The sequence below is a fragment of the Pseudomonas sp. NA-150 genome, assembly GCF_044336365.1.
GTDB lineage: Bacteria > Pseudomonadota > Gammaproteobacteria > Pseudomonadales > Pseudomonadaceae > Aquipseudomonas.
In genome coordinates this window covers 60172-287897 of sequence record NZ_CP172305.1, presented here as the reverse complement: position 1 = coordinate 287897, position 227726 = coordinate 60172, and the positions used below count along the sequence as shown (strand labels likewise).

The window sequence follows — 227726 nt, the reverse complement described above, 5'->3', positions numbered from 1 at the left end:
GAGCAGGAAACCCGCCTCAGCCGCGATCACAGCCTCGACTATCGCGTACTGCGTGCCGATGGCACCGCGCTGTGGGTGCGTAATATCGTCAGCCTGATCCAGCATGGCCAGCAGCCGGTGATGCGTGGACTGATGATCGACATCAGCGAAACCAAGCTCACCGAAGATGCTTTGCGCTTATCAGAAGAAAAGTTCGGCTCGGTGTTCAAGCAGTGCCCGGATATTCTGGTGATTGCTCGCTTGATCGACGGCGTGGTGCTTGAAGCCAACAAAGCGTTCGAAGAACAGATCGGCCTTCGCGCAGACCAAGTGATTGGCAGAACCGCCACCGACCTCAACATCTGGGGTATTCCCGGCATCGGCCCGGGCCTGTTGATGCGCTTGCAGAGTGGCAGTATTCGCAACCTGGAAATGCCCTTCCGCCGCCAGGATGGGCGCATGTTCACCGGACTGATTTCCGCAGAGCCCTTTGACCTCGACTCAACACCGGCGCTGGTGGTGGTAGTCCGCGACATCAGCCCGCTCAAAGAAGCCCAACAGCAACTGCAAATTTCCGAGGAGAAATTTGCCAAGGCCTTCCACTCTTCGCCCGACGGCCTGCTCATCACCCGTCAGCGCGATGGCTTGTTGATTGAGGTCAACGAAGGCTTCAGTCGACTGACGGGCTACAACAATGCCTTGTCGGTGGACCACTCGACCCTGGACCTTGGCATTTGGGTCGACCTCAAAGAACGCAACAAAATGCTCGACGAACTGACGCGCGAAGGTTTCGTGCGCGACTTCAGCTGCCATATTCGGCGTAGGGACGGACAGATCAGACTGTGTGAAATTTCCGCGAGACCACTGCCTATCGGCGGCGAAGACTGCATGCTGACCATCGCCCGCGACATCACTGAGCGCCATCAGATGCAGGAGAAACTGCAACTGGCCGCGACCGTGTTCGAGAGCACGGCCGAAGGCGTGTTGATCACCGACACTCGCCAGCGAATCAACGCCGTCAACCGCGCGTTTAGCGAAATTACCGGCTATAGCGAAGCCGAAGCCTTGGGCCAGACCCCACGCCTGCTTGCCTCGGGACAGCACGACAGCGCCTTCTATGCCGCCATGTGGTACCAGTTGACCGCCGAAGGCCACTGGCAGGGCGAAATCAGCAACCGGCGCAAGAACGGCGAGCTTTATCCAAGTTGGCTGACCATCAGCGCGGTACGCAACACCGACAACGTGATTACCCACTTTGTGGCGGTGTTTGCCGATATTTCCAGCATCAAACACGCCCAGGCCAAGCTCGACTACCAGGCACACCACGACCCATTGACCGGCCTGCCCAATCGCACGCTGTTTGAAAGCCGCCTGCAAGCGGCACTCAATCACAGCCAGGAAGCCTGTGGGCAAGGAGCGGTGCTGTTCCTCGATCTTGACCGCTTCAAACACATCAACGACAGCCTCGGCCATCCCGTCGGCGATCTGCTGCTCAAGGACATTGCCGTTCGCCTCAAAGACCAACTGCGAGATGTCGACACCGTCGCGCGGCTGGGCGGCGACGAATTCATCATCTTGTTGCCCGGCCTGCTCCATGCCAGCGACGCCGAAATAGTCGCCAACAAGCTGTTGATGTGCTTTGGCGCGCCGTTCCAGGCGGGCGAACACGAGTTCTTCATCAGCGCCAGTATTGGCACCAGCCTGTTCCCTCTCGACGGCAGTGACGTCGCCACGCTGATCAAAAATGCCGACGCCGCGATGTACCGCTCCAAAGCCAAAGGACGCAACCGGGTCGAAAGCTACACCCGCGACCTCACGGCACAGGCCAGCGAACGCATCGCCCTCGAGCACGAACTCAGACGCGCCATCGAACGCAACGAACTGAGCCTTAACTATCAACCGAAACTCAGCCTGCTATCGCAACGCCTGGTGGGCGCCGAAGCCTTAATTCGCTGGCACCACCCGACCTTCGGCGACGTCCCCCCTGAGCACTTCATATCGCTGGCAGAAGAAAACGGCATGATCCTGCAGATCGGCGACTGGGTACTGGAAACAGCTTGCCGGCAGCTGCGTGACTGGAACCTCAACTACAGATCGTTCGGTCCACTCTCCGTGAACCTCGCTGGTGCACAACTGCGCCAACCGAACCTGCTGCTGCGCATCGAACAACTGCTCAACGAAAACAACCTGCGCCCCGGCTGCCTGCAACTGGAGATCACCGAAAACTTCATCATGAGCCAGGCCGAAGAAGCCCTCGCCGTCCTGCACAAACTGAAAAGACTCGGCGTTCAGCTGGCCATCGACGACTTCGGTACCGGCTACTCATCGCTTAGCTACCTTAAACGGCTGCCACTCGACATCCTCAAAATCGACCAATCCTTCGTCCGCGGCCTGCCCGACGACACCCACGACGCCGCCATCGTCCGCGCCATCATTGCCCTCGGCCGCAGCATGCAACTGACCGTCATCGCCGAAGGCGTCGAAACCCGCGAACAACAGGAATTCCTCGCCCTCGAAGGCTGCGAACAAATCCAGGGCTACATCGTCAGCCAGCCCCTGACACCCGAAGAATTCAGCGCGACATTTCTTCACATGAATGTTTCAGACTTTTCGGATAGCACAGCCGGGAAACCATCGTTATAATCCGCGACCTACTGAGGGCCTATAGCTCAGTTGGTTAGAGCAGAGGACTCATAATCCTTTGGTCCACGGTTCGAGTCCGTGTAGGCCCACCATCTTCAAAGCCGCGCATTGCGCGGCTTTCGTGTTTCTGGCGGAACCTGCTGAGATACAGTCCTATGGTCCAAGGGTACAATTTAGGTACAGTGCTGGTTCGCCAGCCGCCTAGGAGCACCCTCTCATGGCCACTCTCGTTAAAACTCCTTCCGGTACATGGAAGGCCCTCATTCGTAAAACTGGCTGGCCCACAGTCGCCAAAACCTTTCGCACCAAGCGCGATGCGGAAGACTGGTCGCGCCGTACCGAAGACGAAATGGTTCGCGGTGTGTACATCCAACGCAGCGGCTCGGAAAAAATGACGTTAGAGGTAGCACTCAAGCGCTACCTGAGCGATATCACTCCCACCAAGAAGCCAACCACTCAGCGTGGCGAAACCTCGAAAGCCAAAAAGCTGATTGAGCACCTCGGCAAATACTCCATGGCAGCCCTATCCGCTGAAATCATCGCTGCGTATCGCGACAAGCGCCTGAACGAACCCAGCCGAGGCGGAACCATCAGTAACAACACTGTGCGCCTCGAGCTGGCACTATTGAGCCACCTGTATACGGTAGCGATTCAGGAGTGGGGTTTGGGTCTGACGTTCAATCCAGTGCTGAACATCCGCAAGCCAAGCCCAGGAGATGGTCGTGACCGAAGGCTATCGCCTGAGGAGGAGCGCCGCTTGCTGGCGACAGTGAATGCCCACAGCAATCCGATGCTGGGATGGATTGTTCGCATCGCCTTGGAGACAGGCATGCGCTCCTCTGAGATCTCATCGCTACGTCGCCCTCAGGTTGATCTAGCAAAACGCGACATACGCCTCTCAGACACGAAGAACGACGCATCGCGTACAGTTCCGCTGAGCAAGCTCGCTACAGAAACCTTCAAGGCAGCGATGGACAACCCTGTACGCCCAATTGACTGCAATCTCGTATTCTTTGGCGAGCCGGGAAAAGATGGCAAGCGCAGGCCGTACACTTTCACCAAGATTTGGGGACAAATGAAAAAAAAGCTTGGCCTTCCTGACTTTAGATTTCATGACCTACGACATGAAGCCGTCAGCAGACTCGTAGAGGGAGGGCTATCCGATCAGGAGGTCTCAGCTATCAGCGGGCATAAGTCGATGCAGATGCTTAAACGTTATACGCACCTCAGAGCAGAAGACTTGGTGATAAGGCTCGACACACTCAAAGATAATAAATCCTTATGATGTGCTGTCGCTGGCCGAAAACTGGCCCAGTCAGTTTTCGCCCAGCGACAGCACCCTTGATGCACAGAGAGAGAAACAAGCCTATCTCCGAAGTTACATACTTTTACCTATCCTTTGGATTAACTTATGTTATTAACATGTGAGCATTGCATTTTAACGATTGAAGATTAAATACAGTTTAATATTGTACCTGACGAATTTTTCCGCTAACAACGCATATGAAATCTGAGCCTCCCATAAACGAAATATTCTGAAGCGTAACGCACCAATGGAGCAGAATATGAGCAAGTTTGCTCGACTACGCTTGCCATGTTCTGGCGCCTCTCACCCTTCATCTAGCAACCAACAGCAAGATTACGACATTCCAATGCTACGCGTTCGAGATATTTCGCACTGGCAGCCACTATTCTCGAAATAAATCAGTTATGGGAAAAGTAGACGATTGATAAAATTTTGCTTTTCATAAATGAGTACTGCTTTTTTTTCGAAAACAGTACACTAGGCTTCAGAAACTGATTACAGCCAAAATCATTAAAAATAGGGGGAGACATGCAAGAACCCAAGAAAGCTACCCGCTTTAGTATCTCAGGCGACTGGGGAGGTGCCAAGCCTAAGATTACAAAAGAACTTATAAATATTGTATTTGATATAGTTGAGGAGCTTTTTGGAAAAAAGCTTAATTACCCAGTACTGATAACCAACTTCCCACTCTCAGAGAACCCTATCGCCTGCTATGCCATGAAGGAAGGCTGCTATCAAGTTAACCTAAGTGCGAGCTCAGGCTTGAGTTGGTGTCAGATAGTTTATCAGCTCGCGCATGAGTTGTGCCATCTCAATAGCAACTATTCTGATTCAATAGGGCACAAATACAAATGGCTTGAAGAAAGCCTGTGTGAAATGTGCTCTATAGCGGTGCTTATTGCGCTCAGCAAGCGGTGGAATAAAACTGCTATGTATAGGTATGATAGAGGGTATTCGGCCAGCGTAAAAAAATATATTGAATCACTTCCGTCCATGATCGGTTATATGCCTAAAAATCGAGGCGCGTATCTCGTCTGGTTCGACTCCAATGTTGGGAGATTGGAAAGCAGCTGTGATAATCGAGAGTTAAATGGTGTGGTGGCAAACTATCTTTACAAGAACGTATTCAGTATCCATCCCACTGCCTGGAACTGTGTAGGCATGTTAAACAAATGGAACTGTCATCAGAATTTGAATTTCACTAGCTATAAAGAGTCTTGGCGCGAGCAATGCAATGATTCCATGGAGGTGAATACAGTTTTAAATGCAATGTAATTTTGTAGGGCGCAATCAAAATCCCTAGGTTACAGCTCGTTGAGCCGGAGGCGAATAAGTGATGGTGATAGGGGGGGCGCAAGCGACTTAAGATCACTAGACAAGCAGTCTCAAAAACCCTAAAGAATCAAAAATAGCTTTTTAATTCCATCACATTGAGTGCAATGCGTTAAATTTAGGAAAATTAGCTTTTATGCTTATCCCACTTTAACAAATCTAAATTATCTATCCATTGTGGCACTCGTAAAAAAAAACCGCCGCACCAAGCAGCCAAATCATTCCACTCGAGTAAAATTCTCTGACAATATTTCTTTACATTTATGAGCAGAAGCGTTTAACGGCTCTGCTTGAAGCCAAAAAGCGACCTTACCAGCAATAGACTCTAGATAAAAAGGGTCTTTTATTTTCATTTGAGAAATATGTGAGAACAGCCCATATTTTCCTATGTAAAAAACATCCTTGGTAATTGATCGCCTCATCTCCCGAGTAATCTTTAAGCTGCTTCCAGCTACCGACAACCCTGTTACAAGTTTTTTATTTTTTTCTATTAATAGCCTTGTTTTTGACTCGTTAACAACCAAACCAAATTCAGAAACCACACTACTAACCACAGACACAAAATTAGTAGATATATACCCTCCTGAAAATGTAAGATCGTCTGCATAACGTGTATAACGCAGTCCACTTCTAGCAGACAGCTTAAACAAACGATCATCTAAACCATACAATAAAATATTAGTCAGGTACGGACTAGTAGATGCTCCTTGAACTAAACGCCCTTTATTACAGCATAGCGCTGCTAGCGAGCTGGCTACATCCTTAGTATACCCTAGCGTTGAAAAAAAATTTACCACCCAGCCAATCCCTACGGATGGGAAAAAGTCTTTAAAATCCATCTTCAATAATGTATTACAGCCAAGATGAGCTGTTGCATTAGTAAAAATAGACCTTCCCGGAACGTATCCGTGTGCGCAATCATGCACTGGGCTTTTCAGTAAGATTTGATGGTATATCCAGGTTTGACACTGAAGAAGACTAGGATATGGAGCTTCAATGATTCGCTCACCACCAGCACGTTTCTTTATCGAAAACGTCCGATAGTAGCTTGCACTTCCACGAATCATACTTAGAAGCACCTCATATTTAACTCCAACCAACAGAGAAAGGTGCTCAAGCTCAAAAATTACAGGAGATTTAGTATTAGAAAGTAAGCTGATCTGCGCTAAATAACTTTCAACCAGCTCATTAGATATTCCGCGACTTAAAAAAAAACGCTTCCATTCTTGAACGCTATGCATAAAAAAAGCCCACAGATGACTACCTTCTAAACCAAACGCGCTTTTCAGTCGAAAGGCGTGCGGAAGCGGGCGGAGCCCGCTTTTGTGCGCATTTCGACTGCGGAGGCGCGAAGCGGCGGAGCATCGCATCCATCAGCACGCTTCACCGCTGATGGATGCGATATTCGGTTATCGAAATCCTTAACCTTGAGAGCGACTACACTCTAACGTACTAGCCTCTGTGGGCAGGTTTAAGATTACTATAACAACAACAAAAAACCAGAAAAATGTTAAGTTTTTAGAAGAAAAATATTTGGAGCATAAAATTCATCAACATCTATTCTCCGCCCAAGCATTTCGACTGGGACCTTGCGCCACTCCTTAGGCCCCGAAAGAACTTTTGTGGAGTCACCAAGAAACACCTCCAACCCCTTCTTAGTTAGAGAAATCAATAATTTCTTCTCAACTACCAGCCCTTTTACAGTCAACGAATTAAAAACCTTCAAAAAAACCTCACCCGACAATTTGCTTCTCATAAGCAGCGTATAGGGTTGAAGCCCAGCATCTGACTCATACAAAATTCGCATAATAACAAAGCTGGCTCTATCAATCTTAGATCGCACTATGCATCCCCCATCGCTCTATGCAAGATTGTCAATCTAGGATCAAGGTTATCTCTAAAAGGCCACCAAAAAATAGGAAAAACACTATTAGGGGTATTGGCTCGCTCCCTACAAAATGCCGCTTGAGCACCGTTAAAACCAAGACTAGGAATTGCTCTACCGCCATATTCCTTTGAGAGCCCATCCTCTAGCACAAGCATTAAAGCTCGGTACTCTGCGGCCACTTCATCCGGATAGCAATCATCGATAGCTTTATGTATTTCGTGCTGGGCTGTAATAGCTATACCAGCCTTTCTAACCGTTTGCAAACCATCTTTCGTAGCAACTAAAACCTTGAACGAAATTGTATAATCAGTAACATTATTATCTTTGAATTGAGCCGTTATGGCTTTATACCTATTCTTAACTGTCTGCCCTGAACCAACAAAATCGTCAACGACCACAACATTGTTACGCTGGGTTTTAGTGTACGTCCTATACGCCGCAGTGCTTAAGGAGACTCCTTTAAAATCGAGCCAGCCAAGCTTTGGAAATACGAACTTCAAGTTATATAAAACCTCTTGAGAGCTATCTGTCCCAGAGTCAACGGCCATTGCTACAACTTGAGTTTTACGCTGATAATCTTCTTCAGCTGCAATCTCTCGAGCTAGAGATTCCAGAGCATCATTGTACTTGTCACCAGATAAATAAAAAAAACCGCTCACGATGTTGATAATCATGTCGCGAGAGCGGTCGCACTGGCACTCATCAAAAAGCATGTGGGCTAGCTCTTCATGCTTAGTCCCAAGCCATGGTTGGCGAGTTAGCAGCGTAAAAACAGTGTTGAATTTCTCTCTGCTATCCATCGCAAAATTTCACTAATTGAGGTTGATCCGAGCGCGTTTGGTGAGGCTTACGGTATCCGTGCTTGGGCTGACCGTCGAGGTGCAAATACAGTACAGTGGCTAGGTTACCTTGACTACTCTAAACTACGTTTAGGCCCAACAAATCCGGTACTCAGGCTTGCCGAGCCTACGCTAGGCTTGCTACGATTTCACTAGGCTTGTCGCGTGTCAAGCAAACTCATAATCCTTTGGTCCACGGTTCGAGTCCGTGTAGGCCCACCATCTTCAAAGCCGCGCACTGCGCGGCTTTGCTCGTTTTTGGCCTACCAAAATTTCTGACTGAAAATCGTGAAAAACTGGTTTCCGTCCAAGAATCGTCCAACTTCAATTTTTTTCGGTTTCGACATCACCCTTCTTCTCCTCCAAAAAACTCGCCAAAGGGTTCAGCGCGACAACCTCTGCCATATGCCCAGGGCTGAAATGAGCATATTTTTGAGTCCTGCCCAGACGACAACACGAGTGTTCTATATTGTCCCTGCAAAACCTCATTCAAAAATGGCAGTCCGTGATGGCAGTGTCCGGGCGAATCAACGGCTGGACCATCATGGAGCGATCAACGTGGCAAACGCTTGAAAGCGTCCAGACGCTTACTTGCCCCGTCGTAAGAGCCAGCGATGTAGAAGAATTTCAGCAAGCATACGAGTGGATGAAATTATCCATGGCTGAGGCAGGTCTCTCAGCGCCTGCATCAAAACTCACACCATGGTGGTGCTGGGTGCAGCGAGAACCCGATCACCCACATCCCTATCTAGAAGACGCTGATGGTTACGACGATCCAGTAGTACTTCAACTGTCCATTCCAGCTGCTAACGTAGTTTTGTCGTGCTTCGATCTATGGCACTGGGCCCTCAATCGCTGGTACGTCCCTGCCAACCTTGAAGACGAGGCTGATTACGAGATCGCGATGAAGGCCACGGGCGTCGATCCAGAGATTGTTGTCCAGCTTGAGAAACGACTTCAAAGTTCGTGGCTGACCATTTTTGATCTTGATCAAGACAAAATCGATGCAAGACCTTTCTCTTCCAAGAGCATCCAGGGTTGCTTCTGGCGACTTGAAAAATCATACGTCGAGGCCGTGCTGGAGAGGGAGGACTTGGAAAGCTATGAAGCGTCGGAATAGCGATATGTGAATGCACGGTTCGAGTCCGTGTAGGCCCACCATCTTCAAAGCCGCGCACTGCGCGGCTTTGCTCGTTTTCAGGGGCTAACAATCCCATCCTCTTTGGGCTGCAAAACACTGAAAACGTCCACAATGCGTCCACCCCAGTTTGCGGGGGAGGTGAGTTTTACGACGTCCGCCAAGTGCCCAAGGCTGAATGGGCATACTTTTGAGTCACGGCCAGAGTCGTGCGACCGAGCACTTTGTGCGGCGTGATCCCCTCCCTTCACCCTATAAAGACTCAGACGAATCAATAGTCTTCGCTCGACAAATGCCTGATAACTATTCCGATATTGCCTCTTGGGGCGGTATATCGACCTTAGAATCGACATTGAGCAACGTCTTGGCGGATATATCCCTTGAACCGTGCTCGTCAGGAATAAACGCAACGCTGCCAGTGTCACGAGAATGAAACAACCGCGCGCCGTTGTTGGGTTTGGTAATAATCACCCGGTGATCCTTCGCCAAATAACTCAATGGCAACTTATCCGCCTTTTGGTATTGGGCAAGAATGATGGTGTGTGCGGGGTCCCAATGCTGACCACTGCTTTTGTCCAGCCAAGCCATGAATGCAGCACTGTCACCTTCGCGGGGAAAACCCTGTGAGGGATCAACATAGTAGAAAGGTGCACCCTGATTCTGCAGGTACATAGGCAATTTGTTATCAACGTCGATCAGCACCATCCTCCATTGATTCCATGGCGCACTCTTGGTCGCCTCCTCACGCACATCTGCGGTGAACTTCATGACTCCCCCTCCGCCGTTGGTCCAAGGATAGGCAACGCCGATCACTAACAGCAACACACCCGCCGCCGCTGCGAATCCACGTTTCCAGCCTGGACCGCTTACCTTGCCTGCCGCGCGCTGCTCAGCGAGCCGACGCGTTACCCACCAGGCCGCCAGTAACTGGGCGAAGGGCACCAGTGGCAAAACGTAGTAGCTACGCCGACTGCCGCTGGCGGTGAAGAACAGGAACAACAGCCCCAGGCCCATTATCAGCCAACGAGTGTTCGGCTCGATTTGCCGCCAATTGCGCACCGCGACCCATAGGCCCAATATCCAGCACGGCGCCCACGGCAAGGTGTAAATCGGTAGATAAAGAATGTAAGTGTAGATAGGGCCGAGGTTGTCGAAGGGGTGGAAGAAGCGAACGACGTTTTCCCGGAAGACCAGGTCCAGGCCACTCTCGCGATAGGTGGGCGATCCATAGAGGTGCGACAGTATGAACGGCACCATGTAAACCAGCGCGGCAATCAGCAGCGCCAAGCACATCCGCAGGTTGAGATGACGCTTCCAGCGCCCCTCACTGAGCAAGTGTGGCAACAGCAAGAGCCCAGGCAAAATGAACCCGATCAAGCCTTTGAACAGCGACGTCAGCGCCAGCAGAAGGAAAAATACGCTGTAACGCCCAAGACGCGTGTCATCTGGTCCCCGCCAGTACCACCAATAGGCCGCGAGCACACCGCACACTGTCAGCATGTCGGCCGTGGCAACGCGCGCCCAAAAGATGAAAAAGAAGGTTGTCGCCAACATCCAGCCAGCGATCAGGCCAGTGCCTTTGCTGAACAGTCGCGCGCCGATCAAATAAACCAGCCAAATACTGAACCAGCCGGCGATGACCGACGATAACCGCAACGACCAATGGTTCAGTCCTCCCATTAACCAGGCCGTGGCGGTAATCAGCCAATAGGAGGGTAATGGCTTGTCGTAATAGGCCGAACCCTTGAGATAGGGATCAAAATAATTTCCTGACTGCAGCATTTGCAGTGCGATATTCGCCCACCGTGTCTCCGCCCCCCAGAGTTCTCGCCCGCCTAACCCCAACAATAGGATCAGCGCAGAAACGCCGAGAAGCAACGCAAGCGCCCTTCGCTCAGTTTCCCAAAACTTCATTTTTATTAATCCCTCGGACGTTGTTAACCTCAAACTCATGGAGCTTGATGCGACTCGATATTAATCAACGGTCCGTGGTGGGCTTGTTACGGGATTGAGAAAAAAATGTTTAATCCAGGGCGCCAGGAGCTAAAGCTAAATATTCTATTTATCAATTGACAATGATTTTTCCGATCATCTGTGGATGCAACGTACAAAAATACTCGAACGTCCCCGCCGTTATGAACGTGTAAGAAAACTGATCCAGGGTATCCAATGCAGCCGAGTGGAAAACTTTATGGGTCTCCACAATCGTATGCGGCACTTGGTCGTCGTTCACCCAGGTCACTTTCGTGCCCACTGCCACGTTCAAGTCTTTGGGTGAATACATAAAGTCTTTGATGTTGATCTGTATGTCTTGGGCCCAAGTCGGCGCGCAAACCAACAGACAACTCAGGGCGAAAATCCGTATGGCATTTTTCATAAGCGACTCCTCTCACCCCTGGCAGTCCGGCTTGCCGGCTTCGACGAGGCTGGAATCGCCAGCGTCGGCAAGCCGGACTGCAGGGTGGTGTATTTAATGGTGGTTTAAACCAGGGTTGAGTTGATCAGTGCCAACGGGTGATCGCCTTGGGTCGCGACCACTTCGGTCAGCCCTAAATAATTACGCAGTTGGTCTGCGGCCACAGTCATTGGACCGGGTGCCGGGGCAGCGCCGGGCGCAGGCTGTGGGTAGGCCGTTGAACGCGCCGTATGGAAGGTGATGTTGCCTTCGACCTTCTGGATGACCTGATGAATGTGGCCATTGAGCACAGTGACCGAGCCATATTTGCGCAGCATGGCGATGGCCTGATCGCCGTCTTCCGTACCCCAGCCCCACGGCTGATAAATCGACCACAACGGAATATGGGTGAACACCACCACTGGCGTGCTGGTGGACACCGCGCGCAGGTCGTCTTCCAGCCACTTCAATTGATCGGCGCCCAGCGTGGCTTCGTGGCCGGCCTGGAAATTAACCACGTTAATCAGCGCAATGAAATGCACGCCGTGATCATCGAAGCTGTACCAACCGCTGCCTTTGGTGCCTTTGCCGTAGCGATCGAGATAGGCTTTGCCGCCACCTTCATCCAGCATGTCGTGTTCGCCGGGGATGTAATGCACGGGGGACGGCAGGCCTTTGAGTACTTCGTTGGCGGTGTCGAATTCCGCTGGTCTGGACAGGTGAGTGATGTCGCCGGTGTGCAGGATCAGTGATGGTCTTTTCGGCAGGGCGATGACTTTATCCACCGCCAGCTGCAGGGTTTTGATTGGCTCGGGATTGGCCTCTTTGTTGAAACCAATATGGGTGTCGCTGATTTGCAGGAAACTGAAGTTAGTGGCCAGTTTACTCGCCGCCAATTGCGCCCCGGCATCGTCCAAAGCAAAAGCGCGGGGAATACCGCCACTCATGACCCACAGAATGCCAGCGCCCGCCCAGGCTGAACATTTCAACAGTTCCCTGCGCCCAAGACCTTGGCGTTCTTCTTCATCTGGTGTGTTCGAACCCGTTTTCATAAAAGACTCCGCAGTGATTGTTATGTTGATGGGACTGTCGGGGTCTATAACGAAGGAGCAGACATCTTTATTCCACGATAAAAAATATTTCCGAAACCGGGAATAAAAACCGTAGCAACGGAGTTTATGTAGGGATGGAACGGGGCCACGAAGTTGATATGAAGCGTTTTGATGAACTGCTGACGCCGCATATGGATGCGGCCTACAACCTTGCACGATGGCTCACCGGCAACGAAAGTGCTGCGCGTGATGTTGTGCAGGAAAGCGCATTGAAGGCGTTCAAATTTCTTCATCGCTTTGAAGGTGGAAACGCCAAAGCCTGGTTACTGGCCATCGTGCGTAACGAAAGTTACACCTGGCTGCGCGCGTCTACCGGACATCGCTGGCTGGCCATCGGCGACGAGATTGATGAAGACGACGCGGCACTGGCCCACACCCACACACCGGAAATCAGCGCCATTCGCACGCAGGACGCGGCGTTTCTGCAGCAGGCGCTCAAAGCCCTGTCGCCGGTATTTCGGGAAGTGATCATTCTCAAGGAGCTTGAAGACATGCCTTACAAGGAGATTGCGACGGTGATCGACGTGCCGCTGGGCACGGTGATGTCGAGGCTGGCCCGGGCACGCGCCATGCTCAAAACTGAATTTATGAAGTTGTATCGCCATGAGTGAAATGAACTGCGAACACTGCCACGCTCTGATGCATGGCTATCTGGATGATGAGCTGGATGTCGCTGCCCATCAGCGCTTTACCGGACATTTAACCGACTGCACTGACTGTCAGCTGCGGCTGGAAGAGTTAAAGGTATTTTCGATGGCGGTGAAAACCCATGCGCCTTACTACAGCGCACCGGCGTCGTTTACCGAAAGCCTGCGCGCCAGCCTGCAACCGCCTACGGCGCCCAGGCCCAACGCCTGGCAAAACCTGCGCAACTGGCTGGCACCTGCTTTGTCGGCCACGGTATTTGCGGCAGCGCTGCTGCTCTACATCGCCACCCCGTCCAGCGATGACGTCTGGACCGACGAAGCCGTGTCCAGCCATGTGCGCTCGTTGATGGGTGAGCATTTGATGGACGTTGCCTCCTCCGACCGGCACACGGTCAAACCCTGGTTCACTGGCAAACTGGATTTCTCACCACCGGTAAACGACTTTGCCGCGCAAGGTTTCCCACTGCTGGGCGGGCGATTGGACTACCTGCAACATCAAACTGCGGCGGCGCTTTCCTACCGTCACGACAAACACATCATCAACACCTTCGTGGTGCCAACGACAGAGGCTGACAGCCCACTGCAAATCCAGTCGAAACGCGGTTATAACATTGTGTCCTGGCGGCAAAACCACATGCGCTTCATCGTGGTGTCCGACCTGGAAAAAAGCGAGCTGGAGGCGTTCAGTCAACTCACACAAAAAGGCCTGTAATCCCATCACGGACTTGACCCGCGACACGTCGGCAGCGTAATCATTTGCCCCTCGTATCCGCTCAGTCATCTCCGGAGAAAACATGGCAAACGCTTACAGCCAGGAAGAGTGGCACCTCAGGACCGAACTGGCCGCGTGTTATCGGCTGGTCGCGCACTTCCGCATGACCGATCTGATTTCGACGCATATCTCCGTGCGCATTCCGGGACCTGAACATCATTTTCTGATCAACCCGTATGGGCTGTTTTTCGAGGAAATGACTGCCTCGAATCTGGTGAAAATCGATTTGCAAGGCAACAAGGTCGAAGCCTCGCCCCACCCTGTAAACCCCGCCGGTTTCTTGATCCACAGCGCCATCCACAGCGCCCGCGAAGATGCGCAATGCGTGCTGCATACCCATACCAAAGCCGGTTGCGCGGTGGCGGCACAGGAATGTGGTTTGCTGCCGCTCAACCAAATCTCCATGGAGTTTTACGGCCGGGTCGCTTATCACGAGTACGAAGGCATCGCGCTCAACTTCAGTGAAAAAGAGCGATTGGTGGCCGACCTGGGCGACAAGTCGGTGATGATCTTGCGCAATCACGGCTTGCTCAGTGTCGGCGACAGTGTCCAGCAGGCATTTCTGCGTATGTATTACCTGGAAAAAGCCTGCGACATCCAGATCGCCGCGCAAGCCGGTGGCGCGCTACGCATTCCTTCGGATGAGGTTTGCCGCCGCACCGAGCAACAGTTCAATGCGCCAGGTCATGAAGTGCCCGAAGGTGAGTTGAGCGATCCGGACGCCAATCGCATGGCCTGGGCCGCCCTGTTGCGACTGGCAGAGCGCATCGCGCCTGATTACAAAAGCTGAGGTGCAGGTAACATGCTCGCCCCGCCGTCCCCGATGGAGATGACCTTGTCCGATAGTCGCCCGCCCGTTCTCGATGAAATCGACCGCCAACTGATCGCGGCCTTGCAGATCAACGCCCGCGAAAGCGTGGCAATGCTGGCTCGACAATTGGGCATCGCCCGCACCACCGTGACCTCGCGGCTAAGCCGGCTGGAGAAGGCCAAGGTGATCACCGGTTACGGCGTGCGGCTCAGTCAGCGGGTGGTCGATGGCGGGTTGCAGGCTTATGTTGGTATCACCGTGCAGCCGCGGTCGGGCAAGGAAGTGCTGAAAAAACTAAGCGCCATGGCGCAGGTTCAGCAGTTGTGCGCGGTGAGTGGCGAGTTCGACTACGTGGCCTGGCTGCGGACCGATTCGCCTGAGCAGTTGGATCAATTGCTGGATTTGATCGGCAGTGTGGATGGCGTGGAGAAGACGACAACCTCGATCATCCTCAGCAGCAAGATTGATCGCGGGCAACCGGTTTAGGGAGGTCCCCTGTAGGAGCGGGCTTGCCCGCGATGGCGCCATTTGTGACAGACCGCGTCAAGCTGATCGCGGGCAAGCCCGCTCCTACAGAGAGCAATGTGTTATTTATGTTCGTCACAATGACTTATAAATCATCAAAACGACGACACATTGCGTCTTATTAACGTGCTTACTCTTATCTAGACTGTGTTCTTTTGCGTACCAGCCGAGCAAGGTCAGTCATGAACAACAATCGCCATCCTGCAGACGGTAAAAAGCCGATCACTATTTTCGGCCCGGACTTCCCTTTTGCCTTTGACGACTGGATCGAACACCCGGCCGGGTTGGGCAGTATTCCAGCGCAGAACCATGGCGCGGAAGTGGCGATTGTCGGTGCAGGCATCGCAGGTCTGGTCGCGGCTTATGAACTGATGAAGCTCGGGTTGAAGCCAGTTGTCTACGAAGCGTCGAAGATGGGCGGTCGGTTGCGCTCGCAGGCGTTTGAAGGAACCGAAGGCATCATTGCCGAGCTGGGCGGCATGCGCTTTCCGGTGTCCTCCACGGCGTTTTACCACTACGTCGACAAGCTGGGCCTCGAATCCAAACCCTTCCCCAACCCGCTGACTGCCGCCTCTGGCAGCACGGTGATCGACCTGGAAGGCACCACCCATTACGCACAGAAACTGTCTGATCTTCCGGCACTGTTTCAGGAAGTGGCTGACGCCTGGGCCGATGCGCTGGAAGCCGGTTCGCAATTCGCAGAGATCCAGCAAGCCATCCGCGATCGTGATGTGCCGCGTCTGAAAGAATTGTGGAATACCCTGGTTCCGCTCTGGGACGACCGCACCTTCTACGATTTCGTCGCCACCTCGAAAGCCTTCGCCAAACTGTCTTTCACCCACCGCGAAGTGTTCGGCCAGGTTGGTTTCGGCACCGGTGGCTGGGACTCGGACTTCCCCAACTCGATGCTGGAAATTTTCCGCGTGGTGATGACCAACTGCGACGATCACCAACACCTGATTGTCGGCGGCGTGGAACAAGTGCCGCTGGGGATCTGGCGCCATGTACCGGAGCATTGCGCCCATTGGCCGCAAGGCACCAGCCTGTCGTCACTGCACAATGGCGCACCGCGTACCGGGGTCAAGCGCATTGCCCGCGCTGACGACGGCCGCTTCGCCGTCACCGATAACTGGGGCGATACCCGCCACTACGCGGCCGTGCTCACCACGTGCCAAAGCTGGTTGTTGACCACGCAAATCGAATGCGAAGAGTCGCTGTTCTCACAAAAAATGTGGATGGCCCTGGACCGCACGCGCTATATGCAGTCATCGAAAACCTTCGTCATGGTCGACCGCCCGTTCTGGAAGGACAAAGACCCGGAAACCGGCCGCGACGTGATGAGCATGACCCTCACTGATCGCCTGACCCGTGGCACTTACCTGTTCGACAACGGCGACGATAAGCCGGGGGTGATCTGCCTGTCTTACTCGTGGATGAGCGACGCCCTGAAAATGCTGCCGCAACCCATCGAAAAACGCGTGAAACTGGCCCTCGACGCGCTGAAAAAGATCTACCCGAAAGTCGATATTGCCGCACGTATCATCGGCGACCCGATCACCGTGTCGTGGGAAGCCGACCCGCATTTCCTGGGTGCCTTCAAAGGTGCATTGCCAGGTCACTATCGTTACAACCAGCGCATGTACGCGCACTTCATGCAGCAAGACATGCCCAGCGAACAGCGCGGCATTTTTATTGCGGGTGATGACGTCTCGTGGACGCCCGCGTGGGTCGAAGGCGCGGTGCAGACATCGTTGAACGCGGTGTGGGGCATCATGAAACACTTCGGCGGCAGCACTCATGCAGAGAACCCGGGCCCCGGCGACGTGTTCGACGAAATCGGCCCTATCGCCCTCGCGGACTGAGGAATACGCCCATGCGCATTGCTTTATACCAATGCCCACCGCTGCCACTGGATGTCCGCGGCAACTTGCAACGCTTGTCGCACAGAGCGGCAGAAGCAGCGGCTCTAGGGGCGGACCTGTTGGTCTGCCCGGAGATGTTCCTGACCGGCTACAACATCGGCGCTGAGTCAGCATTTTCGCTGGCCGAAGCCCGTGACGGTTATTGCGCCGAGCAAGTCGCGACCATTGCTCAGGCCTCGGGAATCGCCATCGTGTATGGCTACCCCGAGCTTTCCAGCGATGATCAGGTGTACAACGCAGTGCAGTTGATCGATGCCCAGGGCCGAAGTCTCTGTAATTATCGTAAGACCCATCTGTACGGTGAGCTGGATAAGTCGATGTTTGCCGTGGCCGAGGATGACTTCCCGGTGGTCGAGCTCAATGGCTGGCGTCTCGGCCTGTTGATTTGCTACGACGTGGAGTTTCCGGAAAACACCCGGCGGTTAGCACTGGCCGGCGCGGACTTGATTCTGGTGCCGACGGCAAACATGGCGCCCTATGATTTCGTCGCCGAGGTCACGGTTCGCGCGCGAGCCTTCGAGAACCAGTGTTATGTGGTGTATGCCAACTACTGTGGTAGCGAGGGCGATATTCACTACTGCGGATTGAGCAGCATCGCCGCCCCGGATGGCAGCCGCATCGCGCTGGCGGCGCAGGATGAAACGCTGATCATTGGCACCCTGGACCGGCAATTGATGGAAGACTCACGCGCCATCAACACCTACTTCAACGATCGCCGGCCGGGGTTGTACTCACAATTGCTGAAACCTTGACGTGTAGGAGATTCCCCGTCGTCCAGACGCCGCGCTGTCGCGCAGCAAACGTGGTCCCTGTAGGAGCCAGCTTGCTCGCGATCGGCTGCGCAGCAGTCGTAAAATCAGGTTGTCGGGTTTAACTGATACTCCGCGTGCTCAGGTTTTACTGCCGCTGCGTCCGAGTGCGGCCCAGCCCGATCGCGAGCAAGCTGGCTCCTGCGCCTTCGGCAGAAGCAGATTGCGGAGCCTTTGAAATCAACCGGTTATCTTTTGTTTGATGAGAGCTGCCGAAGGTTGGGGCCGCATTCGGACGATAAGGCCGGAACGCCCTTCGCCGTATAGACTGAATCGCAGCCTTCGGCAGCTCCTACAGTTCAAGGGATACCCGCCAGCATGCCTATCAAATACCTGACGTTGTCCAATGGGTTGCGGGTCGTGCTGTATCACGCCCCAAGGCTAAACCGTTGTGCTGCGGTATTACGGGTAGCGGCCGGCAGTCATGATGTTTCACCCAAGTGGCCGGGCTTGGCGCATTTCCTCGAGCACCTGCTGTTCCTCGGCACCGAACGCTTCCCGGCCGACGAAAACCTCATGACGTTCGTCCAGCGTCACGGCGGACAGGTGAACGCCAGCACCCGCGAACGCCTGACTGATTTTTTCTTCGAGCTGTCACCCTCTGCATTCGCCCAAGGCCTGGAACGGCTATGCGACATGCTCACTCATCCGCGCCTGGCACCGGCTGACCAACTGCGCGAACGGGACGTGGTCCACGCTGAGTTCATTGCCTGGTCGCAGGATACCCAGGCCATGGCTCAGGCAAGCCTGATGCAGTGGGTTTCAGCTGAGCATCCATTACGCGCCTTTCACGCTGGCAATCGCTACAGTCTGCCGGTGCCGCGTCAGGCGTTTCAGCAGGCGTTGCAGGACTTCTATCAGTGTTTCTATCAGGCAGGGCAAATGACCCTGAGCCTGAGCGGGCCACAACCGCTGATCGAATTGGAGGCACTGGCAACCCAGTACGGCAGCCAGTTTGTGCCGGGAGAAAAACATCAACAACAGCCACCACCACGGCTGCTGGACGCGCTTTGCACACAGCCGGTTACCGATCCTCGGCGGCTGAATCTGCTTTTTGCGTGTGAAGACTTACCCGAATCCAGCGCCGAGGCCGTCCGGTTTCTCTGCACCTGGGTCATTGACGCCCGGCCTGGCGGCTTATTGTTCGAATTGCGTGAGCGCGGTTTTATCCAGGCGCTCAAAGCTGAACCTCTGTATCAGTTCGGTGGCCAGTTGCTGCTCAATATCGAATTTACCCTTAGCGATGACGGCCTCGACCAACGTCAGACCCTCACGGCGTTGTTCTTTGACTGGCTAAGCTTCTTTAAAACCCATTGGCCAGCACTGCGTGAGGAGTACGCGCTGTTGCAGCAACGACGCCTGGCCGTCAGTAGCGCGTTGGATCTGGCACGGTTTTTCAGTGAACACCTCAACGGCAAACTTCCGGTGAACGCAGTGCTGGATCAGCTACGTCCAGCCGCTGTGGATAACTTTTCCATCGAGCCCGTCAGTTGGCACCTCCCCGAGCCTAATCCTTTTCTGCGCGGTGACGTCGACGATAGCGACGACGGCGCCGTGTTCCTGCGCTGGCGACTGGACGCGGCGCACCCGGCGCTGTGGCAGATGCTCAACAGCAGCCTGCAAAACCTCAGCCACGCCGCACAGCAGGCGGGCGTTATCCTGAACTTCAGCGCGCTGGGAAATTTCTGGCAACTCACCCTCAGCGGTCTGCCGTCCCCGATGCCCTCCATCCTGCAACACGCGCTCCGTCTACTGACCGAGCCAGACAGCAAAGCGCTGGCTCAGTTTGGTCAATGCCATCGCGAACCCGCGCAGATTGCGATCCGTCAGTTGCTCAAGCAGCTTCCCGATGACTACTTGGACGCTCGCGAGGCTGTGGATAACGTCAACGACCTTGCAACGGTGTGGGACAGCGCTCAGTGGACAACCTTCAATCTGGGTCTGGCCGCCGACGCACTGGAGGGCGAGCATCTGATGATACCCGGCACGCCTGAGCCACCGCCCTTGCATGTCCCCGCCATCCCTCCCGGTGAACGGCAAAAAGCCCACACATCGAACACCTCGGAAAATGCGCTGCTGCTGTTCTGCCCGACACGCGGTCAGCGCTTATCTGACGAAGCCGCCTGGCGCTTGCTGGTACACCTCGGTCAGGCCGCGTTCTATCAGCGACTACGGGTTGAGCTGCAACTGGGCTACGCAGTATTCAGCGGTTTCCGACAGATCGCCGGGCAATCTGGCTGGCTGTTCGGCGTGCAATCGCCCAACGCGTCGGTCGACGAAATCTTCGATCACGTGCAGGCCTTCATCAGCAAGCTGCCAGCGCTGATCGCCGCATCCGATCTGGCCACCCAACAGCAAGTGCTGGTCAGCCAACTGGACCAAGCGACAATGCCGCCTGGGCAAGCCAGCGAATGGCTCTGGCAAGCCTATCTGGCCGGCCGTGATGCGTTTTATCCCCAGCGTCTGCGGGACGCTCTTCTACACTTCAAAAAGCCACAGTTACTCAATGCGGCTAATCAGTTGCAGCGGCCAACCGGCGGGTGGCTGATCATGACCAGTCGTCCGTTAACCCGATAGCCCCCTAACAATCTGAACGTCTCCACGCGCCTGTGGACTAAAGTTTGGACATCAACCGTTGCATCTACCCAGAAGGAGCGCCCCATGTCGTGGACTAAACCTGCTTACACCGACCTGCGTATCGGTTTCGAAGTCACCATGTACTTCGCCAACCGTTGATTCCGACGCAATGCCATGCCTCGGTTCGCCGGGGCATTTTTTTGCTGGGGAGCTAAAGGGAGCATCAATGCACATCCAGATTCTTGGTTCCGCGGCGGGTGGCGGTTTCCCGCAGTGGAATTGCAATTGCCTTAATTGTGCAGGGTTTCGCAACGGTAGCCTGAGGGCTCAAGCGCGTACGCAATCGTCCATCGCCCTGTCGGACGACGGTGTGCATTGGGTCCTGTGTAATGCCTCTCCCGACATCCGCGCACAACTTCAGGACTTTGCCCCGATGCAACCCGGCCGCGCCCTGCGCGATACCGGCATCAGCGCCATCATCCTGATGGACAGCCAGATCGACCACACCACCGGGCTCCTCAGCCTGCGCGAAGGCTGTCCACATCACGTCTGGTGTACCGACATGGTTCACGACGACCTGAGTACCGGCTTCCCCTTGTTCAACATGCTGACGCACTGGAACGGCGGCCTGATCTGGAACCGCATCGCGCTGGACAGTCATTTCATTATTCCGGCCTGTCCAAACCTGCGTTTTACCCCTTCCCCACTGCGCAGCGCAGCCCCGCCCTACTCGCCGCATCGCTTTGACCCACACCCCGGCGACAACATCGGCCTGATCGTCGACGACCTGAAAACCGGCGGCCGGCTGTTTTATGCCCCGGGTCTCGGTGCCGTTGATGATGCATTGATGGAGCAAATGTCGGCCGCCGATTGTCTGCTGATAGATGGCACCTTGTGGACTGACGACGAAATGCAGCGCCGTGGCGTCGGCTCCCGCACTGGCCGGCAAATGGGGCATCTGGCGCAGAGCGGCGCCGGTGGCATGCTGGAGGTGTTGGCGCGCTTGCCCAGGCAACGCAAGGTGCTTATCCACATCAACAACACCAACCCGATCCTCGATGAAGATTCCCCGGAGCGCGCCGAGTTGGTCCGGCGCAATGTCGAAGTGGCCTACGACGGCATGAGCATCGAACTGTAGGAGTTTGCATGAACGACGTCCCTGCACTGTCCCCCGCCGAGTTCGAAAAAGCCCTGCGAGCCAAAGGCGCTTACTACCACATCTATCATCCGTTTCATGTGGCGATGTACGAAGGCCGAGCGACCCGCGAGCAGATCCAGGGCTGGGTCGCCAATCGTTTTTACTACCAGGTGAACATCCCGCTCAAGGACGCAGCGATTCTGGCCAACTGCCCGGATCGCGAGGTGCGGCGCGAGTGGATTCAGCGCTTGCTGGACCACGACGGCGCCCCCGGCGAAGACGGCGGTATCGAGGCGTGGTTACGACTGGGACAAGCCGTCGGGTTGGACCCGGATCAATTACGCTCGCAGGAGTTAGTCCTGCCCGGCGTACGATTTGCGGTAGATGCCTACGTCAACTTCGCCCGCCGTGCCCGTTGGCAGGAAGCCGCCAGCAGTTCGCTGACCGAACTGTTTGCGCCGCAGATTCATCAGTCGCGGCTGGACAGTTGGCCGCAGCACTACCCCTGGATCGACCCCAGCGGTTACGAGTATTTCCGCACCCGACTGGGACAGGCCCGACGCGATGTAGAGCATGGTCTGACCATCACCTTGCAGCACTACACCACCTACGAAGCGCAGCAGCGCATGCTGGAAATTCTCCAGTTCAAGCTGGATATCCTGTGGAGCATGCTGGACGCCATGAGCATGGCCTATGAACTGAATCGGCCGCCGTATCACAGCGTCACCGACCAGCGAGTCTGGCATAGGGGAATCGCGTTATGAGCCTCGATCGACAACTGATTCCGCAGTGGCGTCGAGGCTATCGTTTTCAATTCGAGCCCGCGCAAAACGCCCACGTGCTGCTGTACCCCGAGGGCATGATCAAGCTCAACGAAAGCGCGAGTGCCATCGGCGGACTGATTGATGGCGAGCGCAGCGTCGCGCTGATTATCGAAGCGCTGGACCTGCAGTTTCCCGGCTTTCCGGAACTGGGCAGCGATGTCGAACAATTCATGGAGGTCGCCCGTGCCGAACACTGGATTGACCTCGCCTGAAACCGAGGTCCAACTTCCGCCGAAGCCCGCCACCGGCTTGCCGTTATGGCTGCTGGCCGAGCTGACGTATCGCTGCCCGCTGCAATGCCCGTACTGCTCGAACCCCCTGGACTTCGCGGATCACGGGCAGGAATTGAGCACCGAAGAATGGTTCAAGGTGTTCCGTGAGGCGCGCCAGATGGGCGCGGCGCAGATCGGCTTTTCCGGGGGCGAGCCGCTGGTGCGCCAGGATCTCGCCGAACTGATCGGCGAAGCCCGGCAGTTGGGCTTTTACACCAACCTGATCACCTCTGGCATCGGCCTGACCGAAGCGAAAATTGCCGACTTCAAGAAGGCCGGCCTGGACCATATCCAGATCAGTTTCCAGGCCAGTGATGAACAAGTGAACAACCTGTTGGCCGGCTCGAAAAAGGCCTTCGCACAGAAGCTGGAAATGGCCCGCGCCGTGAAAGCACATGGCTATCCAATGGTGCTGAACTTCGTCACCCATCGGCACAATATCGATAAGATCGACCGCATCATCGAGCTATGCCTGGCACTCGATGCAGACTTCGTCGAGCTTGCCACCTGCCAGTTCTATGGTTGGGCAAAACTCAACCGCGCCGGCTTGCTGCCAACCCGCGAACAGTTGGTACGTGCCGAACGCATCACCAACGAATACCGGGCAAAACTGGCCGCCGAACAGCACCCGTGCAAACTGATTTTCGTCACCCCCGACTACTATGAAGAACGCCCAAAAGCCTGCATGAATGGCTGGGGCAGCGTATTTCTGACAGTGACACCGGACGGAACTGCACTGCCATGTCACGCGGCCCGACAGTTGCCGGTGCAATTTCCTAACGTGCGCGATCACAGCCTGCAGCACATCTGGTATGACTCCTTCGGCTTCAACCGCTTTCGCGGCTACGACTGGATGCCCGAACCCTGCCGCTCGTGCGACGAGAAAGAAAAGGACTTTGGCGGCTGCCGCTGTCAGGCTTTTATGCTGACCGGCGATGCCAGTAATGCCGATCCAGTCTGTGGGAAATCTCCCAATCACGACCTGATCATCAAGGCTCGGGAACAAGCCGAGTATGCTAGCCAAACCATTGAGCAACTGGCCTTCCGCAATGAACGCAACGCCCGACTCATCCTCAAATCCTGAACCGCTCGGCGCCGCACAGGCCGTTGCCGCCGGCGTCGAATTCGCCGAACTGGCGATCAGTGCCGCAGGGCTTTTCTGGAATGAATACCGACCCTCTGAAACAGCCTGCCAGATCTGGCGTCGGCATCAGGGGCAGATCCACTGCCTGACCCCCGAAGGCTTCAGCGTGCGTAGCCGCGTCTACGAATATGGCGGCGGTTCGTTCTGCCTGAGCGATGAGGCTGTGGTGTTCGTCAACGAGGCGGATCAGCAGCTGTATCGTCAGGGATTCGACGGCGCCGAGCCGCAGTTACTCAGTCACGGCGGCAAATGCTACGGCGCTCTGCACTACGCCAACGGGCAGCTTTTGGCTGTGGAACAGGATCATGACGTGCATCGTCTGGTGGCCTTCGACCTTGCCAGCGGTCAACGCCATCTGCTGGCCGAAGGCGCCGATTTCTATGCGGCGCCGATTGTCAGTGCGAATGGTCAGCGCCTGGCCTGGATCGAATGGCAGCGCCCGCATCAACCCTGGACCTCAACCCGGTTGATGTGTGCTGAGCGACAGGCCGACGGGCAGTGGGGAGCGCCGCGATGTGTCGCCGGACTGGATCAGGAACAGTCCATTCAGCAACCTCGCTTTGATGCCCAAGGTCGCTTGTTGTGTCTGACCGATCGCGGCGGTTTCTGGCAGCCGTGGGGCGAAACTGCTGACGGCCTGAGCGCCCTGCCCGCCGCCCTGGCCGATCACGCCCCCGCACCTTGGCAGTTGGGCGATGTCACCTGGTTGCCGATGGACAATGGCGGCTATCTGGCTAGCTGGAGCGAAGCAGGTTTCGGCCGATTGGCCATTTGCAGCCCCGATGGCTCGTTCGAAGAGTTCACTGGCGACTACAGCCGTTTTCGCAGCCTGGCGGTGGATGAACAGTTCATCTACTGCGTCGCAGCCTCGGCGATCAGTTCACAAGCCGTGCTCGCAATTCGCCGCCAGGATCATCAGCTCCAGGTGCTGGCAGGTGGTATCGCGCCGCTGCCCGCTGAACAGATCACCCGCCCCCAGGCTCTCCATTACCCCAGCGGTTCAGGTGAAGCACATGGCTTCTTTTATGCGCCGTTGAATGCGGCACCGCAGCCGCCATTGGTGGTGTTCGTCCATGGCGGACCGACCTCGTCCTGCTACCCGGTGCTTGATCCGCGCATCCAGTACTGGAACCAACGCGGCTTCGCGGTTGCTGATCTCAATTACCGGGGCAGCACCGGGTATGGCCGTGCTTATCGATTGGGCCTGCATTTGAATTGGGGTGACGTGGATGTCGAGGATGCTTGCGCAGTCGTGGCCCATCTGGCTGAGCGCAATCTGATCAACCCTGAACAGGCATTTATTCGTGGCGGCAGCGCTGGAGGTTATACCGTGCTGTGCGCGCTGGCCTTCCATCACGTGTTCCGCGCGGGGGCGAGTCTGTATGGCGTCAGCGATCCCGCTGCGCTGGCTCGGGCGACGCATAAGTTCGAGAGTGATTATCTGGACTGGCTGATCGGCGATCCGGAGCAAGACGCCGAGCGTTACCGGGCAAGGACACCGTTGTTGCATGCCGACAAGATCAAGGTCCCGGTGATCTTCTTTCAGGGCGAACTCGACGCAGTGGTCGTCCCTGGGCAGACACGGGATATGCTCGAGGCGCTATTGGCCAACGGGATTGCTGCCGAAGCCCACTTCTATGCCGATGAGCGACATGGCTTTCGCAAGGCGGCGAACCTGGCCCATGCGCTGGAGGAGGAATGGAGGTTTTACCGCAAGGTTATAGACAGCTAACAGGGCCCTTCACAGGCGCAAATTTTCTGTAGGAGCTGCCGAAGGCTGCGATCAATCTACACCGCGAAGGCCGTTCCGACCTTATCGCAGCCTTCGGCAGCTCCTACAAAATGGGGGCCGACCGTAGATTTTCGTCAGATCAAGCCGCCACCGCGCCCCAATGTTCGGGCAATGCAGTAACCGCACGCGGCGCCGAACGCTGCAACACTGCCGCCATTGACGATCCACCGTCCACACCACTGCCCAGCACCACCATATCGGCGCGGATGCCGCAGCGCGATTCGCACAGCAAGGCTTCGCGGCGCCCCAGACCGGCGCGGGTGTCATCGAGTACCAGCAGGATTTTCAGTTCGCGGCACAGTTTCTCCGCGCCCAGATAGTACGCTCGCGCGGTCGGCGTGAGGTCAGCGCTACTCAAGGGCTGCAGAATGATCGCCACCGTGTGCGCATCGACCGCAGCATGCAGGGCTTTCAAATCATTGCGTGGCACATGGGTTGCGCCAGGTACTGCTGTGTTGGTCGAGATTAGGCCGAACTCGCCACGTCGATGCTGCTGACTCCAGAGACGCGACAGCTTGATCGCCATGTCGCGGGCATCGGCACCGGTATCAACGATATGCACCTGATCACTGGACGTGGTCTTGCGCAGGCGTTCTATCCCGCTCAGCCCGAGGTAAGCCTCTTCAGTGTCCAATTCGGCCGCGACGCCGGTGTCTGTCAACGCCTGGCGGTTAAACAGCAACTTCAACAGATTCATGCGCGTAATCCTTCCAACGGCAAGCCCAGCAGGCGGTCTGACCAATCTTCGACACGCCCGGTGCGCAGGCGCTTAAGAGCGATGTCACGCCAACGCGAGGACAGCGCCGCGCAATCCACCAGTTTTTTCAGGCCCGAGCGCTCCAGCGGTTCGTGATAAAAACTGCGCAATGCCCAAGCCACAGTCAAGCCGGGATAGCTGCGCTGGACCAGCTCGAACGGATCATTCTCACTGACGAAGCCGGGTTTGAGTACTCGGTAAAACCAACCACAACGGCCACTGTCTTGCGCCTGCTGCGGCATATCTTCAAGACCCCAGCGATGGCTCAGGCGATAACACGGCGAGCGTGGCTGGCTGACTTGTAGCAACGCGCTGCCCCAACGAAACATATCGCCCAGGCACACGTCGTCTTCGGCAATACCTTGCGTGGAGAGGTTTTCGCCGAACGCCGGCGCACTCCAATCAATCTGCGGATAGAGCTGACGCCAGTGAGCGTAGTGTTCAGCGGGGTAGTGGTGCAGCGCGCGTTCCGGCCCGGTATGAAAGCGCGGATCACCATGTTCATCAGCGCCCAGGCCTTGAGGCCAAAGCCAGATTCGGCGATCTAGACGCTGCTTATCGATATCGACGACCAATCCATGACCAAGGTTTTTTGCTTTTCCTATGTAAACACCTTCGACATATACGCTGTTCATCACGACTGCTGGCCCTATAAGCCTCTCGGAATGCGCGTAGAATAGGCCGCAATGTGGCCTGAGGCCATTTCGATTTTCCAGTGGCTTCGATAAGACTTACTTATGGATTTCCGTCAGCTACGTTATTTTGTCGCCGTCTATGAAGAGGGCCACGTCGGGCGCGCGGCGGAGCGGCTGTCCTTGTCGCAACCGGCGCTCTCGCAGCAGATTAGGCAGCTGGAACACAGCCTGGATGTCAGCCTGTTCGAACGCAGCAGCAAACGCCTCCTGCCAACACTCGCCGCGCACACCCTGTACAACCACGCGCTGCCATTGCTCGAAGGCATGCAACGGGCCCGTGATGCCTTGCGCAGCTTCAAGGGGCAGTCGGTGCGAACCCTGGCCATTGGCGTACTGCAAACCGTGCTCAACCTTGTGCCGCAACTGCTGGACAGCCTGCGCAAGGCTCAGCCGCATTTGGTGGTGCAGATTTACGAGCTGTCGGGCATGGAAATCGAACGGCGCCTGCTCAATGGTTCGTTGGACATCGGCATCAGCTTCCTGCCAGCTCACCAGCCTGGGCTGCACAGCCTGTTGCTGTATGAAGACGAACTGCGACTGGTCATCCCCGCCGAGCATCCGCTGCGGGAATTCAAAAAAGTGTCGGTGAGTCAGGCCGCTGAATTACCGATGCTGCTGTTAGGCGAGGAATATCAGGTGCGGCAGATCTGGCAGGCGGAGTTGGCCAATCTCGGGCGCCGCCCGCATGTGCAGGCAGAACTCAACAGCATGCCGGGGATTCTCGACAGCTTGCTGAACACCACACTGGCGACCGTTCTGCCAGGTCGAGTACAGCGTATCCACGGCAACTCGAAATTATTATGGAAACCGCTGACTGAACCGCGGGTGCTGCTCAAGGTTGGATTGGTCTATCGCGATGCGCAGCGGCACCAAGCCACGCTGGAGTTGCTGCGGTCGTTGCTGGAAGAAGCGCCCAATGTGCGCAAGGCGTCATTGGATGTTCTGAGTTGACGGCGGCAAGTTAAATCGCGCCCAAAAGAAAACCCCGCCGAAGCGGGGTTTTGCAGACTGTTTCCCTGACATCCTTTTCGCCCCGCCATCCTGGCAGGAATCCCTACGTGTCCCTGTTATGTCTTATTGCGCGTCCTGCGCTACGTCCATGTGAAGTAGATTAGCTTTGGATCCATTCAAGCGCTAGGGGGCAATCACCATCACGTCATGTAAGCAAATGCTTACATGACGTCAGACTTATCCGACTCGCATCAGAACTGCGACGCATCCAGTAAAAACAGCGATTCGCTGCCGGCTTTCACCGAGGCGCTCAGCGAATGGATACGCGGCAGTAAACGCGCAAAATAGAAGCGTGCGGTGCCCAATTTGCTGGCGTAGAAGTCTTCTTGAGCTTCTTTGCCCAAGGCCGCGCGCGCCATCAACGCCCACATGTAAGCGTATGCCATATACCCGAAGGCATGCAGGTACTCGACCGATGCCGCACCGATTTCATTCGGATTGGCCGCCGCACGATCCAATACCCACTCAGTCAACTCATCGAGGGTGGTTAGCGCATCGTTCAGTGGCTTGCTGAACTCAGCCAGCTCGCTACCGGCCGTCGCGGTGAAATGGCGAATCTCGTCGGCGAACAGCTTGTAGTACGCCCCGCCGCTGCCGACGATTTTGCGCCCTACCAGGTCCAACGCCTGAATACCGTTGGTGCCTTCGTAAATCTGGGTGATGCGCACATCGCGCACCAGTTGTTCCTGGCCCCATTCACGAATGAACCCATGGCCGCCGAACACTTGCTGACCGTGGATGGTGGTTTCCAGACCCAAGTCCGTCAGGAACGCTTTAGCCACCGGGGTCAACAAAGCCACCAGCGCGTCGGCGCGTTGACGGGCCTCGGCGTCTTCGCTGAACTTCGCGGTGTCCAGCTGCATCGCCACATAGGTGGAAAACGCACGACCGCCCTCGTTGCAGGCTTTCATCGTCAGCAACATGCGGCGCACGTCAGGGTGAACGATGATCGGGTCAGCCACTTTTTCTTTGGCTTGAGCACCGGTCGGCGAGCGGCTTTGCAGACGGTCGCGGGCGTATTCGATAGCGTTCTGATACGAGCGCTCACCCGAGGCCAGGCCCTGGATACCAACACCCAGTCGCTCGTAGTTCATCATGGTGAACATTGCCGCCAGACCGCGATTAGGCTCGCCTACCAGGTATCCCACCGCCTGATCGAAGTTCATCACGCAGGTCGCGGACGCTTGAATGCCCATCTTGTGTTCAATGGAGCCACAGGTCACCGGGTTGCGCTCACCCAGGCTGCCATCGGCATTGACCATGAACTTCGGCACCAGGAACAGTGAAATGCCTTTCGGACCTGCCGGCGCATCCGGCAGCTTGGCCAGCACCAGGTGGATGATGTTTTCGGTCAGGTCGTGCTCACCACCTGTGATGAAGATCTTGGTGCCACTGATCTTGTAGGAACCATCAGCCTGAGGCTCGGCCTTGGTGCGGATAATTCCCAGATCGGTGCCCGCGTGGGCTTCAGTCAGGCACATCGAACCCGACCAGGTACCCGCATACATATTCGGCAGGTAGGTGGCTTTGAGTTCTTCGCTGGCGTGGGTGTTGATCGACACGCAGGCGCCCGAAGTCAGCATCGGATACAGGCCGAATGCCAGGCTGGAAGAGTTGATCATTTCCTCGACTTGCGCCGAGACCACTTTCGGCATGCCCATGCCGCCGAACGCCGGATCACCGCCGACACCGACCCAACCGCCTTCGGCGTAGGTTTTGTAAGCCTCAGGGAAACCAGCCGGGGTGGTGACGTTACCGTCGTTCCAGTGGCAGCCTTCTTCGTCAGCCGCCCGGCTGAGCGGGGCAACACTTTTGCCGGTGACCTTGCCCGCTTCTTCGAGGATGGCTTCTACGGTTTCGGCGTCCACGGTCTCGGCCAACGCCGGCAGTTCAGCCCAGAGTTTGGAAACCTCGAAGACTTCATTGAGGACGAAACGCATATCGCGCAGTGGCGCTTTGTAATCAGCCATGGCAAACCTCGAAAAACGTGAGCAGGTAGTTGTAACAGTGCTTTCGAGTGTAACCGAACACCATTTGCGACACATAGGGTCGAGGCGTGACTGTTTTGTTATTTTTAGTCACTGAGATTTGATTGGGAATGAAGAACTGTAGGAGCTGCCGAAGGCTGCGATAAGGTCCGCAGAACCTTCATGATGCGCGGCCAGCGACTGGTACCCAGTCGATCGCAGCCTTCGGCCGCTCCTACAGGTGATCAGTGGGCGTTATAGAGAAAACATCTCCGCCGGCATTTGCATCAGGCAATCGCTGCCCGCTTCAATGGCTGCCATGTGGCTGGTGGTGCGCGGTAGCAGACGCTTGAAGTAGAACTCGCACGTCACCAATTTGCCTTGGAAATACGCTGCCTCGCCACTGCCACTATCCAGTTGTGCTTGTGCCACCAAGGCCATGCGCAGCCACAGGTAAGCAAGGATGATGTAGCCGCTGTACATCAGGTAATCCAGTGCCGCCGCGCCGACTTCGTCAGGATTCTTCATCGCCGACATGCCGATTTTAGTGGTCAACTCACCCCACTGTTTGTTCAAACCACTCAACTGCGCGACGAAGCCCTTGAGCTGCGGATGCTCGGCATTGGCTTCGCAGAATTTGTGCACGATCTTGGTAAAGCCGCGCAGCAGCTTGCCTTGGCTGCCCAGCACTTTACGGCCAAGCAAGTCGAGGGCTTGAATGCCGTTGGTGCCTTCGTAAATGGGTGCAATGCGGCAGTCGCGAACCAACTGCTCCATGCCCCACTCACGGATGAAGCCGTGGCCGCCGAAGATCTGCATGCCATGGTTGGTGACTTCCAGACCGGTCTCGGTCATGAACGCTTTGCAGATCGGCGTCAGGAACGCCAACAGGTTTTCCGCTTCCTCACGCTTGGCGGCGTCGTCGCTCATGTGCGCGGTATCAAGCATCTGGCCGGCAAAGTAAGTCAGCGCACGGTTGCCTTCATTGAACGCTTTCATGGTCAACAGCATGCGACGCACGTCAGGGTGAACGATGATCGGGTCAGCGGCTTTCTCCGGCGCTTTCGGGCCGGTCAATGCGCGCATCTGCAAGCGTTCGTTGGCGTATTTGATCGCGCCCTGGAAGCTCGCTTCGCCGAGGCACAAGCCCTGCATCCCCGTGCCCAGTCGCGCATGGTTCATCATGGTGAACATGCAGTTCAGGCCTTTGTTGGCCTCGCCAATCAGGTAACCGGTGGCGTTATCGAAGTTGATCACGCAGGTGGCCGAGGCCTTGATCCCCATCTTGTGTTCGATGGAACCGCAAGACACGCCATTGCGCTCGCCGGCATTGCCAGCGGCGTCCGGCATGAACTTCGGCACGATGAACAGCGAGATACCACGGGTGCCCGCCGGTGCATCCGGCAGCTTCGCCAACACCAGGTGGACGATGTTCTGGCTCATGTCGTGCTCGCCGGCCGAGATGAAAATCTTGCTGCCAGAGATGGCATAACTGCCGTTGGCCTGCGGCACGGCGCGGGTCTTGATGATGCCCAGATCAGTGCCGCAATGGGCTTCGGTCAGGCACATGGTGCCGGTCCATTCGCCTTCGGTGAGCTTGGTCAGGTAGGTCTGTTTCTGTTCCTCGGTGCCGTGGGCGTGGATCGCCGACATCGCACCGTGGGTCAAGCCAGGGTACATACCCCAGGAGGTGTTGCTGGAGGCGATCATTTCGCTGATCACCAGGCCCAGCGACAACGGCAGGCCTTGACCGCCGTAAGCCGGATCTGCCGCCAGACCGTGCCAGCCGCCCTCGACGTATTGGGCAAAGGCCTCTTTGAATCCTTTAGGCGTCGTCACCACGCCCTTGTCGAAATGGCAGCCTTCTTCGTCACCGGAGCGGTTCAGCGGCGATAACACTTGTTCGCAGAATTTTGCACCCTCTTCGAGGATCGCGCTGACCATGTCCGGGCTCGCGTCGTGCGCGCCCAGGCTTGCGTAATGAGCAGGGAAGTCAAAAACGTTGTCGATCAGAAAGCGCATGTCGCGCAAGGGGGCTTTGTATTCAGGCATGGTCGTTTCTCCGGCAGCAGATGAGTCAACCTACTGCGCGAGCATACCCTGAACAATCACAGTCCAGACGCTGAATGCGCCGCCATAACTTAACTGGCAGCGCCGGCCATGCGCACCGCGCCACGACGGTTCTGGCCGTGAGCCACCACGCAGTTGCGCCCCGCGCCTTTGGCGGCGTACAACGCCTGGTCAGCAGACTTCAGCACTTCTTCAGGAGAGCGCTGATCCAACTGACGCTCTGCAACGCCAATGCTGACCGTGACCGACACACTGGACGCCTGCCCGCCGTGCCGACGTTGCCTACCCTGTTGGTCGTCCTGCGGCCGATCCTGATTTCGCAGCTGAATGTTGTAGCTGGCGATGGATTCGCGGATCACTTCCAGATGGGGCATGCACTCTTCCAGCGTCTTGGCGGCAAACACCAGGGCGAACTCCTCACCGCCATAGCGATAGGCACGACCGCCACCGCCAATCTTCGACAGCTTGCTCGCCACCAGACGCAACACTTGATCACCCACATCATGGCCGTGGGTGTCGTTGAATTTCTTGAAGTGGTCGACGTCGCTCATCGCCAGCACGTAGTTACGCCCCAGACGCTGCATGCGTTCGTTGAGCGCGCGACGGCCCGGCAGGCCCGTCAGCTCATCGCGGAAGGCCATTTGATAGGCCTCATGCGCGACCGCCGCCGCAATCATCAACATCACCTGACTGCACATGATGTTCAATGTAAACGGCAGGATGAAGGTTTGCGGCAAGGCCCAAAACAATCCGAGCAAACCGACGATCTGCGCCGCATGCAACGGACGCGGATTGCGAACGTATTGCACGATAACCAGGACGAAACTGGCGAAGAATACCGGGTACGCCAGTTGAATCAGGCTCATCCAGCTTCCGTGCAGGCTCGGCCAGCGAATCTCCGCCAGCCAGTTCAACAGCGCCACGGGGAAGCTTTGCTCCAACGCCAACGCGACGCTGCCAAAGGCGAATAACACCGCAAACCGCGCGACCATGTCGCGAAACAGGTGCGTGCGCTCCTCCCAGCCCGCGAACAGGCCGAACAGCAGCGGCAGCAGCAGGCAGCACAGGTGAAAGACCACGGCCGCGTCTTCACGCACCTTGCCGTTGTCGCGGTAAAAGTCCGTCTGGGTATCAAGCAAGAAGTAGGCGATGTACACCGTGATCATCAGGAACAGCTCACGCTGCCGCCGATACACCGCGCAATACGAGCCGCCCAACAGCAGCACCAGGGTGGGCAGTACGTTGAACAGCGAAGTGAAGAACACATTGAGATCTTTTACATACGCAGCCGCAAGCCCTGACACCAGCAACAGTAATGAAGGCAGGAAATGGCTGAAACGTACTGCGGAAAAACGCTGCAAGGGAGACGGCTCCTACCCGGCGTGACAATGGATTATCAACAAGTGGCATTGTGCCTGCACTGCGAGAGTTAAGCACTTAAATGGCCGAAATGCCTGATTAATCTTCTTTAACGGCAGCAGCTGAAAAAGGTTGATCGCTAATTGCTACTACTTTAACTCTGTGATGTCTGTTCTGACGATTTTCCTGTAGGAGCCAACTTGTTGGCGAGCGGGATGGCGCGGTATTGCTGACACACCGCCTCGCGAACAAGTTCGCTCCTACAGTGGCAGCGGCAGATCTGGCTACATGACAGACACAAAAAAAGCCGCCTCCCCCGAAGGAGAAGCGGCTTTTCAGCAAACCACGCCTGTGCTTAGTAGCCCAGGTCGAAGTGCTCTTCTTTCATGTCCATCAGGTTGTTGGCACCCGACAGCATGGTGGCAACGTGCGTACGGGTACGCGGCAGGATGCGCTGGAAGTAGAAACGCGCGGTCTGCAGTTTAGCGGTGTAGAAGTCTTTCTCGGTGGTGCCGGCCGCCAGCTTTTCAGCCGCCAGACGCGCCATGTCAGCCCAGAAGTAAGCCAGGCAGACATAACCGGAGTACATCAGGTAATCCACCGAAGCGGCACCGACTTCTTCACGGTCTTTCATCGCCGCCATACCGACCTTCATGGTCAGCTCGCCCCATTCTTTGTTCAGGGCAACCAATGGCGCAACGAACTCTTGAACGCCTTCCTTGCCTTCGTTGTTCTGGCAGAACTTGTGGACGATCTTGGTGAAGCCTTTCAGCGCTTCGCCTTGGGTCATCAACACTTTACGGCCCAGCAGGTCCAGCGCCTGGATACCGGTGGTGCCCTCGTACAGCATGGAGATTCGGCTGTCGCGAACGTTCTGCTCCATGCCCCATTCGGCGATGAAGCCGTGGCCGCCATAGATCTGCACGCCGTGGTTGGCTGATTCAAAGCCGACTTCAGTCATGAAGGCTTTGGCGATCGGCGTCATGAAGGCCAGCAGTGCGTCGGCTTTCTTCTTCTCTTCTTCATCGACACCGTATTTGACGATGTCGACCTGTTTAGCGGTGAAGTACACCATCGCACGGTTGCCTTCGGCGAAGGCTTTCATGGTCAGCAGCATACGCCGCACGTCAGGGTGGACGATGATCGGGTCAGCGGCTTTGTCCGGCGCTTTCGGGCCAGTCAGTGAACGCATTTGCAGGCGATCACGTGCGTATTTCAGGCCGCCCTGGAAGCCGATCTCGGCGTGAGCCAGACCTTGCAAAGCAGTGCCCAGACGCGCGGTGTTCATGAACGTGAACATGCAGTTCAGGCCCTTGTTCGCCGGGCCGATCAGGTAGCCGGTGGCTGCATCGAAGTTCATCACGCAGGTGGCGTTACCGTGGATGCCCATCTTGTGTTCGATGGAACCGCAGTTCACCGCATTGCGGTCGCCGATGTTGCCATCAGCGTCCGGAACGAATTTCGGCACGATGAACAGCGAAATGCCTTTGGTGCCAGCCGGTGCATCCGGCAGGCGTGCCAGCACGATGTGGACGATGTTATCGGCCATATCGTGTTCGCCAGCGGAGATGAAGATCTTGGTGCCGGAGACTTTGTACGAACCGTCAGCCTGAGGTTCGGCCTTGGTGCGCAGCATGCCCAGGTCCGTGCCGCAGTGCGACTCGGTCAGGCACATGGTGCCAGTCCATTCGCCGGTCACCAGCTTGGTCAGGTAGGCATGACGCTGCTCGTCAGTGCCGTGCTCGGCAATGGTGTTCATCGCGCCATGCGACAGGCCTGGGTACATGCCCCACGACCAGTTGGCTTCGCCGACCATTTCGCTGACCGCCAGACCCAGCGATTCAGGCAGACCCTGACCACCGTGGGCCACGTCGTGCGCCAGGCTTGGCCAGCCGCCTTCAACGAATTGCTTGTAGGCCGCTTTGAAGCCGGTCGGGGTTTTCACGCCGGACTCACTCCAGGTGCAACCTTCGGTGTCACCCACGCGGTTCAGCGGCGCCAACACCTGCTCACAAAACTTCGCGCCTTCTTCGAGAATGGCGTTAACCATGTCTGGAGTAGCGTCCTGGCAAGCCGGGAGGCTCTGATAGTGCGCTTCGTAGCCGAGCAGCTCGTCACGAACGAAGCGAATATCACGCAAGGGGGCCTTGTAGTCAGGCATAGCGATAAACCTCTGCTGATGAATCCTGGAAATGAATGATCGATCTGTCGATCAAACAGTTGTTTGAAACATACGTTTACGCCTAAACCTTGTCAAGCACGGCGCATCATCCATTCGTCTCCAACAGCAATGAATGCCTCGAGCAGGGCAAGGCACAGCATGCGCTGGACAGGGTTTGAGCTAGATGAAATTTAGTTAATACGAGGAGAGCGCCGCGAAGGCACCGGCGCGTCAATGCGCACCGGGGAGGCAGAAATCAGGCGTGGGTGTCGATCAACGTGCCGAGTGCTTCGTCAGAGGCTTTGGCGACTTTGACGCCCAACTGCGCCTGGATCTTGCCAAGCTCCAGTTGCACCACGTTGGTGGCCATGTCGGTCTGCTGGCTGCGATCAACCGAGTGCAAACGCTCGACCTGCTGGCTGGAAGATTGGCTGCCCGCAGAGGAATTACCGCTAGCGCTTGAGCCGGCACTGTTGACCGAGTCATCAAGCGTGACACCGCCTGCGGCGATTTGCGTGGCCGCTTGGTCAACGCGGTGCTGCCCAGCCTGAATCAGGCTCAAGCCAGAATTGAATGCGCTGGTACTGGAGATTTGCATGGACGACCCTCAGTTCATAAAGCGAACAGGCGGCTATTGAAGCAGAGCGGCTGGCAAAAGGCCCGACAAAAAGACTAATGGCAATTGGCCTATCCATAGAGGAAGCAGGTCACCGAGTACCTCAGCGATAAGCTTGGGGTGGTATCTGAATTAACTGCATACAACCTTTGTAGGAGCGGGCTTGCCCGCGATGGCGTCGGATCAGACACATTGCCATCGCGGGCAAGCCCGCTCCTACAGGTTTCAGTCCAGCAATTCCAGATGCAGGTACTCAGCCACCGCCTCCGCCGAAGGTTTTTTCAACTTCGGCACACGCCCCAGGCACGGCGCCGGCAAGCGCTCGGCCAAGGTTGCGAGGTTCTCCTCCAACCGGGAAGTCTTGCCGTCGATGACATTCGCCACCCAACCCGCCAATTGCAGACCATCTCGAGCAATCGCTTCAGCCGTCAGCAGCGCATGGTTGATGCAGCCCAAACGCACGCCCACCACCAGAATCACCGGCAGTTGCAGCGCTTGCGCCAGATCGGACAAATTGGCCTGATCCGCCAGCGGCACACGCCAACCGCCCGCGCCTTCGATCAAGGTGAAATCCGCGCCCTTGGCCAACACATGGCGCATCGGCTCCAGCAACGATTGCACGGTCAGCGCCACCCCGGCTTCCCGTGCGGCCAGATGCGGTGCGATAGCCGGCTCGAACGCCACTGGGTTGATCTCTTCGTAGGTCAGCGCGACAGAACACTCCGCCATAAGCGCCAGCGCATCGGCATTTCGCAACCCACTGGGGCCAGGCACGCTACCCGAAGCGACCGGTTTGCCTGCTGCTGTCGATAGCCCTGCCTGTCGAGCGGCGTAGAGCAATCCTGCCGCGATAGTGGTTTTGCCGACATCAGTGTCGGTGCCCGTGATGAAGTACGAACTACTCATCTCAGTGCCTGCTATTCAAGGTTTTTCCAACACCGCGTAGACCACTTGATAAGTGGCCGGCAGCCCTTCGCTCTGGCGAAACCGTTCATAAGCGTCGATCAGTCCCATTATGCGCGCTCTCCCGGTCAAACCACCTGGCCGACCTGGATTTAGATTATGCGCGCCCAACGCTTTCAGTTCGTGGGTCAGGCTACGGACATCAGGGTAATGCAACACATGGGGCTGCACCTCGAGACTGCGCACACGCAGACCGCTCGCAGCGCACAGTCGCTGGTAATCCTCACGCTGACGGAAGCGATTGACGTGCACCATCCCGTCCACCGCCTGCCAGCTTTCACGCAACTCATACAAGGTGCCCACGCACAGGCTGGCGAAGCCAAACACCCCGCCCGGCTGCAACACGCGCTGCGCCTCGCTCAGGACGGCGGCGAAATCCGCGCACCACTGCACCGCCAGGCTGGAGAAAATAAGGCCGCAGCGTTGATCGGCCAGCGGCATGCGCTCGGCATCGCCGGCCACAAAATACTCAGCGCCGCCCAGTGGCTGTGCATGACGCAGCATGCCCTCGGCGATATCCAGCGCGATGCCTTCGCTGCGCGTGAAGCGTTCAGCCAGAATTCGGCTGAAGTGCCCAGTGCCGCTGCCCAGATCCAGCCAGCGCGAAGGGTTCAGCGAATCCGGCAGACGTGCGAGCAATTGATTGCCGACATCACGCTGCAATTCAGCAACGCTGTCATAGCTGGACGCCGCACGGGAAAACGACGCGGCTACCTGACGTTTGTCGGGCAACGCACCCGGCAATGTTAGCGAATGGGAAAGATCAGTCATCACCCGACTCATGTAAGAAAGCCTGGATCGCCGCTGCAACTCCGTGAGGGTTTTCCAGGGGAAACGCGTGACTGGCCTGTTCGATCAGACCAATTTCAACATCGGGCAACAGGCTCAAAAGCTCGCTCGCCGCTTCTGCTGGCACCAACGCATCGAGCCCGGCAAACAGGTGCAATTGCGGGCCGCGATAGGCTTGCAGGGCGCTACGGGTATCGAGTTGCGCCAGCCATTTCAGGCCATTGAGCAGCGCTTCGTGAGTGCTTGGCGGTTTGGCGGAGTTCAGCAGTCGCGCCAGACCGCGTGGGTCTTCGGCGCCTTGCCCGCACAGCAGGCTGAAACGTTTGAGGGTGCCTTGCGGGTCCGCATCGCAGCCTGCCAGAAACGCCTCGAAGACCTCCGGTGCCATCGCCCCGGACCAACCGTCCCGCGCGACAAAACAGGCATTGCTGGCCAGCGCCACCAGACCACAGCAGCGATCGCCACGGCGTGCCGCCAGTTCTGCGGCGAGCATCCCGCCCAGCGACCAGCCGCCGAGCCAGGCGTTATCCGGCAAGGACTCATCCAGTTCATCCAGCAATTCGCTCAGCTCGATGTCGCCAAAAGCCGACAGGGTCAACTCGGGCAGCGGCTCGATTTCAACCCGCAAATGCTCGTCCAGACCTCGCAGCGCGGCGGCCAACGGCTCCAGCGGCGAGATCCCGAGACCCCAGCCTGGTAGCAAAATCAGACGATCACGCATGGTCTGTTTCCACCGTTTCGCTTGTACCGAGCAGCGGGTAGCACTGCGCCAATGCATTCAACAATAGCTGCACTTGCGCTTCGCTGTGGGCGGCGGACAAGGTGACCCGCAAACGCGCACCGCCAGCGGGCACGGTCGGCGGGCGAATCGCGGTCACCAGCAGGCCACGCTCACGCAACATCTGCGACAGACGCAGCGCACGGCCACTTTCGCCGATGAGGATCGGCTGGATCGGCGTGAAGCTGTCCATCAGTTGCAGGCCGATCTGCTCAGCCCCGCTGCGGAACTGCTGAATCAAGCGCGTCAGGTGCTCACGCCGCCAGTGTTCGGTGCGCAGCAGCTCCAGGCTCTTCAGCGTGGCGCAGGCCAGCGCTGGCGGTTGGCTGGTGGTGTAGATGTAAGGGCGAGCGAACTGAATCAAGGTTTCAATCAGCTCTTCGCTGCCGGCGACGAAGGCTCCCGCAGTGCCGAACGCCTTGCCCAACGTACCGATCAACACCGGTACGTCCTCCATGCTCAAGCCGAAATGCTCGACGATCCCGGCACCGTTGGCACCCAATGGACCAAAGCCGTGGGCATCATCGACCATCAACCATGCGCCCTTGGCCTTCGCGGTTTTGGCCAGTGCAGGCAGGTCGGCAATATCGCCGTCCATGCTGAATACGCCGTCGGTCACCACCAGCGTATCGCCTACAGCCTTATCCAGACGCGAGGCCAAACTGTCAGCATCGTTGTGCAGATAACGAGAGAATCGCGCGCCACTGAGCAGCCCGGCGTCGAGCAACGATGCATGGTTGAGGCGGTCTTCAAGCACGGTATCGCCCTGCCCCACCAGCGCCGTCACCGCGCCGAGGTTGGCCATGTAGCCATTGGAAAACAGCAGCGCACGCGGGCGCCCGGTCAGCTCGGCCAAGGCTTCTTCAAGTTGGTGATGCGGCGTGCTGTGACCGATCACCAAATGCGATGCGCCACCGCCCACGCCCCAACGCTCCGCGCCGGCACGCCAGGCAGCGATCACGTCGGGATGATTGGCCAGACCCAGGTAGTCGTTGTTGCAAAACGCCAGCAACGGCTGACCATCCACCACAACTTCCGGGCCTTGCGGGCTTTGCAGCAACGGCCGATGCCGGTACAGCTGCTCTGCGCGCCGGGCAGCCAGACGCGTGCCGAGATCGAATGACATGCGGACTCCGACGTTCAGTGGACAGAATAAGGTCTGGGCCAGCAAACGCTGGCCCAGCGGCGTGCATCAGGCCGACGTGGCGTCGTAGAACATTTCGCTGCTTTTCTGTTCGACCAGTGCTTGCTCGATAGCGGCCTGGTGAACTTCGTCAGCGTGCTCCTGCCCGGCTTCCGGCTTGATGCCCAGACGCGAGAACAGCTGCATGTCCTTGTCCGCCTGCGGGTTGGCGGTGGTCAGCAGTTTGTCGCCGTAGAAAATCGAGTTGGCGCCGGCGAAGAATGCCAGGGCCTGCATTTGCTCGTTCATCGCTTCACGGCCCGCAGACAGGCGCACGTGGGATTCCGGCATCATGATGCGCGCCACGGCCAGCATGCGGATGAAGTCGAACGGGTCGATGTCTTCGGCGTTTTCCAGCGGGGTGCCAGCCACTTTGACCAGCATGTTGATCGGCACCGATTCCGGGTGCTCTGGCAGGTTGGCCAGCTGGATCAGCAGACCGGCGCGGTCGTCCAGGCTCTCGCCCATGCCAAGGATGCCACCGGAGCAGATTTTCATCCCCGACTCACGCACGTACGCCAGCGTTTGCAGACGCTCGCCGTAGGTACGGGTGGTGATGATGCTGCCGTAGAACTCCGGCGAGGTGTCGAGGTTGTGGTTGTAGTAGTCGAGGCCCGCATCGGCCAGCGCAGCGGTTTGATCCTGATCGAGGCGACCGAGGGTCATGCAGGTCTCCAGGCCCATGGCTTTCACGCCTTTGACCATTTCCAGCACGTACGGCATGTCTTTAGCCGAAGGATGCTTCCAGGCAGCGCCCATGCAGAAGCGGGTCGAGCCGATGGACTTGGCGCGCGCGGCTTCCTCCAGGACTTTCTGCACTTCCAGCAGCTTTTCTTTTTCCAGGCCGGTGTTGTAGTGACCGGACTGCGGGCAGTACTTGCAGTCTTCAGGACAGGCACCGGTCTTGATCGACAGCAGGGTCGACACTTGCACGCGGTTGGCATCGAAGTGGGCGCGGTGCACGGTCTGCGCCTGAAACAACAGGTCATTGAACGGCTGTACGAACAGCGCTTTGACCTCGGGTAAAGTCCAGTCGTGACGCAGAGTGGCGGTGATGCTGGCGCTCATGGGTGGCTCCTTATTTGTTCTTTGTTTGCGCCTGTGGGGCTGGTCTACACACAAAGCCCACAGTCACTACACGGATGTTCGGCATATTTAAGGAAGAGCCATGCGCTGTCAACCACAGAGCTCGCATCAGGTTTACATCTGGTTAAAAAACAAACAAACATGCTTGTTATGCGACGAAATGACAGATGCCGCGGTGCCCATCTGCACCGACTGCGAGGCCGATCTACCCTGGCTCCGCGATCAATGTGAACGCTGCGCGCTACCACTGCCGATGTCGGGGCTGACCTGCGGACAATGTCTGCGGCAATCACCCACGTTCAACGACGTTGTCGTGCCATGGCGTTACGACTTCCCTATCGACACGTTGGTCACACGCTTCAAGCATCAAGGCAAGTGGCCAATGGGCCGATTGCTCGCGGAACTGCTCGGGCAATTACTGCAAAACCGCTTCGCCGACGGCCTGCAACGCCCGGATTGCCTGCTGCCGGTGCCTCTGGCTCGCAAACGCCTGCGCCAACGGGGTTACAACCAATCGGAAATGCTCGGCCGTTGGCTGACGGCGCAACTGGGCATACCGATGGACGATCACTTGCTGCTCCGTGTACTGGAAACCCTGGCCCAGCAAGGGCTGGATGCCAAGGCCCGGCAACGCAACCTGCGCAAGGCGTTCGCCTTGGCTGAGGGGGCTCAAGTGGCGGGGAGGCATTTCGCGTTGATCGATGATGTGTTGACCACCGGCGCCACGGCCAATGCGCTGGCTGGGATATTGAAGAAAGCAGGCGCCCGGCGGGTGGATATTTACTGTTTGGCGCGTACACCGAAGCCATCCGATTGATCCGAAATCGACATCATTCGTGTAGGACCTTTCGAGCAGAACACGGCCGCTTCGTAGCCGATCACAGCCTTCGGCAGCGCCTACAAGTGGTTTGCCGCCAGAATTGCCTTACACTCCAAACCTCACCACCAAGCCTGAACATCATGCCCCTACCCCTTCTGCTTACCCAGCACATGGTCCGCCGCCCGCAGCGGATTGCCTTGCTTCAGCACATCGCCGAGCAGGGTTCGATTACCCGTGCGGCGAAGAGTGCCGGCTTGAGTTACAAGGCGGCCTGGGATGCCATCGACGAACTGAACAACATGGCACAGCGACCGTTGGTCGAGCGCAGTGTCGGTGGGCGGGGCGGTGGTGGCGCGCAGCTGTCGGCGGAAGGCGAGCGAGTGCTGCGTCTTTATCAACGCTTGCAAGCCCTGCAGGCGCAGGTGCTGGAAGCCACCGAAGAAAGTGCCGACCTGGGCCTGCTCAGTCGCTTGATGCTGCGCACCAGTGCTCGCAATCAACTGCACGGGCAAGTTGAGAGCATCACTCGCCAGAGCCACAACGACCTGATTCGCCTGCACTTGGCGGGTGATCTGTTCATCGATGCGCAAATCACCCATGACAGCACCCTCAGGCTGGAGCTGGAAATCGGCACCGACGTTGTCGCCTTGATCAAGGCCAGTTGGTTGGATGTGTTCGCAGTTGATCAACCGGTGGCGCCCGGGCACAACAGTTTGTCCGGGGTTATCGAGAACGTGCTCGACGCTGACGACGGCCCGAGCGAAGTGCGCATCACCCTGCCCAACGGCCAGACCTTGTGCTCGCTGGTCGGGCCTTCCCATTTGCTGGCGTTGCAGTTGAAGAAAGGCAGCCCGGTGCAGGTGCAGTTCGCGCCGTCCTACGTCTTGCTCGGCACTCCTTTGTAGGAGCGGGCTTGCCCGCGATGGCGGCATTCCTGACACTCCGCGTCAAACGGATCGCGGGCAAGCCCGCTCCTACAAACTAATTTCCCCCGCGTTGCGTTACCATGACTGGCCCGACGCGGCAGCCTGCTGCGCGCAGGAGTCAGCATGGCCCACCCGTTTGCAACACTCACACCTGATCTCGTGCTGGATGCTGTCGAAAGCATCGGTTTTCTCAGTGACGCCCGCATTCTTGCGCTCAACAGCTACGAAAACCGCGTGTACCAGGTCGGTATCGAAGACGGCCAGCCGCTGATCGCCAAGTTCTACCGGCCGCAGCGCTGGACCAATGAAGCCATCCTTGAAGAACACAGCTTTACCCAGGAACTGACCGAGGTCGAAGTGCCCGTAGTCGCGCCGATGGTGCACAACGGCCAAACCCTGCACGAACACGCCGGTTTCCGCTTCACCCTGTTCCCACGTCGCGGCGGCCGGGCGCCGGAGCCTGGCAATCTGGACCAATTGTATCGCCTCGGCCAACTCCTCGGTCGCCTGCACGCTGTCGGTGCAACCCGCCCGTTCGAGCACCGCGAAGCGCTGGGCGTACAGAATTTCGGCCATAACTCGCTGAAGTTCCTGCTGGAAAACAACTGCATTCCGCGCAGCCTGCTGCCGGCCTACGAGTCAGTCGCCCGCGATCTGCTGAAACGCGTCGAAGACGTATACGCCGCCACGCCGCATAAAAACATCCGCATGCACGGCGATTGCCACCCCGGCAACATGATGGCGCGTGATGAGATGTTCCACATCGTCGACCTCGACGACTGCCGCATGGGGCCGGCGGTGCAGGATATCTGGATGATGCTGGCCGGCGACCGCCAGGATTGCCTGAGTCAGTTGTCAGAGTTGATGGACGGCTACAACGAATTCCACGACTTCGACCCGCGAGAACTGGCACTGATCGAACCGTTGCGCGCGCTGCGTTTGATGCATTACAGCGCCTGGCTGGCCCGACGTTGGGATGACCCGGCATTCCCGCACAGCTTTCCTTGGTTTGGCACCGAGCGTTACTGGGGGGACCAGATCCTCGCGTTGCGTGAGCAACTCTCGGCGCTCAACGAAGAACCTTTGAAGTTGTTTTAACCTTTAAGTCCGGAGCAGACCCGCGCGGGCTGCCCCGGCTTATCACGAAACCGCGTAATAATTAGCTGCCTAAGGAACATGCATGCAAGCCGCCAACCCGCGACGCGGGTACACCCTCGGCCTTACGGCCTACATCAGTTGGGGCCTGTTTCCGCTCTACTTCAAACTCCTTTCTACTGTGCCCTCCGTGGAAATCATCGTCCACCGCGTGCTGTGGTCGGCGTTGTGCGGCTCCCTGTTGCTGCTGGTGTGGAAACATCCTGGCTGGTGGAGCGAACTGCGCAACAACCCACGCCGCCTGGCCACGCTGGCCCTCAGCGGTTCGCTGATCGCCGCCAACTGGCTGGTGTATGTGTGGGCTGTGAATAACGGGCGCATGGTGGAAGCCAGCCTGGGTTATTACATCAACCCGCTGGTGAACGTATTGCTGGGCATGTTGCTGTTGCGCGAGCGCTTGCGCCCATTGCAGTGGGCGGCCGTCGCCCTCGCAGCCATCGGCGTTGCACAACAGGTGTGGCATGTTGGCAGTCTGCCGTGGGTATCGCTGGTGTTGGCGTTGACCTTCGGTTTCTACGGCTTGATTCGCAAGAAAGCGCCGGTCGCGGCACTGCCCGGGCTGGTGGTGGAAACCTGGATGCTAGTGCCGTTGGCCGTTGGCTGGCTATTGCTCAACCCGGCAGCAGTGAGTGAGCAGTCCAGTTTCTGGACCACGTCCCAAGCCTGGTGGTTGGCCGCCGCCGGCCCGATCACGGTGATGCCGTTGATTTGCTTCAACGCGGCGGCGCGGCATTTGCCCTACACCACCTTGGGTTTCCTGCAATACATTGCCCCGACACTGGTGCTGTCGCTGGCAGTGCTGGTCTATGGTGAAACCTTGCCCACCAGCACCTTGATAGCGTTCGGGTTTATCTGGACGGGATTGGTGGTGTACAGCGCGGACATCTGGCTGCGCTCGCGGCGAATTAAATGATCAAAAAATGATCAGCACCCTGCAAGCCGCCGCCACTGTGGCTTGCAGCGTTCGCTCCAGAGGTTATCCACAGCCTCGTTCACGCTATTTGTGTACAAGCCATTGAAAGTGTTGGTTTTTTGATCAGCCTCCGCAAAGCCTTGGTGACCGTGGGCCGCAGCGCGGTCTCCCCAGGTTATCCACAGGCAAGTGCACGTATAACTTGGATAACCTGTTGCAGCCTTTGTCGCCTCACGTCTCGGCGCGCAGCACCAGATCGACCATCAAGTCATCCGCCAGGGTTTCCAGGCGCTTCTGCAATACGTCCAGCGATAGGGTCAGGGGCACCGCAAGCATCGCCTCGGCGTGAAACAGTGGCTCGCTGCTCATAGGGGCCGGCCTGACGTCGGTGATCAACCGCTCGACGTTCACCCCTTGTTCCGCCAGCAACCGCGTAATGTCTCGCACGATGCCCGGCCGGTCATTACCCACCAGTTCCATGGTGATCGGTTTCCAGGTGCAGGATTGCTCGATGCCACTCTCGGCAATCAGTACCCGAATGCCATGGGCGCTCAATGCCTGTAATGCGTCGATCAGTTCATGGTGAGCTTCGGCGGGCACCCCGACTCGCAAAATCCCGGCGAATTGCCCGGCCATTCTCGACATACGGCTTTCCAGCCAATTGCCACCATGCTCGGCAATGCATTGAGCGATGCGTTCGACCTGGCCAGGTTGATCAGGAGCAAATACGGTGATGACAAGATGGTCCATAGTCGATTCCTCTTCTTTTACATGAGCCCAGGCGCCGAAAAATCCGGCGTTTCCAGGTTGTCGGCCAAGTATAGGCAACGGCTGCGGATGCGCTTTGGCCGCGTGGCGGGCAAAGCTGAAAAACAAATCGTGTACTGTTTTTAGATTTATCTGGAACAATTGTCATATTTTTTGAGAACATCCTGTCCCCCAGAGTGACCAGTAGCCAAATCCTGGTCGCTCAGTGACGTATTTAGTCCGATTTTCACAACCGCGACTCATCATGTAGTATGCCGCGGCACGCACTACATAATGTCGAAATAGCTGAGCAGAGTGAGGCAAGCAATGACTGAACACGTTCAAGTCGGTGGCCTGCAGGTCGCCAAAGTCCTGTTCGACTTCGTAAATAACGAAGCCATCCCTGGAACCGGCCTCGACGCCGATACGTTCTGGGCCGGTGCAGACAAGGTCATTCATGAACTCGCGCCGAAAAACAAAGCCCTACTCGCCAAACGTGATGACTTCCAGGCCAAGATCGACGCCTGGCACCAATCGCACGCCGGCGTCGCCCATGACGCCGCGGCTTACAAAGCCTTCCTGCAAGAAATCGGTTACCTGCTGCCAGAAGCAGCCGACTTTCAGATAACGACGCAAAACGTCGACGACGAAGTCGCCCGAATGGCTGGCCCACAATTGGTGGTGCCGGTGATGAATGCTCGTTTCGCCCTCAACGCCTCGAATGCACGCTGGGGTTCGCTGTACGACGCCCTGTACGGCACCGATGCCATCAGCGAAGCCGACGGCGCGGAAAAAGGCAAAGGCTACAACAAGGTTCGCGGCGACAAGGTCATCGCCTTCGCCCGCGCCTTCCTCGACGAAGCTGCGCCCTTGGCTGCTGGCGCCCACGTCGATTCCGTTGGCTACAAGATCGTCGACGGCAAGCTGGTCGTCGCCCTGAAAGGCGGCGGCAACAGCGGCCTGAAGGACGACGCGCAGCTGATCGGCTTCCACGGTCAGGCATCGGCACCGACTGCCGTGCTGTTGAAGCACAACGGCCTGCATTTCGAAATCCAGGTCGACGCCTCCAGCCCCATCGGCCAAACCGATGCTGCGGGCGTCAAAGACGTGCTGATGGAAGCTGCGTTGACCACGATTATGGACTGCGAAGACTCCATCGCTGCGGTCGACGCGGACGACAAAGTTGTGGTTTACCGCAACTGGCTGGGCCTGATGAAGGGCGACTTGGCCGAACAAGTGTCCAAAGGCGGCGAAACCTTTACCCGCACCATGAACGCCGATCGCAGCTACACCGCGCCTGACGGTGGCGAAGTCAGCCTGCACGGCCGTTCGTTGCTGTTTGTGCGAAACGTCGGTCACCTGATGACCATCGACGCGATTCTCGATAAAAACGGCAATGAAGTGCCCGAAGGCATTCTCGACGGTCTGATCACCAGCCTTGCGGCGATCCACAGCCTCAATGGCAAAAGCCTGCGCAAGAACAGCCGCACCGGTTCGGTCTACATCGTTAAACCGAAGATGCACGGCCCGGAAGAAGCAGCGTTCACCAACGAGCTGTTCGGGCGCATCGAAGACCTGCTGAACCTGCCGCGCAACACGCTGAAAGTCGGGATCATGGACGAAGAGCGCCGCACCACGGTCAACCTCAAGGCCTGCATCAAGGCGGCGAGCGAGCGTGTGGTGTTCATCAACACCGGTTTCCTCGACCGCACGGGCGACGAAATTCACACCTCGATGGAAGCCGGCCCGGTCGTGCGTAAAGCACAGATGAAAGCCGAGAAATGGATTGGCGCCTACGAAAACTGGAACGTTGATATCGGTTTGAGCTGTGGCCTGCAAGGTCGTGCGCAGATTGGTAAAGGCATGTGGGCGATGCCCGACCTGATGGCCGCGATGCTCGAACAGAAAATCGCCCACCCACTGGCCGGCGCCAACACCGCTTGGGTCCCGTCGCCGACCGCCGCTGCGTTGCACGCGCTGCATTACCACAAGGTCGACGTGTTCGCCCGCCAGGCTGAACTGGCCAAACGCGCGCGCGCCTCGGTCGATGACATCCTGACCATTCCGTTGGCACCCAACACCCACTGGACGCCTGAAGAGATCCAGAACGAACTGGATAACAACTCACAGGGCATCCTCGGCTACGTGGTGCGCTGGATCGACCAGGGTGTTGGCTGCTCGAAAGTGCCGGACATCAACGACATCGGCCTGATGGAAGACCGCGCCACCCTGCGGATTTCCAGCCAGCACATCGCCAACTGGCTGCGTCACGGCGTGGTCAATGAAGCGCAGGTACTGGAAAGCCTGAAGCGCATGGCGCCGGTGGTAGACCGCCAAAACGCCAACGACCCGCTGTATCGCCCGCTGGCGCCAAACTTCGATAGCAATATCGCGTTCCAGGCGGCGGTTGAACTGGTGATCGAAGGGACGAAGCAACCGAACGGGTATACCGAGCCGGTTCTGCATCGTCGTCGTCGTGAGTTCAAGGCGAAGAACGGGTTGTAATTCAGACCCGAGGGCGGTGTGCATTCGACGCACCGCCTGCCCTTGTAGGAGCTGCCGAAGGCTGCGATAAGGCCGGCACGGCCTTTAACCGAGTCACGGTCGATCGCAGCCTTCGGCAGCTCCTACATGGTTAGCCGACTATCCCCAACTCACGCCGCACCAACTCCAGCAATTTCTGGACATTGATCGGTTTGAGCAAGAAATCCACCACGCTCAGATGCATCGCCTCGATGGCGTCTTTCACATCCGCATCGCCAGAGATGATGATGATCGGCAACGCAGCCATCGGCGATTCGCGCACCTGGCGAATCAAATCCAGACCGCTGCACGGCGCCATGCGCAGGTCGGTGATCAACAGACCAATGGATTTACGGGTTTCCAGCAGGTTCATTGCGGAGCTGCCACTGGCTGCGGTCAGGCAACTGATGTCATTCAAGCTGAGGATTTCAGCCAGTGTTTCACGCGCATGCCTGTCGTCATCGACGATCAAGACGCGCTGGTGTGCTGAGACGTCGGGCGCTTGCATCGCCTCGTTGATCGCCTCTCGCTCTTCGTCACTCAAAATATCGACGTCAGACATACATGTCTCGTTTTTTCCTGGCCATAGCTAAGACAGCAGTTTGAACGGAGTTGCCGTGCGTTTCGTCGGTTTCTCAGGTCGACAATCATGCACCCTCCCTGTGCCAACCGAAGCGCGAATGTATTACACACAGTTGCACACTTTCCCACGACCCTAGACTTACGTCCAATGGGCACTGCGTTCTAAGCGGCCGACCATGGCTGTCCATAACAAATCAATAAAAACAGCTCGTCCAATAAGCGGTAAAAAGGTCATGAGTAAAGCGGATGCGTTCGCCCAGGCAGGCAAAACAGCGGTGTTGCAGAACATCCACGGCACCATGCAGTTTCTGCAAAAGTTTCCGCCGTTCAACCAGATGGAAAACGCCCACCTCGCGTACCTGGTCGAGCAATGCCAACTGCGTTTCTACGCCGATGGCGAGAGCATCATCAAGCCTGCCGACGGTCCAGTAGAACACTTCTATATCGTCAAACAGGGTCGGGTCGTCGGCGAGCGCACCTACCCGGCCAAGAGCGGCACCGAAACCACCTTCGAGATTTCCACCGGCGAGTGCTTCCCGCTGGCCGCGCTGTTGGGCGAACGCGCCACGCGTACCGAGCATCTTGCCGCGGAAGATACCTTCTGCCTGCAACTGAACAAGATGGCGTTCATCAAGCTGTTCGCCCTGTCCAGCACCTTCCGCGACTTCGCCCTGCGCGGGGTCAGCAGCCTGTTGGAACAGGTTAATCAGCAAGTTCAGCAACGCGCCGTAGAAACCCTGAGCACTCAATACTCGCTGAACACGCGGCTGGGCGAACTGGCGATGCGTCACCCGGTGACGTGCAGCCCGGACACCCCGTTGCGTGAAGCGGTCAAGCTGATGCACGACCAGCAAGTCGGCAGCATCGTAATCGTCGATGAGCAAAAAGCGCCGCTGGGGATTTTCACCCTGCGCGATTTACGTCAGGTGGTGGCCGATAACAGTGCCGATTTCGGTCTGCCCATCGAAAGCCGGATGATCCAGGCGCCGTTCTCCCTGACGCCAGACCACAGCGCCTTCGACGCGGCGATTGCCATGACCGAACGCCATATCGCCCACGTTTGCCTGGTGAAAAACCAGCGCCTGTGCGGTGTGGTTTCAGAGCGCGATCTGTTTTCCTTGCAACGCGTCGACCTCGTGCATCTGGCGCGAACCATCCGCAATGCGCCGCGTATTGAAAACCTGGCGAACCTGCGCGGTGAAATCGTGCAACTGGTCGATCGCATGCTGGCCCACGGTGCTTCCTCGACGCAAATTACCCAGATCATCACCCTGCTCAACGATCACACCGTGTGCCGGGTCATCGAACTGACGCTGAAAGAGAAGGGCGACCCCGGTGTACCGTTCAGTTGGCTGTGCTTCGGCAGCGAAGGCCGGCGCGAACAGACGCTGCATACCGATCAGGACAACGGCATCCTGTTCGAAGCCAAAGACGCAGCGGAAGCGGCGACGATCCGCAACCTGCTGCTGCCCATAGCGCAACAGATCAACCAGGGGCTGGCGCAGTGCGGCTTCACCTTGTGCAAAGGCAACATCATGGCCGGCAACCCGGATCTGTGCCTGTCCCGCGCCGAATGGGCACGACGTTTTTCGGCGTTTATTCGCGAAGCCACGCCGGAGAACCTGCTGGCGTCGAGCATTTATTTCGACTTGCGGGTGGTGTGGGGCGATGAACACAGCGCAGACCAGTTGCGCCGCGGGATACTCGATCAAGTCGCCGACAACCGCCTGTTCCAACGCATGATGGCCGACAACGCGTTGCGCCAACGTCCGCCCGTGGGACGCTTCCGCGAATTTGTGCTGCCGCGCAAGGGCAGCGAAAAAGCCACGCTGGACTTGAAGGTTCAGGGCCTGACGCCCTTCGTCGATGGTGCTCGTCTGCTGGCGCTGGCCAACGGCATCGAGGCCAACAATACCCTGGAACGCCTGCGCCAACTGGTCGATAAAGAAGTCATCGAGCCGCTGGACGGCGCGGCTTATGAAGAGGCTTATCACTTCATCCAGCAAACCCGCATGCAGCAGCACCAACTGCAGAGCCGACAAAACCTGCCGTATTCCAACCGGGTAGACCCGGAACTTCTCAACCATCTGGACCGGCGAATCCTGCGCGAATCCTTGCGCCAGGCCCAACGCCTGCAAAGCAGCCTGACCTTACGCTATCAGCTATGAATCTATTTTCCTGGTTACGTCGCCCCGCGCCGAAGCTCAATGCCCGCCAACAACAGCGCCTGGAGCAACTGGCACCGCGGCCCGTTTTCAATGAAAGCCCGTTGCGCCAACACCGCTGGGTGGTGCTGGATCTGGAGACCAGCGGCCTGAATATGAATCGCGATCAGGTGCTTTCAATTGGCGCAGTGGTGATCGAAGACGGCGCCATCGATTTCAGTCAACAGTTCGAACGCACGCTGCTACGGCCAGACCACAAACTCAATCCCAGCGTATTGATTCACGGCCTCGGCCCCAGCGCGATTGCCGCTGGCAGCGAACCGGTGGAGGCCCTGCTGGATTTGATGGAGTTCGTCGGCAACAGTCCGCTGCTGGCGTTCCATGCGCAGTTCGACCAGCACATGCTTGGTCGCGCGCTGAAGGACAGCCTGGGTTATCGCTTGCACCACCCGTTCTTCGATGTGGCCGAGCTGGCGCCAATGCTGTGCCCTGACGCCAACATTCGTCAGGCCGGGCTGGATGACTGGACGCGGTTTTTCGGCTTGCAGGCGGGCGAGCGACACAACGCCAGCGCCGATGCGTTGGTCACGGCCGAGCTGGCGTTGATCCTGTTCAGCCACGCCCGTCGCCAAAAGATCGACAGCCCTGCCCTCCTGGAGCAAAGCCTGGGCAAATGGCGCCGGCGACAGCAGTCGCATTCTTTCTAGAGGCACCGCATCAAACCCTTCGCAGCGGTGCGGCGACCCGACAGGCCTCCTTCCACAGACCCTGTGTCAGGCACAAATTTACTGTAGGAGCTGCCGCAGGCTGCGAACAATAGCCATCGCGAAGGTCGTTCCGACCTTATCGCAGCCTTCGGCAGCTCCTACAAAATTGGGGGCAACCGTAGATTTTTGTCCAGCCACAAATTTCTGTGAGCCAACTTGTTGGCGAAGACCATCTATCAGTCGACCCACAACACGCCCACCTGCCAGCAAACAGGGCACCACCCGATGAGTGGCCAATTGCGCCTTAAGCTGTGCTCTGACACAATCGCGAATAATTCTCGTTAGTTACAAAATATTTTCCGGGGCCGTCTGTGTCTTCAGTCCAAAGCACTCAAACCGAGCTGGTTGGCGCGCTGTATCGCGACCATCGCGGCTGGCTGCTGTCTTGGCTGAAACGCAACGTCGCCTGCCCGCATCGCGCCGAAGACCTGAGCCAGGACACCTTCATGCGCCTGCTCGGTCGCGCTGAGCTGAAAGCGCCGAACGAACCCCGTGCCTTTCTCGTCGCCGTCGCCAAAGGCTTGCTGTTCGACTATTTCCGTCGGGCCGCGCTGGAACAGGCGTATCTGAACGAGCTGATGCTGGTCCCTGAGGACGAACAGCCGTCACCGGAAGAACAGCAACTGATCCTCGAAGACCTCAAAGCCATTGATCGCCTGCTGAGCAAGCTCTCCAGCAAGGCGCGTGCGGCCTTTCTTTTTAACCGCCTCGACGGCATGACCCACGCTGAAATTGCTGAGAGCCTCGGCGTTTCGGTGCCCCGCGTGCGGCAGTACCTGGCGCAGGGCATTCGCCAGTGCTACGTCGCGCTGTATGGCGAACCGGCATGAGTCGTCTTAACACCAGACCGGTTTCCTCTCGCGTACTGGACGCGGCCATCGCCTGGCAGCTATGCCTCGGTGCCGATGACTGCAATGGCGATGCGGAGCGTACCGAGTTCAACGCGTGGTACGCCGCCAGTGAAGAACACGCCCGCGCCTGGATGCAGTTGGGCATGCTCGATCAACGCTTTGCCATTGCCCCGGGACCTGCCCGGGTCGCCTTGATGCAATCGCCTGCCGGTGTACGTCGCAAAATACGCAGCCTCGGGGGCGGCGTTGCCAGCGTGTTGCTGGTCTGCGGGTTGAGCCTGTTTGCTGGCCACCGCTACCTGCCGATCGACTACTGGATGGCCGATCAGCGCACGGCCACCGGCGAGCAACGCACCGTTCGCCTGGCCGACAACACCCTGATCCGTCTGAACACCCACAGTGCGATGGATGTGCGATTCGACGACAAACAGCGTCGGGTGATTCTTCAGGAAGGCGAAATTCTGGTGGAGACCGGCAGCCACGACGACCCACGCCCATTCATCGTGGAAACCAGCGAAGGTCGCCTGCATGCGCTGGGCACCCGCTTTCTGGTCAAGCGAGAAGACGACGGCACGCTGCTGAGCGTCTTGCAGTCGGCAGTGGCGGCGCGTCCGAAGCACAGTGAAGATGAACAAATTCTGCATGAAGGTCATCAAATGCTGATGCACCGCGACAGCCTGGGGCCAATGCTTGCTCTTAGCCCCGGTGCCGACGCCTGGACACGCGGGATGCTGGTCGTGGAGAACGCGCGACTGGAAGATCTGGTCAGTGAGCTGGGGCGCTATCGCCAAGGTCACCTCGGTGTGGCGCCTGAAATCGCCGATCTACGCATTACCGGCAGCTTTCCCCTGAACAACACCGACCTGGCGCTCAAGTCTTTGCTGCCGACCCTCCCGGTGCAGATCGAACAGCACACCAAATGGTGGGTCACGGTGGTCGCGGACAATGACAAACCTCCGTCGGCTATCCCTGCAAAACTCTGATTAATTCGTATTCCCTCCCCTGAATAAAAACTATTTTCAATTAGACCTATCACTTTTTGCATTTCGTTCGGCACATAGGCATTGAGAACAATTTTCATTCAGGAACCGCCTTAATGTCCCGTTCGCTCCACACCCTGATGCGCCCTAGCCTTCTGGCCTTGTCCATCGCCCTGACCCTGCCGTTGGCCAGCACTCAAACGGTTGCCGCTGAACAAGCGTCGACCGTTCGGGCGTACAACCTGCCTGCCGGTTCCTTGTCGACCACTCTGAACCAAATTGCCAGCCAGTCCGGTCTGGCGCTGTCGCTGGACCCTTCGCTGGCTGCTGGCCGCACTTCGGCGCCGGTCCAGGGTCAATTCGATGCCACAGGCGCTCTGCGTCAGGCGCTGCGTGGCACGGGTCTGCAATTGGTCCAGAGCAGCGCGGGCACCTTCAGTGTGATAGCAGTACCCGACAGTGTTGTAGCACTGCCGGAAACCAGCATTCAGGGCAGGAGTGACACCGAGACCGCGTGGGGCCCGGTCAGCGGCTATACCGCAACCCGCACTGCCGCCGGCACCAAAACCGATACACCGATCCTGGAAACGCCTCGCTCGATTTCGGTAGTGACTCGCCAGCAGATGGAAGATCGCGCCGTACAGAATCTCGACGACGCCCTGCGTTACACCCCCGGCGTGATTGCCAGCAGCTACGGCAGCGACACTCGCGCCGACTGGCTGCGCGTACGCGGCTTCGTACCGACTCAGTTTCTCGACGGCCTGCCGCTGCCGGCCGGTTCGTTCGCTAACCCGAAAATCGAAACCTGGGACCTGGAACGCGTCGCCCTGCTGCGCGGCCCGTCTTCTTCGGTCTACGGCCAGACCCCGCCAGGCGGCATGCTCGACATGGTCAGTCGTCGTCCGGATGCCGAAGACAGCCATGAAGTGCAGCTGAAGATCGGCAGCAACCAGCGTAAGCAGATCAGCTTCGACAGCACCGGCAAGATCGACGATGACGGCAAGTTCCTCTATCGCATCGACGGCGTCGTGCGGGATGGCAACACCCCCATCGACCACATCGACGACAAGCGCTACAACATCGCGCCAAGCCTGACCTGGAACATCGATCCCGACACACACCTGACGTTCCTGAGTCAGTTCACCCATGACGATACCGGCGTCAGCAGCCAATTCCTGCCGTTGAATGGCACCAAGCTCTCGTCGCCAGTCGGCAACATCTCGCACCACACAGACCTTGGCGAACCGAACGCGGATTACTACCACCGCGAGTACTACGCGCTGGGCTACGCCTTTGATCATCGCTTCAACGACGTGTGGCAGTTCCATCAAAACGTGCGTTACACGAAGAGCGATCTGGAATTCCACACCACATACTCGAGCTATGCCGCAGGCGCTCTGGCATCGGATGGCACTCTGAAGCGGATCTACGACAAAGTTGATGAAGACATCAGCCAATTCGCGATGGATAACAACTTCCAGGCTGACTTCGACACCGGACCGGTCAAGCACACCGTGCTGTTGGGCGCAGACGTCCAGCATTCCAACACCAACTACCACTGGATCGAAGGTGATGCACCGAGCATCAACGTGAGCAACCCGATCTATGGCCAGCCGTATCCGGGCACTAACACTTTCACCTTCGATAACTACAACCAGAAAACCACGCAGACAGGTGTCTACGCACAGGATCAGATGGCGCTGGACAAGTGGCGCCTGACCCTGGGTGGTCGTGAGGACTGGGTCCATACCGGCACCGAGTTTCACAACTTCGACGACGCGACCCACACCGAGCGCGACAGCAAGTTCAGCGGCAACGCTGGCATTAGCTACGTGTTCGACACCGGCATCACGCCGTACGTCTCCTACGCCGAGTCGTTCCAGCCAACGTCGGGCGCAGCGGTCAGCACCACCGAGTCGTTCAAACCGACTTCCGGCAAGCAATACGAAGTGGGCGTGAAGTATCAGCCACCCGGCAGCAAAACCCTGCTGACTGCCGCAGCCTTTGACCTGCGTCAGCAGAACGTTTCGGTGACTCAGGGCAACGTCACCCGCCAGGTCGGCGAAGTGAAAGTACACGGCCTGGAACTGGAAGCGACGTCCGACGTTACCAACAACCTGAAGCTGGTGGGTTCTTACACCTACACAGACACCGATACCGTCAAAGGCCCAAGCGATGGCAGCCGTCTGAAACTGGTCCCGCGCAACGCTGCGTCGGGCTGGGCTGATTACACCTGGCACAATGGCCTGCTCGATGGCTTCGGCATGGGCGCAGGCGTACGTTATGTCGGCGACACCTACGGCAACGTACCGAACACAGAAAGTGGCCACGTCGGCTCGTACACGATCTACGACGCCGCCGTGCACTACGACCTCAGCCGCCTGAGCAACAGCCTGGCGGGCGTATCGGTTGCAGTGAACGCCAACAACCTGTTCAACAAAGACTACATCTCGACGTGCGACGGTTTCTGGTGCTACTACGGCGACGAACGCAACGTGCTGGCGAGCGTTAACTACAAGTGGTAACTGTCCGGCGCCAAGCCTGACCGTGTAACAGGGCCACTTACTGCAAGTGGCCCTTCGCTTTTGGAAAAAACATGAAAAGCCAAACCATCCGTCGCTGGTCATTCGTCCACACCTGGACCAGCCTGATCTGCACGCTGTTCCTGCTGATGTTGGCGGTGACCGGGCTGCCATTGATTTTTCATCACGAAATCGATCATCTGCTGGGCAATACCCCCGAATTCAAAACGATGCCGGCCAACACGCCGCCTCTGGACCTGCAAAAACTGGTCGCTGCCGCCGAGGCCCATCGGCCGGGCGAGGTCATGCAATATTTCGGTTGGGACGAGGATACTCCCGACGCCGTGACCACCATCATGGCTGCCACTGCCGGCACCGAGCCGAACGCTTCGCACACCTTCCTGCTCGACGCACGCACCGGGGAAGCCTACGAGCAACCTGCGGCCAACGGCGGTTTCACCATGATCATGCTGCGCCTGCACACCGACATGTATGCCGGGCCGTGGGGCATGTTGTTCCTCGGCTCCATGGGCGTGATGTTCGTGATCGCCATCGTGTCCGGCGTGGTGCTGTATGCGCCATTCATGCGCCGCTTGAAGTTCGCCACCGTGCGCCCGGACAAATCCACCCGCGTGCGCTGGCTCGACCTGCATAACCTGATCGGCGTCGTCACCCTGACCTGGGCGCTGGTGGTGGGTGTGACGGGTGTGATCAACGCCTGCGCCGACTTGGTGATCGCCGCTTGGCGCAACGACAGCCTCGCCGCGATGATCGCGCCCTACCGCGACGCCCCGCCGCTGCAGCAACGGGCGCCTGCCACTCATTTGCTGGACATCGCCGAAGCCGCCGTGCCCGGCATGGCCGCCGACTTCATTGCCTTCCCCGGCACCCGTTTTTCCAGCGAACACCACTACGCAGTGTTCATGAAAGGCGCCACTCACCTGACTTCGCACCTGCTGACCCCGGTACTGATCGACGCCAGTAATCTGCAAGTCACCGCCATCGTCGAACGCCCGTGGTACATGGACGCGATGGGCATGTCGCAACCGCTGCACTTCGGTGACTACGGCGGCATGCCGATGAAAGTGCTGTGGGCCGCGCTCGACGTACTGACCATCATCGTTCTCGGCAGCGGTCTGTACCTGTGGTGGGTTCGCCGTCGTGCCGCTGCATCGGTGGGAGCCGCGCGGGGGGAGTTGGCGGGATGAAGGTTACACATACGAGCAACTGGAGCGTATTCGCCCAACCGATCTGGATTGGCCTGCTGATGGCGGCCGGGCTTTTCGCCGCGCTGTTGGGCGACGGCTGGTGGGATACGTTGTCGTGGCTTGGAATGGGGCTTCCGGCGTTTTTAAGTGTGCGCGGGTTGTTGACGAGGCGTGGGGAAATTCGGCAGCGTTCGACGATTGCAGACCGCCCCACGGCTGATTAGTCTAGGCGCCTGTCTCGTCCGAGGTTCTTCCATGTCTACCCCCAGCATGACGCTGTTTTACAACACTGCCTCGCCATTCGCCCGCAAGGTTCTGGTGATGCTGCACGAGACCGGGCAATTTGATCAGGTGGCCTTGCAGCAAACGCTGGTGACGCCGGTGAACCCGGTTCCCGAACTGAACGACGCCAACCCGGCAGGCAAATTGCCGGCGCTGCGTCTGGCGGATGGATCGATGATCCATGACAGTCGGGTGATTCTGGATTACCTCGACCACCAGCATGCCGGTACGCCACTGATTCCACGGGATGGCGCGGCGCGATGGGCACGCTTGACCCTGGCATCGTTGGCGGATGCGTTGCTCGATGCGGCGTTGCTGATTCGCTACGAAACCTTCCTGCGCCCGGCAGAGAAACATTGGGATCTGTGGCTGGAAAACCAGGCAGAGAAAATCCAGCGCTCGCTGGCTTATTTCGAACAGCATGCCGCAGCGGATTTGTCTGCGCAGTTCGATGTGGCCGCGATCAGCGTCGCCGCAGCCTTGGGTTATCTGGATTTCCGTCAGCCGAATTTGAACTGGCGTGAGCGTTATCCACAGCTGGCGGAGTGGTATGCGGTGGTGAGTCAACGTCCGTCGATGCTGAGTACCCAGCCGCCGGTTTGACGCCGAGGATCACACATCACCTGTAGGCGTTGCCGAAGGTTGCGATCGGCCAGGAACTGGTCGTAGTGGCTGAGCATTTTGAAGGTCCTGAGGACCTTATTGCAGCCTTCGGCAGCTCCTACAGGGTTTTATGGTCTTGCAGTCGCTGTTCAACACTCAGGCTGGTCTGCCGTATAACGCCGAGCCGGGTTGATCGCCGCGCCGAACTCACGCAGTGCTTTGGCGCCGATCAACAGCGGGTAGTTGAAGCTGCTGCGGTTGGTCAGGTTGACCTCGACAGTGCGTTTGACATTGCCCAGGCACAGTTCCAGATTGACCACCGGGCGTTGGGTCGTGTCGGCGCTGTCCTCTTCGTCTTCATCAGCGCGAGCCTTGATCCGGCTGATCCGCGCAACCTTATGTTCGTAGACCTTGTCGCTGGCGTCCTTGGTCGCCAGGCGGAAGCGCACCCAGTCTTCGCCGTCGCGCTTGAACAGCTCGATGTCTTTGGCCGACAGCGAGGCCGTCAGCGCACCCGTGTCCATCTTGCCCTTCAGAACTTGGCCGATTTCCGGCAGCCCTATGTATTCGTAGCGACCATATAACGTTGGCTCGGCGGCCATCACGGGCAGGGCCAGCAGGGACAACAAGGCCAGGATCGTTTTCACGTAAGGGATTCCTCTAGAGGGATGAAGCCTGCAAGCGACGCCTGATTTAGATCATCAGCTTTGATTGGATTGGCCAGTGCCAAGCGCCGCCAGCATAAACATTTCCGTGTGAAACATCCGTAAACAGTCGACAGGAAAAGAACCACCGCATCGCCGCCTTGCGCGACGATGCGTCAAACCTCGGCGTCAATCGGCTGAATCAGCCGCCAACACCCCAGATACCGCCCAGGCTTTTCAGCACTGAACCACTGGCGCCCTGCTTGCCCAGATAGTCGATGATCACCGGGGCAAACTGGCCAACCATGCCACTGTCCATACCCAGTTTGCTGAACGCCGAATTCACGTCGCCCATGCTTTTCACGTTGCCCAGCGCACCGGTAGCTGCCGAACCGGAGCCCCCCAGCATGCCGCTCAGAGCACCTGCACCGGACAATTGGTCCAGACCCGGAACGGACTTGGTCAGCGACGAATAATCACCGCTGCTCAGTTGGTTCTTGGCCAGCCCCATCAGGGCGCCGGTGCCGCCGACGGCCTGGGTCGGCGTCACGTTGAGCTGGGAACCCAAGGTCCCGAGCAGGCCCGACGCTTGTGGCGTGGTCGCTGCGCTGCCGCTACCACCGGTTGCAGCGGAAACAGCGCCAGCGGCGTCGTTCAGGTTAAAGGCGAAGACCGGGCTTGCTGCGACGGTCATGAAAGTAGCCAGGGCAACAGCGCGTGAAAGCTTCATTGAAACAACTCCTTGATCCATGGACCCGGCCTGACGCCGGTAGAAAACTGCCGATTTTGACCGCGTAAACGGTCTGAATGTTCCCTGACAGCCGTAATACACCGGCCATATCAGAGACTAAAAAAATAATTTTGCATGGCGTGCATCCACGTTGGCGGCCCCTGCGTATATCAAGCACGGACAGATTCTCTGACCGATATCTTTAATAAGAAGGGATCATCACCATGACACGCACATCGATTAAAGCCCCACTAATCGCCAGTTTGCTGACGTTGGCGTTGTCCACCAGTTTAGTTGCTCTTAACGCGCAAGCGGCCGATATGTCCCACCCCGTGATGGTTGGCGGGCAAGCCATGTTGCCGAGTAAAGATATCGTCGACAACGCGGTCAATTCCGCAGACCACACCACTCTGGTCGCTGCCGTGAAAGCTGCTGGTTTGGTCGACACCCTGAAAGGCAAAGGCCCGTTCACCGTGTTCGCTCCGGTCAACTCAGCGTTTACCGAATTGCCGGCGGGCACCGTCAACACCCTGCTCAAGCCTGAAAACAAAGCCACCCTGACGCACATCCTGACCTATCACGTAGTGGCCGGAAATCTGGACATGGCCGAACTCGCAAAGCGAATCCAGGCCGGCGGCGGCAAAACTGAACTGACCACCGTCAGTGGCGGCAAGCTGTGGCTGATGATGAATGGCCCGCACAACATCCAGATCAAAGATGAAAAAGGCGATGTCGCCGATATCAGCACTTACGACGTGACTCAGTCCAATGGTGTGATTCACGTGATCGACAAAGTACTGCTGCCGAAAAGTTAAGGCAGTCCCCGGCATGGAATTAAGTAGTCGTGCCGGGTTTTATTTTCTCCACGTCTCCGTACTTTTATTAAGAGCACACTCAAGTGAATGGAATGGCGGCGCAACCTGGACTACCCTGCGATGGGTCTGGCAAGCCGCGCGGCCAACTTCATCATCTTGTTTGGAGAACCACTATTTCCTCTGTCGACGCCGATGAACTCAGGCACTTGCTGGCTCAATGTACGCTGGGCAATCGGCGAGCCTTTGAAGACCTCTACCGCAAGGCTTCCAGCCAACTGTTCGCCGTGGCCCTGCGCTGCATGACGCGCCGCGATCTGGCCGAAGAAGTGTTGCAGGAAAGCTTCGTGCGCATCTGGCACAACGCTTCGCGTTACGACAGCAACCTGTCGGCGCCGATGACGTGGATGGTCAACATCACGCGTAATCAGGCCATCGACCAGTTGCGCAAACACCGGGAAGTGCCGCTGAGCGATGAGCAGACCGAGGCGCTGTTTGATGAAACACCGGGCGCCCCTGAACAACTCGACAGTCAGCGCGAGGCCACTGCCTTGCGCCGTTGCCTGGACACGCTTGAGGGCATGCAGCGTAAATCGATCATTACTGCTTATTTCCACGGCGTGTCCCACGCCGAGCTGGCCGCGCAACTGGCCGCGCCACTAGGCTCGGTCAAATCGTGGATTCGCCGAGGCATGGAGCGCCTGCGCAGGTGCCTTGAATCATGAACTATCAACAACCCGCCCTGCGCCGCGCCCTCGCCGCCGATTACGCCATTGGCTTGATGTCCTCTGCGGCACGCCGTCGCTTTGAACAACTGCTGCTGGATGATGCCGCCTTGCGGGCTGAAGTCGCGCAATGGCAAACCACGTTGGCCTCCCTCACCGAGCACTTGTCGGAAGAACCCGTTCCGGAGCGAGTGTGGGACGCCATCGTCGCGCGCATCGATCCGCAACAATTGCACGTGCCGGTCAAGCGTCCGTTCTGGAACTGGCTGCGCATTGCCGCCGTCGCCTGCTCATTGCTCGTGGTGATCGGCCTTGGCGTGCTCTACAAACGCGACCCACTTAACTACAACGCCACTCTGATGGCCGCCAACCAGTTGCCGGTGATGAGCGTTCACACGTACAACCGCCACATCGAGGTCGAGCCTCTGGTTCTGCCGTCTATCGAGTCTGACCGCAGCCTGGAACTCTGGGCCATCCCGGCCGACGGCAAACCCGTGTCCCTCGGCGTATTGCCGGCGGGTGGGAAAGGTCGACTGGAGTTGAGCGAAAGCCAGCAGAAATTGCTGAGCAAACCGCTGACGTTGGCGGTCAGTCTCGAGCCAAAAGGTGGCTCGCCGACCGGGCAGCCGACTGGGCCAGTGTTGTACCAAGGGGCGTTGGCGGGGTTGTAACGGTTGGCACATAACTCTGTAGGAGCTGCCGAAGGCTGCGAACCAACGGCCGGAAGGCCGTACCGGCCTGATCGCAGCCTTCGGCAGCTCCTACAGGTAACGTGTGATCTGACAAACAAAAAAGGCGGCCTTTTAGCCGCCCTTCTCATTTGCGCTGAAACTTACGCCGCGCTGAACAACTTATGCGGATCAATCACAAACTTCTTCGGCACGCCCGCATCAAACTCGCCATAACCACGAGGTGCCTGGTCGAGGCTGATGACTTCGACGCCGACGACGTCAGCGATGTTGATCCGGTCCCACATGATGGCTTGCATCAGTTGGCGGTTGTACTTCATCACTGGGGTTTGGCCGGTGTGGAAGCTGTGGGATTTAGCCCAGCCCAGACCCAGACGAATGCTCAGGCTGCCCATTTTCGCGGCAGCGTCGACAGCACCTGGATCTTCGGTCACGTACAGGCCTGGAATACCGATCTTACCGGCAACGCGAACCACGCCCATCAGCGAGTTGAGTACCGTGGCTGGGGCTTCGTGTTGCGCACCGGCATGGCCATGGCCGCGTGCTTCGAAGCCTACGGCGTCGATGGCGCAGTCCACTTCCGGCTCGCCCAGCAGTGCGGCGATTTGCTCGTGTAGCGGGGTGTCGAGGGACAGGTCGGCGATCTCAAAACCTTGCGCCTTGGCGTGAACCAGACGCGTCGGGTTGACGTCGCCGACGATCACCACCGCAGCACCCAGCAAACGCGCCGAAGCCGCAGCGGCCAGACCGACAGGACCCGCGCCCGCCACGTACACGGTGCTGCCCGGACCCACGCCCGCTGTCACAGCGCCGTGGTAACCGGTTGGCAGGATGTCGGAGAGGCAGGTCAGGTCACGGATTTTTTCCATGGCCCGGTCGCGATCCGGCAGTTTCAGCAGGTTGAAGTCGGCATACGGCACCAGCACGAACTCAGCCTGGCCACCGACCCAGTCACCCATGTCCACATAACCGTAAGCACCGCCCGGACGCGCCGGGTTGACGGTCAGGCACACGCCGGTGTTTTGTTCTTTACAGCTGCGGCAACGGCCGCACGCGACGTTGAACGGTACGGAAACCAGGTCGCCGACTTTCAGATGTTCTACGTCACGACCGGCTTCGATGACTTCGCCGGTGATTTCATGACCCAGCACCAGACCGGTCTGGGCTGTGGTACGGCCACGCACCATGTGTTGGTCAGAGCCGCAGATGTTGGTGGAAACCACACGCAGGATCACGCCGTGTTCGATGCGTTTGCCGCGTGGGTCCTGCATTTTCGGGAAAGGAATCGCTTGTACTTCGACCTTGCCCGCGCCGAGATACACCACACCACGATTGTCAGCCATGTTTCACCTCGCTGTTTGTTGTTATTGATACAGCTATGTCGCGGAGAAAAAGCGCTGCTTTTTTAGGCAGAGCAACGCATCTATTGCTCGAGTTGTTCTGTGTTTGTGATGCCGCCATCGCGGGCAAGCCCGCTCCTACAAGTATTCCAAATCCCTGTAGGAGCGGGCTTGCCCGCGATCGAGCGCGCAGCGGTCGCAAGCAATCTACAAAACAACGGTCCGGCTCGCGTTGAGGAAAACGCGCCGTTCAATGTGAAAACCCACCGCCCGCGCCAACGTCTGCGCTTCGATATCCCGACCTTTGGCAATCAGGTCCTCGGGATAGTGGCTGTGGTCTACGGTCTCGACGCCCTGGGCAATGATCGGGCCTTCGTCGAGGTCGTTGTTGATGTAATGCGCCGTTGCCCCGACCAGTTTCACGCCCTTGTTGTAGGCCTGATGGTAGGGTTTTGCGCCCTTGAAGCCCGGCAGCAACGAGTGATGGATGTTGATTGCCCAGCCATCCAGACGACGGCACAGCTCGGGCGACAGCACCTGCATGTATCGGGCGAGCACCACCAGTTCGGCACCGGTGTCCTGGATCACCTGCCACACCTGACGCTCTTGCGCCGGTTTGTCATGGGGATCGAGGGGGAAATGGTAGTAGGGAATTTCGTGCCAGCGCGCCAGCGGTTCCAGGTCCGGGTGGTTGGACACTACCGCCACTACATCCATCGACAATTGCCCGATGCGTTGCCGATAGAGCAAGTCGTTCAGGCAGTGGTCGGACTTGGAGACCATCAGCACCACTTTCGGCCGATAGTTCGGCGCGGTCAGTTCGAACAGCATGCCGAACGCTTCACCACGTGCCGCCAAACCCAAACGGAAGGCTTGCTCATCGAAGCCATCCGGCTGACGAAACTCGACGCGGATGAAGAAGCGACTCGAGAGTCGATCATCGAAGGAGTGGTGCTCGGTGACGTAGCAATTCTGCTCGTACAGATAGCGGGTGACCGCGTCCACCGTGCCTAGAACGCTCGGGCAGTCGGCAGTCAGAATCCATGTGTCGGGGGCGCGGCTCATTGTTCGGGTGACTCCTGTGTACAGATTTTGTGTAGGAGCGGGCTTGCCCGCGATCGGCGGTGTGTCAGATATACCGCTATCGCGGGCAAGCCCGCTCCTACAGGTTATGCGGTGATGGCCAGGCCATACTCGGCGCTGGCATCTTGCAGCCACATCCACCAGTAATCGGAGAACGAGCGACGAATCAGCAGTTCCCAGGTTTCTTCGCCGGTACGACGAATCACCAATTGCGACTTGGCGAACACGGTGCCGATAGCTTTGCCCACCGGAAAATTGTCCGGGTGCACGTCGTAGCTGGTGGACTTCATCAGCACGTCGCGAACCTTAGGCCCGGTTAGTTCTAGCAGAGATTGGCCGCCGCTGACGTTAACCACGGCGATATGCAGCCCGGCCAGTGCTTCGCGCAGGCGCTGTTCGGCGGCGAACTCTTCGCCCGTCGGGACAATCAGCAGCCACTCATCCGGGCCCATCCATTGCAGCGAGCTTTCGCCGCTGATTACCAGGCCCAATGCGCCTGGCAATTGCATGCCCAGTGCTTTGCTCACGCCGGCAGCGAACGCCGCGTCGTGACCATCGCCACGCAGGGTCAGATGACCGAGCAGTTTTTTCTCGCGCAGGGTCACGCCAGGGTTGTTGCGGCCTTTGCCGACCAGGCTGCCGAGGTCGGCATGGAACAACGGTGACTCGGCTTTTACGCCGGTCGTTGGCCGTTGTTGGTAAACGTTGGCTGTGGTCATAGAGCACCTGTCCTGAATTCTGTTTTGCTGTTAAGCCCGACATTCCCTGAAGGAGCGGGCTTGCCCGCTCCTTCAGGGGTGCATGCACTCACACGTTCTGCTGATCGCCTTTCGGATCGAAGAACACCGACGAAACGATTTCGGCTTCGATCACGCTGCCATCGGCCAGCGGTGCGAACACACGTTCGCCCATGCGCTTGAGGCCGCCTTTGACCACACCCATCGCAAACGAATAGCCCAGCGAGTTCGAGGCGTAGCTGGAGGTCACATGACCGACCATGGTCATCGGGATCGCTTGCTTGGTGTCGAACACCAGCTGTGCACCTTCCGGCAGCCATTTGGTCGGATCGATCGGCTTCAGGCCTACCAGTTGCTTACGTTGATCACGCACGCAGTCTTCGCGGTTCATGCCACGCCAGCCCAGCCACGAGAACGGTTTGGTGCGACCGACACACCAGCCCATGTTCAGGTCGTCCGGAGTCATCGAGCCATCCGTATCCTGGCCAACGATGATGAAACCCTTCTCGGCCCGCAGGACGTGCATGGTTTCAGTGCCGTACGGCGTCAGGTTGTACTTCTTGCCAGCCTCGGCGATTTTCTCAAGGACACCCATGGCGTAGTCAGCCTGGATGTTCACTTCGTAGGACAGTTCGCCGGTGAACGAGATACGGAACACCCGCGCTGGCACGCCACCGACCAGACCTTCTTTCCAGGTCATGAACGGGAAGTCTTCACGGCCCAGATCGATGTCGGTCACTTCGCTGAGCAGCTTGCGGCTGTTCGGGCCGGACAAGGTCAGGGTTGCGTAGTGGTCAGTCACGGAAGTGAAGTACACCTTCAGGTCTGGCCATTCGGTCTGTTGGTAGATTTCCAGCCATTGCAGAACGCGTGCAGCGCCGCCGGTCGTGGTGGTCATGATGAAATGGTTGTCGGCGACACAGGCGGTTACGCCGTCGTCGAAGACCATGCCGTCTTCTTTGCACATCAGGCCGTAACGCGCCTTGCCCACGTCGAGCTTGGTCCAGGCGTTGGTGTAGATACGATTGAGGAACTCACGCGCATCCGGGCCTTGAATGTCGATCTTGCCGAGGGTCGAGGCATCCAGCAGGCCGACGCTTTCACGCACGGCTTTGCATTCGCGAGCGACGGCGGCATGCAGGTCTTCACCACGTTTCGGGAAGTACCACGGACGTTTCCACTGACCGACGTCTTCGAATTCGGCGCCGTTCTTGACGTGCCAGGCATGCAGCGCGGTGAAGCGCACAGGCTCGAAGATGTGACCGCAGTGACGACCGGCTACCGCGCCGAATGTCACCGGCGTGTAGTTCGGGCGGAACATGGTGGTGCCCATTTCCGGGATCGAAACGTTCAGCGAACGGGCAGCGATGGCCAGACCGTTGACGTTACCCAGCTTGCCTTGGTCAGTACCGAAACCGAGTGCGGTGTAGCGTTTAACGTGTTCAACCGACTCGAAGCCTTCGCGGGTCGCCAGTTCGATGGCAGCCGCGGTGACGTCGTTCTGCAAGTCGACGAATTGCTTCGGCGCACGGGCAGTGGCTTTTTCGTGGGGCACCTGGAACAGCGCCAGAGTTGGTTCTTCCAGACGCGTCAGGGCTTTCGGCAACACGCCTTCGACAATTTTGAAGCCTGCTTCGCTGGCCGCACGGGCGCCGCCTTCAAAACCGTCGGCCAGGGAATCGGCCAGGCCGTAGACACCGTTGATGCCACCGACGCACACGCGTTTCTGCGGTGCTTCGCCCGGTACGAAACCGAGAATATCTTCACGCCAGATCGGTTTGCCGCCCAAGTGGGAAGCCAAGTGCACGATCGGGCTGTAACCACCGGAGCTGGCAACCAGGTCGCAGTCGAGCCATTCGCCAGGGCTGGTCACACGATGACCTTTGACGTCGATGGCGGCAACGCGAGCAGCGGTCACACGCTTGGAACCGCGTGTTTCAATCACTGCGCTGGAGGTCAGGATGCGGATGCCTTTGGCGCGCGCTTCTTCAACCAGCGCACCGCGTGGGTTGCTACGGGCGTCAGCGATAGCCACCACTTGCAGGCTGGCATCGAGCCAATCCAGGGCAACGCGGTAGGCATGGTCGTTGTTGGTCGACAGCACCAGCTTCTTGCCCGGTGCGACGCCATAACGACGGACGTAGGTCGATACCGCGCCGGCCAGCATGTTGCCCGGCACGTCATTGTTGCCGTACACCAGTGGACGCTCGTGAGTACCGGTAGCCAGGACTACACGCTTGGCGCGAACCCGGTGCATGCGCTGACGCACTTGACCGATAGGCGCGCGGTCACCGAGGTGATCGGCCAGACGCTCATGAATGGTCAGGAAGTTATGGTCGTGGTAGCCGTTCACAGTCGCCCGTGGCAGCAGCAACACTTCCGGCATTTTCTTCAGTTCGGCCAATACCGTGGCGACCCATTCGGCCGCTGGTTTACCGTCCAGGCTTTCGCGGCTGTCGAGCAGACTGCCGCCGAATTCTTCCTGCTCATCGGCCAGGATCACCCGAGCACCGCTACGACCGGCCGCCAAGGCAGCTGCCAGACCCGAAGGACCAGCACCGACGATCAGCACGTCGCAGTGACGGTTCATTGCATCGTAGGAATCCGGATCGTTTTCAGTCGGCGAACGACCAAGACCGGCGGCCTTACGAATGTACTTCTCGTAGGTCATCCAGAACGATTGCGGGTACATGAAGGTTTTGTAGTAGAAGCCCGGTGGCATCAGCTTGCCGCCGACTTTACCGAGAATCCCCATCATGTCGGTGTTAACGCTTGGCCAGCCGTTGGTGCTGGTGGCGACCAGGCCCGAATACAGCGCTTGTTGCGTGGCGCGTACGTTGGGGATCTGGGTGGCTTCGGTTGCGCCGATCTGCAGTACAGCGTTTGGCTCTTCGGAACCGGCGGCGAAAATCCCGCGAGGACGCGAATATTTGAAGCTACGGCCGATGATGTCGACGCCGTTGGCCAGCAAGGCTGCGGCCAGGGTGTCGCCTTCAAAGCCCTGATAAGTCTGACCGTTGAAGGTGAAGTTCAGCACCTTGCTGCGGTCGATGCGGCCACCGTTAGGCAGGCGGTTGTTCTGGCTCATACCTTGTCTCCCGCCGCTTTCGCAGTGAACTGCGGTTTGGCGCCAATCGGGTAAGTCTCGAGAATTTCGTAGGTCACGGTGTCACGGGTCGCATTGAAGTACTGACGGCAACCGGCAGCGTGAATCCACAGCTCGTGGTGCAGACCGCGCGGGTTGTCGCGGAAGAACATGTAGTCGCCCCACTGCTCGTCGGTGCAGGTGTTCGGGTCCAGCGGACGCGGAATATGAGCCTGGCCGGAAGCGTGGAATTCCTCTTCGGAGCGCAGTTCGCCACAGTGAGGACAGAAGATATGCAACATAGGGATTTCTCCTGTTAGTGGGCGACAGCCGCGGCGCCGTGTTCGTCGATCAGCGCACCGTTGTGAAAACGGTCGATGGAGAAAGGCTTGGCCAATGGGTGCATTTCACCCTTGGCGAGGCTGGCGGCAAATACGTTGCCCGAGCCGGGTGTTGCCTTGAAGCCACCGGTACCCCAACCGCAGTTGAAGAACATGTTGGGTACGGGTGTTTTGGAAATGATCGGGCATGCGTCCGGCGTGGTGTCGACGATGCCGCCCCACTGACGGTTCATGCGCACGCGGGACAGTACCGGGAACATCTCGACGATGGCCTGGATGGTGTGCTCGATCACCGGGTACGAACCGCGCTGGCCATAGCCGTTGTAGCCGTCGATACCGGCGCCGATCACCAGGTCGCCCTTGTCGGACTGGCTGATATAGCCATGAACGGCGTTGGACATGATCACACTGTCGATAATCGGCTTGATCGGCTCGGACACCAGCGCTTGCAGCGGGTGCGATTCGATCGGCAGACGGAAGCCCGCCAGTTTGGCCATGTGACCGGAGTTACCCGCGGTCACCACACCGACGCGCTTGGCGCCGATGAAGCCTTTGTTGGTTTCCACACCGATGCACACGCCGTTTTCCTTGCGGAAGCCGATGACTTCGGTCTGTTGAATCAGGTCGACACCCAGGGCGTCAGCGGCACGGGCAAAGCCCCAGGCCACGGCGTCGTGACGAGCAACGCCGCCACGGCGTTGAACGGTGGCACCGATGATCGGGTAACGGGTGTTTTTCGAGCAATCCAGGTACGGAATTTCTTCCGCGACCTGCTTGGCGTTGAGCAACTCGCCATCCACGCCGTTGAGGCGGTTGGCGCTAACCCGGCGTTCCGAGTCACGAATGTCTTGCAGGGTGTGGCACAGGTTGTAGACGCCGCGCTGGGAGAACATCACGTTGTAGTTGATGTCCTGCGACAGGCCTTCCCACAACTTCATTGCGTGTTCGTACAGGTGGGCCGATTCGTCCCACAGGTAGTTCGAGCGCACGATGGTGGTGTTGCGCGCGGTGTTACCGCCGCCCAGCCAGCCCTTCTCGACCACGGCCACGTTAGTGATGCCATGCTCTTTCGCCAGGTAGTACGCCGTGGCCAGACCGTGCCCGCCGCCGCCGACGATGACGACGTCGTAGACCTTTTTCGGGGTCGGCGTGCGCCACATGCGCTGCCAATTCTCGTGGTGGCTGAGGGAGTGTTTGAAAAGGCCGAAGCCTGAGTAATGTTGCATGGGGCTACTCCTGACTCAGCGATAAACCGGGAAATCGGCGCACAGTGCGGAAACCTGGCTGGCAACATTCGCTTCCACGTCAGCATCGCCGAGGTTGTCGAGGATGTCGCAGATCCAGCCAGCGAGCTCTACGCACTGGGTCACTTTGAAGCCACGGCTAGTGACGGCCGGGGTGCCGATACGCAGACCAGAGGTCACGAATGGCGATTGTGGATCGTTCGGCACGGCGTTCTTGTTCACGGTGATGTGCGCGCGGCCCAGGGCGGCGTCGGCATCTTTACCGGTGAGGCCCTGACGAATCAGGCTGACCAGGAACAAATGGTTGTCGGTACCGCCGGACACTACGTCGTAGCCTCGGTCGATGAACACCTGAGCCATGGCCTGGGCGTTGTTGATCACTTGTTGCTGGTACGCCTTGAAACCTGGCTCCAGTGCTTCTTTAAAGCACACAGCCTTGGCCGCGATCACGTGCATCAACGGGCCGCCCTGACCGCCAGGGAACACAGCAGCGTTGAGCTTCTTCTCGATCTCTTCGTTGGCCTTGGCCAGGATCAAGCCACCACGCGGACCGCGCAGGGTTTTGTGAGTGGTGGTGGTGACGACGTCAGCGTACGGCAGCGGGTTCGGGTACAGACCAGCGGCGACCAGACCGGCCACGTGAGCCATGTCAACGAACAGGTAGGCGCCAACCTTGTCAGCGATTTCGCGGAAGCGTGGGAAATCCAGAGTCTTCGAGTACGCCGAGAACCCGGCGATGATCATTTTTGGCTTCGTTTCGAGGGCAATGCGCTCGACTTCGTCGTAATCGATCAAGCCAGTGTTGGTGTCGATGCCATATTGCACAGCGTTATACAGTTTGCCGGAGAAGCTGACTTTGGCGCCGTGGGTCAGGTGACCGCCGTGGGCCAGGCTCATGCCCAGCACGGTGTCGCCGGCTTGCAGCAGGGCCAGATAAACAGCGGCGTTGGCCTGGCTGCCGGAGTGTGGCTGGACGTTGGCGTAATCGGCGCCGAACAGTTGCTTGGCGCGTTCGATGGCCAGCGACTCGACTTTATCCACGTGCTCGCAACCGCCGTAGTAGCGCTTGCCCGGGTAGCCTTCGGCGTACTTGTTGGTCAGGCCGCTGCCTTGAGCTTCCATGACACGCTTGCTGGTGTAGTTCTCCGAGGCGATCAGCTCGATATGGTCTTCCTGGCGTTGCTCCTCGGCATTCATGGCCGCCAACAGTGCATCGTCATAACCTTGGATTTGGTCTTGCTTGCTGAACATCGCGGTTCTCCCAGCGGCGGCGCTGCGCCTTGCTTATCGATAGGGCTTGTAGACTGCCCTTTGATAGCGATGGTAGGTCCGACGCAGACAGGTCAAATGCCTATGGACGCCACGCAAAGGTGCGTTTACGACATGGGTTTGGCGGGGAGAGATAAATAGGCTCCAAAGCGGGGCCGCCCGGACGAATGCCCTCGGCCTGTAGCCAACTGGTTGGCGAGAGGCTTAACGCGGAGTGTCAGCCTGACCGCTTCGCGAACAAGTTCGCTCCTACAGAGGTCGGCGCACCCATCCAGATAAAAAAATCCCCCGGCTTTCGACCGCGGGATTTTGAAGAGCCAATGTCGCAACCAGACAGATTCTGCTGGGAATACCATTTATCCGATTCTCTTTCCTACTGTCATTTCTGACAGCTGCCAGGAATTCAGCTCGATCATATACTCGCTACACCGGAAGACAAAAATGTGCAGTTTTCGGTATCAATCACTAAACCAAGGAAAGGTGTCAACAAATGAACAAGTTAACAGAGACTAAGTTTAACCATCCGGGACTGGCTGTTGCCGATTTTTTTAAGTACGTACGTGTAGGCGATCAGATAGGTGCCGGAACCGTACAGGGTCGCGTCTATAGCAAAATCGCGAAAAAAATGGCTAATAACACGATCCAATTTCAGCTTGAGGTCGGAGACGGTTTCATCACAGGGACCGCACCGCTACTGGAAGGCTACCAATACATCGACAACGACACTTTGATTGTCGAAGCAGACGGTCGCACCCTATCGCGTTTAGGAGGTAAAACTTGGTACGACGGTGATGCAATGATTGCAACCAGCAGATATCCACTCTGAAGCGTGCTGAAGTAGCTATAACGCCACTAAAATCTTTCGGGGCACTTGAGAGGTTTTAGTGACGTATTATCTCCATCAAACAGATTTTGCAGGCAACTGAACATCCGCCCGGAACATATTGCGAATACCGCGCACCGCCTGACGAATCCGGTCCTGGTTTTCAATCAACGCAAAACGCACATGATCGTCGCCGTACTCCCCGAAACCGACGCCCGGCGAGACACAGACTTTGGCTTCGGCCAGCATCTTCTTGGCGAATTCCAGCGAACCCATGTGCGCGTAGGCTTCCGGGATCTTGGCCCAGACATACATCGACGCTTTCGGGTTTTCTACCATCCAGCCCAGTTCGTGCAGGCCTTTGACCAACACGTTGCGACGCTGACGGTATTGCTCGGCGATGTCGAGCACGCACTGCTGGTCGCCTTCGAGGGCAGCAATCGCCGCGACTTGCAGCGGGGTGAAGGTGCCGTAGTCGTGGTAGCTCTTGATCCGCGCCAGGGCGTTGACCAATTCCTTATTACCGACCATGAAACCAATCCGCCAGCCAGCCATGTTGTAGCTCTTGGACAGGGTGAAGAACTCCACCGCAATGTCCTTGGCGCCTGGAACCTGCATGATCGACGGCGCTTTCCAGCCGTCGTAAACGATGTCGGCGTAGGCCAGGTCGTGAACCACCAGCACGTCGTATTGCTTGGCCAGCGCGACCACACGTTCGAAGAAGTCCAGTTCCACGCACTGCGCAGTCGGGTTCGACGGGAAACCCAAAATCATCATTTTCGGCTTGGGAATCGAGCCGCGAATGGCCTTTTCCAGCTCGGCGAAGAAGTCCACGCCTGGGATCAGCGGCACCGACCGCACCTGGGCGCCGGCAATCACGGCACCGTAGATGTGAATCGGATAGCTCGGGTTTGGCACCAATACCGTGTCGCCCTGATCGAGGGTGGCGAGCATCAAGTGCGCCAGACCTTCCTTCGAACCGATGGTGACGATGGCTTCGTCTTCCGGGTCGATATCGACGTCGTAACGTTTTTTGTACCAGGTAGAGATAGCCCGACGCAGACGCGGAATACCGCGTGAGGTGGAGTAACCATGGGTGTCTTCACGCTGGGCGACGGTGACCAGTTTTTCGACGATGTGCGGTGGAGTAGCCCCGTCGGGGTTGCCCATGCTCAGGTCGATAATGTCCTCACCACGACGACGAGCAGCCATTTTCAGCTCGGCAGTGATGTTGAACACGTAAGGGGGGAGACGATCGATGCGCGAAAAGCGGCGCGGCGAACCTTGGTCGGCCATGTAAACCTCTGAAGACGTAAGCGCCCGGAACCGTCCGAGCGACGCTGGCCACTGCGGTGGCCTGGTGCAGAACATAATGGCAGCGCTGACGTTTTGTCTATAAAGATTTTTCAGAACGACCTGTAGGAACTGTCGAAGGCTGTGATCGGGCCCAATGAAGATCCTGCGGATCTTATCGCAGCCTTCGGCAACTCCTACAAAAGATGCGCATTTCAGGCCACCAACAAAACCCTGAGGCCCCACAACGCTAAAAAGTGCAGCGGGTAGATCGCATACGCCCAACGCCGCATCGGCCACACCGCAAAGCCCGGTTTGCTGCGCACGATCGCCAACCCCAGCATCGGTCCTGACAGGCAGGCAATCAGCGCACCTGTCGAAATTGGATCACCCCATCCCACTGCCGCGAATATCTCCGCCCAGGCATTGCTCGCGAGGCACACCACACCCGGCAGCAGCGCCCACCACAGCGGCCGATGCAGCGCCATCAAACACGCCAACGGCAGCAGCACGCCCCAGAAACCGAACATGATTTTTTGCTGGAAGAGCGCCGCCAGTAGCAGCGCGCCCAGCGCCAGCACGCGATTCAGAGCACTACGCTGCAACCACCCCTGCGCCACCAATAATCCCAGGGCCAGGGTCGGCAGGACATTCAGGGTAGTGACCTCTCCAGGTGGCATGTACAGCCGATACGGGAGCTCTGCCAACGCCGAAAACACCGCCAGCCACGTCAGATAACGCCACTGTACGATAAGGCCGAAAGGGCTTGCGCCTTGGCGCGCAAGATTGGCCGCAATCGCCAGGCAAAACCACGGAAACGCCAACCGCCCCGGCGCATACACGAAATTGATCGATTCGCCGAGATATCGCAGGTGATCGAGCACCATGCTCAGCATCGCCAGCCACTTGAGCAAATCCAGCGCCTTGTCTCGGCGAGGCAGAAACGGCGGGTTAGAAAGGTCCATGGCACTCCGTGCGCTGAAATAATTGACCTACATAACAACACATGACCAAAGCCCGCAATCTTCGCTACAGTGCGCACCATTATCGATCACAAGGAAACGGCCATGACCGACAAAAGCCAGCAGTTCGCCAGCGACAACTATTCAGGGATTTGCCCTGAGGCGTGGGCCGCCATGGAACAGGCCAACCAAGGACATCAACGCGCTTACGGCGACGACGAGTGGACCGCGCGCGCTTCCGACCACTTCCGCAAATTGTTCGAAACCGACTGCGAAGTGTTCTTTGCCTTCAACGGCACGGCCGCCAACTCACTGGCGCTGTCGTCGCTGTGCCAGAGCTACCACAGCGTCATCTGCTCGGAAACTGCCCACGTCGAAACCGACGAATGCGGCGCACCGGAATTCTTCTCCAACGGCTCCAAGCTGCTGACTGCCCGCAGTGAAAACGGCAAGCTGACCCCGGAGTCGATCCGCGAAATCGCGTTGAAGCGTCAGGACATTCACTACCCGAAACCTCGCGTTGTGACCCTGACCCAGGCGACTGAGGTCGGCAGCGTCTACCAGCCGGAAGAACTCAAAGCCATCAGCGCCACCTGCAAGGAGCTGGGACTGCACCTGCACATGGACGGCGCGCGGTTCTCCAATGCCTGCGCCTTCCTTGATTGCAGCCCGGCGGAACTGACCTGGAAAGCCGGCGTCGATGTGCTGTGCTTTGGCGGTACCAAAAACGGCATGGCCGTGGGTGAGGCGATCCTGTTCTTCAACCGCGAACTGGCGGAAGACTTCGATTATCGCTGCAAACAAGCCGGGCAACTGGCGTCGAAAATGCGCTTCCTTTCTGCACCCTGGGTCGGCCTGCTGGAAAACGACGCCTGGCTCAAACACGCACGCCACGCCAACCACTGCGCGCAATTGCTCAGCGAGTTGGTGAAGGACATTCCTGGTGTTGAACTGATGTTCCCGGTGCAGGCCAACGGCGTGTTTCTGCAACTGTCGGAGCCAGCCATCGCTGCGCTGACTGCCAGGGGCTGGCGTTTCTATACCTTCATTGGCAACGGCGGCGCACGCTTCATGTGCTCGTGGGATACCGAAGAAGAGCGCGTGCGGGAATTGGCGGCTGATATTCGGTTGGTGATGCAGGCCTGAATCCCACAATCACCGCACATCCCCTGTAGGAGCTGCCGAAGGCTGCGATAAGATCCACAGGATCTTCATTAAGACCAATCGCAGCCTTCGGCAGCGCCTACAGTTTGTACCGTTAAGCTCTCGCCATTGCCTTTGAAATCACTTCAACCGTGGCGCTGACCTGCTCTTGATAACGGTCGAGTTCCTTTTCGTGTTGCCTTTTGAGTTCGATCTGCTGCGAACACAGGTTCAACGCCGCCAATACCAGCAGCCTGTCGCCGATCAAGCCTGGATACTTCCTTTTGGTGTCCGACAGCGCCGACTTGAGCATCACCGTCGCATCCAGCAGGGTCTGCTCTTCGCCCGCAGGGGCTTTGATCGAGTAGTCGTGGCCCAGAATCGAGACGACCTTCACTCCGTCCCTGTCGTAACTCATGCGCTGACAGCGGTGACGCTAGTGGCGCGTTCAACCAGTGCCTGAATACGGGCCGCGGTGGCGCCCTGCTTTTCTTCGTGCTCCAGCAGGCTCAGTTGCAGGTTCTCGTTGTCATCCTTGACTTGGGCCAGCTCGGCGTTCAGTTGCGCGTTGGTGTTTTGCAGGTGTTGATTCTGCTGCACCAGGTCGCCGACCAGTTGTTCCAATTGACTCAGGGATGCTTCCAACATTTTGATTTCTCTAGCAAATTTCAAAGGGCGCACACGATAAAGAAAAGTCATTGCGCGCACCAGCGATAAAAGGGCATTTCAGCCTTTGTTTCTGGCGGATACGCAGCATGTCGACCGTTACCGAGGTAAATGCATAAGGACTGTTACTGACTGCGTTTTTTGGTTCTGGTTCCTGCGCCTCGTCAAAGCAATCCAGATCAGGAGAAATACGTAGTCTGGGTCCTACAACCTCAAGACTTTGGTCTTACGTCCGATACCCCATGCAGACCCGTCAATTTTTGCCCTCTCACCGCACGGAATGCGTCATTCCAGGAAGATCCCATGTCCCTACGAAATATGAATATCGCCCCGCGCGCATTCCTCGGATTTGCTGTGATTGGTGCACTGATGTTGATTCTCGGCGTCTTCTCGCTGACGCAAATGAGCACCATCCGCAGCGCTGGTGAAGAAATAGCGAAAAGCAGCGTCCCGAGCATCCGCAACCTGGACAAGTTGATCGAACACAGTGTGCGCCTGCGCGTGTTGTCGTTTCGCTTGATGTTCAATCGCGACCCGGCGATCCAGGAAAAGACCATAAACCTGATGACCACTCGCGACCAAATGGTCACGGATGCCCAGGCGGCCTACGAAAAGCTGATCAGCAATCCCGAAGAACAACAGACCTACACCCAGTTCGTGCAGTTGGTGAATCAATATCGCCAGCTTGAAGAGCGCATGAAGAGCCTGAGCCGCGCCAACAAAATCGACGAATTGGGCAGCCTGCTCAACGTCGAACTGCAAGACAACTCGGACCAGATGAACACCGTCCTGTCGAAGTTGGTGGAAATCAATGCCCGCGAGTTGAACGCAGCCAATGATGAAGCAGCCAGCCAATACTCGACCGCCTTCAAGATGGTGATCGGCGTCCTGATCATCGCCACCATCCTCACGCTGGTGTTCGCTTGGCTGCTGACCAACAGCATCACTCAGCCGATTGCCCTGGCACTCAGCGCCGCCGAAAGCATCGCCGAGGGTAACCTGACCCGCCCGATCAAGGCCGATGGTAAAGACGAAGCTGGCCGTTTGTTAGCCGCCATGCAGAAGATGCAGGAGAAGCTGCGCGACACCCTGCACCGTATTTCCGGTTCCGCCACTCAACTGGCCTCAGCGGCGGAAGAGCTGAATGCCGTCACTGACGAAAGTGCGCGCGGCCTGGCCCAGCAGAACAAAGAAATCGAACAAGCGGCGACGGCGGTCAACCAGATGACCAGCGCCGTAGAAGAAGTCGCACGCAATGCCGTGAGCACTTCCGACGCGTCGAAAGAAGCCACTACCTCGGCCAGCGATGGCCGTGAGCTGGTACTGGAAACCGTTGGCGCCATTGAGCGCATGAGCGGCGACGTGGAAAGTACCGCACAACTGATCGGCAACCTGGCCAACGAATCGCGAGACATCGGCAAAGTGCTGGATGTGATTCGCGGCCTCGCCGATCAGACCAACCTGCTGGCCCTCAACGCGGCTATCGAAGCCGCGCGCGCCGGTGAAGCCGGACGTGGTTTTGCCGTGGTGGCTGACGAAGTTCGTGCCCTGGCGCATCGCACTCAACAGTCCACCAGCGAAATCGAGCGGATGATCGGCAGCATTCAAGGCGGCACTGAACAGGCCGTGGATTCGATGCGCAACAGCACCGAACGCGCTGAATCGACCCTGAGCATCGCCAAAGGCGCCGGCATCGCCCTGGAAACCATCAACTTGGCCATCGCGCAGATCAACGAGCGCAACCTGGTGATCGCCAGCGCGGCGGAAGAGCAGGCGCAAGTCGCCCGTGAAGTTGACCGCAACCTGGTGAACATTCGCGACCTGTCAGTGCAATCAGCCACTGGCGCCAACCAGACCAGCTCGGCCAGCGGTGAGTTGTCGCGTCTGGCGGTGGACCTGAACAGCATGGTTTCGCGGTTCAGTTTGTAACGTTAAAACAATGCTCCCACAGCCTGTGTGGGGGCAGGCTTGCCTGCGAACCGGCCAGACCTGACACACCTCGCGTACAATGCCTGCTGCCCAGGACAGGAAGGACCACCATGACGCGAGCCGCCGCCCCCCGTAAACCCCGCGCACGCAGCCAGGCCCGGATCGATTCGATTCTCGACGCCGCCCGCACGCTGCTTGCTGCCGAGGGGGTGGCCAGCTTGTCGATCTACAGCGTTGCCGAGCGCGCGCAGATTCCGCCGTCGTCGGTCTATCACTTCTTTGCCAGCGTCCCTGCCCTACTGGAAGCCCTCACCGCCGACATTCACGCCGCCTTCCGCGCCTGCCTGCAAGAGCCCATAGAACACGATCAGCTGACGCACTGGCGTGATCTGTCGCGGATCGTCGAACAGCGGATGTTGAGCATTTACGAAGCCGATGCGGCCGCTCGCCAGTTAATCTTGGCGCAGCACGGTTTGACTGAAGTGACACAGGCGGATCGGCAGCACGACATTGAGTTGGGCAACTTGATGCATGAGCTGTTCGCCCGGCATTTCCAGCTGCCGGCGATGCCGGATGACGTCGACGTGTTTGCGCTGGCGATGGAGCTGGGTGATCGGGTGTATGCGCGATCAGTGCAGTTGCATGATCAGATTACGCCGCGCATGGCGGAGGAAGGGATGCGGGTGTTTGACGCTTATCTTGGGCTGTATTTGCCGCCCTTTTTACCTAGAAAATTGTAGGAGCGGGTCTGCCCGCGATCACGTCGACGCGGCGTGTCATACACACCGCTATCGCGAGCAAGCTCGCTCCTACAAGGTCCGAGCACATTTAGAAGGCATCGATCACAACTTGGCGATCGACACCTCGGTGGATTTCACGAAGGCAATCACTTCGCTGCCGACTACCAATTCCAGCTCTTTTACCGAGCGGGTGGTGATCACGGAAGTGACGATGCCGGACGGGGTTTGTACGTCGATTTCCGACAGGACATCGCCTTCGACGATTTCTTTGATGGTGCCTCTGAACTGGTTACGGACGTTGATCGCTTTGATAGTCATGTGAGTCTTCCTTTGGATGAGTTAGGTGGTTCGCTTATTGAGCCCAACGCAGTTGCGTGGGCAAGGGTGAAACAGGTTCGGGTTCGGGCGGCGTGCCCGGCAGTGACAGGACGCGGTTGAGTACTTCGGTTTCCAGCGCGGCCTGACGATACGAGCCGCGCAACCGTGGTCGCGGCAGCTCCACAAGCAGATCCAGACCGACCTGACCGTCTTCGATCAGGATCACCCGGTCGGCAATCGCCACCGCTTCGCTGACGTCATGGGTCACCAGCAACACGGTAAAACCGTGCTGTTGCCACAGACGCTCGATCAGTTGCTGCATCTCGATTCGGGTTAGCGCGTCCAGGGCGCCCAGAGGCTCGTCCAGCAGCAACAACCGCGGCTGGTGAATCAACGCTCGCGCCAGGGCGACGCGCTGCTTCTGCCCACCGGACAACGCCGCTGGCCACTCATTGGCCCGCTCTGCCAGCCCCACGGCCTCAAGTGCTTCCAGCGCCCTTGGGCGCCAGTTGCCGCTCAAGCCGAGACCGACGTTGTCGATTATCTTTTTCCAGGGCAGCAACCGCGCTTCCTGAAACATCAGTCGCGTGTCTTCCCGCGCCTCGCTAAGTGCCGCCGAGCCAGCCAGCAGTTCACCACTGGTAGGCTGATCAAGCCCGGCCAGCAGGCGCAGCAAGGTGCTTTTACCGCAACCGCTGCGCCCCACCACCGCGACGAATTGCCCGGCGGGAATATGCAGATCGATACCGCGCAATACTTCACGCGCACCGAAGGTTTTGCGTAATGCGTTGACCGCCAGCGGGATGCCACGCAGCAAATTCGGCGGTGTTGCTTGTTTCAGACTGCTCATGCCGCACCGCCTTTAACCACTTGATAGGCCGGGTGCCAGCGCAACCAGACGCGCTCCAGACCACGCGCCGCAAGGTCGGCCAACTTGCCGAGCACCGCGTACAAAACGATTGCCAGTACCACCACGTCAGTCTGCAAAAACTCACGGGCGTTCATTGCCAGATATCCAATGCCCGAACTGGCGGAGATGGTTTCAGCCACGATCAGCGTCAGCCACATGAAGCCCAGAGCAAAGCGCACCCCCACCAGAATCGAAGGCAGCGCGCCAGGCAGAATCACCTGACGAAACAGGGCGAAACCGGACAGCCCATAACTGCGCGACATCTCCACCAATGCCGGATCGACGTTGCGAATGCCGTGGTAGGTGTTCAGGTAAATCGGGAACACCGTGCCCAGCGCCACCAGAAAAATCTTCGCCGACTCATCGATACCGAACCACAGAATCACCAGCGGAATCAGCGCCAGGTGCGGCACGTTGCGGATCATCTGCACCGAACTGTCGAGCAGGCGCTCTCCCCATTTCGACAGACCGGTGATGAAACCCAGCGTCAGACCGATGCTGCCGCCAATGACGAAACCGACACCGGCACGCCAACTGCTGATTGCCAGGTGAGTCCAGATTTCACCGCTGCGAAACAGGCTGACTCCAGCCTCGATCACGGCACTTGGCGACGGCAAAATTCGAGTCGACAACCAACCAGCACTGACCGATAGCTGCCAGACAGCGAATAACAAGACGGGAAGCAACCAAGGCGCCAGTCTGTGGATAATCTGTTGCGAAGCCCTTTGGCTCATGGAGTTGTCTCCTCTCGGGGCCGTTGATTACTGAGCCGTAGCCACTTTGGCAGGCGGGGTCCAGATCACGTCCTTGATGCTCAACGGCTTGGGAATCAACTTGAGCTGGTAGAAGCTGTCGGCGATTTTCTGTTGCGCGGCGACCACTTCAGGGGTGATCAACTGCGCACCGTAGCCTTGGCGTTTAACGGTGGTCAGGCTAATTTCCTCTGAGAGGCCAAGCAGCGGTGCCACTTGTTTCGCCACGTCACCGGGGTTGGCTTTGGACCATTCGCCGACCGCGCGGATCTCCTCGATCAACGTCTGAATCACCTGCGGATGTTTTTCCGCGTAAGGCTTGGTCGCCAGGTAGAACTGCAGGTTGTCGACGATGCCTTTGCCGTCACGCAGGGTGCGGGCTTGCAGTTGTTTCTCCGCAGCGGCCTGGTACGGGTCCCAGATCACCCACGCATCGACGCTGCCACGCTCGAACGCCGCACGGGCGTCAGCCGGGGCCAGGAACAAGACCTGGATATCGCTGTACTTGAGACCGGCATCTTCCAGCGCACGTACCAACAGGTAATGCACGTTGGAGCCTTTGTTCAGGACGACTTTTTTACCCTTCAGGTCTTTGACCGAGGTGATCGGTGAATCCTTGGGAACCAGAATCGCTTCGCTGCCGGGAGCTGCCGGCTCATTGGCGACATAAAGCAAATCTGCGCCAGCGGCCTGGGCAAATACCGGTGGGGTTTCACCCGTCACACCGAAATCGATAGCGCCGACATTGAGCCCTTCCAGCAATTGCGGGCCGCCTGGGAACTCAGTCCACTGCACCTGCACGCCTTGTTCAGCCAACCGCTTTTCCAGCGAGCCTTTGGCTTTGAGCAGCACCAATGTGCCGTACTTTTGATAACCGATGCGCAAACTTTCAGCCTGGGCCTGAGTGATGGCGCCGAGGGTGATCGCTGCAGCAAACAGAGCGACCAGGCTTCGACGCAAAGTGATAGTGCGCATGGCGCTCTCCCCTGCTTGTAGCAATATGGTTGGACCTGCTTGCCTGTTGTCGGGCGAGTAAGGTGGGTTAGCGATTGCGCTAAGTTGGACAGACCATAACAGGAGTTTTTTATATCTATAAATCTCATTTATTCATTTGTTTATTCCTTAATTGAATATAGGTGTTTCTCCGCAAAACCTTGAATCGCAGGCAAAAAAAGGGGCCGCATAAGCGACCCTTTTTTTTGCGCCCTGACGTTAACGATTAGGCTGCGGCGTCAAACGCAGATAAGGCGTGACCGCCTTGTAGCCCTTCGGAAAGCGTTGTTTGATTTCGTCTTCATCCTTGATCGACGGCACGATCACCACATCTTCGCCATCCTGCCAATTGGCCGGGGTTGCGACTTTGTAGTTGTCGGTCAATTGCAGCGAGTCGATGACCCGCAGGATTTCGTTGAAATTTCGCCCGGTGCTGGCCGGGTAGGTGATGGTCAGACGTACCTTTTTATTCGGATCGATCACGAACAGCGAACGCACGGTCAGGGTTTCACTGGCGTTAGGATGGATCAGGTCGTACAGCTCGGAGACCTTGCGATCAGCGTCGGCCAGGATCGGGAAGTTGACGATGGTGTTCTGCGTGGTGTTGATATCCTCGATCCATTTCACGTGGGATTCGACCGGGTCAACCGACAGCGCAATAGCCTTGACCTTGCGCTTGGTGAATTCGTCTTTCAGCTTGGCCGTGAAGCCAAGTTCGGTGGTGCAGACCGGCGTAAAGTCGGCCGGGTGGGAAAACAACACACCCCAGCTATCGCCAAGCCATTGGTGAAATTTGATCGTTCCTTCGCTGGATTCCTGCTCGAAGTCGGGGGCGATGTCGCCAAGTTTCAGACTCATGGTGCGGCTCCTTTGGTTGGTTAACAACCGCACTACTTTGCCCCTTACCTCGTGAATATAAAAAGAATAAATCCTGTTCCAAATATGTTTTTTTGGAATAAAAAAACGTTTCTATAGCGCCACCCCAATGTCAGCCACCCTCTACTACTAATGAAGTTTTCACAAACCAGCCAAAACGTTCTGCAAATTTTCACAAGCGTTTCACCGTTCGTTTACCTCAGCTTCCGCACACTCAACGAATAATAAACAAAAGCGGGATTTGCTCCCGTCGGTCCCGACCCGTCCGAATGCGCTGTCGATTTTTCCATTCAACGTGACGCTATGCGGTGGCGCCACAGGAGAGCTGTTTGATCATGCAGTACCGGTTATGGCTTGCTCGGACCCGACTTTCATTCACCTATAGCAATCTTGCCAAACACAAGCTGCGGCTAGCCATCCTCGCGTGCGTCGGCGTCGGCGCCATCGCCGGCATCACGCTTACTCGCCAAGCCAAACTCCCGAATTTATCCAAAGCCGACGCAGCCACTATTGCCGGCTTTGAAGCCCAGTGGGCCAAGGGCGACATGATCGTCCTGGTGCGCCACGCCGAACGCTGTGACCATTCAAGTGCTCCCTGCCTGGGCCCTGCCGACGGCATCACGGTTCGCGGCAAAGCCATGGCGCAAGAAGTCGGTTTGCAGTTTCAGAAGCTCGGAATGGAAAGAGCTGATATTTACAGCAGCCCGCTGACCCGCGCCGCGCAGACTTCAGGCTTCATGTTCAATTACGCCAGCGAAGATCAGGGTTGGTTGTTCGACTGCCGCAAAACAATGCTCGCCGACGCCCTCAGGCACAAAGTCAAAAATCGCAACCTGGTGCTGGTGACTCACAGCGAATGCTTCAGTGCACTGGAACAGCAGCTGGATTTGCCTGAATCCAAGACCCCCGAGTTCGCCTCATCGCTGTTCCTCACCGTCGGCGATGACGGCCTGACACCTCGCGTCACCGGCTTCATCAATGCGAACGAATGGCCAAAAGTGTTGGGCAAGTGAACGAGTACCCGATGATCAAAAGCGCACAGCCATCAAGTGCCGGACTTTGCCGTTCGCGCTTGTCATTGGTCCGCTGTTTCGCTCACCAAATCACAGGCAATAAAAAGCCCCGCACAAGGCGGGGCTCTTTCAGCTCAACACACTTACAGGAAGTTGTAGGTGTAGTTGAAGATCAGACGAGTCTGGTCCTGGTTAGCAATACCAGTGCCATCAGCGTGGTAGCTACCGGTACGCAAAGTAGTACCGAAACCTTTCAGGTAACCGGTCTGAACTACGTAGTCGATACGCGCGTCACGTTCCCACTCGGAGTGGTCCGGGCCGCTACCGGAAACGTCCTTGATGTCATTACCGTACAGGTAAGAGATCGAGGCTTTCAGGCCAGGAACACCGAGGCGGGCGAAGTCATACGAGTACTGAGCGAACTTGGTCTGCTCACCGGCACGGATGAAGCTGTTGATCACAGAGTCAGTGAACAGGTAGAAGCTGGTGCCGCCGTTGTCTTCGCTATTGGAACCGTTCGCAGCAAGAGCCTTACCATCTTTAGTGACGTTACCCTGGTTCAGCAGAACGAAACCACCATCGTCGCTTACGCTCTGATAGCCCACCAACAGGGAGTGGCCGCCCAGTTGGTAGGTGAACATGGAACTCCAGGTGACGTTATCGACTTCACCCTTGTTCTTGGCGTAACCACCGTTGTTGTTGAACGCGTAGCCAGCGGTGTCGCTGCTGCTTTTGCCGTCGGAGCTGCTGTTGAAGTACCGCAGGTCAGTCTTGAACGACTGGTCGTCGCCGATCGGCAGAACGTGAACCAAACCGAGGAAGTGTTGCTTGTAGAAATCTTCCAGGTTTGCGAAGTAGTACTGCACGGTCAGATCTTTAGTGACCCTGTAGTCACCACCCGCGAAGCGGAACTGATTGCTGCCCTTGGTAGCGCCTGCAACCGACAGCGAAGTGCTGTTGGTCGAAGCACGGCCTGTGGAGTGCTCCAGTTGACCAGCAGTCAGGGTCAGGTTGTCGATTTCTTTGGAGGTGATGATGCCACCGTCAAAGTTTTGCGGCAGTGCGCGGCTGTCGTTTGCCAACAGGATTGGCAACTGAGGAGCCAGAGCGCCACCGACGTGCAATTCAGTTTTCGAGTAACGGAATTTAACGTTTGCGTCGCCACGTTGCAGATCGCTCTGGGCAGTACCATCGCTGTCGCTAGGCCAGAAAGAGTTACCGGTAGCAGGGTGGTGACCAGCGCCGCCATCCAGGTGCAGGCCGTAGATGTACTGAGCATCGATACCGACGCCGATGGTGCCTTGGGTGAAGCCGGATTTGTAATCGAGTTTTAGAACTTCAGCGGTTTCACGCTGGTTGTTCTGAGTAGCTGATGCCGTGTGGTTGTCGTTCTCATAGTAAAAAGTACGGGAACTGAGGGAGAGTTTGCTGTCTTCCAGGAAACCCGCTGCACCGGCTTGCTGCGCCAGAACCCCAACAGCCACGGCTAGCGCCAAGCTTGACTTGTACATTGTTTTGCTCCTCTACGTTTCTAATTCTTGTGTTCTAAGGCTTGGGGATCTGCGCCCCGTCCACCACAGATGTGCGAATAGCACTAAAGTGTGACCACCAAGTCAACACATTACTGTCACATTCCTACCTTGGTCTAATGCCTCCCGAATCCACCGGGAGAGATTAAATAATATTTCATAAATCTAAAAATAATTGTTTCATCATTTTTCAGACGATTATGGAATATTAAACCGCATCAGCCAAACCAATGGCCTTATGATGCCATTGGAACGCCATATTATTCATAAAAAGCATAAGCGTCTCTGTCTTTAGACCGACTACTTTACAAAACCTAGCCATTCGGGCCTTGAACCCCCACTGCAAACCTCGAAGCGTAGACCTTTTGGGGGTGTTCACTGGCTATCGGCGGCAATTTCTCAAAATAAAGTTACAGTTTTTGTATCATGTGAAAAATTTGTTAGCGCGTTTTGCCAGCCCTTTTTTGTGAGGTGATCTGACCTGAGAGGCCCGCCGGTCTTCACTTGACTTAAAATTGGAACAGGAAACGAGACGATCAACGGTCACGTCCCGGTCACATATCTGCCCATAAGCTCATTCCTAAACGTTATTTATCTGTGAATTCTTAGATCATTTAGCCTCGGCGGTCTGCCACTTCGGCCCTTGACCAGGATTTTCACGATGAATCGACATCACCCCTTCACCCGACGACTGTTGGCAGGCGCCACCCTGGCACTGGCCGCCACCCTGACCTTGCCCGCTTTGGCACAGGAAACCCTGCGCATCGGCTACCAAAAATCCTCCACCTTGATAACCGTACTCAAAACCCAGGGCACGCTTGAGCGCGAACTCGCCAAGCAAGGTATCGACGTGACATGGCACGAGTTTCCCAGTGGTTTGCCGCTGCTGGAGTCATTGAACGTCGGCAACGTCGATCTCAGCGCTGATGTGGCAGACACGGTTCCGGTGTTCGCCCAGGCAGCCGGCGCACGACTGACCTACTTCGCCCAGGAAGCGCCTTCACCCGCCGCTCAAGCCATCGTCGTGCGTAGCGACTCTACGATCAAAAGCCTGGCCGACCTCAAAGGCAAAAAGGTGGCAGTAACCAAAGCCGCAGGCAGTCATTACCTGCTGATTGCCGCACTGAACAAAGCCGGTTTGAAATTCAGTGACATCGAACCCGCGTACCTGACACCCGCGGATGGCCGCGCCGCCTTCGAGAACGGCAAGGTCGATGCGTGGGTCACCTGGGAACCCTTCCTCAGCGGCGTCCAGCGCCAATTGGCCACCCGGACACTGACTGACGGCAAGGGTCTGGCCCAGTACCAGCGCTACTACCTGACGACCAACACCTTTGCGGCGAGTCATCCGCAGGTACTGGCTGTGGTGTTCGGCGAGTTGCGTGATGCAGGTCGCTGGATCAAAGCCAATCCCGCAGACGCTGCGAAAATTCTTGGCCCGCTGTGGGGCAACCTTGATGCCGCGACCGTGGAAGCAGCAAACGAGCGGCGCAGCTACGAGGTGCAAAGCGTGAAAGCCGACAAATTGGATGAGCAGCAAAGCATTGCCGATGCGTTCTTCGCCGCCGGGTTGTTGCCCAAGGCCGTGGATGCAAAGGATGTTGCGGTTTGGCAACCTTGAGATAACGCGTCTTCTGAATGGGCCCCTTCGCAGGCGCAAATCCACTGTAGAAGCTGCCGCAGGCTTCCACAGAGATCACTAACGCTTTAAATCCTGTGGGCCTGCGAAGGCGGCGTAATGACCTGTCCGTTCCGCTCATAAGCTAATGCTAAAAAGTTATTTATTTTTGGTTTATTAGATCATTTAGTCTCCATCTCAGCCGGACTTCGGCCGCCTGAACTGGAGCTCCATGATGAAACTGCACACACCTTTGCGCCTGCTGGCGGCCCTGTCGCTGGCCGGTGCGACCTTTTTTGCCCAGGCTGCGGACTTTACCGTGGCCTACCAAACCACCGTTGACCCCGCGAAAGTCGCCCAAGCTGACGGCGCTTATGAAAAGGCCACCAACGCCAAGATCGATTGGCGCAAATTCGACAGCGGCGCCGACGTCATTACCGCCATCGCTTCGGGCGACGTGCAAATCGGCTACCTCGGCTCAAGCCCACTGACCGCCGCCGCCACCCGCAAACTGCCGGTGGAAACTTTCCTGATCGCCACCCAGATCGGCGCCGCCGAAGCCTTGGTCGTGCGCAACGGCTCGGGAATCAATTCGCCGCAGGACCTGATCGGTAAAAAGATCGCGGTTCCGTTCGTCTCCACCGGCCACTACAGCCTGCTGGCCGCGCTGAAACACTGGAACATCGACCCTTCGAAAGTCACCATCCTCAACCTCGCGCCACCGGCCATCGCCGCTGCATGGAAACGTGGTGACATCGACGCCACTTACGTTTGGGACCCTGCGTTGGGTGTCGCCAAGGAAACCGGCAAGGTGCTGATCACCTCCGGCGATCTGGCCAAGCTCGGTGCGCCGACCTTCGACGCGTGGATTGTGCGTAAAGATTTTGCCGCTAAACATCCGGAAATCGTCAGCGCCTTCGCCAAGGTCACCCTTGATGCCTACGCCGGCTACCGCAAAGACCCGGCCGCCTGGCTCGCCAACACCAGCAACGTCGACAAGCTGGTGAAACTGTCGGGCGCCAAAGCTTCGGACATCCCGACCTTGCTGCAAGGCAACGTCTACCCGCTGGCTGCTGACCAAATCACCGCACTGGGCGCACCGACCATCGACGCCGTGACCAAAACCGCTGCCTTCCTTAAAGAGCAGGGCAAGGTTGACGCGGTATTGGCCGACTACTCGCCGTACGTCAGCGCCAAGTTCGTCACTCAATAAGTCGATATTAATCTGGAGTTCTTGCCATGGCCTTGTTACAGCTGGAGCGCATCAGCGCACAGTACCCCGGCGCGGCCGAACCGGTACTGTCGGACATTTCCCTGAGTCTCGGCCCGCAGCAGCTGCTGGTCGCACTGGGCCCGTCCGGCAGTGGCAAGACTTCGCTGTTGAATCTGATCGCTGGGTTTGTTGAACCAAGCGCCGGGCGTATCACCCTCGACGGTGTCCCGGTAAAAGGCCCAAACGCCGAACGCGGCGTGGTGTTTCAGGACGACGCGTTGCTGCCTTGGCAGGACGTGTTGGCCAACGCTGCTTTCGGTCTCGAACTGGCCGGCGTGCCGCGCCAGCAACGTGAAGCCAAAGCCAGAGAGATGCTGGCATTGGTGGATCTGGCGGGCTTTGATAAGCGCCGGATCTGGCAACTCTCTGGTGGGCAAAAGCAGCGTGTCGGCCTGGCTCGCGCATTAGCCGCCGACCCACGCGTGCTATTGATGGACGAGCCCTTCGGCGCCCTCGACGCCTTTACCCGCGAACAAATGCAGGAACTGCTGCTGCAAGTCTGGCAGCGCACCGCAAAGCCAGTGTTCCTGATTACCCACGATATAGAAGAAGCGGTATTTCTCGCCACAGACCTGATTCTGCTGGCGCCCAATCCAGGGCAGATTGTCGAACGCCTGCATTTGGACTTCGGCCAGCGCTATGCCGCCGGAGAGTCAGCGCGTGCGATCAAGTCTGATCCGCGCTTTATCGAAACCCGCGAACACGTGCTAGCCAAAGTCTTCGCTCAGCGCAGTGCGGCCACTGGGGAGCAACGCGCATGAGCAGCTATCAAATACCGGCCGCTGCCACGGCGAGCGCCACCGCGAAGAAACCGGCGATGATCCCCTTGCGTCGCACCCTGAGCACCCGCTGGATCAGCGTGCTGACATTACTGACCTTGCTGGCGATTTGGTGGGCGGTGACCGCCGCTGAACTGATCGAACCCTTGTTTCTGCCACCGCCTTCGGCTGTATTGGAAAAAGGTTGGCTGCTGGCGACCACCGGCTACATGGACTCCACACTGTGGCAGCACCTCGGCGCCAGCCTGAAGCGCATCGGTCTGGGTCTGGGGTTTGCCGTGCTGACGGCGATTCCAATCGGCATCGCCATTGGTCATAACCGCATCGCTCGCGGCATCTTCGACCCACTGATCGAGTTCTACCGCCCTATCCCGCCGCTGGCTTATCTGCCGCTGATCGTAATCTGGTGCGGGATCGGCGAGCTGTCGAAAGTGCTGCTTATATACCTGGCGATTTTTGCCCCGATCGCCATCGCCACCGCCACCGGCGTGCGCACCGTGGACCCCACCAAAATTCGCGCCGCGCAATCCTTGGGTGCGACCCGCTGGCAGTTGATTCGTCATGTAATTTTGCCCAGCGCCTTGCCCGACATTCTCACCGGCGTACGCATTGGTTTGGGCGTGGGCTGGTCGACGCTGGTGGCGGCCGAATTGATCGCCGCCACCAGCGGCCTGGGCTTTATGGTGCAGTCAGCGGCTCAGTTCCTGGTCACTGACGTGGTGGTGCTGGGCATTCTGGTGATCGCGCTGATCGCCTTCGCCATGGAAATGGGCCTGCGTGCCCTGCAGCGCAAGCTGGTGCCGTGGCACGGCCAGACACACTGAACCATTGACTACGCCGACAGCTCGGCGCCGCATTGAACGAGACCGACCATGACCCTACACATCACTCCGCTCAGTTCTGCCCTTGGCGCACAGATCAGTGGCGTCGACATCAGCCAGCAACTGAATGCCGAACACCGCGACGCCATTGAACAGGCGCTGCTCACCTATTCCGTGCTGTTCTTTCGCGAGCAGCCGCTGACGCCGCAGCAACATGCACGCTTCGCGGCCAATTTCGGTGATCTGCACATTCATCCGATCTACCCGAACGTGCCGGAACAACCGGAGGTGCTGATCCTCGATACGGCGGAGACCGACGTGCGCGACAACGCGATCTGGCACACCGACGTCACCTTCCTGCCGAGCCCAGCGTTGGGCGCGGTACTCAGTGCCAAGCATCTGCCGGCATTTGGCGGCGATACCTTGTGGGCCAGCGGCATCGCGGCCTACGAAGCGCTGTCTAAACCACTGCAAAACCTGCTCGACGGTCTGACCGCGACGCACGACTTCACCCGATCCTTTCCGCTTGAGCGGTTCGGCAATACGGCGCAAGACGTCGCACGCTGGGAAGACACCCGACGCAAGAATCCGCCGCTGTCGCATCCAGTGATCCGCACCCATCCGGTCAGCGGGCGCAAGTCGCTGTTCGTCAACGATGGCTTCACCACACGGATTAACGAACTGGAGCCGGCGGAAAGCGAGGCAATTCTCAAGCTGCTGTTCAGCCACGCCACCCGCCCGGAGTTCACCCTCCGCTGGCGCTGGCAGGAAAACGATTTGGCGTTCTGGGATAACCGCTGCACCCAACACTACGCCGTCGACGACTACCGCCCGCAGCGGCGAGTGATGCATCGGGCGACCATCCTCGGTGACAAGCCTTTTTAAACACACTGTGCAGGAGCGGGCTTGCCCGCGATGGCGGTGTATCAGACATATAGCCATCGCGGGCAAGCCCGCTCCTACAAGGGCGTACGGCCATTCAAAGTGCATTTCAGGAGAAGAGCGCACCGTTTAGATGCACAAATGAAAGTCCAAAAGATCACTAAAGAATCCGTCCGAAGCTTTCCATACACCCTTGCGAAAACATTCGAAAACCTCGAAAGCCTCGTATTTCAAGGCCCGCACAGCCATCCAAAGTTTTATTCAGAACCAAAACCAAAAACTGGCACACACCCTGCAATAGGTTAACTATCACCAGTTTTGGGGACCTTGGTACAGGCAGGCCGGGGATTCCCCTCTTTTATTCCTCTCGGAGACTGACCTCCAGTCTCCAGCGCCCGTCCACCTTTGCACCGTGCCAGTCACCATGCAACGGGCGGGCCGCCAGCAGGTTCAGCAACAACCCCCCCTTCGCATGCTGCACCTTCCAACGCACATCTTTGCCATTGAGCTTGAATTGCCCTTGCTGCGCAGTGCCCTCTGCGTTGAACAGCATGGCCAGCGAGCCGGAAACATCCTCGCCGTGCACCGTCGGCTCATCGTTGAACCACAGCACCAGTCCGGTCGCTGAAGGCTCGATCTGTTGCAGCGTCAAAGGCTCAGGCGCGGTCAGGCGACCGATCATCATCCCCACCATCATCCCGACAATGGCCATCGATCCTAAAACCTTGGGCCAGAGTTTCGGTCTTGGGTCTTCTTCGGGGGTAGAATGCACCCCGTCGTTCAGTTCGGAGCCGTGCATGTTTCACGTCATCCTTTTTCAACCAGAAATTCCGCCGAATACCGGCAACGTCATCAGGCTGTGCGCCAACAGTGGCTGCACCCTGCATTTGATCGAGCCCCTGGGCTTCGAACTGGATGACAAACGTCTGCGGCGGGCCGGCCTCGACTATCACGAGTATGCCACCCTGAAGACTCACCCGGACCTCGCCAGCTGTCTGGAGAGTATCGGCAACCCGCGCCTGTTCGCCTTCACTACCAAAGGTTCGAAACCCTTCCACGACGTGCGCTTCGAGAAAGGCGATGCCTTCCTGTTCGGCCCGGAAAGCCGTGGCTTGCCAGCCGAAGTGCTGGACTCGCTCTCCGGCGAGCACCGCCTGCGCCTGCCCATGCGCGAAGGCTGCCGCAGCCTGAACCTGTCGAACACCGTGGCCGTGGCGGTTTATGAAGCCTGGCGGCAAAACGACTTCGCCTGACTTCGCCAACCGGCGCTCGCACACAAAAAAAGCGCCCCGAAAGGCGCTTTTTCAATTCAAGCCAGGGTGCTTATTGCACAGTCTGGGTTTCGCCAGACTCTTGAATGCGTTGCAGCTCTTGCGCGTACAGGGCGTCAAAGTTCACCGGAGCCAGCATCAGCGCAGGGAACGAACCACGGACAACCAGGCTGTCGATGGTTTCGCGAGCGTACGGGAACAGAATGTTCGGGCAGAACGCGCCGAGGGTGTGGCTCATGGAAGCGGCGTCCAGACCCTTGATCAGGAAGATACCGGCTTGCTGAACTTCAACGATGAAGGCTACTTCGTCGCCGTTGTTAACGGTGACAGACAGAGTCAGCACGACTTCGTAGAACTCGCCTTCCAGTTGTTTCTGGCGGGTGTTCAGGTCCAGGCTGACGCTTGGAGTCCACTCCTGGCGGAAGATCGCCGGGCTTTTCGGCGCTTCGAACGACAAGTCACGAACGTAGATACGCTGCAGCGAAAATTGCGGCGCTTCAGCTTCGTCGGTCACAGGGCCGTTGGTCGGTTGGTCAGTCATGTCAGGTCCTTCTTATAAGGTCTTGTAGGGTTTGGGGTTCAAGCCTGAAGCAGTGCGTCGAGCTTGCCGGCGCGCTCCAGGGCAAACAAATCATCACAACCGCCCACGTGGGAGGCGCCAATCCAGATTTGCGGGACTGACGTACGCCCGGCTTTCTGGGTCATTTCAGCGCGAACCTGCGGCTTACCATCGACCTTGATCTCGTCGAAGGCGACACCTTTTTTCTGAAGCAACTGCTTGGCGCGAATGCAGTAAGGGCACCAATCGCTGGAGTAGACGATGACATCAGCCATTTCACTTCACCAGCGGCAGATTTTCTGAACGCCAGGCGGACACGCCACCGGCGAGCTTGGCGGCGGTGAAGCCGGCCTTGAGCAGTTCCCGAGCCGTGGTGCCAGAGTGCTGGCCCATGGCGTCGACGATGATCAGGGTCTTGGCCTTGTGCTTTTCCAGCTCGGCGACACGCGCCAGCACTTTGTCCGAAGGAAAGCTCAGCGCGCCAACGATGTGGCCTGCAGTGAAGTCCTTGGTCGGGCGCACGTCGATCACCACGCCCTGATCCTTGTTGACCAGCGCAGTCAGCTCGCTGGTACTGAGGCTACGGCCGCCTTTGCTCATCTCGGTCGCGATCAACAGCGCCAGCAGGATGACGAAAGCGCCAGCAATCAGATAGTGGTTAGTGGCGAATTGAATCAGGTGCTCAACCATCAGTAGGTTCCAGGGCGTTAAAATGTCGGCCAGTATACACAGCACCCAAGGTGCACCAAAGCCCGTACGGCAGTGACGCCGTCTGAACTTGCCCTTAAAATGCCGATCTCTTTTCTATCTTCCTTAATAGCCACGAGTGGATTCCATGACTGCCACGCCTAAACCTTTGGTCCTGATTATCCTGGATGGCTTCGGACACAGCGAAAGCCACCATGACAATGCCATCTATTCGGCGAAAATGCCGGTCATGGATCGCCTCTACGCCACCCAGCCCCACGGCCTGATTTCTGGCTCGGGGATGGACGTCGGTCTGCCGGACGGTCAGATGGGTAACTCGGAAGTCGGCCACATGAACCTCGGCGCCGGCCGCGTGGTGTACCAGGACTTCACCCGCGTGACCAAATCGATCCGTGACGGCGAGTTCTTCGAAAACCCGACCATTTGCGCAGCGGTGGATAAAGCGGTTGCGGCTGGCAAGGCCGTGCATTTCATGGGCCTGCTGTCCGACGGCGGCGTCCACAGCCACCAGGATCATCTGGTCGCGATGGCCGAGCTGGCCGCCAAACGCGGCGCGGAAAATATCTACCTGCACGCCTTCCTCGATGGCCGTGACACGCCACCACGCAGCGCCAAAGCCTCGATCGAGCTGATGGATTCGACCTTCGCCCGCCTGGGCAAGGGCCGCATCGCCTCGATCGTTGGCCGTTATTTCGCCATGGACCGTGACAATCGTTGGGACCGCGTCGCCTCGGCCTACAACCTGATCGTCGACGGCACTGGCGAGTTCGAGGCAGCAAGCGGCGTGGCCGGGCTTGAAGCCGCCTATGCGCGCGGCGAGAACGACGAGTTCGTCAAAGCCACCAGCATCGGCGACAAGGTCAAGGTTGAAGACGGCGACGCCGTGATCTTCATGAACTTCCGTGCCGACCGTGCCCGCGAGTTGACTCGCGTGTTCGTTGAAGATGGCTTCAAAGACTTCGAACGCGCCCGTCAGCCAAAACTGGCCGGTTTCGTCATGCTGACTCAATACGCCGCCAGCATTCCCGCCCCCTCCGCCTTCGCCGCCGGCAGCCTGGACAACGTGCTGGGCGAATACCTGGCGAAAAACGGCAAGACGCAGCTGCGCATCGCCGAAACCGAGAAATATGCCCACGTCACCTTCTTCTTCTCCGGCGGTCGTGAAGAACCGTTCCCGGGCGAAGAGCGCATCCTGATTCCATCGCCGAAAGTCGCTACCTATGACTTGCAGCCGGAAATGAGCGCGCCGGAAGTCACCGACAAGATCGTCGACGCCATCGAGAACCAGCGTTACGACGTGATCGTGGTCAACTACGCCAACGGCGACATGGTCGGTCACAGCGGCATCCTTGAAGCGGCGGTCAAGGCAGTGGAGTGCCTGGACGTGTGCGTCGGCCGCATCGCCGAAGCGCTGGAAAAAGTCGGCGGCGAAGCGCTGATCACCGCGGACCACGGCAACGTCGAGCAAATGTCCGACGAAACCACCGGCCAGGCACATACCGCCCACACCTCGGAGCCGGTGCCGTTCATCTATATCGGCAAGCGCGAGCTGAAAGTCCGCGAAGGCGGGGTTCTGGCTGACGTTGCGCCGACCATGTTGCAGCTGTTGGGCTTGCCGATACCGCAAGAGATGACCGGCCACTCGATCCTCGTCGCTAAATAACGTCGATGTATCGCTCTGTAGGCGCTACCGAAGGCTGCGAATGGCACTGAAACACGCTGAGTGTTCTGGCTTTATCGCAGCCTTCGGCAGCTCCTACAGTGTTACCGGGTCAAACTGACTCGGATTACACGCTTTGAGGCGTTTTTTTTGCAGCTCGCCGCGGGCATACTAGGCTCTGTTCATCACTCCTCCTTGGTGTCGCCCACCCCATGCTTCGCGCCCTGATCGCCTTATTCCTGATTTGCCTGCTCAATCCGGCCTTTGCCGATGAGCGTGCGCAAACCCAACAACAGTTGGAAGCTGCGCAAAAGGACATTGCCGAGCTGAAAAAGCGACTCGGTGAACTCCAGCAAGAAAAATCCGGTGTGCAGAAAGACCTGCGCAAAACAGAAACCGACATGGGTAAGCTGGAAAAGCAGGTCGAGGTCCTGCAAAAGGAACAAAAAAAGACGGAAGTCGAGCTAGAGCGGCTCGACCAACAGAAGAAAAAGCTCCAGAGCTCCCGGACCGAACAGCAACGCCTGATAGCGATTCAAGCGCGAGCGGCGTACCAGGGCGGCCGTGAGGAATACCTCAAGCTGCTCCTGAACCAGCAAAACCCGGAAAAATTCGCCCGCACCCTGACCTATTACGATTACTTGAGTCAGGCGCGGCTGGCGCAATTGCACAGCTTCAACGAGACCTTGCGGCAGTTGGCCAACGTCGAGAAAGACATCGACCTGCAACAGGCGCAGTTGCTGGTGCAACAAGGCAGCCTGGACAGCCAGCGCCAGGAGTTAGAGGCCGCTCGGCAAGAACGCAAAGACGCATTGGCCAAGCTCAATGATGACGTAAAAGCCCGCGACCAGAAGTTGCAGGCGCGCCAGCAAGAACAGTCTGACCTGGCCAATGTCCTGAAAACCATTGAAGAAACCCTGGCCCGACAAGCTCGCGAAGCTGAAGAGGCCCGTCAAAAAGCCTTGATCGCCCAGCAGGAAGCAGAAAAACGCGCGCGCGAAGAGCAAGCAGCCCGCGCCCTGGCAAAAAACAATGCCAGCAAAGACAGCAACAACGACAATGACGAAGCTCCGGTCAAACGCCCGGTCAAGGCCCCCGGCGAACTGGTTTCCAGCGCCGGCGTTTCTTATGGCGGACAATTTGCTCAGGCTCGGGGAAAACTTCCATGGCCGGTTGATGGTCGACTGTTGGCACGCTTCGGTGATCCGCGTGGCGATGACGCGCGTTCGACGTGGGATGGCGTAATGATCAGTGCTCCCGCCGGCAGCCAGGTGCATGCTGTACATGGCGGCCGTGTGGTGTTTGCCGACTGGTTGCGCGGCGCCGGGCTTCTGGTCATTCTCGACCATGGCAACGGTTATTTGAGTCTTTACGGTCACAACCAGAGTCTGCTTAAAGACGCTGGCGACATTGTTAAAGCCGGAGAAGCGATTTCCACTGTCGGCAACAGTGGCGGTCAAGAAACACCGGCGTTGTATTTTGCTATTCGTCAGCAGGGCCGCCCGAGCGACCCTGCGCAATGGTGCCACGTTCAAGGATAAGTTGGCGCCAACCTCAGTTTTAGGAGTTCGTTCGATGTTGCATTTGTCCCGCCTCACTTCGCTGGCCCTGGCTATTGCCATCGTTATCGGCGCTCCTCTGGCGCAAGCCGCTGACCCCGTAAAACCAGCAACACCGCCCGCTTCGACCTCCGCCGCCGTTGCCGCTCAGGCTGCCGCCAAGGCGCCTTTGCCGTTGGAAGAACTGCGTACTTTCGCCGAGGTCATGGATCGGATCAAAGCGGCTTACGTTGAACCAGTAGACGACAAAACCCTGCTGGAAAACGCGATCAAGGGCATGCTCAGCAACCTTGATCCGCACTCCGCCTACCTCGGCCCGGAAGACTTCCAGGAGCTGCAGGAAAGCACCAGCGGCGAGTTCGGTGGCCTGGGTATCGAAGTCGGCATCGAAGACGGCTTCATTAAAGTGGTTTCGCCTATCGACGATACCCCGGCCTCCAAGGCTGGCGTCGAGGCTGGCGACCTGATCGTCAAGATCAACGGCGCACCGACTCGCGGCCAGACCATGCAGGAAGCGGTCGACAAGATGCGCGGCAAGATCGGCGAAAAAATCACCCTGACCCTGGTACGCGACGGCGGCAACCCGTTCGACGTGACGCTGGCGCGGGCGACCATTCAGGTCAAGAGCGTCAAGGCGCAGATGCTGGAGAACGGCTACGGCTACATCCGCATCACTCAGTTCCAGGTCAAGACCGGCGAAGAAGTCGGCAAAGCGCTGGCCAAACTGCGCAAAGACAACGGCAAGAAGATGAGCGGCCTGGTGCTCGACCTGCGTAACAACCCGGGCGGCGTGCTGCAAGCCGCTGTTGAAGTGGCCGACCACTTCTTGACCAAGGGCCTGATCGTCTACACCAAAGGCCGGATCGCCAACTCCGAGCTGCGCTTCTACGCTGATGCGGCCGACGCCAGCGAAGGTGTGCCGCTGGTAGTGTTGATCAACGGCGGCAGTGCGTCGGCTTCCGAGATCGTCGCGGGCGCGTTGCAGGATCAGAAACGCGGTGTGCTGATGGGCACCGACAGCTTCGGTAAAGGCTCGGTGCAAACCGTACTGCCACTGGCCAACGATCGCGCGATCAAGATCACCACTGCGCTGTACTACACCCCCAATGGCCGTTCGATCCAGGCCCAGGGCATCGTGCCGGACATCGAAGTGCGTCGCGCCAAGGTGACCAGCGAAGTCGACAGCGAGAACTACAAGGAAGCCGATCTGGCGGGCCACTTGGGCAACGGCAACGGCGGCGCAGACAAACCGACCAAAGCCTCCAAAACTGCCGCTGCGAAGGCGCGTCCGCAAGACGACGACTTTCAGTTGAGCCAGGCACTCAGCCTGCTTAAAGGCCTGAGTGTGACTCGCGGCAACTGATATGCGCGCTTGGCTGTACCGGTTGTTGTGGCTGCTTTCCTGCAGCTTGACCGGCGTTGTTCACGCAACGCCGGTCGCGCCCGCCAAAAGCGAAAGCACGCCTCATGTGGTTTACCTCAGCCTGATCATCGATGACCTCGGGCAATCGCCGGCGGGTGACAGCCGCGCGCTGGCATTGCCAGGGCCGGTCACCATTGCGATCATGCCGGACACGCCCCACGCCACCGAATTTGCCCGCGAGGCCCATCGCGCGCACAAAACGGTGATCTTGCACATGCCAATGGACCCGGCCACCGGCCCTTTCGCCTGGCATCCCGAACTGCCCATCGAAGAACTGCAAAAACGCTTGGCGGCCGCGCTAAAAATGGTGCCGTATGCTGCCGGGATCAATAACCACATGGGCAGCCGCATGACTGCCCAACCACAAGCCATGGCCTGGCTGGTGGAAGAGCTGCAACGCCGCCGGTTGTTCCTGCTGGACAGCCGCACCAGCGCGCAGACCGTCGCCGCCGCCTCGGCGCAGCGCATCGGCCTGGCCAGCGTGTCTCGCGACGTGTTTCTCGACGACGTACGCACCACCGAAGCGGTGACCGCCCAACTCGACACCGCGATTCAACTGGCGAAGAAACAAGGCTCAGTCGTCATGATCGGCCACCCCTACCCCGTCACCCTCGACGTGCTGGAGCGCGCCTTGCCACGCTTGAAAGCGCAAGGTATCGAGTGGATCGAGCTGCGCCAGATGATCGCCCTGCGCAGTAATCAAGCCATGCCGGCCCACGGCAAGAATGGGGTTTATCGCTGAGTACAGCGGCTGTCTGTAGGAGCTAACTTGTTAGCGAGACGGGGGTACCTGACCCACCGCTCTCGCGAACAAGTTAGCTCCTACAACAGTCTGTTTTGCCGCAAATTTTTGCGTCAGGTCAAATCGTGTCGGCGAAAACGTCAGAGATAACGCCCAAGAATCTCGTCCACCAAGCCTTCAGCACGCATCTGATCCAACGCTTTCTGCAACTTGGCGACCACTTCATCCGGCACGCTTTTATTCAGGGCCAGAAATAGCTCGTCGCTGTTGAAGCGCAACACGGTCTTGAGGCCAGCAACGCCTTCCTGGCGAGCCAGATAGCGCCCGGCAGGGTCACCCGTAGCCCACAAATCGATCTGGCCGGTGGCGAGCTTCTTCGCGTTGTCTTGATCGCGCAACGCGACAATCGGGTTCAAGCCCTGGGCTGTCAGATTCTCGGCAATGACGTCGCCCTTATAGGCGCCAATCCGGTATTTTTTCGCTTGCTCCAACGAGGTCAACTGGATCGGGCTGTCGTCGCGCGCCAGCATGATCCAGTCATCCGGACCGATCGGCCCTACCCACTTGAACAGTTTTTCCCGCTCAGGCGAACGCGCGGTCACGAACACGCCGTAACCCGGTTTTTCCAATGCGGTTTTGTAGATGCGGTCCCACGGAAAGCGCAGGGTCATGCTGTAGCCGATTCCGGCGCGCTTGAAGGTTTCGCGCAAAATCTCCGCGGCGATGCCGTCGATCCTTTCATCCGGGGCGAAGTTTTTGCCGTCGGAGGCCATGTTGTAAGGCGGGAAATTTTCCGTCAGCAAGACGATTGAATAGGCACCGTTGGGCCCGACTACCGCTGGCGCAACCTCACCGGCTGCATCTTCACCATGGGCAATACCCGATAGCAAAATACCGACGCTTACTACTGCAAGAAGAAAACGTTTGAACATGTGCTATCTCCTCAACCATTGCAGCGCTCAGCGTGCCGTGAGGCGCGACTGATGTCCAGTGGCCATCAGTCTATTTACTTAACGAACGACGATACCGCGCTGGGCCATGTAGGCCTTGGCTTCCGGGACAGTGTATTCACCGAAGTGGAAAATGCTCGCCGCCAATACTGCGCTGGCATGCCCTTCGATAATCCCTGCCGCCAAATGCTCCAGATTGCCGACGCCGCCGGAAGCAATCACCGGAATCCCCAGCGCATCGCTGATCGCACGGGTCACGCCCAGGTCGAAGCCGTTTTTCATGCCGTCCTGGTCCATGCTGGTCAGCAGAATCTCGCCAGCGCCCAGTTCTTCCATCTTCTTCGCCCACTGCACGGCGTCCAGACCTGTCGGCTTGCGACCGCCGTGAGTGAAGATTTCCCAGCGCGGGGTTTCGCCCGGCAGAGACACTTTCTTCGCATCGATGGCCACCACGATGCACTGCGAACCGAAGTGCGCCGCCGCTTCGCCGACAAAATCAGGATTGAACACCGCAGCGGTGTTGATCGAGACCTTATCCGCACCGGCGTTCAGCAGGTTGCGGATGTCTTGCACGGTGCGCACGCCGCCGCCCACGGTCAGCGGGATAAACACCTGGCTGGCCATGCGCTCGACGGTATGCAGCGTGGTATCACGACCGTCGACGCTGGCAGTGATGTCGAGAAAAGTAATCTCGTCCGCGCCCTGCTCGTCATACAGGCGGGCAATTTCCACCGGATCACCCGCGTCGCGGATGTTCTCGAACTTGACGCCTTTGACCACTCGACCGTTGTCTACGTCGAGGCACGGGATGATGCGTTTCGCCAGCGCCATGAGTTGCTCCTTAGCCTTGGTAGCTGTCGCAGAAAGCTTGCGCTTCCGCTACGTCGAGGGTGCCTTCATAGATCGCACGACCGGTGATGGCGCCGATGATCCCCGGTGCCTTGGCATCCAGCAGGGACTTGATGTCACCCAGGTTGTGAATGCCGCCGGAAGCGATCACTGGAATCCGCGTGGCCGCAGCCAGCGCCAGCGGTGAACGGAACGTTGCAGCCCTGCATCATGCCGTCTTTGGCGATGTCGGTGTAAACGATGGCCGAAACGCCGTCTGCTTCAAAACGCTTGGCCAGGTCGATTACCTGAATAGTGCTGATTTCAGCCCAACCGTCGGTGGCGACGAAACCGTCTTTGGCGTCCAGCCCCACAATGATCTTGCCCGGAAACGCACGGCAGGCCTCAGCGACGAACGCCGGGTCCTTGACCGCCTTGGTGCCGATGATCACGTAGCTGACGCCAGCTTTGACGTAATGCTCGATGGTTTCCAGCGAGCGAATGCCACCACCGATCTGGATCGGCAACTGCGGGTAACGCTTGGCAATCGCGGTGACCACTTCGCCATTGACTGGCTGGCCTTCGAACGCGCCGTTCAGATCGACCAGATGCAAACGACGGCAGCCGCCATCCACCCACTTGGCAGCCATGCTCACCGGGTCATCGGAGAACACTGTGGAATCTTCCATGCGGCCCTGGCGCAGACGCACACAGGCACCGTCTTTAAGATCGATAGCGGGGATAATCAGCATCTGGAAAACCTTCAAATTCGATGTTTCAGCTTCGCTCGAGAATCAGTTTTTCTCGAGCGCCCACAGGTCGCTTTCGATGCTTTCGAACCTCTCTTTGAGGTGCGTCTGCACATCGAAAATCGCCCTGTTGTAATAGTGAGGAGCAATTTCGCGGGTGAACAGCTCAAGGATCTCAGCCGCCTCGAACGACCCCAGATCCAGCTCGAAGCGATCTTCCATGAATCGCTTGATCTTATGGTTCGCGTCACGCTCCTGTTCGGGCGTGAGGGTCAGGATCGGCGGTTTGACCTTCTTGCTCATTACCAGCGACCGTCCCAGGCGGCGAAGTTCTGCAGCAATTGCAGGCCATGGGTATGGCTCTTCTCCGGGTGGAACTGCACGGCAAAGCGCGATCCGTCGGCCAATGCGGCGGCGAAGTCGGTGCTGTAGTGCCCGCGACCGACCACCTGACGCTGGTTGGCGGCGTCGATGTAGTAGCTGTGCACGAAGTAGAAGCGCGCCTTGTCCGGAATGCCGTGCCACAGCGGGTGATCGACCGCCTGCGTCACTTCGTTCCAGCCCATGTGCGGTACTTTCAGGCTCTCGCCGTCTTCGTACAAATCCTTGCCGAAGAACTTCACCTGACCTGGGAACAGGCCGATGCAATCGACGCCGCCGTTCTCTTCGCTGCGATCAAGCAAGGCTTGCATGCCGACGCAAATACCGAGGAACGGACGGTCCTGACTGACTTCACGCACCAGCTCGTCGAAGCCCAACCGACGAATCTCGGCCATGCAATCGCGAATCGCGCCAACGCCGGGGAATACCACGCGGTCGGCTTCACGAATTACCGCAGCGTCACTGGTGATCAGCACCTTGCCGGCACCGACGTGTTCCAGCGCCTTGGCGACCGAGTGCAGGTTGCCCATGCCGTAATCGATAACCGCAACCGTCTGCATCAGAGTACGCCCTTGGTCGACGGCATTTGCCCGGCCATACGCTCATCCAGCTCGACCGCCATGCGCAGCGCACGACCGAAAGCCTTGAACACGGTTTCGATCTGGTGGTGGGTGTTGGTGCCACGCAGGTTGTCGATGTGCAAACTCACATTGGCGTGGTTGACGAAGCCCTGGAAGAATTCCTGGAACAAGTCCACGTCGAAGCCGCCTACGACAGCGCGGGTAAACGGTACATGCATCTGCAGGCCCGGGCGGCCGGAGAAGTCGATGACCACACGCGACAGCGCTTCATCGAGCGGCACGTAAGCGTGGCCGTAACGACGAATGCCTTTCTTGTCGCCAATCGCCTTGCTGAAGGCTTGACCCAAGGTGATACCGACGTCCTCCACCGTATGGTGGTCGTCGATCTCGAGGTCGCCTTTGCATTCGATGTCCAGGTCAATCAGCCCGTGGCGGGCGATCTGATCCAGCATGTGTTCAAGGAAGGGAACACCGATATCAAATCGGGCCTTTCCGGTGCCATCCAGGTTGATCGAGGCTTTGATCTGGGTTTCCAGAGTGTCGCGCTCGACGGACGCCTTACGTTCGGCCATCACCAGCTCCGCAAAATCATTGGGCGAAAAAGGCGAGCATTATAGGCCTAGAACGGGCTGGCATGAAGTAAACAGAAGAAGGGAGCGATAAATGACAGGAGAAGGGCCTGCGAACAGGCCCTCATCTCCGGTCTGTAGGAGCTAACTTGTTAGCGAGGCGGTGCGTCAGACATGACGCCTCGCCAACAAGTTGGCTCCTACAAAGGGTTACCGCGCTCTGTTTAGTGAAACAGCACCGCAGTCTTTTGCAGGGTGATCCAGATGCCCCACGCCAGCGGAATACCCACCGCCAACCACGCAGCAACAGCCAATGGCTTGCTACCCGGCGCAGCTTTCCACTCCAGCACGGTGTTTTGATCAGCACCGGCATCGCGGCCGTACGATTGCTCGACTGCCAGTTCAGCGTCGGTCATGAAGTACTTGTCGGCCACCGGACGTACCAGCAGGTTGCAGACAAAGCCCAGCACCAACAGGCCCGCAAGGATGTACAGCGTGATGTCATAGGCGTCGGCACGTGCCACACCGATGCTCAGCTGATACTCGCGGATATAGTTGACCAACACAGGGCCCAATACGCCCGCCGCGGCCCAAGCCGTCAACAGACGACCGTGGATCGCACCCACCATTTGCGTACCGAACAAGTCAGCCAGATAAGCCGGAACGGTCGCGAAACCACCGCCGTACATCGACAGGATCACGCAGAACGCCGCCACGAACAGCGCGATGCTGCCCGAATGTCCCAGGCTCGGAACCGATGAGTACAACACCAGACCCAGCACGAAGAACACGAAGTAGGTGGCTTTACGGCCGATGTAGTCGGAGAAGGTCGCCCAGAAGAAACGACCACCGATGTTGAACAGGCTCAACAGACCGGTGAAGCCCGCCGCGATAGCCGCGATCTGGCCCAGTTCAGCAGTATTCAGTTGGTTGAACGCCAGGGTGTTGCCCAGCAACTTGCCACCGAACACTTCCTGCAGCAGTGGCGAGGCCATGCCGAGGATACCGATACCGGCAGAAACGTTCAGGCACAGCACCAGCCACACCAGACGGAACTGCGGGGTCTTCCACGCAACACTGACGTGCACATGGCGGTGAGTGATCATCGAGTTATTGCCTTTCTTCGCCGGAGCGGTCCAGCCTTCAGGCTTCCAACCGGTTGGCGGAACGCGATACGCCAGCGCACCACCGATCATGAATACGAAGTAAATCGCCGCCATAGCCAAGAAGGCCTGCCAAACGCCTACGCCGGCAGGCGATGCGAAATGGCCCATCAGCGCTGCGGCCAACGGTGCACCCACCATCGCACCACCACCGAAGCCCATGATCGCCATGCCGGTAGCCATGCCGCGCTTGTCCGGGAACCACTTGATCAGCGTCGATACCGGCGAGATATAGCCCAGACCCAGGCCGATACCACCGATAACACCGGAACCCAGCCACATCAGCCAGATCTGGTGGGAGTAAATCCCCAACGCCGAAAGCACCAGGCCGCCACACCAGCACAGGGCCGATACGACGCCAGCTTTACGTGGGCCCGCATGTTCCAGCCAGCCGCCCCAAATGGCTGCCGAGCAACCGAGGAAGATGAAGAACAGGGTGAAGATCCAGCCGAGCATGGAGATCGGCCAGTCGCAGTTTGAAGAGAATACTTGCGAGATGAAGCTAACGTCCGGCGCGCATGCGACCGGAGCGGTGACACCCAGCGCTTTGGACAACGGCAGCCAGAACACTGAAAAGCCATACGCCATACCGATACACAGGTGGATGGCCAACGCGGCAGGCGGTACCAGCCAACGGTTAAAACCGGGCTTGGCGATAATACGTTCTTTGGACAAGAACGCCGGCTGAGCGACAGAACCGCCCAACGCAGTGGTTGTAGTCATTATTATTTCCCCCAGATGAGTGTAACCAGCAAGGCAATCGCCTCGATCCGCCCACAACCTTCAATGGTTTGTTTTATCGGCGGCGATCCTGCAAACGTGACACAAAGACGCAGCAGGACTGACGATCCGCAAGAGGTTAACATTTAGTCATGCGATAGAAAGCAATCTGCCATCACCTTTTTCGTTACATCTGCTCATATGCCACTATTCTCAAATCACGCTTGGTTGATCAAGGAATCGCAATGCCCATTGTCGTAGAGTCCGTCCGCTCAGCTACCCCGCAGGATCGGGAGGATCTGCAGAAGATTTATCGCGATGCACCCGACTGGCTGGTCGCACCGTTTACCGACACTCAAACCTTGATCGAAGCCCACCTGGCCGAAGGCTCGGTGCTGGCGGCTCGCTTTAATGATCGGCTGCTGGGTGCCGCGCGACTGCAGCGCCAGGAAGGCATCTGGCATCTATCGCATCTGTGTGTGCGAAAACTTACCCGCCGTCGCGGGGTGGCTGAGCGTTTGCTGGTGGAGGCACAGAAAATGGCGCGTCTGGCCGGCGGTGAACTGCGCTTGCTGGCGCCTGTCGGACATCTTGAGGCGCAGGCATTGGCGGCCAAATTGCATCTGCCGCTGGATCCGCAACAGGCGTGAAATCAAGGATGGCGATGCCTACAGTATCAGCAGCCCGGTGGCTGTTTCAGGGCGCTATACTCGCCGGCTCAATTTTGAATGATTCAATCTCACTAACAAGGACTCGCCCATGAAAGCGTTCGGCAAAATCCTGGGTCTGGTTATTCTCGGGTTGTTGCTGATCATCGTGGCTCTTGGCTTTGCCCTGACCCATTTTTTTGATCCCAACAACTACAAAGACGAGATCCGCGAACTGGCCCGTGATAAGGCTCACATTGAACTGACGCTCAATGGCGACATCGGTTGGAGCCTGTTCCCCTGGCTCGGCCTGGAGTTGCACAACGCCAGTGTGGCGACGCTCATTAACCCGACCAAACCCTTTGCCGACCTGCAAATGCTCGGGCTCTCCGTTCGCGTGTTGCCACTGTTCCGTCGCGAAGTGCAGATGAGCGATGTGCGTGTCGAAGGCTTGAACCTGACCCTGAACCGTGACGAAAACGGCCACGGCAACTGGGAAGACATCGGTCGTCAGCCAAAGCCAGCCGCCACGACGCCTGCCGTCCCGGCAACCCCGGAACAGACCGCCGCTGACGCAGCCGCCGCCGCACAACCTAAGCCGGAAAAACCGCCACAACCGATCCGCCTGGACATCGACAGCCTGACGATCAACAACGCCCACGTCGATTACAGCGATGCCCGAAGCGGGCGGCAGATCACTGCTGACAGTATTCAACTGAGCACTGGCGCAGTCCATGAAGGCGCAACCATTCCGGTCAAGTTCACCTCGTTCATCAGCACTAACCTGCCGGTGGTGCGCGTCAGAACCGAGTTGATCGGGCAACTGCGCATCAACCATGCACAGAAACGCTACCAGTTTGAAGACATGCGCCTGTCGGGCGAGATCACCGGTGATCCGCTGAACGAAAAGACCGTGACCTATGCCGCGCAAGGCCAACTGCTGCTGGATCAGGCGGCCAACGTCGCCGACTGGAACGGCCTGAAATTCTCCGCCAACCAACTGCGCGCGCTGGGCGAACTGCATCTGCGCGATCTGGATAAAACACCACAACTCAGTGGCGGCCTGTCCATCGCGCAGTTCAGCCTGCGCGACTTCCTCGACGGCATCGGCCAACCGCTGACCGAAATGGCCGACGCCACCACCCTGAACAAGGTAGAACTGGTCAGCCGCCTTACTGGCAGCCCGACCAGCATCGCCCTGGAAGACCTGACACTGAAAGTCGACGACAGTACCTTCAGTGGTCGCGTCGCAGTCGACGACTTCGCCAGACAGGCGCTGCGCGTCCAGCTCAAAGGCGATACCTTCGACGCCGATCGATATCGTCCAGGCAAGAAAGATCAGGACCAGAGCGCCGGTGCAGCGCGCAAAGTCGAAGTTCAGGGCACTGAAAACCAAGCCTTCGCCACTGTGGGCGGCAGCACGCCACTGCCGAATGCGCCAACTCAAGGCGCATGGAGCGAAACACGACTGCTGCCGCTTGAGCGATTGCGCAAAATCGATGTCGAGGCCGACCTCAGCTTCGGTCAACTGACTCTTGAGAAGCTGCCGATCCAGAATGCCTCGCTCAAGACCCAGGGCTTTGAGGGCCAGATTAATCTTGAAACCCTGCGTGGCGACCTCTACAACGGCAGCTTCGAAGCCAAAGGCAGCCTCGACGTGCGCCCTGACGTACCGCTGATGAGCGTGCAAACGGTCATCACTAAAGTGCCGGTCGAGCGCTTCATCCAGAGCAAAAATCCGACACCACCGATCAAGGGCCTGCTAACCCTGCACAGCGACGTCACGGGCAAGGGCAATAGCGAGAAGGCACTGATCGACAGCCTCAACGGCACGACCAACTTCGTGCTCAACGACGGCGTGCTGGTCAATGCCAACCTGGAACAACAGCTGTGCCAGGGCATCGCCAAGCTCAATCGCCAGACCCTCAGCGGCGAACCCCATGGCCGTGACACGCCGTTCCAGCAACTCAACGGCAATCTGGTGTTCCGTAACGGCGTCGCCAACAACCCGGACCTGAAAGTGAAGATCCCGGGCCTGACCATCAACGGCAATGGCGACATCGACCTGCGCGTGCTGGGCATGGACTACCGCATCGGCATCATCGTCGAAGGCGACAAGAGCGACATGCCCGACCCGGCGTGCCAGGTCAACGAACGCTACGCCGGTATCGAATGGCCCGTGCGTTGCCGCGGCCCGCTGGAATTGGGCGCCAAGGCCTGTCGCGTGGATAACGAAGGCCTGAGCCTGATCGCCGCCAAATTGGTCGGCGACAAGCTTGAGCAAAAGATCGACGACAAGCTGGGCGACAAGGCTCCACAGATCAAAGAAGCATTGAAAGGTTTGTTCAAACGATGAAACCCGAGCAATTTTCTACGGCCGTACTCGACTGGTATGACCGTCACGGCCGGCACGACCTGCCTTGGCAACAGGGCATCACCCCGTACCGCGTCTGGGTTTCGGAAATCATGCTGCAACAGACACAGGTCAGCACCGTGCTGAACTACTTCGACCGCTTCATGGAAGCCCTGCCAACCGTGCAGGCCTTGGCCGAGGCACCGGAAGACGAAGTGTTGCACCTGTGGACCGGCCTCGGTTATTACACCCGCGCCCGCAACCTGCAAAAGACCGCCAAAATTGTCGTCGCGGAATACGACGGCGAGTTTCCCCGTGATGTGGAAAAGCTCACGGACCTGCCGGGGATCGGCCTGTCCACCGCTGGCGCGATTGCCAGCCTGAGCATGGGCCTGCGCGCGCCGATCCTCGACGGCAACGTCAAACGCGTGCTGGCGCGCTACACCGCCCAGGAAGGCTACCCCGGCGAGCCGAAGGTGGCGAAACAGCTGTGGGCCAACGCCGAACGCTTCACGCCGCATGCGCGCGTCAACAACTACACCCAGGCGATGATGGACCTCGGCGCAACCCTGTGCACCCGCAGCAAGCCGAGCTGCCTCCTCTGCCCGCTGGAAAAAAGCTGTGAGGCGCACATGCTCGGCCTGGAGATTCGCTACCCGATTCCCAAACCGCGCAAAACCGTGCCCCAGAAGCGTACGCTGATGCCGATGTTCGCCAACCGCGACGGCGACATTCTGCTGTACCGACGCCCTTCCACGGGCTTGTGGGGCGGTTTGTGGAGCTTGCCGGAGCTGGATCAGTTCAGCGACCTGGAACACCTGGCCGACCAACACGCACTGCAACTGGGCAAACACCACGAACTGCCAGGGCTGGTGCACACCTTCAGCCACTTTCAGCTGTCCATCGAACCGTGGCTGGTGCGGGTCGAAGAGTCCGCCCATCACGTGGCCGAGGCCGACTGGCTCTGGTATAACCTCGCCACCCCACCGCGCCTGGGCCTTGCCGCCCCGGTGAAGAAGCTGCTGAAACGCGCAGCCGACGTATTGAATGCAGGAGAGTTGTCATGACCCGCACCGTAATGTGCCGCAAGTACAAAGAAGAATTGCCAGGCCTGGACCGCGCCCCTTACCCAGGCGCCAAAGGCGAAGACATCTTCAACCACGTCTCGCAAAAAGCCTGGGCTGACTGGCAGAAACACCAAACCCTGCTGATCAACGAACGCCGCCTGAACATGATGAACGCCGAGGATCGAAAATTCCTGCAAGGCGAGATGGATAAATTCCTGTCCGGCGAGGAATACGCCAAGGCCGACGGCTACGTCGCCCCCAAGGAATAAGGGCTTTCAGCAGGTGTGGGTCGTAAGCGACGGTAATGTTTGAATATTTTTTAATAACACGCTTGACGACCCCCCGAAAAACTAGTCTAATGCGCCCCGTTGCCCAGATAGCTCAGTCGGTAGAGCAGGGGATTGAAAATCCCCGTGTCGGCGGTTCGATTCCGTCTCTGGGCACCACCTTCAGTTTTAAGGTGATGCCAAGCACACGTTAAAACACTTAAAAAACCCGCCTAGTGCGGGTTTTTTATTGCCTGTGGTTTCCCACCCAATGCTTTGAGCAGATCCACTCCCCTCGGATCTACTCACCCCTCCCATCGTTGAAAGCCTCAAGCCTGCATACGTCTACACATGATGCGCCAGGTACTCGCTCAGCGCTTTTCTGGTGAGGTCGTTGAGGGAAATACTCTGCCGAATCGCAGCAACGCTGGCAGCCAGATGCAGGTCGTGACCTACCCTTACATTGAACGAACCCTTGCAAGGTATCTCGGCGTCTTGGTTCAGCGATGCGCAGGCGTTGAGGTAATCGTCCACAGCATCACGAAATGCCTGGCTCAATTCAGCCACAGTTGTCCCCTCGTAGCTGACAAGAGCCCGGATGAACTGAAGCTTACCGAACAGGCAATTATCTTCGGGACTGGCTTCAATGGAACCGTAATAGCCCCGGTGTTGTAGCATGGTGTTCATCAGATCACTCCCCCTGCCTTTAGATGTTCGATAACCTGGCGTTTCACGTAGGCCTTTAGCTCATTACCGGGATGCGGCTTGTGCAGGTTGATCATCGCCAATGGATTTCCATTATCGAATTTCACTCGACTGCCATCACCCTCAAGCTGACCGTAGCCAAAGCCACGCAGGAGCGTTACCAGTTCAGACCATGAAAATCCGGCCTGTTTATTGAGTAGTTTTGCGAGCAGCTTTTCTTGCTTGGACATCAGACCTCCTGGAATGCAACTGATTTTAGTTGCAGCAGACTGTGAATACCACCCCTCTGCTCCACGCCGTTTGTAACCTCTCCACCCTAAGAACGACGAAGGTCTATTGGCTATTGAGGAGCGATGCGTTTCAATAGCGCCCCCAAAAGGCACCTACTCTGCCGTCATCAGGACCCGAGCTCATGGCTTCGCCAGACAAACAGCAAAAACGCGCCAAGCGGGCGAAAACCAAAGCCAAGCAGAATCGCATCGGCAAGCCTGTGCAGAACGTCGTCCATCCCGTCCTCTCATCACCGCTGATCAACGAGCCGTTCGATGACGTCGAGATTGACCTGAGTACCTTTGACTTCAACGACATCCTGGAAAACGGTTTCGACCCGGCCGACTTCGATGATCTGTTCAGCGCAATGAAAGCCGCCGAGGCCATCAGCCAGTTGGCGATGTGCGTGGTTTTCCTGCAATACCCGGTGCTGGAACTGGTGATTGCCGAAGAGGAAGAAGAGAACGCCACCGACTTCCTGATGGGTTTGTTGATCTCGTACCGGGCGATTTTCCACGACGAAGATGAAGAAGCAGCCGTGGTCTGGATCGGCAGTTCCGCATTCCAGGCCGACTACAACGAAGCTTCCCGGATCTTGCTGGAAAAAAACAAACGCCGCTACTGAACCAGATCGAATAAACAGACTCTGATTCATGCCCTTATCCACTATGTGCAACATCCCTATTCATTGAGGCTCGCAACATGATCCGTACAACTCTTTCAGCCATTGCCCTGACTGTCGGCCTGCTGGCTACTCAAAGCGCCATGGCGGGCAACGAACTCAACTCGGCTCTGGGTGGTGGTGTCGGTGGCGCACTGGGTAACGTCGTCGGCAAGAAGCTGATTGGCGGTAAAAATGGCGCCGTCATCGGTGCTGGCCTCGGCGGAGCGGCAGGTGGTGCACTCACAGCCAAGAAAGGCACCAAGACTGCCGCAGCAATTGGTGGCGGAGTTGGTTCAGCCGGCGGCTCGCTGCTGGGTGGCACCGTTGGCGCAGGCCTGGGCGGCGCAGCAGGCGGCGCGCTGGGTACAGCTTTGAAGAAGTAATACGACTGACTGAATTGGTCGTACACAAAAACCCGCCTGGTGCGGGTTTTTTGTTGTCTGGGTTGCTAGGATTATTGCTTATCGCCAACCAATGGAGCGCGAGATCTCCCACAATACTTGTTCACTGCTTTTACGCATAATCCCGAAGAGTTTCTAACCCGGCTTAAGTAGGCGCCTCGCATGCAGACATACAAAAAGCTTCTGTTCGCCGCAGTTGTCACTCTGGCCTTCGCTACCAACGCCCTGGCCGTGGAAAAACTCAAAATGGGCGTCCAGGCCGCTTACCCGCCGTTCAACAACAAAGACGCCAGCGGTCAGGTGGTGGGCTTTGACGTCGATATCGGCAACGCGCTGTGCGCCAAGATGAAGGTCGAGTGCGAGGTGGTCGCTGCTGACTGGGACAACATCATCCCGGCACTCAATTCCAATCAGTTCAATTTCCTGATCTCGTCGATGTCGATCACCGAGGAACGCAAGCAGTTGGTGGATTTCACCGCGCCGTATTATTCCAACAAGCTGCAGTTCATCGCATCGAAAGCGGTCACGTTGAACATCACCAAAGACACGCTCCAGCAAAACCTCAGCGGCAAGATCATCGGTGCACCGCGCGGCACCCTGGCCGCGAGCTGGTTGCAGGACAAGTTGGCTGACGTGGCCACCATCAAGCTCTACGACACCCAGGCCGACGCCAATACCGACCTCGCCGCCGGGCACCTCGATACCGTACTGGCAGACAAGTTCGTCAGTTACGAATGGCTAAAGAGCGAAGTCGGCAAGAGCTATGAGTTCAAAGGCTCTCCCGTGCTCGACAACGACAAGATCGGCATCGCCGTGCGCAAAGGTGATCCCCTGCTTGAGCAGTTGAACACCGCGCTGAAAGAAATCATCGCCGACGGCACCTACAAAAAGATCAACGACAGGTATTTCCCATTCAGCATCCTCTGACGGGCGAGCAGATTCGTACACGCTTCCGCGCCCTGGACGACTACCTGCTCGCTCATCAGGACCTATGGCGACCTCGCCCGTTCACCCATCGGCAATTACCGTGGGAGGCCCAACACGTTGAGCTGGCCGCATGGCTACGCTCCCGCTCGCTGGCCGAGGCTGAAGCCGCGCATAACCATCCTGAATGGTTGACCGCGCCGGCGCCGTTCGCGCAGTTGGCGGCTGAGTCCGCGACCCTGAGCCTGGTTGGCCATCTGCCCACTGAAAAACTGGCGCCCGTCTCGGCTCGCATGAGTGTCGATGTGCCCGGTCGCAAATGGCAGCAGATCGAGGCCTTCGCCGGCGCCCTGCACTTTCAGCACACGCCCGAACACTGGCTCGACTGGTGCGCCGGTAAAGGCCATCTCGGCCGACGCCTTGCCCACGGCGGCCAGGCGCTGACCTGCCTGGAGTACAACCCGGAGCTGGTGACTGCCGGGGAACAGCTCAGCAAACGGCTGGGCATCGACGCCACCCATCAACAGCAAGATGTCATGGCCGCTAACACCGGCGACCTCCTGAGCGCCCGCCACACGCCGATCGCCCTGCACGCCTGCGGCGATCTGCATGTGCAACTGATTCGCCTGGCCAGCGATGCCCAGTGCCCTCAAATGGCCATCGCCCCATGTTGTTACAACCGCATTAGCGCCAACGACTATCAACCACTGAGCGTCGACGCACGGGCCTCGGCACTGAAGCTCTCGCTGGAAGACCTCGGGCTGCCCCTCAGCGAAACGGTCACCGCAGGCGCTCGGGTAAGGCGTCAGCGTGACACCTCGATGGCTCGCCGTCTGGGGTTCGATTCACTGCAAAGAGACCTGCGTGGGGTCGATGAATACTTACCCACACCCTCCCTGCCCGTCGCGTGGCTGGAAAAATCCATCGCCGATTTCTGCCGAGATCTGGCGGCACTCAAGGAATTACCTGACGTCGGGCAGCAGAACTGGACCGAGCGGGAAGCCGTTGGCTGGCAACGCCTGGCCGAAGTGCGCAACCTGGAGCTGGTCAGAGGCCTGTTTCGCCGCCCACTGGAGCTATGGCTGGTGCTCGACCGCGCCCTGTATTTGCAAGAGCGTGGCTATGCGGTGCAGCTTGGCCTGTTCTGCGACAGCCTGGTGACACCGCGCAATTTACTGCTGCTGGCTGAACGTCCTTAGCCTGTGGATAACTCTGTTGATGAAAATCCTGCCAAGTCACGGAATCCATGGCTTACCGGGCAAAATTCACCCTGTTCATTTTTTGTACACATCTTAAAGGTTCATAAAAACAGCAAGTTGCAGCCATACGAGAACTATTCCGCAAAAATTCATTTTTCATGCCGATTACAGAGACCGCTTGTGCATAAGCATTCCTACAAAACGGAATAAGCCCTGATAGTTGGGCCTGGGCGTAGTAGCTCGTATGCTGGCGCGGACTTGTTTAACCCTGACCCAATGGTGATCCACGATGATGGACAGTCTCAGCGGAATCGTCGCCTTTGTGCACGTCGCGGAAACCCGCAGCTTCACTGAGGCCGGGCGCATTCTTGAGGTGTCGTCCTCCGCCATCGGCAAAAGCGTGGCCCGGGTCGAAGAGCGTTTGGGCGTCAGACTTTTCCACCGCAGCACGCGCAGCGTGACGCTAACGTCGGAAGGCGAGCTGTTTCTGGAACGCTGCAAAAGGATCATTGACGAGCTCGACGCCGCTCAATTGGAGTTGTCGCAACTCAGCGCCGCACCACGGGGCAAGTTGCGCATCAGCATGCCGCTGCAAAACACCCTGATTCTGCCCGTGCTCGCCGCCTTCACCCGTGCTTATCCCGAGATCGAGCTGGACGTGGACTTGTCCGATCGCATGGTCGATGTGATCGAGGAAGGCTTCGATGCAGTGGTGCGTACGGGCGAGCCGATGGACTCGCGCCTGATGTCGCGCAAACTGGGGAATTACAAACTGCAGCTGGTGGCCTCGCCGGACTACCTGATGCGACAGGGCACACCGACTCATCCCGATGAACTGCGTGATCACAGCTGCCTGTTACATCGCTTCCCGGCCTCGGGCCTGATCGAACGCTGGCCGGTGCGTGTCGCCGATTCAATGGCCGGGCCAGAGCTGTCCCGGACCATCACCTGCACCACCACCGATGCCCTCAACTACCTGGCGCTGGACGGCATTGGCATCGCCTGCCTGCCGGACTTCTCGATCAAGCAGTCGATCAAGGAAGGCAAACTCACAGTACTGCTGGATGAATTCAACGACTTCAACGGCACACTGTGGATGCTATGGCCGTCGAACCGTCACGCCTCGCCCAAACTGCGGGCGCTGATCGACTTCTTCCGCGACCACATGCTGGCTTAGGGGCAAGTTGCCAGCGTCGCCGTCCGCGCCTGACTCGTCCGACGCGAGATCGCCACAGTCAGCACCAACGCCGCCAACTCACAGGCCGCCGCTGTCCAACCGAGATCGGTCACGCTGGTGAAACTCAATGTCAGTGAACCCAAGGCCGCGCCCAGCGAAAAGCCCAGGTACATAAACGATGCATTCAGCGACAGCGCGATAGGCGTGCCCTTGAGCCCGGCAATGCCGATCAGATTGGCCTGCTGCGCCGGGTAAAACGCCCAATGCGCCATACCCCAGGCAATCACCGCGATCAGAATTGGCACCAGCGCCAGCGACGTCGGCAACAAATGCGCGCTGACCGACAAACTGAAGAACGCAATCATCGCCACCACCAGCGTAGGAACAATCAACCTACGACCACCGAAACGGTCCACCGCCTTACCACTGAACACCACCCCCACCGCCGCCGCCACGCCCCAGGCGAACAACACATAACCAATCTCGGCGCCCTGCAACTGCGTGGTGTGCGCAATGAACAGCGCCAGATAGGTGTAAACCGTATACGCGCCCATCGCCCACAGCGTGGTCACCAACAACGTCAGCAAAATCACCGGCTGCCGCGCCGTATTCAAACGCTCACGCAACGAAGCCACCGGCAAGCCCGCGCCAATCCCCTTCGACAGCCCGAACATCAACGCCACCGTAGCAATGGCCGACAACAACGCCACGCCAGCAAAGGTCATGCGCCAGCCCAAACGATCACCGACAAACGCACCCAACGGCACACCAAACGCCACCGCAATCGTGATCCCGCCATTCACAATCGCCAACGCCGTCCCACGCTTCTCAGGCCCGGCAATCGCCCCGGCCAACGCATTCGCCCCCGGCACATAAAGCCCGGCGGTAAACGCCAACAGAATCCGCGCCGCCATCAACACCCAATAATTCTCGGCGCTAAACGCCACGATATTGGCCAACGCAAACGCCGCCATCGAACCCACCAGCAACGAATGACGACTGAAACTGCCAGTCAACGCCGTCAGAATCGGCGAACTCAAGGCGTAGGCCAGCGCAAACACCGTCACCAACTGCCCCGCCGCCACAACACTCACCGACAAATCAGCCGCCATTTCCGGCAACAACCCGGCAATCATGAAACTCTCGGTACCCACCGCAAAGGTACCCAACGCCAGCCAGAACAACGGCACCAGCGAAAAGGTCGAAGGAGAAGGAGAAGAAGCAGACATATCGAACTCCTGAAAAATGAGCGCCACGAGACCCGGCGGCGTGATTGAGCGCAAAGGTAGGCTAATCAGGAGAAGAAAAAAACCGGGCAAAACTCCGAACATAGCGGACAAAACCGTCCTAAATTCGGGTGCACGGATGCGAAGGCCCCGTAGCGGTCTGGCTTGCCGGCGATGGTGATCTTACGGGTGCTGTCGCCGGCAAGCCGGACTGCTTGTGATTTTTTTGTATTTTTGCAATCGAATCAGACAGCTAGGGGTTTACAAGGCCGAAAAACTGGATATACTCTGCGCCCATTACGCCGGTATAGCTCAGTTGGTAGAGCAACTGACTTGTAATCAGTAGGTCCCGAGTTCGACTCTTGGTGCCGGCACCATACAAAACGAAGCCTCCACAGAAATGTGGGGGCTTCGTTGTTTCTGCGTGTCCACAAAACGCCCACGCCTTGAGATGTGATCCTCCGATACCATTGCAGGAGCACCCTTGCTCGCGATTTTGTCGCTGCAGCGGCAACGCTTTTTCCACTCTACTAGCTACTCAAATACTGGACGCAGCGCCGTTCAGGACGCCTTCGCAGGCAAGTCTGACTCCCACAGGTTTTTGCGCCTGCCCCAAATTCCACTTCTGCAAGGCCCTACGTCAGACAAACACACGCAGTCCGGCTTGCCGACGATAGCGATTTTATGGGCACCATCGCCGCCCCACAACCAACTCCCCCCGACCTAAGTCTCAGAAACCCATGACCTTTATCCCCCACCCCTTCACAAAATTCTCACAATCCCCCTGAAACAATTACCGCTAGCGCTAATACAAACACTTCCTATTCAGGAGTATGATCCTCCCACCCGCCACACGGATCCGTGGCTGGTCCTACTCCTTTAACCCCCACAGGAGCTGCCCCTACAATGATTTCTCGTTCTCCTTCGTTCGCAAAGATCGCTCTGCTTGCTTCAGCCTTGATGGCGGCTGGTAGTGTTTACGCAGCTCCAAGTGCTGACGGTATTGTTGTTTACAACGCCCAGCACGAAAGCCTGACCAAGGCTTGGGTTGAAGGCTTTACTAAAGAAACCGGGATCAAGGTCACGCTGCGCAGCGGTGATGACACTGAGATGGGTAATCAGATTGTTCAGGAAGGCGCGGCGTCTCCGGCGGATGTGTTTCTGACCGAGAACTCGCCGGCGATGGTGTTGGTGGATAATGCGGGGCTGTTTGCTCCGGTTGCACCGACCACGCTGTCGCAGGTGGATTCGGCTTATCGTCCGGCGCATGGCAAGTGGGTGGGTATCGCGGCGCGTTCGACGGTGTTTGTTTATAACAAGGACAAGTTGAAAGCCGCTGATATGCCGAAGTCGCTGTTGGACCTGGCTGATCCAAGCTGGAAAGGTCGTTGGGCGGCGTCGCCATCGGGTGCGGATTTCCAGGCGATTGTCAGCGCGTTGCTTGAGCAGAAAGGCGAAGCGGCGACGCTGGATTGGTTGAAGGCGATGAAGACCAACTTCACGGCGTACCGTGGCAACGGCTCGGTGTTGAAGGCGGTGAATGCCGGCCAGATCGACAGTGGTGTGATCTATCACTACTACCCGTTGGTGGATCAGTCGAAAACCGGCGAGAACAGCAACCACACTGGCCTGTACTACTTCAAGCATAAGGATCCGGGTGCGTTCGTGAGCATTTCCGGGGGCGCGGTTCTGGCTTCCAGCAAGCACGCTGATGAAGCGCAGGCGTTCCTGAAGTATGTGACGGGTAAAGAAGGCCAGAACGTTCTGAAGACCGGCAATTCGTTCGAGTACGCCGTGGGCCAGGGTGCTGCATCCAACCCGAAGCTGACCCCGCTGGCTGAACTGGACGCGCCAAAAGTTGACGCTTCCCAGCTGAACAGCAAGAAAGCCGTCGAGCTGATGACCAAAGCAGGCTTGTTGTAAGGTGAAGGCGGAGAATTTTACGGGTGCCGACCTCGAAGCACCTAACGCTGTAGGACTTGTCTCCGCCTTGACCGGACGGTCCCGCTCGCGCGGCGGCCGTCCCGCTACCTGGATTGTGGTGACATCGGTGCTGATTTCACTGTTGGCACTGATGCCCATCGGTTTCGTGATCGGCATTTCGATTCAGACCGGTTGGGACACTATCGTTGAGTTGGTGTTTCGGCCCAGGGTCGGCGAACTGCTGATCAATACCGTGTTGCTGGTCGTTTTGACGATCCCTCTTTGTGTGCTGCTGGGTGTCGGGCTTGCCTGGCTGACCGAGCGCACCGATTTACCTTACAGACGCTTGTGGTCAGCGCTGGCCACCGCGCCGCTGGCGGTGCCGGCGTTTGTTCACAGTTATGCGTGGGTCAGTCTTTTCCCACCGATTCATGGCCTGTTTGCTGGCGTGCTGGTGTCGGTAATCGCCTACTTTCCGTTCCTTTATCTGCCAGCGGCTGCTGCGTTGCGGCGTCTTGATCCGGGTATCGAGGACGTGGCGGAGTCGTTGGGCCTGAAGCCGTGGGCGGTGTTTTTCCGGGTAGTGTTGCCGCAGTTGCGTCTGGCGATCTGGGGCGGCGGCTTGTTAGTTGGCCTACATTTGCTGTCGGAATATGGCTTGTACGTGATGGTGCGTTTCGACACCTTCACCACGGCAATTTTTGACCAGTTCCAATCATCGTTTAACGGCCCTGCGGCGAACATGCTGGCCGGGGTGTTGGCGCTGTGTTGCCTGGCGATGCTGGTGTTCGAATCGGGCACTCGCGGCAAGGCCCGTTATGCCCGGGTCGGTTCCGGCAGTGCGCGAGAGCAGCGGGTGTTTCAGCTGAGCCACATGACCACGGCGCTGGTGCTGTTGCTACCGATCCTGACCTCGGTGTTGGCGCTCGGTGTACCGTTGGTGACGCTGACCAAGTGGCTGATCGCGGGCGGTGCCGAGGTCTGGGATCTGGCCAATATTCTCCCGGCGCTGGAGCAGACTATGGTCCTGGCCAGTGTCGGAGCGATCCTCACGACGCTGGCGGCGATTCCGATTGCATGGCTGTCGGTGCGCTCACCGGGGCGTTTGCATCGCTTGCTGGAAAGCTGCAATTACATCGCCAGCTCCCTGCCCGGGATTGTCGTCGCGCTGGCACTGGTGACGGTCACTGTCCGATACGCTCGACCGATTTATCAGACAGCGATTACCGTGCTGCTGGCCTACATCCTGATGTTTCTGCCCCGGGCCTTGGTCAATCTGCGCGCGGGTATTGCCCAGGCGCCGGTAGAGCTGGAAAACATTGCACGCAGTCTCGGGCGTTCGCCGATTCAGGCGTTGTGGGTGGTCACCATGCGTCTGGCTTCGCCGGGCGCGGCAGCGGGTGTGGCGCTGGTGTTCCTGGCGATCACCAATGAGTTGACCGCCACCCTGTTGCTCGCGCCCAGCGGCACCCGTACGCTGGCAACAGCCTTTTGGGCGATGACCAGCGAAATCGACTACGCCGCCGCTGCGCCCTATGCGCTGATCATGGTCGTGCTTTCGTTGCCGCTGACCTGGCTTCTTTATTACCAATCCAAACGCACGGCAGGCCGATGAGCTCACTTGATTTAACCGCTATCAGCAAATTTTTCGGCGCAGTGCCGGCAGTGGATAACGTCAGTTTGTCGGTGCCGGAAGGCAGTCGTACCGCCATCGTCGGCCCCTCGGGGTCGGGCAAGACCACGTTGTTGCGTATGATCGCCGGCTTTGAATTTCCCGACTCCGGCGTGATTACGCTCAACGGCAAGACGCTGTTCGATCAATCGACCGAGGTCCCCGCGCATCAACGGTTGATCGGCTATGTCCCACAAGATGGCGCGCTGTTTCCGCACATGACGGTCGCCGGCAACATCGGCTTCGGTCTACCCGGCAACAACGCGTCGAAACAGCAACGCATCGGCGAGTTGATGGACATGGTGTCCCTCGACCCGCGCATGCTGCCGCGCTGGCCGCATGAGCTTTCAGGCGGTCAGCAACAGCGTGTCGCCCTCGCCCGCGCGCTGGCGCAACGACCCAAGCTGATGCTGCTCGATGAACCCTTTTCGGCCCTCGACACCGGCTTGCGCGCATCGATGCGTAAGGCCGTGGCGCAGATGCTGGCCGATGCGGGCTGCACCACCATTCTCGTTACCCACGACCAGGCCGAAGCCCTGTCGTTTGCTAATCAACTGGCGGTGATGCGCCAGGGCAAGCTGATCCAGGTCGGCGCGCCCATGGACCTTTACCTGCGTCCACGTGACGAAGAAACCGCACATTTCCTTGGCGATGCGGTGGTGATTCCAGGCACTGTCGACAACGGTTGGGCGGTCTGCGAGCTGGGGCGGATTTCGGTGGGTGACAGCACTCATCAAGGCGCGGCACAGATCCTGTTACGCCCGGAGCAGATCCAACTGACGCCGGCGGACGCACAGTCGGCAGGCTGCCTGGGGGTGGTGACTGACAGTGATTTCGGCGGCAATGCCTGCATGCTGACGGTGAAGCTGACAGGCGCGACGTCACGGGAATTGTTGGTGCGCAGCTTGAGTATTCATGCGCCGACGGTAGGCAGCACTGTGGGGATTAGCGTGAGCGGTGGCGGGCATGTTTTGGGCAAAGGTTTGCAGTGATGGCAATGCGGGGCTGGTCTTTCTGTTCTTCCGTGGGCATCCCGAGGCTAACCGCTTTGGCCCTCAGCTAGCACTTGCTCACTGAGGGTCAAGACGGTATCTACAGAAGATTTGTGCGTGAGGGTTTAAGGAATCAAAATAATCTTGTCCGCACTGCCCTTGTTCACGTCCTCATAACGCGACAGACCTTCGCTCAATGGTGACTCGAACAGATCGGTCGGCAGCGGCAGCAGTCCCGCATCAAAGAACTGGCTGAACTGGTCGAGCATCCCCGCGCAGATGTCGGTGCCGTAGAGCAGCGAGTTGATGCCCACGATCGAGCCGCCTTTGCGGTACAGCGCCAGAATCGGCACTTGCACGTGGCCATCTACCGGCGCGGAGATGACGGCGATACGACCGAAAGGCGCCAGGGTCTGGATCGCCAGCGGGCAGCCAGAAGCCGGTGGTGTCGAAGATCACTTCCGGGCCACCCTGAAATACCGCGTGAACCTGAGCCGCCAGGTCTTCCGGCTTGTCGAGCAGGACGGCATCGAAACCGTCAGCCTTGAGCGCTGCAACCTGCTCCGGGCGGCGCACGGCGCCCAACACTTGCGCGCCACGGATTTTCCCCAGCGCCATCGCCGCGCTACCCACCGCGCCATTGGCGCCAATGACCAGCAAGCGCGTATTGCCGTCGACCAGACTGCGCTCCAATGCGTCCCACGCGGTGGTAAATGGCACGCCGAGGCTCGCTGCCTGGGCGAAGCTCAGCGCCTTGGGTTTACGCGCAACGCCTTTGACCGGCAGGGTCAGGTATTCCGCGTGCGAGCCATCACGGAAGAAACCAGGCTCCCGACCGGTGCCCCAAACTTCCTGACCCAGTAGCGCTTGCGGACCTTCGATGACTACACCGGCAAAGTCACGGCCGGGAATGCGCGGCAGCGTGGTGTACGGGAAACGGCCCAGGACGTTCTTCACGTCACTCGGATTGAGGCCGGCGGCTTTGACTTGAATCAGTACTTCGTCCTGCGCCGCTACCGGCTGTGGGACGTCGACGTATTGCAGAGCGGAAAGGTCGCCGGTTTTGGCAAATTGCAGGGCTTTCATGAGGACTCCGGACAACGGTTCAAGGTGTCCAGAGTGTAGGAGCTGTCCGAAATAGCTGTCGGTCATGTGCTTCTGCCTGCCGGCCAAATAGCACACCGTTGATCAGGCAGCGCGTTCGCCGAGCGGGTATTGCGACGGGCTCATGCCCAGTTCACGGCGAAACATGTCACTGAAGCTGCTGGGGGAATAGCCCAGTTCGCGGGCGATGCTGCTGACCGGCACACCCTGAATCAGCTCGGCCACAGCGGTCGCCAGTTGCACCTGACGTCGCCAGTCGGCAAAGCCCAGCCCCAGTGAGCGCTGAAACAAACGCGACAGGGTACGCACGCTGGCACCGGCGTTTTCCGCGTGCTGTTCGAACGAAATATCCAGCGACGGCGAACCCATGACCGCCTGACACAGATTGACCAGGCGGCGATCCGAATCGGACGGCATGGGAATTTTCATGACGCTGCGCCTGGCCCGCTTCAATTCCAGCAATGCCAGGCCAACCAAGGCTTCGTAGTATTCCTGACCTTGCTGATCCGGCCCCTGATCCACCAGACCGAGGATCAACTCACGCAGTAATTTACCGACTTCGAGCACCTGCACCGTGCTTTCCAGCGTCGCGGCAATCGCCGGGCGCAGGTAGATATTGCGCATCTGCAAGTCAGACACCACGCGAATCCCGTGTGGGATTCCAGGAGGCAGCCACACCGCACGCTGTGGCGGCACCACCAAGGCTTCGTTCGGGGTTTCGACCCACATCACTCCGGACATCGCATACAGCACTTGCCCCCAGACGTGTTCGTGCGGCTCGACATACAGCCCACGCGGGTAGGTCCGCGCCAGCGGTTGCACGGGGACGTCGGTGTCACTGAGGTCGGGCGGTACAGCGAGGGCCATTGCGGGGCAAACCGGAAACGGGATGGTCTGCGCATGGTAGCGACCGCCGCGGGTTGTCGCCAGCGACGGTCGGACGGGGCTTTTTTTGTTGTCCGTTATGGCGCCTTCGCCAACTGCGCCTGGGCCACTTGCAGCGCCGGTTTGCCATCTCTGCTGCTGACGCCCGCCAACCAGGTATTGAGCACCTCAGGGTTGGCCTTGATCCACGCTTTGGCGGCATCACGCGGTTTCTGTTTGTCGTTGAGCACGGCGTCCATCAACTGGTTTTCCATCTTCAGGCTGAACACCATGTTCTGCAGCAGTTTGCCGACGTTGCTGCACTCCTGGGTGTAACCCTTGCGCACGTTGGTGTAGACGGTCGCCTGGCCAAAGTTGGGTCCGAAATAGTCATCGCCGCCGGTGAGGTATTTCATCTTGTTCTTGGTGTTCATCGGGTGCGGTTCCCAGCCGAGGAACACGATCCACTCGTTCTTGCGCGTCGATCGTCCGAGTTGCGAGAGCATCGCCGCTTCGCTGGATTCCACCACTTTGAAGTCCTTCAGGCCGAAGGCATTTTTGTCGATCATGCTCTGGATCAGCCGATTGCCGTCGTTGCCCGGCTCGATGCCGTAGATCTGGCCGTTGAGTTTGTCCTTGAATTTGGCGATGTCGGCGAAGTCTTTAAGGCCGGCGTTGTACACGTATTCCGGCACCGCCAGGGTGTATTTGGCGCCTTCAAGGTTGGCGCGCACGGTCTCGACCGTACCGGCGTCGCGGTAGGCCTTGATGTCGTTTTCGGTGGTCGGCATCCAGTTGCCGAGGAACACGTCGAGGTCCTTGCCTGCCGCCAGCGATTTGTAGGTCACGGGAATCGAGAGCAGGGTGGTTTTGGTTTTGTAGCCCAGGGTTTCCAGCACTTCGCTGGTCATCGCCGTGGTAACGCTGATGTCGGTCCAGCCGACGTCGGAGAAGCGAACGGTGTCGCAGGACTCGGGTTCCGCCGCGCTGGCCAGCAGCGGCACGGTGAGTGATGCGATCAACAACAGGGACGGGCAAGCTCTCATGAAATGGACTCCTCGGGATTGACGACGGCAGTGTTCGGCTAAATGCGAAGCGGTTTTTTGTTGTTGTTTTTATGCGGTCTGGTCCTGCTGTATTGCCCTCAGCTCGCCTGCTCGACACCAAACCAGTTCAACGCAACCGGCGCAGTGTTGAGGTAGACGTGCTTGAGTTCGGTGAACTCATCCAGCCCGGCGCGCGACAGCTCGCGACCAATGCCGCTGGACTTGTACCCACCCCACGGCGCTTGCGGAAACGCCGCGTTGTAGTCGTTGATCCATAAGGTGCCGACCCGCAGGCGCTTGGCTATGCGATAGGCCTTGCCGAGGTCTTGGGTCCAGACACCGGCCGCGAGGCCGTAGGGCGTGTCATTGGCCAGGTGTAGGGCTTGTGCCTCGCCACTGAAACGCTCGACGGTAATCACCGGGCCGAAGACCTCTTCCTGGGCGATGCGCATCGTCGCCGTGACGTTGCCCAGCAGGGTCGGTTCCAGCCAGAAACCGCGTTCAAATGCCGGGCCTTGTGGGATCTTGCCTCCCGCCAGCAATTGCGCGCCTTGCTCCACTGCGCCCGCGATCATGGTCAGCACCTGATCGCGTTGGCTGGCGGAAATCACCGGGCCCATTTGCGTGGTCGGATCGAGGCCATCGCCCAGACGGATGTTGCCAGTGCGTTGCTGCAGGGCGGCGACGAAACGGTCGTGAATCGCGTCTTCCACCAACAGCCGCGAGCCGGCTGAACAGATTTGTCCGGCGTTGAAAAACACTGCGTTGAGCGCCTGATCCAACGCCACGTCGAAATCAGCGTCGGCGAACACGATGTTCGGATTCTTGCCGCCCAACTCCAATGCCACGCGTTTGAAATTGCCGCTGGCCGCGCGCATCACTTTGCCGCCCGCACCCGCGCCGCCGGTCAGCGACACCAGGTCGACCTCGTGACTGGTCGCCAACAGTTCGCCGATGTCTCCGGGCCCGCAGAGCAGGTTGAATACGCCGTCGGGCAAGCCAACTGTTTCCAACAATTCGGTCAGACGATGGGCTGTCATCGGCGTCAGACTGCTGGGTTTGAACACCACGGTGTTACCCGCGGCCAACGCCGGGGCGATCTTCCACACGGCTTGCAGCAGCGGGTAATTCCACGGCGCGATCAACGCGCAGACGCCCACCGGCTCGCGCTGGTTGAGGCTGATTACATGGGCCGGAGCGTGGGAGTTGACGCTGCCACTCTCGGTTTCCAGCAGCGCGGCGTAGTAACGAAAGGTCGCGACCACGTTGCCAATATCGGCCTGACTTTCGCCGAGCGTCTTACCCGCATTGAGGGTTTCCAGACGCGCGAGGTTTTCACTATCAGCGTCGATGGCGGCGGCGATTCGTTGCAGGACTTGGGCGCGCTCAGTCACCGCCATGTTCGGCCACTCGCCGTGGTCGAAGGCTTGCCGCGCAGCCTGAATCGCCCGCTCGGCATCGACGCGCCCAGCCACCGCCACGCGCGTCAGCACCTGCTCGTTCGCTGGGTTGATGACGTCGCGCCAGGCCTGTGCTTGCGGCGCTTGCCATTGCCCTCCGATAAACAGCGATATGTCCGACATCTGTGTCTCCAGCTCAGGTGGCTTGTGCCAGCCACTATCTGCCTGGCGACACCGGCGCTATTGATCAAAAACGGCAATTCCCTGCCGTTTTGTCACGACGGCAATAACGTCAGCGAACGTCGCTTCCCATCAAGTGCTCATGGGGTCCGGTCCTACACTGGCCATAACAACCGCCCCACGGAGACGATAAACATGTCCGACGCCCACACCCAACAGCGCACTGAGCTGGCCTGCGCCTTTCGCTGGGCCGCCCGACTGGGCATGCACGAGTCCATCGCCAACCATTTCAGCGTTGCGGTTTCGGCGGACGGTCGGGAGTTTTTGATCAACCCGTACGGCACGCATTTCTCGCAGATCAAGGCCAGCGATCTGCTGCTGGTCAACGCTGATGATCCCAGCACGCTGGACCGCCCCGACGCCCCGGACATCACCGCGTGCGCGCTGCACAGTGCGCTGCACCGCAACCAGCCGCACGCGCGCTGCATCCTGCATACCCATTCGAAATACGCGACGACGCTGGCCTGCCTGGCCGACTCGCGCCTGCCGCCGATCGAGCAAAACTCCATGCGTTTTTTCGAGCGCGTGGCGATTGATGAAGGCTTCGACGGCATGGGTTTGGGCGATGAAGCTGAACGGGTCAGTCACCTGCTGGAGGGCAAGCCGATTCTATTGATGGGCAGCCATGGACTGTTGGTGGCGGCGCCGAGCATTGCTCAGGCGTTCGATGATTTGTATTACTTCGAACGGGCGTGTGAGGTGTACATCACGGCGCTGTCGACGGGGCGTCCGTTGCGGGTTGCCAGTGATGAGGTAGCTAGGAAAACGGCGCGCCAGTGGCAGGATTATCCGGGGTTTGCGGATAGGCATTTTTCGGCGTTGATGAAGATTTTAAGTGAGGAAGAGCCTGGGTTTCGCGGGTGATGGAGGATGCGCCATGTAGGAGCTGCCGGAGGCTGCGATAAGGTCCGCAGAACCTTTAAAAAATCAAAGACGACGCCTGGTTCCCAGGCGATCGCAGCCTCCGGCAGTTCCTACAGAGAATCGCAAAATCAGCTAGCTTGCCTTGGCTCTTTAGTTAACGGCTGACGCATCACCGGCGCAGTCCACACTTGGCTACGATCCTCACTCGGCGGGCAGCCAAACTTGGCGCGGTAGGTGCGGGAGAAGTGCTCCAGCGAACCAAACCCCGAACACGCCGCCACTTGAGCGACGCTGAGTTGTGTCTGCTGCAACAGGCTGTGAGCCCTCGCCAGGCGCAAAGTGATGTAGTACTTGAGGGGCGACAGGCCGGTGTGTTGCTTGAACTGCCGCTCGAGCTGCCGACGCGATAACCCGACCTGACTGGCAATCGCCTCGCAGTCCAGCGGCTCTTCCAGCGCCTGCTCCATCAACAGCACCGCGCGACGCATTTTGCCGCCGTACAGCTTGGTGTTGGTCAGGCCGCCATCGCGTTGGTTGTCGGCCGGTTGGCGCACTTCGCCCATCAACAGGTGCATGGCGATTTCCCGCGCCAGATCGCTGTCGATGCTTTGACCGAGCCAACTGATCATCATGTCCAGCGTGCTGGTGGCGCCAGCGCAGGTCAGACGTTGGCGCTCAAGGGTGTAGAGCTGAGTCCGGGCCTGCACCCGTGGATAACTTTCCTGGAAGCCCTGCAAATTGTCCCAATGCACAGCCGCCTCGTAGCCATCGAGAACGCCGGCGGCCGCGAGTAATTCGGTGCCGGTTTCCACGCCCATCAACACCGCGCCAAACAATGCCTGTTTGCGCAGCCAGCTTTTCAAGGCCTGATTGCGGCTGTGTTTATGCACATCGAAACTGGCGATGACCAGGCACACATCGAAGCCCTGATCCGCGCGAATAGCATCCGAAACAGAGCTGCTCAGTCCGTTGCTGGCCTGCACGGGTTGGCCGTCGAGGGATAACAAGGTCCACTCAAACAGCTGGCGTTGAGTCAGCCAGTTGGCAATGGCCAGCGGCTCGACGACCGCTGCCAGCCCGAGGTTGGAAAACGACGGCAACAGCAACACCGCGACACGCAAAGCAGCCACTTCGCCTTTGCGCCAGTCGGGCAGGTTTTCGATCCGAGCGGATGATGGTTTCATGGTTCGTCCTTACAGATAAACACACACTCTGTAGGCGCTGCCGAAGGCTGCGATTGGCCGTCAAACGCGGCGACCGCTTCGCGATTGATCGCAGCCTTCGGCAGCTCCTACAGGTAAATTGCATTCCGAATCTAGCGCTGCTGTACGCGCCACTGCGGATGCATCCACACCGCCGCCTGGGACGCTGGTAATGGCTTGAATCCGCGAATCATGTCGCTGGCTTTTTCCGCGATCATCACCGTCGGCGCGTTGGTGTTGCCGCTGACAATGATCGGCATGATCGACGCATCCACCACGCGTAATCCTTCAAGCCCATGCACCCGCAACTGCGGATCGACCACCGCCTCGGGATCGTCACTCGGCCCCATCTTGCACGTGCCGCTGGCATGGTAGCCGGTTTCCGTGACGCGTCGCGCCCAGGCGTCGAGTTCGGCGTCGCTTTGCGCTTCAGGGCCTGGCACCAACTCATCGCCTTTGAACGCCGCCATGGCCGGTTGATCGATGATTTCGCGCACCAGACGAGCGCCGGCGCGCATGTCGGCGCGGTCCTGTTCGGTCTGCAAATAATTGAACAGAATACGCGGCGGTTGATGCGGGTCGGCGCTGTTCAGGGTGACGCTGCCGAGGCTGGTCGGACGCATCAAATCAATGTGAATCTGAAAGGCGTGGGCCGGCACCAGATCGACACTTCCCGGCTGCACCGCCAGCGGCATGAAGGTCAGTTGCAAATCCGGATGCTCGACACCGGCCCGTGAGCGAATGAACGCGCCCGCCTCAAAATGGTTGCTGGCGGCCGGGCCATCGTGAGTCACGAACCAGCGCGCGCCGATCCACCATTTGCCCGGCGCAGTGGTCCAGGGATACAGCGAAACCGGCGCCTTGCACAGGAACTGCACCACGGTATCCGGGTGATCGTTGAGCCGCCGGCCGACGCCCGGCAAATCGTGCTGCACCTCTACGCCGAGCGCTCGCAGCTCATCTGCCGGCCCGACGCCCGACAACAGTAGCAACTGCGGCGAATTGATCGCCCCCGCGGTCAGCAACACTTCGCGCCGAACCCTCGCCTGCCGCACCTGATCATTTTGTTCATATTCGATGCCATAGGCGCGACGCCCATCGAACAAGATGCGCAACGCCAATGCTCCGGTCGCGACGCTGACATTGCCGCGCTTGATGGCTTCGGTGAGATACCCGCGCGCCGTGCTCCAGCGCCGACCATTGCGCGTGGTGCGATCCACCGGACCAAAACCTTCCTGGCGATAGCCGTTCAAATCACTGCTCAAGGCGTATCCCGCTTGCGCGCCAGCCTGCACAAAAGCGTTGCACAGCGGCGTGTCGATATTGCCGGGCGTGACATGCAAATGCCCGGCGCCACCTCGATAGTCATCCGCGCCGTTGGCATGGGTCTGTGAGCGGATGAAATAAGGCAGCACTTCTTTATAGCTCCAGCCATGACAGCCTTGCTTGGCCCACGCATCGTAATCACGGGCATGGCCGCGAATGTAGACCATGCCATTGATCGACGACGAGCCACCCAACGTCCGACCGCGCGGCGTGCCAATGCGACGGCCGTCCAGGTACGGCTCAGGCTCGGAGTTGTAACTCCAGTTGTAGCGTGTGCCGCCCACCACGAGGCCCACCGCCGATGGCATGTCGATGGTCCAGCTTTTATCCACAGGCCCGGCTTCGAGCAGCAGAATGCTCAACGCCGGGTCTTCGCTCAATCGATTGGCCAACACGCAGCCCGCCGAACCGGCGCCCACAATCACGTAATCAAACTCATGCTCGGACATGGCCGGCGTGCTCCGTCAGGTGGTCGAAACGTGATCAGCGCGCGGACGGACCGTGAATGCCTTCAAACACCAGTCGGTGAAAGTGATGCACCAGGTGTTCGCTTTCGTTGCTGCGCTGGGCGTCGATCATGTAACGGCCCTGGTCGTAACCGAGGGAGTGCAGGCCCTTTTGTACCGAGATATTCAGCGCGATGTCTTCCGGTCCCAAATCTTCGTTCATCCACTTCATGCAGGCTGCGCTCACCGGCGCAGTTTCGGCATTTGATGAGTAGTAACCAAAGCGCAGCAGCGAGCGTTCGGCATCCAGCGGGATCATCATGAACGAGCCCAAAAACTCGGAAAACGGGAAGGTATAGAAGGTGTTGTTCGGCCACATGCCGATGTTGAAAAAGCACTCGTCCGGGTTCATATCGCTTCGCAGTTTCACGCCATAAGCTTCGGTGACCGAGAGATTCGCAGGAGCGATGTACGTCCACCAGTTGTCGCGTTTCGTCAACTCGTAGCCCTTGAAGTCGATCAGCTTGGCGAGGTCGATATGGCAAGGCCCCGAGAGCTTGAAGTGATAACCCTCTATGGAGTTGTCCATGATCACTTTCCAGTTGGCCGGCACGATCACGTCCTGCTCTTCGATCAGGCGCATGTTCTCCAGGTCGGGGAAAACCCTGCGCATTTCTTCGTCTGCACCGGGAAACAGATCACGTAGCGATGGAGCTTTCGGGTCAAGGTTGAAGTAGATAAATCCGCCCAGTTCTTCGGTGCGGATCTGCGGAATATTGAAATTCTGCAGCTCAAAATTCTTCATCTTTTCGCAACGTGGCGCGCTACGCAGGGTGCCGTCCATTTCGTAACACCACGAGTGATAGGCGCAGCGCACCACGCCGCCGGTAGTGCCACGGCGGGTTTCCAGCAACCGATTACCACGGTGCTGACACACGTTATGGAACCCATGAATCTGCCCCTGCCGGTTGCGCGCCACCACCACGCTCTGGTCGAACAAGTCGGTGACCACGTACTGACCCGGCTCGGCAAACTCACTCACATGCCCCGCCACATGCCAGGCGTGCATGAAAATATTGTCGCGCTCAGCCTTGAACAGGGTCTCGTCGAAGAAGTAACGCGAGGGCAAGGTAAAGGCTTCTTCAGGGTCTTGATGATCCCAGCCTTCGACCGGACTTTGCTGCTTCAGAATGTTCACGGATTGCATCGATACTCTCCCCGACAGTGACTGACCGCACAGCACGGCAGCCTGCTCTTGGGAGTTAATTTAGGGCGCAAGCGGGGATGGGTATTGATGGAATGCGACGAGTTGGTTGGTTAATAAATCAATTGGGCCGACTGATTTATCGCGTCACGCCCTTCGCCAACGAGTTGGCGAAGGCGTCAGCTTGGACAGCCCATTCAAGAAGCTTACCGGTCCACAACTCGTAACAAAGCTTCAAGCTCTGCGTCACTGATCAGCCCTGCCGGGTAGCGGGCGAGGATCAATTGTCGTGCATCGGCCTTGGGGGTCATCGTTCTGTTTCTGGTTGTCCTTAACCAGTCGGCCATTATCTGGCGCGCTTCGTTACTTGCAGACAAACCGCGAGCAACGTTCTGCTCTATAGCTGCGTTCATTGGGGACAACCTCTTGAGTCTGAGCGCCTGAATGTACCTGTGCTTTGTTACAACTTTAATAGAAGTTGTTACGGGTCAGCGAATTGACGCCAACAAAAAAAGCCCATCGTTTGATGGGCTTTCAAGTAGCAAGAACAGGACCAACTCAGCCCTTGTGCGGGGCCGGCTGTTGTTGCGTCAGGCAGTGAATATTGCCGCCACCCAGTAACAACTCGCGACCGGGAACCATGACAACTTCATGTTCCGGAAACAGACGCTGAAGGATTTCACGCGCTGTTTCATCGTGCGGATCATCAAAGCTGGGGGCTACAAGCCCGCCGTTAACAATCAAGAAGTTAACGTAGGATCCGGCGAGGCGCACCGAAGGAGTGCGTTCCTGACTACCGTGCACCTGATCCACACCTGCGCACTCCTCTTCGGTCGCGTACAACGGACCCGGGATTGGCATTTTGTGAACGACAAACGGTCGCCCTTTGGCGTCGCGGGTACTTTCCAGTACCTTCATTGCTGCCTGGCAGCGCGGAAAGTTGGGATCTTTTGGATCATCCGTCCACGCCAGTAACACTTCAGCGGGCCCCACGTAGCAGCAAAAGTTATCCACATGGCCATCGGTTTCGTCGTTGAACAAACCGTCCGGCAGCCAAATAACCTTTTCTACCGACAAATGTTCGCACAGCACGGCTTCGATCTGTTCACGCGACAGGTGTGAGTTGCGATTGCGATTGAGCAGGCATTCTTCGGTGGTAATGACCGTGCCTTCACCGTCGACGTGAATCGAACCGCCTTCCAGCACGAAATCTTCAGTCACGTAGCGTGGCGAGCGTTCGATCTCGAGGATCTTGCTCGCCACTTGCTCGTCGAGGTTCCACGGTGAGTACAGACCGCCGTCGAAACCACCCCAGGCATTGAAGCCCCAATCGACACCGCGCACTTCACCTTTATCGTTAATGACGAAGGTCGGGCCAGTATCGCGGACCCAGGCGTCGTTGTTGCTCATCTCGACGACACGGATATTCGGCACACCATCGAGTTGCGCCTTGGCGTTGTCATACTGGGCCGCGGAGACGCCCACAGTAACGGGTTCGAAACGCGCAATGGCCTTGGCCAACGTGACATGCGCGCGTTGCACCGGCTTGCCACCCAGGCGCCAGTTGTCCGGGCGCTCGGGCCAGATCATCCAGGTTTGGGTCTGCTGCGCCCATTCGGCCGGCATATAAAAGCCGTCGGCGCGTGGTGTGCTGTTCAGCGTGGTCATGGCGGTCAGGACTCCAGGGAACCATCAAGTGTTTTCAGAGGGCCATACAGGTTTGGACGACGATCGCGGAACGAACCCCAGGCGCTGCGGATGTGCTCGAGCTCGTCGAGGTCGAAGCTGTGTACCAGAATACCTTCTTCGGTTTCGTTGAGTTCGGCGACTTTCTCGCCGAACTGATTGGCGATGAACGATGAGCCGTAAAACGTGATGTCGTAACCGTCCTGTTCTTCGTTGCCGATGCGGTTGCTGGCGATCAGCGGCATTAGATTAGCGCCGGCATGACCTTGTTGCACACGCTGCCAGTGGTCGCGGGAGCTGATGGTCTTGTCGTGCGGCTCGCTGCCAATGGCCGTTGGGTAGAACAGAATTTCCGCGCCCAGCAACGCCATGCTGCGCGCGCACTCAGGGAACCATTGATCCCAGCAGATGCCCACGCCGATTTTCGCGTAGCGGGTTTGCCAGACCTTGAAGCCGGTATCGCCTGGGTTGAAGTAGTACTTTTCGTGGTAGCCAGGGCCGTCCGGGATGTGGCTCTTGCGATAGATGCCGAGGTTGCTGCCGTCGGCGTCGATGATCGCAATGCTGTTGAATCGCGCGCGACCCGCCCGCTCATAGAAGCTGATCGGCAGAACGACTTGCAGCTCTTTGGCGACTTTCTGGAAGTGCTTGATCGCGACGTTTTCTTCGACCGAGGTTGCCAACTGCAAGTAGTCCGGATTCGGCTTCTGGCAGAAGTACGGTGCCTCGAACAGCTCCTGGATCAGGATGATCTGCGCGCCTTTGGCCGCGGCGTCGCGCACCAGTCGCTCGGCGGTCTCGATGTTGGCTTCAAGATCCCAGGAACACGCCATCTGGGTGGCAGCGACGGAAACGGTACGACTCATGGAACACCTCGTGTGCGGGTTATTGACCTTAATGGCTAGCTTTATAACCGATAAATATCGGCTATAAAAGCTATTCAAGACACATGGATGGCAAAAAAATGAAATTTAACTCGATAACAATCGACTTAGCATAAAAACCTTACCCCTGTAGGAGCTGCCGAAGGCTGCGAACAAGGCCGGAACGGCCTTCGCGTCATAGATCCAATCGCAGCCTTCGGCAGCTCCTACGGTGTATTGATGCGTGGCTTACAGCGCGTCAGCCCAACTCACCCAACACCTTCGCCACGCTATCCACAAAGAAATCCACACTCTGCCGAGTGGTGCACATCGGTGGTTTGATTTTGAGGATGTTCAGGTAATCCCCCGTAGGCTGCATGAAGATCCCCAGTTCACGCAGGCGATCGCACAGGTAGGTGGTTTCCTCAGTAGCCGGTTCCAGGCTTTCTCGGTCGCGAATCAACTCCACTCCGAGATAGAAACCCGAACCATGCACTGCACCGACTAACGGATGTTTATCGATTAACGCTTCGAGCCGCGCCTTGAAGTGGTCACCCACCACTTTGGCGTTGTCCCACAGGCCTTCCTTGTTCATTACATCCAGCACCGCCATGCCGATGCGGCAACTGACCGGACTGCCGCCTGCCGAGGAGAAGAAATAACCTTCAGCCTCCAGCGCCTCGGCGATTTCTCGGCGAGTGATGACCGCGCCCAACGGGTGGCCATTGCCCATGCCCTTGGCCATGGTAATGATGTCCGGCACCACACCCTGCTCTTCGAAGCCCCAGAAGTAATGGCCCAAACGGCCGTAACCGACCTGCACTTCGTCGGCGATGCACACGCCGCCCTGTGCCCGCACCCTGGCGTAAACGTCCTTCAAATAGCCCGGCGGTAATGAAATACCCCCAGCGTTGCCGTACACCGGCTCGCAGATAAACCCAGCAACCTGACGCTTTTGCTCGGCCAGCCTGGCCAAATTGTGCTCGACGCTGCGCACGTAATCCGGCGCACTGTCGGCACCGCGATACTCGCCGCGATACATGTTTGGCGCGGTCACCGGATGCACCCAGTCCGGCCGCGTGCTCAGTGCTTGCGGGTTGTCGGCAATCGACGTGGAGATGGCATCGGTGGCCACCGACCAACCGTGATACGCCTCCAGCACACTGAGCATGTCGCGCCCGCCGCTGTAGGCCCAGGCCAGACGAATCGCCAGATCATTCGCTTCGGTGCCACTGTTGACCAGGAACACCCGATCCATGGAATCCGGCGCCAGTTCCAGCAAGCGTTCAGAAAATTCGGCAATCGCGGCGTAGTGAAAGCGCGAGTTGGTGTTGAGCAACGACCACTGCTTGCCCGCTTCCTGCGCCATGCGCGGGTGACCATGACCCAACACCGCGACGTTGTTGAGCATGTCCAGATAAGACCGGCCCTGCATGTCGATCAGGTGATTGCGCCAGCCACGCTCGATCTGCGGCGGCGCCTGGTAATAATGCTTCTGCGAACGCGCGAAACTGGCGTCGCGACGTGCCAGCAGTTTCGCTGCGTCTTCCAGCGCGGGCGCATCGCAATCGAAACCCAGCAGGGCCGTTGGCGACGGGCACAACGCCTTCCAGGCTGCGGCCCAGGATGGCGTACAGAACAGCGGCGGGCTGATTTCCGCCACGCGGCACAGCTGCACCATCACCGAACCACGGCTCTCGCCCAATGCCTGACCAGCGCTGACAGTGCTGCCCGAATCCAATGATGACGCCACGCCCCACAAGCGCAGGCTCATATGCTCGCCTACCAGACACAGCGCCGCGTCGGCGGTCAGGCGCAATGTTCCGGCGAACGGCGCATGCACAGCAGTGCCCGACGGCAGATGCAGTTCAACATGCAGCGCGCACGTATCGGGCTCTTTCGGGCTGTCGGGCTGGGTCCGCGACAGGCGATATTCGCCGTATCGGGTTGCCGCCAGACCCTCCTTAACCCCGACTTCCGTCAATAAGCGCTCATCAATGCCGCTTTGTTCCCAGTTACCCGCGTCGAAATGCTGACTCAGTACGCCAAGATCGACCGGCGTAAAAGTTTGCCCGCTGAGACTTGGCAGCAGTGGGTCAAAGACGCAGACGTTGTTTTCAGTCCCAGCCATGCCAACGCAGTGCAGAATCGCCTCTTCCATCAACTCCAGCGGCAGCGACGTGGCGAGATCAAAAATGCCCCATTCACTCTGCAAGTTGGCTTGTATATAGGTATTGCCCGGCTCGACACTGGCCTGCTGTTCGCTGCTCAACACCAAAATCGCCGCCCGCGCCACGATCAACGGCCACAGCGCTTGCAGCTCTTCGCGTTGCAGCGGATTGATCGCGTGATACGCCTGAATGGCCGGCACTATATAGAGAGGATCTCCCTCGGCATGATGCAACAGCGCCGCGCAGGTCACCGACAGGTCAGCCACGCGCCAGGTAGTCACCAGATCACCGAAATCAATCAACCCCTGCAACTGCCACTGACGCTGCACATCGCGCTGCCAAACCACGTTGTATTCAGTGATATCCAGGTGAATCGCCTGCACCGGCAGCTTCGCCACCAATGGCCGCAAACGCCGCTGCGCCTGCTCGGCAGCGTGGCCGAGAAACGCGCGCTCTTCAGCGTTTTTGATCACCGGCAACAGATGCTTGATCAACGCATCGGCATGGCGCGGGTCCCACTGCAACGTGCGCTCAAGCCCCGCATGCTGAAACCCCGCCAACGCCTGATCGACCTGAGCACACAACTCACCGAGGCCCACCACCACGTTGCGACTCAAGTGGCTCAAATGCGCCAAAGACTGCCCGTCGATAAACTCCAGCACCCGAACCTGCACCGCCCGACCCTCCACCTCCAGCGACAACAACTCCTCACCGTTGCGCGCCTTCAACACCCGAGGCACCCGCAACCCCGACACCGCCCCCAAATGCGCCAACGCCGCGTGCTGCGCCTGAAGCTCCAGCGGCGAGTAATCACCGTGGCAGATTTTCAACACAAACCGCCCCGCGTCACTGTCGACAAGGTAATTGCGATCCTGCTGGCTACCCAACTCCTTGAGCGCCCCACTCAGCCCGTAATGCAACTCAAGCAACCGCAACGCCTGAGCAGCGCTGACCTCCGGGCACGGCAGGCTGGAACGATGAATCAACGTGGCGAGCGGCATGACGCGACCTCTGTGGTTCTTGTTAGGCGCTTATATCGCCAGTTGTGGGAGTGATGTGCAAGGGTTGTGTTGAAAAAAATTAACAGGAGGTCGATGCGCGACCGGCTATCTAAGGTGGCGCCTTTAAAATGGCTGGAACGGTACATCCGTTTTTGATTCTGCCCGGAGAGCGTAGGAGCTCGGCTTGCCAGCGATCGGCTGCGCAGCAGTCGTAAATCCGAACTAGCGGCTGTACCTGACACTCACGTTAGCTGGTTTTACTGCCGCTTCGCGACAGATCGCTGGCAAGCCAAGCTCCTACGCCTTCGGCAGAAACAAATGGCCGAGCCCTCAACATCAACGATCTAGCGCTTTTCTGATGTGATCGGTCTGACGCTTTACCATTTCTTCCGAACGATTTTTCTCTAATTTTTGTAGGGTATTTCTGGATTTTTCCGGTGATGTTTTCAGCGGCATTTTCGCTGCTAGGGTCGCGGTTTCTCAGCCAAAGGAGCCCCACCATGGCAGCGTCCGCCTACCTCACCATCAAAGGATCGCGACAAGGTTCAATCAGCGCCGGCGCCCTCGGTCCGGATTCCGGCCCTGCCTGGCAACAGGGTCACGAGGACCAGATTATGGTCCACGCGGTGGACCACCACATCTCTGCAGAAGGCGGAAAGTCCAACCATCGAATACACCGGCCGTTGGTCATCACCAAAGTTCTCGATAAATCCACACCCCTGCTGCTTCAGGCGCTGAACGACAAAGAGGCCCTCGATTACTGTCGACTGGAGCTCTACCGAACTTCAACGCAGGGCGGGCAAGAACACTTCCTCACCATCGAATTGGAAGATGCCGTTATCACCGACATCGAGTTTCAAATGCCCCGCTACCTGGATCCGTTCAGTCCCCAAATCACATCGATGGAAACCGTTCATATCGCCTATCGACGCATCCGGTGGGCGCATGAAATCGCCAAAACCTTTGCCAATGACGAGTGGGAAGGAGGCGGGGCGAGCGACGAGTCGATACGACACCGGCTGGTAAGGGCACACGAGCAAGCACGCAGAGAGCGCAAGGACTACGGCCATATTATCCAAGTGACTAACAGCGAAACGGGCAAACCTGCCATCAACCGTGGCTGCATTGTGACTAAAGAGGGGAAGAGTTGGGAAAGCTGGACCAACGAGTGTGGCCAGATCGAGATTGAGACCGCCGATATCGACTCGGATATTTCCATTCACGTGAACTACGAAGCACCCACCGGCGAATATTCAGACTATCGGAAGAAAGTAAATGATTGAGCACAAAACAACTCATTTGAAATCGCAAGAACTAAACGGCCGTGTTACTCATACCATAACTGTCAACGACAGGGCGGCAACGCGGGCGACGATTTTTAGGCGGATAACGGCGGCGGGGTTTGCTGCGATTGAGCGGTCGGATTGGGCGGCGCTTAAGATTGAAACACATATGGAATCCGATTGGGATTATTCGATGATTGCCATTCACCATATAGGGCAACGAGAGTCTTGTAATCCTGGCTCACTTCAAATGCAAGACATTCAACGGTTGCATATTAAAACCGACTGGGATGACATCGGGTATCACTTTGGCATCGACTGCTCTGGATTTATTTTCGAAGGAAGAGATATTCGTCAAAAAGGAAGCAATGTCAACAAATTCAATACCGGCGTAATAGGAATTGTGCTTCTGGAGAATTTGCTGGCTTTAGAGGAAGGCCATGAAGTTTTGGTGAAGGGAAAAAAGAGTCTAAAAAAATATTTTAACTATGACACCACCCAGGAGATCCCAAACAAACAAATTGCGGCATTACTGACGCTTATAGATGTTTTGCGTAGCGTCTTTAATATAACAATACTGGGCGGTCATATGGAGTACCCTCATCAACAAGACTCTGAAGAAGGCAGGATATGCCCTGGAGAGGTTGGGATGGTTTTGGTTGAAGAGCTTCGAGAGCACACAAACCTGTTGCCCCCACCGTTCCTGTGACGAACTGATTTTCGATTCGCAGATATTTTCATTTTAGAGTTTATCTTTATGAAGATTTTTATACTGGCAACATTGTTAGCTACTATTGGAGTGTTAAACATTGGCTACTATACATACTTAGAAGAGCTAGACCCAATAAGAGTCTGGTTTATAAAAAAACACCCAACCTTCCAGGTTGAATTTTATAATATTTATGCGGGTGGAATGATTGAAACAAAGCTAGAAAAGCTTTCAGTTAGGCGCCGAAATCTGATGATCGACTATTGCAAATATCGGCTAGGAATCATAACTGAGCTAAAGACCGAAGAGGAACTAGAACGCTGCAAGGTAGGGCAGTATCGTTCAGAATTTTAACAACCAGCTATCACGCAGCGGTGTCATGCTGATGACGCCACTGCGTGAGCCATTGGCTGCTGTAAATTCGGCCGAGCATAGAAACCAACCTAGATATAGAACGCTGTAGCGTTCGCCAATCGCACTCTCTAACTGACAGCGAAGCATTAAGAGCCTGCTACGTTTGGAGGCTAAAAAAATAACAGCGCTATCGACCTATCAGGGCACTCAGTAACCGGGATGCCCTGATCCCCCACCACCCACCTGCCGACGCCACATCCCCCCGCCCCGGCAATAAACTCGGCATATCCCTTAACCGAATCCAAGGTTCATCCTGCCAGTGCAAAACCCTCAATTCTCCGCTACGCCATTCCAACACTCCCGGCGTCGGACCATCATCCCGGGTAGGCATGTGGGACTCACGCAACACTGGCAACACCTGATACGTCAGCCACCGCCGCAGCTGAAAATTCTCCGGATGATGGTGGTAGATCAACATCGCATACACCGCAGATTCGCTGATCATCTGCATGTCCTTGAGCTCGCCGTAGTATTCCAACGTCACCACCCGACGCTGGTCGGTGTCGAGCTTCCGGGTGATGCGGTCTTCGAAAAACATACCCATCAACCGCCCAAGGTCGCGGGTGCAGAACCAGGCTTGGCGTTCGATGATCAGGGCGTGGAGTTTGAGTTTGTGGCGGGTGAAGACGTGGGGTTGGTGCGGCGATTCCATGCTCGGTCTGTCCTTTGCGTCCGTGTGGGGACGTGGGTGTCGGGAGCTAAGAACACCTACAAGGAGTGCCGACATATTCCCCCGAAGGGTCTTGTATTAGCCGACTCCCGACATAACAGACGAGCAGAAGCAAATTGCGCTTACGATAAGTAACCTTACCGCAGGCGCAAAAAAACCGCTGTCTATCGTGGCGGGTGACGCTTGTATAGAGTTCTTAGGCTCTTGGGGCGCAATGATTCAGCACCAGCGCACGAGGGTCAATCCGACAGGTGTCGGGGGTGGGGTGTTTTGATGTAACCGTTTGATGCGAGGGTGTGGTGATATAGCCAAGGCGTTTGTCGCGCTTGAGGCCGTTCGCAGCCTTCGGCAGCTCCTACAGGGGCGTCGGCGGCTTTGTGGCACCTCAATCAGTATTTTTCATGGCTCCGCGCGCCTTTTCTCGATCAACCGCTATTGCACACGCCCTCTCCTGCCGACAAGCTATGTCCCATCGGCTTAACGACCATCCAAGGATGAAGGTAAAACCATGCGAATTCTTATCACCGGCGGCGCCGGCTTCATTGGTTCGGCGCTGGTCCGCCATCTGATTCAACACACCGATCACGACGTGCTCAACTTCGACAAGCTGACCTACGCCGGCAATCTCGAGTCGCTGCAAAGCATTGCGACTGACACGCGCTATGAATTCGTGCAGGCCGATATCGTTGATCAGGCCAAGGTCAGTGAAGTGCTGGAGCGTTTCCAGCCTCACGCGATCATGCATTTGGCGGCGGAGTCCCACGTTGACCGTTCGATTGACGGCCCGTCGGAGTTTATCCAGACCAATATCGTCGGCACTTACAGTTTGCTGGAGGCCACTCGTGCTTATTGGAGCAAGCTGCCTGAGGCCGAGCGCGCTGCGTTTCGTTTCCACCATATTTCTACCGACGAGGTGTACGGCGACCTGCACGGCGTTGACGACCTGTTCACCGAAACCACGCCTTACGCGCCAAGTTCGCCGTATTCGGCCAGTAAAGCGGCGTCGGATCACTTGGTTCGCGCCTGGCATCGCACGTACGGCCTGCCGGTGGTGATCACTAACTGTTCGAACAACTACGGGCCGTTCCATTTCCCGGAAAAGTTGATCCCGCTGGTGATTCTCAATGCGCTGGCCGGGAAGCCGCTGCCGGTGTATGGCAATGGTTTGCAGGTGCGCGACTGGCTATATGTCGAAGACCATGCGCGCGCGCTGTTTAAAGTTGTGACCGAAGGCGTGGTAGGCGAGACCTACAATATCGGCGGGCACAACGAGCAGAAAAACATCGATGTGGTGCGTGGGATTTGTGCGCTGCTCGAAGAGCTGGCGCCGCAGCGTCCTGCAGGCGTGGCGAACTTTGCTGACTTGATCACGTTTGTGGTCGATCGTCCGGGCCACGACATGCGTTATGCCATTGACGCCGGCAAGATCGAGCGCGAGCTGGGCTGGACCCCGGAAGAGACCTTTGAGTCGGGCCTGCGTAAAACCGTGCAATGGTATTTGAATAATCTAGACTGGTGCCGAAGGGTCCAGGACGGCAGCTACCAAGGCGAACGGCTGGGCTTCACTGACATAAAGGATTTGATTGCATGATGAAAGGCATCGTTCTGGCAGGAGGCTCAGGCACGCGCCTGCATCCGATTACGCTCGGCGTTTCCAAACAGTTGCTGCCGATCTACGACAAACCCATGATCTATTACCCGATCTCGGTGCTGATGCTGGCCGGCATCCGCGAAATCCTGATCATTTCGACCCCGGCGGACCTGCCGCAATACCGCAACCTGTTGGGCGATGGCAGCCAGTTCGGCGTGCACTTCCACTACGAAGAGCAACCTCGTCCGGATGGATTGGCTCAGGCTTTTTTGATCGGTGAAAAATTCATCGGCAAAGACCCGGTGTGCCTGATCCTCGGCGACAACATTTTCCACGGCCAGCATTTCAGCGAACAGCTGCAAAGCGCAGCCGAGCACCCCAAAGGCGCGACAGTGTTCGGCTATTGGGTGAAGGATCCGGAGCGTTTCGGCGTAATCGACTTTGATGAACAAGGCCACGCGCTGTCCATCGAGGAGAAACCCAAGCAGCCGAAGTCCAGCTATGCGGTCACCGGTCTGTATTTCTACGACAACGATGTGATCCAGATTGCCAAAGCGGTGAAGCCTTCACCCCGTGGCGAGCTGGAGATTACTGACGTCAACAATGCTTACCTGGAACGCGGCGACTTGCGCGTCGAGCGTTTCGGCCGTGGTTTTGCATGGCTGGACACGGGCACTCACGACAGTCTGCTGGAAGCTTCGCAGTATGTGCAGACCATCGAACATCGCCAAGGCCTGAAAGTCGCGTGCCTGGAAGAGATTGCTTACCAGAACGACTGGATCGACCGCGAGCATTTGCTTGAACGCGCCGACGCATTCGGCAAAACCGGCTACGGCCAATACCTGTTTAAACTGGCTGAGGAACGTCAATGAATGTAGTTGCGTCTGAACTCCCCGGCGTCCTGATCCTTGAGCCCAAGGTATTTGGCGACGAGCGCGGTTTTTTCTACGAAAGTTTTAATGCGCGGAGTTTTGAGCAGGCAACTGGCATTACCGCTCAGTTTGTTCAGGACAACCACTCACGCTCGCAAAAGAGCGTGTTGCGCGGCCTGCACTACCAGTTGGAGCACACTCAGGGCAAATTGGTACGGGTGACCGCCGGTGAAGTGCTGGATGTGGCGGTGGATATTCGTCGCAGTTCGCCGAACTTTGGTCGCTGGGCCAGCGTCCGGCTTTCCGCCGAAAACAATCGCCAACTGTGGATCCCGGAAGGCTTTGCCCATGGTTTCGTGGTGCTCAGCGACTACGCCGAATTCCTCTACAAGACCACCGACTACTATCAGCCGAGCGCCGAGCGTTGCATCCGTTGGGATGACCCGGAATTGGCCATCGACTGGCAGTTGACCGAGACACCGAAACTGTCGGCCAAAGACATAGACGGCAAATTCCTGAAAGAGGCAGATCTGTTCCCATGACATCGACATCGGCAAAACCTCTGAAGATCTTCATCAGCGGTCAGCACGGTCAGGTTTCACGCGAACTGCAGGCTTGCCTTGCCGGTCTGGGCGAGTTGCGCGTGCTGGGCCGCGACCAACTGGACCTGAGCCACCCCGAAACCATTCGCGAGGCAGTGAGTGAGTGGCGCCCGGACATGATTATCAACGCTGCCGCGCACACGGCGGTCGATCAGGCGGAGAGCGAGCCAGAACTGGCGTTCGCGATCAATGGCGTTGCGCCGGGGGTTTTCGCGGAAGAGGCGAAGAAGCTCGGTATTCCGTTGATTCATTACTCCACCGATTACGTCTTCGATGGCAAAAAAACCTCGCCCTATACCGAACAAGACGAGCCTGCGCCGTTGGGCGTTTATGGCAAGAGTAAACTGGCCGGTGAACAGGCGATCATGGCAGTCGGTGGCCAGTACCTGATTTTGCGCACCAGTTGGGTGTATTCGCTGCACGGCAAGAACTTCCTGCTGACCATGCAACGGTTGTTGCAAGAACGGCCGGAGTTACGTGTGGTGGCCGACCAGATCGGTGCGCCGACCTGGGCGGGGACCATTGCCCAGACTACCCGTGCATTGATCGAGCATTGGCGCGATGGCAGGGCCGGCCCTTCCGGCGTCTATCACCTGACCGCTGGCGGCGAGACCTCGTGGTATGGCTTCGCTCAGGCCATCGGTGAGCAGTTGGTCAAGCAGGGCAAGTCTTGCGCGACGCTGGAGCCAATTCCGGCCAGCGCCTACCCGACGCCTGCCGAACGCCCACAAAACTCGCGCCTCGATTGCAGCCTGCTGCGCGATGAGTGGCAAGTGCGATTGCCTGACTGGCACAGCGCAATGCTGGAGTGCCTGGCGGGGCAGCAATAGGCATACTGACCCGTACCGCACTCACCTGTAGGAGCTGCCGAAGGCTGCGCCTGGCCATCGTTCGCAGCCTTCGGCAGCTCCTACAGATAATGTGCCAGACGAACTTAATTCGGCGCATTTTCAACATGACCACCACCCCCACCCTGGCCCGACGTCCCCGCTGGCGCAGCCTTGCTTTATTGGCAGTGTGCCTCGCGCCTCTGTTGTGGCCGCTGCAGCACCTGGCCGAGCGCTATTACGGTAACGAGCTGACCAGCCAGAACCGCCAGACCCTTGATCTGTACGTCGCCAACCTGTTGGGCACGTTGCATCGCTACGAAGTGTTGCCGCAGATCCTCAGCGACCTTCCCGCATTGCGCGCGGTGCTGGACAACCCGCAGCAACAGCTCGCGCAGGAAAATGCCAATCGCTTGCTCAAGGAAATCAGCCGTCAGACCGGCGCCGAGGTGTTGTACCTGATGGACCCCAACGGCAATACGCTGGCGGCGTCCAATTGGGATAAACACGACAGTTTCGTCGACCGCAATTTCGCCTTTCGGCCTTATTTCAGCGAGGCGATGGAGGGCCGCCTGGGGCGTTTTTTTGGTCTGGGTACCACTTCGGCCAAGCGCGGCTACTTCTTCGCATCAGCGGTGCACGGCGGCGGCCAGGTGCTCGGCGTGCTGGTGGTGAAGGTCGATCTGGACCGCACCGAGACCTTATGGGGCAAGACGCCGGAACAACTGCTGCTGACCGATGCCAACGGCGTGGTGATCCTGACCTCCAACCCCGACTGGCGCTTCCGTGCGACCCGCCCGTTGAGCGATGCCGAAAAACAGGCGATTGCCGCCATTCAGCCCTATCCGACGCGCGACCCGAAACCGCTGAATCTCAATGAGAAGGCCTGGCTCACGCAAACTCAAATCATGGACGAAACCGGCTGGCGAGTCAGCATTCTTGCGCCTCGGGTGCTGGTCGACCGACCTGTACGCACGGTGGTGGCGGTCGGTGGCGCAGCGTTGCTGGTACTGATGTTGCTGCTGGGCCTGATGATGCAACGCCGGCGGCATTACCTCGAACGCATTGCCTTTGAAGCCAAGGCCCGGCGTGAACTGGAAGTGCGCGTGGTCGAGCGGACCAGCGATCTTGAGGGCCTGAACAGCCGACTCAAGCAGGAAGTATTAGAGCGCGAACAAGCGCAACAAGAGTTGGTTCGCGCCCAGGACGAACTGGTGCAGGCCAGCAAATTGTCGGCGCTGGGCACCATGTCCGCCAGTATCAGCCATGAGCTCAATCAACCATTGGCGGCGATCCGCAGTTACGCGGAAAACGCCGAAGTGCTGCTCGATCATCAACGCACCGACGATGCCCGCGGCAATCTCAAGCTGATCAACGAGCTGACCGGGCGCATGTCTTCGATCATCGCCCACCTGCGCGCTTTCGCCCGCCGCGATCGGCATGCGCCAGAAAGTGTCGCTCTGCAACCAGCGCTGGACGACGCTCTGGCACTGTTGGCCAAACGGCGACGCGCCATGGAAGTTGAACTGATCCGCGATCTGCCAGACGCGACGTTGTGGGTGCAAGCGGGCGAAACCCGATTGCGCCAGGTACTGGGCAATCTGCTGGCCAACGCCCTCGATGCGCTCACCGAAAAAGGCCCGCCACGTAGAATCTGGTTAAGTGCCGAGCAGACCGCCGAGGGCGTCAACCTGTACATCCGTGACAACGGGCCGGGGTTTTCCAACGAAGCGCTGGCCCATGCCAGAGAGCCGTTTTTCACCACCAAGACTCGCACCCAGGGCTTGGGGCTCGGCCTGGCGATTTGCGATACGCTGATGCGCGCGCTGGGCGGCGAGTTGCTGTTCGCCAATCACCCCACCGGCGGCGCAGTGCTGACGTTATGCCTGCGCGCCGGCGCGTCCGGGGTCAATCTTCAACCGCCAGAGGATCTATCGGCATGAGTACGGACCACGCCATCGACAGCCGGATTCAAGTGGTGCTGATCGACGACGACCCGCATTTGCGCGGCGCTCTCAGTCAGACCCTGGACCTCGCGGGCCTGAAAGTCCTGTCGTTGACTGAGGCCAAGGGCCTGGCAGATCGTATCGAGCGCGACTGGCCCGGGGTGATCGTCAGCGACATCCGCATGCCCGGTATCGATGGCCTTGAGCTGCTGACTCAACTGCACAGCCAGGACCCGGAGCTGCCGGTGCTGCTGATCACCGGCCACGGCGATGTGCCGCTGGCGGTGCAGGCCATGCGTGCCGGTGCTTATGACTTCCTTGAAAAACCTTTTGCCAGCGACGCGCTGTTGGACAGCGTGCGCCGCGCACTCGACCTGCGTCGTCTGGTACTGGACAACCGCAGCCTGCGTCTGGCGTTGAGCGATCGACAGCAACTGAGCGCACGACTGGTGGGGCAGTCCGCGCCGATGCTGCGCCTGCGCGAGCAAATCGGTGCCCTCGCCGCGACCAAGGCCGACGTGTTGATCCTCGGTGAAACCGGCGCCGGCAAAGAAGTGGTCGCCCGCGCCCTGCATGATCTGTCTAACCGTCGCGCTGGACCTTTTGTCGCGATCAACGCCGGGGCGCTGGCCGAGTCGGTGGTCGAAAGCGAGCTGTTCGGCCATGAACCGGGTGCGTTCACCGGCGCGCAAAAACGCCGGATCGGCAAGTTCGAGTTCGCCAACGGCGGCACGCTGTTTCTCGACGAAATCGAAAGCATGAGCCTGGAGGTGCAGGTGAAATTGCTGCGCTTGCTGCAAGAACGAATGGTCGAACGCTTGGGCGGCAACCAGCAGATCGCGCTGGATATACGGGTGATTGCGGCAACCAAGGAAGACTTGCGCCAGGCCGCGGATCAGGGCCGTTTCCGTGCCGACCTGTATTACCGCCTGAATGTCGCGCCACTGAAAATTCCGCCACTGCGCGAGCGCGGCGAAGATGCGCTGATGTTGTTCCAGCATTTCGCCGACGCCGCCAGCGTTCGCCACGGCTTGCCCAAACATGAACTGCAACCTGGCCAACGTGCCCTGCTGCTGCGTTACACCTGGCCGGGCAACGTGCGCGAACTGCAAAACGCCGCCGAGCGTTTCGCCCTCGGCCTGGAGCTGGCGCTGGAAGGTAATGAAATGCCGAATATGCCCAACACGGTGGGTGGCCTCAGTGAGCAGGTTGAAAGCTTCGAGCGCTCATTGATCGCCGCCGAATTGACCCGCCCCCACAGTTCAGTGCGCAGCCTGGCCGAAGCCCTCGGCCTGCCGCGCAAAACCCTGCACGACAAACTGCGCAAACACGGTTTGAGCTTCGGTGATAGCCACAACGGCACCGACGACCTCGATTGATCGCAAGGAACGGCTATGAGCGATGACAGCAACTACCTGGAACAGGTCCTGCACCAGGACATTCCACTGACCCGCGAGATGGGCATCAAGGTGCTGAGCTGGCAAGGCGGGCAACTGCGCCTGCAATTGCCGCTGGACGTCAACATCAACCATAAGAGCACGATGTTCGGCGGCAGCCTGTACTGCGCCGCGGTGCTTGCCGGCTGGGGCTGGCTGCACCTGCGATTGCGTGAAGCGGGAGTCGACGACGGGCATATCGTGATTCATGAAGGCCAGATCAGCTATCCGATACCGGTCACCACCGATGCCATCGCGCTGTGCGATGCACCGGATGAAGCAGTGTGGGAGCGGTTTCTGCGCACATACCAGCGTTATGACCGTGCACGGCTGATACTGCCCACGCGTGTGGTTAACCTGGGGAGCGAAGAACCGGCGGTGCGGTTTACCGGGCAGTATGTGTTGCACCGATGAATGGCTATCGCGGGCAAGCCCGCTCCTACAGAGGTTATGAAAATCATTGTAGGAGCGGGCTTGCCCGCGATTAGATCGACGCAGCTCAAAGACCAGACTTGGCCAATTCCAATAACTTCCCACGCCACGCCGCCTTGGTTGGCAGTGCGAGGAAGAACGCGTTAAGCAGCGACTCACGCGGCGGATAGGTAAAGGTATTGCCCGACAGGTCCAGCACCTCGCCACCTGCCCCTTCCAGCACGCCTTGCGCCGCAGCGGTGTCCCACTGCGACGTCGGCGCCAGTCGTGGATAGCAATCCGCAGCCCCTTCCGCCAGCAGGCAGAACTTCAGCGAGCTGCCGATATTGGCCAACTGCAACTCACCCAGGCTGGCAGACAACCCAGCCAACAAACGCTCTTGCTCCGGGCTGCTGTGGCGGCGGCTGGCAACCACAGTGAACGCTTCACCCGCCGCGGGCACTTCGCGTACGCTGATTGGCTCGGCATGGTTCTCGTCATTACTGCGCCAGGCGCCCAAACCAGCACCGCCGAAGTAGCAGCGGTTGTTGGTCGGCATCGACACCACGCCAAACACCACACGGCCGTTTTCGATCAGGGCGATGTTGACGGTGAACTCTTCACTGCCGGAAATGAATTCCTTGGTGCCGTCCAGCGGATCCACCAGCCACCAACGCTTCCAAGTGGCGCGCTCGCTCTGGGGGATATCGGCATCTTCTTCGGACAACACGTGGATATCCGGCGCCAGCGCCTGCAAACCCGCCACCAACAAATGGTGGGCCGCCAGGTCGGCAGCGGTCACCGGCGACGCATCGGCCTTGGATTCAACGGCGACATTGGCACGCCAGAACGGCAGGATCACTTCCCCGGCGCGGCGCGCCAGTTCGATTACCGGCGCCAAAAGCGGATGCGGCAGGTTGGAAAACACATCAGTCACGGCTGGAAATCCCCGCGTTGGGTCAATAGATCGCGCGCCAGATACAGGGCCGCCAACGCGCGGCCCTCGCTGAATTGTGGATGCTGGATCAGGCTCGACAGCTCGCGCAGGTTGACTTTGTCGACCCGCATTGGCTCAGGCTCGTCGCCCGGCAGCGTTTCTTCGTACAGATCGGTGGCCAGTACCACCTGGATTTTCTGGCTCATGTAACCGGGCGACAATGACAGCTCGGTCAAATGCTCCAATTGGTGCGCGCCAAACCCGGCTTCTTCCTTAAGCTCGCGGTTGGCGGCGGCCAGCACGTCTTCGCCCGGCTCGATCAAGCCTTTAGGCAAGGACAACTCGTACTCATCGGTACCGCCGCAATATTCTTCGATCAGCACAGCGTGATCGGCATCGAGCATCGCGACGATCATCACCGCGCCATAGCCGGCACCACGGCCCACCAGGCGTTCGTAGGTGCGTTCGACGCCGTTGGAAAAGCGCAATTGCAGCTCTTCGACTCGAAACAGGCGGCTACTGGCGACGATTTCGCGGGCGAGGACGGTGGGTTTCTGGCGCATGACAGGCTCCTTGGCGTAGACGGGGTACTATACCGTGGCTTTTCCGATTGTCTGTGTCGGAAACGACACCTAATTCATACATCACCCGAGATCCCGAATGCCTTCTTTACCTTGGCACGACATTGATACCGTTCTGCTCGATATGGACGGCACCTTGCTCGACCTGCATTACGACAACCATTTCTGGCTGCAACACCTGCCACAGCGCTACGCCGACCTGCACGGGGTCAGTCGGGCCATGGCCGAGCTGGAGATAAAGCCGCTGTTCGAAAAGAACGCCGGCACGCTGAATTGGTACTGCCTGGATTTCTGGAGCGCCGAGCTCAAGCTTTCCCTGCGCGACCTGAAAAAAGAGACCGCTGACCTCATCTCCTTGCGCCCCGATGCCGAAACCTTTCTGGCGGCGATCAAACAGGCCGGCAAGCGCGTGATCATGATCACCAACGCGCACCGCGACTCGCTGTCATTGAAAATGGAGCGCGTGCAACTGGCGTCGTACTTCGAACGGATGATCAGCTCCCACGACTACGGGTACCCCAAAGAGCACCCGCAGTTCTGGGACGCACTGCAAGCCGACATCGCCTTCGAGCCAAGTCGCAGCCTGTTTATCGACGACACTTTGCCGATTCTGCGCAGCGCCCAACGCTTTGGCATTGGCCATTTGCTGGCGGTCAGCGAACCGGACAGCCGCAAAGGGCCGAAAGACACCGAGGAATTCGCCGCAGTTGGCGATTATCGCGAGCTGATTGTCGGACTTTGATTCAATACCGCGTCGCCAATCTCCTACAGCCCTCTTGCACTCCGGAATGAAGATGGACATCAAACAACTGAAATTCCTCGTCGCCCTCGATGAGACGCGACACTTCGGTCAGGCGGCGGCGCGTTGTCACATTACCCAGCCGACCTTGTCCATGCGCTTGCGCAGCCTGGAGGAAGAGCTCGATCTGTCGTTGGTCAATCGCGGCCAGCGCTTCGAAGGCTTTACCGCACCGGGCGAGCGGGTATTGGCCTGGGCGCGCACGGTTCTGGCCGCGTATGACGGCCTGCACGCCGAAGCCGCTGCCTGCCGGGGGCATCTGGTGGGGACCTTGCGTCTCGGTGTCGTGCCTTTATCAAGCTTCGACCCGCTGGCGCTGATGCGGCGCATGCACCGGTTGCACCCGAACCTGCGTTTCGAACTGTCGTCGCTCAGTTCCGAGCAAGTGCTGGATCAGTTGGCGAGCAACCAGCTGGATCTGGGTGTGTCGTACATTGAGCGACTGGACAACGAGCGTTTCGAATTACTGCCCCTGGCACAAACCCAAATGGGCCTGCTGTATGACCACCGGCATTTCAGCTTCGGCGAACAGCCGCTGAGCTGGGAAGCGCTGGTCGAACTGCCCCTGGGCCTGCTCACCAGCGGCATGCATTTTCGCCAATCCATCGATCACAATTTTCTTAGCCGCGGCCTGAGCCCGAAACCGCTGTTGCAGACCGATGCCGTGCATCAATTGTTGCAAGCGGTGCATGGCGGTTTCTGCTGCGCGATCATGCCCTTGGAGGGCGGCCTGGAAAGTCTCACCGAACACTTGCGACTGCACCCGATTGCCGACGCGCAAACCCTGGCCCGTCTCGGCCTGATCATGCGCCGTGGGGCGCCACGCTCCGCATTGGCCGAAGCCTGCTTCATTGAGTATCGGACCCTGATTGATGAGTCTTGATCGACACGCTCTATCAGAGGATCAGTACTAACGATTAGACGCAAACCGGCGAGCGCCCCTAGGCTAGGCGCTAATCTGCCGGTACCCCAGCGCTGAGGGATTACCGCCCTGCGATGGAGTACGATAGCGTGGCCAATCACCAACAAGCCGACAAACCCCCAGTCCCGCGATACAAACCCTACAAGGGTGCAGCGGGCGGTTGGGGTGCGCTGATCAGCGTGACCCAAGCGTGGCTGACCAGTGACAACGCGCTGAAAAACCTCCGCATGATGCTCAAGACCAACCAGAATGGCGGCTTTGACTGCCCTGGTTGTGCCTGGGGTGATTCGCCGGAAAGCGGCATGGTCAAGTTTTGCGAAAACGGCGCCAAGGCCGTCAACTGGGAAGCCACCAAGCGCCGCGTCGATGCCTCGTTTTTCGCCCGCTACAGCGTCAGCTCCCTGCTTGAGCAAAGTGATTACTGGCTTGAGTATCAGGGCCGCTTGACCGAGCCGATGCGCTACAACGCCGAAACCGATCGTTATGTACCGGTCAGCTGGGACGAGGCCTTCGCCCTGATCGCCAAGCATCTAAACAACCTGCCAAGCCCGGACATGGCCGAGTTCTATACCTCGGGCCGGGCCAGCAACGAAGCGGCGTACCTGTATCAGCTGTTCGTGCGCGCTTACGGCACCAACAATTTCCCTGACTGTTCGAACATGTGCCACGAAGCCAGTGGTGTGGCGTTGGCGCAGAGCGTTGGCGTCGGTAAAGGCACCGTGACCTTCGACGATTTCGAACACGCCGATGCCATTTTCGTCCTCGGTCAGAACCCTGGCACCAACCACCCACGAATGCTCGAACCGCTGCGTGAAGCAGTGAAACGCGGTGCCCACGTGGTGTGCGTCAACCCGTTGAAAGAACGCGGTCTAGAGCGCTTCCAACATCCGCAGCACCCGATTGAAATGCTGACCAATGGTTCCGAGCCGACCAATACCGCGTACTTCCGTCCTGCGCTGGGTGGCGACATGGCGTTGCTGCGCGGCATGGCCAAGTACCTGCTGCAATGGGAACGCGAGGCTCAGGCTGCCAACGAGCCTGCCGTTTTCGATCATGATTTCCTCAACGAGCACACTGACGGCGTGCTGGATTACCTGGCGGCGGTGGATGACACCTCATGGGAAGAAATCATCCAGCAATCCGGTCTGACCATCGGCGATATCGAAACCTCTGCAAAGATGTACCGCAAGAGCAAGAACGTGATCATGTGCTGGGCGATGGGCATCACTCAGCATAGGCACTCGGTACCGACCATTCAGGAAATCGCCAACCTGATGCTGCTGCGCGGCAACATTGGCAAGCCTGGCGCTGGCCTGTGCCCGGTACGTGGCCACAGTAACGTGCAGGGCGACCGCACCATGGGGATCAACGAGCGCCCGCCGGCGTTCTTCCTCGACTCGCTGGAAAAGCGCTTCCAGTTCAAAGTCCCGCGCAGCAACGGCCACAACGTAGTGGAAGCGATCCACGCAATGCTCGACGGGCGCTCCAAAGTGTTTATCGCCCTGGGCGGTAACTTCGCCCAGGCGACGCCGGACAGCCCGCGCACCTTCCAGGCGCTGAACAACTGCGACCTGACCGTGCAAATCAGCACCAAGCTCAACCGTAGCCATTTGGCCCACGGCAAAGATGCACTGATCCTGCCGTGCTTCGGGCGCACCGATATCGACATGCAAGACGAAGGTCCGCAGGCAGTGACGGTGGAAGACTCTTTCAGCATGGTCCACGCCTCCAACGGCCAGTTGCGCCCGCTGTCCAAACAGATGCGCTCCGAGCCTGCGATCATCGCCGGCATCGCCAATGCCACACTCGGCAAACAGCCGGTGGACTGGTTGTGGTTGACCGCCGATTACCGCCGCATTCGCGACCTGATCGCCGACACCATTCCAGGTTTCAAAGACTTCAACCAACGTCTCGACAATCCAGGTGGTTTCTATCTGGGCAACGCTGCGAGCGAGCGTCGCTGGAACACCCCGTCGACTCGCGCCAACTTCAAGTCCAACGTGTTGCCTCTGGATCTGGTGCACGAAAACGTACGTTCGACCGGCCAGATTCCCGACCTGATCATGCAGTCCATGCGCTCCCACGATCAGTACAACACCACGATCTATGGCCTCGACGACCGCTATCGTGGGGTTAAGGGCCAACGTGATGTGCTGTTCGTCAACGAAGCCGACATCATCCGCCTGGGCTTCAAGCCGGGGCAGAAAGCGGATTTGGTTTCGATCTGGGATGATGGGCTCGAACGTCGGGTCAAGGGCTTCACCCTGCTGGCATTCGATATTCCTGCTGGCCAGGCAGCGGCGTATTACCCTGAAGTGAACCCGCTGGTGCCGCTGGAAAGCGTGGGCGATGGTAGCCATACACCGACGTCGAAATTTGTTGCGATTCGCCTGGAACACGCGGCGGTTAGTCAGCGGATTATGTAAGAAGGCGAACTACTGCTATCGCGGGCAAGCCCGCTCCTACATGATATTTTCAACAGCCTGTAGGAGCGGGCTTGCCCGCGATGCGTCAAGCAATACACTTACGTGAAGTAAAATAGGAGCGAATCTTTCAACTAAAGTTCCCTCTAAAAAACAGCAACTTAGTATATTTTTCAACGCCGTGTTATTCGTCGGATTTAGATTGTTAGTCGTTAGCCGCAGCCTCAGGATCGCGCCGTCATCCACCTGAGGTTCCTATATGAAGTATTCCTCGATTCTGTTGTTGTCCCTGAGTCTGGTCAGTGGTTTTGCGTCTGCGGGCGGCACTGCCGAGGCCGGCGTGGGCGGAGCATTGGGTGGAGTACTGGGCTCGGTTGTAGGCCAACAATTGGGCGGCAGCACAGGTTCGGCAATTGGTGCCGGCCTGGGCGGTGCAGCCGGTGGCGCTGTCGGCGCGAACCGTCACAACCGTGCGGAAGCGGCTATCGGCGGTGGCCTGGGCGCAGCGGGCGGTAACGTGGTCGGCCGCAGCCTTGGCGGCAATACCGGCAGTCTGATCGGCGCAGCCGCAGGCGGTGGTGCTGGCGGCGCACTGGGTAACTACATGGGCAATCAAAGCCGTAACGATGATCGCGGCTACCGTGGTGGTCATGACGATCGTCGCGGCTACCGTGGCGACCACCGTCGCCATCGTCACGACTACGGTCATCACCGTGGTCATCGCCATGAGCATGATCGCGACTGATTGATGGCACGCTTGCGGAGGTAGGCGTTAGACCACTAGTTGCTCTAACGCCCCACGCAAGTTGGCGGGAATCGGCACCGGCCGGTTCGACACCCGGTCAACGAATACATGCACAAACCGCCCCGCCGCGCAGGCTTCCTCTTCGCCCGCCTTAAACACCGCCAATTCGTACTGCACCGAACTATTGCCCAACTTGCCGACCCGGACGCCTACTTCGATCAGGTCTGGATAGGCAATCGAAGCGAAGTAATCGCACGACGAACTCACCACGAACCCCACCACCTCCCCCTCATGAATATCCAGCCCACCGCGCTCGATCAGATAACTGTTCACCGCACTGTCGAAAAAGCTGTAGTAGGTGACGTTATTCACATGCCCGTAGATATCGTTGTCGTGCCACCGCGTGGTGATCGGCTGGAAGTGACGGTAATCGGCGCGTTGCGGGGTTTGATCGGTCATGAACCAGCCTCTGAATGCGAATGAACCGACAGTCTAACCGGATGTGGGAGATTCTATGTTTTCAGACAATACACATAACCCCGTAGGAGCTGCCGCAGGCTGCGATAAGGCCGGAACAGCCTTCGCGATATAGAGTGATCGCAGCCTTCGGCAGCTCCTACAGAGACTTGTATCCGACACAGGTTCTGTACGATGCATTTCAGATGGATTTCTGCAGCCACTCCCGCACCTGCGCATACGGATAATTTTCAAGCGCGGCAAAGCCCTTGATCCCCCGCGCCTTGAGTTTGGTGAACAACGGCACACCGATACCGCAGAGGAATCGAGTCAGGCGCTCTACGCTCGGCGCATGGCCGCTGTAGTCCTGATGCTTGCGGATAAAGTCGCCACACAATCGATCAAAACTCTGTTCCTCCAAGGCCGGTAGCGCGGGCGGCTTTTGCAATACGGCTGGATGTCCGTGGCACACCGAGCAATGCCCACACGGTTGCGGCGCCTTATGATCTCCGAAGTATTGCGCAAGACGCCAACTCAGGCATTGCCCGGAGGCGAAAAAATCCAGCATGGCGTGGATCCGGGCAACTTCCGTGGTTTCGTGCTGCCTGAAATGATCGAACAATTCGAGACTGAGCGCTTCGGGGTCGAAGGCCGAACCGAGCACGCTGTAAACCTCGGTCATCTGTTTACTTTCCAGCTCGATCCAGCTTTTCTCCTGGAAGTAATCCAGCGCCGTCACCACCCGCCCGCGCTCGGCCTGGTGCTGTTGATACAACGCATCGAAATCCACCGTGGCCCAGGTTCTCGCCCGCTCAGAGGTGTTGATAATCGCCTCTACGAACTGCCGTCGCTCGCCCTCGAAGCGTTGCAACAGCTCATTCGGTTCAACCAGAAACTTGAACCGATACTCTGCGAAATACGCGAAGCGCGGGGCGATAATGCCGCGCAACTCAAGCTGCACCAGCAGGGTTTTCAGCGGCAGCTGACGAATATTGCTGCTATCGGCCAAAGGCCCAAGCAGCAACTCCCACTGCCCTTCGGCACTGGCATTGAACACTTCATCGAGCACATGGCGAATGCCAACCTGCTCCGGTGTATCGCCGTAGATGAAGTTTTCCAGCACGTTCAGGCTGTCGCGATTGGCCAACACCAGGCAGTCAGAGGGCTGGCCATCGCGCCCTGCACGGCCGATTTCCTGGCTGTAGTTTTCGATGGATTTAGGCAGATCGAAATGCACCACATTGCGGATGTCGCTCTTGTCGATGCCCATGCCGAAGGCAATGGTGGCAACGATGCAATTGAGCCGGCCGCCCATGAACTGATGCTGGATCGACTCACGCTGCTCATGAGGCAAGCCGGCGTGATAAGCGCTGGCGGCAATACCGTTCTGGCTGAGATGCGCAGCAATTTGCTCGGCGGTTTTCTGCAGGGTCACGTAGACGATGGTCGGCTCATCCGTCCGCGCGCTCAGCCATTCGACCAGCCGTCGACGCTTGTCGTGGCCCGCAATCGGCTCGACCAACAGATTAAGGTTGGGACGATAAAAGCCGGTGGTGACCACGTCGTCAGGCGCTATGGCAAATCTGACCTGCATGTCGAGGATGACCTTCGGCGTGGCGGTAGCCGTCAGCAGCAACACTTGTGGGATATTGAACTGCCGCTGGTAGTCCGGCAGCTTGAGATAGTCCGGACGGAAATTATGGCCCCACTCGGATATGCAGTGCGCTTCGTCCACCACCAGCAACGAAATCGGCACTTGGGCGATGAAATGGCGAAAGCGCTCATTCTTCAGGCGCTCTACGGAAATCATCAGAATCTTCAACTCGCCGGACCGCGCGCGGGACATGACCTCGGCCGCCTCGTCGCGGCTCTGCACTGAGTCGATGCTCGCTGCTGCAATGCCATGCCGCTGCAAGAACGCCAACTGGTCCTGAATCAACGCCAACAGCGGCGAGACTACCAACGTCAGGTGCGGCAACAGCACGGCCGGCAGCTGATAACACAATGATTTGCCCGACCCCGTCGGAAAAATCGCCGCCGCCGAACGCCCTGCCAATACCGCACCGATCGCCGACTCCTGACCCGGGCGAAACTGTGGATAACCGAAAACCTGCTCAAGTGTTTTGTACATGCCGTCACTCCTTTGACCGCCTGAAGACCTCGCGACCATAGCGTGGCTTTCCTGGCGAATCTATAAAAGGCTGTCGCTTCAGCACGACAAACTGAAACAAAAAATCAGATACTCAAATCTGAAAACGATGCGTATTGGCTGCTTCACGGGTCCATAAGCGACTCAATATACCGAAGTCTTGTGGCCGGGGATTAATGAACCTGAAGGCAGCCTCCCGGCTGGCAAGCAAGCGGGTAAAAGAACTCAAAACGCTGTAGCAACGCCGATAAAACGCGGGATTGCCAAGTCACCCGCCGTTTGCAACCAGCCACCTGTCAAAACGCTTAACACGTCTCAAAAAGCACCAGGACTTGCACAGTTGAGCTTCCTTGCAGCGGGATAACTGGCAAACTGATATTGCGCGCATTACCCTGCGCTCAACGACTCGCATAGGAAGCGAAATGGATCACATGAAAAAGCCTGATGACGAAGGCTTGACCCATATTCAACGATTGAGCCCCGATCAATTCGATGTGGTCCTCGGCGCGCATCCCAGCAAGCAAAAAGTCCCGCAGCCAGCGAAGTCCGGGTCTTTCGGCCGCACGCTTGTAGTGCTTACCGCACTGGGGATTGGCGCCTACGCACTCATCCCCCAGTTTCACACCAGCAAGCCTGCGGTCGTCGCCACCAATGCTCAGCCTGCGACCGACGTGCCCAGCGAAACGGTCGCCGTAGTGGCACCTGTCTCCGAGCCAACACCCGTCGCAAAACCGGTTGCTCCCACCGTAGAACCCATCGTTGTTGTCAGCGAGCCAGAGCTTGACTCTGAGCCCGAGCCAGCCGCCACCCCACGCCCAGCCAAACCCGCTCAAGGCATGGTCTCTGCTGCCTACATGGCTGACTTCAAACACGACCTGGCCCACAGCGCGACACCGCAGCGTCGGGTAAAAACAGAAATCGCCACCGCCGAAATCCACGAATGGGACGGCCGCAACCGCTATCGCGCCCAGTGGCGCATCTTCAACAATCACATCGAAGGTGACAGTGTCTGCTTCAACTTTCCGGCCGCCTCCATCGAACATCGCGAGTGCCGCAAAGCCGCGCAGGTATTCTTCAAGGAAGAATGCCGCGAGTGGAGCAAACGCTCGGAAAGTGATCGAGAAGAACAAAGCAAGTTGACGCAAACCCGATATTGCGAGGCGGCGGGGAGCTTTAATCCGGCGGGGTGATGGGTGTCTACGACGGTAATACCGACATAAAAAAACCGCCCCTAAAGGCGGCTTTTTCATTCATCCGGTAACAACCAGATTACAGCTTCGGCCCAGCATTCTTGATCGAGTCGCTAACATCAAACTTCTTGAAGTTCTCGATGAACAAGCCTGCCAAAGCTTTAGCCGCTTCGTCGTAGGCGGCTTTGTCTTCCCACGTGTTGCGTGGGTTCAACAGGCCGGTGTCGACGCCAGGAACCAGCTTCGGCACGTCAAGGTTGACGGTGGCCAGATGCTCGGTTTCGGCACCAATCAACGCGCCGCTCTGGATCGCTGCAATCACGCCACGGGTGGTCGGGATGTTGAAGCGTTTGCCGACGCCGTAGCCGCCGCCGGTCCAGCCGGTATTGACCAGGTAGACTTTCGAGCCAAAACCACGGATGCGCTTGATCAGCAGCTCAGCGTATTCGCCGGCCGGACGCGGGAAGAACGGCGCACCGAAGCAGGTGGAGAAGGTCGACTTGATACCAGCGCCCGAGCCCATTTCAGTAGAGCCAACCAGTGCGGTGTAGCCCGACAGGAAGTGGTAGGCCGCTTGCTCTTCGCTGAGGATCGACACGGGCGGCAGAACGCCGGTCAGGTCGCAGGTCAGGAAGATCACAGCGTTTGGCTCGCCACCGAGGTTTTTCGGTGCGCGTTTTTCGATCAGTTCGCGCGGGTAAGCGGCGCGGCTGTTCTGGGTCAGGCTGTCGTCTGCGTAGTCAGCCTTTTTGTTGGCATCGAGTACGACGTTTTCCAATACTGCGCCGTGCTGAATGGCTTTCCAGATGACAGGCTCGTTCTTCTCGGACAGGTCGATGCACTTGGCATAGCAACCGCCTTCGATGTTGAACACCACGCCCACACCCCAGCCGTGTTCGTCGTCACCGATCAGGTAACGGCTTTCATCAGCCGACAGCGTGGTCTTGCCGGTGCCGGACAGGCCGAAGAACAGGGTAACGTCGCCTTCTTCGCCCATGTTGGCAGCACAGTGCATTGGCAGCACGTCGACTGCTGGCAGCAGGAAGTTCTGTACCGAGAACAGGGCTTTTTTCATTTCGCCGGCGTAACGCATGCCAGCGATCAGCACTTTCTTGGCCGCGAAGTTGATGATCACGGTGCCATCAGAGTTGGTGCCATCGCGCTCTGGTTCGCAGACGAAACCAGGAACGTTGAGAATCTGCCACTCGGTCTTGCCGCCAGCGTTGTACTGACCCTGCTCAGGGTTGATGAACAGGCAACGGCCAAACAGGTTGTGCCAGGCGGTACCGGTGGTCATCTTGACCGGCAGGTAGTGCGCCGGATCAGAACCTACATGAACGTGGGAGACGAAACGTTCGTGCTCACCCAGGAAAGCTTCTACGCGGTTCCACAGCGCATCGAACTTGTCGGCCGGGAACTTGCGGTTGATCGGGCCCCAGGCGATGGCGTCCTGGGTGGTCGGCTCTTCAACGATGAAACGGTCGACTGGCGAACGACCAGTGCGATGACCAGTTCTCACAACGAGTGCGCCGGTATCGGACAGCTCGCCTTCACCGCGATTCAGGGCTTCTTTAACCAGATCATCGATGCTCAGATCGGTGTACACGGCGTTGTTAGCTTGCGTCATGAGGTTCCCCGTCGGCCATTGGCCGAGTGCTCCAAACGTTTTGTAGTAGAAAATTTCGCACTACTACAGCTTAAAAGTGGGCCGGATTATGCCAGAAATGCCCAGAAAAGGTAGAACCCTCCTGTCAGAACAGCAATCTCGCGGCCCAGAGCGCGTTTCAGGCGCCTTAAGACGTTACTTAATGATGCGTGCCGGATGGAGAATCCACACCGCCGCCAGCGAACAGCTGAGCTACGTCAGTGGCATCGAACAAATAACGCTGGTTGCAGAATTGACAGTCGATTTCGATGTGACCGTTGTGCTCAATCACCAGTTGCTGGGCATCTTCCAGACCCAGACTGACCAACGCGTTGCCGGAACGCTCACGCGAGCAGCTGCAACGGAAATGCAGCGGCTGAATATCGAACATACGCACGGCATCTTCGTGGAACAGACGGTGCAGAACCGTTTCATTATCCAGGCTGAGCAGCTCTTCAGCAGTCAACGTGCTGGCCAGCGCAATCACGTGTTGCCAGCTTTCGTCGCGGTCGTCCGGGTCGGTCAGGCGTGCGGCAGGCAATTGCTGTAACAGCAGACCACGCGCTCGCTTGCCATCGGCATGGAGCCAGAAGCGCGTGCCCAACTGCTCGGACAGCTTGAAATAGGCCGTGAAGCATTCCGAAAGGTCAGCACCATCCAGCGCAACCACACCTTGGTAGCGCTTGCCGTGAGTCGGGTCGATGGTCATCGTCAACGTGCCGTCGGGCATCAGATCACGCAAGCCTGCACCTGCCGTGATCAGCGAGGCGTCGTAGCGAGCGATGCCACGGATCTCGCGATCACTGGAAATTTCGACCATCAGTGTCGGAACCGGGCCACTGGAGTTGGCCTGCAGAATCAACAACCCGTCGAATTTCAACGTACCAACCAGCAAGCCGGCAGCCGCAAGCAATTCGCCCAACAGCTGCGCCACAGGCTCCGGGTACGTGTGCTTGGCGAGCACTTCTGCATAGCTGCGCTCAAGGGCCACCAGCTCGCCGCGCACGTCACTTTCTTCAAAAATGAAGCGTTGGGTGTAATCGATATCTGGAAAATCATGCATAAGAAAAGGTATCTGAAGTGATGACAAAATAATGACAGGCGCTTATAAAACGCCGCTTAACACCTAACATCCTTGGTGACGTAATACATGCCGATGCGGCGCATTTTATGAACAATCCCGAACTCTTCCAAGCAAGGTGGAATTTCAGCCGCCTTTTGCTGTGCCATTTTTTCGCTGTGGTGCTGATGTGTTTATGGCTGTGGCCCACGGGCCAAGCCCTCTTCACCGAATCGACGGGTGGCCTTTCCACCTGCTGAACCACCCGCTGAGCGAGAGTGCAGTGTGGCTGGACATCTTGACTGCCGCCAGTATGCGCCCCTTCGACATCGTGGTTGGGCTGATTCTGCTTTCGCTGTTGATCAAAGGTGACCGGGTGATCAAGGCCGTCATGTGCCGGCGTCAGCGTCTGTAAAATCGTGATCGCCGGCAAGCCGGACTGCTACGGAATCAGCGTCCGCGAGGGTTCAATCGTCATTGCTTGAACCACGAAACTGATGGAGTTGCCGACGCTGTTTCTTGGTCGGCCGCCCATCGGTCATGACGCCCAACCCGCCAGCCTTGCGCATGGCCGCAGCGTTTTCTCGTTTGGCGATACTTTCTTCGGTCTCCACGTAGAGTGCCTGCGCTTCCGGTGCACCACGACGCACGGCCGACAGCGCCTTGACCACTACGGTACGCTCGTCGAAACCAGCGCGAATCTGGTACTCATCACCGATATGCGGCTCCTTGCCCGGCTTGCAGCGCTCGCCCCGCCAATGCACTTTGCCGCTTTCTATCGCCGCTTTAGCCAGGGATCGGGTTTTGAAAAAGCGCGCCGCCCAGAGCCATTTGTCCAGTCGAACCTTGTCGTCTTCTTCTGGTTTTTGTGCCATATGAATGCCTCGATCAGGTAATAGACGGAACTGTACTACGACACGCGGAGCACGCGGCAAACCGATCCCCAGTTTAGAATGCAGCACCCCGTAGCTTTGATTCGCGATATCCATCACGATCACGTTCATCAGGCTATCGTTCGGTTGTCGTCAAAATCTGGAATTGCTTTGAAAACATTTGATCACTTAACGGTCGTTGGCCTTCGCGAATGGGTGGCGCTGCCTTCTTTAGGGGTTGCGGGCCTGCGCGCAAAAATCGACACCGGAGCCAGTACTTCAAGCCTACATGCGACGGAGATCGAACCCTTCGAACGCGACGGCGAAAAGTGGGTACGCTTCAACGCGCATCTCGGCACAGTCGTGCAATTGCGCCATCGACGCTGCGAAGCGCTGCTGGTCGCAATGAAAACCATAAAAAGCTCCAACGGTCAGGCGCAGGTCCGCTACGTTATTCGTACAACCTTGGCGCTGGGTGATCGGGTCTGGCCGGTGGAGTTCACGCTGGCCTGTCGCAAAGCCATGCGTTATCGCTTGTTGCTGGGTTCAAAAGCCCTGATCGATGGCCAGTTGGTAGTCAATCCAGGCATCACATACGTTCAAGAAAAACCGGTATTCCCGGCCTCTACTACCTCTGCCACAGGTGTTGCATGAAGATCGCTGTGCTGTCGCGAAATCCGCGTCTGTATTCCACCCGTCGCATGGTCGAAGCGGGGACTGAGCGGGGCCACGAGATGGTGGTGATCGATACCCTCCGTGCCTATATGAACATTGCCAGTCATAAGCCGCAGATTCACTATCGTGGCAAACCGCTGGAAGGCTTTGATGCGGTCATTCCGCGGATCGGCGCTTCGGTGACATTTTATGGCTGCGCGGTACTGCGCCAGTTTGAAATGATGGGCGTTTTCCCGCTCAATGAATCGGTCGCCATTGCTCGCTCGCGGGACAAGCTGCGGTCGCTGCAACTGCTGTCTCGCCGTGGCATCGGCCTGCCAGTGACCGGGTTTGCCCACTCCCCCGACGACATCCCGGACTTGATCCAGATGGTCAACGGCGCACCGCTGGTGATCAAGGTGCTGGAAGGTACTCAGGGGATCGGCGTGGTGCTGTGTGAGACGGCCACTGCGGCTGAATCGGTGATCGAGGCGTTCATGGGCCTCAAGCAGGACATCATGGTTCAGGAGTACATCAAGGAAGCCGGCGGCGCCGATATCCGCTGCTTCGTGGTGGGTGACAAGGTCATCGCTTCGATGAAACGCCAGGCCAAACCGGGAGAGTTCCGCTCGAACCTGCACCGAGGCGGCAGCGCCAGCCTGATCAAGATCACGCCGGAAGAGCGCATGACCGCCATCCGCGCCGCCAAGGTCATGGGCCTGAGCGTAGCGGGCGTAGATATTCTACGGTCCAATCACGGTCCGCTGGTGATGGAAGTGAACTCGTCACCAGGTCTGGAAGGCATCGAAACCACCACCAACAAGGACGTGGCCGGGATGATCATTGAGTACCTGGAGAAGAACAGCGGGCCGCATATGACCCGGACTAAAGGCAAGGGATAACCATGTAGGAGCGGGCTTGCCCGCGATTGCGGCGTATCAGGTATACCGCCATCGCGGGCAAGCCCGCTCCTACAATTTGTTTAGACAGCGTCCCTCGGCAACATCAATCCCAGCGGCAAGCGCACCCGTGCTTCAAGCCCGCCACCCGACCGATTACGCAGTTCGACGTTGCCACCATGCATCGCCGCGATTCGCTTGACGATTGCCAGACCCAATCCGGTGCCCTTTCCGCTGCGTGCCTTATCTCCGCGAATAAAGGGGTTGAAGATGACCTCCAGCTCTGAGGGATCGATCCCGGCGCCACGGTCCATCACACTCAGCACCACGTAAGGCGCACCGGGATCGCCCGACACATACGCCGCGACTTCGATATCGTTACCCGCGTGATGCATCGCGTTGCCGATCAGGTTATTCAGCAGACGTTTAACCGATACCCGACGCAGCGGAAAAGGCGGGATGGGCTCCAGACGCAAACGAACCTGCTCGGTCGCCGTGTTGAACGGCGCCACCACTTCGCGCACGAGATCGCTCAGGTCAACTTCTTCTATCTGCTCATCACGCCCATCTCGAATGAACGCCAGGAACTGGTCGAGAATCGCGTCCATGTCTTCAATGTCGCGCACCATCCCGTCAGTGAACTCGCTCTCGCCCTTCATCAACTCAAGGGACAGGCGCAAGCGCGTCAGCGGCGTGCGCAAATCGTGGGACACGCCTGCCAGCATCAGCTCGCGCTCCTGCCCCGCCTGCTCGACGTCCTCTGCCATCTGGTTGAAGGCTTTGTATACTTCAGCCATCTCACTTGGCGTGTCGCTGATGGGCAGGCGTACGCTGCTGCCCTGCCCGAGTTGACGCGCGGCAAAGACCAGGCGCTTCAGGGGTTGGTTAAGCTGCCTGACGAAAATCCAGGCTGAAGCGGTGGACAGCAGGCCGATCGCCAGGAACCAGCCCAGCACACTCCAGATTTTCTGGCCACGCAAAGGATGCGGATACAACGGGACTTTCAGCCAGCCGGCGCCCAGGCTCGGCGCGCGAACCCACAGCGCTGGTGGTGCGTGCACGCGCAGACGAACTTCGGTGTCGGCGCCCAGCTCAGCCTGCATCTGACGCTGATAGATCTCACTGTACGGCCAGTGCTGCTCGCCTTCCGGTACGCCGCCACCCACCACCCTGATCAGCCCTGCCGCCTCGGCGATAGCCTCACGATCATGCTCATCCACTGCCCAGTAGGCCCGTAACGTCAGCGCGACGCCGTGGCTGTATTGCCTGTCGACCAGCACGTCCTCGTTCATCAACAGATAAACCAGGGTCAGTGCCTTGGAAAACAGCACGACGATCAGCACCAGCCAGAGGGTGCGTGAGAAGAAGCTTTGCGGGAACCAGAGCGGGGTTTTCATAGCAGCAGCTACACACTTTGCAGGCGCGAGCCAGGCTCGCAGAAATGACAGATAACGAACGGAGTCAAATGCACGAACGCTCCTGCCAAAAACGTCGATAACCCTCAAGAGGGCTATCGATTATACCAGCGAGGACTCAGCACCCTGAGCGACTCACTCCTACAAAGCACCGATCACTTGCCGACGCCATCGGGAACGAACACATAACCCACGCCCCAGACAGTCTGGATGTAGCGTGGTTTGGACGGGTCCGGCTCGATCAGGCGACGCAGGCGCGAAATCTGTACATCGATCGAGCGCTCCAGCGCATCCCACTCGCGGCCACGGGCCAGGTTCATCAGCTTGTCGCGGGTCAGGGGCTCGCGTGCGTGCATCACGAGCGCCTTGAGCACCGCGAATTCGCCAGTGGTCAGCATATGCACTTCTTTGCCGCGCTTGAGTTCGCGGGTCGCCAGCGACAGCTCGTAGTCGCCGAAGGTCACGGACTCGTCTTCGCTGCCCGGTGCACCCGGAACCGGCGAGGACTGACGACGCAGGACGGCCTTGACCCGAGCCATCAGCTCGTCGGGGTTGAAAGGTTTGGCCAGGTAATCGTCAGCGCCCAGTTCCAGACCACGAATACGGCTCAGCTCGTCGCCCTTGGCCGTCAGCATGATAATCGGGATCTGATTATTGGCGGCACGCAAGCGGCGGCAGGCCGACAGGCCATCTTCACCGGGCAGCATCAAGTCCAGCACCACCAGGTGGAAAACTTCACGCCCCAGCAGGCGGTCCATATGCTCGGTGTTGGCCACTGCCCGCGCGCGATAGCCTTTGCTGGTGAAAAAGCGCTCTAGCAGAGAGCTAAGTCCTGGGTCGTCATCGACGATGAGGATTTTTTCGCCTTCAGCAGTTTGTGCAGTGCCGCTCATTTGATGCTCCTTTGATCTCGGCGCGCATTATGCGCGTAGCTGCCGATTAGCGTGCTGTGTGCATTGTTAGCAGATTTTTCATGAGCCGCCAGTAACGGTTCTTCATAGCGCCTGTTACAGGCAGCGATCACCCTAAGTCGAGATCGACGGGTATAATGCGCCGCCGTTGAAGTCAGGCAGCGTTTTACCAAGGCCGTTCGCCAAAACTCGCTTTTTATTTGTTCACAATTTGCCAGGTGGTTTTATGGACAGCATCAACAGCCGCATCGCCGAGGAACTCGGTGTACGCCCACAACAGGTCGCAGCGGCCGTAGCTCTGCTTGATGAAGGCTCCACCGTGCCCTTCATCTCCCGTTACCGTAAAGAAGTGACAGGCAGCCTCGATGACACCCAATTGCGTCATCTGGAAGAGCGCCTGCGCTACCTGCGCGAACTCGACGAGCGGCGCGTCAGCATCATTGCCAGCATCGAAGAACAGGGCAAGATGACCCCCGAGCTGGCCCGCGACATCAACCTCGCCGACACCAAAACCCGCCTCGAAGACTTGTACCTGCCGTACAAACAGAAGCGCCGCACCAAGGGCCAGATTGCTCTGGAGGCCGGTCTCGGCGAATTGGCTGACGGCCTGTTCAACGACCCGAGCCTGAACCCCGAGAGCGAAGCAGCACGCTTTGTCGACGCGGAAAAAGGCGTGGCCGACGTAAAAGCCGCACTCGAAGGCGCCAAGTACATCCTCATGGAACGCTTCGCCGAAGACGCCAGCCTGCTGGAAAAACTGCGTGGTTTCCTCAAGCAGGAATCGGTGATCAGCGCCCGTGTCGTGGCTGGCAAGGAAGAGGAAGGCGCAAAGTTCCGCGACTACTTCGAACACGACGAACCGCTGAAAAGCATGCCATCGCACCGTGCCTTGGCGATTTTCCGCGGCCGCAATGAGGGTTTCCTCAGCTCCTCGCTTAAAGTCGGCGAAGAACTGCCGGGCGCCATGCACCCGTGCGAAATGATGATCAGCGAGCGCTTCGGCCTGCAAAACCAGAACCGCCCTGCCGACAAATGGCTGGCCGAAGTGGTGCGCTGGACCTGGAAGGTCAAGCTCTACAGCCATCTGGAAACCGATCTCCTGGGCGAACTGCGCGATGGCGCGGAAACCGAGGCGATCAACGTGTTCGCCCACAACCTGCATGACCTGTTGCTGGCCGCACCTGCCGGTCCACGCGCCACGCTGGGCCTCGACCCCGGCCTTCGCACCGGCTGCAAGGTTGCCGTGGTCGATGCCACCGGCAAGCTGCTGGACTACGCGACGGTTTACCCGCACGTACCGAAAAACCAGTGGGACCAGACCATCGCCGTGCTGGCTGCACTGTGCGCCAAGCACGCTGTGGACCTGATCGCCATCGGCAACGGCACCGGCAGCCGCGAGACCGACAAGCTGGCCGCCGAACTGATCAAAAAATACCCAGGACTGAAAATGACCAAGGTCATGGTCTCCGAGGCTGGCGCTTCGGTGTATTCCGCCTCGGAACTGGCTGCCAAGGAGTTCCCGGACCTGGACGTTACCATCCGTGGCGCCGTGTCGATTGCCCGCCGCCTGCAGGATCCACTGGCAGAACTGGTGAAAATCGATCCGAAGTCCATCGGTGTCGGCCAGTATCAACACGACGTGTCGCAGCTGAAACTGGCACGCGGCCTGGACGCGGTGGTTGAAGACTGCGTAAACGCCGTCGGCGTCGACGTGAACACCGCTTCGGTGGCGTTGCTGGCCCGTATTTCCGGCCTCAACTTCACCCTGGCGCAGAATATCGTTGCGCACCGTGATGAAAATGGCGCGTTCAAGACCCGTGCAGCACTGAAGAAAGTCAGCCGCCTCGGCGAAAAAACCTTCGAACAGGCCGCGGGTTTCCTACGTGTCATGAATGGTGACAACCCGCTGGATTCGTCGGCCGTTCACCCGGAAGCCTATCCGCTGGTGCAACGCATTGCCGCCGAAACCGATCGTGACATTCGTTCGTTGATCGGCGACGCCAGTTTCCTCAAGCGCCTCGATCCGAAGAAGTTCACCGACGAAACCTTCGGTTTGCCGACCGTGACCGACATCCTGCAGGAATTGGAAAAGCCAGGTCGCGACCCGCGTCCCGAGTTCAAGACTGCCGAATTCCAGGAAGGCGTCGAAGATCTCAAGGATCTGCAACTGGGCATGATTCTCGAAGGTGTCGTCACTAACGTCACCAACTTCGGCGCGTTCGTCGACATTGGCGTGCATCAGGACGGTCTGGTGCATATCTCCGCGTTGTCCGAGAAGTTCATCAAGGACCCGCGTGAGGCGGTGAAGGCCGGCGATGTGGTCAAGGTCAAGGTCATGGAAATCGACATCCCGCGCAAACGCGTTGGCCTGTCGATGCGCATGAGCGACACCCCCGGCGAGAAAATCGACGGGGCACGCGGCGCTCGCCCTGGTTCCGCCCCTCGTCCGCAGCAAAGCGCTCCGCGCAAGGAAACCCAGACAGCGGCAGCTCCGGCCAATAACGCAATGGCTTCGCTGTTCGCCAACGCCAAACAGTTGAAGAAACGCTGATGGAAATTCCAGAAGGTCTGACCCAAAGCGCGTTCTTCAACACACTTGGCTGCCGGCTGGTGCGCCTGGATGAGGGCGTCTCCGAAGTCGCCCTGGCGCTGGAACCGCACCTGCGCAATCGCGGCAACGTGATGCACGGTGGTGCGATTTTCAGCTTGATCGATATCGGCATGGGGCTGGCCTGTTCCAGCTCCCATGGCTTCGATCAGCGGAGCGTGACCATCGAGTGCAAGATCAACTATATGCGCTCGGTATCCGAAGGCGAGGTGCTGTGTATCGCCAAGGTTCTGCATGCTGGACGACGCACCCTGGTGGTCGAAGCCGAGGTGCGCCAAAACGACAAGCTGGTCGCCAAAGCACAAGGCACCTTCGCAGTTCTGTAGAATTGAGTTAATTTCGACACTGTGCAAACCGTGTCGAAATCGACTGTTTGACGCACGGCCAAACCGGACAACGGGTATCGGCGTTTCGAAGCAAAACCAGGCGACGACGCCAGTTCTTCTCTTCACCCTTGTAGACGGTCATATCCACCCCCATATTGGGGCGACTGACGCGTGAAGGAATCCAACTTGAGCGAACTTCTCAACCGCCGCCTGGCTCTGCTTAGCGACCGCAACAACCTCTCTCTGCTGGAGCAGTGCCTGCACGGTATTGAGCGTGAATGCCTGCGGGTAACCGGCCAGGCCCGCCTGGCACAGACGCCGCACCCTGAAGCATTGGGCGCCGCGTTGACCCACGAGCAGATCACCACGGACTATTCCGAGTCGCTGCTTGAGTTCATTACTCCCGCGCTGGCGAACCCGGCGGACACCCTGGCCAGCCTCGACAAGATTCATCGCTTTGCCTACAGCAAGCTCGGCAACGAGTACCTGTGGAGCCCATCGATGCCTTGCCCTCTGCCGGCTGAAGAAGATATTCCGATTGCCTACTATGGCACCTCGAATATCGGCCAGCTCAAGTACGTTTATCGCAAGGGCCTGGCCCTGCGTTACGGCAAGACCATGCAATGCATTGCCGGGATTCACTACAATTTTTCGTTGCCGGAAAAGCTTTGGCCACTGCTCAAGCAGGACGAAGGCTTCGTCGGCACCGACCGTGATTACCAGTCGTCGGCTTACATCGCCCTGATTCGTAACTTCCGTCGCTACAGCTGGTTGTTGATGTACCTGTTCGGCGCTTCGCCAGCACTGGATGCAGGCTTCCTGCGTGGCCGCTCGCATCAACTGGAGCAGTGGGACGCGGACACGCTGTATCTGCCCTACGCCACCAGCCTGCGCATGAGCGACCTCGGTTATCAGAGCAACGCCCAGGCGGGCCTGACGCCGTGCTACAACGATCTGGACAGCTACATCGACAGCCTGCGTAAAGCCGTGGCGACGCCTTATGCGCCGTATGTCGAAATCGGCACGCGCAAGGACGGTGAATGGATTCAGCTGAACACCAACATCCTGCAGATCGAAAACGAGTACTACTCGAACATCCGCCCGAAACGCGTGACCTACTCTGGCGAGCGTCCGATTCAGGCACTGATGGCCCGCGGAATTCAGTACGTCGAAGTCCGTTGCCTGGACATCAACCCGTTCCTGCCAATGGGTATAGACCTGCAGCAATCGCGTTTCATCGACGCTTTCGTACTGTTCTGTGCCCTGCAAGACAGCCCACAGCTAACCGACAACGAGTGCGGCAACGCCACTTCGAACTTCCTGAGCGTGGTCAAGGAAGGCCGCCGTCCTGATCTTGAGCTGCAACGCAATGGTCAGCCGATCGATCTGAAATTCTGGGCCACTGAGCTGCTGGAGAAAATTGCGCCAATCGTGCAACTGCTCGACGCAAGCAATGGTAGCGACGAACACGCCAAGTCACTGGCAACGCAACAAGCCAAGGTCAACAACTCGGCCCTGACGCCGTCGGCACAAGTGCTGGCGAGCATGACGGAACACAAGGAAGGCTTCACCGCGTTCTCGTTCCGTCAGAGCCAGGCACACGCCGAGCACTTCCGTAGCGAGCCACTGAGCACCGACGACCAGTCGACCTTCGAAACCCTCGCCCGCAACTCCATCGCCCAACAGTCGGAGCTGGAACAAACCGAGGAAACGGTAGACTTCGATACGTTTGTCGGGGCGTATCAGGCGAGTATTTTGGCGATTAGTAACTAAGCCATCGCGGGCAAGCCCGCTCCTACAAGATATTGCGATCTCCTGTAGGAGCGGGCTTGCCCGCGATGATCTCAGCTACAACGTCTTCTCGAAAATCTTCGAATTACGCTGATAGTTATAAAGCGACGCCCGCGCGCTCGGCAGTCGATCAACGCTGCTTGGCTCGAAGCCACGCTCGCGGAACCAGTGCGCAGTTCGGGTGGTGAGCACGAACAAGGTCTTCAAGCCCTGTTCACGGGCACGGACTTCAATCCGCTCCAGCAACTCGTCCCCGCGACCGCCGTGGCGGTATTCCGGGTTGACCGCCAGACACGCCAACTCCCCCGCATCAGAATCAGCGATCTGATACAGCGCCGCACAGGCAATGATCAATCCTTCTCGCTCGACCACACTGAACTGCTCGACTTCACGCTCCAGCACTTCGCGCGAGCGACGTACCAGAATCCCTTGCTCTTCCAGAGGGCTGATCAACTCCAGCAAGCCGCCGACGTCTTCAATCGCCGCCTCGCGCACCAGTTCGAACTGTTCCTGCGCAACCAGCGTGCCGCCACCGTCACGGGTGAACAGCTCGGTCAGTAGTGCGCCATCTTCGGCGTAGCTGACGATATGGCTGCGGCCAACGCCACCACGGCAGGCTTCCGCCGCCGCATCCAGCAGTTCAGCCTGGTAGTTGCTGCCCAACCGCTGCATGTGGGCCGGCACCTGTTGCGGACGGAGTTCACGCACCAGCCGGCCATCAGCGTCGATCAAGCCGCGTTCGGCGCCGAACAGCAGCAATTTGTCGGCGCCCAGGTCGATGGCGGCGCGGGTAGCGACGTCTTCGCAGGCGATGTTGAAAATCTCACCGGTCGGCGAATAGCCCAGCGGCGACAGCAGCACGATGGAGCGTTCGTCCAACAGGCGATTGATGCCTTTGCGGTCGACCCGGCGCACTTCGCCGGTGTGGTGGTAATCCACACCTTCGAGCACGCCGATTGGCCGCGCCGTCACCAGGTTGCCGCTGGCCACGCGCAAGCGTGATCCCTGCATCGGCGAGGCCGCCATGTCCATCGACAGGCGTGCTTCGATGGCGATGCGCAGATGACCGACGGCGTCGATCACGCACTCCAGAGTGGCAGCGTCGGTGACACGCAGGTCGCGGTGGAAGTGCGGGGTAATCCCCCGTGCCGCGAGGCGGCTTTCGATTTGCGGACGGGAACCATGCACCAACACCAGTCGCACCCCGAGGCTGTGTAGCAACACCAGGTCGTGGACGATATTACCGAAGTTCGGATGATCGACACCGTCGCCGGGGAGCATGACGACGAAGGTGCAATCCCGGTGGGCGTTGATGTACGGCGAAGCGTGGCGAAGCCAGTTTACGTATTCGGGCATAACCTGAAGAGCCTGTAGAAGTTGGACGAAAAGCGTAAAAACACACACGACTGAGTGGTGGTTATCGTCGTAACAGGCATGGCAACACGCGCACTCTCCTTCTCTGATGAGTCAATTGGGGCAAAGGTCCGGTCAGGCCGGGCTCAGGCAATAATGTTCAACCAACTGACGTAATAGTCGCACAGTAGGCTCCAAGCGTGACATTTCAAGGTACTCGCCCGGTTGGTGTGCACAGGCGATGTCACCCGGCCCCAATACAATGGTCTCGCAACCCAGGCGCTGAAGATAAGGCGCTTCGGTGCCAAACGCTACTGCCTCGGCGCTATGTCCTGTAAGACGTTCGGCTATACGCACCAGTTCGGCGTCGGCAGACTGTTCAAATGGCGGCACTTCGGGGAACAGCGGCGCGTAGTCGATCTTCACCTGGTGCTGTTCGGCCAAGGGCTGCAGCTTGTGCATGATTGCCGAGCGCAGAACCTGCGGGTCCATGCCCGGCAGAGGCCGCAGATCAAACTCTAGCGAGCACTGACCACATATCCGGTTCGGGTTATCACCGCCGTGGATGCAACCGAAGTTCAGGGTTGGCTGCGGCACACTGAACTGCGGGTTGTTGTATTCACGCTGCCATTGTTGGCGCAGACCTTTGAGCTCAGTGATCGCGTCGTGCATCGCTTCCAAAGCGCTGTGGCCAAGGCTGGGATCCGACGAATGGCCGCTGCGCCCCAGAATATCGATGCGATCCATCATTACGCCCTTGTGCAGGCGGATCGGCCGCAGCCCGGTTGGCTCACCAATCACCGCCGCCCGCCCCAACGGACGACCGGCGTCGGCCAACGCACGGGCGCCGGACATCGAGCTTTCTTCGTCGCAGGTGGCGAGGATCATCAACGGCTGTTTGAACGGCTTATCGAGCAAAGGCTGAATGGCTTCGATGGCCAGGGCGAAGAAGCCTTTCATGTCGCAGCTACCGAGTCCTACCCAGCGCCCGTCGACTTCGGTCAGTTTGAGTGGATCGGTCTGCCACAGCGCACCGTCGAACGGCACCGTGTCACTGTGCCCGGCCAACACCAGCCCGCCGGGGCCGCTGCCGAAGGTCGCCAACAAGTTGAATTTGCCAGGCAACACTTGCTGGATATCGCAGGCAAAGCCCAGATCTCCGAGCCAACTTGCCAGCAGATCGATCACGGCGCGGTTGGACTGATCCAGTGCGGGCTGAGTGCAACTCACCGAGGGCGCGGCAATCAAGGCGGCAAACTGGTCTTTCATGGACGGCAAGGGCATACGCGATCTCCTCGTGTGAAGCCCATCATAGGGCTATCGAGCCGTAGGAATAAACCGTTGCAGCTCATGTCCTGTACACTGCTCGGCCTTAGCGGCCAGACATTCACAGGCCGCGCTCCTGTTATTAGCGATCAGCGCTTGGATTCCCCGGCCATGCAGAAAGAAACCGAAATCAAACTCCGCGTCAGCCGCGAAACCCTCGCCGCCTTGCGCGAGCATCCGTTACTGAAGAAACGTAACAAAAGCGGCTGGGAACGCCTCGAACTGCTCAACCAGTATTTCGACACCCCGGAACGCGAACTGGCCCACGCCAAAGTGGCGCTGCGCATCCGTCGTGACGGCGACGCGATCATTCAGACGCTGAAAACCAAAGGCAACAGTGTCGCCGGTCTGTCGGAACGCAATGAATACAACTGGGATTTGGCCAAAGCCAAACTCGACCTGAAAAAGCTCGATGGCGAATGCTGGCCTGAACAACTGGCCGAGCTGGACAAGAAAACCATCAAGCCGCTGTTCACTACCGACTTCGTCCGCGAACGCGCTGAAATCGCGTGGGGCCGTGGCAAGAGCAAAGTCGTGATCGAAGCCGCGCTGGACCTGGGCAACGTGATCGTCGGCAAGCAGAAAGAAGAAATCTGCGAGCTGGAGCTGGAATTGCGCGAAGGCGAACCCGGCGCGCTGCTGGAACTGGCTGCCGAGCTGGCCCTCACCCTGCCGTTGATGCCGTGCGATATCAGCAAGGCCGAGCGAGGCTACCGTCTGTTCGACGCCAGCAGCTATTCGCTGAGCCTGCCGATCCCGGAGCTGAACCCCGAGATGCCGCTGGACGACGCCTACTCCGTTTTGGCCTGGCACTTGTTGGGTAGCAGCCAGCGTCTGGCCGAGCAATACCGTTTCAACGGTCACTGGCGCTTGCTGCAAGACTGGGTCGCGCTGCTTTCCGAGCTGCGTGCCCTGACCAGCAGCCTCGGCCAGGCCGCGCCGCGTGCCACCACCCACGACCTGCGTCTGGCACTGGATGCCTTGCTGGAAGACTGGCGTCCGCTGGTTCAGGCGGGCCATGACGATGCCGACGTGCGCAACGTCGCCCATGAGCAGTTCCTCGAAGAACTTCAAGACCCACGCTGGGGCCTGTTCTCGCTGAACACCTCACGCTGGTTGATGGGCCGTAGCTGGACTGTTGGCCGCAACACCCGCGGCGATCGCCAGGGCGCTGCGCAACTGCAGAACTGGGTGCCACGCCTGCTGGCCGAAGAAGCGACTTCGCTGCAACTGGGTCGCTACCAGCAACAGCCGGAAGACCTCGCAGAACAACTGCCGCGCATTGAACGCATCCAATCCTGGCTGCACCTGGCCCGTGGTGTTCTCGATTTGCCGGAACTGGATCGTCTGTATGGCGAGTTGAACAAGCTGGAAGCGCTGGCACATTTGCCGATCAGCGATGAAGTGCTGGAAGAGCGTGTGCAGCAAACCATCGTGGTGTTCCAGAGCCGCGCCTGGAAAACCTTGTTGCGTTTGTAACCGCCTTGACTGTAAGAGCCGGGCTTGCCCGCGATGGCGATAGGTCTGACACTTCGCTATCGCGGGCAAGCCCGGCTCCTACAAGGTCTGGCGTCAGCGCAAAATCGGCAAACTGGTGGTGGACTTGATCTCTGACAAGGCCACCGTCGAGTTGACCTCCTGAATCCCCGGCACCAGCGACAATTTCTCGAAGAAAAACCGCTCGTAGGCTTCGATATCCGGGGTCACGATGCGCAGCAGAAAATCCACCGACCCCATCAACACGTAACACTCCAACACTTCCGGAAAACCACGAATGGCCTCGGTGAACTCCGTGAAGTTCGATCGGCCGTGGGCGTTGAGTTTTACCTCGGCGAATATCTGCGTGTTGAGGCCGATTTTCTTGCGATCCAGCAGGGTGACCTGCCGCCGGATTACACCTTCATCCTTGAGTCGCTGAATCCGTCGCCAGCATGGCGACTGCGACAAGCCAACCTGCTCGGCGATTTGCGCGCTGGACAGTGATGCATCCTCCTGCAACAGCGCCAGAATCTTTCGGTCGTAAGGGTCCAGCTCTATTTGCATAAAATTTCCCTATTACTGGCAAGAAACGCATTAACAAGTCGTAAACAGGCTAATTCAATCGATCATGGATAAGAAATTTCTTTTCCATGATGCAAGAATTTCTCTCAATCAAAAAGGAGAGGCCAGCATGTCCCACCTCGAAGCCGTCAGTGCTCGCCCCGACGTTTGGGCCACCAATAGCGCTCACACGCGTGCGCATTATCAGATCCTCGCCGAAGCCGATCCGGACTTGCTGTGCCGCGTGCTTAACCTGTTCGCGATGCAATACCTGATTCCCCAACACATCAGTGTGCTGCAGCAAGAACAGATGCTGAAGATCGAAATCCAGCTGGACGGCTTAAGCTGGCATCGAGCGCAGGTTATTGGCGAAAAAATGCGCAGCTTTATCGACGTTTGCTCGGTGACCCTGAACCCCGTCGAGCGTCACAATGTCTTGTCGCAGCACGTAGCACTGGCTGTCGGCTAGCGTTCAGGTAAACTTTTGCAATCGTTGCCCTCGCTCCGGGTATCGCAGGCGGCGCGCCGGGGACTACTCTTGTCTCGTCCAGAGCAAAACTGTCCCAAGGAGCCCGAATGTCCCTCGCCTCAGCTACCCAGGACCGCCCACTGGATCTGAACGACCTGCTGCGCGACCTGGTCGCTCAAGGTTTAATTGATCGGGATTGCGCCGAAGACGCCGTGAAGTTGCGTCGCACAGCGCTCAATCTGCAAATGCACCCCCTGGAATTTCTTGCCGCCCAGCAGTTCGACGATCTGTTGCGCCCTGGCAAAAAGCTCGACCTGGAAACCTTGACGCTTTGGCTTGCCAAGCACGCGGGTCAGCCGTATCTGCGTATCGATCCGCTGAAGATCAACGTTGCCGCCATCACCCCGTTGATGTCCTATGCCTTTGCCCAACGCCACAAGATTCTTGCCGTGGCCGTGGATCGCGAAGCCGTGACCATCGCCAGTGCTCAGCCGTTTGTCAGTGCATGGGAAGCGGATTTGACCCACGTCCTGAAACTGCCGATCAAGCGAGTGATCGCCAACCCGTCTGACATTCAGCGCCTGACTGTGGAGTTTTTCCGTCTGGCGAAGTCAGTCAGCGGCGCCAACGCGATTGATCAGAAATTAAGCAATCTCGGTAACTTCGAACAACTGCTCAAGCTGGGCGCCAGTGATCAGGAGCCGGACGCCAACGATGCGCACATCGTCAACATCGTCGATTGGCTGTTCCAATACGCGTTCCAGCAACGCGCCAGTGATATCCACATCGAACCTCGTCGTGAACAAGGCACCGTGCGCTTTCGCATCGACGGCGTGCTGCACAACGTTTATCAATTCCCGCCACAGGTCACCATGGCCATCGTCAGTCGCCTGAAAAGCCTGGGACGGATGAACGTAGCCGAGAAGCGCAAGCCGCAGGACGGTCGGGTCAAGACCACCACACCCGACGGCGGCGAAGTCGAACTACGGCTGTCGACCTTGCCCACCGCGTTCGGCGAAAAGATGGTGATGCGGATTTTCGACCCGGAAGTGCTGCTGAAGAACTTCGACCAACTGGGCTTTTCCAGCGATGACCTGCGGCGCTGGCAGGACATGACGCAGCAACCCAACGGCATCATCCTGGTGACCGGCCCCACCGGGTCGGGCAAGACCACCACGCTTTACACCACGCTGAAAAAGCTGGCGACCTCAGAGGTCAACCTCTGCACCATCGAAGACCCGATCGAGATGGTCGAGCCGGCCTTCAACCAGATGCAGGTGCAGTACAACATCGACCTGACCTTCGCCAGCGGCGTGCGCGCGTTGATGCGACAAGACCCGGACATCATCATGATCGGCGAGATACGTGACCTCGAAACCGCCGAGATGGCGGTTCAGGCCGCGCTCACCGGTCACTTGGTGCTGTCGACCCTGCACACCAACGACGCACCAAGCGCCATCAGCCGATTGCTGGAGCTGGGAGTACCGCATTACCTGCTCAAGGCGACGATCCTCGGCGTCATGGCGCAACGATTGGTGCGCACCTTGTGCCCGCACTGCAAGGCGCCGATAGAGCTGGCAGAGGACGATTGGCAATCCCTGACCCGACCGTGGCAAGCCCCTGTGCCGGCCGGCGCTCACCGCGCGGTGGGCTGCGCGGAATGCCGTGACACGGGTTATCGCGGCCGCGCCGGGGTGTACGAAATCATGTTGATGTCCGACGGCGTCAAATCGCTTATCACCGCCGATCTCGACCTCACCGCCATGCGCCGACAGGCGTTCAAGGAAGGTATGCGCAGCTTGCGGCTGTCCGGCGCACAGAAAGTGTCGGCGGGGCTGACTACCATTGAGGAAGTGTTGCGGGTGACTCCGCAGAGCGAGCAGCGCTGACTTATAGGCCGTCTTCGCCAACTTGTTGGCGAATGGCTTGATGCGATCTATCTGGCCAATCCTGCCACATCTTGAACAGATCTATTCTTGTTAATAGTCGCCCTTGCGCGAGCATTTCTGTCTAAATGGCGCTTAACAACCAAACAGGGAATGGTTATGCAAATCGGTAGCGTGCTTTTACTTTTCGTCGGCCTGGCGATTGCCATCGTATTCATGGGCTTCAAGGTGGTGCCGCAGGGCTATCAATGGACGGTGGAACGCTTCGGTCGTTACACCAATACACTCAAGCCAGGTCTGAATATCATTGTGCCGGTCATGGATCGCATCGGACGCAAGATCAACGTGATGGAAAGCGTGCTGGATATCCCACCGCAGGAAGTCATCACCGCAGACAACGCCACCGTGCAGATTGACGCGGTGTGCTTCTTCCAGGTGGTCAATACCGCGCAGGCGGCCTACGAGGTGAACAACCTCGAACATGCAATCCGCAACCTGCTGCAAACCAATATACGCACCGTGCTCGGCTCGATGGAGCTGGACGCCATGCTTAGCCAGCGCGACGGGATCAATGAAAAACTGCTGCGCACCGTCGACGAGGCGACCGCACCGTGGGGCATCAAGATCACCCGGATCGAGATCAAGGACATCAGCCCACCCGCCGACTTGATGGCGGCCATGTCCGGGCAGATGAAAGCCGAACGAATCAAACGCGCACAAATCCTCGAAGCCGAAGGCTTGCGAGCGGCGGCGATTTTGACGGCGGAAGGCAAGAAACAAGCGCAGATCCTCGAGGCCGAAGGTGGTCGTCAGGCAGCTTTCCTTGAATCCGAAGCGCGGGAGCGTCAAGCCGAAGCGGAAGCCCGCGCGACGCAAGTGGTCTCCGAAGCCATTGCCTCTGGCAACGTGCAGGCGATCAACTACTTCGTCGCCCAGAAGTACATCGATGCGTTGGGGAAACTGGCGTCGGCGAACAACAGTAAAGTCATTCTGATGCCGCTTGAAGCCAGCCAGGTGATAGGCGCGGTGGGCGGTATCAGCGAAATCGTCAAAGCCACCTTCGACAATAAAAAGGTCTGAGGCGTAACCATGTGGGAGTACCTGCAACACCTGTCGTTCTGGGATTGGCTGGGGTTGGGCACCATACTGCTGATTCTTGAAGTATTCGGCGCTGGCGGCTATCTGCTGTGGATCGGCGTCGCGGCAGCAGGTGTCGGAGTGATCAGCTTTTTGATTCCTCTGCCCTGGACTATGCAGTTTCTGTTGTTTGCGGTGCTCTCGGTGCTGACGGCGGCTTACTGGTGGCGCAGGCAGCGCACTGCGGCCAGACCATCGGACCAACCCGGGTTGAACATGCGCGGGCAAGAGCTGATCGGACGTACTTTTATGGTCCAGAGCGCGATTGTCGGCGGGCGTGGCAAGATCAAAGTGAATGACGGCGTATGGATGGTAATCGGCCCCGACCTGCCGGTGGGAAGTCAGGTGCGGGTGGTCAGTCAGGACGGTGCGATTCTCAGGGTCGAAGCCGCACCTTGAAGCAAAATTGAACTACGGCTGGGTCTCGGTAATCAAAAGTTACAGAACAACCAGTCGGAGTTACTCATCATGCGTTTCAAATTTGCTGTAGCCACGTTAGCTGTACTCTCACTCCCGGTCGGTTCTGCAATGGCCGACGGTTTCTTGCGCGACGTACTTTCGTCAGGCGCCACTACCGGCTCCTCCTATCTGACTTCCAAACACCACAAGCTGATCGTTGCCTCTCAGGATGACGCTGACAGCTACGTGGCCAGCGACGGTCAGATTCGCGGGCCTTATCTGGAAGCGGCGCTCCAGCAGGTGCGCGCGGACAACCCTGGCCTGAAAGCGTCGGATATGGACCTGGCCAACGCGATCCTGGCGAAGAACCTTAGCGAAGAAAACTGATTCGCTTCGACACAATGACGTGACACAGATGCCGCTCAATTGAGCGGCATCTGTCGTTATGGAATGGGCAAAGCCGATTCCTACTTTCGATCGCGCATTTACCTGCCAATTTCGATGACGTTACTCTCAGGCTTTTAGGCAGCGGCTGATATCGCGACCCTTTGAGCATCTGTAGCAGTCCGGCTTGCCGGCGTCAGCGTTTTTAAGATCGCCATCGCCAGCAAGCCGAATTGCTATAGGTGTTTGCAACGCGCGGCATTAGCGGTAGTCGTCTACCGGTACGCAGGAACAGAACAAGTTTCGATCGCCATAGACGTTGTCCACCCGATTCACGGTTGGCCAATATTTATGCTGGCGGGTATGTGCCGTCGGCGTTACGGCTTGAGCAATGCTATAGGGCCGCTCCCAGATACCGGTGACATCAGCCAGCGTATGCGGCGCCCGCTTGAGCGGGTTGTCTTCTGCTGGCCAACTACCGTTTTGCACCTGGGTGATTTCCGCGCGGATGCTCAGCATCGCCTCGATAAAGCGGTCCAGCTCAGCCTTGGGTTCGCTTTCCGTGGGCTCGATCATCAAGGTGCCCGGGACCGGGAACGACATGGTTGGCGCGTGAAAACCATAATCCATCAGCCGCTTGGCCACGTCCTCTTCGCTGATTCCGGTTTCCGCCTTGATCGGCCGCAAATCGATAATGCATTCATGGGCCACACGATCATTGCGGCCGCTGTAGAGCAACGGAAAGGCACCACCCAACTGCTGCGCCAGATAGTTAGCCGAGAGAATCGCCACCTCGCTGGCATCTGCCAGTTGCGGGCCCATCATGGCGATGTACATCCAACTGATCGGCAGAATACTCGCACTGCCCCAGGGCGCAGCGCTGACCGCGGTATTCTGAGGGTCCGGGCCATCCAGTTGCACCACCGGGTGATTGGCCACAAACGGCGCCAGGTGCGCCCGTACACCAATCGGCCCCATGCCCGGTCCGCCGCCACCATGCGGAATGCAGAAGGTCTTGTGCAGGTTCATGTGCGACACGTCGGCACCGATATCAGCCGGGCGCGCCAGACCGACTTGAGCGTTCAAGTTGGCGCCGTCCATATACACCTGACCGCCATGGCTGTGGATAACCTCACAGATTTCACGAATGCCTTCCTCATAAACACCGTGAGTCGATGGGTAAGTCACCATCAGGCAGGACAACTTTTCCCCCGCCGCCTGCGCCTTGGCATTCAGATCCTGCAGATCGACGTTGCCAGCGTCATCGCATTCGACAATGACTACGCGCATGCCGGCCATCTGTGCCGAAGCCGGGTTGGTGCCGTGGGCGGACGACGGAATCAGGCAAATATCACGCTGCCCCTGCTTACGACTGACGTGATATTTGTGGATCGCCAGCAGCCCGGCGTACTCACCTTGCGCGCCGGAGTTGGGCTGCATGCAGATCGCGTCAAACCCGGTTATCGCGCAGAGCCAGGCTTCAAGCTCTTCGATCATCGCCGTGTAGCCCATCGCCTGCTCACGCGGTACGAAGGGATGCAGACTGGCAAAACCGGGCCAGGTAATCGGGATCATTTCGCTGCTGGCGTTGAGCTTCATGGTGCAGGAGCCGAGAGGAATCATCGACTGGTTCAGCGCCAGATCCTTGTTTTCCAGTTGCTTGAGATACCGCAGCATTTCGGTTTCGCTGTGATGCGCGCTGAACACCGGATGAGTCAGGTAAGAGGAGCTGCGCAACACGTCGGCAGGGATCCCTGACTCCAGCGCTTCGGCGTCCAGTTCAACCACGCTCAGCCCATGATCGGCACCGAGAAATACATCGAACAAGCGCGCTACCGTTTGTTCATTACAGGTCTCGTCGAGGCTAAGCCCCAGCTTGCCCCGACCGAGGATGCGCAAATTGATGTGTAACGCCTTGGCGCTGTCGAGAATCGCTCCCTGGCTGCCGCCGACCTCCAGGGTCAAGGTGTCGAAAAATTGCTTGTTCAAACGTTGAATACCGTTGCGTTCGAGTCCTACGGCCAGGATTGTCGTCAGCCGGTGCACCCGCAAGGCGATGCGCTTGAGTCCTTGCGGCCCGTGATAGACCGCATAAAAACTGGCGATATTGGCGAGCAATACTTGTGCGGTGCAGATGTTGGAATTGGCCTTCTCCCGGCGGATATGTTGCTCGCGGGTTTGCAGGGCCATGCGCAGGGCGACATTACCTCGGGCATCTTTCGAGACGCCGATGATCCGCCCCGGAATCGCCCGTTTGAACTCGTCGCGACAGGCGAAATAAGCCGCATGCGGGCCGCCGTAGCCCATGGGCACGCCGAATCGCTGGGAGGAACCGAACACCACATCGGCGCCCATTTCCCCCGGTGGCGTCAACACCAGCAGACTTAACAGATCGGCGGCGACACAGGCCAAGGCTTGCTGGGCATGCAATAACTCGATCATCGGTCGCAGATCACGAATCTCGCCGTGAGTATCCGGGTATTGCAGTAATGCACCGAACACCTGGTATTTGCCAAGGTTGCTGACCGTATCGATGACCAGTTCGAAACCAAAGCCTTCAGCCCGGGTGCGTACCACGGAGATGGTTTGCGGGTGACAGTGCTGGTCGACGAAAAACACATTGCTTTTAGACTTAGCCACCCGCTTGGCCAGCGCCATGGCTTCAGCGGCGGCGGTCGCTTCATCGAGCAAGGAGGCGTTGGCCAGTTCAAGCCCTGTGAGGTCGATGGTCAGTTGTTGAAAATTCAGCAATGCTTCGAGACGCCCTTGAGCGATCTCGGGCTGATAAGGCGTGTACGCGGTGTACCAGCCAGGGTTCTCCAGCACGTTGCGCAAAATCACAGTCGGCGTGAGGGTGCCGTGGTAACCCATGCCGATCAGGCTGGTCCAGACTTCGTTCTGCTCGGCGTAACCTTTGAGTTTGGCCAGTGCAGCTTCTTCATCCAGCGCGGCCGGAAGGTTCAGCTCGCTTTTAAAGAGAATGGCGGGGGGGACGGTCTGCTCGATCAATTCCGTTCGGCTGGTCACGCCGAGGCTTTCAAGCATGGCTTGCTGCTCGCTGACATCCGGCCCTAGGTGGCGCCGCAGGAAGACGTTGGGGTCTTGCAACTGGCTCAGGGATGGCAACTGGGACATGACGGCTCTCTCTTATAAGACAAAGCCTCGACAGGTCGAGGCTTGTTCAGTCTAGGAAGGGATTGCCGTTTGTGTAGCGAATCTATCTACAAACTTGGTGCGGCAGGATTACTCGCCAATGGCGCTTTTGTAAGCGGCGGCGTCCAGCAGTTTGGCCAGGTCAACATCGACACTGCTTGGCTTGAGTTTGAAGATCCACGCGGTATAAGGCTCGCTGTTCAACGCTTCCGGGGTGCCGCCCAGGTCTTCGTTGACTGCAATCACTTCGCCCGAGATTGGCGAGTAAATGTCGGACGCCGCTTTAACGGACTCGACCACGCCCGCAGCATCACCGGCGGCGAACACTTTGCCGATTTCCGGCAACTCAACGAACACTACATCGCCCAACGCTTCCTGCGCATGGTCAGAGATACCGACAGTAACGCTACCGTCAGCTTCCAGGCGAGCCCATTCGTGGCTCTCGGCAAAACGCAGTTCGGCGGGGATATTGCTCATTTAGTCATCCTCTAAATCAGGTCAGCGGAAAACCCGCCAGAGAAAAAGTCATATCAAGGCTTTGCCATGACGTACGAATGTAGGTTGTACCACGCGAACTGGATACCACTTGCCGCGGATTTCCACCTCGGCACGGTCAGCGGTTGCCACTGGCACGCGCGCCAAGGCAATCGACTTGCTTAGCGTAGGTGAGAAACTACCACTGGTGATCTCTCCTTCGCCAATATTTGTAATTCTGACGACCTGGTGCGCGCGCAAAACCCCACGCTCTTCCAACACCAGCCCGACCAGTTTGAGTTGCACCCCTGCAGCGCGTTCATTTTCCAACGCAGCGCGGCCGATGAAGTCGCGATCAGCAGGCTCCCACGCCACCGTCCAGGCCATGTTCGCGGCCAACGGTGACACCTGTTCGTGAATATCCTGACCATACAGGTTCAAGCCGGCCTCCAGACGCAAGGTATCGCGTGCGCCCAGGCCGATAGGGGATATGCCAGCACCCACCAGGTCGTTGAAAAAGCCGTAGGCCTGATCGGCAGGGAGAATGATTTCCAGGCCGTCTTCACCGGTGTAGCCCGTACGGGCGATGAACCAGTCTCCTTCACTGCGACCTTCGAACGGGCGCAATTGCTGGATCACGGCGGCGCGAGCACTGTCCACCAACTCAGCGATTTTTTGGCGGGCATGCGGTCCTTGAATCGCCAGCATCGCGACGTCATCGCGCTCGACCAGCTGCACATCGAAACCGGACAGATGCGCCTGCATCCAGGCCAGATCCTTGGCGCCGGTCGCCGCATTCACCACCAGCCGATAACCACTGTCGATGTAGTAGACGATCATGTCGTCGATGATCCCGCCTTCGCGGTTGAGCATCGCGCTGTACAGCGCACGGCCCGGCTCATGCAAGCGGCCGATGTCGTTGGCCAGCAGATACTGAAGCCAAGGCTTGGCCTGAGTGCCGGCAACGTCGATGACCATCATATGAGACACGTCAAACACCCCACAGTCGCGGCGCACCTGATGGTGTTCCTCAACTTGTGAGCCGTAATGCAGCGGCATATCCCAACCACCAAAATCAACCATCTTCGCGCCCAGCGCGAGGTGCAGGTCAAAGAGGGGCGTACGCTGTCCCATGGGTTTCTCCTTCCGGGCGTGGCGAAGGTGCAGAGAGACGCAGCACTGGGCGAAGCCCCGAAAACAGAGGCTTTCAGCAGTTTTCAACGACCCGACTGGTCTGACAGACCGCACCGATTGCGGCGCATTGTAGCCGCATGCCGGTAGACCCGCACCTAGCTGATCGGTCAACAGGCCCTGGCCGAGCGTCGAATCAATCCGACAACCGGTAGCAGCCCAACCAATACCAGTGTCAACGCCGGCAATGCCGCCTTCGCCCATTCGCCCTCACTGGTCATTTCAAAAATGCGCACTGCCAAGGTATCCCATCCAAATGGACGCATAAGCAATGTCGCAGGCATCTCTTTGAGCACATCAACAAATACCAGCAATGCCGCACTCAACGTGCCGGGCACCAACAATGGTAAATAAACCCGAGTAAACAATCGCAAACCGCCCACCCCCAAACTGCGCGAGGCCTCCGCAAGCGAGGGTCGAATCCGCGCCAGGCTGCTTTCCAGCGGACCGTAGGCCACCGCTATGAAACGCACCAGATAAGCCACCAGCAACGCCACCAGACTGCCCAGCAACAGCGGCTTGCCTGCACCGCCCAGCCAACTCGACAACGGGATGATCAATTCCCTGTCCAGATAGCTGAAGGCCAACATGATTGACACTGCCAGCACCGAGCCGGGCAAGGCGTAACCCAGGTTGGCCAGACTGACCCCGGAACGAATTGCGCGGGTCGGTGCCATGCGCGCCGCGAACGCCAAAATCAGCGCCACACTCACGGTGATCAGCGCTGCCATGCCGCCCAGGTACAAGGTGTGCAGAATCAAACCGATGTAGCGCTCATCCAGATCGATACGCCCACGCTGCCAGCACCACGCCATCAACTGCAGCACCGGCACCAGAAACGCGCAGGCGAACACCAAAGCACACCAGCCACTGGCCGCCCAGGCTTTCACCCCTCGCAGGTGATACAGCGCCTTGACGCGCGGGCGCTCGTTACTTGGCCGGCTGGCACCGCGCGCACGACGCTCGCCGTACAGCACCACCATCACCGCCAGCAACAATAAACTGGCCAACTGCGTCGCACTGGAAAGACTGAAAAAGCCATACCAGGTTTTATAAATCGCGGTCGTGAAGGTATCGAAGTTGAACACCGAGACCGCGCCAAAATCCGCCAGGGTTTCCATCAAGGCCAGCGCCACGCCCGCGCCAATCGCCGGTCGCGCCATTGGCAACGCCACCCGCCAGAACGCCTGCCATGGAGATTGGCCCAGGACCCGCGCCGCCTCCATCAAACCCTTGCCCTGAGCGAGAAACGCCGTGCGCGCCAGCAGGTAAACGTAGGGGTAGAAAACCAGCACCAGCACGATGATCACCCCACCCGTGGAACGCACTCGGGGCAGCCGCACGCCGTTACCGAACCACTCACGCAGCTGGGTTTGCAGTGGACCGGCGAAATCCAGCAGACCGACGAAGACAAACGCCAACACGTAGGCCGGAATCGCGAAGGGCAGCATCAACGCCCAATCCAGCCAGCGCCGACCGGGAAATTCGCAGAGGCTGGTCAGCCACGCGAGACTGACGCCAAGCAAGGTGACGCCGATGCCAACGCCGACGAGCAACTGCAGCGTATTGCCCAGCAGGCGTGGCATCTGCGTTGCCCACAGATGCGCCCAAATCTGCTGATCAATGGATTGCCACGACAGCAGCAAAACGCTCAGGGGCAACAGCACCAACGCCGCGATGCTGAAGACCAGCGGGTACCAACGGCGTTGGGCGGGATGAGGCACGCAGAAGTCTCGGATTATGTGATCAAAATAAAAACGCCATCGCTTTGTGTAGGAGCGGGCTTGCCCGCGATCCAAACGATGCGGTGTCGCTGGCTAACTCAATTCCAACCCGCCCGATCCATCATGCGAATCGCTTCGGCCTGGCGCTTGCCGGCGACTTCCACCGGCAAGGTGTCGGCCTTGAACGCGCCCCAACCCGCCACCTCTGCGGACGGCGCAACGTTCGGATTGGCCGGGAATTCCTGGTTGATGCCGGCGAATATTTTTTGTGCCTCAGGTTCGGTCATCCATTCCACCAGCGCTTTGGCGGCCTCTGGATGCGGTGCGTAGCGAGTCAGGCCGATGCCCGACAGGTTGACGTGAACACCCCGATCCGACTGGTTCGGCCAAAACAATTTCACCGCCAGTTTCGGGTTCTGCTGGTGCAGACGACCGTAGTAGTAAGTGTTGACGATGCCGACGTCACACTGCCCGGCATTGATAGCCTCCATCACGGCATTGTCATCAGAGAACACGTCGGTCGACAGGTTGTTGACCCAGCCCTTGAGAATCTTTTCCGACTCCTCGGCGCCATGGGTTTCAATCAGAGTGGCGGTCAGCGACTGGTTGTAGACCTTCTTCGCCGTGCGCAGGCACAAGCGTCCTTCCCAGTCCTTGCCTGCCAACGCTTCATAGGTCGACAGATCTTCCGGTTTCACCCGCTCAGTGGAGTAAACGATGGTCCGCGCACGCAGGCTCAAGCCCGTCCAGCGGTGGGTGGACGACCGATATTGCGCAGGAATGTTGGCGTCGATCACCGGCGAGGTGAAGGGCTGGAGAATGCCCATTTGCTCGGCCTGCCAGAGGTTGCCGGCGTCGACGGTGAGCAGCAGATCAGCCGTGGCATGCTCGCCCTCGGCCTTGATCCGCTGCATCAGCGGCGCTTCCTTGTCGGTGATGAACTTGACCTTGACCCCGGTCTTGGCGGTATAGGCATCGAACACCGGTTTGATCAGCTCATCGATCCGTGATGAGTACACCACTACTTCGTCGGCGGCCTGGACGGTGCTGGCGAGCACGCTCAGTGTCAGGGCCGTCAGAAGACGTTTGCTTACCTGCATGGGTGTGACCTTGTGTCTTGAGGAAAGAGACGAAATGGTAGGGAATCCCATTTGTCATCTCAATCAATCTCATGACCAAGCAGTTACTGGATGTTGCGTGAGCATAATGTGTAGGAGCGGGCTTGCCCGCGATAGCGATTTATCTGACACACCGAGTCAATCGAATCGCGGGCAAGCCCGCTCCTACAAGGATCTTACAAGCGCGCCAACGCGGGTAGATCACCCGACAAACCCAACGCCTGACGCACGAACATCGCCTTGGCTTCCGGCATCTGGTCGACCATCTTCAAGCCTGTATTACGCAACCAACGCATCGGCAGCGGATCGGCCTGGAACAATCGCTCCAAACCTTCCATCGCTGCCATCAGCGCCAGATTGTGCGGCATCCGTCGACGTTCGTAGCGGCTGAGCACGCGGACATCCGCCAGACGTTCGCCTCGACCGGCTGCATGCTCCAGCACTTCAGCCAGTACGGCCGCATCGAGAAAACCCAGGTTGACGCCTTGTCCGGCCAACGGGTGAATGGTGTGAGCCGCATCGCCGATCAGCGCCAGACCTTCAGCGACATAGCGCTTGGCGTGGCGTTGGCGCAGCGGCACACAGAGCCGTGGATCAGCACTGATCACCGTGCCCAGACGACCTTCAAAAGCCTTTTCCAGCTCACGACAGAAGCCATCGTCGGCCAGCATCATCAAGCGCTCGGCCTCAGACGGCGTCACCGACCAGACAATCGAACACCAATGCTCGCCCTCACGCTCCAACGGCAGGAACGCCAGCGGCCCCTCGTCGGTAAAGCGTTGCCAGGCGGTGCTTTGGTGCGTGTCAGCGGTGCGCACGCTGGTGACGATGGCGTGGTGCAGATAATCCCACTCCCGGGTGGCACAACCGGTGAGGCGACGCACAGCGGAATTGGCGCCATCGGCAGCGATCACCAGCGGTGCGCGCAAGGTACGGCCATCGGCCAGGGTCAGCAGCCACTCGTCACCGGAGCGGCGCATCTGTTCCAGCCGCGCGTTAGCCATCAGGCCGATGTCGCTGTCATGCAGACGCTCAAGCAGAGCGTCCTGAATCACCCGGTTTTCGACGATATGCCCAAGCACATCGGCATGCACGCTGCCCGCAGAAAAGTGGACCTGCCCGGTGCCGCTGCCATCCCACACCTGCATTTCGGCATAAGGGCTTAAGCGACGCGCGACGATGCCATCCCACGCGTTGAGCCGCTGCAAAATGCGCTGGGTCGCCGCCGATAAGGCACTGACCCGTGGCTCGAAGGCCGACTGCCGGTCGAAGGGTTTGACACTCATCGGGCCGCCATCGAGCAGCACGATATTCAGGCCGCTGTCATGCAACGCCAGCGCCAGGGCACTACCCACCATTCCAGCCCCGACGATCAGCAGATCTGCGCGCGTTTCCATGCTTTAAATTGTTCCCGCGTGTGGCGTGAGCCGAATGTTAAGAAGGCCGGTATCAAACATCAGGGCGCGTTCCCAGCCCCATAGCCTGACGCGCGAACCAACGTTTGGCCGGTGGCAGCAAATCGAGCCCCAGCAACCCCAGGTTACGCCCGGCACCCACCAACGGCTGCGAGCTGCCGAAAAGGCGCGTGACTTTGTCAGAAAAGCCCACGGTCATCGCCTGATCCAGACGCTGGCGCTCGTGGTACGCCTGCAAGGTCGCGAAGTCGCCAGGAATCCGCAGACTGGTCAACAACGCCCCCGCCAAGGCATGGGCGTCACGCAGCGACAAGTTGAAACCCTGCCCGGCAATCGGATGCAGGCTGTGCGCGGCGTTACCCAAAACAGCCAGATGCGGACGCACCTGCTCTTCGGCTTCGATCAGTTTCAGTGGGTACAAGTGCCGAACGCCGACCTGACGCAAATTGCCCAGACGGTAGCCGAACACGCCCTGTAATTCTCGAAGGAAACTGCGCTCGTCCAGATCAGCCAGCCGCTGCGCGTCCATGCCCAGACGCGTCCAGACCAGCGCGCAACGGTTGTCCGGCAAGGGCAGCAAGGCCATCGGACCATCATCGGTGAAACGCTCGAACGCCTGACCGCAGTGGGCTTCGCTTGGGCTGATGTTGGCGATCAGCGCGCTCTGGTTGTACTCGCGCTGACGCACACCGATGCCCAACTGCTCACGCAAGCCGGAACGACCGCCGTCGGCCAACACTGCCAGGTCGCACTCCAATTCGGTGTCGTCATTCAGGGTCAGCCGGTAGCCGTCGCCCAGCGCTTGCATGCGCGTCACTTCGGCCGGGCAGCGCCACGTAACGATGTCTCTATCCAGACCTTGCCACAAACATTGGCCCAGCCAGGCGTTCTCGACCACATAACCCAGCGCCGGCACACCTTCTTCCAGCGCCGACAAACGCGCTGCGCCGAAGCGCCCCCGGTCGGACACCTGAATTTGCAGGATCGGCTCGGCGCGACGATTGATCTGTTGCCACAGGCCCAGGCGCTCGTAGATTTGCCGCGCACCGAAGGACAGCGCAGTGGAGCGGGCGTCGTAACTTGGCTGATAGGAATCGCCCGGAGCGAACGGCTCGATCAGCACAATCTTCCAGCCACGCGCCTTGGCCCCGGCCTGCAGCGCCAACGCCAGGCTGGCGCCAACCAGGCCACCACCGATGATTGCAATGTTGACCCGGCTCATGCGGCCTCGGTGCGCGAGGCAGCCATCAAGGCTTCGATGTCGGCGACGGTCTTGGGCACGCCACCCGAAAGAATTTCACAGCCTTGCTTGGTCACCACTACGTCATCCTCGATGCGCACGCCAATTCCGCGCCACTTCTTCGCAACATTTTGATTATCCGGAGCGATATAAATCCCCGGCTCGACGGTCAGCGTCATGCCGACTTCCAGTACGCGCCACTCGCCGCCGACTTTGTATTCGCCCACGTCATGCACGTCCATGCCCAACCAGTGGCCGGCCCGGTGCATGTAGAACGCTTTGTAGGACTCGTTAGCGATCAGCTCGTCGACCTTGCCTTCCAGCAACCCCAGTTCAACCAGGCCGCTGGTGATCACCTTGACGGTGGCTTCGTGCGCCTGGTTCCAGTGCTTGTCCGGGCCGATGGCCGCGAACGCCGCTTCCTGGGACTTGAGCACCAACTCATAGATGGCTTTCTGTTCAGTCGAAAATTTGCCACTGACCGGAAAGGTGCGGGTGATGTCGCTGGCGTAGCAATCAATCTCGCAACCTGCGTCGATCAACACCAGATCACCGTCCTTGAGCACGGCATCGTTTTCCTGGTAATGCAGGATGCAGGCATTGCGACCCGAGGCAACGATGGAGCCGTAGGCCGGCATTTTCGCCCCGCCTTTGCGGAATTCGTAATCCAGCTCGGCTTCAAGGCTGAACTCATGCAACCCGGCGCGGCTGGCTTGCATCGCTCGCACATGGGCACGCGCGGAAATTTCCGCCGCGCTGCGCATGACTTTGAGTTCCGCCGCCGATTTATACAGGCGCATGTCATGCAGCAGATGATCCAGCGCAACGAATTCGTTCGGCGGCTGAGCGCCCAGATGCGCCTTGGAGCGAATCACGTTGATCCACTCCATCACATGCCGATCGAATTCAGGGTTGCTGCCCATCGCCGAATACACGCGGTCGCGCCCCTCAATCAGGCCCGGCAGGATGTCGTCGATATCGCTGATCGGGAACGCGTCATCTGCGCCGAAGTCGCGCATCGCGCCTTCCTGCCCGGCACGCAGGCCATCCCACAGCTCACGCTGCGGATTGCGCTCACGGCAGAACAACACGTACTCGCCGTACTCGCGACCGGGGATCAGCACGATCACCGCTTCCGGCTCAGGAAAACCGCTGAGGTACTGGAAGTCGCTGTCCTGGCGATAAACGTGTTCGACATCGCGATTACGAATGGCCACCGCAGCGGCTGGCAGAATGGCGATGCTGTTAGGCACCATCTGCGCCATCAGGGCTTTGCGGCGACGGGCGTATTCCGACTTCGGGATATGGATCATAAGCGGATGAAGTCCCCTTTCGAGCCCCGTCGACGCTCAACCTGAATCACAGGCCGAGCGCCAACAGCGCCAATGATGAGCGATCAGTGCAAAGAAGGCTTCGGCTCAGGTGCAGCAGGCTTATTGCATTCTGTGAACAGCAGCAGCGGAGCGACCCGCAGGTATTCCATCACTTCCATGTAATCGCTTTCGCCATCGTCGGACTCGTCCAGCGCGTCCTGGACCTGAGCGATGGCAGCCAGATCCTGCAGCACTTCCATGGCCTCTGTGGTGAGCGCAGTCTGCCCGGCAGCCAGACCGAAACCGGCAAGGAAGCCCTGGCACCACTGACCCAGCGCAATGGCACGCTCAGCCAACGGCTCGTCATCACTCGGCAACAACAACACGACGGTCATGTCGTCGCCAGTAAGCTCACCTTTGACCATCTCTTGCAGGCCGATCAGCGCCTGACGCACGGTGTCTTCCGGGGCGCTGCCGAGCACATCGCTGGCATCGACCAGCCAGCCGTCGGCATCAAAGCCGGCACCGGCGCAACTACGACCCAGCAACAGGCCGTGCAGCTCGGCCGGAGACACGGGATGACCGCTGCTGCTGAGCAGGGTGGCGAAAGCTTTGTACGGAGAATTCTGAATAGGCATGGGTAACTAGGCGCCAAGCGGCGCAATGTCTAGAATGAAGGCCTTGTATCGTAGGGCGTGCGCTCATTTATTTCCAGCGATTGCACCTGCAGACATGCCAAGACCACCGGGCACGCTATCTTTGAACCACTATCAAGGCGCTCGCTGCGGCGCCATTCATCAGAAAGTATTCAGTGGGAACCAATGGAAGACACCGATCTGCAAGCGCTGATGGCCCGACTGGAGTTGCTGATTAACCGTGTCGAGCAACTTAAAAGCCAAAATGGACTCCTACTAGCTCAGGAAAAATCCTGGCGCGAGGAACGCGCTCACCTCATTGAAAAAAACGAAATCGCCCGGCATAAGGTCGAATCGATGATTTCGCGCCTAAAAGCCCTGGAGCAAGACTCATGAGTTCAAGCAACAGCGTTACCGTTCAGATTCTCGATAAAGAATATTCGATCATTTGTCCTCAGGAAGAGCGCACTAACCTGATCAGTGCGGCGCGGTACCTGGACGGCAAAATGCGTGAGATCCGCAGCAGCGGCAAAGTCATCGGAGCCGATCGCATCGCCGTGATGGCTGCGCTGAACATCACTCACGACCTGCTGCACAGGCAAGAAGTGCCGGACGTCAAAGCCAGCGGTTCTACGCGCGAACAAGTGCGTGATTTGTTGGAAAGGGTTGATCTAGTGCTTGCCACTGATCCGGAACCGACTCAAAAGTGATCTTTGCGAAGTGTTTCGGGTATACTGCCGACCGCTCCCTGGAGTGCTAGCCAGTCGGTCAAGTCCCTGAGCCGATACGCACAACCACGGGGGTTGCACGTTGGGGACGGTGTGCATGTCCGCTTGACGGAAAGCCTTAAGTCCTCCTGCAATCTCCACCTTGAACTTTCGGGTTCAAGGGCTAAACCGACAGCGGTTCGTCGGGGAGTCTCATCTTTGTGCCCATCGCCAGGCTTGCTGCGTGGCGGTGGTTTTTCGGACATGCTGCCGAGTATGCTGATCTGCCGCATTCGACTCTGGATCACTGTCGATGACCAGCCCTGCTCCTCTTTCGCGACAACAGCTGCGCACGCAGTTACGTCAAGCCCGTCGCGCCTTGAACCCCAGCCAGCAACGCCAGGCCGCTCGCGGTTTATATCGGCAGCTTGCACAACACCCCCTGTTCCGTCGCTCGCGCCACATTGCCCTGTACCTGCCCAACGATGGCGAGATCGACCCGCGCCTGCTGCTGCGGGCGGCGCAAAAACGTGGCAAAAAAACCTATCTGCCGGTGCTCAGCGCCTGGCCGCAGACCAAGATGGTGTTTCAGCGCGTGCGCCATGGCGAAAAATTCCGGCCCAATCGCTTTCGCATTCCCGAGCCACGGATCAACAACGCACAACAACGCACGGTTTGGGCCCTGGACCTGGTTCTGTTGCCGCTGGTGGGATTTGACGATGCCGGTGGCCGTCTCGGCATGGGCGGCGGTTTTTACGATCGCAGCCTGGCCTACCAGGCGCGCAGAAAAGCCTGGCAGAAACCGGTTCTGCTGGGGCTCGCGCATGAGTGTCAGAAGGTCGAACGATTGGCGCAGGCCAGTTGGGACGTGCCATTACAGGGCACGGTGACCGACAAGCGCTGGTATGAAGTATCGAGTAACAAATAGCTGACGACGCTGCTCAGGGTGGCAGCGTCGGCACGTTAACGTCGAATCAGTGGCGAGTCGGTGTCTGCTGTTGTTGCTGTGTCAGTTCGACAGGCGCGTCGACTTTATTCGTCCACAAGCTCTGTGCGTAGCCGGTGGTCACGATGCCCAAACCGAACAAAAAAGCCAGTACCCACAATACATCCGGTTTGCGTCTCATCGATTGCCCCCCCTTAGGCAAATTCTTGCGCTGTCTGTAACGGTTTTCTAGTAGGCCGTTGAGTAGCGCAGTGCTTAAAATCCCGGGCATTCTCCGACAACATTCACGCACACGCAAATGGTGGCGTCAACCAACCGTCGGTTTGTCATAAATTTGCCGTACTCGCTGTCCGGCCCCCTGATTCAGGAGCACCAACGATGGCCTTTTGGCTAATGAAATCCGAGCCCGAAGAACTCTCGATCAAAGACCTGCAACACTTGGGTGAAACCCGCTGGGACGGCGTGCGCAACTACCAGGCACGCAACTTCATGCGCGCGATGGCCCCCGGTGACCTGTTCTTTTTCTATCACTCCAGTTGCGCCGAGCCGGGCATCGTCGGCATCGGCCGCATTGTCGGTACCGCATACCCCGACCCCACGGCACTGGATCCGGGTGGCGTCTACTTCGACGCCAAATCACACCCCGACAAGAATCGCTGGAGCGCGGTGAACGTCGGCTTCGTCGAGGCCTTTCCCGAGGTGCTGAAAATCGGCTACCTCAAACAGCAAAGTGCACTGGAGCAAATGCCCTTGGTACAAAAAGGCACGCGACTGTCGGTCATGCCGGTGACGGCCGAACAATGGCAGGCGATTCTGGCACTACGCTAAGCCGCCAGCGCGTTATTGAATGATCAGGTTGTTGAAGAGCAAGTCCTCGACGATTGGCTTGCCTTCTTCATCGCTCATGACTTGCTGCGTCTGCTTCAGGGCTTCCTGGCGCAGCTTTTCCTTGGCATCGACGTTGTTCATGGTGTCAGCGGTCTGCTGCGAGAACAGCGCCACCAGCTGATTGCGAATCAACGGCTCATTGCGCTTTACCGCCTTCTCGGACTCGGCGCCGGTGACGCGCAGCGCAATATCAGCCTTGTACACATGCAGCTTCGGCCCGCCATCCAGCGCGTAATTGCCGACAAATGCAGGGCTCAGAGTGACGTAGGACACCTTGGTCGCATCGTTTTCTTTTGACTCTTCGGCAGACGCCGCCAGTGGCAGTGACAAAGCCAACAACATCATGATCCACGCTTTCACAGTTCACTCCTTATCCGATTTGCTGCGTAGCTTACTGCAACTTATGGCTGCCTATATCGCTCGGGCATGCTGATTGACCCACAAACCCACACACCTACACTTATCGGCCATCACTCCAAAAGGAATAGCCCGATGAAAGCCGTGCTGTGTAAAGCCTTCGGCCCAGCCGAAACGCTGGTGCTGGAAGAAGTCGCCAGTCCCGAAGCGAAGAAGAACGAAGTCGTGGTGGACATACACGCCGCCGGGGTCAACTTCCCCGATACGCTGATCATCGAGGGCAAATACCAATTCAAGCCGCCCTTCCCCTTCTCCCCGGGTGGCGAAGCGTCGGGCGTGGTGTCATCGGTGGGCGAAAAAGTCAGCCACCTCAAAGTCGGCGACAGGGTCATGGCCCTCACCGGCTGGGGCAGCTTCGCCGAACAAATCGCCGTCGCCGGCTACAACGTGCTGCCGATCCCCGAAGCGATGGACTTCACCACCGCCGCCGCCTTCAGCATGACCTACGGGACCTCGATGCACGCGCTGAAACAACGCGCCAACATCCAGCCCGGCGAAACCCTGCTGGTCCTAGGCGCCTCCGGCGGCGTCGGCCTGGCCGCCGTTGAAATCGGCAAAGCCATGGGCGCCAAAGTCATCGCCGCCGCCAGCAGCGCCGACAAACTCGCCGTGGCCAAAGCCGCCGGGGCGGATGAGCTGATCAACTACAGCGAAACTAATCTTAAAGACGAACTTAAGCGCATCACCAATGGGAACGGCGTGGACGTGATCTACGACCCGGTTGGCGGGGATTTGTTTGATCAAGCTGTGCGCTCGATTGCCTGGAATGGCCGGTTGCTGGTGGTTGGGTTTGCGAGTGGGCGGATTCCTGAACTGCCGGTTAATTTGGCGTTGCTGAAAGGCGCTTCGGTGGTTGGGGTGTTTTGGGGGTCTTTTGCTCAGAGGCAGCCTCAGGATAATGCGGCTAACTTTCAGCAATTGTTTAAGTGGTTTGCTGAAGGGAAGTTGAAGCCGTTGGTTTCGCAGGTTTATCCGTTGGATAAGGCGGCGGATGCGATTAATGCGTTGGGGCAAAGGAAGGCTGTGGGGAAGGTTGTGGTTAGTGTTAGATAAATTCAATTAAATAGTTCGGGCCGCGACTAGGCGGCTCGAACTGTGACAGTTCGCTGCAATAAGCCACAAGGAATGTAATCCAGTTCAAGCTGGAAATATGCCTGCGCTGTATCGAAGAACATCGAAAGCAGCAATAGCGCAGAGACACTCAAGCGTACTGTTTGCGACTTCGTCGTTAAGATGGGCGCAGGGGATATTCCTTAAACCAATGCTAACCTCATTAGAAAACGGTCTACCGCCACCAGGACCAAAAATCACCGGCATCATAATGGTGATGCTGGCAGGAGCATCGGCGGCTTCGATCCGCGGTTTGTAACTCCATAGGATCATTGAATCCCGTACCGCTTCGGCGAGCTGTGGATGAGGACTTTCCACAATTCTGACATTCTGAACGGAGCCATCGGGCCCAATAGTGGGGCTCGCGCGCACTTTCCCGGTATATCGAGAGTCGATAAGCTGCTGCGGGTATTCAGGCTTAGGGGTGAATATCTGAGTTAATAACACTCCTTGTGCATACACGGCCAATGAACAGGTCAAGCCTATGATGAATGCCAAAAATCTCATTTCAAACTTCCGTATCTTTAACGCGAGGTTCAATTGATTTTTCGCTGAATGCCAAACGCTTCGCGCTTGATCGCAGGCAAGCCTACGCCCACAGGGTTATCTGCGTTTGTTATCAACTTACTTATCCATATAGAACTTGACCGGCGCTACTGCTTCAATCTCTGACGGTTTACCTTCCCCTACCGTCCACGGTTTATCGCAGTGGGGCGGGATGATAGTGGGGTGAAGTAAAAGCGGTAAGTGGAATGATTCCTATTTGATTGTGGGATTGGCCCTAGGTTTGAAAAGTTTAGACACATCTGATGTAACTCCCCCCGTAGCAGTCCGGCTTACCGGCGATGGCTCTCGCCGGACTGCTACGAGGACGTGAGTTACATTAAATCCAGGAGTTTCTTGGGTAGGTAGTCGGCGTATTTTGCTGTGGGGTTTTTGCGGCAGTCGAAAGGCGGGATGGTATTGAGGCCGGGAATTCAGGGTAAGGGGAGCATTCCGACTTGGCTGTAGGATGAATCCTAAATAATTGATTCAGAATAAACCGAGTGACGCCATTCGCAGGCAAGCCTGCTTAATCGGTGGTTCTGCGGCAGGCACAAATCCACTGTAGGAGCTGCCGCAGGCTGCGATCTATCGACATCGCGAAGGCCGTTCCGGCCTTATCGCAGCCTTCGGCAGCTCCTACAGGGGTCAAATGGTTGCTTGAGAACATAGAATGGGGCAAGCAATCGGCGAAGTCGTCCTGTCAGGCCAGCTGCGAAACAGCCTCGGCCAACGCAGTCTTGTGCTCGCCCCAGCAGCGCTTGAGCCGTGCTTCCAGGTTGAGGTCCGGCATGGCATGGCTACGCAACGCATGGGCGGTTTGTTCGACGTAGTCGCGGGTGGTGCCATAGCGGCCGCAGGCGCTGGCGAGGACCTGGCTCAGCACGCTGTCGGGCAGGTTGCCGGCGTAGCTTGGCAGGTGACGTTCGAGGACGAAGCCCAGTGCTTGCACCCGAGTATCGTCTTCGAGGCGACAGCTCAGCCAGTGGGGCTTGTACGATGGATAGGGCATTTCGCGCTGCCACAGGGCCAGCAGCGACTCTTGCAGGCAGTCGTCGGGCAGACGGTAGGCGAAACCGCTGCAGGAGCCGCCGCGATCCAGGCCGAAAACCAGCCCGGGAAGTTCCGGCGTGCCGCGATGTTCGTGGGACCAAAGGTACAAACCACGGTGATAACCGTGCACGCGTCCGCGTTGGCGCTCCACGGCGGAGCATTCAGGTCGCCAAATAAGGGAACCGTAAGCGAATAACCAGACTGGGCCACCTTTATGTAGCTTCAGGGTGTCCTGCATCGATTGCATCAGTTGTTCGCGCGTCAGTTGCGGCCCCAGGTCAATTACAGGTGGGTAATTGAGTTCCAGACCGGTATGGGCAGCCGTTATCAAGCTGTTGAGTTGAGTCCCCATTTGATTCCCCCCTGGCAGTACGGCGCCAGTTGTCGCGCTGAGCTAACGCGCTGAATTAATGCAACGTCATGCAATTTGTACTCCACCACCCGACGCGCACTTTCGGGTGCTGATCCTACAAAGACGCCAAGCTGTTTCTGGTGGTCACGGTTATAGCTTATAAGCCCTTACCGTCTGTCTTAAATACCGATATCGAATAGAGACCGCTAAAAGACGAAGGTCTTCTCAGGACCACTGGTAAATATTTTCAGAAAAATCCTACAAGTCGCGTAGGCCTGTACACCTATCAAGGCGCAGCTCAGCTGCGTATAAAGCCGCCCCTTGCCAATAAAAGGTTGAGAGGGCATGAGTAATGAGTAAGTCAGGCAAAGCCACGGTGCTGGCTGCACTGCTGGCAGGTTCACCGCAGATGGCGGAAGCGACGTCGGAGGAAAAGAAGGGGTTCTGGCAGGTGCAAACCAGCGCCTACACCCGGCACTTTTCACCAAAACCAGAGCACAACAACCGTCAGAAGCTGATCGGTGTCGAATACAACGAGGCGTCCGGACTGCTCTACGGCGCGACCACGTTCAGCAATTCCTATGATCAACAATCGGTTTACGGCTACATCGGCAAGCGCTTCGAGCACGCGGATTACCCGGTCTATCTGAAGGTGTCTGGGGGTCTGCTGTACGGCTATCGTGGTGAACACCGTGACAAGATTCCACTGAATAACCTTGGTGTCGCACCGGTGATCATTCCAGGCGTGGGCATGCACCTCGGGCCCGTGACGGCCGAGGTGGTGTTGTTGGGCCTGTCGGCAACCATGCTGAACGTGGGCGTGCGCTTTTAGCGTCGGGATCAGCCTCGAGGCGCGTAGGCAAATACGTCGGCGTGCATCTGATGTGCGTCCATGCCGGCGCTGACCAAGGCGTCGAGTGTGGCGTAGACCATGGCTGGCGAGCCGCTGGCGTACACCTGCACCGACGCCAGATCGGTGATGTCTTCGCACACGGCTTCATGCAGCATGCCGCGCCGGCCTTGCCAACCGCATTCGTCGCTGACGACTTTGTGCAGGTGCAGGTTCGGCACTTTCTGCCAGTCGTTCCAATGAGCCAGTTCGTAGAACTCATCCATACGCCGCACGCCCCAGTACACATGCACCGGGTGCTTGAAGCCTTTGGCGCGACAATGCTCGATCAGGCCGTGCATCTGCCCCATGCCGGTCCCTGCCGCGATCAGCACCAGCGGTGCATCTGGCAGGTGGGCAAGGTGAGAGTCGCCGTAAGGCAATTCGACACGCACCATGGAATTACGCTGCAACTGCTCGATCAGGCTCAGCGCGCTGGCTTCACGGGCCAGCACGTGAATCTCCAGGTCGCGCCCGTAATGCGGCGCAGACGCCATGGAGAATGCCGATTTTTCGCCATTCTCGCGCTCGATCAGCATGTACTGCCCAGCGTGATAACGCGGCGGCTTGCCCGCAGGTGCGCGCAGGTGCACTCGCCACACGTCACCACCGACTTCGGCACATTCGACAATCTGGCAGGCAAAGGTTCGCACCGGCAGGTTACCCAGCGCCAACACCCCATCCCACAACACCACGCAGTCTTGCAGTGGCTCGGCCAGGCAGGTGTAGAACTCGCCCTTGTCCACCGACTCACCGGCCTGCGTTACCCGGCCTTCGACCAACAGCGCCGCGCAAATATGGCAATTACCATTGCGACAGCTCTGCGGGCACTCATAACCGAGGCGTTGCGCAGCATCGAGTATCCGTTCGCCGGGTAAAACCTCCAGCACCGCACCAGACGGCCGCAACGTTACACGCATCAATCTATTCCTAACTGATTCCAGATTTCGTCGATCCGGCGGGTCACCGCCTCATCTTTGACGATCACCCGGCCCCATTCGCGAGTGGTCTCGCCCGGCCATTTATGCGTTGCGTCCAGGCCCATCTTCGACCCCAGCCCGGAGACCGGCGACGCGAAATCCAGATAGTCGATTGGCGTATTGTCGATCATTACCGTGTCGCGCTTGGGGTCCATGCGCGTGGTAATCGCCCAGATCACATCGTTCCAGTCCCGGGCATTGATGTCGTCGTCGGTGACGATAACGAACTTGGTGTACATGAACTGTCGCAGAAACGACCACACGCCGAGCATTACGCGCTTGGCATGACCCGGATATTGCTTCTTCATGGTCACGATGGCCATGCGGTACGAGCAGCCTTCGGGCGGCAGGTAGAAGTCGGTGATCTCCGGAAACTGCTTTTGCAGGATCGGCACGAACACTTCGTTCAGCGCCAGTCCGAGAATCGCCGGCTCATCAGGCGGTCGCCCGGTGTAGGTGCTGTGGTAGATCGGCTTGATCCGATGGGTCATCCGCTCGACCGTGAACACCGGGAAGCTGTCGACTTCATTGTAGTAACCCGTGTGGTCGCCGTACGGACCTTCAGGCGCCATTTCGCCCGGATGGATCACACCTTCCAGGACGATTTCGGCACTGGCCGGTACTTGCAGGTCGTTGCCACGGCACTTGATCAGCTCGGTGCGATTACCACGCAGCAAGCCGGCGAAGGCGTACTCGGACAGGCTGTCCGGCACCGGCGTTACGGCACCAAGGATGGTCGCAGGATCGGCGCCGAGAGCCACCGAAACCGGGAAAGGTTTACCGGGATGCTTCTCGCACCATTCCTTGAAATCGAGCGCGCCACCACGGTGGCTGAGCCAGCGCATGATGACTTTGTTGCGGCCAATCACTTGCTGACGGTAGATGCCAAGGTTCTGCCGGTCCTTGTTCGGACCTTTGGTGACCGTCAGTCCCCAGGTGATCAGGGGCGCGACGTCGCCTGGCCAACAGGTCTGTACCGGGAGCATGCCGAGGTCGACGTCATCGCCTTCGATCACGACTTCCTGACACGGTGCGTCCTTCACTACCTTGGGTGCCATGGCAATGATCTTGCGGAAAATCGGCAACTTCGACCAGGCATCTTTCAGGCCCTTGGGCGGCTCCGGTTCCTTGAGGAACGCCAGCAGCTTGCCGATTTCCCGCAGTTCGCTAACCGCCTCGGCACCCATGCCCATGGCCACCCGCTCGGGCGTGCCGAACAGGTTGCCCAGCACCGGGATGTCATAACCGACAGGGTTTTCGAAGAGCAGCGCCGGTCCCTTGTTGCGCAAGGTGCGATCGCAAATTTCAGTCATCTCAAGTACCGGAGAAACCGGCACCTGAATGCGTTTCAACTCTCCGCGCTGCTCTAGCTGCTGCACGAAATCCCGAAGATCGTTGAATTTCATTAACCAGGCCATTCGTAAAATAGATGCACATCCTACCTGCTCTGAGGATTGGCGGCAGCTATGAACACTGATTAGCGGTGTTCATGGCGCATTTTCACTCAAGAAAACAGGCGCCAACAATGGCTGCATTCGTTGTCCGCCCTGATCGGAGAGGTGATTTTCGTCCATGTACAACGATGCACCATTGATTTCGGCTCGACATATCCCGTCGGCGCACAGCAACGACGCCGGATCGAGCACATGCACCTGAGGATCGGCAGCGCTCAACTGGGCAAAGAGCGCCTCGAGAAACTGTTGACGCTGTCGGTGTTCGGCGATTGGGCGGCCAACCAGCGAAGCCGAGCGACCGATCATGGTCAAGCTGCTGAGTCGGCCAATAGTGCCCAGCCTCTGCATCGGGACTTCCTTGAATATCCACACGTTCGCACCGGTTTCACGAACGCCCGCCACCATCTTGCGCACGTCATCGGCCATCTTTTGCTCGGCGCTGGCTTGGCTGTCGCCATGGTAAGCGACGTACTTTTGGTCTCCATTTTCTTCGCCGTACAAATAGAGGCTCCAGCGTGCCGCCAGCACCACATCCCGCACTTTTTCGTGGTGCAGCAATGCCAGGGTTTGCTGATTGAACGTCTGGCATTGCGCCCGAACATCGGCACCCGGCAACGGCGGACAACCCGACAGGCTCGCCAGCGAGACCGGAATCCCATATTGCTCTGCGTCAACCCGCAATGCTGGCGTCAGTGCTGCCGCATGACTGTCGCCCCACACCAGCTGTTCGGGTGGACCGTCAGTGGCCGGACCAAAGTGACAAATCGTGTTCAGGCTCGGATTTTCAAACCCGATCAAGCAATCCATCTGCCCCTGTTGCCAATTCCGCGCTTGCGCATAGCGCATCGCTTGCGCGGATAAGCGCTCAGGCAAGCCGTCCGTCCAGCGCAGGGTTTGCCCCATCAAGGTGAGCAGCAACATGCTGACGACCGCTGCAACAACCATCGATTTACGACCCGGCAGCAGGCGTTTTTCTCTAAAGGGTGTCTCGATAAAGCGCCAGCTCAGGTAGGCCAACACCACACTCAACGCGATCCAGGCCACAGCCTCGAACGACTGCACACCGTCGATGGACGCCGCATTGGCGTACACATAAACAGGCCAATGCCACAGGTACAGGGAGTAAGAAATCAATCCCACAGCCACCAGCACGCGAGTACCCAACAGTCGGGAAACAAGCGTCGCCGATTGCCCGTTAGCCCAAATCATCGCCGTGACACCCAGTACCGGCAGCAACGCCGCCCAGCCAGGGAACACCGTATTTTTGTCAAAACCAAAAACCGCCAGCAACACCGCCAGCAGCCCTGCCAGGCTGACACCCTGATAAACCCAGGGCCGAACATTCAGTGACGACGCCGGCAACACCGCCAACATCGCGCCGCACAACAATTCCCAGGCGCGCATGGGCAGCAAGAAAAACGCTGCATCCGGCTGGTGGCTCACGGCCCAGATATTGAGTGCGAATGACACCAGCAGCATCGCGAACAACATCCAGCGCCAGTTTTTGAAAAAGCGTATGAGAAGGACCATCAGCAGCGGAAAAAACAAGTAGTACTGCTCCTCCACGGCCAGCGACCAGGTGTGCAACAACGGCTTGAGTCCTGACGCGGCGTCGAAATAGCCATCCTGGTGCATGTACAGAAGGTTGGAGAGGAACATGGCCTGATAGCGGACCGCCCGTCCCAGCTGCGAATAGTCACTGGCCGGCAGCAGGAACCAACCGACCAGCAGGGCCGCGACCAACACCACGCTCAACGCGGGAATGATGCGTCGAGCCCGCCGTGACCAAAAATCGTAAAAGCTGAAACGCCCCGCCGCGATTTCACGGTAAATGATCGAGGTAATCAGAAAGCCGGAAATGACAAAAAAAACATCGACGCCGACAAAGCCGCCGCCAAACCCACTGAAGCCAAAGTGAAACAACACGACAGGGATAACGGCCAACGCCCTCAATCCGTCGATATCACGTCGATTGACCAGTGTTTGCATCGCTTTCCCTACCCCTCAAAAAAAACAAAAAAAAATGGTGTCCATAACGACACCATTCTTTTCACACGGTTCAGCCTGTTTGATTCAGCCGCTTATTTGCGCTTCATCGACAGGAAGAATTCGTCGTTGGTCTTGGTCTGCTTGAGCTTGTCGATCAAGAACTCGATAGCCGCGACTTCGTCCATAGGGTGCAGCAGTTTGCGCAGAATCCACATCCGTTGCAGCTCGTCATCAGCGGTCAGCAACTCTTCGCGGCGAGTACCGGAACGGTTGATGTTGATCGCCGGGAACACACGCTTTTCAGCAATCTTGCGATCCAGAGGCAGTTCCATGTTGCCGGTGCCTTTGAATTCTTCGTAGATCACTTCATCCATCTTCGAGCCGGTTTCAACCAGCGCGGTAGCGATGATGGTCAGCGAGCCGCCTTCTTCGATGTTCCGTGCAGCACCGAAGAAACGCTTCGGTTTCTCCAGGGCGTGAGCATCGACACCACCGGTGAGGACCTTGCCGGAGCTCGGGATCACGGTGTTGTAGGCGCGAGCCAGACGAGTGATGGAGTCAAGCAGGATAACCACATCCTTCTTGTGCTCGACCAGGCGCTTGGCCTTCTCGATCACCATTTCAGCGACCTGTACGTGCCGGGTTGGCGGCTCGTCGAATGTCGAGGCAACCACTTCGCCGCGCACGGTGCGCTGCATTTCGGTCACTTCTTCCGGACGCTCATCGATCAGCAGAACGATCAGGTGCACTTCCGGGTTGTTACGCGTGATGTTCGACGCGATGTTCTGCAGCATGATGGTCTTGCCCGCCTTCGGCGGAGCAACGATCAAGCCGCGCTGGCCTTTGCCGATCGGAGCACACAGATCGATCACACGGCCAGTCAGGTCTTCGGTGGAGCCGTTGCCGACTTCCATCTTCATCCGGATGGTCGGGAACAACGGCGTCAGGTTTTCGAAAAGAATCTTGTTCTTCGCGTTTTCCGGACGGTCGTAGTTGATCGTGTCGACCTTGAGCAGAGCGAAGTAACGCTCGCCTTCTTTAGGAGGACGGATCTTGCCGACGATAGTGTCGCCAGTGCGCAGGTTGAAGCGACGAATCTGGCTCGGCGAGACGTAAATGTCGTCTGGGCCGGCGAGATAGGAGGCGTCTGCGGAGCGGAGGAAGCCGAAGCCGTCCTGGAGGATCTCCAGCACGCCATCACCGGAAATTTCCTCGCCACTTTTGGCATGCTTTTTCAGCAGGGAGAAAATCACATCCTGCTTGCGCGAACGGGCCATATTTTCTATGCCCATCTGTTCGGCCATTTCGAGCAGATCGGTAATCGGCTTTTGCTTGAGTTCAGTCAGGTTCATATAGGAATGACGTAATCATGTATGGAGGGGGAAATTAAGCTTTTGGCTTAATGAGGCCGCGCCGCAGAGAAGGCGACAGGATCGCGTACTTATTCGAAAGGAGTGCGTCGGCGACGGCTAGCAGGGGGCAATGGAGAAACCACTGCGGGGCCGAATGTACCACTGGTGTTTCAGGGCGTCTAGTCTTCACCCATAAAAAACCCCGCATTTCGCGGGGCTTTAGTTGTATCAGATGTTTGCGTCGAGGAACGCTTGCAGCTGCGACTTCGACAGTGCGCCTACCTTGGTAGCCGCGACTTCGCCATTCTTGAACAGCATCAGCGTCGGAATACCACGAACGCCGTGCTTGGCTGGCGTCTCCTGGTTCTCGTCGATGTTCAGCTTGGCGATGGTCAGTTTGCCTGCGTAGGTGCCGGCAACTTCGTCCAGGACCGGAGCAATCATCTTGCATGGGCCACACCACTCAGCCCAGTAATCAACCAGTACAGGACCGGCAGCCTTCAGGACATCGGCTTCAAAGCTGGCGTCGCTGACGTGTTTAATAAGGTCGCTACTCATGGAATGTCTCCGAGGTCGTAGGCTAAAAATCGTGGCCCATCATAGCGGGACTGACTCCGTTCAGGAAGCCGCTGGTGATTGAGTCTTGCTATAGCCCTCCATGAGTAGGGTTATAACCTAACCTCTAGTTGCCCGGCGAGACAAATGCGATACCCGTACGCAGCGCTGCGCCCCGAATATGTTCGTGCATGGCCCTCTGCGCCGGGCCAGACGCATGCCGAACCAACGCACGGAGAATTTTCCGGTGCTCTTGCCAGGTCTCAAGCGCCCTTTCTGCCCGAATAAACGGCAATTTCTGACTCTCTAGAAAGATATCGGCGCTCGCCGTGACGATCCCGACCATGGCCTGATTGCCGCTGGCCACCAGAATATGCCTATGGAATTCGAAGTCGAGACGCGCGGCTTTGTCGAAATCCCCCGCCCGCAGCTCGACACGCATTGATTCGACATTATCTTCCAGCACATCCAGCTCGTCGGCGGTGAGGGTCATCGCCGCCAGACTCGCTGCAAAACCTTCCAGGGCATAGCGAAGCTGAAAAGTATCCGCCGGTGAAACTTGCGCAGCGAAAGGCCAGGAAAATCCCTTCGCGCCCTGTTTTGGTTCAGAAATGGACTGAACGAAAACCCCTTTTCCCGGCTGCACGCTGACCACGCCCAGCGCGCTGAGCGAGGACAATGCTTCGCGCAAAGACGCCCGACTGACGCCCAGATGCAGGGCCAGATCTCGCTGCGAAGGCAGGCTGTCGCCGGGTTCGTAGCCTTGTTCAACAATCAATTTCCGAATCGCCTGTAAGGCGGCTTCAGGTACGGCGAGCGGGCTTGGATGCATAACAGTTAAGACCGGTCAGTCCAGTGAAACTCCCTTGTATCGCTCTCGCGCCGATCCGGCAAGCGATGCACGGCCCCGGGCCGCCCGCGTCTTTTTGCGCGCTAAAACAGGGCAAATAAACGCCCAACTGTTCAGACCAGTAAGACCACTAACAACGCGAAGTCCGCCGTTTCAGGGCCTTGGCGTGGGCTGGCATGGGCTGTGCACTGGTGTTTTTCTATACCGAGTGTTTTTTAAGAAATGCCTTTCGTACGATTCGGAGACTTCCTATGACCAAGCGTTCCAGCGCCCTGCTCACCGCCCTGTTTGCCAGCCTGATGCTTAGCCAGGCGGCTGCCCAGGCAAACGATCTGAACGACGTGATGACCCGTGGCACCTTGAAAGTCGCTGTGCCTCAGGATTTCCCGCCTTTCGGCTCGATCGGCCCGGACATGAAACCCCGCGGCCTGGACATCGACACCGCGCAATTGCTGGCAGACCAACTGAAAGTGAAGCTGGAACTGACCCCGGTCAACAGCACCAACCGCGTGCCCTTTCTGACCACCGGCAAGGTGGATCTGGTGATTTCCAGCCTCGGCAAGACGCTCGACCGGGAAAAAGTCATCGACTTTTCCCGTGCCTATGCGCCCTTCTACCTCGCCGTGTTTGGTCCGCCTGACGCACCAATCAGCAGCCTGAATGACTTGGTCGGCAAGACAGTCAGCGTCACCCGTGGCGCCATCGAGGACATCGAGCTGACCAACGCAGCGCCAGAAGGCGTGACCATCAAGCGCTTTGAAGACAACAACTCGACCATCGCCGCCTACCTTGCTGGCCAGGTGGACCTGATCGCTAGCGGCAACGTGGTGATGTCGGTGATCAGCGAACGCAACCCGAAGCGCATCCCGGCGCTGAAAGTGAAACTCAAGGACTCGCCGGTTTACATCGGTGTGAACAAGAACGAGCCGGAACTGCTGGCCAAGGTCAACGAAATCCTCAACGCCGCACGCACCGATGGCGCACTGGAAAAGAACTCCCAGACCTGGCTCAAACAACCGCTGCCGGCAGGTTTCTGACTATTTTTTGCGCAATGAGTCACGAGATCAGCCACGTGCTTATTTCTGACCCGAGGGCCTGACATGGCGTATCACTTTGACTTTGTACCTGTCCTGCAAAACGCCAATCTGCTGTTGAAGGGCGCCTTGTTCACCCTCGAATTGACCGCCATCGGCACCCTGCTCGGCGTTAGCCTGGGGATTGTCGGCGCAGCGGTCAGGGCGTGGAACATTCGTCCGTTTTCGGTGATGTTCAGCATCTACGTCGAGCTGATCCGCAACACGCCGTTTCTGGTGCAGTTGTTTTTTATCTTCTTCGGCTTGCCGTCGCTAGGGATCAAGATCACCGAGTGGCAGGCCGCCGTGCTGGCCATGGTGGTCAACCTCGGCGCCTATTCGACCGAAATCATCCGCGCCGGGATTCAAGCCATACCTCGCGGACAGCTGGAAGCCGCTGCCGCCCTGGCTATGACGCGTCTGGAGGCGTTCCGCCATGTTGTGCTGATTCCCGCGCTGGGCAAGGTCTGGCCAGCACTGAGCAGCCAAATCATCATCGTCATGCTCGGCTCGGCGGTGTGCTCGCAGATCTCCACCGAAGAGCTGAGCTTCGCCGCCAACTTCATTCAGTCGCGCAACTTTCGCGCCTTCGAAACGTACATCGTCACCACGCTGATCTACCTGTGCATGGCGCTGCTGATCCGCCAGTTGCTGGCGTGGATCGGACGCCGCTACATCTCGAGGAATAGCTGATGGAGTTCTCCCTCTGGGACGTCGTGCGCAACTTGCTGACCGGCCTGCAATGGACCTTGGCGCTGTCGCTGGTGGCGTTCATTGGCGGTGGCCTCATTGGCCTGCTGGTGATGACCCTGCGCATTTCCAAAAAGGGAGCGCCGCGCTTTATTGCCCGGGTGCACATCGAGCTGTTTCAAGGCACGCCCCTGTTGATGCAACTGTTCCTGATTTTTTTCGGCGTCGCATTGCTGGGCATCGACATTTCGCCGTGGCTGGCCGCCGCGCTGGCCTTGACCTTGTTTACCAGTGCGTACCTGGCGGAGATCTGGCGCGGCTGCGTCGAGTCCATTGCCAACGGCCAATGGGAAGCGTCCGCCAGCCTCGCGCTGTCGCCGTTTGAACAGTTGCGCTATGTGATCCTGCCGCAAGCCTTGCGCATCGCTGTTGCGCCGACGGTGGGCTTCTCGGTGCAGGTGGTCAAAGGCACCGCCGTCACCTCGATCATTGGTTTTACCGAACTGACCAAAACCGGCGGCATGCTCGCCAACGCGACCTTCGAACCCTTCATGGTTTACGGCTTCGTCGCCCTTGGTTATTTTTTGCTCTGCTACCCCTTGTCGCTCAGTGCCCGCTACCTGGAAAGGAGACTGCATGCCTCTGCTTAGAATTTCCGCCTTGCATAAATACTACGGCGACCATCACGTGCTTAAAGGCATCGACCTGACCGTTGAAGAAGGCCAGGTGGTGGCGATCATCGGCCGTAGCGGCTCGGGCAAAAGCACCCTGCTGCGTACCCTCAATGGGCTGGAATCGATCAACGACGGCGTGATTGAGGTCGACGGTGAATACCTCGACGCAGCGCGCGCTGACTTACGCAGCCTGCGGCAAAAGGTTGGCATGGTGTTTCAACAGTTCAATCTGTTCCCGCACTTGAGCGTGGGTGAGAACGTCATGCTCGCACCGCAGGTGGTGCAAAAAATGCCTCGCGCCAAGGCGGCGGAGATGGCGCGACAGATGCTCGAGCGCGTCGGGCTGGCGGAAAAATTCGATGCTTTTCCGGATCGTTTGTCTGGCGGTCAGCAACAGCGTGTGGCGATTGCCCGGGCGTTGGCGATGTCTCCCAAGGTGCTGCTGTGCGACGAGATCACCTCGGCACTTGACCCTGAGTTGGTCAACGAAGTGCTCAGCGTCGTGCGCAAACTGGCAGAGGAAGGGATGACCCTGATTATGGTGACTCACGAAATGCGCTTTGCCCGTGAAGTCGGCGACAAACTGGTGTTCATGCACCAGGGCAAGGTGCACGAAACCGGCGATCCGAAGATCCTCTTCGCCAACCCGCAAACACCGGAATTGGCGAATTTTATTGGCTCCGTAGAACACGGCGCCTGACAAGGTCCGTGACCTGTAGGGGCTGGCTTGCCTGCGATCCGCCTGACGCGGCGTGACAGACATATCGCTATCGCGGCGGTGCGGCGATCTGACAAGCCCGCTCCTACAGGAATGTCGTTTTACAAAATTTCGTCAGGCTTGACGATCACCCAGTTCTTGTCCGCCGTAACCGGCAAACCTTCTTTGGCCTGAGCCTCGGCATTGCTTTTCATCATGCCGTTGAGTTGGGTCATGTATTTGTCTTTGCGATTGACCCACAGGTGCACGCCGCCTTTGGCCACGTCAACGCTGTGGAACAGCATGTAGCCATCACTGCTCGGGGTGTCGCCGCCGACCAATACTGGCTTCTTCCACTGGTCGATGTAGGTCAGGATTGCCGCTTGTTTACCCGCCATCCAGGTCGCTGGCGTCCACAAGTACGGCGTCAGTTCGAGGCTGAGGTTGGCTTTCTCGTCATACTTGCCGGCGCTGATTTGTTTGCGCGCGGTGGTCAGCTCGCCGGTCTTGCGATCTTTGAGTAGCGTGCTGACACCAATAACGTTCTGTGGTTTGACGTTGTAGCCGTACTTCGGATCCGCCGCGATCATGCGCACCAGTTCCTCGGAGGCGGCGGTCATCACGTAAACCTCGATGCCGTTTTCCATCAGCTTGTTGTACAGCTCCACTTGGCCAGTAAAGACCTTGGGCGGCTCGACGTTGATGGTTTTGACCACATCACCATCGTAATAGGTGCTGGGTACCGGCTTGCCGGAGGCCATCATCTCGTCGACGTAGCCTTTGAGTTCTTGCAGGGTGAAACCGGAGAACACTTGGGCGACCCATGGGTAACACACCATGTCGTCGACTTCACACAAGCGGTAGTAATAACTGAACAGGCTTTCCTTGTGGTCAGCGGTGTCCTTGAAGGGGATCAGCTTGAGGGAAGGATCGAGCTTTTCGCGGGTGATAAGGCCCTTGTTTTCCATGTACGGCAACAACGACTCTTCCACGTCGTAGCGATAGCTGGTGTTGTCCATGTCGAACACGGCGAAGTTACCCTTGTTGGCGTTGGCTTCGATCATGGCATTGAGCTGTTTGGCCTGGGCGGCAGGCCAGTGGGTCAACTCAGTGGCGAAAGTCAGATTGGCAAGTCCTATACCCAAGCCCAACGTCAGTACGGCGGCAAACATCTTTGGCGCGATTTTCATAACGGCGTCCCCTCCTAGTTTGACCATTGACCCTAGCAAAATTTGATGACACTTCAGTCACCTCAACGACCGCCTACTTGCTGAATACGTCACTCCAATTGCAGATTTACGACAACGCCTTATTCCAAAAACGACACTAACCATTCCATATCCGTATTAATTGTTTGCTTTTCAGGGTGTTAGGCTTGGCGGTTAGCAATCGCCATTGAATGCGATTGGCACAACTCAAATCAGGAGCCTCAATGAATTTGCCGCTGATTTTAAATCTGCTGGTGTTCGCCGCCTTGTTGTTCGCGCTGGCACAAACCCGCCACACCTCCTGGAGCCTGGCGAAAAAAGTGCTGTTCGGCCTTGGGCTGGGCGTGGTGTTTGGTGCTGCGCTGCACGGGATTTACGGCGACGACAATCAAAGCCTGAAAACCACCATCGGTTGGGTAGACCTGGTGGGCAATGGTTACGTGCAGTTGTTGCAGATGATCGTCATCCCTCTCGTATTCGCCTCGATCCTCAGTGCCGTTGCGCGCCTGCATAACGCATCGTCGCTGGGCAAGATCAGCTTCCTGACCATTGGCACATTGCTGTTCACCACCGCGATTGCGGCGCTGATCGGTATTCTGCTGACCAACCTGTTTGGCCTCACCGCCGAAGGGCTGGTGGCCGGCACCAAGGAGGCCGCACGCCTGCAAACAATTCAAAGTGACTACGCAGGCAAGGTCGCCGACCTGAATATCCCGCAGTTGCTGCTGTCGTTTATCCCGCAGAACCCTTTCGCCGACCTGGCCAAAGCCAAGCCGACCTCGATCATCAGCGTGGTGATTTTCGCCGCGTTCCTCGGCGTCGCGGCCTTGCAACTGCTCAAGGATGATGTAGAGAAAGGCAACCGTGTGATCGCCGCCATCGACATTCTGCAAGCCTGAGTAATGCGCCTGGTGCGGGTAGTGATGAAGTTGACCCCGTATGGCGTGCTGGCGCTGATGACCAAAGTCGTGGCCGGTTCCAATCTGCAGGACATCATCAAGCTGGGCAGCTTTGTCGTGGTGTCCTACATCGGCCTGACGTTGATGTTCGCGGTGCACGGTCTGCTGCTGTCGCTGGCCGGGATCAACCCGCTGCGCTATTTCCGCAAGGTCTGGCCGGTGCTGACCTTCGCCTTCACCAGCCGCTCCAGTGCGGCCAGCATTCCGCTGAGCATCGAAGCGCAAACCCGCCGTCTGGGCGTTCCACAATCCATCGCCAGCTTCGCCGCTTCGTTTGGCGCGACCATTGGCCAGAACGGCTGCGCCGGGCTTTACCCCGCGATGCTGGCGGTGATGGTTGCGCCTACCGTGGGTATCAACCCGCTTGATCCAGTTTGGATCGCGACGCTGGTGGCGATTGTGACCTTGAGTTCGGCGGGCGTGGCCGGCGTGGGTGGCGGCGCAACCTTCGCGGCGTTGATCGTGCTTCCGGCGATGGGCTTGCCGGTGACGCTGGTGGCGTTGTTGATCTCGGTCGAGCCACTGATCGACATGGGGCGCACGGCGCTGAACGTAAACGGCTCGATGACTGCCGGGACCATTACCAGTCAGTTGATGCAGCAGACCGACAAGCGCCTGCTGGATACTGACGAACATAAGGAATTGGCTCAGGGTTGAAGGGCCTGCGGAGGCGCCAGCAACAGCGCCTCCGCGTTTTTCAGTCAGCTTGCCGCAGCGCGCAATTTATCCAGATCAAGAATGCGAATTTCACCATAACTGATCTCCAGCACGCCCTGCGATTCCAGGTCCTTGAGGATTTTGTTGGTGGTCTGCCGAGACATCGACAGCATCAGCGCCAGTTGCTCCTGGGACAGTTCGATCACCTGCCGCGAGTGATTGATTTCGCCATAACCCTCGGCAATCAATAGCAATCGGCACGCCACGCGGGCGGGCGCCGACAGCAGGCTTTGTTGCTCCAGATGGACGAACGTCAGGCGCAGCTTCTGGCTCATCAGCAGCGCAAAGTAGCGCCAATACTGCGGTTCCTTTTCCAGCAGCGCTTCCAGTTTGGGCTGCGACACCTGCAACAGAATGGTGTGGCCTTCGGCAAACGCGTCGTGGGTTCGCGGCAATCCGTCGAACAGCGAGACCTCGCCAAACCAATACGGCAATTGAATCCTCGACAGCAGCGTTTGCTTGCCCTCGTCACTGACCGCGCCGATGCGTATTGCGCCTTCGAGCACCGCATACAGCCCGCAAGGCGGGTCGCCGCGACGGAAAAGTGCCTTGCCGGGGAGCAGGCGTTTCACTCTGGCCGAGTCGATCAAGCTATCCTGCAAAGCAGCAGGCAGGCTGCTGAACCACTGCCCGCTCAGCAGCCGGTTTCGCCATGCATCTCCATTCATGTGGGCTCCTTAATTCCAGACTTTGTCGGCTAGCTGACAAAGCTTTTTCACATTTCGAGGCATGATCGTTACTCCACAGGAGGAATAACAATGAAAAACCTCGTTGATCATCTCAGTCAATACGCGGCCTACCACCGTGACACGCGCAATATCGCCAGCCACTTTATCGGTATTCCGCTGATTGTGGTGGCGGTTGCGGTGCTGCTTTCGCGTCCGGGTGTTGCCATTACGGGTCTTTGGCTCTCGCCCGCAACCCTGCTGACGCTGGCCTCGCTGCGTTTTTACTTCAAGCTGGACCTGGCGTTTGGCGTGCTGATGACGGTGTTATTGGGCCTGTGCCTGTGGGCGGGGCAAGCGCTGGCGGTGCAATCGACCATGGTCTGGTTGAGTGCTGGCCTCGGTTTGTTTGTGGTGGGCTGGGCGATTCAGTTTGTCGGCCATCATTACGAAGGGCGTAAGCCCGCGTTCGTCGATGACCTTACAGGACTCATCGTCGGGCCACTGTTCGTGGTGGCGGAAGTGGCGTTCTTGCTGGGGATGCGCAAGGCGTTGCAGCACGACATTGAGAATCGTGTCGGGCCGACCGGGCGGCGGGAACGTAAAGCCATCTGATGATTATTTGTAGGAGCTGACGAAGGCTGCGATAAGGTCGGAACGACCTTCTGGATGTAAAATCTACGACCGGTTTCCGGCCGATCGCAGCCTACGGCAGCTCCTACAGGGTATTTAAATACCGGCCAGCTTCTGCCAAACCTTCGGTTTGAAGAACAACGTCTCGCCCCGCGCCAAACCGATCAGGCTGTCGTGGTCTTTTACCACTTCAGCTTCGATCAACTCGCTCTGCCCTTCGACTTTCAGCGTCACACGCGTGGTCGCACCCAATGGACGGATATCGCGGACTTCGGCTGCGTGGTGATCGTCCAGCTCATGCCTGGACAACGACACTTCGTGCGGCCGGAACAGCACGTGGTTGTCTTCGCCCAAGTGCAGGCGGTTAGAGTCACCGAGGAAGTGGTACACAAAATCGCTGGCCGGGTTTTCGTAGACGTCGCCCGGTGAGCCAATCTGCTCGATCACGCCCTTGTTCATCACCACGATACGGTCGGCCACTTCCATGGCTTCTTCCTGGTCGTGGGTCACGAATACCGACGTCAGGTTGATATCTTCGTGCAGACGCGCCAACCAACGGCGCAGTTCTTTACGGACCTTGGCATCCAGCGCGCCGAAGGGTTCGTCGAGCAGCAACACTTTCGGCTCGACCGCCAGCGCGCGGGCCAGGGCGATACGTTGGCGTTGGCCACCGGAGAGTTGCTCCGGATAGCGATCAGACAGCCAATCGAGCTGCACCATGTTCAACAGTTCATGGACTTTGACCGCAATCTGGCTTTCGTTCGGGCGCTGTTTTTTCGGCTTCATGCGCAGGCCGAAGGCGACGTTGTCGAACACCGTCATGTGGCGAAACAAAGCGTAGTGCTGGAACACAAAGCCGACGTTACGATCACGCACGTCGTGTTCGGAGACGTCTTCACCGTGGAACACGATACTGCCCTGATCCGGCGTCTCCAGGCCGGCAATGATCCGCAGCAAGGTGGTTTTGCCACAGCCTGACGGGCCGAGCAAGGCAACGAGTTCGCCACTCTGAATGTTCAGATTGATGGAATTCAGAGCCTTGAAGGCGTTGAAGTTTTTGCTGACGTTACGGACTTCGATCGACATGAATTATTCCTCCGCCGCACTTTGGCGCAGACGGGTAATGCGCGACTCGCTCCACTGCTTGAGCAGCAGGATGAACAGCGCCAGGATCAGCAACAGGCTCGCCACGGCGAACGCTGCGACGTGGTTATATTCGTTGTAGAGAATCTCGACATGCAGCGGCAAGGTGTTGGTCACCCCGCGAATGTGCCCGGAAACCACCGACACCGCGCCGAACTCACCCATGGCCCGCGCGGTACACAACACCACGCCGTAGATCAGCCCCCACTTGATGTTTGGCACAGTCACATGCCAAAACATTTGCCAGCCATTGGCGCCCAGCAGCCGCGCGGCCTCTTCTTCCTGCGTGCCTTGTTCCTGCATCAGCGGGATCAGCTCACGGGCGACGAAGGGCACGGTGACGAAGATGGTCGCCAGCACGATGCCCGGCAAGGCGAAGACGATCTGAATGTCGTGATCCTGCAACCACGGCCCGAAAAAGCCCTGAGCGCCGAACATCAGCACGTAGACCAGACCGGCGATTACCGGCGAGACCGAGAACGGCAGGTCGATCAGCGTTACCAGAATACTTTTGCCGCGGAACGAGTATTTGCTCACGCACCAGGCGGCGCTGACGCCAAATACCACGTTGAGCGGCACCGAAATCAATACCGCGATCACCGTCAGCTTCAGCGCCGACAAAGCGTCGGGCTCGAAGATCGCGGTGAAGAAGGCACCCAAACCGTTTTTCAGACCCTGCGACACTACGATAAACAACGGCAGCGCCAGGAACAGAATAAACACCAGCCAGCCAAGGCCGATGAACACTCTGCGCGAAACGGCGCTGCCACGGCGGGCAGAGTTGGCGGCGGAGGCGGCGATAAGCGTTGAATTGGACATGCGGTGCGCCTCCTTATGGGGTTTCGATGCGACGCTGCAGCAAGTTGATCAGCAGCAGCAGAATGAAAGAAACCACCAACATCATCACGCCGATGGCGGTGGCGCCGGTGTAGTCGTACTGGTCGAGCTTGACCATGATCAGCAGCGGCAGGATTTCGGTCTTCATCGGCATGTTGCCGGCAATGAAGATTACCGAGCCGTATTCACCGACCCCGCGGGCAAACGCCAGGGCGAAACCGGTCAACCAGGCGGGCAGCAATGCTGGAACCAGAATGTAGCGAAACACTTGTAAGGGCTTGGCACCGAGGCAGGCTGCAGCTTCTTCGACTTCACGGGGGATGTCAGCCAATACCGGCTGCACAGTCCGCACCACGAAGGGCAGCGTGACGAAGGTCAGGGCCAGGGTGATACCGAACGAGGTGTAGGCGATTTTGATGCCGAAGTCGGCGGCGAATTGTCCGACCAGCCCAGTCGGCGTGTACAGCGCAGTCAGGGCGATACCGGCGACAGCGGTCGGCAGGGCAAACGGCAGGTCGATCATCGCGTCGATGATCTTGCGTCCGGGGAAGGTGTAGCGCACCAGCACCCAGGCCAGCAGTGTGCCGATCACGCCGTTGATGATGGCGGCGTAGAACGCGGAACCAAAACTCAGCTTCAACGCGGATACCACTCGCGGCGAGCTGATGATGGCCCAGAATTGATCCCAGGTCAGCTGCGCGGCATGTACGAACATCGCCGACAGCGGAATCAACACAATCAAGCTGAGGTACACCACGGTGTAGCCCAGCGTCAGCCCGAAGCCGGGTATGACGGGGGAGATGCGTCGCGACATATAAGTCCTTGGCTAACACACAAAACCCGGAAGCAAATCCGGGTCAATCCAAAACAGGGCGACAGGCCCGAAAGCCCATCGCCCAAAACGGTTATTGCGCCTGATAAATCTGATCGAACACGCCACCGTCGTTGAAGAATTTCGGCTGCGCAGTTTTCCAGCCGCCGAAGTCTTTGTCGATGGTCACCAGCTCCAGTTTCGGGAACTGCTTGGCGTATTCAGCGGCGACCTTCTCGTCACGCGGACGGTAGAAGTTCTTCGCCACGATTTCCTGGCCTTCCTTGCTGTACAGGTGTTCGAGGTAGGCTTTGGCGATTTCGCTGTTGCCCTTTTTCTCGGCGTTCTTGTCGACAACGGCCACCGGTGGCTCGGCCAGAATCGACAGCGACGGTACGACGATGTCGAACTTGTCTTTGCCGCCGTCTTCTTTCAGCGCCAGATAAGCTTCGTTTTCCCACGCCAGCAACACGTCACCCTGACCGTTGTTGACGAAGGTGATGGTCGAGCCGCGAGCACCGGTGTCCAGAATCGGTACGTGCTTGAACAAGGTCTGAACGTATTCCTGCGCCTTGGCTTCGCTGCCGCCGGCTTTCAAGCCATAGGCCCAGGCGGCGAGGAAGTTCCAGCGGGCACCGCCCGAGGTTTTCGGGTTAGGCGTGATCACTGAAACGCCGTCCTTGATCAGATCGCCCCAGTCCTTGATGCCTTTCGGGTTGCCCTTGCGCACCAGGAACACGATGGTCGAGGTGTACGGCGTGCTGGCGTCCGGCAGACGGGTCTGCCAGTTCTCCGGCAGGGTTTTGCCCAGTTTGGCGATTTCGTCGATATCACCGGCCAGGGCCAGGGTCACTACGTCGGCGCGCAGACCATCGATCACCGCGCGACCTTGTTTGCCCGAACCACCGTGGGACTGCTGGATTTTGACGTTGTCGTCAGCGTGGGTCTTCTTCCAGAAGCTGATGAATTCGGCGTTGTAATCCTGATACAGCTCGCGCGTCGGGTCGTAGGACACGTTGAGCAGCTCGATATCCTTGGCGACGGCTGGACCCGCGAATACGGCAGTGGCGAGTGCGGCCAAGGCAAAACGGCGAATAGACATGGGGTGAAGCTCCTGGACAATTCTGTGTGTGCTGTTTTTTTAATGTGTTGGGTCAGCAGTCGCCGCGTTCACCTGGTCGGGGGTTCAGCTTGGTTTGGTGCTCGGCGTTTGCAGGCGGAATTTTTCTTTACGTTCGATCTGCACCACTTGTGCGTTGTGCACAGTGATTTCTACCGCTCCGAAACGCAGGTCACGTAGGGCACTCTGGATTTCGCGCAGAATGCTTGCTTCGTCCTGGCCGTCAACGCTACGCAGAGATGCGCTCATGATGTCGCTCCTTGGAAAGAGGTGCCTGCAGTCACGGATTCGGGGTAACTGCTTGTGGCGTTGAGCGATCATAGAGAGAGACAGTTATTCTTAAAAATACTGTTTAGTCATGCAGATATAACTAAAGTGAATTTGAACGAGTTTTTGCAAAGGTCTGTAGGAGCTGGCTTACCTGCGATCTGTCGCGAAGCGGCAGCAAAATCAGTCCGCACGGTGTGTCAGGCAAAACCGACAACCCGGACTTGCGACCGCTGCGCGGCCGATCGCAGGCAAGCCAGCTCCTACACAGACCGCGTCTGCTTCGGCTGAATGGAGAGCTGCTCGGCAGGCTGCGGGCGACCGAATAAATAGCCTTGCCCCAGCTGACAGTGGTTTTCGAGGAGAAAGCTGGCCTGATCGCTGCGTTCGATCCCTTCCGCCAGTACGCGCATGCCCAACGCCTGCCCCAGCGCGATGATCACCCGCACGATGGCGACGTCATCTTCGTCGTGCGGTAAACCAGCGACAAAACCCTGGTCGATTTTCAGCTTTTGCACCGGCATGCGCTTGAGCCGCAACAGTGACGAATAGCCTGTGCCAAAATCGTCGATAGCCAGGCGCAAACCCAGTTCGCGCAGGTGATGCAGTTGCTCGATAGCCATTTCCGGGTCTTCCATCACTGCGCTTTCGGTCACTTCCAATTCCAGATGCTTCGGATCGAGGCCGGTTTCGCGTAACACCTGCGCCACTTGCTGAGGCAGATCGCCACGGCTGAACAGCCGGCTGGAAACATTCACCGCGATAAAATCCAGGTCCAGACCCGCCGCCTGCCACTGGCACATTTGCTGGCATGCGTGCTTCAACACCCAGGCATCGAGGTCAGCAATCAATCCACTCTGCTCAGCAATCGGAATGAACTCGCCCGGCGATACCAGCCCGCGCTGCGGATGTTGCCAACGTACCAAGGCTTCGACGCCCAGCATGCGACCGCTGTAGAGGTCATGCACCGGCTGATAAAACACCCGCAGTTCTTCGGATTCGATGGCGCGGCGCAATTCGCTGTCCAGTTCGACCCGCAGCTGAGCGTGGGACGTGAGCTCTTCGGTGTACAGCGCATAACCTTCGCGACCATTGCTTTTGGCCTTGAACAGCGCCGAATCAGCGTTGCGCAACAGTTGCTCGGCATTCACCGCGTCATTAGGGAACAGGCTGATACCAACGCTGGCGCTGATGAACAATGGGTGATCGTCGAGTACAAAGGGCTCTTTCAGGCCATCGATTAACCGCTGTGCCAACGCCGCCGCCTGCCCCACTTGCTGGCAGCCCTCGGCCAACACGGCAAACTCATCACCACCAAGACGCGCCAGGGTCATGCCATTGTCGATCAAGGTTTCCAGGCGTCCGGCGATGCTTTTCAGCAACTGATCACCAACGTTATGCCCGAGGCTGTCGTTGATGTTCTTGAAGTGATCCAGATCGATCAGTAATAACGCACAGCCGCGCTTGTGGGTTTGGCCGTAGGTCAACCCCTGGCTGACGCGCTCGGTAAACAGCAGTCGATTAGACAGACCGGTCAACGGATCGTAGTGCGCCAGCAGGACCAATTCGGTTTCTGAGCGCTTGATCGCGGTGATGTCGGAGAACACTGCCACATAATGACTGACAGCCCCCAAGTCATCCTTGAGGCTGCGGATGCATTGCCATTGCGGATATATTTCCCCGCTTTTGCGCCGGTTCCAGATTTCTCCGCTCCATTGCCCGCTGTTTTGCAGCGACTGGAACATCGCCTGATAAAACCCCGGCCCGTGGCGACCGGATTTGAACTTGCTCGGGTTCAAGCCCAGCACTTCCTCTTGCTGGTAGCCGGTGATTTCCATGAACGCCCGGTTTACATGAACGATCGCCCCCTGGTGGTCAGTCACCAGTACACCTTCGCGCGTGCTGTCGAAAACCAGGGCCGCCTGACGCAAACGCTCCTGATCCTCTTTTTGCGGGCGAAATCGGGTACGGGAAAGGAAGATCAGAGCGGCGCTGAAAGTCAGCCACAGGTAACCATTGATCAGTTGCCATTGATTCAGCAGGCCCGAGTCATCGAGCAGGCGCGGCAGCAAAAGCTGATTGAATTCGAGCCACAAAACCGAGAGCAAGGCGTACAGAAGGGCCGAGCGCAACGCTTCACGAGTAGAAATCGACATAAAAAAAGAATGTCCTTACGAAAGGCGCGGATTATAAGCAGAAACATTCAGCTACTTTTATCTAAAAGCGCGACTGGTTTTATCTCGTGGCTTAGTGATAATGCGCGTTGCCGCTTTTTTTCTCGAGTGGGCAGTATTTGCCGAGCATCTTTTTCGAGGACTACACAGTCTATGTGGAACAACGGGCTACTTGACCTATCAGTCTGGCAACTGGTGGCAGTCACTTTATTGATAACCCACGTGACCATTGTCGGGGTCACGGTTTACTTGCATCGTTATTCAGCGCACCGCGCACTAGAGCTTAATGCCGGGCTCAAGCACTTCTTCCGTTTCTGGCTGTGGCTGACCACCGCACAGAACACCCGCGAGTGGACCGCTATCCACCGCAAGCACCACGCCAAGTGCGAAACCGTCGATGATCCGCACAGCCCGGTGATTAAGGGCCTGTCGACCGTGCTGCGCAAAGGTGCCGAGCTGTACCGCGCCGAAGCGGAAAACCCGGAAACCCTGCGCATCTACGGCAAAAACTGCCCCGACGACTGGATCGAACGCAACCTGTACAGCCGCTTTCCGTTGCTCGGTGTGGCGATCATGGGCGTTATCGACCTGGCGCTGTTCGGCATTATCGGCATCACCGTCTGGGCGATCCAGATGATGTGGATTCCGGTCTGGGCCGCCGGCGTGATCAATGGTCTGGGGCATGCGGTCGGCTATCGCAACTTCGAATGCCGCGACGCAGCCACCAATCTGGTGCCGTGGGGCATCCTGATCGGCGGCGAAGAGCTGCACAACAACCATCACACCTACCCCAACTCGGCCAAGATGTCGGTCAAGAAATGGGAATTCGACATGGGCTGGGCCTGGATCAAGTTGTTCACCTGGCTGGGTCTGGCCAAGGTTCAGCGCATTGCGCCGATTGCTCACCGGGTCGAAGGCAAGGGTTCGCTGGACATGGATACCGCGATGGCGATCCTCAACAACCGCTTCCAGATCATGGCGCAATACCGCAAGCTGGTGATCGGGCCGTTGGTAGCGCAAGAGCTGGCCAAGGCCGACGCCTCGGTCCGCCACCAGTTCCATCGGGCCAAACGCCTGCTGTCGCGGGAAACCAGCCTGCTGAACGACCACCATCACCTGCACATTCAGACCATGCTGGAACACAGCCAGGCGCTGAAAGTGATTTACGAGAAGCGCCTGGCCCTCCAGCAGATCTGGCTCAAGACCAGCAGCAACGGCCACGACATGCTGGCGGCGATCAAAGACTGGGTCCACGAAGCCGAAGCCAGCGGGATCCAGTCGCTGCGTGATTTCGCTGACCAGCTGAAAACCTACTCGCTGCGCCCTGCGGCCTGACACCGTTGATCGGCGCGCTACGTCCGGTAGCGCGCCAGTTGAACTTCATACCTTACAATCGATCACAACACCCACTCACCATTCCGGTGGGCAGTGTTGTGGCTGTGCGCCGCACATCTTCTTGAGATGCAGTGCCCATGGACAACCCGACGCCCTTCAATCATCCCACCGATCTTCCCGCAGCGGCGGAGACCCTTCTCGCGTTAATGCACGCCCAGGCCGAAGTCGCGCGGCTGAGCGAACGCGAGCAGCTGTTCAGTTCTCTGCTGGTCAGCGTCAACGCTGTGTTGTGGGCGTTCGACTGGGAAACCCAGCAAATGGTCTACGTCAGCCCCGCCTACGAGCGAATTTTCGGACGTTCCGCCGGCTTGTTGCTCGCCGACTACAACGAATGGCGTGACAGCATCTACCCGGACGATCTGGACTACGCCGAACGCAGCCTGACGGAAGTGCTGGAGAAGGGTTCGATCGAAGACCGCGAATACCGCATCATCCGCGCCGACGGCAAGATTCGCTGGCTGAGCGACAAGTGCTTTGTCAGTCGCCGAGAGCCGGGTCAGCGCTTGATCGTGGTGGGCATTGCCGAAGACATCACCGAAAAGAAGCAGTTAGAGGGTGAGCTTCAGCGGCTTGCCACAACTGACGTCCTCACCCAAAGCAGCAACCGTCGCCACTTCTTCGAATGCGCCCACTACGAGTTCGAACAGTCCCGGGCACAGGGCTTGCCGATGGCTTTCTTGCTGCTGGACGTCGACGACTTCAAGCGTGTTAACGACACCTATGGCCACCAGGAGGGCGATCAGGTGTTGCAGCGTATCGCCGACAGCGGTCGCTCCGCCTTGCGTCGAGGCGACGTATTCGGGCGAATCGGTGGCGAAGAATTTGCCGCCGTATTTCCCGGCTGTGCCCCCGATATGGCGCGGCAGATTGCCGAGCGGTTGCAACGCGAGGTTCAGCGCTTGAGTTTCCAGAGCGGTGACCTGACCTTCGGCATTACCGTTAGCCAGGGCCTGACAAACTTGCGCGACGATGACGAAGGCCTGGAAGCCCTCTACGCCCGCGCCGATGCCGCGATGTACCAGGCCAAGCGCCAGGGCAAGAATCAGATTGTGTTGGTTTGATGACTCTGTCCCTGTAGGAGCGGGCTTGCCCGCGATCAGCGATTTGTCAGTTAAACCGCAGATCGCGGGCAAGCCCGCTCCTACAAAATGGGGTGACGGCTTACTTCTTGCGCAACCTGCCCAATTCCGACGTGCCAATCTTCAACAACCGCGCCGGCTTGCTGTTGGCCAGCCCATCGAGACCATCCTCCGGCCTCAGCAACGCCATTTGTGCCGCGACATTCATCGCCAATGCCTCGCGCGAATGCACCCCACCACTGAACTGGTAGACCGCCGCAATCAACTCACGTAATTCCAGCGGCATCCGCCAGCGCCTGCGCAAGTCTGAGCCGAAGGCAGCCGCGTACTCGTCCAGCGCTGCATCGATCGCCTCCTCATCCAGCTCGCCACCCGCCAGCAGCCAATCCTGCAGGCAACGCAGCACCGACAGATCGCCCAAACGACTCAGCAAGCCCGCGCAGAAACAACGCTCCTGATCCAGTTCAAGCAAGCGCCCCAGCGCCCGTGCATATTCCGCCGTACCTCGAGACAGTTCCCAAAACTGCTGGGCCCTGGCGATCAATGTCTCGTCCGTCAACGTGGCGCCACGCTTCGCGGTCAGGCTCAGGAGCAGATTGACGCTCTGCACCGATCCCAACACCTGCAACGCCTGAGACAGCGTCTGCGTAGCCTTGCCCTGGTGCTGTTCAGCGCTGTTGGCCGCCGCGATCAACACCGCCGTGACATGCGGATCAAGGCGCAGTGCCTGCTCCAGCAACGCCACATCCAGACCGGCCTTGCGCTGGCTGATTTTCACGGCCAGTTTCACGTCCATCGACAACGGCGCGCCATCGGCAATCTCACGGCGGTTATCGAGAAAGTGCGAAAGACTCAAGCCTGCCGACAGAACCGGCGCATCGCAGGCCACGGGCTCACCCTTCACCAGCAAGTCTGTCAGACGCTGGCGCAGGCCATCCATGTTCAAGGGTTTGGTCAAATAAGCGGTCGGCGCCAGCGGTACTGCTTCACGCACACTGGCGGTATCACTGCGACTGCTCATTAAAATGAACGCCACCTCGGGCTGACGCCGTTGCTGGCGAACCCCGCGCAACAAACTCAAGCCATCGGTGCCAGGCAGTTCCCAGTCAGCGATCACCAGATCGGGCCGGTGATGGGTCAACCACTCCCAGGCTTGCTGGCCGTCCGCGCACACTTTGAGGTCCGCATCGCAACGCACTTCGAGGACTAATTCGGTCAGCATGTCACGCACCCAAGGATCAGCCTCGGCTATCAGCACGCGTGGAGCAGCGGGTAAATCTACAGCGGTCATTCAGAACTCTCCTACGACAGTATTAGCACCTTAGCTAATGGCTGAACGAGGACACGGATTTAAGCGCAAATGCCTGGCCCAAAACAAAAAAAAACCCGCCGAAGCGGGTTTTTTTGTCGACTCGGTCACATTTACGCGATTTCGGCGAAGCACTCTTCGAGGATCGCCAGACCTTTGTCCAGCAGCGCGTCGTCAGCAGTCAGCGGAACCAGCACGCGCAACACGTTGCCGTAAGTACCGCACGACAGCAGGATCAAACCCTTGTCGCGTGCCTTGGCCACAACCTGAGCCACCGCAGCAGCGTTAGGCTTGTGCGAGTCGCCGTCTTCGAACAGCTCGACCGCAATCATCGCGCCCAGCGCACGAACTTCGCCGATCACCGGGTGCTTGGCCTGGATGGCACGCAGACCGGTCACCAGATGCTCGCCGACCGCTTTGCAACGGTCCAGCAGGTTCTCTTCGTCAAACACTTCCAGCACGGCCAGCGCAGCTGCGCAAGCCACCGGGCTACCGGCATAAGTACCGCCCAGGCCGCCTGGAGCAATGGCGTCCATGTATTCGGCTTTGCCACACACACCAGCCAACGGGAAACCGCCAGCGATGGATTTAGCAAAGGTGGTCAGGTCGGCAGCAACGCCCATCTGTTCCATCGCGAAGAACGTACCGGTACGGCCAGCGCCGGTTTGTACTTCGTCGGCGATCAGCAGAATGCCGTGCTTGTCGCACAGGGCGCGCAGACGCAGCATGAATTCTTTCGGCGCGACGTAGAAACCGCCTTCGCCCTGAACCGGCTCGATGATGATCGCAGCGATGTCACGCGGCTCGGCATCGTTCTTGAAGATGCGTTCGATGCTGGCGATGGAATCGTCAACGCTCACGCCGTGCAGCTCGCACGGGAACAGTGCGCGGAATACGCCGCCTGGCATCAGGCCCATGCCGGCCGAGTAAGGCACGACTTTACCGGTCAGACCCAGGGTCATCATGGTACGGCCGTGGTAAGCGCCGGTGAACGCGATCACACCAGCACGGCCAGTGGCAGCGCGGGCGATTTTCACAGCGTTTTCTACCGCTTCGGAACCGGTGGTGACCAACAAGGTTTTCTTGTCGAAGTTACCCGGTACGCGAGCGTTGATTTTTTCGCACAGCTCTACATACGGCTCGTAAGCCAGTACCTGGAAGCAGGTGTGAGTCAGTTTGGTCAGTTGCTCTTGCACGGCCGCGATGACTTTCGGGTGCAGGTGACCGGTGTTCAATACCGCGATGCCGCCGGCGAAGTCGATGAACTCACGACCTTCAATGTCGGTCACGGTAGCGTTCTTGGCCGAAGCGGCGAAGATCGGGTGGATCTGGCCAACACCGCGCGGAACAGCGGCATTGCGGCGTTGCATCATTGATTCGTTAGTCTTGCTCATGAATTCCTCAGTCACCGCTCATCGGGCGGCGTGGTTCAAGGATTAAGCAGCCGGTTGGCAGTTGCAGCAGCATTCGATGATCGACTGCTGCAACTTCCCGGCTACCAGGTGAATTACGTGTTACGACTGTGCTGACAGAATTAGATGCCCAGGCACAGGTATTTGATTTCCAGGTAATCTTCGATGCCGTACTTGGAACCTTCGCGGCCCAGACCCGACGCCTTGATGCCGCCAAATGGCGCGACTTCGTTGGAGATCAGACCGGTATTGACGCCGACCATGCCGTATTCCAGCGCTTCGGAAACACGGAACACACGGCTCAGGTCACGAGCGTAGAAATACGACGCCAGACCGAATTCGGTGTCGTTGGCCATCGCGATCACTTCGGCTTCGTCTTTGAAGCGGAACAGCGGAGCCAGTGGGCCAAAGGTTTCTTCCTTGGACACAGCTGCATCTTTGGAAACGTTGACCAGAATAGTCGGCTCAAAGAAGTTGCCTTCCAGGCTGTTGCCGCCGGTCAGCACCGTCGCGCCTTTGGCGATGGCATCGGCGATGTGTTCCTTGACCTTGGTCACTGCTTTCTCATCGATCAGCGGACCCGTGGTGGTGCCTTCGTCCAGACCATTACCGATTTTGAGCTTGGCAACTGCGGCTTTCAGCTTGTCGGCGAACGCATCGTAAACACCGTCCTGAATGTACAGGCGGTTGGCGCAGACGCAGGTCTGACCGTTGTTACGGTACTTGGAGATAATCGCCCCTTCGACAGCCTTGTCCAGATCGGCGTCGTCGAACACGATAAACGGCGCGTTGCCGCCCAGCTCCAGCGAGACTTTCTTGATGTCCTTCGCGCATTCAGCCATCAGCTGACGACCGACTTCGGTGGAACCAGTGAACGACAGTTTGCGCACGATCGGGTTGCTGGTCAGCTCGCCGCCGATATCGCCAGCACTGCCGGTGACAACGCTGAATACGCCTTTCGGAATGCCGGCACGCTGTGCCAGTTCGGCCAATGCCAATGCCGAGAACGGAGTTTGCGAAGCTGGCTTGAGCACCATGGTGCAACCCGCCGCCAGCGCCGGGCCGGCTTTACGGGTGATCATCGCGGCCGGGAAGTTCCACGGCGTAATCGCAGCGGTCACACCGATCGGTTGCTTGATCACGATCAGACGCTTGTCCGGCTGGTGACCCGGGATCACGTCGCCATAGACGCGCTTGGCTTCTTCAGCGAACCACTCAATAAAGGAAGCGGCATAAACGATCTCGCCCTTGGCTTCGGCCAATGGCTTGCCCTGCTCCAGGGTCATCAGGCGCGCGAGGTCGTCCTGGTTTTCGATCATCAATTCGAACCAGCGACGCAGCTTGTTCGAACGCTCTTTGGCGGTCAGTGCACGCCAGGCCGGCAGGGCTTTGTCTGCAGCTTCAATGGCACGACGGGTTTCAACGGCGCCCATCTTTGGAACGGTGCCGAGGATTTCGTTGGTAGCCGGGTTGTTAACCTTGATCGTCTGACCACTGTCAGCATCCAGCCAAGCACCATCAACGTAGGCTTGCTGGCGGAACAACGTAGGATCTTTAAGCTGCATGTCGGCCTCCTAAACAGCACCGCGCAGACGCGGGGCGGATATTTTAATTGTTCGAGGCACCTCTATAGAGAGGTGGCCGTCAGGAAATCGTTACCGGACTCAACCACTCAGAACGCATCGATCAACAATCGTGCGGTTGGCATTCGGCCAAAAGCGTTTGAAATCTCAAACGAATCCTAGGGACTACTAGGGTAAAGGACAATAGCCTGTTCGAAAAAAAGAACGAAAACGTCGTTTTGGTGATTATTGTCGGATCAATGACACTGGTTACGTGCAAAATCCACAACGCCGCTTGCCAGCATGGACGCCCGGCCCCCAGATGAGTATCATGGCGCCCGCGTTGCACCAGTAGCTCAGCTGGATAGAGTACTGCCCTCCGAAGGCAGTGGTCGTGGGTTCGAATCCCGCCTGGTGCACCAATTAATTCAAGGCTTACAGCCTAACCCGCCTGCCAGCAGATACGCCCGTGACAGCAGGGTGACAGCAGCAGCCAAAAAAAGCCCCGCACAGGTAGCCCTGACGGGGCTTTTTTCTAAGTTAAATAGCTTCGTCTGAAATATTGACTGATTGGGATGGCGGGGTGTCTTTGATATAGATGATACTCACCCCAATATCATGGATGAGCTCGAAACGGACTGTAAATCTAATGGCTATATTTCTGATCGTCCCCATCGCCAACCCTCCGCTGATCGAACGCGAGCTTGAGTCGCTTAAGGCCAGTGGAAAGCTAGATTTTATCAAGCTTCCAACCTCAGGGTTCGCGGTTAGCTATTCTGGTACGAGCCAGGAGTTGTCGAATCTGACGGGCGTCACCGATGGTACTACCGGAACCGGAGTTGTGGCAGCAATCAGCTCGTACTACGGACGAGCACCAACAAATATTTGGGAATGGATCAAGTCAAGGTGGGAGGCATAATGGTTAGACATCGACGTGACGATGACACTACGCCCTCGCCACCAGATTCCACACCGCCCAAGTCTGGCCCCGACTGGGCTATGCAAGCCTTTATCGACCTGAAGGTAGCGATGACGTCAATGGAGGGTAGCATCCGCAATCTGACCGAAAAGGTGGTCGAGTTAAAGGATGAGCAATCCAAAGTCAAATCTAAGCTATCCAACGTGGAAAAGCAGATATACGCAGCCACTGCTGTAATTACAGTTGTAATCGGGATTGGCGGATATCTAGGCAACAAAGCTATCGATTTTGGTATGGATATGGCGAAACGCACGGTTTATAGCCAGCCAGCGCCTACAGCACCACAGCCCCAATTGACGCCGCAGCAACAGGCGCCGCGAAATACTAGGTGAGTTAAGATGAGCGGCCCCTGATGCGCAGCACTGTAGTGGTCGAGCAGTCCGCGTGCCGCGCCGTCGCGCGAATGCCAAGCCCCGCCTTCAGTAATTCGTTCACACGCTTGTGCAGATCGGCGTCGACCGGGCGCCCTTGGTACTTGCCGTCAGCCTTGGCCTTCTCAATACCTTGGGCCTGGCGCTCGCGGCGCTGCTCGTAATCCTTGCGCGCGATCGCGGCCATCATTTCCACCAGCATCGAATTGATTGCACCCAGCATCCGGCCGGTGAACTCGTCGCCCTTGGTGTCCTGCATACCCTGGTGGCTGGTTGGCAGATCCAGTGCAACGATGCGCAGGCCCTTGGAGTCAATCGACGCCTTGAGCTTCTGCCAGTCTTCGGCGGGGAGTCGGGAAAGTCGATCTATGGATTCCACCAGCAGCACGTCACCCTTGCGCGCATCCTTGAGCAGGCGCAGCAACTCCGGCCGATCCGCCGCAGCGCCGCTGGCATTCTCCAAGTATTCGCTGGCGATGACTTTGTTGTGGTCGCTGGCGAATTGCTCGAGTGACGCCCGGGCGCGGCCGGCGTCCTGCTCATCGGTTGAGGCTCGAAGGTATGCGCGGATGAACATGATGTGCTTCCCGTATCAGTTAAGGTGTCTCACTAATACTGTTGCACTTTGGGTGTCACTTATCAAGCGAAAAACGTAAAAAAGCGTGAATCTGCGCGTATCAGCTCAGGCATACCCTAATTTGAGGATGGAGCCTTCCTCATGGCTGCATGATGAATTTAACCAGGCTGAATATTAGCGCGCCTGGAATGGCCACAATTGCCGCCAATATCAATAGCTCCCAAGGGGTCAGGATGTGCTGAAATTCTTTCAGGTACCCGCGGCGATTTCTGATATCCCTGAACCGCCACCATCTGACCTGAAGCGAATCAAAAATACTCGGTCGCTCAAGAACGCTTTCGACGCGGTTAAAGGTGAGGAATGGGGGAAGCAGAGCTGCAAGCCAATCGCTAGTTAGAACGTCGGTATTGTGCGTATGAGTGTATAGGAGCGGCTCATTTTCCTCTGATGGCTCAGATCTCATCACAGGGGCTTTGAAGAACACATGAATAACACCGTCGCTTGGCGAGTGGTGAATCAGCAGCTCTGCGCCTCTTTCGATATACAGTTCGGAAGAATCACCATCGGCGGTTCGAGTTAGGAGCCCCTCGCTTGTGTACTGCAGACCGAAGCGAAGACATACGCTTGTCACTCCGATCGGAAACTCCCCCAGCTGATTTCCTAGATGCCGGTTGGCCAATTCAATCCATTCTGGTTCCGTCACAAACATAGAGACATTGTGCTTCTTGGCCTCGAGTGCAAACGCGTTAAAAACTACAACCGCCCGTTGCGCGTGAATAGGCCAATTTCTGAACACTCGGTCTTTTCTTGCTTCGTTGGCGCTTCTCTTGCTTGCTTCCCTACGCCAGATTCTTTTTACATCCATTCTTGGTCTTCCAGTGCTCGGGTGGCGAATCAGAGGGAACTGGGGCGGATATCCAGCCCGACATTTGAATCTCCACCGATCCTGAACCTTTTTACCTGGCCCTCTTTGAGATTTGCCGCCTGCTCTTTCAAGCCGCCGCCCGAGTCGCACATCCCTTTCCCTTGCTGGTCAGCGCCAAGTCCTACCAGGTGTTCGCCAGCCGGCACGTAGAGCTTCACTACTTCTCCCGTGTCGATCCGGGCAACTGGCTTACCGTCGACGTGCACAGAAACGAAACAGCCCCCGGCAATGAAGCCGGTGTCGCGCGCGACGACGATCATGCCGAAGGGAACAGACGGTTTCGTTCCAAAAGCCAGCACTCGGTCACCGGCGATTGGTTTGGCCTGATCGAACGGGACGGGAGTGGTCGAGCAACCAGCAAGCGCGCCAGCGAAAGCCAGGACAGCGAAAGCGTGTTTCATTGAAGTCATCCATGGGAGTTGATTGCTCGATCGTAGCATTGGTGTCAGGTTTGGTCTTCTGCGTAGATTCCAGCACTGATAACGGCGCTTCCTACAATCATACGGCCATAACCTAGCGGCACCGGATTACCTTGGGCCTTAGTGTTCACGGGGCCATTGAAATCGTAGCTCGCCCTGTTATCAGCGGCGTCTTGTGCCCCAAGACCTTTGGGCGTGCCGGCAATCATTTGAGCCACACCGCCGAGAGTGAGAGAAATACCAACCGCACCCACGACGCCCCAAACCCCGCCACCGAATAGTGCTCCACCAGCAGCAGCCGCGCCGGTGCCGTAGGTTGCGAGCGAGGCGACCACCACCAGGGCGATACCGACAATTGTTTGAAGCGTTCCTGCCCGCTTGGAGCCTTGAATAACCGGCGCAATCCGGATGTCCG

Annotated in this window: 211 protein-coding genes, 5 tRNA genes, 1 other RNA gene and 4 pseudogenes (2 of these 221 only partly in view); 111 read left to right on the top strand and 110 right to left on the bottom strand. The window is 58.2% G+C overall.

What is annotated here, in order from left to right:
• The 4 genes from ACF0H7_RS01380 to ACF0H7_RS01365 all read left to right on the top strand — a co-directional run.
• Window positions 1-2622 carry the 3' portion of a bifunctional diguanylate cyclase/phosphodiesterase gene (locus tag ACF0H7_RS01380; RefSeq protein WP_397451059.1) on the top strand. 1122 nt of this gene lie to the left of the window's left edge, so only the last 2622 of its 3744 coding nucleotides appear in the window; its start codon lies off the left edge, out of view; it ends in the stop codon at window positions 2620-2622.
• 15 nt (window positions 2623-2637) lie between these two features.
• Window positions 2638-2714, top strand: a tRNA-Ile gene (locus tag ACF0H7_RS01375).
• Between the two features lie 125 nt (window positions 2715-2839).
• Window positions 2840-3907 (top strand): site-specific integrase, encoded by a 1068-nt coding sequence (locus tag ACF0H7_RS01370; protein WP_397451058.1) that lies wholly within the window; start codon window positions 2840-2842, stop codon window positions 3905-3907.
• Window positions 3908-4456: 549 nt separating this feature from the next.
• Window positions 4457-5203 carry a hypothetical protein gene (locus ACF0H7_RS01365; protein WP_397451057.1) on the top strand — a complete coding sequence of 249 codons (747 nt, stop codon included), beginning with the start codon at window positions 4457-4459 and terminating at the stop codon, window positions 5201-5203.
• Window positions 5204-5478: 275 nt separating this feature from the next.
• Here the strand turns inward: ACF0H7_RS01365 and ACF0H7_RS01360 are convergent, their stop codons facing one another.
• Window positions 5479-6501, bottom strand: coding sequence for a reverse transcriptase family protein (locus ACF0H7_RS01360; protein ID WP_397451056.1), 1023 nt, complete (start codon window positions 6499-6501; stop codon window positions 5479-5481).
• 601 nt (window positions 6502-7102) lie between these two features.
• Window positions 7103-7948: a hypothetical protein gene (locus tag ACF0H7_RS01355; RefSeq protein WP_397451055.1), complete on the bottom strand. Its 846-nt coding sequence runs from the start codon at window positions 7946-7948 to the stop codon at window positions 7103-7105.
• A gap of 162 nt (window positions 7949-8110) precedes the next feature.
• On the opposite strand from ACF0H7_RS01355, the gene ACF0H7_RS01350 reads away from it, so the two are divergent.
• Together ACF0H7_RS01350 and ACF0H7_RS01345 are read left to right on the top strand one after the other, a co-directional pair.
• Window positions 8111-8209 (top strand) — tRNA-Ile (locus tag ACF0H7_RS01350).
• Window positions 8210-8456: 247 nt separating this feature from the next.
• Window positions 8457-9107, top strand: coding sequence for a DUF3841 domain-containing protein (locus tag ACF0H7_RS01345; RefSeq protein ID WP_397451054.1), 651 nt, complete (start codon window positions 8457-8459; stop codon window positions 9105-9107).
• 321 nt (window positions 9108-9428) lie between these two features.
• Here ACF0H7_RS01345 and ACF0H7_RS01340 read toward each other — a convergent pair whose 3' ends face one another.
• The 3 genes from ACF0H7_RS01340 to ACF0H7_RS01330 all read right to left on the bottom strand — a co-directional run bounded on the left by ACF0H7_RS01340 (window position 9429) and on the right by ACF0H7_RS01330 (window position 12572).
• Entirely contained in the window at window positions 9429-11039 is a 1611-nt protein-coding gene (locus tag ACF0H7_RS01340; protein ID WP_397451053.1) for an ArnT family glycosyltransferase, read from the bottom strand.
• Between the two features lie 151 nt (window positions 11040-11190).
• On the bottom strand, window positions 11191-11502 hold the full coding sequence (locus tag ACF0H7_RS01335) for a cupredoxin family copper-binding protein (RefSeq protein WP_397451052.1): 312 nt from the start codon (window positions 11500-11502) through the stop codon (window positions 11191-11193).
• Between the two features lie 104 nt (window positions 11503-11606).
• Complete coding sequence (locus tag ACF0H7_RS01330; protein WP_397451051.1) at window positions 11607-12572, bottom strand: metallophosphoesterase family protein; 966 nt, start codon at window positions 12570-12572, stop codon at window positions 11607-11609.
• 158 nt (window positions 12573-12730) lie between these two features.
• On the opposite strand from ACF0H7_RS01330, the gene ACF0H7_RS01325 reads away from it, so the two are divergent.
• From ACF0H7_RS01325 to ACF0H7_RS01265, 13 genes are all read left to right on the top strand, one after another.
• Window positions 12731-13243 carry a sigma-70 family RNA polymerase sigma factor gene (locus tag ACF0H7_RS01325; RefSeq protein ID WP_397451050.1) on the top strand — a complete coding sequence of 171 codons (513 nt, stop codon included), beginning with the start codon at window positions 12731-12733 and terminating at the stop codon, window positions 13241-13243.
• Window positions 13236-13991: an anti-sigma factor family protein gene (locus tag ACF0H7_RS01320; protein ID WP_397451049.1), complete on the top strand. Its 756-nt coding sequence runs from the start codon at window positions 13236-13238 to the stop codon at window positions 13989-13991. The genes ACF0H7_RS01325 and ACF0H7_RS01320 overlap by 8 nt, the downstream gene beginning before the upstream one ends.
• An 82-nt stretch (window positions 13992-14073) precedes the next feature.
• On the top strand, window positions 14074-14841 hold the full coding sequence (locus ACF0H7_RS01315; RefSeq protein WP_397451048.1) for a class II aldolase/adducin family protein: 768 nt from the start codon (window positions 14074-14076) through the stop codon (window positions 14839-14841).
• Between the two features lie 45 nt (window positions 14842-14886).
• Window positions 14887-15348, top strand: coding sequence for an Lrp/AsnC family transcriptional regulator (locus ACF0H7_RS01310; protein ID WP_397453800.1), 462 nt, complete (start codon window positions 14887-14889; stop codon window positions 15346-15348).
• A gap of 221 nt (window positions 15349-15569) precedes the next feature.
• On the top strand, window positions 15570-17249 hold the full coding sequence (locus ACF0H7_RS01305; protein ID WP_397451047.1) for a flavin monoamine oxidase family protein: 1680 nt from the start codon (window positions 15570-15572) through the stop codon (window positions 17247-17249).
• An 11-nt stretch (window positions 17250-17260) separates the two neighbouring features.
• The gene (locus ACF0H7_RS01300; RefSeq protein ID WP_397451046.1) at window positions 17261-18061 is read left to right on the top strand and encodes a carbon-nitrogen hydrolase family protein; all 801 of its coding nucleotides are present in this window, start codon (window positions 17261-17263) and stop codon (window positions 18059-18061) included.
• Window positions 18062-18436: 375 nt separating this feature from the next.
• Window positions 18437-20695, top strand: a complete 2259-nt coding sequence (gene pqqF, locus ACF0H7_RS01295) for a pyrroloquinoline quinone biosynthesis protein PqqF (protein ID WP_397451045.1) — start codon at window positions 18437-18439, stop codon at window positions 20693-20695.
• Window positions 20696-20779: 84 nt separating this feature from the next.
• Complete coding sequence (gene pqqA / locus ACF0H7_RS01290; RefSeq protein ID WP_010444206.1) at window positions 20780-20854, top strand: pyrroloquinoline quinone precursor peptide PqqA; 75 nt, start codon at window positions 20780-20782, stop codon at window positions 20852-20854.
• A 67-nt stretch (window positions 20855-20921) separates the two neighbouring features.
• On the top strand, window positions 20922-21833 hold the full coding sequence (gene pqqB, locus ACF0H7_RS01285) for a pyrroloquinoline quinone biosynthesis protein PqqB (RefSeq protein ID WP_397451044.1): 912 nt from the start codon (window positions 20922-20924) through the stop codon (window positions 21831-21833).
• An 8-nt stretch (window positions 21834-21841) separates the two neighbouring features.
• Entirely contained in the window at window positions 21842-22597 is a 756-nt protein-coding gene (pqqC, locus tag ACF0H7_RS01280; RefSeq protein ID WP_397451043.1) for a pyrroloquinoline-quinone synthase PqqC, read from the top strand.
• Window positions 22594-22869: a pyrroloquinoline quinone biosynthesis peptide chaperone PqqD gene (gene pqqD / locus ACF0H7_RS01275; RefSeq protein ID WP_397451042.1), complete on the top strand. Its 276-nt coding sequence runs from the start codon at window positions 22594-22596 to the stop codon at window positions 22867-22869. Before pqqC ends, pqqD begins: the two co-directional genes overlap by 4 nt.
• Window positions 22856-24013 carry a pyrroloquinoline quinone biosynthesis protein PqqE gene (pqqE, locus tag ACF0H7_RS01270; protein ID WP_397453798.1) on the top strand — a complete coding sequence of 386 codons (1158 nt, stop codon included), beginning with the start codon at window positions 22856-22858 and terminating at the stop codon, window positions 24011-24013. Before pqqD ends, pqqE begins: the two co-directional genes overlap by 14 nt.
• Window positions 23979-25805, top strand: coding sequence for an alpha/beta hydrolase family protein (locus ACF0H7_RS01265; protein ID WP_397451041.1), 1827 nt, complete (start codon window positions 23979-23981; stop codon window positions 25803-25805). The genes pqqE and ACF0H7_RS01265 overlap by 35 nt, the downstream gene beginning before the upstream one ends.
• 139 nt (window positions 25806-25944) lie before the next feature.
• Here the strand turns inward: ACF0H7_RS01265 and ACF0H7_RS01260 are convergent, their stop codons facing one another.
• Entirely contained in the window at window positions 25945-26562 is a 618-nt protein-coding gene (locus ACF0H7_RS01260; protein ID WP_397451040.1) for an aminotransferase class III-fold pyridoxal phosphate-dependent enzyme, read from the bottom strand.
• Window positions 26559-27257, bottom strand: coding sequence for an MOSC domain-containing protein (locus tag ACF0H7_RS01255; RefSeq protein WP_397451039.1), 699 nt, complete (start codon window positions 27255-27257; stop codon window positions 26559-26561). The genes ACF0H7_RS01260 and ACF0H7_RS01255 overlap by 4 nt, the downstream gene beginning before the upstream one ends.
• A gap of 102 nt (window positions 27258-27359) precedes the next feature.
• Here ACF0H7_RS01255 and ACF0H7_RS01250 point away from each other — a divergent pair, with 102 nt between their 5' ends.
• Complete coding sequence (locus ACF0H7_RS01250) at window positions 27360-28268, top strand: LysR family transcriptional regulator (protein ID WP_397451038.1); 909 nt, start codon at window positions 27360-27362, stop codon at window positions 28266-28268.
• 251 nt (window positions 28269-28519) lie between these two features.
• Here the strand turns inward: ACF0H7_RS01250 and ACF0H7_RS01245 are convergent, their stop codons facing one another.
• The 10 genes from ACF0H7_RS01245 to bioB all read right to left on the bottom strand — a co-directional run bounded on the left by ACF0H7_RS01245 (window position 28520) and on the right by bioB (window position 41282).
• The gene (locus ACF0H7_RS01245) at window positions 28520-30298 is read right to left on the bottom strand and encodes an acyl-CoA dehydrogenase C-terminal domain-containing protein (protein ID WP_397451037.1); all 1779 of its coding nucleotides are present in this window, start codon (window positions 30296-30298) and stop codon (window positions 28520-28522) included.
• Window positions 30299-30550: 252 nt separating this feature from the next.
• Complete coding sequence (locus ACF0H7_RS01240; protein ID WP_397451036.1) at window positions 30551-32347, bottom strand: acyl-CoA dehydrogenase C-terminal domain-containing protein; 1797 nt, start codon at window positions 32345-32347, stop codon at window positions 30551-30553.
• Between the two features lie 89 nt (window positions 32348-32436).
• A complete protein-coding gene (locus ACF0H7_RS01235) occupies window positions 32437-33726 on the bottom strand; it encodes a GGDEF domain-containing protein (RefSeq protein ID WP_397451035.1) in 1290 nt (429 codons plus the stop codon).
• Between the two features lie 353 nt (window positions 33727-34079).
• Complete coding sequence (locus tag ACF0H7_RS01230) at window positions 34080-35885, bottom strand: phenylacyl-CoA dehydrogenase (protein ID WP_397451034.1); 1806 nt, start codon at window positions 35883-35885, stop codon at window positions 34080-34082.
• Window positions 35886-36141: 256 nt separating this feature from the next.
• A complete protein-coding gene (locus ACF0H7_RS01225) occupies window positions 36142-36483 on the bottom strand; it encodes a pyrroloquinoline quinone biosynthesis protein PqqE (RefSeq protein ID WP_397451033.1) in 342 nt (113 codons plus the stop codon).
• Window positions 36484-36726: 243 nt separating this feature from the next.
• A complete protein-coding gene (gene bioD, locus ACF0H7_RS01220) occupies window positions 36727-37407 on the bottom strand; it encodes a dethiobiotin synthase (protein ID WP_397451032.1) in 681 nt (226 codons plus the stop codon).
• Window positions 37408-37422: 15 nt separating this feature from the next.
• Window positions 37423-38235, bottom strand: a complete 813-nt coding sequence (gene bioC / locus ACF0H7_RS01215; protein ID WP_397451031.1) for a malonyl-ACP O-methyltransferase BioC — start codon at window positions 38233-38235, stop codon at window positions 37423-37425.
• Entirely contained in the window at window positions 38228-38974 is a 747-nt protein-coding gene (locus ACF0H7_RS01210; RefSeq protein ID WP_397451030.1) for an alpha/beta fold hydrolase, read from the bottom strand. Before ACF0H7_RS01210 ends, bioC begins: the two co-directional genes overlap by 8 nt.
• Window positions 38967-40157 carry an 8-amino-7-oxononanoate synthase gene (gene bioF, locus ACF0H7_RS01205; RefSeq protein ID WP_397451029.1) on the bottom strand — a complete coding sequence of 397 codons (1191 nt, stop codon included), beginning with the start codon at window positions 40155-40157 and terminating at the stop codon, window positions 38967-38969. The genes ACF0H7_RS01210 and bioF overlap by 8 nt, the downstream gene beginning before the upstream one ends.
• 66 nt (window positions 40158-40223) lie before the next feature.
• Window positions 40224-41282 carry a biotin synthase BioB gene (gene bioB / locus ACF0H7_RS01200; protein WP_397451028.1) on the bottom strand — a complete coding sequence of 353 codons (1059 nt, stop codon included), beginning with the start codon at window positions 41280-41282 and terminating at the stop codon, window positions 40224-40226.
• Between the two features lie 100 nt (window positions 41283-41382).
• Between bioB and ACF0H7_RS01195 the strand changes: the two genes are divergently transcribed.
• The 4 genes from ACF0H7_RS01195 to rarD all read left to right on the top strand — a co-directional run bounded on the left by ACF0H7_RS01195 (window position 41383) and on the right by rarD (window position 45114).
• Window positions 41383-42117: a ComF family protein gene (locus tag ACF0H7_RS01195; RefSeq protein ID WP_397451027.1), complete on the top strand. Its 735-nt coding sequence runs from the start codon at window positions 41383-41385 to the stop codon at window positions 42115-42117.
• A gap of 143 nt (window positions 42118-42260) precedes the next feature.
• Window positions 42261-43025 (top strand): TOBE domain-containing protein, encoded by a 765-nt coding sequence (locus ACF0H7_RS01190; protein WP_397451026.1) that lies wholly within the window; start codon window positions 42261-42263, stop codon window positions 43023-43025.
• A gap of 144 nt (window positions 43026-43169) precedes the next feature.
• A complete protein-coding gene (locus ACF0H7_RS01185; RefSeq protein ID WP_397451025.1) occupies window positions 43170-44144 on the top strand; it encodes a serine/threonine protein kinase in 975 nt (324 codons plus the stop codon).
• 82 nt (window positions 44145-44226) lie between these two features.
• Window positions 44227-45114, top strand: coding sequence for an EamA family transporter RarD (gene rarD / locus ACF0H7_RS01180; RefSeq protein ID WP_397451024.1), 888 nt, complete (start codon window positions 44227-44229; stop codon window positions 45112-45114).
• A 231-nt stretch (window positions 45115-45345) separates the two neighbouring features.
• Here the strand turns inward: rarD and ACF0H7_RS01175 are convergent, their stop codons facing one another.
• On the bottom strand, window positions 45346-45864 hold the full coding sequence (locus tag ACF0H7_RS01175; RefSeq protein ID WP_397451023.1) for a glycine cleavage system protein R: 519 nt from the start codon (window positions 45862-45864) through the stop codon (window positions 45346-45348).
• A 324-nt stretch (window positions 45865-46188) separates the two neighbouring features.
• Between ACF0H7_RS01175 and ACF0H7_RS01170 the strand changes: the two genes are divergently transcribed.
• Window positions 46189-48366, top strand: coding sequence for a malate synthase G (locus ACF0H7_RS01170; protein ID WP_397451022.1), 2178 nt, complete (start codon window positions 46189-46191; stop codon window positions 48364-48366).
• 130 nt (window positions 48367-48496) lie between these two features.
• Here ACF0H7_RS01170 and ACF0H7_RS01165 read toward each other — a convergent pair whose 3' ends face one another.
• The gene (locus ACF0H7_RS01165) at window positions 48497-48946 is read right to left on the bottom strand and encodes a response regulator (RefSeq protein WP_397451021.1); all 450 of its coding nucleotides are present in this window, start codon (window positions 48944-48946) and stop codon (window positions 48497-48499) included.
• Window positions 48947-49199: 253 nt separating this feature from the next.
• Here ACF0H7_RS01165 and ACF0H7_RS01160 point away from each other — a divergent pair, with 253 nt between their 5' ends.
• The 8 genes from ACF0H7_RS01160 (at window position 49200) to ACF0H7_RS01125 (ending at window position 58344) form a co-directional block, all read left to right on the top strand.
• A complete protein-coding gene (locus ACF0H7_RS01160) occupies window positions 49200-51134 on the top strand; it encodes a putative nucleotidyltransferase substrate binding domain-containing protein (RefSeq protein WP_397451020.1) in 1935 nt (644 codons plus the stop codon).
• Entirely contained in the window at window positions 51131-51838 is a 708-nt protein-coding gene (locus tag ACF0H7_RS01155) for a PolC-type DNA polymerase III (RefSeq protein ID WP_397451019.1), read from the top strand. Before ACF0H7_RS01160 ends, ACF0H7_RS01155 begins: the two co-directional genes overlap by 4 nt.
• 371 nt (window positions 51839-52209) lie before the next feature.
• Entirely contained in the window at window positions 52210-52728 is a 519-nt protein-coding gene (locus ACF0H7_RS01150) for an RNA polymerase sigma factor (RefSeq protein ID WP_397451018.1), read from the top strand.
• Window positions 52725-53732, top strand: coding sequence for a FecR domain-containing protein (locus ACF0H7_RS01145; RefSeq protein WP_397451017.1), 1008 nt, complete (start codon window positions 52725-52727; stop codon window positions 53730-53732). Before ACF0H7_RS01150 ends, ACF0H7_RS01145 begins: the two co-directional genes overlap by 4 nt.
• 113 nt (window positions 53733-53845) lie before the next feature.
• Entirely contained in the window at window positions 53846-56254 is a 2409-nt protein-coding gene (locus ACF0H7_RS01140) for a TonB-dependent siderophore receptor (protein WP_397451016.1), read from the top strand.
• A gap of 71 nt (window positions 56255-56325) precedes the next feature.
• Window positions 56326-57459 carry a PepSY-associated TM helix domain-containing protein gene (locus ACF0H7_RS01135; protein WP_397451015.1) on the top strand — a complete coding sequence of 378 codons (1134 nt, stop codon included), beginning with the start codon at window positions 56326-56328 and terminating at the stop codon, window positions 57457-57459.
• Window positions 57456-57683, top strand: coding sequence for a hypothetical protein (locus tag ACF0H7_RS01130; protein WP_397451014.1), 228 nt, complete (start codon window positions 57456-57458; stop codon window positions 57681-57683). Before ACF0H7_RS01135 ends, ACF0H7_RS01130 begins: the two co-directional genes overlap by 4 nt.
• A 31-nt stretch (window positions 57684-57714) precedes the next feature.
• A complete protein-coding gene (locus ACF0H7_RS01125) occupies window positions 57715-58344 on the top strand; it encodes a glutathione S-transferase family protein (protein WP_397451013.1) in 630 nt (209 codons plus the stop codon).
• A gap of 149 nt (window positions 58345-58493) precedes the next feature.
• On the opposite strand, the gene ACF0H7_RS01120 is transcribed toward ACF0H7_RS01125, so the two are convergent.
• Both ACF0H7_RS01120 and ACF0H7_RS01115 read right to left on the bottom strand, forming a co-directional pair.
• Window positions 58494-58991 carry an ATP-dependent zinc protease gene (locus tag ACF0H7_RS01120; RefSeq protein ID WP_397451012.1) on the bottom strand — a complete coding sequence of 166 codons (498 nt, stop codon included), beginning with the start codon at window positions 58989-58991 and terminating at the stop codon, window positions 58494-58496.
• Window positions 58992-59190: 199 nt separating this feature from the next.
• Window positions 59191-59718, bottom strand: a complete 528-nt coding sequence (locus tag ACF0H7_RS01115; protein WP_397451011.1) for a DUF2780 domain-containing protein — start codon at window positions 59716-59718, stop codon at window positions 59191-59193.
• Between the two features lie 224 nt (window positions 59719-59942).
• On the opposite strand from ACF0H7_RS01115, the gene ACF0H7_RS01110 reads away from it, so the two are divergent.
• From ACF0H7_RS01110 to ACF0H7_RS01100, 3 genes are all read left to right on the top strand, one after another.
• Window positions 59943-60533 (top strand): fasciclin domain-containing protein, encoded by a 591-nt coding sequence (locus ACF0H7_RS01110; protein WP_397451010.1) that lies wholly within the window; start codon window positions 59943-59945, stop codon window positions 60531-60533.
• Between the two features lie 83 nt (window positions 60534-60616).
• On the top strand, window positions 60617-61255 hold the full coding sequence (locus ACF0H7_RS01105) for a sigma-70 family RNA polymerase sigma factor (RefSeq protein ID WP_397451009.1): 639 nt from the start codon (window positions 60617-60619) through the stop codon (window positions 61253-61255).
• On the top strand, window positions 61252-61926 hold the full coding sequence (locus tag ACF0H7_RS01100) for an anti-sigma factor domain-containing protein (protein WP_397451008.1): 675 nt from the start codon (window positions 61252-61254) through the stop codon (window positions 61924-61926). The genes ACF0H7_RS01105 and ACF0H7_RS01100 overlap by 4 nt, the downstream gene beginning before the upstream one ends.
• Before the next feature lie 161 nt (window positions 61927-62087).
• On the opposite strand, the gene fdhA is transcribed toward ACF0H7_RS01100, so the two are convergent.
• The 7 genes from fdhA to glyA all read right to left on the bottom strand — a co-directional run bounded on the left by fdhA (window position 62088) and on the right by glyA (window position 71025).
• Window positions 62088-63287 carry a formaldehyde dehydrogenase, glutathione-independent gene (gene fdhA / locus ACF0H7_RS01095; protein ID WP_397451007.1) on the bottom strand — a complete coding sequence of 400 codons (1200 nt, stop codon included), beginning with the start codon at window positions 63285-63287 and terminating at the stop codon, window positions 62088-62090.
• A gap of 204 nt (window positions 63288-63491) precedes the next feature.
• A complete protein-coding gene (gene purU, locus ACF0H7_RS01090; RefSeq protein ID WP_397451006.1) occupies window positions 63492-64349 on the bottom strand; it encodes a formyltetrahydrofolate deformylase in 858 nt (285 codons plus the stop codon).
• A gap of 104 nt (window positions 64350-64453) precedes the next feature.
• On the bottom strand, window positions 64454-65086 hold the full coding sequence (locus ACF0H7_RS01085; protein WP_397451005.1) for a sarcosine oxidase subunit gamma: 633 nt from the start codon (window positions 65084-65086) through the stop codon (window positions 64454-64456).
• Between the two features lie 88 nt (window positions 65087-65174).
• On the bottom strand, window positions 65175-68192 hold the full coding sequence (locus tag ACF0H7_RS01080) for a sarcosine oxidase subunit alpha (protein WP_397451004.1): 3018 nt from the start codon (window positions 68190-68192) through the stop codon (window positions 65175-65177).
• Entirely contained in the window at window positions 68189-68491 is a 303-nt protein-coding gene (locus ACF0H7_RS01075) for a sarcosine oxidase subunit delta (RefSeq protein WP_397451003.1), read from the bottom strand. The genes ACF0H7_RS01080 and ACF0H7_RS01075 overlap by 4 nt, the downstream gene beginning before the upstream one ends.
• A gap of 14 nt (window positions 68492-68505) precedes the next feature.
• Window positions 68506-69756 (bottom strand): sarcosine oxidase subunit beta family protein, encoded by a 1251-nt coding sequence (locus tag ACF0H7_RS01070; RefSeq protein WP_219064046.1) that lies wholly within the window; start codon window positions 69754-69756, stop codon window positions 68506-68508.
• A 15-nt stretch (window positions 69757-69771) separates the two neighbouring features.
• A complete protein-coding gene (gene glyA, locus ACF0H7_RS01065; protein WP_397451002.1) occupies window positions 69772-71025 on the bottom strand; it encodes a serine hydroxymethyltransferase in 1254 nt (417 codons plus the stop codon).
• A 508-nt stretch (window positions 71026-71533) separates the two neighbouring features.
• On the opposite strand from glyA, the gene ACF0H7_RS01060 reads away from it, so the two are divergent.
• Window positions 71534-71869, top strand: a complete 336-nt coding sequence (locus tag ACF0H7_RS01060; RefSeq protein ID WP_397451001.1) for a hypothetical protein — start codon at window positions 71534-71536, stop codon at window positions 71867-71869.
• A gap of 75 nt (window positions 71870-71944) precedes the next feature.
• Here ACF0H7_RS01060 and alaC read toward each other — a convergent pair whose 3' ends face one another.
• Window positions 71945-73162, bottom strand: coding sequence for an alanine transaminase (alaC, locus tag ACF0H7_RS01055; protein WP_397451000.1), 1218 nt, complete (start codon window positions 73160-73162; stop codon window positions 71945-71947).
• A 212-nt stretch (window positions 73163-73374) separates the two neighbouring features.
• A complete protein-coding gene (locus ACF0H7_RS01050) occupies window positions 73375-74124 on the bottom strand; it encodes a TraX family protein (protein WP_397450999.1) in 750 nt (249 codons plus the stop codon).
• 102 nt (window positions 74125-74226) lie between these two features.
• Here ACF0H7_RS01050 and ACF0H7_RS01045 point away from each other — a divergent pair, with 102 nt between their 5' ends.
• Entirely contained in the window at window positions 74227-75267 is a 1041-nt protein-coding gene (locus ACF0H7_RS01045) for a low specificity L-threonine aldolase (protein ID WP_397450998.1), read from the top strand.
• A gap of 112 nt (window positions 75268-75379) precedes the next feature.
• Here the strand turns inward: ACF0H7_RS01045 and ACF0H7_RS01040 are convergent, their stop codons facing one another.
• On the bottom strand, window positions 75380-75682 hold the full coding sequence (locus tag ACF0H7_RS01040) for a cell division protein ZapA (RefSeq protein ID WP_397450997.1): 303 nt from the start codon (window positions 75680-75682) through the stop codon (window positions 75380-75382).
• Window positions 75679-75912 (bottom strand): hypothetical protein, encoded by a 234-nt coding sequence (locus ACF0H7_RS01035; RefSeq protein ID WP_397450996.1) that lies wholly within the window; start codon window positions 75910-75912, stop codon window positions 75679-75681. The genes ACF0H7_RS01040 and ACF0H7_RS01035 overlap by 4 nt, the downstream gene beginning before the upstream one ends.
• Window positions 75913-76233: 321 nt before the next feature.
• On the opposite strand from ACF0H7_RS01035, the pseudogene ACF0H7_RS01030 reads away from it, so the two are divergent.
• The 3 genes and pseudogenes from ACF0H7_RS01030 to ACF0H7_RS01020 form a co-directional block, all read left to right on the top strand.
• A pseudogene (locus ACF0H7_RS01030) lies at window positions 76234-77004 on the top strand (MCP four helix bundle domain-containing protein); the annotation flags it as partial.
• On the top strand, window positions 76987-77859 hold the full coding sequence (locus ACF0H7_RS01025) for a methyl-accepting chemotaxis protein (protein WP_397453796.1): 873 nt from the start codon (window positions 76987-76989) through the stop codon (window positions 77857-77859). The pseudogene ACF0H7_RS01030 and the gene ACF0H7_RS01025, both read left to right, overlap by 18 nt.
• Before the next feature lie 110 nt (window positions 77860-77969).
• Complete coding sequence (locus tag ACF0H7_RS01020) at window positions 77970-78599, top strand: TetR/AcrR family transcriptional regulator (protein ID WP_397450995.1); 630 nt, start codon at window positions 77970-77972, stop codon at window positions 78597-78599.
• Window positions 78600-78701: 102 nt separating this feature from the next.
• On the opposite strand, the gene ACF0H7_RS01015 is transcribed toward ACF0H7_RS01020, so the two are convergent.
• The 5 genes from ACF0H7_RS01015 to ACF0H7_RS00995 form a co-directional block, all read right to left on the bottom strand.
• Complete coding sequence (locus ACF0H7_RS01015; protein ID WP_397450994.1) at window positions 78702-78917, bottom strand: molybdopterin-binding protein; 216 nt, start codon at window positions 78915-78917, stop codon at window positions 78702-78704.
• Window positions 78918-78951: 34 nt separating this feature from the next.
• A complete protein-coding gene (gene ssuB / locus ACF0H7_RS01010) occupies window positions 78952-79767 on the bottom strand; it encodes an aliphatic sulfonates ABC transporter ATP-binding protein (RefSeq protein ID WP_397450993.1) in 816 nt (271 codons plus the stop codon).
• On the bottom strand, window positions 79764-80561 hold the full coding sequence (gene ssuC, locus ACF0H7_RS01005) for an aliphatic sulfonate ABC transporter permease SsuC (protein ID WP_397450992.1): 798 nt from the start codon (window positions 80559-80561) through the stop codon (window positions 79764-79766). The genes ssuB and ssuC overlap by 4 nt, the downstream gene beginning before the upstream one ends.
• Window positions 80562-80588: 27 nt before the next feature.
• On the bottom strand, window positions 80589-81554 hold the full coding sequence (locus ACF0H7_RS01000; protein ID WP_397450991.1) for a sulfonate ABC transporter substrate-binding protein: 966 nt from the start codon (window positions 81552-81554) through the stop codon (window positions 80589-80591).
• A gap of 237 nt (window positions 81555-81791) precedes the next feature.
• Complete coding sequence (locus ACF0H7_RS00995; RefSeq protein ID WP_397450990.1) at window positions 81792-82430, bottom strand: peroxiredoxin; 639 nt, start codon at window positions 82428-82430, stop codon at window positions 81792-81794.
• Window positions 82431-82783: 353 nt separating this feature from the next.
• Between ACF0H7_RS00995 and ACF0H7_RS00990 the strand changes: the two genes are divergently transcribed.
• Complete coding sequence (locus tag ACF0H7_RS00990) at window positions 82784-83461, top strand: histidine phosphatase family protein (protein ID WP_397453794.1); 678 nt, start codon at window positions 82784-82786, stop codon at window positions 83459-83461.
• Between the two features lie 143 nt (window positions 83462-83604).
• Here ACF0H7_RS00990 and ACF0H7_RS00985 read toward each other — a convergent pair whose 3' ends face one another.
• Window positions 83605-84972: an OprD family outer membrane porin gene (locus ACF0H7_RS00985; RefSeq protein ID WP_397450989.1), complete on the bottom strand. Its 1368-nt coding sequence runs from the start codon at window positions 84970-84972 to the stop codon at window positions 83605-83607.
• Between the two features lie 679 nt (window positions 84973-85651).
• Here ACF0H7_RS00985 and ACF0H7_RS00980 point away from each other — a divergent pair.
• The 5 genes from ACF0H7_RS00980 (at window position 85652) to tauD (ending at window position 90366) form a co-directional block, all read left to right on the top strand.
• Entirely contained in the window at window positions 85652-86611 is a 960-nt protein-coding gene (locus ACF0H7_RS00980; protein ID WP_397450988.1) for an aliphatic sulfonate ABC transporter substrate-binding protein, read from the top strand.
• 232 nt (window positions 86612-86843) lie between these two features.
• Window positions 86844-87821, top strand: a complete 978-nt coding sequence (tauA, locus tag ACF0H7_RS00975; RefSeq protein WP_397453792.1) for a taurine ABC transporter substrate-binding protein — start codon at window positions 86844-86846, stop codon at window positions 87819-87821.
• Between the two features lie 26 nt (window positions 87822-87847).
• Complete coding sequence (gene tauB, locus ACF0H7_RS00970) at window positions 87848-88642, top strand: taurine ABC transporter ATP-binding subunit (protein ID WP_397450987.1); 795 nt, start codon at window positions 87848-87850, stop codon at window positions 88640-88642.
• Window positions 88639-89484 carry a taurine ABC transporter permease TauC gene (gene tauC, locus ACF0H7_RS00965; RefSeq protein ID WP_397450986.1) on the top strand — a complete coding sequence of 282 codons (846 nt, stop codon included), beginning with the start codon at window positions 88639-88641 and terminating at the stop codon, window positions 89482-89484. The genes tauB and tauC overlap by 4 nt, the downstream gene beginning before the upstream one ends.
• Before the next feature lie 48 nt (window positions 89485-89532).
• Window positions 89533-90366, top strand: coding sequence for a taurine dioxygenase (gene tauD / locus ACF0H7_RS00960; RefSeq protein WP_397450985.1), 834 nt, complete (start codon window positions 89533-89535; stop codon window positions 90364-90366).
• A 355-nt stretch (window positions 90367-90721) separates the two neighbouring features.
• Here tauD and ACF0H7_RS00955 read toward each other — a convergent pair whose 3' ends face one another.
• Window positions 90722-91162 carry a hypothetical protein gene (locus tag ACF0H7_RS00955; protein WP_397450984.1) on the bottom strand — a complete coding sequence of 147 codons (441 nt, stop codon included), beginning with the start codon at window positions 91160-91162 and terminating at the stop codon, window positions 90722-90724.
• On the opposite strand from ACF0H7_RS00955, the gene trmL reads away from it, so the two are divergent.
• Window positions 91161-91616: a tRNA (uridine(34)/cytosine(34)/5-carboxymethylaminomethyluridine(34)-2'-O)-methyltransferase TrmL gene (trmL, locus tag ACF0H7_RS00950; RefSeq protein WP_397450983.1), complete on the top strand. Its 456-nt coding sequence runs from the start codon at window positions 91161-91163 to the stop codon at window positions 91614-91616. The genes ACF0H7_RS00955 and trmL overlap by 2 nt on opposite strands.
• A gap of 70 nt (window positions 91617-91686) precedes the next feature.
• Here the strand turns inward: trmL and secB are convergent, their stop codons facing one another.
• The 3 genes from secB to ACF0H7_RS00935 are packed head-to-tail and all read right to left on the bottom strand — an operon-like array spanning window position 91687 to window position 92883.
• Entirely contained in the window at window positions 91687-92175 is a 489-nt protein-coding gene (gene secB, locus ACF0H7_RS00945) for a protein-export chaperone SecB (protein ID WP_397450982.1), read from the bottom strand.
• Window positions 92176-92213: 38 nt separating this feature from the next.
• Window positions 92214-92468: a glutaredoxin 3 gene (grxC, locus tag ACF0H7_RS00940; protein ID WP_397450981.1), complete on the bottom strand. Its 255-nt coding sequence runs from the start codon at window positions 92466-92468 to the stop codon at window positions 92214-92216.
• A 1-nt stretch (window position 92469) separates the two neighbouring features.
• A complete protein-coding gene (locus ACF0H7_RS00935) occupies window positions 92470-92883 on the bottom strand; it encodes a rhodanese-like domain-containing protein (RefSeq protein WP_397450980.1) in 414 nt (137 codons plus the stop codon).
• 145 nt (window positions 92884-93028) lie between these two features.
• Between ACF0H7_RS00935 and gpmI the strand changes: the two genes are divergently transcribed.
• The 4 genes from gpmI to ACF0H7_RS00915 all read left to right on the top strand — a co-directional run bounded on the left by gpmI (window position 93029) and on the right by ACF0H7_RS00915 (window position 98285).
• On the top strand, window positions 93029-94564 hold the full coding sequence (gene gpmI / locus ACF0H7_RS00930; RefSeq protein ID WP_397450979.1) for a 2,3-bisphosphoglycerate-independent phosphoglycerate mutase: 1536 nt from the start codon (window positions 93029-93031) through the stop codon (window positions 94562-94564).
• A gap of 209 nt (window positions 94565-94773) precedes the next feature.
• Entirely contained in the window at window positions 94774-96102 is a 1329-nt protein-coding gene (locus ACF0H7_RS00925) for a murein hydrolase activator EnvC family protein (protein WP_397450978.1), read from the top strand.
• A 34-nt stretch (window positions 96103-96136) separates the two neighbouring features.
• Window positions 96137-97483, top strand: a complete 1347-nt coding sequence (locus ACF0H7_RS00920) for a S41 family peptidase (RefSeq protein ID WP_397450977.1) — start codon at window positions 96137-96139, stop codon at window positions 97481-97483.
• A gap of 1 nt (window position 97484) precedes the next feature.
• Window positions 97485-98285, top strand: coding sequence for a divergent polysaccharide deacetylase family protein (locus ACF0H7_RS00915; RefSeq protein ID WP_397450976.1), 801 nt, complete (start codon window positions 97485-97487; stop codon window positions 98283-98285).
• A 140-nt stretch (window positions 98286-98425) separates the two neighbouring features.
• Here ACF0H7_RS00915 and ACF0H7_RS00910 read toward each other — a convergent pair whose 3' ends face one another.
• From ACF0H7_RS00910 to ACF0H7_RS00880, 7 genes and pseudogenes are all read right to left on the bottom strand, one after another.
• Window positions 98426-99217, bottom strand: a complete 792-nt coding sequence (locus ACF0H7_RS00910; protein ID WP_397450975.1) for a substrate-binding periplasmic protein — start codon at window positions 99215-99217, stop codon at window positions 98426-98428.
• A gap of 78 nt (window positions 99218-99295) precedes the next feature.
• Window positions 99296-100066 carry an imidazole glycerol phosphate synthase subunit HisF gene (hisF, locus tag ACF0H7_RS00905; protein WP_397450974.1) on the bottom strand — a complete coding sequence of 257 codons (771 nt, stop codon included), beginning with the start codon at window positions 100064-100066 and terminating at the stop codon, window positions 99296-99298.
• Window positions 100067-100076: 10 nt separating this feature from the next.
• Window positions 100077-100815, bottom strand: a pseudogene (gene hisA, locus ACF0H7_RS00900) (1-(5-phosphoribosyl)-5-[(5-phosphoribosylamino)methylideneamino]imidazole-4-carboxamide isomerase).
• Between the two features lie 42 nt (window positions 100816-100857).
• Window positions 100858-101115 (bottom strand): DUF2164 domain-containing protein, encoded by a 258-nt coding sequence (locus ACF0H7_RS00895; RefSeq protein ID WP_397450973.1) that lies wholly within the window; start codon window positions 101113-101115, stop codon window positions 100858-100860.
• Window positions 101115-101753, bottom strand: a complete 639-nt coding sequence (gene hisH, locus ACF0H7_RS00890) for an imidazole glycerol phosphate synthase subunit HisH (protein WP_397450972.1) — start codon at window positions 101751-101753, stop codon at window positions 101115-101117. Before hisH ends, ACF0H7_RS00895 begins: the two co-directional genes overlap by 1 nt.
• Window positions 101753-102346 (bottom strand): imidazoleglycerol-phosphate dehydratase HisB, encoded by a 594-nt coding sequence (hisB, locus tag ACF0H7_RS00885; RefSeq protein ID WP_397450971.1) that lies wholly within the window; start codon window positions 102344-102346, stop codon window positions 101753-101755. The genes hisH and hisB overlap by 1 nt, the downstream gene beginning before the upstream one ends.
• Before the next feature lie 221 nt (window positions 102347-102567).
• A complete protein-coding gene (locus ACF0H7_RS00880; protein WP_397450970.1) occupies window positions 102568-104229 on the bottom strand; it encodes an OFA family MFS transporter in 1662 nt (553 codons plus the stop codon).
• A 242-nt stretch (window positions 104230-104471) separates the two neighbouring features.
• Here ACF0H7_RS00880 and ACF0H7_RS00875 point away from each other — a divergent pair, with 242 nt between their 5' ends.
• The 5 genes from ACF0H7_RS00875 to ACF0H7_RS00855 all read left to right on the top strand — a co-directional run bounded on the left by ACF0H7_RS00875 (window position 104472) and on the right by ACF0H7_RS00855 (window position 108739).
• The gene (locus ACF0H7_RS00875; RefSeq protein ID WP_397450969.1) at window positions 104472-104876 is read left to right on the top strand and encodes an acetyl-CoA sensor PanZ family protein; all 405 of its coding nucleotides are present in this window, start codon (window positions 104472-104474) and stop codon (window positions 104874-104876) included.
• Window positions 104877-104985: 109 nt separating this feature from the next.
• Window positions 104986-107229, top strand: a complete 2244-nt coding sequence (locus ACF0H7_RS00870; protein ID WP_397450968.1) for an AsmA family protein — start codon at window positions 104986-104988, stop codon at window positions 107227-107229.
• A complete protein-coding gene (mutY, locus tag ACF0H7_RS00865; protein ID WP_397450967.1) occupies window positions 107226-108293 on the top strand; it encodes an A/G-specific adenine glycosylase in 1068 nt (355 codons plus the stop codon). The genes ACF0H7_RS00870 and mutY overlap by 4 nt, the downstream gene beginning before the upstream one ends.
• Entirely contained in the window at window positions 108290-108562 is a 273-nt protein-coding gene (locus ACF0H7_RS00860) for an oxidative damage protection protein (RefSeq protein ID WP_397450966.1), read from the top strand. Before mutY ends, ACF0H7_RS00860 begins: the two co-directional genes overlap by 4 nt.
• Window positions 108563-108663: 101 nt before the next feature.
• Window positions 108664-108739 (top strand) — tRNA-Phe (locus ACF0H7_RS00855).
• A 165-nt stretch (window positions 108740-108904) separates the two neighbouring features.
• On the opposite strand, the gene ACF0H7_RS00850 is transcribed toward ACF0H7_RS00855, so the two are convergent.
• Together ACF0H7_RS00850 and ACF0H7_RS00845 are read right to left on the bottom strand one after the other, a co-directional pair.
• A complete protein-coding gene (locus ACF0H7_RS00850; RefSeq protein ID WP_397450965.1) occupies window positions 108905-109246 on the bottom strand; it encodes a type II toxin-antitoxin system HicB family antitoxin in 342 nt (113 codons plus the stop codon).
• Complete coding sequence (locus tag ACF0H7_RS00845; protein WP_397450964.1) at window positions 109246-109494, bottom strand: type II toxin-antitoxin system HicA family toxin; 249 nt, start codon at window positions 109492-109494, stop codon at window positions 109246-109248. The genes ACF0H7_RS00850 and ACF0H7_RS00845 overlap by 1 nt, the downstream gene beginning before the upstream one ends.
• A gap of 182 nt (window positions 109495-109676) precedes the next feature.
• On the opposite strand from ACF0H7_RS00845, the gene ACF0H7_RS00840 reads away from it, so the two are divergent.
• The 5 genes from ACF0H7_RS00840 (at window position 109677) to ACF0H7_RS00820 (ending at window position 113899) form a co-directional block, all read left to right on the top strand.
• A complete protein-coding gene (locus ACF0H7_RS00840) occupies window positions 109677-110159 on the top strand; it encodes a hypothetical protein (protein ID WP_397450963.1) in 483 nt (160 codons plus the stop codon).
• 80 nt (window positions 110160-110239) lie between these two features.
• Window positions 110240-110581 carry a bacteriocin gene (locus ACF0H7_RS00835; RefSeq protein WP_397453790.1) on the top strand — a complete coding sequence of 114 codons (342 nt, stop codon included), beginning with the start codon at window positions 110240-110242 and terminating at the stop codon, window positions 110579-110581.
• A 180-nt stretch (window positions 110582-110761) separates the two neighbouring features.
• The gene (locus ACF0H7_RS00830) at window positions 110762-111526 is read left to right on the top strand and encodes a transporter substrate-binding domain-containing protein (RefSeq protein ID WP_397450962.1); all 765 of its coding nucleotides are present in this window, start codon (window positions 110762-110764) and stop codon (window positions 111524-111526) included.
• On the top strand, window positions 111511-112722 hold the full coding sequence (locus ACF0H7_RS00825) for a methyltransferase (protein WP_397453788.1): 1212 nt from the start codon (window positions 111511-111513) through the stop codon (window positions 112720-112722). The genes ACF0H7_RS00830 and ACF0H7_RS00825 overlap by 16 nt, the downstream gene beginning before the upstream one ends.
• A gap of 292 nt (window positions 112723-113014) precedes the next feature.
• Window positions 113015-113899, top strand: coding sequence for a LysR substrate-binding domain-containing protein (locus tag ACF0H7_RS00820; protein WP_397453786.1), 885 nt, complete (start codon window positions 113015-113017; stop codon window positions 113897-113899).
• Here the strand turns inward: ACF0H7_RS00820 and ACF0H7_RS00815 are convergent.
• Complete coding sequence (locus tag ACF0H7_RS00815; RefSeq protein WP_397450961.1) at window positions 113896-115128, bottom strand: MFS transporter; 1233 nt, start codon at window positions 115126-115128, stop codon at window positions 113896-113898. The genes ACF0H7_RS00820 and ACF0H7_RS00815 overlap by 4 nt on opposite strands.
• Before the next feature lie 298 nt (window positions 115129-115426).
• On the opposite strand from ACF0H7_RS00815, the gene ACF0H7_RS00810 reads away from it, so the two are divergent.
• The 4 genes from ACF0H7_RS00810 to ACF0H7_RS00795 all read left to right on the top strand — a co-directional run bounded on the left by ACF0H7_RS00810 (window position 115427) and on the right by ACF0H7_RS00795 (window position 119712).
• Window positions 115427-115502 (top strand) — tRNA-Thr (locus ACF0H7_RS00810).
• 529 nt (window positions 115503-116031) lie between these two features.
• Window positions 116032-117048 (top strand): iron ABC transporter substrate-binding protein, encoded by a 1017-nt coding sequence (locus ACF0H7_RS00805; protein WP_397450960.1) that lies wholly within the window; start codon window positions 116032-116034, stop codon window positions 117046-117048.
• A gap of 151 nt (window positions 117049-117199) precedes the next feature.
• Entirely contained in the window at window positions 117200-118663 is a 1464-nt protein-coding gene (locus ACF0H7_RS00800) for an ABC transporter permease (RefSeq protein WP_397453784.1), read from the top strand.
• A complete protein-coding gene (locus ACF0H7_RS00795; protein ID WP_397450959.1) occupies window positions 118660-119712 on the top strand; it encodes an ABC transporter ATP-binding protein in 1053 nt (350 codons plus the stop codon). Before ACF0H7_RS00800 ends, ACF0H7_RS00795 begins: the two co-directional genes overlap by 4 nt.
• A gap of 125 nt (window positions 119713-119837) precedes the next feature.
• Here the strand turns inward: ACF0H7_RS00795 and ACF0H7_RS00790 are convergent.
• The 4 genes and pseudogenes from ACF0H7_RS00790 to ACF0H7_RS00775 all read right to left on the bottom strand — a co-directional run bounded on the left by ACF0H7_RS00790 (window position 119838) and on the right by ACF0H7_RS00775 (window position 124309).
• Window positions 119838-120798, bottom strand: a pseudogene (locus ACF0H7_RS00790) (zinc-binding alcohol dehydrogenase family protein).
• Window positions 120799-120900: 102 nt separating this feature from the next.
• On the bottom strand, window positions 120901-121683 hold the full coding sequence (locus tag ACF0H7_RS00785) for an AraC family transcriptional regulator (RefSeq protein WP_397450958.1): 783 nt from the start codon (window positions 121681-121683) through the stop codon (window positions 120901-120903).
• A gap of 95 nt (window positions 121684-121778) precedes the next feature.
• The gene (locus ACF0H7_RS00780; RefSeq protein ID WP_397450957.1) at window positions 121779-122726 is read right to left on the bottom strand and encodes a choline ABC transporter substrate-binding protein; all 948 of its coding nucleotides are present in this window, start codon (window positions 122724-122726) and stop codon (window positions 121779-121781) included.
• Between the two features lie 98 nt (window positions 122727-122824).
• Entirely contained in the window at window positions 122825-124309 is a 1485-nt protein-coding gene (locus ACF0H7_RS00775; protein ID WP_397450956.1) for an aldehyde dehydrogenase family protein, read from the bottom strand.
• Between the two features lie 192 nt (window positions 124310-124501).
• Between ACF0H7_RS00775 and ACF0H7_RS00770 the strand changes: the two genes are divergently transcribed.
• Entirely contained in the window at window positions 124502-125230 is a 729-nt protein-coding gene (locus ACF0H7_RS00770) for a class II aldolase and adducin N-terminal domain-containing protein (RefSeq protein WP_397450955.1), read from the top strand.
• Window positions 125231-125358: 128 nt separating this feature from the next.
• Here ACF0H7_RS00770 and ACF0H7_RS00765 read toward each other — a convergent pair whose 3' ends face one another.
• The 7 genes from ACF0H7_RS00765 to ACF0H7_RS00735 form a co-directional block, all read right to left on the bottom strand.
• Window positions 125359-126414 (bottom strand): GlxA family transcriptional regulator, encoded by a 1056-nt coding sequence (locus ACF0H7_RS00765; protein WP_397450954.1) that lies wholly within the window; start codon window positions 126412-126414, stop codon window positions 125359-125361.
• Window positions 126415-126545: 131 nt separating this feature from the next.
• Window positions 126546-128207, bottom strand: coding sequence for a choline dehydrogenase (locus ACF0H7_RS00760; RefSeq protein ID WP_397450953.1), 1662 nt, complete (start codon window positions 128205-128207; stop codon window positions 126546-126548).
• Window positions 128208-128241: 34 nt separating this feature from the next.
• On the bottom strand, window positions 128242-129411 hold the full coding sequence (locus ACF0H7_RS00755; RefSeq protein ID WP_397450952.1) for an aromatic ring-hydroxylating dioxygenase subunit alpha: 1170 nt from the start codon (window positions 129409-129411) through the stop codon (window positions 128242-128244).
• A 203-nt stretch (window positions 129412-129614) separates the two neighbouring features.
• Window positions 129615-129821 (bottom strand): hypothetical protein, encoded by a 207-nt coding sequence (locus tag ACF0H7_RS00750; RefSeq protein WP_397450951.1) that lies wholly within the window; start codon window positions 129819-129821, stop codon window positions 129615-129617.
• Window positions 129822-129966: 145 nt separating this feature from the next.
• A complete protein-coding gene (gene aguA / locus ACF0H7_RS00745; protein ID WP_397450950.1) occupies window positions 129967-131076 on the bottom strand; it encodes an agmatine deiminase in 1110 nt (369 codons plus the stop codon).
• Window positions 131077-131081: 5 nt separating this feature from the next.
• Window positions 131082-131960 carry an N-carbamoylputrescine amidase gene (gene aguB, locus ACF0H7_RS00740; protein ID WP_397450949.1) on the bottom strand — a complete coding sequence of 293 codons (879 nt, stop codon included), beginning with the start codon at window positions 131958-131960 and terminating at the stop codon, window positions 131082-131084.
• 256 nt (window positions 131961-132216) lie between these two features.
• Window positions 132217-135129, bottom strand: a complete 2913-nt coding sequence (locus tag ACF0H7_RS00735; protein ID WP_397450948.1) for an aminotransferase — start codon at window positions 135127-135129, stop codon at window positions 132217-132219.
• A gap of 500 nt (window positions 135130-135629) precedes the next feature.
• Here ACF0H7_RS00735 and ACF0H7_RS00730 point away from each other — a divergent pair, with 500 nt between their 5' ends.
• The 3 genes from ACF0H7_RS00730 to ACF0H7_RS00720 are packed head-to-tail and all read left to right on the top strand — an operon-like array spanning window position 135630 to window position 137475.
• A complete protein-coding gene (locus ACF0H7_RS00730; RefSeq protein ID WP_397450947.1) occupies window positions 135630-136412 on the top strand; it encodes an Hcp family type VI secretion system effector in 783 nt (260 codons plus the stop codon).
• Complete coding sequence (locus tag ACF0H7_RS00725) at window positions 136405-137121, top strand: N-acetylmuramoyl-L-alanine amidase (RefSeq protein WP_397450946.1); 717 nt, start codon at window positions 136405-136407, stop codon at window positions 137119-137121. Before ACF0H7_RS00730 ends, ACF0H7_RS00725 begins: the two co-directional genes overlap by 8 nt.
• 48 nt (window positions 137122-137169) lie before the next feature.
• Window positions 137170-137475 (top strand): hypothetical protein, encoded by a 306-nt coding sequence (locus tag ACF0H7_RS00720; protein WP_397450945.1) that lies wholly within the window; start codon window positions 137170-137172, stop codon window positions 137473-137475.
• 187 nt (window positions 137476-137662) lie between these two features.
• Here ACF0H7_RS00720 and ACF0H7_RS00715 read toward each other — a convergent pair whose 3' ends face one another.
• On the bottom strand, window positions 137663-138187 hold the full coding sequence (locus ACF0H7_RS00715) for a Bro-N domain-containing protein (protein ID WP_397450944.1): 525 nt from the start codon (window positions 138185-138187) through the stop codon (window positions 137663-137665).
• Window positions 138188-138713: 526 nt separating this feature from the next.
• Between ACF0H7_RS00715 and rfbB the strand changes: the two genes are divergently transcribed.
• The 7 genes from rfbB to ACF0H7_RS00680 all read left to right on the top strand — a co-directional run bounded on the left by rfbB (window position 138714) and on the right by ACF0H7_RS00680 (window position 145893).
• Entirely contained in the window at window positions 138714-139796 is a 1083-nt protein-coding gene (gene rfbB, locus ACF0H7_RS00710; protein ID WP_397450943.1) for a dTDP-glucose 4,6-dehydratase, read from the top strand.
• Window positions 139793-140668 carry a glucose-1-phosphate thymidylyltransferase RfbA gene (gene rfbA / locus ACF0H7_RS00705; RefSeq protein ID WP_397450942.1) on the top strand — a complete coding sequence of 292 codons (876 nt, stop codon included), beginning with the start codon at window positions 139793-139795 and terminating at the stop codon, window positions 140666-140668. The genes rfbB and rfbA overlap by 4 nt, the downstream gene beginning before the upstream one ends.
• Window positions 140665-141210, top strand: a complete 546-nt coding sequence (rfbC, locus tag ACF0H7_RS00700) for a dTDP-4-dehydrorhamnose 3,5-epimerase (RefSeq protein ID WP_397450941.1) — start codon at window positions 140665-140667, stop codon at window positions 141208-141210. The genes rfbA and rfbC overlap by 4 nt, the downstream gene beginning before the upstream one ends.
• Entirely contained in the window at window positions 141207-142100 is an 894-nt protein-coding gene (gene rfbD, locus ACF0H7_RS00695) for a dTDP-4-dehydrorhamnose reductase (RefSeq protein ID WP_397450940.1), read from the top strand. Before rfbC ends, rfbD begins: the two co-directional genes overlap by 4 nt.
• Window positions 142101-142225: 125 nt before the next feature.
• The gene (locus tag ACF0H7_RS00690; protein ID WP_397450939.1) at window positions 142226-144040 is read left to right on the top strand and encodes an ATP-binding protein; all 1815 of its coding nucleotides are present in this window, start codon (window positions 142226-142228) and stop codon (window positions 144038-144040) included.
• Window positions 144037-145422, top strand: coding sequence for a sigma-54-dependent transcriptional regulator (locus ACF0H7_RS00685; protein ID WP_397450938.1), 1386 nt, complete (start codon window positions 144037-144039; stop codon window positions 145420-145422). Before ACF0H7_RS00690 ends, ACF0H7_RS00685 begins: the two co-directional genes overlap by 4 nt.
• Before the next feature lie 15 nt (window positions 145423-145437).
• Complete coding sequence (locus tag ACF0H7_RS00680) at window positions 145438-145893, top strand: YiiD C-terminal domain-containing protein (RefSeq protein ID WP_397450937.1); 456 nt, start codon at window positions 145438-145440, stop codon at window positions 145891-145893.
• Window positions 145894-145978: 85 nt separating this feature from the next.
• Here the strand turns inward: ACF0H7_RS00680 and cysQ are convergent, their stop codons facing one another.
• Together cysQ and nudE are read right to left on the bottom strand one after the other, a co-directional pair.
• Window positions 145979-146827 carry a 3'(2'),5'-bisphosphate nucleotidase CysQ gene (gene cysQ / locus ACF0H7_RS00675; RefSeq protein WP_397450936.1) on the bottom strand — a complete coding sequence of 283 codons (849 nt, stop codon included), beginning with the start codon at window positions 146825-146827 and terminating at the stop codon, window positions 145979-145981.
• Window positions 146824-147390: an ADP compounds hydrolase NudE gene (gene nudE / locus ACF0H7_RS00670; RefSeq protein WP_397450935.1), complete on the bottom strand. Its 567-nt coding sequence runs from the start codon at window positions 147388-147390 to the stop codon at window positions 146824-146826. The genes cysQ and nudE overlap by 4 nt, the downstream gene beginning before the upstream one ends.
• A 97-nt stretch (window positions 147391-147487) precedes the next feature.
• Between nudE and yrfG the strand changes: the two genes are divergently transcribed.
• The 4 genes from yrfG to ACF0H7_RS00650 all read left to right on the top strand — a co-directional run bounded on the left by yrfG (window position 147488) and on the right by ACF0H7_RS00650 (window position 152297).
• The gene (gene yrfG, locus ACF0H7_RS00665) at window positions 147488-148150 is read left to right on the top strand and encodes a GMP/IMP nucleotidase (protein ID WP_397450934.1); all 663 of its coding nucleotides are present in this window, start codon (window positions 147488-147490) and stop codon (window positions 148148-148150) included.
• A 52-nt stretch (window positions 148151-148202) separates the two neighbouring features.
• Window positions 148203-149090, top strand: a complete 888-nt coding sequence (locus ACF0H7_RS00660) for a LysR family transcriptional regulator (RefSeq protein ID WP_397450933.1) — start codon at window positions 148203-148205, stop codon at window positions 149088-149090.
• Between the two features lie 113 nt (window positions 149091-149203).
• Window positions 149204-151555, top strand: a complete 2352-nt coding sequence (locus ACF0H7_RS00655) for an FdhF/YdeP family oxidoreductase (RefSeq protein ID WP_397450932.1) — start codon at window positions 149204-149206, stop codon at window positions 151553-151555.
• 256 nt (window positions 151556-151811) lie between these two features.
• Complete coding sequence (locus tag ACF0H7_RS00650) at window positions 151812-152297, top strand: glycine zipper domain-containing protein (RefSeq protein WP_397450931.1); 486 nt, start codon at window positions 151812-151814, stop codon at window positions 152295-152297.
• 27 nt (window positions 152298-152324) lie between these two features.
• On the opposite strand, the gene ACF0H7_RS00645 is transcribed toward ACF0H7_RS00650, so the two are convergent.
• Both ACF0H7_RS00645 and ACF0H7_RS00640 read right to left on the bottom strand, forming a co-directional pair.
• Window positions 152325-152756: an acyl-CoA thioesterase gene (locus ACF0H7_RS00645; RefSeq protein WP_397450930.1), complete on the bottom strand. Its 432-nt coding sequence runs from the start codon at window positions 152754-152756 to the stop codon at window positions 152325-152327.
• 199 nt (window positions 152757-152955) lie between these two features.
• The gene (locus ACF0H7_RS00640; RefSeq protein ID WP_397450929.1) at window positions 152956-154884 is read right to left on the bottom strand and encodes an ATP-dependent DNA helicase RecQ; all 1929 of its coding nucleotides are present in this window, start codon (window positions 154882-154884) and stop codon (window positions 152956-152958) included.
• Window positions 154885-155324: 440 nt separating this feature from the next.
• Between ACF0H7_RS00640 and ACF0H7_RS00635 the strand changes: the two genes are divergently transcribed.
• Window positions 155325-156092: a hypothetical protein gene (locus tag ACF0H7_RS00635; protein WP_397450928.1), complete on the top strand. Its 768-nt coding sequence runs from the start codon at window positions 155325-155327 to the stop codon at window positions 156090-156092.
• Between the two features lie 79 nt (window positions 156093-156171).
• Here the strand turns inward: ACF0H7_RS00635 and ACF0H7_RS00630 are convergent, their stop codons facing one another.
• Window positions 156172-157719 carry a phosphoenolpyruvate carboxykinase gene (locus tag ACF0H7_RS00630; protein ID WP_397450927.1) on the bottom strand — a complete coding sequence of 516 codons (1548 nt, stop codon included), beginning with the start codon at window positions 157717-157719 and terminating at the stop codon, window positions 156172-156174.
• A 178-nt stretch (window positions 157720-157897) separates the two neighbouring features.
• On the bottom strand, window positions 157898-158800 hold the full coding sequence (gene hslO, locus ACF0H7_RS00625) for an Hsp33 family molecular chaperone HslO (protein WP_397450926.1): 903 nt from the start codon (window positions 158798-158800) through the stop codon (window positions 157898-157900).
• Between the two features lie 193 nt (window positions 158801-158993).
• Here hslO and ACF0H7_RS00620 point away from each other — a divergent pair, with 193 nt between their 5' ends.
• The gene (locus tag ACF0H7_RS00620) at window positions 158994-159212 is read left to right on the top strand and encodes a hypothetical protein (RefSeq protein ID WP_397450925.1); all 219 of its coding nucleotides are present in this window, start codon (window positions 158994-158996) and stop codon (window positions 159210-159212) included.
• Between the two features lie 52 nt (window positions 159213-159264).
• On the opposite strand, the gene ACF0H7_RS00615 is transcribed toward ACF0H7_RS00620, so the two are convergent.
• Window positions 159265-159672: an RNA-binding S4 domain-containing protein gene (locus ACF0H7_RS00615; RefSeq protein ID WP_397453782.1), complete on the bottom strand. Its 408-nt coding sequence runs from the start codon at window positions 159670-159672 to the stop codon at window positions 159265-159267.
• Window positions 159673-159891: 219 nt separating this feature from the next.
• Here ACF0H7_RS00615 and ACF0H7_RS00610 point away from each other — a divergent pair, with 219 nt between their 5' ends.
• A complete protein-coding gene (locus ACF0H7_RS00610; RefSeq protein ID WP_397453780.1) occupies window positions 159892-160323 on the top strand; it encodes an ATP-dependent zinc protease in 432 nt (143 codons plus the stop codon).
• On the top strand, window positions 160320-161225 hold the full coding sequence (rimK, locus tag ACF0H7_RS00605) for a 30S ribosomal protein S6--L-glutamate ligase (protein ID WP_397450924.1): 906 nt from the start codon (window positions 160320-160322) through the stop codon (window positions 161223-161225). Before ACF0H7_RS00610 ends, rimK begins: the two co-directional genes overlap by 4 nt.
• 80 nt (window positions 161226-161305) lie before the next feature.
• On the opposite strand, the gene ACF0H7_RS00600 is transcribed toward rimK, so the two are convergent.
• The gene (locus tag ACF0H7_RS00600) at window positions 161306-162619 is read right to left on the bottom strand and encodes an ATP-binding protein (protein ID WP_397450923.1); all 1314 of its coding nucleotides are present in this window, start codon (window positions 162617-162619) and stop codon (window positions 161306-161308) included.
• A 173-nt stretch (window positions 162620-162792) separates the two neighbouring features.
• The gene (gene ompR / locus ACF0H7_RS00595; protein ID WP_397450922.1) at window positions 162793-163530 is read right to left on the bottom strand and encodes a two-component system response regulator OmpR; all 738 of its coding nucleotides are present in this window, start codon (window positions 163528-163530) and stop codon (window positions 162793-162795) included.
• A 244-nt stretch (window positions 163531-163774) separates the two neighbouring features.
• Here ompR and ACF0H7_RS00590 point away from each other — a divergent pair, with 244 nt between their 5' ends.
• The 3 genes from ACF0H7_RS00590 to gshA all read left to right on the top strand — a co-directional run bounded on the left by ACF0H7_RS00590 (window position 163775) and on the right by gshA (window position 168255).
• Window positions 163775-166099, top strand: a complete 2325-nt coding sequence (locus tag ACF0H7_RS00590) for a Tex family protein (protein WP_397450921.1) — start codon at window positions 163775-163777, stop codon at window positions 166097-166099.
• Window positions 166099-166482 carry a PaaI family thioesterase gene (locus ACF0H7_RS00585; RefSeq protein WP_397450920.1) on the top strand — a complete coding sequence of 128 codons (384 nt, stop codon included), beginning with the start codon at window positions 166099-166101 and terminating at the stop codon, window positions 166480-166482. The genes ACF0H7_RS00590 and ACF0H7_RS00585 overlap by 1 nt, the downstream gene beginning before the upstream one ends.
• A 186-nt stretch (window positions 166483-166668) precedes the next feature.
• Window positions 166669-168255 (top strand): glutamate--cysteine ligase, encoded by a 1587-nt coding sequence (gene gshA, locus ACF0H7_RS00580; protein ID WP_397450919.1) that lies wholly within the window; start codon window positions 166669-166671, stop codon window positions 168253-168255.
• 75 nt (window positions 168256-168330) lie between these two features.
• Here the strand turns inward: gshA and argA are convergent, their stop codons facing one another.
• Window positions 168331-169629 carry an amino-acid N-acetyltransferase gene (gene argA / locus ACF0H7_RS00575; protein ID WP_397450918.1) on the bottom strand — a complete coding sequence of 433 codons (1299 nt, stop codon included), beginning with the start codon at window positions 169627-169629 and terminating at the stop codon, window positions 168331-168333.
• 132 nt (window positions 169630-169761) lie between these two features.
• Window positions 169762-170910, bottom strand: a complete 1149-nt coding sequence (argE, locus tag ACF0H7_RS00570) for an acetylornithine deacetylase (protein ID WP_397450917.1) — start codon at window positions 170908-170910, stop codon at window positions 169762-169764.
• Between the two features lie 153 nt (window positions 170911-171063).
• Between argE and ACF0H7_RS00565 the strand changes: the two genes are divergently transcribed.
• Complete coding sequence (locus ACF0H7_RS00565; RefSeq protein WP_397450916.1) at window positions 171064-172431, top strand: inorganic triphosphatase; 1368 nt, start codon at window positions 171064-171066, stop codon at window positions 172429-172431.
• Window positions 172432-172524: 93 nt separating this feature from the next.
• On the opposite strand, the gene ACF0H7_RS00560 is transcribed toward ACF0H7_RS00565, so the two are convergent.
• Window positions 172525-172995, bottom strand: a complete 471-nt coding sequence (locus ACF0H7_RS00560) for an Lrp/AsnC family transcriptional regulator (protein WP_397450915.1) — start codon at window positions 172993-172995, stop codon at window positions 172525-172527.
• 127 nt (window positions 172996-173122) lie between these two features.
• On the opposite strand from ACF0H7_RS00560, the gene ACF0H7_RS00555 reads away from it, so the two are divergent.
• The 5 genes from ACF0H7_RS00555 to ACF0H7_RS00535 all read left to right on the top strand — a co-directional run bounded on the left by ACF0H7_RS00555 (window position 173123) and on the right by ACF0H7_RS00535 (window position 177270).
• A complete protein-coding gene (locus ACF0H7_RS00555) occupies window positions 173123-173461 on the top strand; it encodes a hypothetical protein (protein WP_397450914.1) in 339 nt (112 codons plus the stop codon).
• A gap of 107 nt (window positions 173462-173568) precedes the next feature.
• Window positions 173569-175350 carry a GspE/PulE family protein gene (locus ACF0H7_RS00550; protein WP_397450913.1) on the top strand — a complete coding sequence of 594 codons (1782 nt, stop codon included), beginning with the start codon at window positions 173569-173571 and terminating at the stop codon, window positions 175348-175350.
• Between the two features lie 156 nt (window positions 175351-175506).
• Window positions 175507-176427, top strand: coding sequence for an SPFH domain-containing protein (locus ACF0H7_RS00545; RefSeq protein ID WP_397450912.1), 921 nt, complete (start codon window positions 175507-175509; stop codon window positions 176425-176427).
• Window positions 176428-176436: 9 nt separating this feature from the next.
• Window positions 176437-176883 carry an NfeD family protein gene (locus ACF0H7_RS00540; RefSeq protein ID WP_397450911.1) on the top strand — a complete coding sequence of 149 codons (447 nt, stop codon included), beginning with the start codon at window positions 176437-176439 and terminating at the stop codon, window positions 176881-176883.
• A gap of 69 nt (window positions 176884-176952) precedes the next feature.
• Window positions 176953-177270 (top strand): DUF2388 domain-containing protein, encoded by a 318-nt coding sequence (locus ACF0H7_RS00535; protein ID WP_397450910.1) that lies wholly within the window; start codon window positions 176953-176955, stop codon window positions 177268-177270.
• A gap of 258 nt (window positions 177271-177528) precedes the next feature.
• On the opposite strand, the gene gcvP is transcribed toward ACF0H7_RS00535, so the two are convergent.
• From gcvP to ACF0H7_RS00490, 9 genes are all read right to left on the bottom strand, one after another.
• The gene (gene gcvP / locus ACF0H7_RS00530) at window positions 177529-180402 is read right to left on the bottom strand and encodes an aminomethyl-transferring glycine dehydrogenase (RefSeq protein ID WP_397450909.1); all 2874 of its coding nucleotides are present in this window, start codon (window positions 180400-180402) and stop codon (window positions 177529-177531) included.
• Between the two features lie 108 nt (window positions 180403-180510).
• On the bottom strand, window positions 180511-180897 hold the full coding sequence (gene gcvH / locus ACF0H7_RS00525) for a glycine cleavage system protein GcvH (protein WP_397450908.1): 387 nt from the start codon (window positions 180895-180897) through the stop codon (window positions 180511-180513).
• Window positions 180898-180945: 48 nt separating this feature from the next.
• Window positions 180946-182028: a glycine cleavage system aminomethyltransferase GcvT gene (gene gcvT / locus ACF0H7_RS00520; RefSeq protein WP_397450907.1), complete on the bottom strand. Its 1083-nt coding sequence runs from the start codon at window positions 182026-182028 to the stop codon at window positions 180946-180948.
• A 167-nt stretch (window positions 182029-182195) separates the two neighbouring features.
• Window positions 182196-183809: an ABC transporter permease gene (locus tag ACF0H7_RS00515; RefSeq protein ID WP_397450906.1), complete on the bottom strand. Its 1614-nt coding sequence runs from the start codon at window positions 183807-183809 to the stop codon at window positions 182196-182198.
• Window positions 183810-183907: 98 nt separating this feature from the next.
• Entirely contained in the window at window positions 183908-184909 is a 1002-nt protein-coding gene (locus tag ACF0H7_RS00510) for an extracellular solute-binding protein (RefSeq protein ID WP_397450905.1), read from the bottom strand.
• A 194-nt stretch (window positions 184910-185103) separates the two neighbouring features.
• Entirely contained in the window at window positions 185104-186324 is a 1221-nt protein-coding gene (locus ACF0H7_RS00505; protein ID WP_397450904.1) for a 2-octaprenyl-3-methyl-6-methoxy-1,4-benzoquinol hydroxylase, read from the bottom strand.
• Between the two features lie 52 nt (window positions 186325-186376).
• Window positions 186377-187564 (bottom strand): 2-octaprenyl-6-methoxyphenyl hydroxylase, encoded by a 1188-nt coding sequence (gene ubiH / locus ACF0H7_RS00500; protein WP_397450903.1) that lies wholly within the window; start codon window positions 187562-187564, stop codon window positions 186377-186379.
• On the bottom strand, window positions 187561-188895 hold the full coding sequence (gene pepP, locus ACF0H7_RS00495; protein ID WP_397450902.1) for a Xaa-Pro aminopeptidase: 1335 nt from the start codon (window positions 188893-188895) through the stop codon (window positions 187561-187563). The genes ubiH and pepP overlap by 4 nt, the downstream gene beginning before the upstream one ends.
• 83 nt (window positions 188896-188978) lie before the next feature.
• Complete coding sequence (locus tag ACF0H7_RS00490) at window positions 188979-189533, bottom strand: YecA family protein (RefSeq protein WP_397450901.1); 555 nt, start codon at window positions 189531-189533, stop codon at window positions 188979-188981.
• Between the two features lie 183 nt (window positions 189534-189716).
• Here ACF0H7_RS00490 and ACF0H7_RS00485 point away from each other — a divergent pair, with 183 nt between their 5' ends.
• The 4 genes from ACF0H7_RS00485 (at window position 189717) to ACF0H7_RS00470 (ending at window position 191165) form a co-directional block, all read left to right on the top strand.
• Complete coding sequence (locus tag ACF0H7_RS00485; protein ID WP_397450900.1) at window positions 189717-189926, top strand: TIGR02449 family protein; 210 nt, start codon at window positions 189717-189719, stop codon at window positions 189924-189926.
• The gene (locus ACF0H7_RS00480) at window positions 189923-190240 is read left to right on the top strand and encodes a cell division protein ZapA (protein WP_397450899.1); all 318 of its coding nucleotides are present in this window, start codon (window positions 189923-189925) and stop codon (window positions 190238-190240) included. Before ACF0H7_RS00485 ends, ACF0H7_RS00480 begins: the two co-directional genes overlap by 4 nt.
• Window positions 190241-190272: 32 nt before the next feature.
• A non-coding RNA gene (gene ssrS / locus ACF0H7_RS00475) (6S RNA) lies at window positions 190273-190451 on the top strand.
• A 99-nt stretch (window positions 190452-190550) separates the two neighbouring features.
• Entirely contained in the window at window positions 190551-191165 is a 615-nt protein-coding gene (locus ACF0H7_RS00470) for a 5-formyltetrahydrofolate cyclo-ligase (protein ID WP_397450898.1), read from the top strand.
• 46 nt (window positions 191166-191211) lie between these two features.
• Here the strand turns inward: ACF0H7_RS00470 and ACF0H7_RS00465 are convergent, their stop codons facing one another.
• The gene (locus ACF0H7_RS00465) at window positions 191212-191364 is read right to left on the bottom strand and encodes a hypothetical protein (RefSeq protein ID WP_397450897.1); all 153 of its coding nucleotides are present in this window, start codon (window positions 191362-191364) and stop codon (window positions 191212-191214) included.
• A gap of 197 nt (window positions 191365-191561) precedes the next feature.
• Here ACF0H7_RS00465 and ACF0H7_RS00460 point away from each other — a divergent pair, with 197 nt between their 5' ends.
• Complete coding sequence (locus ACF0H7_RS00460; RefSeq protein WP_397450896.1) at window positions 191562-192011, top strand: EVE domain-containing protein; 450 nt, start codon at window positions 191562-191564, stop codon at window positions 192009-192011.
• A gap of 12 nt (window positions 192012-192023) precedes the next feature.
• Here ACF0H7_RS00460 and ACF0H7_RS00455 read toward each other — a convergent pair whose 3' ends face one another.
• Entirely contained in the window at window positions 192024-192431 is a 408-nt protein-coding gene (locus ACF0H7_RS00455; RefSeq protein WP_397450895.1) for a flagellar basal body-associated protein FliL, read from the bottom strand.
• 132 nt (window positions 192432-192563) lie between these two features.
• Between ACF0H7_RS00455 and ACF0H7_RS00450 the strand changes: the two genes are divergently transcribed.
• Window positions 192564-193541: an NADPH:quinone oxidoreductase family protein gene (locus ACF0H7_RS00450; protein WP_397450894.1), complete on the top strand. Its 978-nt coding sequence runs from the start codon at window positions 192564-192566 to the stop codon at window positions 193539-193541.
• Window positions 193542-193625: 84 nt separating this feature from the next.
• Here ACF0H7_RS00450 and ACF0H7_RS00445 read toward each other — a convergent pair whose 3' ends face one another.
• Complete coding sequence (locus ACF0H7_RS00445; RefSeq protein WP_397450893.1) at window positions 193626-194105, bottom strand: energy transducer TonB; 480 nt, start codon at window positions 194103-194105, stop codon at window positions 193626-193628.
• Window positions 194106-194844: 739 nt separating this feature from the next.
• A complete protein-coding gene (locus tag ACF0H7_RS00440; RefSeq protein ID WP_397450892.1) occupies window positions 194845-195546 on the bottom strand; it encodes a gamma-glutamylcyclotransferase in 702 nt (233 codons plus the stop codon).
• Between the two features lie 409 nt (window positions 195547-195955).
• Here ACF0H7_RS00440 and ACF0H7_RS00435 point away from each other — a divergent pair, with 409 nt between their 5' ends.
• On the top strand, window positions 195956-196378 hold the full coding sequence (locus tag ACF0H7_RS00435) for a sn-glycerol-3-phosphate transporter (RefSeq protein WP_397453779.1): 423 nt from the start codon (window positions 195956-195958) through the stop codon (window positions 196376-196378).
• A gap of 8 nt (window positions 196379-196386) precedes the next feature.
• On the opposite strand, the gene ACF0H7_RS00430 is transcribed toward ACF0H7_RS00435, so the two are convergent.
• The 6 genes from ACF0H7_RS00430 to ACF0H7_RS00405 form a co-directional block, all read right to left on the bottom strand.
• A complete protein-coding gene (locus ACF0H7_RS00430) occupies window positions 196387-197355 on the bottom strand; it encodes a CDP-6-deoxy-delta-3,4-glucoseen reductase (protein ID WP_397450891.1) in 969 nt (322 codons plus the stop codon).
• A complete protein-coding gene (ubiD, locus tag ACF0H7_RS00425) occupies window positions 197355-198821 on the bottom strand; it encodes a 4-hydroxy-3-polyprenylbenzoate decarboxylase (RefSeq protein ID WP_397450890.1) in 1467 nt (488 codons plus the stop codon). Before ubiD ends, ACF0H7_RS00430 begins: the two co-directional genes overlap by 1 nt.
• A gap of 81 nt (window positions 198822-198902) precedes the next feature.
• The gene (locus tag ACF0H7_RS00420) at window positions 198903-200858 is read right to left on the bottom strand and encodes an acyltransferase family protein (RefSeq protein WP_397450889.1); all 1956 of its coding nucleotides are present in this window, start codon (window positions 200856-200858) and stop codon (window positions 198903-198905) included.
• Between the two features lie 92 nt (window positions 200859-200950).
• Complete coding sequence (gene rho, locus ACF0H7_RS00415) at window positions 200951-202210, bottom strand: transcription termination factor Rho (protein ID WP_397450888.1); 1260 nt, start codon at window positions 202208-202210, stop codon at window positions 200951-200953.
• 228 nt (window positions 202211-202438) lie between these two features.
• The gene (gene trxA / locus ACF0H7_RS00410; RefSeq protein ID WP_397450887.1) at window positions 202439-202768 is read right to left on the bottom strand and encodes a thioredoxin TrxA; all 330 of its coding nucleotides are present in this window, start codon (window positions 202766-202768) and stop codon (window positions 202439-202441) included.
• A 124-nt stretch (window positions 202769-202892) separates the two neighbouring features.
• Window positions 202893-203597, bottom strand: coding sequence for a FadR/GntR family transcriptional regulator (locus ACF0H7_RS00405; RefSeq protein WP_397450886.1), 705 nt, complete (start codon window positions 203595-203597; stop codon window positions 202893-202895).
• Between the two features lie 269 nt (window positions 203598-203866).
• Here ACF0H7_RS00405 and ACF0H7_RS00400 point away from each other — a divergent pair, with 269 nt between their 5' ends.
• The 4 genes from ACF0H7_RS00400 to ACF0H7_RS00385 all read left to right on the top strand — a co-directional run bounded on the left by ACF0H7_RS00400 (window position 203867) and on the right by ACF0H7_RS00385 (window position 206752).
• Window positions 203867-204652, top strand: coding sequence for a transporter substrate-binding domain-containing protein (locus tag ACF0H7_RS00400; RefSeq protein WP_397450885.1), 786 nt, complete (start codon window positions 203867-203869; stop codon window positions 204650-204652).
• A gap of 63 nt (window positions 204653-204715) precedes the next feature.
• Window positions 204716-205381, top strand: a complete 666-nt coding sequence (locus tag ACF0H7_RS00395; protein ID WP_397450884.1) for an amino acid ABC transporter permease — start codon at window positions 204716-204718, stop codon at window positions 205379-205381.
• Window positions 205381-206028 carry an amino acid ABC transporter permease gene (locus tag ACF0H7_RS00390; RefSeq protein WP_397450883.1) on the top strand — a complete coding sequence of 216 codons (648 nt, stop codon included), beginning with the start codon at window positions 205381-205383 and terminating at the stop codon, window positions 206026-206028. Before ACF0H7_RS00395 ends, ACF0H7_RS00390 begins: the two co-directional genes overlap by 1 nt.
• Complete coding sequence (locus ACF0H7_RS00385; protein WP_397450882.1) at window positions 206015-206752, top strand: amino acid ABC transporter ATP-binding protein; 738 nt, start codon at window positions 206015-206017, stop codon at window positions 206750-206752. The genes ACF0H7_RS00390 and ACF0H7_RS00385 overlap by 14 nt, the downstream gene beginning before the upstream one ends.
• A 119-nt stretch (window positions 206753-206871) precedes the next feature.
• Here ACF0H7_RS00385 and ACF0H7_RS00380 read toward each other — a convergent pair whose 3' ends face one another.
• Window positions 206872-207921, bottom strand: a complete 1050-nt coding sequence (locus ACF0H7_RS00380; RefSeq protein ID WP_397453777.1) for a haloacid dehalogenase-like hydrolase — start codon at window positions 207919-207921, stop codon at window positions 206872-206874.
• 260 nt (window positions 207922-208181) lie between these two features.
• Between ACF0H7_RS00380 and ACF0H7_RS00375 the strand changes: the two are divergent.
• A pseudogene (locus ACF0H7_RS00375) lies at window positions 208182-209573 on the top strand (L-cystine transporter).
• A gap of 44 nt (window positions 209574-209617) precedes the next feature.
• Here the strand turns inward: ACF0H7_RS00375 and ACF0H7_RS00370 are convergent.
• Window positions 209618-210301, bottom strand: coding sequence for a Crp/Fnr family transcriptional regulator (locus ACF0H7_RS00370; RefSeq protein ID WP_397450881.1), 684 nt, complete (start codon window positions 210299-210301; stop codon window positions 209618-209620).
• A 90-nt stretch (window positions 210302-210391) separates the two neighbouring features.
• Between ACF0H7_RS00370 and ACF0H7_RS00365 the strand changes: the two genes are divergently transcribed.
• A complete protein-coding gene (locus tag ACF0H7_RS00365) occupies window positions 210392-210913 on the top strand; it encodes a DUF962 domain-containing protein (protein WP_397450880.1) in 522 nt (173 codons plus the stop codon).
• 114 nt (window positions 210914-211027) lie between these two features.
• On the opposite strand, the gene ACF0H7_RS00360 is transcribed toward ACF0H7_RS00365, so the two are convergent.
• The 6 genes from ACF0H7_RS00360 to dibA all read right to left on the bottom strand — a co-directional run bounded on the left by ACF0H7_RS00360 (window position 211028) and on the right by dibA (window position 217265).
• Window positions 211028-212017 carry a sulfate/molybdate ABC transporter ATP-binding protein gene (locus ACF0H7_RS00360; protein WP_397450879.1) on the bottom strand — a complete coding sequence of 330 codons (990 nt, stop codon included), beginning with the start codon at window positions 212015-212017 and terminating at the stop codon, window positions 211028-211030.
• A gap of 3 nt (window positions 212018-212020) precedes the next feature.
• Window positions 212021-212893: a sulfate ABC transporter permease subunit CysW gene (gene cysW / locus ACF0H7_RS00355; protein ID WP_397450878.1), complete on the bottom strand. Its 873-nt coding sequence runs from the start codon at window positions 212891-212893 to the stop codon at window positions 212021-212023.
• A 13-nt stretch (window positions 212894-212906) separates the two neighbouring features.
• Window positions 212907-213725 carry a sulfate ABC transporter permease subunit CysT gene (gene cysT, locus ACF0H7_RS00350; RefSeq protein WP_397450877.1) on the bottom strand — a complete coding sequence of 273 codons (819 nt, stop codon included), beginning with the start codon at window positions 213723-213725 and terminating at the stop codon, window positions 212907-212909.
• 91 nt (window positions 213726-213816) lie between these two features.
• The gene (locus ACF0H7_RS00345; protein WP_397450876.1) at window positions 213817-214824 is read right to left on the bottom strand and encodes a sulfate ABC transporter substrate-binding protein; all 1008 of its coding nucleotides are present in this window, start codon (window positions 214822-214824) and stop codon (window positions 213817-213819) included.
• An 84-nt stretch (window positions 214825-214908) separates the two neighbouring features.
• A complete protein-coding gene (oscA, locus tag ACF0H7_RS00340; protein ID WP_297842391.1) occupies window positions 214909-215091 on the bottom strand; it encodes a sulfur starvation response protein OscA in 183 nt (60 codons plus the stop codon).
• Window positions 215092-215372: 281 nt separating this feature from the next.
• Window positions 215373-217265, bottom strand: a complete 1893-nt coding sequence (dibA, locus tag ACF0H7_RS00335) for a phosphodiesterase DibA (protein ID WP_397450875.1) — start codon at window positions 217263-217265, stop codon at window positions 215373-215375.
• Window positions 217266-217436: 171 nt separating this feature from the next.
• On the opposite strand from dibA, the gene desA reads away from it, so the two are divergent.
• Both desA and ACF0H7_RS00325 read left to right on the top strand, forming a co-directional pair.
• On the top strand, window positions 217437-218618 hold the full coding sequence (desA, locus tag ACF0H7_RS00330; RefSeq protein WP_397450874.1) for a delta-9 fatty acid desaturase DesA: 1182 nt from the start codon (window positions 217437-217439) through the stop codon (window positions 218616-218618).
• Window positions 218619-218755: 137 nt separating this feature from the next.
• Window positions 218756-219739: a GGDEF domain-containing protein gene (locus ACF0H7_RS00325; RefSeq protein WP_397450873.1), complete on the top strand. Its 984-nt coding sequence runs from the start codon at window positions 218756-218758 to the stop codon at window positions 219737-219739.
• Window positions 219740-219839: 100 nt separating this feature from the next.
• Here the strand turns inward: ACF0H7_RS00325 and ACF0H7_RS00320 are convergent, their stop codons facing one another.
• The 3 genes from ACF0H7_RS00320 to gabD form a co-directional block, all read right to left on the bottom strand.
• Window positions 219840-221048: an HDOD domain-containing protein gene (locus ACF0H7_RS00320; protein ID WP_397450872.1), complete on the bottom strand. Its 1209-nt coding sequence runs from the start codon at window positions 221046-221048 to the stop codon at window positions 219840-219842.
• 131 nt (window positions 221049-221179) lie between these two features.
• Window positions 221180-222460, bottom strand: coding sequence for a 4-aminobutyrate--2-oxoglutarate transaminase (gene gabT / locus ACF0H7_RS00315; RefSeq protein WP_397450871.1), 1281 nt, complete (start codon window positions 222458-222460; stop codon window positions 221180-221182).
• A 140-nt stretch (window positions 222461-222600) separates the two neighbouring features.
• Complete coding sequence (gene gabD, locus ACF0H7_RS00310) at window positions 222601-224043, bottom strand: NADP-dependent succinate-semialdehyde dehydrogenase (protein WP_397450870.1); 1443 nt, start codon at window positions 224041-224043, stop codon at window positions 222601-222603.
• Between the two features lie 342 nt (window positions 224044-224385).
• On the opposite strand from gabD, the gene ACF0H7_RS00305 reads away from it, so the two are divergent.
• Window positions 224386-224462 (top strand) — tRNA-Arg (locus ACF0H7_RS00305).
• A gap of 577 nt (window positions 224463-225039) precedes the next feature.
• The gene (locus ACF0H7_RS00300) at window positions 225040-225351 is read left to right on the top strand and encodes a hypothetical protein (protein WP_397450869.1); all 312 of its coding nucleotides are present in this window, start codon (window positions 225040-225042) and stop codon (window positions 225349-225351) included.
• 1 nt (window position 225352) lies between these two features.
• Here ACF0H7_RS00300 and ACF0H7_RS00295 read toward each other — a convergent pair whose 3' ends face one another.
• The 4 genes from ACF0H7_RS00295 to ACF0H7_RS00280 form a co-directional block, all read right to left on the bottom strand.
• Window positions 225353-225967: a recombinase family protein gene (locus ACF0H7_RS00295; RefSeq protein ID WP_397450868.1), complete on the bottom strand. Its 615-nt coding sequence runs from the start codon at window positions 225965-225967 to the stop codon at window positions 225353-225355.
• A gap of 139 nt (window positions 225968-226106) precedes the next feature.
• Window positions 226107-226832, bottom strand: a complete 726-nt coding sequence (locus ACF0H7_RS00290; protein WP_397450867.1) for a hypothetical protein — start codon at window positions 226830-226832, stop codon at window positions 226107-226109.
• Window positions 226833-226861: 29 nt separating this feature from the next.
• Window positions 226862-227293 (bottom strand): hypothetical protein, encoded by a 432-nt coding sequence (locus ACF0H7_RS00285; RefSeq protein ID WP_397450866.1) that lies wholly within the window; start codon window positions 227291-227293, stop codon window positions 226862-226864.
• Window positions 227294-227337: 44 nt separating this feature from the next.
• Window positions 227338-227726, bottom strand: the 3' portion of a protein-coding gene (locus tag ACF0H7_RS00280; RefSeq protein WP_397450865.1) for a tail assembly protein. The gene runs 253 nt beyond the window's last position; 389 of the gene's 642 nt are visible here — the last part of the coding sequence; the start codon falls outside the window, past its right edge — the gene reads right to left on this strand; the stop codon is at window positions 227338-227340.

Coding starts and splice junctions, on each gene's coding strand:
- rfbD (WP_397450940.1), top strand. CDS start 141,207: ATGACATCGACATCGGCAAAACCTCTGAAGATCTTCATCAGCGGTCAG.
- ACF0H7_RS00385 (WP_397450882.1), top strand. CDS start 206,015: ATGCCTCTGCTTAGAATTTCCGCCTTGCATAAATACTACGGCGACCAT.
- ACF0H7_RS00630 (WP_397450927.1), bottom strand. CDS start 157,719: ATGACGCAAGCTAACAACGCCGTGTACACCGATCTGAGCATCGATGAT.
- ACF0H7_RS00735 (WP_397450948.1), bottom strand. CDS start 135,129: ATGCCGCTCGCCACGTTGATTCATCGTTCCAGCCTGCCGTGCCCGGAG.
- ACF0H7_RS01125 (WP_397451013.1), top strand. CDS start 57,715: ATGTCTACCCCCAGCATGACGCTGTTTTACAACACTGCCTCGCCATTC.
- ssuC (WP_397450992.1), bottom strand. CDS start 80,561: ATGAGCCAAAGGGCTTCGCAACAGATTATCCACAGACTGGCGCCTTGG.
- ACF0H7_RS01075 (WP_397451003.1), bottom strand. CDS start 68,491: ATGTTGCATATCTTCTGTCCTCACTGTGGCGAACTGCGCTCCGAAGAG.
- ACF0H7_RS01370 (WP_397451058.1), top strand. CDS start 2,840: ATGGCCACTCTCGTTAAAACTCCTTCCGGTACATGGAAGGCCCTCATT.
- ACF0H7_RS01045 (WP_397450998.1), top strand. CDS start 74,227: ATGACCGACAAAAGCCAGCAGTTCGCCAGCGACAACTATTCAGGGATT.
- argE (WP_397450917.1), bottom strand. CDS start 170,910: ATGCCCTTGCCGTCCATGAAAGACCAGTTTGCCGCCTTGATTGCCGCG.
- ACF0H7_RS00435 (WP_397453779.1), top strand. CDS start 195,956: ATGGCGGAAGCGACGTCGGAGGAAAAGAAGGGGTTCTGGCAGGTGCAA.
- bioD (WP_397451032.1), bottom strand. CDS start 37,407: ATGAGTAGTTCGTACTTCATCACGGGCACCGACACTGATGTCGGCAAA.
- ACF0H7_RS01315 (WP_397451048.1), top strand. CDS start 14,074: ATGGCAAACGCTTACAGCCAGGAAGAGTGGCACCTCAGGACCGAACTG.
- ACF0H7_RS01365 (WP_397451057.1), top strand. CDS start 4,457: ATGCAAGAACCCAAGAAAGCTACCCGCTTTAGTATCTCAGGCGACTGG.
- ACF0H7_RS00540 (WP_397450911.1), top strand. CDS start 176,437: ATGTGGGAGTACCTGCAACACCTGTCGTTCTGGGATTGGCTGGGGTTG.
- ACF0H7_RS00990 (WP_397453794.1), top strand. CDS start 82,784: ATGCAGTACCGGTTATGGCTTGCTCGGACCCGACTTTCATTCACCTAT.
- mutY (WP_397450967.1), top strand. CDS start 107,226: ATGAAACCCGAGCAATTTTCTACGGCCGTACTCGACTGGTATGACCGT.
- ACF0H7_RS01335 (WP_397451052.1), bottom strand. CDS start 11,502: ATGAAAAATGCCATACGGATTTTCGCCCTGAGTTGTCTGTTGGTTTGC.
- ACF0H7_RS01360 (WP_397451056.1), bottom strand. CDS start 6,501: ATGCATAGCGTTCAAGAATGGAAGCGTTTTTTTTTAAGTCGCGGAATA.
- ACF0H7_RS00880 (WP_397450970.1), bottom strand. CDS start 104,229: ATGACTACAACCACTGCGTTGGGCGGTTCTGTCGCTCAGCCGGCGTTC.
- ACF0H7_RS00985 (WP_397450989.1), bottom strand. CDS start 84,972: ATGTACAAGTCAAGCTTGGCGCTAGCCGTGGCTGTTGGGGTTCTGGCG.
- ACF0H7_RS00755 (WP_397450952.1), bottom strand. CDS start 129,411: ATGCAATCCGTGAACATTCTGAAGCAGCAAAGTCCGGTCGAAGGCTGG.
- ACF0H7_RS00980 (WP_397450988.1), top strand. CDS start 85,652: ATGAATCGACATCACCCCTTCACCCGACGACTGTTGGCAGGCGCCACC.
- ACF0H7_RS01175 (WP_397451023.1), bottom strand. CDS start 45,864: ATGGACCATCTTGTCATCACCGTATTTGCTCCTGATCAACCTGGCCAG.
- pqqF (WP_397451045.1), top strand. CDS start 18,437: ATGCCTATCAAATACCTGACGTTGTCCAATGGGTTGCGGGTCGTGCTG.
- ACF0H7_RS00870 (WP_397450968.1), top strand. CDS start 104,986: ATGAAAGCGTTCGGCAAAATCCTGGGTCTGGTTATTCTCGGGTTGTTG.
- ACF0H7_RS01000 (WP_397450991.1), bottom strand. CDS start 81,554: ATGCGCACTATCACTTTGCGTCGAAGCCTGGTCGCTCTGTTTGCTGCA.
- ACF0H7_RS01145 (WP_397451017.1), top strand. CDS start 52,725: ATGAGTCGTCTTAACACCAGACCGGTTTCCTCTCGCGTACTGGACGCG.
- ACF0H7_RS00920 (WP_397450977.1), top strand. CDS start 96,137: ATGTTGCATTTGTCCCGCCTCACTTCGCTGGCCCTGGCTATTGCCATC.
- yrfG (WP_397450934.1), top strand. CDS start 147,488: ATGCCTTCTTTACCTTGGCACGACATTGATACCGTTCTGCTCGATATG.
- ACF0H7_RS01240 (WP_397451036.1), bottom strand. CDS start 32,347: ATGCCTGAATACAAAGCCCCCTTGCGCGACATGCGCTTTCTGATCGAC.
- ACF0H7_RS00445 (WP_397450893.1), bottom strand. CDS start 194,105: ATGAGATTTTTGGCATTCATCATAGGCTTGACCTGTTCATTGGCCGTG.
- ACF0H7_RS01255 (WP_397451039.1), bottom strand. CDS start 27,257: ATGAACAGCGTATATGTCGAAGGTGTTTACATAGGAAAAGCAAAAAAC.
- pqqC (WP_397451043.1), top strand. CDS start 21,842: ATGAACGACGTCCCTGCACTGTCCCCCGCCGAGTTCGAAAAAGCCCTG.
- trmL (WP_397450983.1), top strand. CDS start 91,161: ATGTTTCACGTCATCCTTTTTCAACCAGAAATTCCGCCGAATACCGGC.
- ACF0H7_RS01100 (WP_397451008.1), top strand. CDS start 61,252: ATGAACTATCAACAACCCGCCCTGCGCCGCGCCCTCGCCGCCGATTAC.
- ACF0H7_RS00785 (WP_397450958.1), bottom strand. CDS start 121,683: ATGGCCCTCGCTGTACCGCCCGACCTCAGTGACACCGACGTCCCCGTG.
- ACF0H7_RS00780 (WP_397450957.1), bottom strand. CDS start 122,726: ATGAGAGCTTGCCCGTCCCTGTTGTTGATCGCATCACTCACCGTGCCG.
- ACF0H7_RS00380 (WP_397453777.1), bottom strand. CDS start 207,921: ATGTTTGCCGCCGTACTGACGTTGGGCTTGGGTATAGGACTTGCCAAT.
- ACF0H7_RS00655 (WP_397450932.1), top strand. CDS start 149,204: ATGGAGTACGATAGCGTGGCCAATCACCAACAAGCCGACAAACCCCCA.
- ACF0H7_RS01155 (WP_397451019.1), top strand. CDS start 51,131: ATGAATCTATTTTCCTGGTTACGTCGCCCCGCGCCGAAGCTCAATGCC.
- ACF0H7_RS01300 (WP_397451046.1), top strand. CDS start 17,261: ATGCGCATTGCTTTATACCAATGCCCACCGCTGCCACTGGATGTCCGC.
- tauB (WP_397450987.1), top strand. CDS start 87,848: ATGGCCTTGTTACAGCTGGAGCGCATCAGCGCACAGTACCCCGGCGCG.
- ACF0H7_RS00590 (WP_397450921.1), top strand. CDS start 163,775: ATGGACAGCATCAACAGCCGCATCGCCGAGGAACTCGGTGTACGCCCA.
- trxA (WP_397450887.1), bottom strand. CDS start 202,768: ATGAGTAGCGACCTTATTAAACACGTCAGCGACGCCAGCTTTGAAGCC.
- ACF0H7_RS01320 (WP_397451049.1), top strand. CDS start 13,236: ATGAGTGAAATGAACTGCGAACACTGCCACGCTCTGATGCATGGCTAT.
- ACF0H7_RS00685 (WP_397450938.1), top strand. CDS start 144,037: ATGAGTACGGACCACGCCATCGACAGCCGGATTCAAGTGGTGCTGATC.
- ACF0H7_RS00760 (WP_397450953.1), bottom strand. CDS start 128,207: ATGTCCGAGCATGAGTTTGATTACGTGATTGTGGGCGCCGGTTCGGCG.
- ACF0H7_RS01210 (WP_397451030.1), bottom strand. CDS start 38,974: ATGCGTGATCGTCTGATTTTGCTACCAGGCTGGGGTCTCGGGATCTCG.
- ACF0H7_RS00860 (WP_397450966.1), top strand. CDS start 108,290: ATGACCCGCACCGTAATGTGCCGCAAGTACAAAGAAGAATTGCCAGGC.
- ACF0H7_RS00420 (WP_397450889.1), bottom strand. CDS start 200,858: ATGCAAACACTGGTCAATCGACGTGATATCGACGGATTGAGGGCGTTG.
- ACF0H7_RS00995 (WP_397450990.1), bottom strand. CDS start 82,430: ATGAGTCTGAAACTTGGCGACATCGCCCCCGACTTCGAGCAGGAATCC.
- ACF0H7_RS01115 (WP_397451011.1), bottom strand. CDS start 59,718: ATGAAGCTTTCACGCGCTGTTGCCCTGGCTACTTTCATGACCGTCGCA.
- ACF0H7_RS00490 (WP_397450901.1), bottom strand. CDS start 189,533: ATGCCTATTCAGAATTCTCCGTACAAAGCTTTCGCCACCCTGCTCAGC.
- ACF0H7_RS00325 (WP_397450873.1), top strand. CDS start 218,756: ATGGACAACCCGACGCCCTTCAATCATCCCACCGATCTTCCCGCAGCG.
- pqqB (WP_397451044.1), top strand. CDS start 20,922: ATGCACATCCAGATTCTTGGTTCCGCGGCGGGTGGCGGTTTCCCGCAG.
- tauC (WP_397450986.1), top strand. CDS start 88,639: ATGAGCAGCTATCAAATACCGGCCGCTGCCACGGCGAGCGCCACCGCG.
- ACF0H7_RS00395 (WP_397450884.1), top strand. CDS start 204,716: ATGGCGTATCACTTTGACTTTGTACCTGTCCTGCAAAACGCCAATCTG.
- ACF0H7_RS00550 (WP_397450913.1), top strand. CDS start 173,569: ATGTCCCTCGCCTCAGCTACCCAGGACCGCCCACTGGATCTGAACGAC.
- cysT (WP_397450877.1), bottom strand. CDS start 213,725: ATGTCGCGACGCATCTCCCCCGTCATACCCGGCTTCGGGCTGACGCTG.
- ACF0H7_RS01230 (WP_397451034.1), bottom strand. CDS start 35,885: ATGCCTGACTACAAGGCCCCCTTGCGTGATATTCGCTTCGTTCGTGAC.
- rfbA (WP_397450942.1), top strand. CDS start 139,793: ATGATGAAAGGCATCGTTCTGGCAGGAGGCTCAGGCACGCGCCTGCAT.
- ACF0H7_RS00320 (WP_397450872.1), bottom strand. CDS start 221,048: ATGACCGCTGTAGATTTACCCGCTGCTCCACGCGTGCTGATAGCCGAG.
- bioC (WP_397451031.1), bottom strand. CDS start 38,235: ATGACTGATCTTTCCCATTCGCTAACATTGCCGGGTGCGTTGCCCGAC.
- ACF0H7_RS01170 (WP_397451022.1), top strand. CDS start 46,189: ATGACTGAACACGTTCAAGTCGGTGGCCTGCAGGTCGCCAAAGTCCTG.
- ACF0H7_RS01250 (WP_397451038.1), top strand. CDS start 27,360: ATGGATTTCCGTCAGCTACGTTATTTTGTCGCCGTCTATGAAGAGGGC.
- ACF0H7_RS00775 (WP_397450956.1), bottom strand. CDS start 124,309: ATGTCGGACATATCGCTGTTTATCGGAGGGCAATGGCAAGCGCCGCAA.
- ACF0H7_RS01355 (WP_397451055.1), bottom strand. CDS start 7,948: ATGGATAGCAGAGAGAAATTCAACACTGTTTTTACGCTGCTAACTCGC.
- ACF0H7_RS00800 (WP_397453784.1), top strand. CDS start 117,200: ATGCCCATCGGTTTCGTGATCGGCATTTCGATTCAGACCGGTTGGGAC.
- dibA (WP_397450875.1), bottom strand. CDS start 217,265: ATGTCGATTTCTACTCGTGAAGCGTTGCGCTCGGCCCTTCTGTACGCC.
- ACF0H7_RS00585 (WP_397450920.1), top strand. CDS start 166,099: ATGGAAATTCCAGAAGGTCTGACCCAAAGCGCGTTCTTCAACACACTT.
- ACF0H7_RS00400 (WP_397450885.1), top strand. CDS start 203,867: ATGACCAAGCGTTCCAGCGCCCTGCTCACCGCCCTGTTTGCCAGCCTG.
- ACF0H7_RS00510 (WP_397450905.1), bottom strand. CDS start 184,909: ATGCAGGTAAGCAAACGTCTTCTGACGGCCCTGACACTGAGCGTGCTC.
- gabT (WP_397450871.1), bottom strand. CDS start 222,460: ATGAGCAAGACTAACGAATCAATGATGCAACGCCGCAATGCCGCTGTT.
- ACF0H7_RS01325 (WP_397451050.1), top strand. CDS start 12,731: ATGAAGCGTTTTGATGAACTGCTGACGCCGCATATGGATGCGGCCTAC.
- ACF0H7_RS00955 (WP_397450984.1), bottom strand. CDS start 91,162: ATGCACGGCTCCGAACTGAACGACGGGGTGCATTCTACCCCCGAAGAA.
- aguB (WP_397450949.1), bottom strand. CDS start 131,960: ATGAGTCGTACCGTTTCCGTCGCTGCCACCCAGATGGCGTGTTCCTGG.
- gcvH (WP_397450908.1), bottom strand. CDS start 180,897: ATGAGCAATATCCCCGCCGAACTGCGTTTTGCCGAGAGCCACGAATGG.
- gcvT (WP_397450907.1), bottom strand. CDS start 182,028: ATGGGACAGCGTACGCCCCTCTTTGACCTGCACCTCGCGCTGGGCGCG.
- ACF0H7_RS00485 (WP_397450900.1), top strand. CDS start 189,717: ATGGAAGACACCGATCTGCAAGCGCTGATGGCCCGACTGGAGTTGCTG.
- bioB (WP_397451028.1), bottom strand. CDS start 41,282: ATGAGCGCCAGCATCACCGCCACTCTGCGTCACGACTGGACTTTACCC.
- ACF0H7_RS00690 (WP_397450939.1), top strand. CDS start 142,226: ATGACCACCACCCCCACCCTGGCCCGACGTCCCCGCTGGCGCAGCCTT.
- ACF0H7_RS00720 (WP_397450945.1), top strand. CDS start 137,170: ATGAAGATTTTTATACTGGCAACATTGTTAGCTACTATTGGAGTGTTA.
- ACF0H7_RS01305 (WP_397451047.1), top strand. CDS start 15,570: ATGAACAACAATCGCCATCCTGCAGACGGTAAAAAGCCGATCACTATT.
- grxC (WP_397450981.1), bottom strand. CDS start 92,468: ATGGCTGATGTCATCGTCTACTCCAGCGATTGGTGCCCTTACTGCATT.
- ACF0H7_RS01245 (WP_397451037.1), bottom strand. CDS start 30,298: ATGGCTGATTACAAAGCGCCACTGCGCGATATGCGTTTCGTCCTCAAT.
- ACF0H7_RS00360 (WP_397450879.1), bottom strand. CDS start 212,017: ATGTCGATCGAAGTCCGTAACGTCAGCAAAAACTTCAACGCCTTCAAG.
- gpmI (WP_397450979.1), top strand. CDS start 93,029: ATGACTGCCACGCCTAAACCTTTGGTCCTGATTATCCTGGATGGCTTC.
- purU (WP_397451006.1), bottom strand. CDS start 64,349: ATGAGCCGCGCCCCCGACACATGGATTCTGACTGCCGACTGCCCGAGC.
- ACF0H7_RS00365 (WP_397450880.1), top strand. CDS start 210,392: ATGAAAAACCTCGTTGATCATCTCAGTCAATACGCGGCCTACCACCGT.
- ACF0H7_RS00545 (WP_397450912.1), top strand. CDS start 175,507: ATGCAAATCGGTAGCGTGCTTTTACTTTTCGTCGGCCTGGCGATTGCC.
- ACF0H7_RS01080 (WP_397451004.1), bottom strand. CDS start 68,192: ATGAGCCAGAACAACCGCCTGCCTAACGGTGGCCGCATCGACCGCAGC.
- ACF0H7_RS01035 (WP_397450996.1), bottom strand. CDS start 75,912: ATGTTGGAAGCATCCCTGAGTCAATTGGAACAACTGGTCGGCGACCTG.
- glyA (WP_397451002.1), bottom strand. CDS start 71,025: ATGTTCAGCAAGCAAGACCAAATCCAAGGTTATGACGATGCACTGTTG.
- ACF0H7_RS00910 (WP_397450975.1), bottom strand. CDS start 99,217: ATGTTCAAACGTTTTCTTCTTGCAGTAGTAAGCGTCGGTATTTTGCTA.
- ACF0H7_RS00615 (WP_397453782.1), bottom strand. CDS start 159,672: ATGGCACAAAAACCAGAAGAAGACGACAAGGTTCGACTGGACAAATGG.
- ACF0H7_RS00750 (WP_397450951.1), bottom strand. CDS start 129,821: ATGAACGCAGCTATAGAGCAGAACGTTGCTCGCGGTTTGTCTGCAAGT.
- ACF0H7_RS00840 (WP_397450963.1), top strand. CDS start 109,677: ATGGCTTCGCCAGACAAACAGCAAAAACGCGCCAAGCGGGCGAAAACC.
- fdhA (WP_397451007.1), bottom strand. CDS start 63,287: ATGGCTGACAATCGTGGTGTGGTGTATCTCGGCGCGGGCAAGGTCGAA.
- ACF0H7_RS00640 (WP_397450929.1), bottom strand. CDS start 154,884: ATGTACAAAACACTTGAGCAGGTTTTCGGTTATCCACAGTTTCGCCCG.
- ACF0H7_RS01085 (WP_397451005.1), bottom strand. CDS start 65,086: ATGACCACAGCCAACGTTTACCAACAACGGCCAACGACCGGCGTAAAA.
- ACF0H7_RS00660 (WP_397450933.1), top strand. CDS start 148,203: ATGGACATCAAACAACTGAAATTCCTCGTCGCCCTCGATGAGACGCGA.
- ACF0H7_RS00295 (WP_397450868.1), bottom strand. CDS start 225,967: ATGTTCATCCGCGCATACCTTCGAGCCTCAACCGATGAGCAGGACGCC.
- pqqD (WP_397451042.1), top strand. CDS start 22,594: ATGAGCCTCGATCGACAACTGATTCCGCAGTGGCGTCGAGGCTATCGT.
- desA (WP_397450874.1), top strand. CDS start 217,437: ATGTGGAACAACGGGCTACTTGACCTATCAGTCTGGCAACTGGTGGCA.
- rfbB (WP_397450943.1), top strand. CDS start 138,714: ATGCGAATTCTTATCACCGGCGGCGCCGGCTTCATTGGTTCGGCGCTG.
- pepP (WP_397450902.1), bottom strand. CDS start 188,895: ATGATCCATATCCCGAAGTCGGAATACGCCCGTCGCCGCAAAGCCCTG.
- ACF0H7_RS00875 (WP_397450969.1), top strand. CDS start 104,472: ATGCCCATTGTCGTAGAGTCCGTCCGCTCAGCTACCCCGCAGGATCGG.
- ACF0H7_RS00820 (WP_397453786.1), top strand. CDS start 113,015: ATGGACAGTCTCAGCGGAATCGTCGCCTTTGTGCACGTCGCGGAAACC.
- ubiD (WP_397450890.1), bottom strand. CDS start 198,821: ATGAAATTCAACGATCTTCGGGATTTCGTGCAGCAGCTAGAGCAGCGC.
- alaC (WP_397451000.1), bottom strand. CDS start 73,162: ATGGCCGACCAAGGTTCGCCGCGCCGCTTTTCGCGCATCGATCGTCTC.
- ACF0H7_RS00535 (WP_397450910.1), top strand. CDS start 176,953: ATGCGTTTCAAATTTGCTGTAGCCACGTTAGCTGTACTCTCACTCCCG.
- ACF0H7_RS01330 (WP_397451051.1), bottom strand. CDS start 12,572: ATGAAAACGGGTTCGAACACACCAGATGAAGAAGAACGCCAAGGTCTT.
- ACF0H7_RS00345 (WP_397450876.1), bottom strand. CDS start 214,824: ATGTCTATTCGCCGTTTTGCCTTGGCCGCACTCGCCACTGCCGTATTC.
- ACF0H7_RS01140 (WP_397451016.1), top strand. CDS start 53,846: ATGTCCCGTTCGCTCCACACCCTGATGCGCCCTAGCCTTCTGGCCTTG.
- ACF0H7_RS00725 (WP_397450946.1), top strand. CDS start 136,405: ATGATTGAGCACAAAACAACTCATTTGAAATCGCAAGAACTAAACGGC.
- ACF0H7_RS00450 (WP_397450894.1), top strand. CDS start 192,564: ATGAAAGCCGTGCTGTGTAAAGCCTTCGGCCCAGCCGAAACGCTGGTG.
- ACF0H7_RS01190 (WP_397451026.1), top strand. CDS start 42,261: ATGCCCCTACCCCTTCTGCTTACCCAGCACATGGTCCGCCGCCCGCAG.
- ACF0H7_RS00845 (WP_397450964.1), bottom strand. CDS start 109,494: ATGTCCAAGCAAGAAAAGCTGCTCGCAAAACTACTCAATAAACAGGCC.
- ACF0H7_RS00730 (WP_397450947.1), top strand. CDS start 135,630: ATGGCAGCGTCCGCCTACCTCACCATCAAAGGATCGCGACAAGGTTCA.
- ACF0H7_RS00565 (WP_397450916.1), top strand. CDS start 171,064: ATGCAGAAAGAAACCGAAATCAAACTCCGCGTCAGCCGCGAAACCCTC.
- ACF0H7_RS00805 (WP_397450960.1), top strand. CDS start 116,032: ATGATTTCTCGTTCTCCTTCGTTCGCAAAGATCGCTCTGCTTGCTTCA.
- rimK (WP_397450924.1), top strand. CDS start 160,320: ATGAAGATCGCTGTGCTGTCGCGAAATCCGCGTCTGTATTCCACCCGT.
- gcvP (WP_397450909.1), bottom strand. CDS start 180,402: ATGTCCCAGTTGCCATCCCTGAGCCAGTTGCAAGACCCCAACGTCTTC.
- ACF0H7_RS01110 (WP_397451010.1), top strand. CDS start 59,943: ATGACACGCACATCGATTAAAGCCCCACTAATCGCCAGTTTGCTGACG.
- hisH (WP_397450972.1), bottom strand. CDS start 101,753: ATGCAGACGGTTGCGGTTATCGATTACGGCATGGGCAACCTGCACTCG.
- ACF0H7_RS00620 (WP_397450925.1), top strand. CDS start 158,994: ATGGCTGTGGCCCACGGGCCAAGCCCTCTTCACCGAATCGACGGGTGG.
- ACF0H7_RS00470 (WP_397450898.1), top strand. CDS start 190,551: ATGACCAGCCCTGCTCCTCTTTCGCGACAACAGCTGCGCACGCAGTTA.
- ACF0H7_RS01340 (WP_397451053.1), bottom strand. CDS start 11,039: ATGAAGTTTTGGGAAACTGAGCGAAGGGCGCTTGCGTTGCTTCTCGGC.
- nudE (WP_397450935.1), bottom strand. CDS start 147,390: ATGCGCCAGAAACCCACCGTCCTCGCCCGCGAAATCGTCGCCAGTAGC.
- ACF0H7_RS01260 (WP_397451040.1), bottom strand. CDS start 26,562: ATGAATCTGTTGAAGTTGCTGTTTAACCGCCAGGCGTTGACAGACACC.
- ACF0H7_RS00765 (WP_397450954.1), bottom strand. CDS start 126,414: ATGAAACCATCATCCGCTCGGATCGAAAACCTGCCCGACTGGCGCAAA.
- ACF0H7_RS00770 (WP_397450955.1), top strand. CDS start 124,502: ATGTCCGACGCCCACACCCAACAGCGCACTGAGCTGGCCTGCGCCTTT.
- ACF0H7_RS01050 (WP_397450999.1), bottom strand. CDS start 74,124: ATGGACCTTTCTAACCCGCCGTTTCTGCCTCGCCGAGACAAGGCGCTG.
- ACF0H7_RS01130 (WP_397451014.1), top strand. CDS start 57,456: ATGAAGGTTACACATACGAGCAACTGGAGCGTATTCGCCCAACCGATC.
- ACF0H7_RS01160 (WP_397451020.1), top strand. CDS start 49,200: ATGAGTAAAGCGGATGCGTTCGCCCAGGCAGGCAAAACAGCGGTGTTG.
- hisF (WP_397450974.1), bottom strand. CDS start 100,066: ATGGCGCTGGCGAAACGCATCATCCCGTGCCTCGACGTAGACAACGGT.
- tauA (WP_397453792.1), top strand. CDS start 86,844: ATGAAACTGCACACACCTTTGCGCCTGCTGGCGGCCCTGTCGCTGGCC.
- ACF0H7_RS01135 (WP_397451015.1), top strand. CDS start 56,326: ATGAAAAGCCAAACCATCCGTCGCTGGTCATTCGTCCACACCTGGACC.
- hslO (WP_397450926.1), bottom strand. CDS start 158,800: ATGCATGATTTTCCAGATATCGATTACACCCAACGCTTCATTTTTGAA.
- aguA (WP_397450950.1), bottom strand. CDS start 131,076: ATGACCACGCTGAACAGCACACCACGCGCCGACGGCTTTTATATGCCG.
- ACF0H7_RS00480 (WP_397450899.1), top strand. CDS start 189,923: ATGAGTTCAAGCAACAGCGTTACCGTTCAGATTCTCGATAAAGAATAT.
- ACF0H7_RS00925 (WP_397450978.1), top strand. CDS start 94,774: ATGCTTCGCGCCCTGATCGCCTTATTCCTGATTTGCCTGCTCAATCCG.
- ACF0H7_RS01165 (WP_397451021.1), bottom strand. CDS start 48,946: ATGTCTGACGTCGATATTTTGAGTGACGAAGAGCGAGAGGCGATCAAC.
- ACF0H7_RS01195 (WP_397451027.1), top strand. CDS start 41,383: ATGCGCTGTCAACCACAGAGCTCGCATCAGGTTTACATCTGGTTAAAA.
- rarD (WP_397451024.1), top strand. CDS start 44,227: ATGCAAGCCGCCAACCCGCGACGCGGGTACACCCTCGGCCTTACGGCC.
- ACF0H7_RS00430 (WP_397450891.1), bottom strand. CDS start 197,355: ATGCGTGTAACGTTGCGGCCGTCTGGTGCGGTGCTGGAGGTTTTACCC.
- ACF0H7_RS00815 (WP_397450961.1), bottom strand. CDS start 115,128: ATGTCTGCTTCTTCTCCTTCTCCTTCGACCTTTTCGCTGGTGCCGTTG.
- hisB (WP_397450971.1), bottom strand. CDS start 102,346: ATGGCCGAACGTAAGGCGTCCGTCGAGCGCGACACTCTGGAAACCCAG.
- ACF0H7_RS01015 (WP_397450994.1), bottom strand. CDS start 78,917: ATGACTATCAAAGCGATCAACGTCCGTAACCAGTTCAGAGGCACCATC.
- ACF0H7_RS00795 (WP_397450959.1), top strand. CDS start 118,660: ATGAGCTCACTTGATTTAACCGCTATCAGCAAATTTTTCGGCGCAGTG.
- ACF0H7_RS00290 (WP_397450867.1), bottom strand. CDS start 226,832: ATGGATGTAAAAAGAATCTGGCGTAGGGAAGCAAGCAAGAGAAGCGCC.
- secB (WP_397450982.1), bottom strand. CDS start 92,175: ATGACTGACCAACCGACCAACGGCCCTGTGACCGACGAAGCTGAAGCG.
- ACF0H7_RS00635 (WP_397450928.1), top strand. CDS start 155,325: ATGGATCACATGAAAAAGCCTGATGACGAAGGCTTGACCCATATTCAA.
- oscA (WP_297842391.1), bottom strand. CDS start 215,091: ATGAGCGCATCTCTGCGTAGCGTTGACGGCCAGGACGAAGCAAGCATT.
- ACF0H7_RS01265 (WP_397451041.1), top strand. CDS start 23,979: ATGAACGCAACGCCCGACTCATCCTCAAATCCTGAACCGCTCGGCGCC.
- ACF0H7_RS00650 (WP_397450931.1), top strand. CDS start 151,812: ATGAAGTATTCCTCGATTCTGTTGTTGTCCCTGAGTCTGGTCAGTGGT.
- ACF0H7_RS00300 (WP_397450869.1), top strand. CDS start 225,040: ATGCAAGCCTTTATCGACCTGAAGGTAGCGATGACGTCAATGGAGGGT.
- ACF0H7_RS01025 (WP_397453796.1), top strand. CDS start 76,987: ATGCAGAAGATGCAGGAGAAGCTGCGCGACACCCTGCACCGTATTTCC.
- ACF0H7_RS00405 (WP_397450886.1), bottom strand. CDS start 203,597: ATGCATCCAAGCCCGCTCGCCGTACCTGAAGCCGCCTTACAGGCGATT.
- ACF0H7_RS01225 (WP_397451033.1), bottom strand. CDS start 36,483: ATGCAAATCTCCAGTACCAGCGCATTCAATTCTGGCTTGAGCCTGATT.
- argA (WP_397450918.1), bottom strand. CDS start 169,629: ATGCCCGAATACGTAAACTGGCTTCGCCACGCTTCGCCGTACATCAAC.
- bioF (WP_397451029.1), bottom strand. CDS start 40,157: ATGTCATTCGATCTCGGCACGCGTCTGGCTGCCCGGCGCGCAGAGCAG.
- tauD (WP_397450985.1), top strand. CDS start 89,533: ATGACCCTACACATCACTCCGCTCAGTTCTGCCCTTGGCGCACAGATC.
- cysW (WP_397450878.1), bottom strand. CDS start 212,893: ATGTCCAATTCAACGCTTATCGCCGCCTCCGCCGCCAACTCTGCCCGC.
- ssuB (WP_397450993.1), bottom strand. CDS start 79,767: ATGAGCAGTCTGAAACAAGCAACACCGCCGAATTTGCTGCGTGGCATC.
- ACF0H7_RS00645 (WP_397450930.1), bottom strand. CDS start 152,756: ATGACCGATCAAACCCCGCAACGCGCCGATTACCGTCACTTCCAGCCG.
- ACF0H7_RS00935 (WP_397450980.1), bottom strand. CDS start 92,883: ATGGTTGAGCACCTGATTCAATTCGCCACTAACCACTATCTGATTGCT.
- ACF0H7_RS01040 (WP_397450997.1), bottom strand. CDS start 75,682: ATGAGTTACGACAGGGACGGAGTGAAGGTCGTCTCGATTCTGGGCCAC.
- ACF0H7_RS00285 (WP_397450866.1), bottom strand. CDS start 227,293: ATGAAACACGCTTTCGCTGTCCTGGCTTTCGCTGGCGCGCTTGCTGGT.
- ACF0H7_RS00370 (WP_397450881.1), bottom strand. CDS start 210,301: ATGAATGGAGATGCATGGCGAAACCGGCTGCTGAGCGGGCAGTGGTTC.
- ACF0H7_RS00715 (WP_397450944.1), bottom strand. CDS start 138,187: ATGGAATCGCCGCACCAACCCCACGTCTTCACCCGCCACAAACTCAAA.
- ACF0H7_RS01060 (WP_397451001.1), top strand. CDS start 71,534: ATGAACAAGTTAACAGAGACTAAGTTTAACCATCCGGGACTGGCTGTT.
- ACF0H7_RS00505 (WP_397450904.1), bottom strand. CDS start 186,324: ATGGAAACGCGCGCAGATCTGCTGATCGTCGGGGCTGGAATGGTGGGT.
- ACF0H7_RS00600 (WP_397450923.1), bottom strand. CDS start 162,619: ATGAAAACCCCGCTCTGGTTCCCGCAAAGCTTCTTCTCACGCACCCTC.
- ACF0H7_RS01185 (WP_397451025.1), top strand. CDS start 43,170: ATGGCCCACCCGTTTGCAACACTCACACCTGATCTCGTGCTGGATGCT.
- ACF0H7_RS00895 (WP_397450973.1), bottom strand. CDS start 101,115: ATGAGCAAGAAGGTCAAACCGCCGATCCTGACCCTCACGCCCGAACAG.
- ACF0H7_RS00390 (WP_397450883.1), top strand. CDS start 205,381: ATGGAGTTCTCCCTCTGGGACGTCGTGCGCAACTTGCTGACCGGCCTG.
- ACF0H7_RS00465 (WP_397450897.1), bottom strand. CDS start 191,364: ATGAGACGCAAACCGGATGTATTGTGGGTACTGGCTTTTTTGTTCGGT.
- ACF0H7_RS01070 (WP_219064046.1), bottom strand. CDS start 69,756: ATGCAACATTACTCAGGCTTCGGCCTTTTCAAACACTCCCTCAGCCAC.
- ACF0H7_RS00680 (WP_397450937.1), top strand. CDS start 145,438: ATGAGCGATGACAGCAACTACCTGGAACAGGTCCTGCACCAGGACATT.
- ACF0H7_RS00850 (WP_397450965.1), bottom strand. CDS start 109,246: ATGAACACCATGCTACAACACCGGGGCTATTACGGTTCCATTGAAGCC.
- ACF0H7_RS00460 (WP_397450896.1), top strand. CDS start 191,562: ATGGCCTTTTGGCTAATGAAATCCGAGCCCGAAGAACTCTCGATCAAA.
- ACF0H7_RS01020 (WP_397450995.1), top strand. CDS start 77,970: ATGACGCGAGCCGCCGCCCCCCGTAAACCCCGCGCACGCAGCCAGGCC.
- rfbC (WP_397450941.1), top strand. CDS start 140,665: ATGAATGTAGTTGCGTCTGAACTCCCCGGCGTCCTGATCCTTGAGCCC.
- ACF0H7_RS00915 (WP_397450976.1), top strand. CDS start 97,485: ATGCGCGCTTGGCTGTACCGGTTGTTGTGGCTGCTTTCCTGCAGCTTG.
- ubiH (WP_397450903.1), bottom strand. CDS start 187,564: ATGAGCCGGGTCAACATTGCAATCATCGGTGGTGGCCTGGTTGGCGCC.
- ompR (WP_397450922.1), bottom strand. CDS start 163,530: ATGAGCGGCACTGCACAAACTGCTGAAGGCGAAAAAATCCTCATCGTC.
- ACF0H7_RS00555 (WP_397450914.1), top strand. CDS start 173,123: ATGTCCCACCTCGAAGCCGTCAGTGCTCGCCCCGACGTTTGGGCCACC.
- gabD (WP_397450870.1), bottom strand. CDS start 224,043: ATGCAGCTTAAAGATCCTACGTTGTTCCGCCAGCAAGCCTACGTTGAT.
- ACF0H7_RS00560 (WP_397450915.1), bottom strand. CDS start 172,995: ATGCAAATAGAGCTGGACCCTTACGACCGAAAGATTCTGGCGCTGTTG.
- ACF0H7_RS00830 (WP_397450962.1), top strand. CDS start 110,762: ATGCAGACATACAAAAAGCTTCTGTTCGCCGCAGTTGTCACTCTGGCC.
- rho (WP_397450888.1), bottom strand. CDS start 202,210: ATGAACCTGACTGAACTCAAGCAAAAGCCGATTACCGATCTGCTCGAA.
- ACF0H7_RS00440 (WP_397450892.1), bottom strand. CDS start 195,546: ATGGGGACTCAACTCAACAGCTTGATAACGGCTGCCCATACCGGTCTG.